Source organism: Streptomyces sp. MST-110588, assembly GCF_022695595.1.
Classification (GTDB): Bacteria; Actinomycetota; Actinomycetes; order Streptomycetales; family Streptomycetaceae; genus Streptomyces.
Map to the genome: position 1 here is coordinate 3,013,897 of NZ_CP074380.1, position 230,686 is coordinate 3,244,582.

184 protein-coding genes, 1 tRNA gene, 6 pseudogenes and 1 riboswitch (1 of these 192 cut by a window edge) are annotated in these 230,686 nt (G+C 72.1%); of the genes and pseudogenes, 90 read left to right on the forward strand and 101 right to left on the reverse strand.

Going from position 1 to position 230,686, the window contains the following annotated elements; translation table 11 throughout:
• On the reverse strand, positions 1-2,567 hold the 5' portion of the coding sequence (locus KGS77_RS13125; protein WP_242581144.1) for a DUF5682 family protein. It extends 37 nt beyond the left edge of the window; only the first 2,567 of its 2,604 coding nucleotides appear in the window; its start codon is at positions 2,565-2,567; its stop codon lies off the left edge, out of view.
• Positions 2,564-3,736 (reverse strand): AAA family ATPase, encoded by a 1,173-nt coding sequence (locus tag KGS77_RS13130; RefSeq protein WP_242581146.1) that lies wholly within the window; start codon positions 3,734-3,736, stop codon positions 2,564-2,566. Before KGS77_RS13130 ends, KGS77_RS13125 begins: the two co-directional genes overlap by 4 nt.
• A 294-nt stretch (positions 3,737-4,030) precedes the next feature.
• Between KGS77_RS13130 and KGS77_RS13135 the strand changes: the two are divergent.
• Positions 4,031-5,148, forward strand: a pseudogene (locus KGS77_RS13135) (hypothetical protein).
• 199 nt (positions 5,149-5,347) lie between these two features.
• Positions 5,348-7,132, forward strand: coding sequence for a DUF5691 domain-containing protein (locus KGS77_RS13140; protein ID WP_242581148.1), 1,785 nt, complete (start codon positions 5,348-5,350; stop codon positions 7,130-7,132).
• Between the two features lie 104 nt (positions 7,133-7,236).
• Here KGS77_RS13140 and KGS77_RS13145 read toward each other — a convergent pair whose 3' ends face one another.
• The gene (locus KGS77_RS13145; RefSeq protein ID WP_242581151.1) at positions 7,237-7,719 is read right to left on the reverse strand and encodes a cobalamin B12-binding domain-containing protein; all 483 of its coding nucleotides are present in this window, start codon (positions 7,717-7,719) and stop codon (positions 7,237-7,239) included.
• Between the two features lie 604 nt (positions 7,720-8,323).
• Between KGS77_RS13145 and KGS77_RS13150 the strand changes: the two genes are divergently transcribed.
• On the forward strand, positions 8,324-9,352 hold the full coding sequence (locus KGS77_RS13150; protein ID WP_242581153.1) for an alpha/beta fold hydrolase: 1,029 nt from the start codon (positions 8,324-8,326) through the stop codon (positions 9,350-9,352).
• 215 nt (positions 9,353-9,567) lie between these two features.
• Positions 9,568-11,280, forward strand: a complete 1,713-nt coding sequence (locus tag KGS77_RS13155) for a M23 family metallopeptidase (RefSeq protein ID WP_242581155.1) — start codon at positions 9,568-9,570, stop codon at positions 11,278-11,280.
• A gap of 89 nt (positions 11,281-11,369) precedes the next feature.
• On the opposite strand, the gene pcrA is transcribed toward KGS77_RS13155, so the two are convergent.
• Both pcrA and KGS77_RS13165 read right to left on the reverse strand, forming a co-directional pair.
• On the reverse strand, positions 11,370-13,892 hold the full coding sequence (gene pcrA / locus KGS77_RS13160; RefSeq protein ID WP_242581158.1) for a DNA helicase PcrA: 2,523 nt from the start codon (positions 13,890-13,892) through the stop codon (positions 11,370-11,372).
• 139 nt (positions 13,893-14,031) lie between these two features.
• Positions 14,032-14,385, reverse strand: a complete 354-nt coding sequence (locus tag KGS77_RS13165) for a hypothetical protein (RefSeq protein WP_242581161.1) — start codon at positions 14,383-14,385, stop codon at positions 14,032-14,034.
• Positions 14,386-14,775: 390 nt separating this feature from the next.
• Here KGS77_RS13165 and KGS77_RS13170 point away from each other — a divergent pair, with 390 nt between their 5' ends.
• Positions 14,776-16,065 carry a C40 family peptidase gene (locus KGS77_RS13170; RefSeq protein WP_242581163.1) on the forward strand — a complete coding sequence of 430 codons (1,290 nt, stop codon included), beginning with the start codon at positions 14,776-14,778 and terminating at the stop codon, positions 16,063-16,065.
• A 77-nt stretch (positions 16,066-16,142) separates the two neighbouring features.
• On the opposite strand, the gene KGS77_RS13175 is transcribed toward KGS77_RS13170, so the two are convergent.
• The 4 genes from KGS77_RS13175 to KGS77_RS13190 form a co-directional block, all read right to left on the reverse strand.
• The gene (locus tag KGS77_RS13175; RefSeq protein ID WP_242581165.1) at positions 16,143-17,267 is read right to left on the reverse strand and encodes an alpha/beta hydrolase-fold protein; all 1,125 of its coding nucleotides are present in this window, start codon (positions 17,265-17,267) and stop codon (positions 16,143-16,145) included.
• Between the two features lie 359 nt (positions 17,268-17,626).
• Positions 17,627-18,352 (reverse strand): response regulator transcription factor, encoded by a 726-nt coding sequence (locus KGS77_RS13180; protein ID WP_277994220.1) that lies wholly within the window; start codon positions 18,350-18,352, stop codon positions 17,627-17,629.
• A 455-nt stretch (positions 18,353-18,807) separates the two neighbouring features.
• Entirely contained in the window at positions 18,808-20,127 is a 1,320-nt protein-coding gene (locus KGS77_RS13185; RefSeq protein WP_242581169.1) for an ATP-binding protein, read from the reverse strand.
• 121 nt (positions 20,128-20,248) lie between these two features.
• Positions 20,249-22,102 (reverse strand): serine/threonine-protein kinase, encoded by a 1,854-nt coding sequence (locus tag KGS77_RS13190; protein ID WP_277994221.1) that lies wholly within the window; start codon positions 22,100-22,102, stop codon positions 20,249-20,251.
• Between the two features lie 288 nt (positions 22,103-22,390).
• Between KGS77_RS13190 and KGS77_RS13195 the strand changes: the two genes are divergently transcribed.
• From KGS77_RS13195 to KGS77_RS13205, 3 genes are all read left to right on the forward strand, one after another.
• Entirely contained in the window at positions 22,391-23,956 is a 1,566-nt protein-coding gene (locus tag KGS77_RS13195; RefSeq protein WP_242581171.1) for a PspC domain-containing protein, read from the forward strand.
• A complete protein-coding gene (locus KGS77_RS13200; protein ID WP_242581173.1) occupies positions 23,953-24,165 on the forward strand; it encodes a hypothetical protein in 213 nt (70 codons plus the stop codon). The genes KGS77_RS13195 and KGS77_RS13200 overlap by 4 nt, the downstream gene beginning before the upstream one ends.
• 278 nt (positions 24,166-24,443) lie before the next feature.
• A complete protein-coding gene (locus KGS77_RS13205) occupies positions 24,444-24,611 on the forward strand; it encodes a hypothetical protein (protein ID WP_242581175.1) in 168 nt (55 codons plus the stop codon).
• Between the two features lie 74 nt (positions 24,612-24,685).
• Here KGS77_RS13205 and KGS77_RS13210 read toward each other — a convergent pair whose 3' ends face one another.
• From KGS77_RS13210 to guaA, 4 genes are all read right to left on the reverse strand, one after another.
• The gene (locus KGS77_RS13210) at positions 24,686-25,198 is read right to left on the reverse strand and encodes a DoxX family protein (protein WP_242587450.1); all 513 of its coding nucleotides are present in this window, start codon (positions 25,196-25,198) and stop codon (positions 24,686-24,688) included.
• A gap of 274 nt (positions 25,199-25,472) precedes the next feature.
• Entirely contained in the window at positions 25,473-26,714 is a 1,242-nt protein-coding gene (locus tag KGS77_RS13215; protein WP_242581177.1) for a hypothetical protein, read from the reverse strand.
• 606 nt (positions 26,715-27,320) lie between these two features.
• Positions 27,321-27,926: a Uma2 family endonuclease gene (locus KGS77_RS13220; RefSeq protein WP_242581179.1), complete on the reverse strand. Its 606-nt coding sequence runs from the start codon at positions 27,924-27,926 to the stop codon at positions 27,321-27,323.
• A 126-nt stretch (positions 27,927-28,052) separates the two neighbouring features.
• A complete protein-coding gene (gene guaA / locus KGS77_RS13225) occupies positions 28,053-29,639 on the reverse strand; it encodes a glutamine-hydrolyzing GMP synthase (RefSeq protein ID WP_242581182.1) in 1,587 nt (528 codons plus the stop codon).
• 267 nt (positions 29,640-29,906) lie between these two features.
• Here guaA and KGS77_RS13230 point away from each other — a divergent pair, with 267 nt between their 5' ends.
• The gene (locus KGS77_RS13230) at positions 29,907-30,302 is read left to right on the forward strand and encodes a chorismate mutase (RefSeq protein ID WP_242581184.1); all 396 of its coding nucleotides are present in this window, start codon (positions 29,907-29,909) and stop codon (positions 30,300-30,302) included.
• 474 nt (positions 30,303-30,776) lie between these two features.
• On the opposite strand, the gene KGS77_RS13235 is transcribed toward KGS77_RS13230, so the two are convergent.
• The 6 genes from KGS77_RS13235 to KGS77_RS13260 form a co-directional block, all read right to left on the reverse strand.
• Positions 30,777-32,546, reverse strand: coding sequence for a GMC family oxidoreductase (locus KGS77_RS13235; protein ID WP_242587451.1), 1,770 nt, complete (start codon positions 32,544-32,546; stop codon positions 30,777-30,779).
• 194 nt (positions 32,547-32,740) lie between these two features.
• The gene (locus KGS77_RS13240; protein WP_242581186.1) at positions 32,741-34,432 is read right to left on the reverse strand and encodes a succinic semialdehyde dehydrogenase; all 1,692 of its coding nucleotides are present in this window, start codon (positions 34,430-34,432) and stop codon (positions 32,741-32,743) included.
• Positions 34,433-34,663: 231 nt separating this feature from the next.
• Positions 34,664-36,364: a serine/threonine-protein kinase gene (locus KGS77_RS13245; protein ID WP_242581188.1), complete on the reverse strand. Its 1,701-nt coding sequence runs from the start codon at positions 36,362-36,364 to the stop codon at positions 34,664-34,666.
• A 122-nt stretch (positions 36,365-36,486) separates the two neighbouring features.
• Entirely contained in the window at positions 36,487-37,308 is an 822-nt protein-coding gene (locus KGS77_RS13250; RefSeq protein ID WP_242581190.1) for a hypothetical protein, read from the reverse strand.
• Positions 37,215-38,729, reverse strand: coding sequence for a serine/threonine-protein kinase (locus KGS77_RS13255; protein ID WP_242581191.1), 1,515 nt, complete (start codon positions 38,727-38,729; stop codon positions 37,215-37,217). Before KGS77_RS13255 ends, KGS77_RS13250 begins: the two co-directional genes overlap by 94 nt.
• A 133-nt stretch (positions 38,730-38,862) precedes the next feature.
• Entirely contained in the window at positions 38,863-39,924 is a 1,062-nt protein-coding gene (locus KGS77_RS13260; protein WP_242581192.1) for a helix-turn-helix transcriptional regulator, read from the reverse strand.
• Between the two features lie 179 nt (positions 39,925-40,103).
• On the opposite strand from KGS77_RS13260, the gene KGS77_RS13265 reads away from it, so the two are divergent.
• Both KGS77_RS13265 and KGS77_RS13270 read left to right on the forward strand, forming a co-directional pair.
• A complete protein-coding gene (locus KGS77_RS13265) occupies positions 40,104-41,582 on the forward strand; it encodes an MFS transporter (protein WP_242581194.1) in 1,479 nt (492 codons plus the stop codon).
• Positions 41,583-41,707: 125 nt separating this feature from the next.
• On the forward strand, positions 41,708-43,144 hold the full coding sequence (locus KGS77_RS13270; protein WP_242581196.1) for a hypothetical protein: 1,437 nt from the start codon (positions 41,708-41,710) through the stop codon (positions 43,142-43,144).
• Between the two features lie 155 nt (positions 43,145-43,299).
• On the opposite strand, the gene KGS77_RS13275 is transcribed toward KGS77_RS13270, so the two are convergent.
• Entirely contained in the window at positions 43,300-43,674 is a 375-nt protein-coding gene (locus tag KGS77_RS13275) for an STAS domain-containing protein (RefSeq protein WP_242581198.1), read from the reverse strand.
• 424 nt (positions 43,675-44,098) lie between these two features.
• Here KGS77_RS13275 and KGS77_RS13280 point away from each other — a divergent pair, with 424 nt between their 5' ends.
• Positions 44,099-44,794, forward strand: coding sequence for a sigma-70 family RNA polymerase sigma factor (locus tag KGS77_RS13280; protein WP_242581200.1), 696 nt, complete (start codon positions 44,099-44,101; stop codon positions 44,792-44,794).
• A gap of 158 nt (positions 44,795-44,952) precedes the next feature.
• Positions 44,953-46,293 carry a zf-HC2 domain-containing protein gene (locus KGS77_RS13285; protein ID WP_242587452.1) on the forward strand — a complete coding sequence of 447 codons (1,341 nt, stop codon included), beginning with the start codon at positions 44,953-44,955 and terminating at the stop codon, positions 46,291-46,293.
• A gap of 130 nt (positions 46,294-46,423) precedes the next feature.
• Here KGS77_RS13285 and purU read toward each other — a convergent pair whose 3' ends face one another.
• Positions 46,424-47,305 carry a formyltetrahydrofolate deformylase gene (purU, locus tag KGS77_RS13290; protein WP_242581202.1) on the reverse strand — a complete coding sequence of 294 codons (882 nt, stop codon included), beginning with the start codon at positions 47,303-47,305 and terminating at the stop codon, positions 46,424-46,426.
• Positions 47,306-47,415: 110 nt separating this feature from the next.
• Positions 47,416-47,922 carry a hypothetical protein gene (locus KGS77_RS13295; RefSeq protein ID WP_242587453.1) on the reverse strand — a complete coding sequence of 169 codons (507 nt, stop codon included), beginning with the start codon at positions 47,920-47,922 and terminating at the stop codon, positions 47,416-47,418.
• Between the two features lie 354 nt (positions 47,923-48,276).
• On the opposite strand from KGS77_RS13295, the gene KGS77_RS13300 reads away from it, so the two are divergent.
• Positions 48,277-49,434 (forward strand): ABC transporter substrate-binding protein, encoded by a 1,158-nt coding sequence (locus KGS77_RS13300; RefSeq protein WP_347404582.1) that lies wholly within the window; start codon positions 48,277-48,279, stop codon positions 49,432-49,434.
• Positions 49,435-49,561: 127 nt separating this feature from the next.
• Here the strand turns inward: KGS77_RS13300 and KGS77_RS13305 are convergent, their stop codons facing one another.
• Positions 49,562-50,989, reverse strand: coding sequence for a hypothetical protein (locus KGS77_RS13305; protein WP_242581206.1), 1,428 nt, complete (start codon positions 50,987-50,989; stop codon positions 49,562-49,564).
• 210 nt (positions 50,990-51,199) lie between these two features.
• On the opposite strand from KGS77_RS13305, the gene KGS77_RS13310 reads away from it, so the two are divergent.
• Positions 51,200-51,436: a hypothetical protein gene (locus KGS77_RS13310; protein WP_242581208.1), complete on the forward strand. Its 237-nt coding sequence runs from the start codon at positions 51,200-51,202 to the stop codon at positions 51,434-51,436.
• Positions 51,437-51,948: 512 nt separating this feature from the next.
• Here the strand turns inward: KGS77_RS13310 and KGS77_RS13315 are convergent.
• Positions 51,949-53,343, reverse strand: a complete 1,395-nt coding sequence (locus KGS77_RS13315) for a transcriptional regulator (protein ID WP_242581210.1) — start codon at positions 53,341-53,343, stop codon at positions 51,949-51,951.
• Between the two features lie 426 nt (positions 53,344-53,769).
• Here KGS77_RS13315 and KGS77_RS13320 point away from each other — a divergent pair, with 426 nt between their 5' ends.
• The 6 genes from KGS77_RS13320 (at position 53,770) to KGS77_RS13345 (ending at position 60,595) form a co-directional block, all read left to right on the forward strand.
• Complete coding sequence (locus tag KGS77_RS13320) at positions 53,770-54,441, forward strand: bifunctional DNA primase/polymerase (protein ID WP_242581214.1); 672 nt, start codon at positions 53,770-53,772, stop codon at positions 54,439-54,441.
• 560 nt (positions 54,442-55,001) lie between these two features.
• On the forward strand, positions 55,002-55,814 hold the full coding sequence (locus KGS77_RS13325) for an ABC transporter ATP-binding protein (RefSeq protein WP_242581216.1): 813 nt from the start codon (positions 55,002-55,004) through the stop codon (positions 55,812-55,814).
• The gene (locus tag KGS77_RS13330) at positions 55,811-57,538 is read left to right on the forward strand and encodes a transporter (RefSeq protein WP_242581218.1); all 1,728 of its coding nucleotides are present in this window, start codon (positions 55,811-55,813) and stop codon (positions 57,536-57,538) included. The genes KGS77_RS13325 and KGS77_RS13330 overlap by 4 nt, the downstream gene beginning before the upstream one ends.
• Positions 57,539-57,644: 106 nt before the next feature.
• A complete protein-coding gene (locus KGS77_RS13335) occupies positions 57,645-59,234 on the forward strand; it encodes a DHA2 family efflux MFS transporter permease subunit (protein ID WP_242581220.1) in 1,590 nt (529 codons plus the stop codon).
• 209 nt (positions 59,235-59,443) lie between these two features.
• The gene (locus tag KGS77_RS13340; protein ID WP_242581223.1) at positions 59,444-60,202 is read left to right on the forward strand and encodes a hypothetical protein; all 759 of its coding nucleotides are present in this window, start codon (positions 59,444-59,446) and stop codon (positions 60,200-60,202) included.
• A 63-nt stretch (positions 60,203-60,265) separates the two neighbouring features.
• Positions 60,266-60,595: a hypothetical protein gene (locus KGS77_RS13345; protein WP_242581227.1), complete on the forward strand. Its 330-nt coding sequence runs from the start codon at positions 60,266-60,268 to the stop codon at positions 60,593-60,595.
• Positions 60,596-60,662: 67 nt separating this feature from the next.
• Here KGS77_RS13345 and KGS77_RS13350 read toward each other — a convergent pair whose 3' ends face one another.
• Positions 60,663-61,913 (reverse strand): acyltransferase, encoded by a 1,251-nt coding sequence (locus KGS77_RS13350; RefSeq protein WP_242581228.1) that lies wholly within the window; start codon positions 61,911-61,913, stop codon positions 60,663-60,665.
• Positions 61,914-62,053: 140 nt separating this feature from the next.
• The gene (locus KGS77_RS13355; RefSeq protein ID WP_242581229.1) at positions 62,054-62,875 is read right to left on the reverse strand and encodes an SGNH/GDSL hydrolase family protein; all 822 of its coding nucleotides are present in this window, start codon (positions 62,873-62,875) and stop codon (positions 62,054-62,056) included.
• A gap of 142 nt (positions 62,876-63,017) precedes the next feature.
• Between KGS77_RS13355 and KGS77_RS13360 the strand changes: the two genes are divergently transcribed.
• The 6 genes from KGS77_RS13360 to KGS77_RS13385 all read left to right on the forward strand — a co-directional run bounded on the left by KGS77_RS13360 (position 63,018) and on the right by KGS77_RS13385 (position 69,087).
• Complete coding sequence (locus tag KGS77_RS13360) at positions 63,018-63,722, forward strand: response regulator transcription factor (protein WP_242581230.1); 705 nt, start codon at positions 63,018-63,020, stop codon at positions 63,720-63,722.
• Entirely contained in the window at positions 63,719-65,185 is a 1,467-nt protein-coding gene (locus KGS77_RS13365) for a HAMP domain-containing sensor histidine kinase (protein ID WP_242581231.1), read from the forward strand. Before KGS77_RS13360 ends, KGS77_RS13365 begins: the two co-directional genes overlap by 4 nt.
• Positions 65,182-65,760: a GerMN domain-containing protein gene (locus KGS77_RS13370; protein WP_242581232.1), complete on the forward strand. Its 579-nt coding sequence runs from the start codon at positions 65,182-65,184 to the stop codon at positions 65,758-65,760. The genes KGS77_RS13365 and KGS77_RS13370 overlap by 4 nt, the downstream gene beginning before the upstream one ends.
• A 721-nt stretch (positions 65,761-66,481) precedes the next feature.
• A complete protein-coding gene (locus tag KGS77_RS13375; RefSeq protein ID WP_242581235.1) occupies positions 66,482-67,333 on the forward strand; it encodes a Scr1 family TA system antitoxin-like transcriptional regulator in 852 nt (283 codons plus the stop codon).
• Positions 67,334-67,342: 9 nt separating this feature from the next.
• Entirely contained in the window at positions 67,343-67,537 is a 195-nt protein-coding gene (locus KGS77_RS13380; protein ID WP_242581237.1) for a DUF397 domain-containing protein, read from the forward strand.
• A 341-nt stretch (positions 67,538-67,878) separates the two neighbouring features.
• The gene (locus tag KGS77_RS13385) at positions 67,879-69,087 is read left to right on the forward strand and encodes a methyltransferase domain-containing protein (protein ID WP_242581238.1); all 1,209 of its coding nucleotides are present in this window, start codon (positions 67,879-67,881) and stop codon (positions 69,085-69,087) included.
• Between the two features lie 22 nt (positions 69,088-69,109).
• Here the strand turns inward: KGS77_RS13385 and KGS77_RS13390 are convergent, their stop codons facing one another.
• Together KGS77_RS13390 and KGS77_RS13395 are read right to left on the reverse strand one after the other, a co-directional pair.
• Positions 69,110-69,757, reverse strand: a complete 648-nt coding sequence (locus KGS77_RS13390; RefSeq protein ID WP_242581239.1) for a response regulator transcription factor — start codon at positions 69,755-69,757, stop codon at positions 69,110-69,112.
• Positions 69,742-71,001, reverse strand: coding sequence for a histidine kinase (locus tag KGS77_RS13395; RefSeq protein ID WP_242581240.1), 1,260 nt, complete (start codon positions 70,999-71,001; stop codon positions 69,742-69,744). The genes KGS77_RS13390 and KGS77_RS13395 overlap by 16 nt, the downstream gene beginning before the upstream one ends.
• 159 nt (positions 71,002-71,160) lie before the next feature.
• Here KGS77_RS13395 and KGS77_RS13400 point away from each other — a divergent pair, with 159 nt between their 5' ends.
• Positions 71,161-71,601, forward strand: a complete 441-nt coding sequence (locus tag KGS77_RS13400; protein ID WP_242581241.1) for a hypothetical protein — start codon at positions 71,161-71,163, stop codon at positions 71,599-71,601.
• A gap of 57 nt (positions 71,602-71,658) precedes the next feature.
• On the opposite strand, the gene KGS77_RS13405 is transcribed toward KGS77_RS13400, so the two are convergent.
• Positions 71,659-72,375: an isochorismatase family cysteine hydrolase gene (locus tag KGS77_RS13405; RefSeq protein WP_242581242.1), complete on the reverse strand. Its 717-nt coding sequence runs from the start codon at positions 72,373-72,375 to the stop codon at positions 71,659-71,661.
• 69 nt (positions 72,376-72,444) lie between these two features.
• Here KGS77_RS13405 and KGS77_RS13410 point away from each other — a divergent pair, with 69 nt between their 5' ends.
• Positions 72,445-72,969 carry a PadR family transcriptional regulator gene (locus tag KGS77_RS13410; protein ID WP_242581243.1) on the forward strand — a complete coding sequence of 175 codons (525 nt, stop codon included), beginning with the start codon at positions 72,445-72,447 and terminating at the stop codon, positions 72,967-72,969.
• Between the two features lie 138 nt (positions 72,970-73,107).
• On the opposite strand, the gene KGS77_RS13415 is transcribed toward KGS77_RS13410, so the two are convergent.
• Complete coding sequence (locus KGS77_RS13415) at positions 73,108-73,983, reverse strand: alpha/beta hydrolase (protein WP_242581244.1); 876 nt, start codon at positions 73,981-73,983, stop codon at positions 73,108-73,110.
• 960 nt (positions 73,984-74,943) lie between these two features.
• Entirely contained in the window at positions 74,944-75,636 is a 693-nt protein-coding gene (locus KGS77_RS13420) for a metal-dependent transcriptional regulator (RefSeq protein ID WP_242581245.1), read from the reverse strand.
• A gap of 609 nt (positions 75,637-76,245) precedes the next feature.
• Here KGS77_RS13420 and KGS77_RS13425 point away from each other — a divergent pair.
• Entirely contained in the window at positions 76,246-77,004 is a 759-nt protein-coding gene (locus KGS77_RS13425; protein WP_242587454.1) for an SIS domain-containing protein, read from the forward strand.
• Positions 77,005-77,070: 66 nt separating this feature from the next.
• Here the strand turns inward: KGS77_RS13425 and KGS77_RS13430 are convergent, their stop codons facing one another.
• The 3 genes from KGS77_RS13430 to pdxH form a co-directional block, all read right to left on the reverse strand.
• Entirely contained in the window at positions 77,071-77,889 is an 819-nt protein-coding gene (locus KGS77_RS13430; protein WP_242581247.1) for an SDR family oxidoreductase, read from the reverse strand.
• Between the two features lie 133 nt (positions 77,890-78,022).
• Complete coding sequence (locus tag KGS77_RS13435) at positions 78,023-79,798, reverse strand: PAS domain-containing protein (protein WP_242581249.1); 1,776 nt, start codon at positions 79,796-79,798, stop codon at positions 78,023-78,025.
• Between the two features lie 554 nt (positions 79,799-80,352).
• Positions 80,353-81,009 carry a pyridoxamine 5'-phosphate oxidase gene (gene pdxH, locus KGS77_RS13440; protein ID WP_347404583.1) on the reverse strand — a complete coding sequence of 219 codons (657 nt, stop codon included), beginning with the start codon at positions 81,007-81,009 and terminating at the stop codon, positions 80,353-80,355.
• 770 nt (positions 81,010-81,779) lie between these two features.
• Here pdxH and KGS77_RS13445 point away from each other — a divergent pair.
• Positions 81,780-82,880, forward strand: a complete 1,101-nt coding sequence (locus KGS77_RS13445) for a citrate synthase 2 (protein WP_242581253.1) — start codon at positions 81,780-81,782, stop codon at positions 82,878-82,880.
• 164 nt (positions 82,881-83,044) lie between these two features.
• Here the strand turns inward: KGS77_RS13445 and KGS77_RS13450 are convergent, their stop codons facing one another.
• The 7 genes and pseudogenes from KGS77_RS13450 to KGS77_RS13480 form a co-directional block, all read right to left on the reverse strand.
• Positions 83,045-83,671 carry a TetR/AcrR family transcriptional regulator gene (locus KGS77_RS13450; RefSeq protein WP_242581255.1) on the reverse strand — a complete coding sequence of 209 codons (627 nt, stop codon included), beginning with the start codon at positions 83,669-83,671 and terminating at the stop codon, positions 83,045-83,047.
• Complete coding sequence (locus KGS77_RS13455) at positions 83,653-84,549, reverse strand: enoyl-CoA hydratase family protein (RefSeq protein WP_242581257.1); 897 nt, start codon at positions 84,547-84,549, stop codon at positions 83,653-83,655. The genes KGS77_RS13450 and KGS77_RS13455 overlap by 19 nt, the downstream gene beginning before the upstream one ends.
• A gap of 222 nt (positions 84,550-84,771) precedes the next feature.
• Positions 84,772-85,932 carry an acyl-CoA dehydrogenase family protein gene (locus KGS77_RS13460; RefSeq protein WP_242587455.1) on the reverse strand — a complete coding sequence of 387 codons (1,161 nt, stop codon included), beginning with the start codon at positions 85,930-85,932 and terminating at the stop codon, positions 84,772-84,774.
• 161 nt (positions 85,933-86,093) lie between these two features.
• Positions 86,094-88,108 (reverse strand): annotated as a pseudogene (locus tag KGS77_RS13465) (biotin carboxylase N-terminal domain-containing protein).
• A 51-nt stretch (positions 88,109-88,159) separates the two neighbouring features.
• Positions 88,160-89,758, reverse strand: coding sequence for a carboxyl transferase domain-containing protein (locus KGS77_RS13470; RefSeq protein ID WP_242581259.1), 1,599 nt, complete (start codon positions 89,756-89,758; stop codon positions 88,160-88,162).
• A complete protein-coding gene (locus tag KGS77_RS13475; RefSeq protein ID WP_242581261.1) occupies positions 89,755-91,605 on the reverse strand; it encodes an acyclic terpene utilization AtuA family protein in 1,851 nt (616 codons plus the stop codon). The genes KGS77_RS13470 and KGS77_RS13475 overlap by 4 nt, the downstream gene beginning before the upstream one ends.
• Positions 91,602-92,417 (reverse strand): TIGR03084 family metal-binding protein, encoded by an 816-nt coding sequence (locus KGS77_RS13480; protein WP_242581262.1) that lies wholly within the window; start codon positions 92,415-92,417, stop codon positions 91,602-91,604. The genes KGS77_RS13475 and KGS77_RS13480 overlap by 4 nt, the downstream gene beginning before the upstream one ends.
• Before the next feature lie 418 nt (positions 92,418-92,835).
• Here KGS77_RS13480 and KGS77_RS13485 point away from each other — a divergent pair, with 418 nt between their 5' ends.
• Together KGS77_RS13485 and KGS77_RS13490 are read left to right on the forward strand one after the other, a co-directional pair.
• Positions 92,836-94,416 (forward strand): adenylosuccinate lyase family protein, encoded by a 1,581-nt coding sequence (locus tag KGS77_RS13485; RefSeq protein ID WP_242581263.1) that lies wholly within the window; start codon positions 92,836-92,838, stop codon positions 94,414-94,416.
• Positions 94,413-95,207 carry a methyltransferase domain-containing protein gene (locus KGS77_RS13490; protein WP_242581264.1) on the forward strand — a complete coding sequence of 265 codons (795 nt, stop codon included), beginning with the start codon at positions 94,413-94,415 and terminating at the stop codon, positions 95,205-95,207. Before KGS77_RS13485 ends, KGS77_RS13490 begins: the two co-directional genes overlap by 4 nt.
• Before the next feature lie 110 nt (positions 95,208-95,317).
• Here the strand turns inward: KGS77_RS13490 and serC (KGS77_RS13495) are convergent, their stop codons facing one another.
• The 5 genes from serC (KGS77_RS13495) to KGS77_RS13515 form a co-directional block, all read right to left on the reverse strand.
• Positions 95,318-96,460 carry a 3-phosphoserine/phosphohydroxythreonine transaminase gene (gene serC, locus KGS77_RS13495; protein ID WP_242581265.1) on the reverse strand — a complete coding sequence of 381 codons (1,143 nt, stop codon included), beginning with the start codon at positions 96,458-96,460 and terminating at the stop codon, positions 95,318-95,320.
• A gap of 237 nt (positions 96,461-96,697) precedes the next feature.
• Entirely contained in the window at positions 96,698-98,083 is a 1,386-nt protein-coding gene (locus tag KGS77_RS13500) for a glutamate-cysteine ligase family protein (RefSeq protein ID WP_242581266.1), read from the reverse strand.
• A gap of 47 nt (positions 98,084-98,130) precedes the next feature.
• On the reverse strand, positions 98,131-98,892 hold the full coding sequence (locus tag KGS77_RS13505; RefSeq protein WP_242581267.1) for a class I SAM-dependent methyltransferase: 762 nt from the start codon (positions 98,890-98,892) through the stop codon (positions 98,131-98,133).
• Positions 98,892-100,055: an amidohydrolase family protein gene (locus KGS77_RS13510; protein ID WP_242581268.1), complete on the reverse strand. Its 1,164-nt coding sequence runs from the start codon at positions 100,053-100,055 to the stop codon at positions 98,892-98,894. Before KGS77_RS13510 ends, KGS77_RS13505 begins: the two co-directional genes overlap by 1 nt.
• Before the next feature lie 431 nt (positions 100,056-100,486).
• A complete protein-coding gene (locus KGS77_RS13515; protein ID WP_242587456.1) occupies positions 100,487-101,350 on the reverse strand; it encodes an EamA family transporter in 864 nt (287 codons plus the stop codon).
• A 206-nt stretch (positions 101,351-101,556) separates the two neighbouring features.
• Between KGS77_RS13515 and KGS77_RS13520 the strand changes: the two genes are divergently transcribed.
• Together KGS77_RS13520 and KGS77_RS13525 are read left to right on the forward strand one after the other, a co-directional pair.
• Positions 101,557-102,465: a LysR family transcriptional regulator gene (locus KGS77_RS13520; RefSeq protein WP_242581270.1), complete on the forward strand. Its 909-nt coding sequence runs from the start codon at positions 101,557-101,559 to the stop codon at positions 102,463-102,465.
• A 1,338-nt stretch (positions 102,466-103,803) separates the two neighbouring features.
• A complete protein-coding gene (locus tag KGS77_RS13525) occupies positions 103,804-104,070 on the forward strand; it encodes a hypothetical protein (protein WP_242581272.1) in 267 nt (88 codons plus the stop codon).
• 55 nt (positions 104,071-104,125) lie between these two features.
• Here KGS77_RS13525 and KGS77_RS13530 read toward each other — a convergent pair whose 3' ends face one another.
• The 3 genes and pseudogenes from KGS77_RS13530 to KGS77_RS13540 form a co-directional block, all read right to left on the reverse strand.
• Complete coding sequence (locus KGS77_RS13530) at positions 104,126-107,125, reverse strand: FAD-binding and (Fe-S)-binding domain-containing protein (RefSeq protein WP_242581274.1); 3,000 nt, start codon at positions 107,123-107,125, stop codon at positions 104,126-104,128.
• A 109-nt stretch (positions 107,126-107,234) separates the two neighbouring features.
• Positions 107,235-107,429, reverse strand: a pseudogene (locus KGS77_RS13535) (methyltransferase type 11); the annotation flags it as partial.
• A gap of 40 nt (positions 107,430-107,469) precedes the next feature.
• Positions 107,470-108,921: an FAD-binding protein gene (locus tag KGS77_RS13540; protein ID WP_242581276.1), complete on the reverse strand. Its 1,452-nt coding sequence runs from the start codon at positions 108,919-108,921 to the stop codon at positions 107,470-107,472.
• Positions 108,922-108,992: 71 nt separating this feature from the next.
• Between KGS77_RS13540 and KGS77_RS13545 the strand changes: the two genes are divergently transcribed.
• The 3 genes from KGS77_RS13545 to KGS77_RS13555 all read left to right on the forward strand — a co-directional run bounded on the left by KGS77_RS13545 (position 108,993) and on the right by KGS77_RS13555 (position 111,741).
• Positions 108,993-110,132, forward strand: coding sequence for a WYL domain-containing protein (locus KGS77_RS13545; protein WP_242581278.1), 1,140 nt, complete (start codon positions 108,993-108,995; stop codon positions 110,130-110,132).
• 9 nt (positions 110,133-110,141) lie between these two features.
• A complete protein-coding gene (gene serC, locus KGS77_RS13550) occupies positions 110,142-111,260 on the forward strand; it encodes a phosphoserine transaminase (protein ID WP_242581280.1) in 1,119 nt (372 codons plus the stop codon).
• Between the two features lie 277 nt (positions 111,261-111,537).
• Positions 111,538-111,741: a cold-shock protein gene (locus KGS77_RS13555; RefSeq protein WP_042152846.1), complete on the forward strand. Its 204-nt coding sequence runs from the start codon at positions 111,538-111,540 to the stop codon at positions 111,739-111,741.
• A gap of 165 nt (positions 111,742-111,906) precedes the next feature.
• Here the strand turns inward: KGS77_RS13555 and KGS77_RS13560 are convergent, their stop codons facing one another.
• Both KGS77_RS13560 and KGS77_RS13565 read right to left on the reverse strand, forming a co-directional pair.
• Positions 111,907-112,734 (reverse strand): ABC transporter permease, encoded by an 828-nt coding sequence (locus tag KGS77_RS13560; protein WP_242587457.1) that lies wholly within the window; start codon positions 112,732-112,734, stop codon positions 111,907-111,909.
• 2 nt (positions 112,735-112,736) lie between these two features.
• On the reverse strand, positions 112,737-113,840 hold the full coding sequence (locus KGS77_RS13565; RefSeq protein WP_242581282.1) for an ATP-binding cassette domain-containing protein: 1,104 nt from the start codon (positions 113,838-113,840) through the stop codon (positions 112,737-112,739).
• 95 nt (positions 113,841-113,935) lie between these two features.
• Here KGS77_RS13565 and KGS77_RS13570 point away from each other — a divergent pair, with 95 nt between their 5' ends.
• The gene (locus tag KGS77_RS13570) at positions 113,936-114,715 is read left to right on the forward strand and encodes a TetR/AcrR family transcriptional regulator (protein WP_242581284.1); all 780 of its coding nucleotides are present in this window, start codon (positions 113,936-113,938) and stop codon (positions 114,713-114,715) included.
• Positions 114,716-115,195: 480 nt separating this feature from the next.
• Here KGS77_RS13570 and KGS77_RS13575 read toward each other — a convergent pair whose 3' ends face one another.
• Entirely contained in the window at positions 115,196-116,350 is a 1,155-nt protein-coding gene (locus tag KGS77_RS13575) for an esterase-like activity of phytase family protein (protein WP_242581286.1), read from the reverse strand.
• 99 nt (positions 116,351-116,449) lie between these two features.
• Between KGS77_RS13575 and KGS77_RS13580 the strand changes: the two genes are divergently transcribed.
• The 3 genes from KGS77_RS13580 to KGS77_RS13590 all read left to right on the forward strand — a co-directional run bounded on the left by KGS77_RS13580 (position 116,450) and on the right by KGS77_RS13590 (position 118,592).
• On the forward strand, positions 116,450-116,695 hold the full coding sequence (locus KGS77_RS13580) for a hypothetical protein (RefSeq protein WP_242581288.1): 246 nt from the start codon (positions 116,450-116,452) through the stop codon (positions 116,693-116,695).
• Between the two features lie 152 nt (positions 116,696-116,847).
• Positions 116,848-117,537 carry a GDSL-type esterase/lipase family protein gene (locus KGS77_RS13585; protein WP_242581290.1) on the forward strand — a complete coding sequence of 230 codons (690 nt, stop codon included), beginning with the start codon at positions 116,848-116,850 and terminating at the stop codon, positions 117,535-117,537.
• 50 nt (positions 117,538-117,587) lie between these two features.
• Positions 117,588-118,592, forward strand: a complete 1,005-nt coding sequence (locus KGS77_RS13590) for an aldo/keto reductase (protein ID WP_242581292.1) — start codon at positions 117,588-117,590, stop codon at positions 118,590-118,592.
• A 247-nt stretch (positions 118,593-118,839) separates the two neighbouring features.
• On the opposite strand, the gene thpR is transcribed toward KGS77_RS13590, so the two are convergent.
• The 4 genes from thpR to KGS77_RS13610 form a co-directional block, all read right to left on the reverse strand.
• A complete protein-coding gene (thpR, locus tag KGS77_RS13595) occupies positions 118,840-119,448 on the reverse strand; it encodes an RNA 2',3'-cyclic phosphodiesterase (RefSeq protein ID WP_242581294.1) in 609 nt (202 codons plus the stop codon).
• A gap of 10 nt (positions 119,449-119,458) precedes the next feature.
• Complete coding sequence (locus KGS77_RS13600; protein WP_242581296.1) at positions 119,459-120,877, reverse strand: MFS transporter; 1,419 nt, start codon at positions 120,875-120,877, stop codon at positions 119,459-119,461.
• Positions 120,878-120,905: 28 nt separating this feature from the next.
• Positions 120,906-121,367, reverse strand: a complete 462-nt coding sequence (locus tag KGS77_RS13605; protein ID WP_242581298.1) for a MarR family transcriptional regulator — start codon at positions 121,365-121,367, stop codon at positions 120,906-120,908.
• 233 nt (positions 121,368-121,600) lie between these two features.
• Positions 121,601-123,070, reverse strand: a complete 1,470-nt coding sequence (locus KGS77_RS13610) for an NCS2 family permease (RefSeq protein WP_242581300.1) — start codon at positions 123,068-123,070, stop codon at positions 121,601-121,603.
• A 270-nt stretch (positions 123,071-123,340) separates the two neighbouring features.
• Between KGS77_RS13610 and KGS77_RS13615 the strand changes: the two genes are divergently transcribed.
• Both KGS77_RS13615 and KGS77_RS13620 read left to right on the forward strand, forming a co-directional pair.
• A complete protein-coding gene (locus tag KGS77_RS13615) occupies positions 123,341-123,625 on the forward strand; it encodes a DUF2530 domain-containing protein (protein ID WP_242581302.1) in 285 nt (94 codons plus the stop codon).
• 107 nt (positions 123,626-123,732) lie between these two features.
• Positions 123,733-126,192, forward strand: a complete 2,460-nt coding sequence (locus tag KGS77_RS13620; RefSeq protein WP_242581304.1) for an HAD-IC family P-type ATPase — start codon at positions 123,733-123,735, stop codon at positions 126,190-126,192.
• 80 nt (positions 126,193-126,272) lie between these two features.
• On the opposite strand, the gene KGS77_RS13625 is transcribed toward KGS77_RS13620, so the two are convergent.
• From KGS77_RS13625 to KGS77_RS13635, 3 genes are all read right to left on the reverse strand, one after another.
• The gene (locus tag KGS77_RS13625; protein ID WP_242581306.1) at positions 126,273-127,046 is read right to left on the reverse strand and encodes a calcium-binding protein; all 774 of its coding nucleotides are present in this window, start codon (positions 127,044-127,046) and stop codon (positions 126,273-126,275) included.
• A 197-nt stretch (positions 127,047-127,243) separates the two neighbouring features.
• Positions 127,244-130,618 carry a molecular chaperone Hsp90 gene (locus KGS77_RS13630; RefSeq protein ID WP_242581308.1) on the reverse strand — a complete coding sequence of 1,125 codons (3,375 nt, stop codon included), beginning with the start codon at positions 130,616-130,618 and terminating at the stop codon, positions 127,244-127,246.
• A 780-nt stretch (positions 130,619-131,398) separates the two neighbouring features.
• Complete coding sequence (locus tag KGS77_RS13635) at positions 131,399-132,304, reverse strand: DUF3027 domain-containing protein (RefSeq protein WP_242581310.1); 906 nt, start codon at positions 132,302-132,304, stop codon at positions 131,399-131,401.
• Positions 132,305-132,768: 464 nt separating this feature from the next.
• Here KGS77_RS13635 and KGS77_RS13640 point away from each other — a divergent pair, with 464 nt between their 5' ends.
• Genes KGS77_RS13640 through KGS77_RS13655 form a run of 4 tightly spaced genes read left to right on the forward strand, consistent with a single transcriptional unit; the run spans position 132,769 to position 136,405 of the window.
• The gene (locus tag KGS77_RS13640) at positions 132,769-134,109 is read left to right on the forward strand and encodes an MFS transporter (protein WP_242587458.1); all 1,341 of its coding nucleotides are present in this window, start codon (positions 132,769-132,771) and stop codon (positions 134,107-134,109) included.
• A 26-nt stretch (positions 134,110-134,135) separates the two neighbouring features.
• On the forward strand, positions 134,136-134,645 hold the full coding sequence (locus KGS77_RS13645; protein ID WP_242581311.1) for a hypothetical protein: 510 nt from the start codon (positions 134,136-134,138) through the stop codon (positions 134,643-134,645).
• A 55-nt stretch (positions 134,646-134,700) separates the two neighbouring features.
• Positions 134,701-135,465, forward strand: a complete 765-nt coding sequence (locus KGS77_RS13650) for a futalosine hydrolase (RefSeq protein WP_242581312.1) — start codon at positions 134,701-134,703, stop codon at positions 135,463-135,465.
• Positions 135,458-136,405, forward strand: coding sequence for a 1,4-dihydroxy-6-naphthoate synthase (locus KGS77_RS13655; RefSeq protein WP_242581313.1), 948 nt, complete (start codon positions 135,458-135,460; stop codon positions 136,403-136,405). Before KGS77_RS13650 ends, KGS77_RS13655 begins: the two co-directional genes overlap by 8 nt.
• Before the next feature lie 101 nt (positions 136,406-136,506).
• Here the strand turns inward: KGS77_RS13655 and KGS77_RS34620 are convergent, their stop codons facing one another.
• Positions 136,507-136,890, reverse strand: coding sequence for a cold-shock protein (locus KGS77_RS34620; RefSeq protein ID WP_277994222.1), 384 nt, complete (start codon positions 136,888-136,890; stop codon positions 136,507-136,509).
• 207 nt (positions 136,891-137,097) lie between these two features.
• Between KGS77_RS34620 and KGS77_RS13665 the strand changes: the two genes are divergently transcribed.
• Positions 137,098-137,358 carry a hypothetical protein gene (locus KGS77_RS13665; RefSeq protein ID WP_242581314.1) on the forward strand — a complete coding sequence of 87 codons (261 nt, stop codon included), beginning with the start codon at positions 137,098-137,100 and terminating at the stop codon, positions 137,356-137,358.
• Here KGS77_RS13665 and KGS77_RS13670 read toward each other — a convergent pair.
• Positions 137,313-137,960 carry an HAD family hydrolase gene (locus KGS77_RS13670; RefSeq protein ID WP_242581315.1) on the reverse strand — a complete coding sequence of 216 codons (648 nt, stop codon included), beginning with the start codon at positions 137,958-137,960 and terminating at the stop codon, positions 137,313-137,315. The two genes, KGS77_RS13665 and KGS77_RS13670, sit on opposite strands and share 46 nt — an antisense overlap.
• A gap of 195 nt (positions 137,961-138,155) precedes the next feature.
• On the opposite strand from KGS77_RS13670, the gene KGS77_RS13675 reads away from it, so the two are divergent.
• The 4 genes and pseudogenes from KGS77_RS13675 to KGS77_RS13690 all read left to right on the forward strand — a co-directional run bounded on the left by KGS77_RS13675 (position 138,156) and on the right by KGS77_RS13690 (position 142,170).
• Positions 138,156-139,160, forward strand: a complete 1,005-nt coding sequence (locus KGS77_RS13675) for an iron ABC transporter permease (protein ID WP_242581316.1) — start codon at positions 138,156-138,158, stop codon at positions 139,158-139,160.
• Complete coding sequence (locus tag KGS77_RS13680) at positions 139,157-140,260, forward strand: iron chelate uptake ABC transporter family permease subunit (RefSeq protein ID WP_242581317.1); 1,104 nt, start codon at positions 139,157-139,159, stop codon at positions 140,258-140,260. Before KGS77_RS13675 ends, KGS77_RS13680 begins: the two co-directional genes overlap by 4 nt.
• Positions 140,257-141,088, forward strand: a pseudogene (locus KGS77_RS13685) (ABC transporter ATP-binding protein). Before KGS77_RS13680 ends, KGS77_RS13685 begins: the two are co-directional and overlap by 4 nt.
• A gap of 29 nt (positions 141,089-141,117) precedes the next feature.
• Entirely contained in the window at positions 141,118-142,170 is a 1,053-nt protein-coding gene (locus tag KGS77_RS13690; RefSeq protein WP_242581318.1) for an iron-siderophore ABC transporter substrate-binding protein, read from the forward strand.
• Between the two features lie 3 nt (positions 142,171-142,173).
• Here the strand turns inward: KGS77_RS13690 and KGS77_RS35005 are convergent, their stop codons facing one another.
• A complete protein-coding gene (locus KGS77_RS35005; protein WP_347404488.1) occupies positions 142,174-142,524 on the reverse strand; it encodes a hypothetical protein in 351 nt (116 codons plus the stop codon).
• The gene (locus KGS77_RS13695) at positions 142,494-143,246 is read right to left on the reverse strand and encodes a hypothetical protein (RefSeq protein WP_347404489.1); all 753 of its coding nucleotides are present in this window, start codon (positions 143,244-143,246) and stop codon (positions 142,494-142,496) included. Before KGS77_RS13695 ends, KGS77_RS35005 begins: the two co-directional genes overlap by 31 nt.
• 800 nt (positions 143,247-144,046) lie before the next feature.
• Here KGS77_RS13695 and KGS77_RS13700 point away from each other — a divergent pair.
• Positions 144,047-146,688: pseudogene (locus KGS77_RS13700) on the forward strand (helicase-associated domain-containing protein).
• A 7-nt stretch (positions 146,689-146,695) separates the two neighbouring features.
• On the opposite strand, the gene KGS77_RS13705 reads toward KGS77_RS13700, so the two are convergent.
• A complete protein-coding gene (locus KGS77_RS13705) occupies positions 146,696-148,393 on the reverse strand; it encodes an MFS transporter (RefSeq protein WP_242581319.1) in 1,698 nt (565 codons plus the stop codon).
• Between the two features lie 136 nt (positions 148,394-148,529).
• On the opposite strand from KGS77_RS13705, the gene KGS77_RS13710 reads away from it, so the two are divergent.
• Together KGS77_RS13710 and KGS77_RS13715 are read left to right on the forward strand one after the other, a co-directional pair.
• The gene (locus tag KGS77_RS13710) at positions 148,530-149,048 is read left to right on the forward strand and encodes a helix-turn-helix domain-containing protein (protein ID WP_242581320.1); all 519 of its coding nucleotides are present in this window, start codon (positions 148,530-148,532) and stop codon (positions 149,046-149,048) included.
• Between the two features lie 119 nt (positions 149,049-149,167).
• Complete coding sequence (locus KGS77_RS13715; RefSeq protein ID WP_242581322.1) at positions 149,168-150,820, forward strand: DNA repair helicase XPB; 1,653 nt, start codon at positions 149,168-149,170, stop codon at positions 150,818-150,820.
• 25 nt (positions 150,821-150,845) lie between these two features.
• Here the strand turns inward: KGS77_RS13715 and KGS77_RS13720 are convergent, their stop codons facing one another.
• From KGS77_RS13720 to KGS77_RS13730, 3 genes are all read right to left on the reverse strand, one after another.
• Positions 150,846-151,223, reverse strand: coding sequence for a hypothetical protein (locus KGS77_RS13720; RefSeq protein ID WP_242581324.1), 378 nt, complete (start codon positions 151,221-151,223; stop codon positions 150,846-150,848).
• 63 nt (positions 151,224-151,286) lie between these two features.
• Positions 151,287-152,573 carry a glycosyltransferase 87 family protein gene (locus tag KGS77_RS13725; protein WP_347404584.1) on the reverse strand — a complete coding sequence of 429 codons (1,287 nt, stop codon included), beginning with the start codon at positions 152,571-152,573 and terminating at the stop codon, positions 151,287-151,289.
• 375 nt (positions 152,574-152,948) lie between these two features.
• Positions 152,949-153,167: a hypothetical protein gene (locus tag KGS77_RS13730; RefSeq protein ID WP_242581326.1), complete on the reverse strand. Its 219-nt coding sequence runs from the start codon at positions 153,165-153,167 to the stop codon at positions 152,949-152,951.
• A 501-nt stretch (positions 153,168-153,668) separates the two neighbouring features.
• On the opposite strand from KGS77_RS13730, the gene KGS77_RS13735 reads away from it, so the two are divergent.
• The gene (locus KGS77_RS13735) at positions 153,669-155,741 is read left to right on the forward strand and encodes an AAA family ATPase (RefSeq protein WP_242581328.1); all 2,073 of its coding nucleotides are present in this window, start codon (positions 153,669-153,671) and stop codon (positions 155,739-155,741) included.
• 174 nt (positions 155,742-155,915) lie between these two features.
• On the opposite strand, the gene KGS77_RS13740 is transcribed toward KGS77_RS13735, so the two are convergent.
• Positions 155,916-156,245, reverse strand: a complete 330-nt coding sequence (locus tag KGS77_RS13740; RefSeq protein ID WP_347404490.1) for a transcriptional regulator — start codon at positions 156,243-156,245, stop codon at positions 155,916-155,918.
• Between the two features lie 115 nt (positions 156,246-156,360).
• Here KGS77_RS13740 and KGS77_RS13745 point away from each other — a divergent pair, with 115 nt between their 5' ends.
• Positions 156,361-157,668, forward strand: a complete 1,308-nt coding sequence (locus tag KGS77_RS13745) for an MFS transporter (RefSeq protein ID WP_242581330.1) — start codon at positions 156,361-156,363, stop codon at positions 157,666-157,668.
• A gap of 56 nt (positions 157,669-157,724) precedes the next feature.
• On the opposite strand, the gene KGS77_RS13750 is transcribed toward KGS77_RS13745, so the two are convergent.
• Positions 157,725-158,435 (reverse strand): copper homeostasis protein CutC, encoded by a 711-nt coding sequence (locus tag KGS77_RS13750; RefSeq protein ID WP_242581332.1) that lies wholly within the window; start codon positions 158,433-158,435, stop codon positions 157,725-157,727.
• A 197-nt stretch (positions 158,436-158,632) separates the two neighbouring features.
• Here KGS77_RS13750 and KGS77_RS13755 point away from each other — a divergent pair, with 197 nt between their 5' ends.
• A complete protein-coding gene (locus KGS77_RS13755) occupies positions 158,633-159,307 on the forward strand; it encodes a hypothetical protein (protein ID WP_242581334.1) in 675 nt (224 codons plus the stop codon).
• Positions 159,308-159,351: 44 nt separating this feature from the next.
• On the opposite strand, the gene KGS77_RS13760 is transcribed toward KGS77_RS13755, so the two are convergent.
• Positions 159,352-159,834, reverse strand: coding sequence for a nuclear transport factor 2 family protein (locus tag KGS77_RS13760; protein ID WP_242581337.1), 483 nt, complete (start codon positions 159,832-159,834; stop codon positions 159,352-159,354).
• Between the two features lie 181 nt (positions 159,835-160,015).
• Between KGS77_RS13760 and KGS77_RS13765 the strand changes: the two genes are divergently transcribed.
• Positions 160,016-161,281, forward strand: a complete 1,266-nt coding sequence (locus tag KGS77_RS13765; protein WP_242581339.1) for a Cmx/CmrA family chloramphenicol efflux MFS transporter — start codon at positions 160,016-160,018, stop codon at positions 161,279-161,281.
• Positions 161,282-161,370: 89 nt separating this feature from the next.
• Here KGS77_RS13765 and KGS77_RS13770 read toward each other — a convergent pair whose 3' ends face one another.
• The 3 genes from KGS77_RS13770 to KGS77_RS13780 form a co-directional block, all read right to left on the reverse strand.
• Positions 161,371-163,053, reverse strand: a complete 1,683-nt coding sequence (locus tag KGS77_RS13770; protein ID WP_242581341.1) for a hypothetical protein — start codon at positions 163,051-163,053, stop codon at positions 161,371-161,373.
• Positions 163,054-163,210: 157 nt separating this feature from the next.
• On the reverse strand, positions 163,211-163,504 hold the full coding sequence (locus KGS77_RS13775; protein WP_242581343.1) for a DUF4031 domain-containing protein: 294 nt from the start codon (positions 163,502-163,504) through the stop codon (positions 163,211-163,213).
• Positions 163,505-163,512: 8 nt separating this feature from the next.
• A complete protein-coding gene (locus KGS77_RS13780) occupies positions 163,513-163,875 on the reverse strand; it encodes a hypothetical protein (protein ID WP_242581345.1) in 363 nt (120 codons plus the stop codon).
• Between the two features lie 179 nt (positions 163,876-164,054).
• Between KGS77_RS13780 and KGS77_RS13785 the strand changes: the two genes are divergently transcribed.
• The 3 genes from KGS77_RS13785 (at position 164,055) to KGS77_RS13795 (ending at position 167,650) form a co-directional block, all read left to right on the forward strand.
• The gene (locus KGS77_RS13785) at positions 164,055-165,008 is read left to right on the forward strand and encodes a MurR/RpiR family transcriptional regulator (protein ID WP_242581348.1); all 954 of its coding nucleotides are present in this window, start codon (positions 164,055-164,057) and stop codon (positions 165,006-165,008) included.
• A gap of 122 nt (positions 165,009-165,130) precedes the next feature.
• Complete coding sequence (murQ, locus tag KGS77_RS13790) at positions 165,131-166,072, forward strand: N-acetylmuramic acid 6-phosphate etherase (RefSeq protein ID WP_242581350.1); 942 nt, start codon at positions 165,131-165,133, stop codon at positions 166,070-166,072.
• Between the two features lie 36 nt (positions 166,073-166,108).
• Entirely contained in the window at positions 166,109-167,650 is a 1,542-nt protein-coding gene (locus tag KGS77_RS13795) for a PTS transporter subunit EIIC (RefSeq protein WP_242581353.1), read from the forward strand.
• A gap of 128 nt (positions 167,651-167,778) precedes the next feature.
• Here KGS77_RS13795 and groL read toward each other — a convergent pair whose 3' ends face one another.
• The 4 genes from groL to thrC form a co-directional block, all read right to left on the reverse strand.
• Positions 167,779-169,401, reverse strand: a complete 1,623-nt coding sequence (gene groL, locus KGS77_RS13800) for a chaperonin GroEL (protein WP_242581355.1) — start codon at positions 169,399-169,401, stop codon at positions 167,779-167,781.
• A gap of 368 nt (positions 169,402-169,769) precedes the next feature.
• Positions 169,770-169,973 (reverse strand): cold-shock protein, encoded by a 204-nt coding sequence (locus KGS77_RS13805; protein WP_005315736.1) that lies wholly within the window; start codon positions 169,971-169,973, stop codon positions 169,770-169,772.
• 462 nt (positions 169,974-170,435) lie between these two features.
• Positions 170,436-170,714 carry a MoaD/ThiS family protein gene (locus KGS77_RS13810; RefSeq protein WP_242581357.1) on the reverse strand — a complete coding sequence of 93 codons (279 nt, stop codon included), beginning with the start codon at positions 170,712-170,714 and terminating at the stop codon, positions 170,436-170,438.
• Positions 170,715-170,922: 208 nt separating this feature from the next.
• Positions 170,923-172,266 carry a threonine synthase gene (gene thrC, locus KGS77_RS13815; protein ID WP_242581359.1) on the reverse strand — a complete coding sequence of 448 codons (1,344 nt, stop codon included), beginning with the start codon at positions 172,264-172,266 and terminating at the stop codon, positions 170,923-170,925.
• Positions 172,267-172,283: 17 nt separating this feature from the next.
• Positions 172,284-172,438, reverse strand: a riboswitch (SAM riboswitch).
• Positions 172,439-172,594: 156 nt separating this feature from the next.
• Here thrC and KGS77_RS13820 point away from each other — a divergent pair.
• Entirely contained in the window at positions 172,595-173,548 is a 954-nt protein-coding gene (locus tag KGS77_RS13820; RefSeq protein WP_242581361.1) for a glucosyl-3-phosphoglycerate synthase, read from the forward strand.
• A 233-nt stretch (positions 173,549-173,781) separates the two neighbouring features.
• Positions 173,782-175,263: a trehalose-6-phosphate synthase gene (locus KGS77_RS13825; RefSeq protein ID WP_242581363.1), complete on the forward strand. Its 1,482-nt coding sequence runs from the start codon at positions 173,782-173,784 to the stop codon at positions 175,261-175,263.
• Between the two features lie 123 nt (positions 175,264-175,386).
• On the opposite strand, the gene otsB is transcribed toward KGS77_RS13825, so the two are convergent.
• From otsB to KGS77_RS13840, 3 genes are all read right to left on the reverse strand, one after another.
• Positions 175,387-176,253: a trehalose-phosphatase gene (gene otsB / locus KGS77_RS13830; RefSeq protein WP_242581365.1), complete on the reverse strand. Its 867-nt coding sequence runs from the start codon at positions 176,251-176,253 to the stop codon at positions 175,387-175,389.
• Positions 176,254-176,365: 112 nt separating this feature from the next.
• Positions 176,366-176,638, reverse strand: a complete 273-nt coding sequence (locus KGS77_RS13835) for a DUF3263 domain-containing protein (protein ID WP_242581367.1) — start codon at positions 176,636-176,638, stop codon at positions 176,366-176,368.
• A gap of 89 nt (positions 176,639-176,727) precedes the next feature.
• A complete protein-coding gene (locus tag KGS77_RS13840) occupies positions 176,728-177,999 on the reverse strand; it encodes an extracellular solute-binding protein (protein WP_242587461.1) in 1,272 nt (423 codons plus the stop codon).
• 338 nt (positions 178,000-178,337) lie between these two features.
• Here KGS77_RS13840 and KGS77_RS13845 point away from each other — a divergent pair, with 338 nt between their 5' ends.
• The 3 genes from KGS77_RS13845 (at position 178,338) to KGS77_RS13855 (ending at position 181,873) form a co-directional block, all read left to right on the forward strand.
• A complete protein-coding gene (locus KGS77_RS13845) occupies positions 178,338-179,270 on the forward strand; it encodes an ROK family protein (protein ID WP_242581369.1) in 933 nt (310 codons plus the stop codon).
• Positions 179,270-180,553 carry an N-acetylglucosamine-6-phosphate deacetylase gene (gene nagA, locus KGS77_RS13850; protein ID WP_242581371.1) on the forward strand — a complete coding sequence of 428 codons (1,284 nt, stop codon included), beginning with the start codon at positions 179,270-179,272 and terminating at the stop codon, positions 180,551-180,553. The genes KGS77_RS13845 and nagA overlap by 1 nt, the downstream gene beginning before the upstream one ends.
• Before the next feature lie 390 nt (positions 180,554-180,943).
• Positions 180,944-181,873, forward strand: coding sequence for a 1-phosphofructokinase family hexose kinase (locus tag KGS77_RS13855; protein ID WP_242581373.1), 930 nt, complete (start codon positions 180,944-180,946; stop codon positions 181,871-181,873).
• A 101-nt stretch (positions 181,874-181,974) separates the two neighbouring features.
• Here the strand turns inward: KGS77_RS13855 and KGS77_RS13860 are convergent, their stop codons facing one another.
• Together KGS77_RS13860 and cdgB are read right to left on the reverse strand one after the other, a co-directional pair.
• Positions 181,975-183,015 (reverse strand): carbohydrate-binding protein, encoded by a 1,041-nt coding sequence (locus tag KGS77_RS13860; RefSeq protein WP_242581375.1) that lies wholly within the window; start codon positions 183,013-183,015, stop codon positions 181,975-181,977.
• Between the two features lie 377 nt (positions 183,016-183,392).
• Positions 183,393-185,171 carry a diguanylate cyclase CdgB gene (gene cdgB, locus KGS77_RS13865; protein ID WP_242581378.1) on the reverse strand — a complete coding sequence of 593 codons (1,779 nt, stop codon included), beginning with the start codon at positions 185,169-185,171 and terminating at the stop codon, positions 183,393-183,395.
• Positions 185,172-185,577: 406 nt separating this feature from the next.
• On the opposite strand from cdgB, the gene KGS77_RS13870 reads away from it, so the two are divergent.
• A complete protein-coding gene (locus KGS77_RS13870) occupies positions 185,578-186,096 on the forward strand; it encodes a flavin reductase family protein (RefSeq protein ID WP_242587462.1) in 519 nt (172 codons plus the stop codon).
• 103 nt (positions 186,097-186,199) lie between these two features.
• Here KGS77_RS13870 and arfB read toward each other — a convergent pair whose 3' ends face one another.
• Positions 186,200-186,637: an alternative ribosome rescue aminoacyl-tRNA hydrolase ArfB gene (gene arfB, locus KGS77_RS13875; protein WP_242581380.1), complete on the reverse strand. Its 438-nt coding sequence runs from the start codon at positions 186,635-186,637 to the stop codon at positions 186,200-186,202.
• A 193-nt stretch (positions 186,638-186,830) separates the two neighbouring features.
• Here arfB and KGS77_RS13880 point away from each other — a divergent pair, with 193 nt between their 5' ends.
• Positions 186,831-187,406 carry a TerD family protein gene (locus tag KGS77_RS13880; protein WP_242581382.1) on the forward strand — a complete coding sequence of 192 codons (576 nt, stop codon included), beginning with the start codon at positions 186,831-186,833 and terminating at the stop codon, positions 187,404-187,406.
• A gap of 487 nt (positions 187,407-187,893) precedes the next feature.
• Here the strand turns inward: KGS77_RS13880 and KGS77_RS13885 are convergent, their stop codons facing one another.
• On the reverse strand, positions 187,894-188,157 hold the full coding sequence (locus KGS77_RS13885) for a helix-turn-helix transcriptional regulator (protein ID WP_242581383.1): 264 nt from the start codon (positions 188,155-188,157) through the stop codon (positions 187,894-187,896).
• Between the two features lie 70 nt (positions 188,158-188,227).
• Here KGS77_RS13885 and map point away from each other — a divergent pair, with 70 nt between their 5' ends.
• Positions 188,228-188,995 carry a type I methionyl aminopeptidase gene (gene map / locus KGS77_RS13890; RefSeq protein ID WP_242581384.1) on the forward strand — a complete coding sequence of 256 codons (768 nt, stop codon included), beginning with the start codon at positions 188,228-188,230 and terminating at the stop codon, positions 188,993-188,995.
• A gap of 92 nt (positions 188,996-189,087) precedes the next feature.
• Here the strand turns inward: map and KGS77_RS13895 are convergent, their stop codons facing one another.
• Positions 189,088-190,467: an SGNH/GDSL hydrolase family protein gene (locus KGS77_RS13895; RefSeq protein ID WP_242581385.1), complete on the reverse strand. Its 1,380-nt coding sequence runs from the start codon at positions 190,465-190,467 to the stop codon at positions 189,088-189,090.
• A 98-nt stretch (positions 190,468-190,565) separates the two neighbouring features.
• On the opposite strand from KGS77_RS13895, the gene KGS77_RS13900 reads away from it, so the two are divergent.
• A complete protein-coding gene (locus KGS77_RS13900; RefSeq protein WP_242581386.1) occupies positions 190,566-191,063 on the forward strand; it encodes a hypothetical protein in 498 nt (165 codons plus the stop codon).
• 187 nt (positions 191,064-191,250) lie between these two features.
• Here KGS77_RS13900 and KGS77_RS13905 read toward each other — a convergent pair whose 3' ends face one another.
• Entirely contained in the window at positions 191,251-191,949 is a 699-nt protein-coding gene (locus tag KGS77_RS13905; protein ID WP_242581387.1) for a pentapeptide repeat-containing protein, read from the reverse strand.
• Positions 191,950-192,278: 329 nt separating this feature from the next.
• On the opposite strand from KGS77_RS13905, the gene KGS77_RS13910 reads away from it, so the two are divergent.
• On the forward strand, positions 192,279-193,514 hold the full coding sequence (locus KGS77_RS13910) for an FAD-dependent oxidoreductase (RefSeq protein ID WP_242581388.1): 1,236 nt from the start codon (positions 192,279-192,281) through the stop codon (positions 193,512-193,514).
• A gap of 94 nt (positions 193,515-193,608) precedes the next feature.
• Positions 193,609-194,622, forward strand: coding sequence for a zinc-binding dehydrogenase (locus KGS77_RS13915; protein WP_242581389.1), 1,014 nt, complete (start codon positions 193,609-193,611; stop codon positions 194,620-194,622).
• Between the two features lie 113 nt (positions 194,623-194,735).
• On the opposite strand, the gene KGS77_RS13920 is transcribed toward KGS77_RS13915, so the two are convergent.
• The gene (locus tag KGS77_RS13920) at positions 194,736-195,836 is read right to left on the reverse strand and encodes an aminopeptidase P family protein (protein WP_242587463.1); all 1,101 of its coding nucleotides are present in this window, start codon (positions 195,834-195,836) and stop codon (positions 194,736-194,738) included.
• Positions 195,837-196,057: 221 nt separating this feature from the next.
• Here KGS77_RS13920 and KGS77_RS13925 point away from each other — a divergent pair.
• The 3 genes from KGS77_RS13925 to KGS77_RS13935 all read left to right on the forward strand — a co-directional run bounded on the left by KGS77_RS13925 (position 196,058) and on the right by KGS77_RS13935 (position 199,546).
• Positions 196,058-196,131 (forward strand) — tRNA-Thr (locus tag KGS77_RS13925).
• Positions 196,132-196,872: 741 nt separating this feature from the next.
• Complete coding sequence (locus KGS77_RS13930; RefSeq protein WP_242581390.1) at positions 196,873-198,759, forward strand: trypsin-like serine protease; 1,887 nt, start codon at positions 196,873-196,875, stop codon at positions 198,757-198,759.
• 4 nt (positions 198,760-198,763) lie between these two features.
• Positions 198,764-199,546, forward strand: a complete 783-nt coding sequence (locus KGS77_RS13935; protein ID WP_242581392.1) for a hypothetical protein — start codon at positions 198,764-198,766, stop codon at positions 199,544-199,546.
• On the opposite strand, the gene KGS77_RS13940 is transcribed toward KGS77_RS13935, so the two are convergent.
• Positions 199,543-201,156: an MFS transporter gene (locus KGS77_RS13940; protein ID WP_242581394.1), complete on the reverse strand. Its 1,614-nt coding sequence runs from the start codon at positions 201,154-201,156 to the stop codon at positions 199,543-199,545. The genes KGS77_RS13935 and KGS77_RS13940 overlap by 4 nt on opposite strands.
• A 280-nt stretch (positions 201,157-201,436) precedes the next feature.
• On the opposite strand from KGS77_RS13940, the gene ugpC reads away from it, so the two are divergent.
• The 3 genes from ugpC (at position 201,437) to KGS77_RS13955 (ending at position 204,224) form a co-directional block, all read left to right on the forward strand.
• A complete protein-coding gene (gene ugpC / locus KGS77_RS13945) occupies positions 201,437-202,588 on the forward strand; it encodes a sn-glycerol-3-phosphate ABC transporter ATP-binding protein UgpC (RefSeq protein WP_242581395.1) in 1,152 nt (383 codons plus the stop codon).
• A 454-nt stretch (positions 202,589-203,042) separates the two neighbouring features.
• A complete protein-coding gene (locus KGS77_RS13950; RefSeq protein WP_242581396.1) occupies positions 203,043-203,462 on the forward strand; it encodes a hypothetical protein in 420 nt (139 codons plus the stop codon).
• Between the two features lie 30 nt (positions 203,463-203,492).
• Positions 203,493-204,224, forward strand: coding sequence for a nucleotidyltransferase family protein (locus KGS77_RS13955; RefSeq protein ID WP_242581397.1), 732 nt, complete (start codon positions 203,493-203,495; stop codon positions 204,222-204,224).
• Between the two features lie 357 nt (positions 204,225-204,581).
• Here the strand turns inward: KGS77_RS13955 and KGS77_RS13960 are convergent, their stop codons facing one another.
• From KGS77_RS13960 to KGS77_RS13990, 7 genes are all read right to left on the reverse strand, one after another.
• A complete protein-coding gene (locus KGS77_RS13960; RefSeq protein WP_242581398.1) occupies positions 204,582-206,267 on the reverse strand; it encodes a DoxX family protein in 1,686 nt (561 codons plus the stop codon).
• A 304-nt stretch (positions 206,268-206,571) separates the two neighbouring features.
• Positions 206,572-207,528 (reverse strand): 23S rRNA (guanosine(2251)-2'-O)-methyltransferase RlmB, encoded by a 957-nt coding sequence (rlmB, locus tag KGS77_RS13965; RefSeq protein ID WP_242581399.1) that lies wholly within the window; start codon positions 207,526-207,528, stop codon positions 206,572-206,574.
• 176 nt (positions 207,529-207,704) lie between these two features.
• Positions 207,705-209,099: a cysteine--tRNA ligase gene (gene cysS, locus KGS77_RS13970; RefSeq protein WP_242581400.1), complete on the reverse strand. Its 1,395-nt coding sequence runs from the start codon at positions 209,097-209,099 to the stop codon at positions 207,705-207,707.
• 153 nt (positions 209,100-209,252) lie between these two features.
• Positions 209,253-209,657: a PPOX class F420-dependent oxidoreductase gene (locus tag KGS77_RS13975; protein WP_242581401.1), complete on the reverse strand. Its 405-nt coding sequence runs from the start codon at positions 209,655-209,657 to the stop codon at positions 209,253-209,255.
• 201 nt (positions 209,658-209,858) lie between these two features.
• Entirely contained in the window at positions 209,859-210,359 is a 501-nt protein-coding gene (gene ispF, locus KGS77_RS13980) for a 2-C-methyl-D-erythritol 2,4-cyclodiphosphate synthase (RefSeq protein WP_242581402.1), read from the reverse strand.
• A complete protein-coding gene (ispD, locus tag KGS77_RS13985; RefSeq protein WP_242581403.1) occupies positions 210,346-211,119 on the reverse strand; it encodes a 2-C-methyl-D-erythritol 4-phosphate cytidylyltransferase in 774 nt (257 codons plus the stop codon). Before ispD ends, ispF begins: the two co-directional genes overlap by 14 nt.
• Positions 211,120-211,691: 572 nt before the next feature.
• Positions 211,692-212,174, reverse strand: coding sequence for a CarD family transcriptional regulator (locus KGS77_RS13990; protein ID WP_003953493.1), 483 nt, complete (start codon positions 212,172-212,174; stop codon positions 211,692-211,694).
• Positions 212,175-213,066: 892 nt separating this feature from the next.
• Between KGS77_RS13990 and KGS77_RS13995 the strand changes: the two genes are divergently transcribed.
• Positions 213,067-213,744, forward strand: coding sequence for a DUF461 domain-containing protein (locus tag KGS77_RS13995; protein ID WP_242581404.1), 678 nt, complete (start codon positions 213,067-213,069; stop codon positions 213,742-213,744).
• A gap of 135 nt (positions 213,745-213,879) precedes the next feature.
• Here KGS77_RS13995 and KGS77_RS14000 read toward each other — a convergent pair whose 3' ends face one another.
• Complete coding sequence (locus KGS77_RS14000) at positions 213,880-214,560, reverse strand: response regulator transcription factor (RefSeq protein WP_016572018.1); 681 nt, start codon at positions 214,558-214,560, stop codon at positions 213,880-213,882.
• Positions 214,557-215,870, reverse strand: a complete 1,314-nt coding sequence (locus KGS77_RS14005; protein WP_242581405.1) for an ATP-binding protein — start codon at positions 215,868-215,870, stop codon at positions 214,557-214,559. The genes KGS77_RS14000 and KGS77_RS14005 overlap by 4 nt, the downstream gene beginning before the upstream one ends.
• A 218-nt stretch (positions 215,871-216,088) precedes the next feature.
• On the opposite strand from KGS77_RS14005, the gene phoU reads away from it, so the two are divergent.
• Positions 216,089-216,766 (forward strand): phosphate signaling complex protein PhoU, encoded by a 678-nt coding sequence (phoU, locus tag KGS77_RS14010; protein WP_242581406.1) that lies wholly within the window; start codon positions 216,089-216,091, stop codon positions 216,764-216,766.
• Positions 216,767-217,823: 1,057 nt separating this feature from the next.
• On the opposite strand, the gene KGS77_RS14015 is transcribed toward phoU, so the two are convergent.
• From KGS77_RS14015 to KGS77_RS14025, 3 genes are all read right to left on the reverse strand, one after another.
• The gene (locus KGS77_RS14015) at positions 217,824-218,096 is read right to left on the reverse strand and encodes a hypothetical protein (protein WP_242581407.1); all 273 of its coding nucleotides are present in this window, start codon (positions 218,094-218,096) and stop codon (positions 217,824-217,826) included.
• Positions 218,097-219,872: 1,776 nt separating this feature from the next.
• The gene (locus tag KGS77_RS14020) at positions 219,873-221,120 is read right to left on the reverse strand and encodes an XRE family transcriptional regulator (RefSeq protein ID WP_242581408.1); all 1,248 of its coding nucleotides are present in this window, start codon (positions 221,118-221,120) and stop codon (positions 219,873-219,875) included.
• Positions 221,121-221,278: 158 nt separating this feature from the next.
• Positions 221,279-221,614 (reverse strand): winged helix-turn-helix domain-containing protein, encoded by a 336-nt coding sequence (locus KGS77_RS14025; protein ID WP_242581409.1) that lies wholly within the window; start codon positions 221,612-221,614, stop codon positions 221,279-221,281.
• Between the two features lie 401 nt (positions 221,615-222,015).
• Between KGS77_RS14025 and KGS77_RS14030 the strand changes: the two genes are divergently transcribed.
• The 6 genes from KGS77_RS14030 to KGS77_RS14055 all read left to right on the forward strand — a co-directional run bounded on the left by KGS77_RS14030 (position 222,016) and on the right by KGS77_RS14055 (position 226,731).
• Complete coding sequence (locus KGS77_RS14030) at positions 222,016-222,480, forward strand: XRE family transcriptional regulator (protein WP_242581410.1); 465 nt, start codon at positions 222,016-222,018, stop codon at positions 222,478-222,480.
• Positions 222,477-222,791, forward strand: a complete 315-nt coding sequence (locus KGS77_RS14035; protein WP_242581411.1) for an HNH endonuclease — start codon at positions 222,477-222,479, stop codon at positions 222,789-222,791. The genes KGS77_RS14030 and KGS77_RS14035 overlap by 4 nt, the downstream gene beginning before the upstream one ends.
• Before the next feature lie 2 nt (positions 222,792-222,793).
• The gene (locus KGS77_RS14040) at positions 222,794-223,213 is read left to right on the forward strand and encodes a helix-turn-helix transcriptional regulator (RefSeq protein WP_242581412.1); all 420 of its coding nucleotides are present in this window, start codon (positions 222,794-222,796) and stop codon (positions 223,211-223,213) included.
• 267 nt (positions 223,214-223,480) lie between these two features.
• The gene (locus KGS77_RS14045) at positions 223,481-225,151 is read left to right on the forward strand and encodes a DNA primase family protein (RefSeq protein ID WP_242581413.1); all 1,671 of its coding nucleotides are present in this window, start codon (positions 223,481-223,483) and stop codon (positions 225,149-225,151) included.
• Positions 225,152-225,224: 73 nt separating this feature from the next.
• Positions 225,225-225,464 carry a helix-turn-helix domain-containing protein gene (locus KGS77_RS14050; protein WP_242581414.1) on the forward strand — a complete coding sequence of 80 codons (240 nt, stop codon included), beginning with the start codon at positions 225,225-225,227 and terminating at the stop codon, positions 225,462-225,464.
• A gap of 31 nt (positions 225,465-225,495) precedes the next feature.
• Entirely contained in the window at positions 225,496-226,731 is a 1,236-nt protein-coding gene (locus tag KGS77_RS14055; RefSeq protein WP_242581415.1) for a tyrosine-type recombinase/integrase, read from the forward strand.
• A 78-nt stretch (positions 226,732-226,809) separates the two neighbouring features.
• On the opposite strand, the gene KGS77_RS14060 is transcribed toward KGS77_RS14055, so the two are convergent.
• Entirely contained in the window at positions 226,810-227,571 is a 762-nt protein-coding gene (locus KGS77_RS14060) for a phosphoglyceromutase (RefSeq protein WP_242581416.1), read from the reverse strand.
• Positions 227,572-227,732: 161 nt separating this feature from the next.
• On the opposite strand from KGS77_RS14060, the pseudogene KGS77_RS14065 reads away from it, so the two are divergent.
• Together KGS77_RS14065 and KGS77_RS14070 are read left to right on the forward strand one after the other, a co-directional pair.
• Positions 227,733-229,093 (forward strand): annotated as a pseudogene (locus KGS77_RS14065) (MFS transporter).
• Between the two features lie 201 nt (positions 229,094-229,294).
• A complete protein-coding gene (locus tag KGS77_RS14070) occupies positions 229,295-230,683 on the forward strand; it encodes a hydrolase (protein WP_242581417.1) in 1,389 nt (462 codons plus the stop codon).
• Positions 230,684-230,686: the final 3 nt, after the last annotated feature.

A 230,686-nucleotide genomic window follows, 5' to 3' on the forward strand; every position in this document is an offset into this window, starting at 1 on the left:
GTTCCGGTCAGGTCCAACAGCACGCGGAGCGTGGGCAGTACGGCGGCGGCACGGTCCCGGTCCAGGCCGGGGCCGAAGCCGGGCGCCGCCGCGTCCTGGCCGCCGGAGCCGCTGCCCGGTGCGGCGGTCGCGCCGACGGGGCCGCGCCGGACCAGCTCACCCAGAGTGCGCCGTACCGCGGGGTCGTACTCCGCGAACGTCCGCCGCAGCAGCGGCAGTACGTCGGTGAAGGCGTCGGCCGGTATCCCCGTCAGCCAGCCGTCCACCAGGGCGAGCAGCCGCTCGTCGTGGACCAGCAGCAGCCCTCCGCCGTCCCCGCCTCCGAAGAAGCCCTCGATCCAGGCCGCCGCCCGGGGCGGCGGGGTGCCGGGCGACAGGGCGAGCCCCATCAGCCGCTCCGCGCCACCGTCCGCCGTCCGGCCGTCGTCCAGCAGCAGCCGGGCCGCCCGCCCCCGGACCAGCCCCGCCACCGCGTCCCGGACGGCCAGCTTGTGCAGCACCATCGACCAGCGCGCCCGCAGTCCCGCACCGGCACCGGACATCCCGGCTCCGAACGTCCCGGACTCGGACTTCCCGGCTCCGGGCGTCCCGGACCCGGACTTCCCGGGCCCGCGGGGTGGTCCCGTGTCCGTCTGGCCGAGGAGGACGACCGCCTGGTGTGTCGCGTCCAGGTGGCGGCGCATTTCCGCGGCGCCTTCCTCGTCCAGCCCCACGCAGGCGGGCGGCAGTCCGACGAAGACCCGCTCGGCCAGCCCCGTCGCCACCTCTCCGAGCGCGGTGGCATCCGTGCCGCGCACATCGCCGTACCGTACGGAGCGCACGAGGGCGGGCAGGGCCTGCGCGAGGTGGCCCACGTCCGCGTCCAGCGCCGCCCGGTCCGTCAAGGCGCGCATGACCACCGGGAGCGCGTCCGGGAGGCCGGCCAGCAGACAGCGTTCGGCGAGCGCGGTGACGTCGGCGAGGGTCCGTGCCCCGACCGCGTCCGCCTCGGCCCTGGACGTGGCGGCGGACACCACCGTCGTACCCCAGATACCGGCCTCCGCCACCCGTACGGACAACTCCGGCTCCCAGCGCAGCCGCCAGCTCTCGCGGAAGGTGCCGGTGCCCGTGCGTGGCGGGGCGGGCTCGCCCCAGGGGACGCCCAGGAGCCGCAGCCGGTGCAGCAGCCGGCTGCGGGCGGCGTCCGTGTCCTTGCGCAGGTCCAGTTCGAGGTCGCGGTCGTGCGCCTCGGGTTTGAGGCGCAGGGAGCGCTGCTCCCGGTCGATGTCCCGCTGGAGCGGTACCGCGGGCGCGCCCTCGGGGACCTCTCCCAGGGCGTCCCCGACCACGAGACGGTCGTGGATCAGGGAGGACGGCGCGTCGGACCCGTCCCCCATCACGGCACGGACCGCGTCGCCCGCCTCGGTCAGCCCGGCCAGCGGTCGTCCCCGCAGGACGGCCAGCGTCTCTGCGAGCCGGACGGCCTCGATGACGTGTGCCGGGGAGACCGCGTAGTCCTCCGCCCGCAGCAGCCCGGCGACCTTGGTCATCCAGCGCTGGAGGGGACGGTCCGGTGCGCTGAAGAGGTGGGCGTACCAACCGGGTGAGTCGATGCCCGCGCCGTAGCCGCTGCGGCGGGACAGCCTCCGGTGCGTCCAGGGCACCCATGTGAGGGTGGCCTTGGCCTTGGGCAGCCCTTTGAGCAGTGCGCGGTCGGCGGCCACCGTGCTCCTGGCCATCAGCGCCGGCACATGCCACGCCCCGCACACCACGGCGACCTGCTCCCCGAACTCCCGCCGTGCCTCCCGCAGTCGCAGCCGCATATGGGCCTCACGCACCGCGTCGTGATCGCCCCCGCCGTGGCCGGGTCCGCCCTGCGCGGGTCCGGCCTGCCCGGGTCCGGCCTGCGCTTGTCCGGCCCGGTCGTACGCCTCCCGCAGTGCGGTCATGGCGTCCGCCAATGCCAGGAACGGTGCCAGGACGTCACTGTTCCCTGCGTCATCACCGGCATCGGCCGCCCAGTCGGCCTCTTCCGTGCCACGGTGCTCGACCGCGTCCTCCCACCAGCGCTCCGGGTCGTCGTACCCGGCCGCCCGCGCCAGCACCGCCAGCGGGTCGATCCGCGCCGCCCGCACCACCCGCGTCGAGCCGTCAGGCCGGGACTCCGGCTCTCTCCCCTCCGGCCCCTCCAACTGGTCCGGCCGGTCCGGGCGGTCCGACCGGTCCGGGCCCACCGGTTCCGTCGCCCCAGGCTCGGTGAGGGCGAGCGTATGGGCCGCGGGCAGGTCGATGAAGCGCACCGGGACGCCCCGGGCCACGGCCCACCGCAACGCCACCCACTCCGGGGAGAACTCCGCCAGCGGCCAGAACGCCGCCCGTCCGGGGTCGTCCAGCACATGGGCGAGCAGGGCCACCGGTGGGCGCATCCCCTCCTCCCCGGCCAGGTGCGCCATCGCGTCCGCCTCGGGCGGGCCCTCGATCAGCAGCGCCCCGGGCTCGTACCGCTCCAGGACCGCGCGCACCGCCCGCGCCGAGCCGGGCCCGTGATGGCGCACCCCCATCAGGAGCGGCCAAGGCTGCCCGTTCATGCGCCGGCCTCCCGGCAGGCGCGGTAGAAGTCCTTCCAGCCCTCGCGCTCGCGCACCACCGCTTCCAGGTACTCCTGCCACACGACACGGTCCGCGGCCGGGTCACGGACCACCGCGCCCAGGATGCCGGCGGCCACGTCCCCGGGCCGCAGCACGCCGTCGCCGAAGTGGGCGGCCAGCGCCAGGCCGCCGGTCACCACCGAGATGGCCTCGGCCGTGGAGAGCGTGCCCGAGGGGGATTTGAGTTTCGTACGGCCGTCGGCGGTGATGCCGTCCCGCAGTTCACGGAAGACCGTGACCACCCGGCGGATCTCGTCCATGCCGTCGGGCGCCGCCGGCAGTTCCAGCGAGCGGCCGATCTGCTCGACACGGCGGGAGACGATGTCCACCTCCTCCTCGGGGGTCGCGGGCAGCGGCAGGACGACCGTGTTGAAGCGGCGGCGCAGGGCGCTGGACAGCTCGTTGACCCCTCGGTCCCGGTCGTTGGCCGTGGCGATCAGGTTGAATCCCCGGACCGCCTGCACCTGTCGGCCCAACTCCGGGACGGGAAGGACCTTTTCGGAGAGGACGGTGATGAGCGAGTCCTGTACGTCGGCGGGGATGCGCGTCAGTTCCTCGACGCGCGCGGTCATGCCCTCCGCCATCGCGCGCATGACCGGGCTCGGTACCAGCGCTTCCGTGCTGGGGCCGTGTGCGAGGAGGTGTGCGTAGTTCCAGCCGTAGCGGACGGCCTCTTCAGAGGTGCCGGCCGTGCCCTGCACCAGCAGGGTGGAATCCCCGCTGATCGCCGCCGCGAGGTGCTCGGACATCCATGTCTTGGCCGTGCCGGGGACGCCCAGGAGCAGCAGCGCCCGGTCGGTGGCCAGGGTGGCGACCGCGACCTCGACGATCCGCCGCGGGCCCACGTACTTCGATGTGATCACCGTGCCGTCGGGCAGCGCGCCGCCGAGCAGATAGGTCGCGACGGCCCAGGGCGACAGGCGCCAGCGCTCCGGCCTGGGCCGGTCGTCGGCAGCGGCCAGCGCCTCCAGTTCTGCCGCGAAGGCGACTTCCGCGTACGGGCGCAGTACGTCCGCGCCGCTCGCGCGGGCGCCCGCGCCGATACCGGTTCCGGTGCCGGTTCCGGTTCCGGTCCCGTCCGCGGCGTCGTGGGTGGTGGTCTCGGTCATGGCTCCCCCTCCTCGCAAGGCGTGCGGCCCGCACCCGCCTTCCGCCGGCCGCTTGCGGAACCAACCCTGCACCACCCCACTGACAATCACCGGAAAACCGGCTCTGACCTGCGACTTGAGCGGGTACATGGCAACGCTCCGGGCCGTCCGGCAGCCGCCCTTCGCCGCGTGTCTGCGCACGTGCGGAGAAATGCCGGGGTGGATCAGCGGCGAGGTGGTGGGCCAAGTCGACGGCGAACTCGTCGTCGGTGCAGGTCAGGACGATTGTCAGTGGTGGGCCTTAGCGTCGTGGGCATGGCATCGCAGGGGGAACGCAAGACGACGGAACGGGTGCCCGCGCCCGCGCCTGACGGAGCATCAGGCGTGGCGGGTGACCGAGGCGATCGGCTCGCGGCGCGGGACCGGGCCGGGGCGCGGACAGCCGCGGGGGCGGAAGCCGCCCGCCGCCGGGCAGAGCTGCGCGCGCGGCGGATCGGGGCCGGCGCCTCGGAGCTGGAGCAGCGTCTGGAGGATCTGCTGCACTCCGGCCTGGCCACCGCCGGCCGCGCCGGGTACGGCTCCTGGGAGGAGACCGCGGCGCGCATGGTCGACGCCCAGGCGCCCGGGCTCGCCGCGCGCGTACGGGAACTGGCGTCGGTCACCGCCTCCGGACCCGACTGGCCCGCCCGTCTCCTGGAGGAGTGCGCCCTGCTGCACCTCCTCGACCAGGGCTTCCTCGGCATCGAACGGCTCCCGGCGCCGCTCGCCGCGACGGTCCGCTCCCGCGTCGGACTGACCACGGACACCGCCGAGGTCCTGTCCGGGCCGGACGCCACCACCGTCCGGGACCGCTGGCTGGTGCTGGCCCAGCAGGACGGCGAAGAGGGAAGGCTGACCACGCGGCGGATATGGCTGCGCGGCGAGCGGACCGGCCGCATGGCGCTGCACCTCTCCTACGGCGGCCCGGACCGCCCTCTGGGCCTCGCCCTGCCACCGGGGCAGCTCCTGGACGCCGACCTCGCCTACTACCCGGGCGCCCGCCCGCTGCGGGCCGCGCTGGGCGACCGGCACGCCCCCATGGCCCCCGGGCCCGTACCGCCGGGCAGCGGGGTGGACGCCGCGCTGGCCGCGTACGGCGACTCCCTGCGGGACGACCCGTGGCTCGACGCCTGGCCGGTCGTGCTGACCGACGTCGTTCCGATACCGCCCGCCGGGGGCACTTCCCGGACGGAGCCCGGGGAGGAGCCGGGTGGCAACTGGCCGACGCGGACGGCGAGTCCGCCCTCCCCGTCGACATGCGCCGGACCGGCCGTACGGGCCTGTGGAAGCTGGCGTCCATATCCGGCGGTGAGCCGGTGACGGTCTTCGGGGAGTGCGGCCACCGGGGCTTCGTACCCCTGACCGTCTGGGATCCGCAGCCGGTCCCCTTGTGAGCCGGGGCGGGCCGCCACCCGTACCACGGTGTGCGGAGGCCGGGGCCGGAAGGCGCGGACGGGCAGCGGCGACGGAGGGCACGACCGCGCTTGCCGCCCCGCCCGATGCCCGGCCGCTCCACACGTCGCCCTCCCCCGCCCGGCCAACGTCGTACAGCACGCCCTACAGCACGCCCCACGGACCCCTTGGAGGGACGTCATGAACGGCAACACCGCCACCGCCCCCTGGGGCGAGCTGGTGACCGCGGCACTGCTCGGCACGGAACGGCGCACTCCGCCGGTCCCGGGACGCGCCGGCCAGGGCCCGGCCGCCGCGCTGCTGGACGCGGCGGCGGTGAGCACCGTACGGCGCCGGGCGGCGCTGCGCCCCGCGCCGGCCGGTGAGCGGCCCGTACCCGCTCCGGCGGACCCGCGGCCCCCACTGCCGCCCGCGGCGCGGCGCCGCCTGGAACTGCTGCTCGCCGACCGCGGCGGCACGAATCCCGCAACCCGGCGCGGTACGGCCCCCGACCTCACCGAACTGCTGCCGCAGTGGCTGGCCGCCGCCGGGGAACACGGCTACCGGGCACCGGAAGCCCTGTTGCCCGCGCTGCTGGACGCGGCCCGGGCCCGTACGGACCTGCGGTCCGCCGCGCTCGCGCTGGCCGGCCCGCGGGCCCTGTGGCTGGCGCGGCTCAACGAGGAGTGGAAGTTCGCGCTGCGGGGGGCCGGCAGCACGGCAGCGGCGGCTGCGGCCGGGGACCCCGAGCGGGTACGGCGGTTGTGGGAGGAGGGGCTGTTCGCCGAGCGGGTGACGCTGCTGGTGGCGCTGCGCCGACGCGATCCGCGCGCCGGGCGGGAGCTGCTCGCCGCCACCTGGGCCACCGAGCGGGCCGAGGACCGGCTGATGTTCCTGGACTCGCTGCGCGAGGGGCTCTCGCCCGCCGACGAGCCGTTCCTGGAGCAGGCGCTGTCCGACCGCAGCCGCAACGTACGGGCCACGGCCGCCGAGTTGCTGTCCACGCTGCCCGGTTCCGCGCTGTCCCGCCGGATGGCCGAACGGGCCCGCTCGTGCGTCGGCCTGGACCGTACGGACGGGGTGGCCCATGGGGACCACGGTCCTACCGGTGAGCACGGGCGCCAGGAAGCCCACGGGGCGCACGGGGCGCACGGGGCCTCCGAGAACCACCTGTCCCACGGGGAGCGCGAAGAGACCGGCCGCGAGCGCGGAGAGGCCGGCGGGCGCGGGGCCGGGGCCGGCGGACGCGGGGCCGGCGGTCCGGTGGTCGTCGTGGAGGCGCCGCACGAGTGCGATGCCGGGATGCAGCGGGACGGGATCGTCGCGAAGCCACCGACGGGGCGCGGCGAGCGGTCGTGGTGGCTGGGCCAGTTGGTGGAGTCGGCGCCGCTGGGCGACTGGCCGGAGCGGCTGGGCGGCCTGGACCCGGCGGCGATCGTGGCACTGCCGGTGGCCGACGGCTGGCGTACGGAGCTGCACGACGCCTGGTGCCGGGCGGCGGTGCGCCAGCGCGACGCCGCCTGGGCCCGTGCGCTGCTCGGTTCCCCCACCACTCCTCCACCGGGAACCGAGGTGCCCCCGGCAGGCTCGTCACGAGACCTGGCGAAGCTGCTGGCGGTGCTGCCGAACGGGGAACGTGCGGCGTGGGTCGCGCGGTTCATAGCGGCTCATGGGCTGTCCGACGCGTTCCGGATGCTCGGGGTGTGTGCCGTGCCCTGGTCCGAGGAACTGGGCCGGGCCGTGGTGGACGCGCTGGACATCGCGCGAGAAGCCGGCAGCTACCCGTGGAGCTTCAGCGGGGTCATGGGGCTGGCCGAGCGCTGTCTGGACCCGGCCGCCGCGGACCGGCTGGAGATGCTCACGGCCACCCCCGACGAGCCGGAGAACAGCTCGCCGGGCGCGGTCGGTTACTGGTCGGAGGCATTTCAGCGCCTCGTCGGGACGCTGCGCCTGCGCGCCACGATGCGTACGGAACTCGCCGGGTGACGCCCGCCGTACGCGGCCCGCCGGCCGGGCCCGACCCGGGCCCGGCCCCCGTAGACCGTCCATGCCGTCCCAACCCACCGAGCCCACGAGGGGAGCCGGAAGTGTCAGGCAGCGAGCTGGCGGATGTTGGCGTTGACCCACTCGACGATCGAGGCGGTCGTCGCGCCCGGGGTGAAGATCTCCGCGACGCCCTGCTCCTTGAGGGGAGCGATGTCCGCCTCGGGGATGATGCCGCCGCCGAAGACCTTGATGTCCTCCGCGTCGCGCTCCTTGAGCAGTTCGATCACCTTCGCGAAGAGCGTGTTGTGCGCGCCGGAGAGGATCGACAGACCGATCGCGTCCGCGTCCTCCTGGATCGCCGTGTTGACGATCTGTTCGGGCGTCTGGTGCAGCCCGGTGTAGATGACCTCCATGCCGGCGTCCCGCAGCGCCCGCGCGATGACCTTCGCTCCGCGGTCGTGGCCGTCGAGCCCCGGCTTGGCCACCACCACACGGATCGGTCCCGCGGCGTGCGCCGCGGCCTGTGCCGCCGCGTCCTCGCCGCTCCGGCTCTCCGACCGAGCCCCTTGCTGCCGAGCCACATCCATCACTGCCTCCAAGCCATGCACGGCACCTGTCCCCGGTACGGGAAGGAGCCGCCGAGCCGACAACCGAACGCGCGGCCGCGTCGGCGGCCACAAGGTGAACGAACGTTATCGCCAGCATCCCGTACCCGGTCGTTTCGTGCCCGGGAGGGAGGGGGAAATCACACATGGGACACGTTCGCTAAGCGCTGCGTCACAAGCTCCCTTCCGGTTCCGTGCGCGACGGAGCCGCCCCCGGTAACCCTCCGGGGAGAAGGGCACTCACGGGCGGGGCGCGCGGGGAGCCGCAGTCGGGTTGCCGCACCACCATTCCGTCAGCCGCGCGGTACGGCGGTGCGGACCCGATCACGTACGAGGGCCGGGCACACGAGTCACGTACGAGCGAGGTCGCGTACGAAAGCCGTATGCGGGCGTCGAGCTGTACGGGAGTCATGCACGGGGGTCACGCACGGGTGCCGTGTACGCGAACCGCATACGGGAAGCACGTGCGGGGATCGCCCGCGGAAGCCGCGTACGGGCTACAGGCAGCAGGCAACTCACCTTCGGCTTCCCATGAGGGCACACGGGGGACGGAGCCACCTCCCGCGTGCCGTTCGGGAGGTCGGCCATGAAGACCCTGCCCTTTCTCTGTTCTCTCACCCGCCCCTCCGCGCTGCTGCGCGCGACGGTCGTGGAGCTGGCGATCCTCGCCGGGCACCTGCTCCTGTACCCGACCGGCATCGCCCAGGAACAGCGCCTCACCGACCCGGCCGACGACCCGGACACCGGAACGACCACCGGAACGGCCACCGGCGTGACCACCGGCGTGATCACCGGCCCGGGCGCCGGAACGGCCGGCGGAACGGCCACGGCCATCGGCCCGACCAGGGCAACGGCCATCGGCCAGGCCCCCCGTCCGGCGCCCAACCCGGCCATCGCTCCTGCCATCGCCCCCGCCATCGGTCCGGCCGCCGGCCGTCACGGCGGCGGCCCCACACCGCTGCCGACGGCACAGGACAGTACCCACCTGCCCGTCCTCCTCCTGCACGGCTTCATCGACAACCGTTCCGTCTTCGTCCTGCTGCGCCGTTCCCTGCACCGGCACGGCTGGAGACACGTGGAAGCACTCAACTACTCCCCCTTGACCTGTGACATCCGCCAGGCCGCCGAACTGCTGGGCCGCCATGTGGAGGAGTTCTGCCGGCGTACGGGCCACCACCGGGTGGACGTGGTGGGCCACAGCCTCGGTGGTCTCATCGCCCGTTATTACACACAGCGCCTCGGCGGCGATCACCGCATCCGTACGCTGGTCACACTCGGCACCCCGCACTCCGGCACCCGCGTGGCGCCCTTGATGTCCGCCCATCCGATCGTGCGCCAGATGCGTCCGGATTCGGATGTGATCAAGGAGCTGGCGGCCCCGGCACCGAATTGCCGCACGCATTTCGTGTGCTTCTGGAGCGACCTGGACCAGGTGATGGTCCCGGCGCGGACCGCGCGAATCGATCATGAGGATTTGATCGCGCACAACGTGCAGGTCTCCGGTATCGGACATCTCGCGTTACCGGTCAGCGGGGCGGTCGCCGCCGGAATACGTACGGCCCTCGGCGCCGCGGAAGCCGCACAAGGGACCGGGAAGGCGATTTCGGTGGCCTGAGACCGATGCACCGTGAATCCCGTGGCCGCCGATCAACCCCGGCCCACCTCGAACAAATTTCGAACACGGCGCCAAGAAGTCGATAGGCGCTGCCGATAGGCGGCCAAATGCCCGTTCCCGGAAGGCCCGAAACCTGCCGAAGATTGTCGCCGTCGCGTACCGCCGGGTACAGTCACCGCTAATTCTCCTGCTTCCGAGGCGAAAGAGAAGTGGTGGTGAACGACCGTCACCCGTCGGGGGCTCAGGCCCCGGCCGTCCCCTCTCCCGACGCCTCATATGGGCACTACCCGGCTTACGGATCCACGGCACCGTACGCGCAGCACTACGGGGACCACCCGTCGTACGGACCGCAGGACTCCCCTTCCGGATACGCCGCCTACGGCGAGGGCGATCAGCTCTACAGCACACCGGCCGGCACATACGAGACCAACGGGTACGGGACCAGCGGCTACGGGACCACCGGGTACGCAGCGGACTCATACGACACCAGCTCGTACGGCGCGGGCGCGGACGCCTACGGTGGCGGCACGGGCCCGTACGACACCGGCGCGTACGCCACCGGCGCCGGCCAGCGGCAGGCAGGCGGCTACGACGGCCGCGACGGCTACGACGACCCGTACGCGCACACCGCGTACGACATCAGCGGATGCCCCACGGCCAGTTACGACGTCGCGGCGCTCACCGGTCACGACGCCACCGCGATGTGGCCGGTCACCGGCCATGACCCGGCTCCCGGTATCCCGGCGCAGGCGAGCGCGCCGCGCGGTGAGAGCGGCTACCCGCACGGCGCCGCCTGGGAGGGCACCGCGCCGCACGACACGCACGGCGGCGGGCCGTGGGAAGCCACCGCGCAGTGGGACCTGAGCAGTTACGGCGCGTACGAGGCCGACCCGCACGGTGCCTCGCAGCACGCCGCCCACGGAGCCGGAGCCCAGGACGTCTCCGGGCACCTGGCCGAGACCCAGACCGCCATGGTCCTCACCTTCCCCGCCGACGGCGGCAGCGGTGACGGCGACAGCGGCGGCGCGGGCGGGGACCCGGGCGACGCCCACCGCGCCACCGCGACCGGCGCGGACACCGGATCCGGCACCCACGCCGGCGCCCATGCCGACTCCCACGCCGACACCGCCGAGGCCACCGTCACCGGTGCCGGCAGCGCCTCCGTGGCCGGCAGCCGAGCCGGCGGCCGTAACCGTGGCCGGGGCCGCCGTACCGTCAAGCGCTCCGCGCTGCTGACCGTGGCCGTTCCCTCGGTGGCGGCCATGGGCGTGTGCGCCGTCGCCGCCGCCTCGGTCAGCGGCATCGGCAAGGGCACCGACGGCCGGACCACGCAGGCCACCAAGGAAGTCCCGCCCGTCAAGCCGGCCGCCGCCAACCGGAAGCTCGACACCCAGCTCGCCAGTCTCAGCGCCGGCGCGGACGACTTCGCCGACCGCGCCAGCCGTACGCAGGAACGTATCGATCTCAAGGCCCGCCAGGCGGCGGACCGCAAGCGCCGGGCGGAGGAGGCGGCGCGCAAGGAGGCCGAGCGCCCCAAGTTCCTGCTGCCGGTCAAGCAGCACGGACTGAGCGCCTATTACGGGCAGGCGGGCGTCAACTGGATGTCCGTACACACCGGTATCGACTTCCCGGTCAGTTACGGCACGCCCGTCATGGCCGCGACCGACGGCACCGTACGGACCCAGTGGAACTCCGCGTACGGAAACATGGCGATCGTGACCGCGCCCGACGGCACGGAGACCTGGTACTGCCACCTGAGCAGCACCAGAATCCGGTCCGGTCAGGTCAAAGCCGGAGATCAAATTGCCTATTCGGGCAATTCCGGAAACTCGACGGGTCCGCACCTCCATTTCGAGGTACGTCCCGGTGGCGGCTCGCCCATCGACCCGCTGCCGTGGCTGCGCAGCCACGGCCTCGACCCGAACTGATCACCGCCGATCGTCACCGGTCACCACTTATCGCTGCGGGGCCCACACCGTTGGGCCCCGCTTCCCGTTCCCCCGTCTCCCCGGGTGCCTTACAGCTTTTCCACCGGCGCGTACCGCAGCAGCAGCCGCTTGGGCTTCTCGCCGCCGAAGTCGATCGTCGCCTCCGCGTTGTCACCGCTGCCCTTGACCCCGACGACCGTGCCCAGCCCGAAGCTGTCGTGCGTCACGCGGTCGCCGATCGCCAGGGAGACCACCGGCCGGTCACCGGCCCGGCGGGTGGCGAAGCCGCTCGCCCCCGACCTGCTCCGGGACGAGGACAGCGAGGTACCGATTCCCGTGCCGCCACCGCGTGACCCGGAACCCGGTCCCGAACCGAAGCCCGAGCCGAAGCCGGTGCCGGACAGTGCGCCCATCGACGCCGACGGCGTGGCCGTCCCCGTCCGCTTCCACTCCACGTACTCGTCCGGAATCTCCTCCAGGAACCGCGAGGCGGGGTTGTAGGAGGGCTGCCCCCAGGCGCTGCGCATCGTCGAGCGCGTCACGTACAGCCGCTCACGGGCGCGCGTGATGCCCACGTACGCCAGCCGCCGTTCCTCCTCCAGCTCCTTGGTCTGGCCGAGCGCGCGCATGTGCGGGAAGACCCCGTCCTCCATGCCCGTCAGGAAGACGACCGGGAACTCCAGGCCCTTGGCGGTGTGGAGGGTCATGAGCGTGATGACGCCCGAGCCCTCCTCGTCCTCGTCCGGGATCTGGTCGGAGTCGGCGACCAGCGCCACCTGCTCCAGGAAATCGGGCAGTGTGCCCGGATTGTCCTGACCGCGTTCCTGTTCGAACTCCAGGGCCACAGCGGCCAGTTCCTGGAGGTTCTCGACCCGGGTCTCGTCCTGCGGGTCGGTCGAGGACTGGAGCTCGGCGAGGTACCCCGTACGCTCCAGGACCGCTTCCAGTACGGTCGCGGGCCCGGCACCCGACTCCACGACGGTCCGCAGCTCCTCCATGAGCGTGTTGAAGCGCTTGACAGCGTTGACGGAGCGGGCCGCCATGCCGTACGCCTCCTCGACCCGGCGCAGCGCCTGCGGGAAGCTGATCTTCTCGCGCAGCGAGAGCGCGTCGATCATCGCCTCGGCGCGCTCGCCGATGCCGCGCTTGGGCACGTTCAGGATGCGGCGCAGCGGGACGGTGTCCTCGGGGTTGGCCAGCACCCGCAGGTACGCCAGGACGTCCCGGACCTCCTTGCGCTCATAGAAGCGCACGCCGCCGACGACCTTGTAGGGCAGGCCGACCCGGATGAAGATCTCCTCGAACACACGGGACTGGGCGTTCGTACGGTAGAAGACCGCGACGTCGCCCGCCTTGGCGTCGCCCGCGTCCGTCAGCCGGTCGATCTCCTCGGCGACGAACTGCGCCTCGTCGTGCTCGGTGTCCGCGACATAGCCGGTGATGCGCGGGCCAGCCCCGGCGTCCGTCCACAGGTTCTTCGGGCGGCGGTTCTCGTTGCGCTCGATGACGGCGTTGGCGGCGCTGAGGATCGTCTGCGAGGAGCGGTAGTTCTGCTCCAGCATGATCGTCGTCGCGTCCGGATAGTCCTCCTCGAACTGGAGGATGTTACGGATCGTCGCGCCCCGGAAGGCGTAGATCGACTGGTCGGCGTCGCCCACCACGCACAGCTCGGCCGCGCCCTCGGCCGGCCCCACCAGCTCCCGTACCAGGGTGTACTGGGCGTGGTTGGTGTCCTGGTACTCGTCCACGAGCACGTGCCGGAAGCGGCGGCGGTAGTGGTCGGCCACGTCCGGGAACGCCTGGAGGAGGTTGACCGTGGTCATGATGATGTCGTCGAAGTCCAGGGCGTTGGCTTCGCGCAGCCGCGCCTGGTACATCGCGTACGCCTCGGCCACGGACTTCTCGAAACCGTCGGCCGCCTGGCCCGCGAAGGTCTCCTCGTCGATGAGCTCGTTCTTGAGGTTGGAGACCTTGGCGCTGAAGGACTTCGGCGGGAAACGCTTGGGATCGAGGTCCAGGTCCCGGCAGACCAGCGCCATCAGACGCTTGGAATCGGCCGCGTCGTAGATCGAGAAGGACGAGGTGAAACCGAGCTTCTTGGACTCCCGGCGCAGGATCCGCACACAGGCGCTGTGGAAGGTGGAGACCCACATGGCGTTCGCGCGCGGGCCGACCAGCTCCTCCACCCGCTCCTTCATCTCGCCCGCGGCCTTGTTGGTGAAGGTGATCGCCAGGATCTGGCCGGGGTGGACACCGCGCGCGCCGAGCAGATGCGCGATGCGGTGGGTCAGTACACGGGTCTTGCCGGACCCGGCGCCGGCGACGATCAGCAGCGGCGAGCCGCTGTGCACCACCGCCGCCTTCTGCTGGTCGTTGAGCCCCTCCAGCAGTGCCGCGGGGTCGACGACGGGACGCGGGGCGCCGTCCCGGTAGTACGCGTCCCTTCCCTGGCCCGGGGTGCCGAAGCCGGTCAGGGGCGCGTCGAAGGCGCCCCCGAAGAGGTCGTCCGGGATCTCCTCCGGTGCCGGACCGTCCTCGTCCTCGGGAGGCGGCGGTACCTCGTCCGTTGGCCCGAGGTCCGCCAGGAAGCTGTCGTCAAAGAGGCTGCTCATCGCCCACCGAGTCTAGGCCGCCCCGCTGACAACCCGCCCCGGAGCCGGGGAATCGGTGACGCGGGCCACACATAGGGGCACACGCGGACCGCGGTCAGCCTCCTTCTCGGCGGATCGCGCCCCCGGACGCCTCAGCGGATCACGTCCACAGCACGGCGATGAAGATGTTGACCACCGTCAGCAGCCCCACGGCCCCGAAGAGCGGCTTGGCGACCTTCTCCTCGTCACGCTTGACGTAGACCAGTGCCAGGATCACCACCAGTACGGCCATCTTGACGCCGATCTTGAAGTTGTTGACCGTGTGGTCCTGGGCCTGGTTCAGGCCGACCAGGATGATGCCGGTCACCAGCATCGTCAGAGCGCCGTGCAGCATGGCCGGCACGAAGCGGGCGGTGCCCGCGCCCATCGCCTTCATCTGCGTCAGGAAGCCGCCGAGCAGCGAGGCGATGCCGATGATGTGCAGGCCGACGAAGATATTGGTCACTACGTCCATAGTGTCCGATCGTATCCGCCCTGTATCACCACCTCGCGGGCAGGGCGGTCGCAATCGCCGCTTCGGTCAGGGCTCGCGGGGCCTCGCCCCCATGCCGTACGGCACCCGCTCAGCCCCATTCACGTCTCGGCCGAAAACGGGCAATCCCCGCCAACCGGCGGCACCTTGGCGAGCGCCAGGTTTAGCGTCCTCGTTCAGGCGGTCGACTTCCCACCGCCGCCGGACTCCGCCCCGGCGACAGTCGACCGCTCCCGCCGAGAGGGAAGGCGGCGGCCCGCTCCCCCTGTTACGGGCCGCCGCCCGACCGACCCGGCGGTACACCGATTCCGCGGGCCCGGCCGTCCCCGTACGGCTACGGCCCCGGATACGTACGGCCCGCAAGGGAAGGAAGTGACGGCCCCCGTGGCGTCGCACCGCAAGCCCAGGCACCACCCGCTCGGTCTCCGTCTCAGCCCCGGTAACGGCCTCGGCCGTGGTCTGGCCGGGAACACCGTCCGTACGGCGGCCACGCTGGCCATCGCGGGTGCCGCCACCGCCACCGTCCTGGACGGCACCGGCCACGCCGCTCCCCGTCCCGTCCCCGCCCGGCAGGCACAGCAGGTTCCGGGGCAGGCTTCCGGGCAGTTCCCGGAGCAGACGCAGACCCCGGAGCAGATCGGGCGCCAGGTCGGCCGGCTCTACAAGGAGGCCGAGATCGCGACCGAGGAGTACGACGGCGCCAAGGAGCGGGCCGACCGGGCGGCCAAGGAGCTGGGGCGGCTCCAGGACGAGGCGGCCCGCGCCTCCCGGCGGCTGAACGCCGCACGGGCCGAACTCGGCACGATGGCCGCCTCGCAGTACAGGGCGGGCGGTGTCGACCCGACCGTCCGGCTCGCCCTGTCCGCCGATCCCGACCACTTCCTCGAAGGCGCCACCGTCCTGGACCGGGCCGGCAGCAGCCAGGCCGCCGCCGTCACCTCCTACGCCCGCAGACTGGACGGCGTACGGCAGACCCACGACCGCGCCCAGGAGACGGCCGGCACGCTGCGCGGCGCCCAGAGTGCCCTGAAGAAGCACCGGATCACGATCGTGCGGAAGCTGGCCGCCGCCGAGAAGCTGCTGAACCGGCTGACCGACGAGCAGCGGCACACCCTCATGGGCACCCTGGGGGACGCCTCCGCCGACGGCTCCGGGCCGGCCGAGCGCGCCGGGTCCGTCCACCGCGCCGACCGGTCCGGGGGCCGTACGGGCAGCGGCACGGGCTCCGGCGCCGGTACGGGTTCGGCACCCGGCTCCCCCACCTCCGCACTCATGAGCGCGCAGGCCGCCGCGGCAGCCGCCGAGGCCCCCGACGCCCGTGCCGCGCGCGCCGTCGCCTACGCCTACCGCGCACTCGGCAAGCCGTACGTATGGGGCGCCACCGGCCCGTCCTCGTACGACTGCTCGGGGCTGACCCAGGCCGCCTGGCGGGCCGGCGGCGTCTCCCTGCCCCGTACGACCTACACCCAGATCAACGCCGGAACGCGCGTCAACCGCTCCGAACTCATGCCCGGTGACCTGGTCTTCTTCTACTCCGGCGTGAGCCATGTCGGCCTCTACATCGGCGGCGGCAAGATGATCCACGCCCCGCACCCGGGCGCGCCGGTACGGGTCGCCCCCATCGACCTGATGCCTTTCGCGGGGGCGACCCGGCCGGCCTGAACACCCGCACCGCACTCGCACGGCCGGCGCTCGATCACCGCACCTGGCCCGTGCCTCAAGGCCCGCCCTCGCGCCCCTTACGGCTTGAGCAGTCCGCTCAGCCAGTGGAAGATCTCCGGGACCTGGTTGCGCCACACGGCGGCGGAGTGGCCGCCCGCGTTGGACGGGATCCGCTTGACCTTCACCGTCGTCGGCTTCTTCGCGAGCTGCTGGAGGCCGAGGCCCGCCTGGTAACCGTCGCCCGACGCGCCGGAGATGTACAAGGCGGTGCGCGGCGGCTTGCCCGCCGCGTCGGCGGCCTTGAGGATGTTGATCGGGTTGGACTGCTCACGCAGCTTGGGGTCGCGGCCCGCCAGCGACTTGGTCTCCAGGGCCGGGTCGTTGTAGCCGGAGAGGCCGATGCCCGCGCGGTAGCGGTCCGGGTGGGCCAGCGCCAGCTTCACCGCGCAGTGGGCGCCGGCCGAGTAGCCCGCCACGGCCCACGCACCGGGCTTCGCGGACGCCCGGAAGTTGTCGGTGACCATCTTGCGTACGTCCACGGTCAGCCAGGTGTCGGCGTTGACCTTGCCCGGGATGTTGACGCAGCCGGTGTCGACATCCCCCAGGAGCGTGGTGCGCGGGGCCACCAGAATGAACGGCTTGACCTTGCCCTGCGCCATCAGCGGACGCAACTGCTCACCGGCATTGAGGGTCCCGAACCAGGACTTCGCCGAGCCCGGGAACCCGGGGAGGACCTCCACGACCGGGAACTTCTTGTCCCGGTACGCCGGGTCGTTGTACTGCGGCGGCAGCCACACGTACACCTCGCCGCTGACGCCCGAGAGCCGGCCCTTGAGCTGGGTCTGCTGGACCCCGGCGCCCATCACCGGGTCCGTCGCCGGCTCGAACTTCTGGAGCTGCCTGGGCACATCGCTGATCTTCTTGCCGCCCAGCCCGTCCGCGCCCAGGTCCTTGGCGACCCCGGCGTGATCGGCCGTACCGAGCAGGTCGTCCCAGGTGTCGAAGAGGCTGTTGGCGTTGTTCACCATCACGAAGACCAGGGCGATCGCCGTGACCTGCGCGAACAGCAGCATGAAGAACCGCACCAGGCCCCTGACCAGCCGGGGCCCGCCGATCCGGCCCCACAGTCCGAGCGGCAGCACGATGGCAACGATCACCAGCGCGATACAGGTGAGGAAGAAGGGCGTGCCCGTCAGACTCATCGGCATCTCGTTTCCAGGACGTGCTTCGGCGTGGGGGTCGGTTCCGGCCCCGCCGACGGCAGCGAGCCTCTCCGCCGCCTTAGATAGCCAACGCCCCGCCCTGGGTTGCCCACCGGTCATCCTTTTTTCGTGCCACTGGTCACAACCGGCCCGTCGACCGGCCGGTGGGCTGGTGGGCCGGTGGGCCGGTGGGCCGGCCAGCCGACTGGTTACGACCAGCCGGTGGCAACCGGCTCACCGTCCGGCTCACTGGCCGGCTCACCGGCCGAGGCGGTCATGGCCCGTCCGCCCACCACCTGGACGGCACGGCCGTCCGGCCGGCCCGTCAACGGCCGGCCACGGCGTACGGACGCGGGCGCTCAGACCAGGCGGCGGGCGGTCGCCCAGCGGGTCAGCTCATGGCGGTTGGAGAGCTGGAGCTTCCTGAGCACGGCGGAGACATGGGACTCGACCGTCTTCACGGAGATGAAGAGCTGCTTGGCGATCTCCTTGTACGCATAACCGCGGGCGATCAGCCGCAGCACCTCGCGCTCACGCTGGGTGAGGCGGTCCATGTCCTCGTCCACCGGCGGCGCGTCCGTGGAAGCGAAGGCGTCCAGGACGAAGCCGGCCAGCCGCGGGGAGAAGACCGCGTCACCTTCCTGCACCCGGAAGATCGAGTCGACCAGGTCCTTACCGGTGATCGTCTTGGTGACATAGCCACGGGCTCCGCCCCGGATCACGCCGATGACGTCCTCGGCGGCGTCCGAGACGGACAGCGCCAGGAACCGTACCGGGCGCTCGGCGTCGGCCATCATGGCCGCACTGCGGCGCAGCACCTCGACGCCACCGCCGCCGGGCAGGTGGACGTCCAGGAGGACGACCTCGGGGCGGGTCGCGGTGATGACCGTGATCGCCTGGTCGACGTCGGCGGCCTCCCCGACGACCTCCACGCCCGTACGGTCGGTCTCCCCGATCTCGGCCTGGACTCCTGCACGGAACATCCGGTGATCGTCCACCAGTACGACACGTACCGTTCGCCCCGGCCCCTCCCCCGCCTGGGTACCGGCTTCGCTCCGACCGTCCTGCGCGGCGTCGCTGCTCATCTCGTCCGTCCCGTCCCTGTCCCTCGTCGTCGGCGTACCACCCCATCATCCCGCGCCCGCCACCGCACCCCCGCCGCCCGGCTCCTGCGACAGTCGGACACCCCGCCCGCCTCACCGACGCCCGGTCCCGGCACAGTTCCCGCACCCGGCTCGCCCCGCCGCCACACGCCCACGCACCCGAACGCCCGGGCGTGCCCAGACAACCGCGCGTGCCCAGACAACCACGCGCGAACGCCCCTCAGCCCTTCACCGCCCCCTCAGCTTTTCATCGCCCCTCAACCCTTCGCCGCGCCTCAGCCCTTCCTCGCGCCTCAGCCCTTCCCCGTTCTCCTTCGCCCGCCGCTGCCCTCCGGCTGCCGCAGCGCCCTACGCGCCCGCTCCCCGGACGTCGCTCTCCCGGCGCTCCCTGAGCAGGCGCGTGCAGACGGCACCCCCACGGCGCGCCCCGTGCCACGTCAGGCGTCGCGTTCCATCTCCAGCTCCACCACCGTCCCTCCCTCCGGGGCCGCGCGCAGCCGGGCCGTACCGCCGTGCCGTTCCATGCGTCCGATGATGGACTGCCTTACGCCCATACGGTCCTCGGGCACCGCGTCCAAGTCGAAGCCGGGGCCGTGGTCCCGCACGGAGACGAAGACCGTACGCCCCTCGACCTCCGCGAACGTCTGGACCGGACCGCCCTTGCCGCCGTACTTCGCCGCGTTGACCATCGCCTCCCGCGCGGCCTGCATCTGCGCGCCGAGCTTCTCGTCCAGCGGACAGTCGCCGACGATCACCACCTCGATCGGAACGCCGTGGTGGTCCTCGACCTCGGCAGCGGCCTTGCGCACGGCCTCCGCGAGCGACGCCGGCTCCTGGGCCTCATCCTTGCCCCGGCCCTCGGGTTTGTAGAGCCAGGCGCGCAGCTCACGCTCCTGTGCGCGGGCCAGTCGCGCCACCTCGCGGGAGTCCTCCGCATTGCGCTGAATCAGCGTCAGGGTGTGCAGGACCGAGTCGTGGACGTGGGCGGCGACCTCGGCCCGCTCCTGCGCGCGGATGCGCATCAGCCGTTCCTCGGAAAGGTCCTGCGTCATCCGTACGAGATAGGGGCCCGCGAGCAGCGCGATGCCGACCAGGAGCGCCAGCGAGGCCTGGAGCACCGCGCCCAGATGCCGCACCGATCCCTGGAGGACGACGATGCCCGTCACACCGACGCCCACCAGCAGCACACCGGCCGCGCCGCGCAGCACCGGGAGCATGGCCTTGCGGCGGCCGAGCTCCACCCACTGCGCGCGGCGGGCGTTGTCGGCCTGCCGCCAGACCAGCGCGACGCCCGCGCCTATCAACAGCACCGGCCACAGATAGACGTTCACCCGGCCGAGCTCGAACTTGGAGGCCGCGACGCCCGCGCCTGTCAACAGCGTGAGCAGCGCGAAGACCTGGCCCTTGTCGGGCTTGCGGGCCATCAGCCGCCATCTGCCGCTGCCGTCCTTCTCCCCGGGCGCGAAGCGGGAATCGGCGGGCGTGGCCGGGCGCGGCGCCTCCACCCCGCCGACTCCCAGCGGCACGATGAACCAGAACGCCCCGTAAAGCAGGGCGCCCAGCCCCTCGGCCATGAACAGGGCGAGGAAGACGACCCGGACCCAGGAGACGGGCAGCCCCAGATGACCGGCGAGGCCCCGCGCGACACCGCCGAGCAGCCGCCCGTCGGCGCTGCGGTAGAGCTTGCGCAGGGGCGGATCGTCGGGATCGGGCGCCGGGGCGTAGGGGCCTTCGGCGCGAGGCGCTGCGGTGGTCATGCCGCAAATCGTCACACGGCCGCGCGCCCGCAGGCATCAGGGACGACCCTGAACGCGTCCCTGACCTGCCCCCGACACACGGCCCGCGCACCGGCCGTCCCGCGGCTCTGCGGCAGGTCGCTCAGTCGGCTTCCTCGACACGGAATCCGTCGCGCACCTTGGCGAATATCTCCGCGCTGCTCTGCCATCCGGCGCTGGGCCCGGACACGTAGATCGCGTATTCCTTGCCGCCCTCGCGGCCGAAGCCCAGGTCGATCACCCGGTATTCACGGACCCTGCCCATGAATTTGTACTCCCAGACCGCCGCGGGTTGACCACGGAACATGGTGTCCTGGAGCCGCATGCGCTCGTAGCCGCGGTCCCGGTTCCGCACGATCTGCTCCAGGTCCTCCATGTGCTTGACGTGGTCGGAGCTGGCGAAGTCCAGAACGCTGATCTTTATGTTGACCCGCTGGGTGGGATCGATGTAGTCGATCTCGTGGCGGTCGGGCCAGTACTTGCGGGTCCAGCCCTTCGGTACGGGAAAGGCCACGCCCAGCTCGTTCTCCTCCACCAGACGGTAGCCCTCCGGCACGGGCGGTGGCTTGCTCGCGCTCGTGGAGGGGCTGGGCTTGGCCTTCTGGTCCGGCTTTCGCTCCGGAGAGGCCGGGCCCGTGTTCGCCACCACCTTGTCCGGCGTGGCCGGGTCCAGGTAACCCAGCGCGAAGAACACCCCGCCCGCGGCGGCTGCCGCACCTACCAGGCCCGCCGCGCCCCACGCCGCCGCACGCCCGCGCCTCTTACGGGGCTTCCCGGTGGAGGCGGAGGCGGAAGTGAGCGGCGCCGTGGGCGCGAAGGTGGTGCCATGACCGGTCGAAGAGGTCGGAGAGGACGAAGAGGTTGGAGAGGTGCCGGTCACGTCCGTCCCGGTGAGGGGCGCGTCCGTACGGTTCCCGGGTCCGCCGCCGGGCAGGGTGCCGGACGCCGGCTGCTCGGGGCGGGCGGCGGCCCCCGTGGCCGGCGGTGACTGCGCCGGCTCGTAGGAGGACGTCTGCCCCCGGGGATCCTCCCGGCTTTGGGCCTGAGACCGCTCGGAAACCTGAGCACCACCCGCGACCGTCGTGAACGTGCCCCGAGCCAGGACCGCCGTCTGCGGCTCGGACGCCGGGCCGCGCAGCGCCTGCTCCACGTCCCGGGCCGAGGGCCGCTCCTCCGGCTCCTTGGCGAGCAGCGCCTGGACCAGCGAGGTCAGCGGCCCCGCGTTGCGCGGCGGCTCCAGCGGGTCCATGGCGATGGCGTACGCCGTCTCGACCGCCGTGTTCTTACGGAACGGAGGACGGCCCTCCAGCGCCTGATAGAGCGTCGCGCCCAGCGCCCACAGGTCGGAGGCCGGGCCCGGAGTGCCGCCCTTGACGCGCTCGGGCGCCAGATAATCGATGGAGCCGACCAGTTCCCCGGTCTTGGTGAGGGTGGAGGTGCCGGTCGCGACCGCGATGCCGAAGTCCGTCAGGACCACCCGGCCGTCCTCGCCGAGCAGGACGTTGCCCGGCTTGACGTCACGGTGCAGCACCCCGGCGGAGTGCGCCGCCTGCAGCGCCGCGATCATGCCGCGGCCTATCCGGGCGACCTCGGCCGGGGACATCGGCTCACCGGACAGGGTGGCCTCTTTGACGACGTCGCCGAGTGTCACCGACCGCACGTACTCCATCACGATGCACGGCAGTCCGTCGTCGTCGACGACATCGTGGACGCTGACCACGTTCGGGTGGTTGATCCGGGCCGCGGCCTGCGCCTCGCGGCGGGTGCGCTCGTTGCGCGTCGCGAGTTCGTCCGCATCGAGCTGGGGCGACACGTGCAACCGCTTGACCGCCACCTGACGGCCGAGCAGTTCGTCCCGGGCCCGCCAGACGGTGCCCATGCCGCCCCGGCCTATCTGATCGAGCAGACGGTACCGTCCGGCGACCAGCCGCCCGTCCTCCGCCGCCGCTTCCGTCACCGCACGCCCCTCCGGAACCCCTACGTATCCAGCCCGCAACGATAGTCGCCGCTCCTGGCCGACCGGCACGCCCGGCCCCACATTCTCCAGGACCGGGCGAACCCGTAGGGGACGGGGAACCTGCCAGGTCAGCAGAGGGCGAGGTCAGGCGCCGGATGCAGTGCGGTGCCGGCATCCGCCCGAAGGGGCGGGAGCGGGGGAACCGGAGCGTGCCCCCAGGGGCATCTCAGGGATCGGCCAGGGTTTCCACGGATGCCGCGGGGACCCCGCCCTTGTCACCATGTACCCATGACCGACGCACCCTCCTCCCGCCCAGGCGGGCGTACCTCCACCGCCGAGGCGGCGGCGCCCGCCGACGCCGACGGCACCACCGGCACCACCGCCGGTGCCCCTTCCGGTGCCACCGGTGACGGCGGCTCCTCGGCGGCACCGTCGCGGACGTCCCTGCGCCGCAGCCGGCGGCACAGGGTCATCTCCGGCGTGTGCGGCGGCCTGGGCCGGCACTGGGACCTCGATCCGGTGATCTTCCGGATCGTGCTCGCCGTCCTGGCCGTGTGCGGCGGAGTCGGCCTGATCGCGTACGGCTTCGCCTGGCTGCTGATCCCGCTGGAGGGCGAGGAGGAGAACGAGGGACGCCGGCTGCTGTCCGGCCGGGTCGAGGGGCCCGCGCTGACCGCCCTGTTGTGCGCGCTCGTCGGCTGCGGCCTCTTCCTGTCCATGCTGGGCAACGGCGGCGTCCTGGGGTTCACGGCCATGCTGTCGCTGGCGGTGGCCGGGTCCGCGTACTGGTCGCGGCAGCGCCGTAAGGCGGAGGCCGGCGGAGCGGACGCGGTGGACCCGGCGACGGCCCAGGTGGTGGCCGACGCCCCGCCGGAGACCACGGCACCCCCTGCTCCCTACACCCCCTCCTGGTGGCGCGCGCCCCTGACCAAGGACGGCGCGGCCGGCCCGGACTATCTGTGGGGCCCCGCCGACGCGGCGCTGAACGTCTCCTACGAGCCCGGCCCCGCCTCGCCGCACGCCCCCCACGGCCTGCGCGGACCGGGCATACGGCACACCGCCGGGTGGACGGGCCAGGGCGCCCCGGCAGCCCAGGCGGCGCGGCGCAAGACGTCACGGGCCGGCCGGCCGATCGGCGGCTGGACGTTCCTGCTGGCCCTGATCGTGGGCACCGCGGCCACGGCCGGCGCCGCGGAGGACCACCCTCTCGCCGCCAGTCTCCAGGTGGGGCTGTCCTGCGCGCTGATCGTCTTCGGCCTCGGCCTGGTGCTCAGCGCCTGGCTCGGACGGACCGGTGGCGGCACGGTCTTCATGGTGGTGCTCACCGCCGCACTGCTCGCGGGCGCCACCGTCCTGCCCCAGGACCTCACCCTGGACTGGAAGGACCGCACCTGGGCACCGACCAGCGCCGCGGATGTGCGCCAGGCGTACCAACTCGGCTCCGGCCACGGCGTGCTGGACTTCAGCGACCTGAAACTCAAGGACGGACAGACGGTACGCACCCGCGCGAGCGTCGGCGCGGGCCAGTTGGAGGTCGCCGTACCGCCGGGCGTCACCACCCGGCTCCACATCGAGGTCGGCATCGGCGACGTCCGCCTGCCGGGCGAGGCCGCCAACGACGTGGACATCTCACCCGGGCAGAAGCAGGACGTCACCCTCCCCGCCGAGGGCCTGAAGTCCGGTGAGAAGCCGCACGGCACCCTCGACCTGGACCTCCACGCCGGCGCCGGTCAGGTGGAAGTCCGCCACGCCTACCCCGCCACCAACCCGCCCACCTCCTCCCCCACGCCCTCCACCGCCCCATCCGCCACTCCGACCCCCGCGTCCACCGCCCGTCAGGGAGGCCGCTCGTGAAGCGCCACGACTTCGAGCCCGCCCGGCTCATCACGGGCCTGACCGCACTGGGCGTCGGCAGCGCATACGCCTTCGACGCCCTCGGCGAGTGGGACGTCCCGGGAGCCTGGCCGCTCCTCGCCGTACCCGCCGGCCTGTGCCTGGCCGGTATCACCGCCGCCATACGCAGCGCCACCCGCACCCACCGCTCCACCACCCCCCGCGACTGACCGGGCCGGTCCCGCGGGGTGCGCCACCGTGCCCGAAGGACGCGCTGCCGTGCCCGAAGGACGCGCTGCCGTACCCGAAGGACGCCTCGTCGGGCCCGTGAGAGCAGGGGATGTGGGGAGAAGGCGCGGGGAGAGGGCGCGTGGCGCGGACGGGGTGCAGTGGGGGGACGTGGGGAGGTGTAGCAAACTGCACCCCCTATTGGGGAGCTCGCTCTCTCGTTTCTGTCCGGCGGACACAGCACAGTGGGATACGCACCCCGATCAACGGAGGAAATCCCATGAAGCCCCTGCTCTGGCTCGTGCTCATCATCAGCGTCGCCGCCAACGCCTACCTCAACCTGGTCATCGGCAGCGGCCCTTCGCAGCTCGTGCTTCAGCTCGTGACCGGTGTCGTGGCGCTGGCCTCCATCGCGGGTCTGTGGATGCTCCGGGACCGTCGCTCGTAGGAACCGGACAGCCCGGTTCGAAGATGCCCGTTCCGGGCCGCCGGGCAGCCGGGCCGCCGGGTCGCCCGGGCCCGTCAGCCGAAGAGTTGTCGGCCGTGCCGGGCGCGGCGGTCGCGCAGGGCGGCGTCCAGGGAGAGCACCGGCGCCCCCGCCAGTACCAGCGGCAGCCAGGCCATGAGGTACGCCAGGTCGTTGCCGTAGTAGTACGGGGTGGTCGACCAGCTCACGGTCAGCCACAGGCTCAGCGAGATCAGGGCGCCGCCGAGCGCCGCCAACCGGGCCACCAGACCCAGGAGTGTGCCGATGCCGACGACCAGTTCACCCAAGGCGATGGCGTAGCCGAAGCCCGCCGGGTTCTTCAGGGCCAGGTCCACCAGCCACGGCACGGCCGAGGTGTCGCGCACCTGCCGCATCAGCTCGCCGACCGAGCCCGGCCCGCCGCTTGAGAAGAAAGCCGGGTCCGTGAGTTTGTCCAGGCCCGCGTAGACGAAGGTGACGCCGAGGAAGACGCGCAGCGGCAGCAGCGCACAGCGCGCCATGGCCCGGCGCGGCCCCGTGCTCCCGTCCCCCGTCGGCGCCCCGCCCATCTCGGCACCGCTCGTACGATCCGCGTGAACCATGGCGTCCGCCTCTCCCCAGCCACCGGGCGCAGACGATTGTGCCCCCGCCGGCGCGTGCACGGAGAGATACGTGCGAACTCGCGCGCGGCGTTCACCGGACGGGGACCGCCGGCCGGTCGAGCAAGCTGCCGACCGGTCCGGGCAGAGGGCCTGCCGGTCCGGCAGTGCGCCGCCCGGTCCGGCAGAGGGCCGGGACGCCTTTTCAAGGCCCGGGGCTACTGCCCAGGACTACTGCCCGGCGCTACTCCACGACGTCGATCGTGCAGCCGTTGGTTTCCACGCCCGCCGCCGTCACGACCCTGACCTCGACCCGCCCCGGTTCGACGTCCGCCGGGACCGGCACCGTCAGCACCCCGTCCGTCGGGTTGGCGAATCCCCCGGCGACCGGGACCAGCGGTACGGGGACATGCACCGTCCCGATCCGTACGACCGTACGGGCCAGCCGGTCCGGGGTCTGCGCGCCCGGCGGGACGAAGCCGCTGCCCCGGATCTCGATGTCGTCACCGGTACGGATCGGCGCCGGGAGATCACCGATCTCCCTGGCCCGTACGACCGACAGGACGACCGGCCGGCCGCCCTCCGCGTACTTGCCCGCCAGGTACGTGGCCGTGCCGATGCCGACGAGGAGGACCACACCCCAAGGCGGCTCTGGGAGCTGGCCGGGGTGCCGCGCCATCAGGACGATGGTGAAGATCACCGCGACCGCGTTGATGAGCACGTACTGCGCGTCCGTAAAGGCGCCGCGACCACCGTCGTCCGTCAACAGATCGGCCAGCCGCGGGCGTTCGGCCCGTACCTTCTGGAGTCTGCGGCCGTGGACGCGTACGCAGACCACGCGCCGCACCAGCACGGCCACCGCGCAGGTCATCGCCAGCACACTGAAAAGCCGTACGCCGTGCGGCAGTTCAAGGTCATCGAGGATATGACGCCGGTCGTCGGTGCCGGAGGTCACCGCCAGCTCGACCGCCGCCGACAGCACGGCGTAGACGACGGGCAGCACCCAGGCCGCCGCGACCACGCGGGAGGTGGAGAGCCGGTTGTCCTCGCCGATCAGCGGTGCCAGCAGACCGCCGCGGGAACGGTGCACCCATGCCACGGCGGTCAGCGCGAGCACAAGCACGACGGCGGCGGCAAGTCCCGCGGTACGGCCCGTGGTCCAGCGCCCGCCGATCGCGGTGAGCGCCTGCCCCAGCAGCAGCGCGGCAGCACCACCCCACATCACCAGCAGGGTGCGCCGGCGGACCGCGTCCATCCAGACGCCGCCCTCGGCGGCACCACGCTCGGCCAATGCCCGCGCGGACAGCGCGAGTTCATCCGAAACCCACTGGCGGGAGGCCCCGGCCGAGTGGGCGAGGGCCGACGGCACGCCGCGCCCGGCCGCGAACTCCTCGCGCAGCGCAACGAATGCGGCGACCGCCTGGCGGTGCCCCTCACGCGCGCCGTGCGGACACTTTCCGCAGGTGCAGTCCCCACCTGAGTGCACGGAACCGCCGGAACCGACCGGGCCGCCGGAGCCGCCGAGGCCGCTGGGACCGCCGGACCACCCAGAACTTCCGGTACCCCCGGAGCTGCCGGCATGACCCGAACCCGCCTTTCCAGCCGGGCTGTTGACCGCGTTGCCGCCGCCGGCTCCGCCGGTCCCCCCAGACACTCCGATCCCTCCAGAAGCGCCGAATCCTGTGGCCCCACCGTAGCGCCCGGACTCGCCGGACCCCATGGAATCGCCGAACCCCCTGGACTCACCGGTCATCACATCACCGGTGCCACCGCGCTCCCCGCCACTCCCGTAACCGTCACGCTCATATCCCCCGCTCCGGTACGCCTCGCTCCCGTACTCGCCGTTCCCGTACTCACCGCCTCCGTGGTCCCCGGCTCCGGGCGCCCCGGCCGCTCTGCCCGCCGTATCCACCGTCACTTCCGCTACCGCCCTGCCACCAGTCGCCGCCAACTTCTTCCCGATGGGAGGGAATTGTGCCGTACGAATAGGGTGCCGGCGTCAAACTCCCAGCTCCGGGGCGGTGATGGTGCTGCCAGGAGGTTGACGCGGGCGCGAACAGCGGTCAACCGACTGCGGTCAGGCGGATGTGGATTACGCGTCGCCGAGTGACGGCCAGCCGGCCGGAACCGCGGTGAGGTCGATGTCGATGCCGAACGGCGCCGAGAGCTTGAGCCGGTTGCGGAACACCTCGACGGCACGGTAGGTGCCGGTCTCCTCGTCCAACTGGAAGACGTGGACGACGGGGGCCCCACTCGTGGCGTCCTTCTCGATGCGCCAGAAGTGCGGAATCCCGGCAATCGCGTACTTGTGCGGCTTCGCGTCACGGTCGCGGGACTCGGAATCAGGCGAGACCACCTCGACGGCCAGCAGCACGTCCTTCACCAGGAAATATGTTGGGTCTGGATCCTGCGAGGCCGCCGCGCGCACGACACAGACATCGGGTTCCGGGCCGTTCCGGCGATCGATCACCACGGTCATCTCGCGCACGACGACCGCTTCGGGCGGGGCACAAAGGCGCAGACAGGTCACCAGGTGGTCGATCACCATCATGTGGAAATAGCGCTGCGGACCCACGCATACCAAGCGCCCGTCGATCAGCTCGGTGTGCGGCGGGAGGTCGGACAGCGTCAGCAGGTCGTCCACGGTGTAGCCGTCCTGCGGCGGCACCGGCCAGTGGTGCGCGGTCTCAGCGGTCATGGTTCCTCCCATGGACGGCAGCCTGGGCCATGTCATCAGCGTACCCACCGCAAACGCCGACACCGCCACTCAAACAAGTGAGCGGCGGCGTCGGCGTTGACCTTGAGCAGTCAGCTTCGGGGGAGGTCACTCCCACTCGATGGTCCCCGGCGGCTTGCTCGTGACGTCCAGGACGACACGGTTGACGTCGGCGACCTCGTTGGTGATGCGGGTGGAGATCCGTGCCAGCACCTCGTACGGCATTCGCGTCCAGTCCGCCGTCATCGCGTCCTCGGAGGAGACCGGGCGCAGCACGATCGGGTGGCCGTAGGAGCGGCCGTCGCCCTGGACGCCGACCGAGCGGACGTCGGCCAGGAGCACCACCGGGCACTGCCAGATCTCGCGGTCCAGGCCGGCCGCGGTCAGCTCCTCGCGGGCGATGGCGTCGGCCTCGCGGAGCAGGTCCAGCCGCTCCTTGGTGACCTCGCCGACGATACGGATGCCCAGGCCGGGGCCGGGGAAGGGCTGGCGCTGGACGATCTCGTCCGGCAGGCCGAGCTCCGTGCCGACCATGCGGACCTCGTCCTTGAAGAGCTGCCGCAGCGGCTCGATCAGCTTGAACTCAAGGTCCTCGGGGAGCCCGCCGACGTTGTGGTGGGACTTGATGTTCGCGGTGCCCGTGCCGCCGCCGGACTCCACGATGTCCGGGTAGAGCGTGCCCTGCACCAGGAACTCGACCGGCTCGCCCGCGGCGCCCGCCTCGGCGACGATCTCGGCCTGGGCCTGCTCGAAGACGCGGATGAACTCGCGCCCGATGATCTTCCGCTTCTCCTCGGGGTCGGACACCCCGGCCAGCGCGGAAAGGAAGCGCTCGGACGCGTCGACGACCTTGAGCTGTACGCCGGTGGCCGCGACGAAGTCCTTCTCGACCTGCTCGGTCTCGCCCTTGCGCATCAGGCCGTGGTCGACGTACACGCAGGTGAGCCGGTCGCCGATGGCCTTCTGTACGAGGGCGGCGGCGACCGCGGAGTCCACACCGCCGGACAGCCCGCAGATGGCGCGCTTGTCGCCGACCTGCTCGCGGATCGCGGCGACCTGCTCCTCCACGACGTTGGTGGTGGTCCACTTGGGCTCGATGCCCGCGCCGCGGTACAGGAAGTGCTCCAGCACCTGCTGGCCGTGCGTGGTGTGCATCACCTCGGGGTGGTACTGGACCCCGTACAGCTTCTTCGCGTCGTTCTCGAAGGCGGCGACCGGCACCAGGTCCGTGGACGCGGTGACGGTGAAGCCCTCGGGGGCGGCGGAGCAGGCGTCACCGTGCGACATCCACACGGACTGCTCGGCCGGGGTGCCCTCGAAGAGCGTGGAACCGGGCCGGGAGACGCACAGCGGCGTACGGCCGTACTCACGGGCGCCGGTGTTGTCGACGGTGCCGCCGAGGGTGATGGCCATGAGCTGGAAGCCATAGCACATGCCGAAGACCGGCACGCCGGACTCGAACAGCGCGCGGTCCAGCCGCGGGGCGTCCTGGGAGTAGACCGACGAGGGGCCGCCGGAAAGGATGATCGCGGCGGGCTTCTTGGCGAGCATCTCGGCCACCGGCATGGTGGACGGCACGATCTCGCTGTAGACCCGGGCCTCGCGGACGCGACGGGCGATGAGCTGGGCGTACTGAGCGCCGAAGTCGACGACCAGGACGACGTCGGGGGCGGCGGCTGGGGAGGCTGATGGCACTTCGGCGGCCTTCCGGCGGTGGTGGTGGTGCGAGGGGTTGGACTTTCGATTCTACCGGGCTCATACTGAGCGCCATGTTCAAGCAGCCCACCTTCGTCTTTACCTATGGCACCGGCCCGTCCGGCTGCCATGGTCGTGCTGCTTGATCCACCGACAAGCGACTTCCCAGGCGCCCCGGGCCGACAAGGCCCGGGGCGCCGGTGTTTTTCCGGGGCGGTACGGGCCGGGTCGTCGGTACGGGGGCCGTACACCCCCAGGAGATACGAGATGAGCAGCAGCACCCGTACGCAGACCAGGGTCCGTACCGAGGCGGCGCAGACCGGGACCCGTAGCGACGGAGCGCAGACCGGGGCCCGTACCGAGGCACCGGAAGCGGGGGCCCGTACCGAGGCGGCGGAAACCGGGGCCCGTACCGAGACGGCGGCGCGGGTGATCACCGATGCGCGGGGCCGGATCGACGAGCTCGACAGGCGGATCATCGGCCTCGTACAGGAACGGATGGCCGTCTCGGCCGTCATCCAGCGCGAGCGCATCGCCTCCGGCGGACGCCGGGTGAACCTCTCCCGCGAGATGGAGATCCTGGCCCACTACCGGGACCGGCTCGGCCGGCCGGGTACGGCGCTGGCGATGACGCTGCTGGAGCTGTGCCGGGGCCGGGTCTGAGAGCGGACGGGTCTAAGAGCGGTCGGGTCCGAGAGCGGGCCGGGGCGCGGTGGGGGCGGACCGGTACGCGGCGGGGCGGGCCCGGGCGGATGGCGGCGCCGGGCGGCGGTCCGCAACCGCGTTCGGGCGCCTTCTCACCCGTACGGCGCGTGACCGGCCGCCGCGCCCCTTCGTTGTTCCCGGTGCCACGTCAGCCAGGCGCGGCCTGCAGGACTACGCGTAGACGCCGCCCCACGGGCGGATACGCCGGAGCGATGAGACGCCGACCGCGTGGAAGCGGCTCGCGTCGTGGGACCTCGTTCCGGTGCGGTGACCGGTCGGCAGGGGACAGCAGCCCGGTCACATCCGATGGGGTGGTCGGTCCCGGGGACGCCTGGGACCGACCTCACCGACAGTCGGCAGCCCTCGATCGAGAGCCGGCACCCTCAGCCGACGCCCCTCACTCCTCACCCTTCGCCTTTCACTCCTCAGCCGTCATTCAGGCGGCAGCGGCGGCAGCGGCGGCACCTTCGGCACCGCCACGAACGGCAGCCGCAGGGCCCCGAAGGCGTCCTCGGGAACGGCGGGCCGGCGGGGCGCCACCGGCGCCACCCGCTCGTACGGCCGCCCCTGAGCCGGCCGTGGATCCCGCTCCCCCTTGTTGGGCCACAGCGACATGGCGCGCTCCGCCTGCGCCGTGATCGTCAGCGACGGGTTGACGCCCAGGTTGGCGGAGACCGCCGAGCCGTCGACGACGGAGATTCCCGGGTGGCCGTACAGACGGTGATAGGGGTCGATCACTCCGTGGCCGGCGTCCGTACCGATCGGGCAGCCGCCCAGGAAGTGCGCGGTCAGCGGGGTGCCCATCAGCTCGCCGACGTTGCTGCCCGGGAAGCCGTTGATCTCCCGCGCCAGGATGCTCGCGGCCCGGGTGGCCGCGGGGATCTGCCGCGGATTGGGCGCGCCGTGACCCTGCCGCGCGGTGAGCAGGCCCTTTCCGATGCCGCCGGGCTTGCGGTACGTCGTCAGCGAGTTGTCCAGGGACTGCATGACCAGCCCGATGATGGTCCGCTCCGACCAGCGGCGGTTGGACAGGGAGCGCAGCAGCAGTACGGGGTGCCGGGCGCAGTGGGCGGCCCAGGCCAGGGCGCGCGGCATACGGGTGTCCACCGGCACCTGGAGGATGGACAGGCTGCCCATGGCGTTGGAGCCCCTGCCGTAGCGGACCGGCTCGATGTGGGTGTCGGCGTCGGGGTGGATGGAGGAGGTGATCGCCACGCCGCGGGTGAAGTCCGGCCGCCGCCCTCCGTACACCTTGCCGTAGCGGCGGGCGTCGGTCTGCGCGCCGACCAGCGCCTCGGAGTTCGTACGGGTCAGCTCGCCGAGCCGGGGAGAGAGCAGCGGCAGCAGACCGCAGTCCTTCATCCGGTGCAGCAGGGTCTGGGTGCCGTACGTACCGGCAGCCAGGACGACCTGCCGGGCCCTGAACGTACGGGCCCGGCCCGTGGCGCGCCGGTCGTCGGTGGGGCGCGTGCCGACGGCGTACCCGCCCCGGGAGTCCTCGGTCAGGGTGACCGCGGACGTCATCGGGTGGATGACGGCACCGGCCTTCTCGGCGAGGTACAGGTAGTTCTCGTTGAGGGTGTTCTTCGCGCCGTGCCGGCAGCCGGTCATGCACTCGCCGCATTCGGTGCAGGCCCGGCGCGCGGGCCCTTGGCCGCCGAAGTACGGGTCGGGCACCTCGGCGCCCGGCGCGGCCCTGGAGGTGCCCCGCGCGTCGTGCCCGTCACCGAAGAAGACGCCGACCGGCGCCATGTGGAAGGAGTCCGCGACGCCCATCTTCTCGGCGGTGGCCTTCAGATGGACGTCGGAGGGGGTCGTGGTCGGGTTGAGCCGTACGCCGAGCATCCGCCGCGCCTGGTCGTAGTACGGCTTCAGCTCCTCCCGCCAGTCGGTGATGTGCCCCCACTGCCGGTCCTCGAAGAACTGCTTCGGCGGTACGTACAGGGTGTTGGCGTAGTTGAGCGACCCGCCGCCGACGCCGGCGCCCGCGAGCACCATGACGTTGCCCAGGAGGTGCACCCGCTGGATGCCGTAGCAGCCCAGCGCCGGGGCCCACAGGTAATTGCGCAGGTCCCAGGAGTTCTTGGGCAGGGTCTGGCGGGTGAAGCGCCGGCCCGCCTCCAGGACGCCGACGCGGTAGCCCTTCTCGGTCAGGCGCAGCGCGGAGACGGCGCCGCCGAAGCCCGAGCCGATGACGATCACGTCGTAGTCGTAACCGTCGTCAGCACCAGCACCAGCACCGGCACCGACGCCGCCGCCCGCCCGTTCCGGGGCGGCGGCGTCCTCGGGCACCGGCTCCTGCTCCTGCGCCGGCTCCGGTCCCGGCTCCGGCTCCTGCGCCGGCTCGCGCTCTGCGTCTGCGGGCACGGGCACTCCCTGGTCTCCTCGGACGGGCTTCAGCGCAGCCGCAGCGCCTTCATCGCCCGCAGGCTGTGGGTCATGAACGCCGCGTACTTCTCGTCGTCCAGGCCGAAGGCCGGTGCCAGCGGCATCAGACGCTGCTGGGCGATGGTCTGGGCCTCGGTGTACTTCAAGATGCCCTCGGCGCCGTGCCGGCGCCCGAGCCCGGAGTCACCCATGCCGCCCATGGGAGCCTGGGCGCTGCCGTACCCCGCCGCGTACGCCTCGTTGACGTTGACGGTCCCGGCGCGCACCCGGGCGGCGACGGCCCGACCACGGCGGCCGTCCCGGCTCCAGACGCTGGCGTTGAGGCCGTACGGGGTGGCGTTGGCGAGCGCCACGGCCTGGTCCTCGTCGCTGAAGCGGTAGACCGAGACCACCGGGCCAAACGTTTCCTCGGTGCAGACGGCCATCGGGGGCTCGACGCCCTCCAGGATGGTGGGCTCGTAGAAGAGCGGCCCGACGTCGGGGCGCGGCCGGCCGCCCGCGACGATCCGGGCACCCTTGGAGACGGCCTCCTCGACGTGCCGGGTCACGGTCTCCAACTGCCGCTGCCCGACCAGCGACCCCATGTCGGCGCCGTAGGCCAGGGCGTTGCCCAGGCGCATCGCCTTCGTACGGGCCGCGAAGCGCTCCAGGAAGTCCTCGGCGATCGACTCGTGGACGTACAGGCGCTCGATGGCGATGCAGAGCTGGCCGGCCGAGGAGAAGCAGGCGCGCACCGCGCCGGCGGCGGCCTTCTCCACGTCGGCGTCGTGCAGCACCAACATGGCGTTCTTGCCGCCCAGTTCGAGCGAGACGCCGACGAGGCGGGCGGCGGCCCCCTGTGCGACCTCGCGGCCCGTACGCGTCGAGCCGGTGAAGGAGACGTAGTCCGCGTGCTTGACGACCTCCGGGCCGATGACCGGTCCGTCGCCGAGGACGATCTGCCAGACCTCCGGCGGCAGCCCGGCCTCGATCATCTGCTCGCGCGCCCACAGCGCGGTCAGGGCCGTCTCGGTGTCGGGCTTCATGACGACGGCGTTGCCGGCGGCGAAGGCGGGCAGCGCGTCACCGACGGACAGCTCGAACGGGTAGTTCCACGGCGCGATCTGCCCGACGACGCCGCGCGGCAGGCGCAGTTCGGTGACCTTGGTGAGGGCCGGGACGACGCCGGTGTGCCTCTTGGGGCCCAGGTAGGCGGGGGCCTTGCGGCCGTAGTGCCGGGCGGCCACGGCGACGGCCAGGACCTCCTCGTGGGCGTGCAGCCGGGCCTTGCCGGTCTCCAACTGTATGAGGTCCAGGACCTCGGCCTGGCGGCGCAGTACGAGGTCGTGGAAGCGCAGCAGGACGGCGGCGCGCTCCTTGACGGGGACCTCGGCCCAGATCTTCTGGGCCGCGCGGGCCCGTTCGAAGGCGGTGACGACGTCCTCGGGCGTGGACTCGGGCAGGTCGGCGAGCTTCTCCCCGGTGAACGGCGTGTGGTTGGCGGTACGGCCGCTGCCGGTCACTCCCTGCGTGAGACGGTCGACCAGCTCCTTGGTGACCACGTCCGCGGCGGTACGGGTGCCCGCGGCGGCGCGGACCACGGGGTTGCCGTCGGCGGGCGCGGCGGCCGGGGCGGGTGACGCACCGCTCGGGGCGGATGACGCGCCGGGCTGGGCGGGCAGAGGGGCGTCGGCTGTTCCGGTGTCCTGCGAGTCCGTCATGCACGGGAGCGTATGCCGTGGAAGTCGCCTTGGGTACCCGATAGTAACGAGTTTTCGGCGACCGGACGTGATCACGCCAGTGTTCGCTGGCCACAATGGCGCTGACCTGGTGCGACGGCATCGGGCGGCGTAATCGAATGTCCGGTTCGCCGTGTTACCGCCGTCACTTCCGGGCCCGCCGCACCTGCCGGACTTGTCAGGTGCCTGCCCGGCCCGCCGGATCTGCCGCCGCTACTCCTGGAGGTCGAGGAACTTCACGACGTTCGTGAACAGTTCGTCCCCGTCCCGGCGGGCCTCGCCCTTGGCCGGCATCGTCACCGTCAGCACCCACGCGGACTTCTTCTCCGCATCGACGTAGACGTGCTGGCGCTTGCGGTAGCGGACGGCGTCCTCGTCGGGCTCGTACGGCAGATAGGTGGTGTCCACCTCCATGGCCGGGCGGCCCTGCTGGGTGGCCGGGCGCTTGACGCTGCGCGCGTGCGAGACCTCCGTACCGTCGTCGCCGCCCTCCTTGTAGTAAGTGACCAGCTCCTCGGCCTCGTCCGGGAGCGCGGAGACCCCGTCCCGCTCCAGCGACAGATCGATGCTGAAGACGCCGCTGGGGTCGTCGAACGTCACATAGCCGTCGTCCGGTCCCACGGTCCGGCGGTAGTCGTCGGGGACCGCCAGCGACGCCCGGACCACCTCGCCCTCCTGGCGCACCACCCAGTGCGGGGGCAGCTTGTCGCCGTCGAAGGGCCTGGCCAGGACCACGACCAGGGCGGTCGCCAGGACGAGTACGGCGGCGGTCAGGCCGAGTTGGACCTTGCGGGTGCGGGGCAGGGCGGAGCGCGCCCGCTTCACCCGGCCGGCCGCCGCGCCCCGGACCGCCGTGCGCCCGGCTGTCCTGCCCCGGGCCGCCGTGTCCCGGGCCGCCGTGTCCCGGGCGGGGCCGTGGTCCGGTTCGGCGACCCGCTCCAGTTCCCGCCGTACCCCGGCGGCGTCCGGCCGGGCCGCCGGGTCCTTGCTCAGCAGCCGCATGACCACCTCGCCGAGCGGCCCCGCGGCACGGACCGGCGGCTGGGGCTCGGCCGACAGCACCGCCTGCATCGTCGCGGGCGCGTGGGAGCGGCGGAACGGCGAGACGCCCTCGACGGCCAGATAGAGCACCACGCCCAGCGACCACAGGTCCGACCCGGGGCCGGGCCGCTGCCCAAGGAGCCGCTCCGGTGCGGTGTACTCCGGCGATCCCACGAACGTCCCGGTCTCGGTCAGCCCCTGCTCGCCCTCGACCTGGGCGATGCCGAAGTCGGTCAGCACGACCCGGTCACCGCGGCCCAGCAGCACGTTGCCGGGCTTGACGTCCCGGTGCAGCACGCCCGCGCCGTGGGCCGCCGTCAGCGCGCCGAGTACGGCGAGTCCGATGCGGGCCGCCTCGCGCGGGTCGAGGGTGCCTTCCAGAAGGCGGTCGGCGAGCGACTCACCGCGTACGAGTTCCATGACGATCCACGGGCGCCCGTCCTCGTCGACCACGTCGTGGACGGCGACGACCGAGGGGTGGTCGATACGGGCCGCGGCCCGTGCCTCGCGGCGCATCCGGCGGTAGGCGACGCGCGTCTGCTCCGGCGTCAGATGGCCGGACAGGCGCGGTTCCTTGAGTGCCACTACGCGGTCCATGGCCTCGTCGTGGGCCTCCCAGACCGTGCCCATGCCGCCGTGGCCGAGCCGGGAGCGCAGCCGGTAACGGCCGCCGATCAGCCGGCCGTCGTCGCCGGGAGCCTCGCGGCCGTCGGGAGCCTCGCGGTCATCGGGGCCGCCGGGGCTGTCGGAGCCGCCGGCAAGGGGTACGGGGACGCCGAGCGTCGCCACCTTCGTGGGCTCCGGCACGCCCTCCGTCGGTGGCGTCGTCGCGTGAATGGTGGGCTCGTGTGCCCGCCCCCCGTCGTTCGTCATGACCCCATCTTCACCTGCCGCCCCCGCTGCCTTCCAACGGCACCCGGGCTCCGTGCATGCGTCCCCGCCGTCGCCGTACGCGCCGTACGTGCCGTACGTACGGTCCCGTCACCGCTCGCCCGTCATCGCTCGCCCGTCACCCGGAAGGTGTCCAGCGCGGCGTCGAAGTGGCGTTTGGCGCGCGCCTGGTCACCGACCGGGGCGGAGACCCAGACGTCGTACATCTTCCCGGCCTCCTCCCAGCCCAGGTCGTACGTGTGCCGGGCTCCGCCGCCGTCTCCCCCGCCGTCCCAGGTGAACTCCCACAGCGCGGCCGGAAAGCCGTTGTGGGTGGTGTCGGTGACCTGGGCGTCGCGGTAGCCGGGATAGTGCTGCGGGCCCTTGGTGTCGGACGCACGCATCATGGCCAGCGGCCCGCCGGGCATCTGCTCCTTGACGTACACGCCCAGCCGGAACCGTTTGCCCGCCGAGTAGTAGAAGACCCGCGGCTTCTCGTACGAGCGCGAGAAGCCGTCCGGGACGGCCAGCGCGAAGCCGAGGGGGTCCTGCGTCATGCGGTAGCCGTCGGGGGCCTTGCCGTTGGCGCCGGGGGAAGGCGTGGGGGTGACGGTGGCGGTCGGGGGCGCGCTGGTTCCGGTCCCGGGGGAGCCGGTGCCCGGGGACGGCGGCGTGCCGGTCCGTGTCGGTGCCGGGGGCCCGGCGGACGGTGTGCCGTTTCCGTGCGGACCCGTGGCCTGCTGGGTCTGCTGGGTCTGCGTCTGGGTGGCGGTGTCGCGCTTGCCGTCCGTACCGTCGCCGCTCATGACGAGCGCGGCGACCCCGGCGCCCGCCCCCGCCAGGACGATCACCGTCAGGCCCGCGAGCAGGGCGGTGCGGGCGCGGCCGGTGTGCGGCCGGACCGCGGCGGCCAGCGCGCGGTCGTCCAGCGCGTCCGGTATCGGCATGCCGGGCGTACGGCCGCCGGAGCCCCGGCCGCCGAACCGGCGTATCCGGGAGCGGGGCGCGCCGGAGTCCTTGAAGCCTGGGGCGCCGGAGTCGGACGTGCGGACGGTGGGGGTACGGCTGATGGGGACGCCACCGCCGGGGCCGGCGGTCTCGGCCACGTCGGCGTTGGGTGTTCCTGGGGCGGCGGGGGTTCCTGGGGCGGCGGGGTGGCAGAAGAGGCGGGGTAGGCAGGAGTTACGGGAGGGGCAGGGGAGACGGGGGCCGCAGGGCCGAGGGCGGCGGAGTCAGGTACGCCCGTACCGGACGCGTCCACACCAGCCGCACCGGCCCCACCAGCCCCGGGTACACCAGTCCCGGGTACACCAGCCCCAGCCCCAGCCCCAGCCGCACCGGCCCCGGGCACACCGCTCACAGGCAGTCCGGTTCCCGGCGTACGGACCTCCGGCGTACGACCTGCCGGAGAGGGACCGGCGGAGACCGGGCCGGCCGGGAAGGGGCCGCCGCCCGCCGCGCCACCCGCCTCCGGAACGGGCTGCTGGGGCAGCCGGTCCCGGGTCGAGGAGAACTTGGCCGCCAGTTCGGGGGCGCGGCCGGACTGGAGGTAGCCGCGCAGCAGCCGTTCGGTCTCCGGGACGTCCAGCCGCCGGGCCGGGTCGCGTTCCATCAGGCCGCGTACGACCGCGAGCAGCGGCCGGGCGGATTCGGGCAGTTCGATCTCGTCGTAGAGGACGGCGTGCAGCACCCCGCCCAGCGAATCGCGGCGGAAGGGGCTCTCCCCGCTCAAAGCCGCGCACAGCAGCACACCGACCGACCACAGGTCCGCCTCCGGCCCCGTACCCTGGCCCGCCATCCGTTCCGGCGCGGTGTATTCGGGCGAGCCGACGAACACGCCGGTCTCGGTCAGCGTCGTCGTGCCCGGCATCTGAGCGATGCCGAAGTCGGTCAGTACGACGCGGCTGGTGCCCTCCTCCAGCAGGACGTTGGCGGGCTTGATGTCCCGGTGCAGCACCCCGCGCGCATGGGCCACCCGTAGCGCGCCGAGCAGGGCGAGGGCTATCCGGGCCGCCTCGCGCGGGGCGACCGGGCCGCCGCCGGACAGCCGGTCCGCCAGCGACTCGCCGTCCACGCACTCCATGACGATCCAGGGCCGCCCGTCCTGCTCGACCACGTCGTGCAGCACGATGACGTTCGGGTGCTTGATCGCGGCGACCGTACGCGCCTCGCGCATCGTCCGCTCACGCTGGACCTGCGTCTCGGCCTCGGGGAGGTCCTCGTCCAGGTTCAGCTCCTTGACCGCGACCTGACGGCCCAGCAGTTCGTCGGTGGCACGCCACACCGTTCCCATGCCGCCGCGGCCCAGCCGCTCGCCCAGGCGATAGCGGCCGACGATCAGTCGTCCCTCGCCCCCGAAGCTCCCCATGGGGTCATCTTGCCCCACGGTCACCGAAGCGGAAGGAGGGGCACCCCAGGCATTGGCCACTGCTTGGCCGTACGGGTTTCAACGGCCCTCCGACCTGCGGTGATGCCCGTCACACTGGTCAAGGAACGGACCATTACGAGGCGGTCGCGGCGCCCTCGACAGGCCCGGTGGCCCCAGCGTTTCCGACACCCCCGGCGCCCCCGACGCCCCCGTCGGTACCGGCCACCCCGACGACACCGACAGCCCCATTCGCCCGGCTTGTCTCACCCGCTCGTCCCGTCCCGCCCACCTCACCCGGCCTGCTCGCCCCGGTCGCCCCGGTCGTCCCGGTCGCCCCTATGGGCCCGTCCGCCCGTACGGACCCATAGGCGCTCAGCTCCGGCAGCTTGCGCGCCGTCTCCTCGTCCGTCGGCATGCACGAGACGAGCGTGGTGCCCGGCGCGTCCACCGCGGCGAGCTTGACGTAGTCGAAGACCAGCCGCCCCAGCCGGGGATGGTCGAAGGCGCGCCGCACGGAACGGAACTCCGCGACGTCGTGGGTGTTCCACCACTCCCGGAACTCCTGGCTGTGCGCGCACAGCCAGGCCGTCAGCCGCCCGAAGGACGGGTCGCCGATGTGCCGCCCGGCGCTCGCCCGGTACTGGCCGAGCAGGGCGCGCGCCTGCCCGGGCCAGTCGACCAGGAGCGTACGCATCCGGGGCTCGGTGAACACCATCCGGAGCAGGTTGCGCCCGGCCGGTTCCCGGTCGGCCGGGTCACCGATCAGACCGCGTTCGGCGCTGTTCCACGCCACCAGGTCCCAGTTGGGCGCCACCAGATACGCCGGGTGCGGATCGAGCGCGTCCACGAGCTGCTGGAGCGCGGAGCCCGGCCCCTGCCCGGGCCGCCGCTCCGCCTCCGGCGCGGGCAGCGGTTCGCCCGCCAGCGCGAACAGATGCCGGGTCTCGGCAGGCGACAGCAGCAGGGCACGGGCCAGGCTGTGCAGCACCTGACGGCTGACGGTGATGTCCCGCGCCTGTTCCAACCAGGTGTACCAGGTGACACTGACACCCGAGAGCTGGGCGACCTCCTCACGCCGCAGGCCGGGCGTACGGCGCCGGGGACCGGCGGGGATGCCCGCGTCGCGCGGCGTCACCCGCTCCCGGCGCGAGCGGAGGAACTCCGCCAGCACCCGGCGGCGTTCCCGGTCAGCCATCGGACATCGCCCCTCACCTCATCCCAGGGTCCCTGGCCCCGGACCCCGGTCCCTGATCTCAGTCCCTGACCTCAGCCCCTGGCCTCAGTCCCTGACCTCTGACCCGACTGGGTGGTACCCCGGCCACCAGCATAATTTCTCTCTGTACCGCCCCGCCGTACCGTCCGAACCTCGTGGCCATGGAACAGATACGGCCACCGGCCGGCACCCCCGCACCTGTCACCGCCCCCATCACGACCGCCAGGACACCCCCGCCCGCCTCCCCCTGGCGCGCCCTGGCCATCATCCTCACCGGCGTGTTCATGGCCGTGCTCGACACCTTCATCGTGGTCGTCACCGCCCCCGCCATCCAGGCCGGTCTGCACGCCTCCGACGCCGACGTCCAGCTCATCCTGGCCGGTTATCAACTCACGTACGCCATCGCCCTGATCACCGGGGCCCGCCTGGGCGATCTGCTGGGCCGCCGCAAGCTGTTCCTGTCCGGTACGGCCCTGTTCACCCTGGCGTCGGTGGCCTGCGCCGCGGCACCCGGCCCCACCGTGCTGATCATCTCCCGGCTCGTCCAGGGGCTCGGCGCGGCGGCGCTGTTCCCGCAGGTCTTCGCCATGATCCAGGTACTGGTTCCGGCGGAGCGGCGGGCCCGCGCGTTCGGCGCGCTGGGCGCGGTGATCGGTCTGGCCGGAGTGGCCGGGCAGCTCCTGGGCGGCGTCCTGATCTCCGCGGACCTGTTCGGCGCGTCCTGGCGCCCCGTCTTCTGGGTCAACGTCCCGGTCGGCCTGGCCATCCTGGCCCTGGCCGCCGTCTTCGTCCCCGAGTCACGGGCCCCTGAGACCCGGCGGCTGGACCTGCCCGGCGCCGCGGTCCTGACGGTGGCCCTCTTCCTCCTCGTGGTGCCGCTGGTCGAAGGCCGGGAGGCCGGCTGGCCGTGGTGGACCTGGGCGAGCCTGGCCGCCGGCACGGGCTCACTGGCCGTCTTCGTCGTGGTGGAGAAGCGGGTCGAGGCGGCCGGCGGCTCCCCGCTCGTACGGACGGCCCTCCTGCGGGAACGTCCCTTCGCCATCGGCATCACTCTGGTTCTCCTTACGTACTTCGGCATCAACTCCTTCTTCCTGGTCCTCTCCCTCACCCTCCAGGAGGGCCTGGGCCTGGACACGCTCGGCGCCGGCCTGTTCTACGCCCCTTTCGCCGCCGCGTTCTTCGCCGCGAGTCTTCTGGCCGGGCGGCTCGCGCGGTACGGACGGCGGGTTCTTCAGGCCGGCGGGCTGATCGGCGCACTGGGGTACGCGGCCATGATCGCCGTGGTCGCCGGCGCCGGTACGGAGCTGACCGCGCCCGCTCTGGTGGCGCCCCTGCTCCTGATCGGCGCCGGCAACGGCCTGTTCGTCACCCCGCTGTTGAACGCGGTCCTCTCGCAGGTGCGCCCGCACGAGACCGGCATGGCCTCCGGTGTTCTGTCCACCGGCCAGCAGATCGGCGGCGCGGTCGGTGTGGCCGTGGTCGGCGTGCTGTATTACAGCGCGCTGCGCGGCGCGGCACACTTGGACATGGCCGCCTACGGGCACGCGCTGACCGTGGCGCTCGTCTTCAACCTCGCCCTGGCGGTCGCCGTCTCGGTTCTCCTCCCGTTCCTCCCGGACAGCGCACCACATATGCACTGAGGGCCCACGGCGCACAAGGTGGAACCTCCGCCGCCCGTGTCGCCGTCCTTGACACAGTGAGGTGCTGTACGGGAGCACCGGAGCGGACCGATGGCACGGCCGCACACAGCGGATCGGGGGTGGCCATGGTGATGTGGGACGGCACGGCGGTGGACGTCCGGCCGGTCCCCGACCCCGGCCGGGCGGCTGCCGAGCACGACGGCGCCTATCGCACGGCGGGTGTGGCACTGGTGCTCTGCGGGGGCGTGCTGGCCACCTGGATCGGCAGCACGATCGCCCGTGCGAACGCCACCTTGGGTGACTTTCTGGAGGGCCTGTTCAACCCGCGCGCCTCCGGGTCGCCAGGGCCCCTCGGCCCGTACGAATGTGCCTTCACCGCCTCCCTGCTGGCAGTGGGCGCGCTGGCGCTGGCCCGGCGGCGGGTGGCGCGCAGCGCGGGGTTACTGCTCGGCTGCCTGCTGCTGGTGACGGCGCTGCGCGAGGGCGTGGACCTGATGCACGCCGAGTACCGCGACCTGTACGGCCGGGATCCGCTGGGTGACTGGGCGCTGGCCACCCGGGCGCTGAGCGCGGTGGTGGCGCTGACGGTGCTGTTCGCGCTGCTGCCCGCCACCGAGCGCCACGGGCCGGCGGCGGGCGGCCGGGTGGGCGCGGTGCTCGGGCGCGTGGCGTCGGCCTTCGGCCGGGGACGGTCCGGCCGCGCGGACGCGGAGCGGGATTCCGGTCACCCGGATGTCCGTTCCGGTCGTACCGGGCCTGGTTCCGGTCGTACCGGGCCCGGTTCCGGTCGCGCTGATTCCGGTTGCGGCCCGGGGAGTTCCGGCGCCGGCCAAAACGATTCTGCACGCCGGGGCACGGATTCCGCTTCCCGCCGTACGCCTTCCGTTTCCGCCCGTACGGGTTCCGCTTTCCCCCGTACGGGCACCGGCTCCAACCGTACGAGTACCGGATCCGGCCGTACGGGCGCGGGCTTCGACCGTACGGGCCCGGGCGCCGGCCGCAGGACCGCCGCATCCCGCGCCCTCGGCGCGAGCGCCGTCTCCTGGTGGCAGCGGCGGCTGTCCCGAGTCTGCGGGGTGCTGCTTCTCATCATGGGCGCGGCCCAGCTCACCTGGACCCTGGAAGGCCCGAAGGGCGTACACATCCACCCCGGCACCAATCTGGGCAGCGCACTGGACGCCGCCGCCTTGGGGTCGGTACACACGCCGGTCTCCGGGGAGTTCACCGCCCTGGCGACGACGGCCGTCCTGCTGGTCCTGGGCGCACTCGCCCTCCGGGGGCGGCGGGACGTACGCGGCGCGGTGCTGGTGTTCGGGGCCATGCAGCTCTACCTCACCGTCCGGACCGTGGTGGAACTGACCGTGACCGGCTTCGTCGGCGAGGCCCTGCGGACGACCGGGGGCGCCCTGTGGCTGGTGACGACGGCGTACGAACTCGTGGCGCTGACCTCGGTCGTCGTCCTGGCCATGGGCCGCGGCTTCCGCTCGTACGACGCGTGGCGGGGCGGGCCGTACGACGGTGACGGCGCCTCCCGCTCACGGTCGCGCGCCCGGAGGGACTGAGACAGACGGGCGGCAGGAGTCGCGTGAGGCGCGCAGGCAGACAGCCCGGAAGGGGCCAAGAAGGGGATTACGACGTTACGGCGTCGAGGCGTTACGGCGTCGGGGCGTTGCAGTCTTACGGCGCTACGGCGCTACGGCGCTACGGCGCCACGGCGTCAGGCGGAGAGCGGCGCCGCGGTCTCGTCGACCGCGGTGGTCAGGTCCGGGTAGACCTCGAAGAGCCGGCGCACGCCCAGCGCCGCCAGCACCCGGTTGACGTGCGAACCGTCCACCGCGCCCTGCGCCGGCAGGATCAGCCGCAGCCGCCCCTGGCACGAACGCATCAGCCGCCGGGCGGCGATCAGCACGCCGACGCCGCTGGAATCACAGAACAGCACCTCGGAGAGGTCCAGGACGACACTGCGCCGCCCCTCCGCGACCGCATCGTGCACGTGCTGGCGCACCGCCGGCGAGGTGACCAGGTCCATCTCACCGGAAACCTGCAGGACCGCCCACCGGCCCTGCTCCCCCTCTGCCACCTTCAACGACACGCGCTCGAAGCCTTTCGCTCGCTTGCGGACCGGATGCTTACCGGACCTGTCCGGAATTCATCCTTCCCCGCTTCGACTGCCCGGCCTTTCTTCCCACGAAACTCGGTGGAATTCGTCGTACAACAGGCCGTTCACTCTCCAGGCTATGCCCATCAACGTACTTACTTTTCCCTGAACCCGGTCACACCCGGATAACACCTCGACAGTTACGGACGATCGACATGTCGCATCGATCGCCGGTGATCGGGTATCACCACCACACAGTGACGGCCGCTATACCATCCGCAGCCGTACCGGAGGGCAGATTGCCGCAAAGGGCGCGCACTGTCAGATCCTCGGACTACATTCGGTGGCACGGTGGAGTCCGTGTCGGTGGGCGACGGCGGCCACGGCGGCACGGCGGCGGTGAGGAGTGGGGGTCTGTATGGGGAACGACGCACCACCGCGCTGGGACAGGCGGATGCAGCAGCGGCTCGCCCGTGGCGAGGCCGCCGCGCTCGGCGAGCTCTACGACCGGTTCGCCTCGCTCGTCCACAGCCTCGCCCACCGTGTGCTCGACGACGAGCCGGCGGCCGACCGCGTCACGCGCGAAGTCTTCGGCTACATCTGGGAGAACCCCGACGCCTACGACCCCAAGCGCGGCTCGCTGCGCTCCTGGGTCGCCACCCTCACCCACCGGCAGGCCGTCCACCGCCTGCGCCAGTACGAAGCGGACTCGGCGCGCGCCTGCGGGGACGAGGCCCCCGAGCCGGACGCGGTGGAGCGCAAGATCCGTGACGCGTCCACCGCCGCCCGCGCCGACTACATCGTCACCTCCATGCCCGCGCCGCTGCGGGCCGCCCTGGAACTGGCCTACTTCCAGCGGCGGAACTACCGCCAGACCGCCGCCGACCTCGGTGTCACCGAGGACGAGGCCCGGCGCCGGCTGCGGCTGGGCCTCCAGCTCCTGTCCACCGCCCACAACCACCGGCCGCAGCAGCCCGCCCGCCTGACCGGCCCGCCACCGCCCGCGCCGCCGGCCTCCGCACCGGACCACCCGATAGGACAGCCGGGCCAGCCGGGCCGACCGGGCCGCACCAACGCCTCGCCTCCCGGCCGGGGTTACGGAAGGCCGCTGTGAACGGGCCGGAGGAGTGGGACGGCTTCGACCCGCACGGCTCTCATGGGCCAGGCGGACGTCATGGACCGCAGGACCCGGGCGGACCGCACGGCCCCCGGTACCCCGGCGGCCCCGAGGGCACCACCGGCCGGCCCGCCTCCTCGGGAGGACGGCCGCGCATACCGTCACCGCGCTCGGCCCCCGAGGACGAGGGGCCACTGCCGGAAGCACCCCTGCCCACGCCGGACCCGGCCCCCGGGAAGGAACCAGGGAAGGAGCCGGAAACGCAGAAGCAGAAGGACAAGGACAAGGACGAGGACAAGGAGGTGAAACAGGAAGTGCAGCAGGTGGCGAGCGGGACGGCGGACGCCGGGAAGGACCGGCGTACGGGCACTGGCGCGCCCCTCCCCGAGCCTCCGCACAAGGTCCTCAAGTCGCTCCTCGGCGCCTGGGCCCTGACCGCCTGCTCCCCGGAGGAGACCGCCGCCGTCGAGGCCCACCTCACCGACTGTGCCGGGTGCGCGGACGAGGCCCTGCGGCTGCGCGACGCCGTGGGGCTGCTGCGTCCCGCCAACGACCTCGATCTCGACCCGCTGCTGCGTTCCCGCGTCCTGGAGGGCTGCCTGGACCGCCGCCCGGCCCGTATCCCCGTACCGGAGTGGGCGAGCCCGTACGACGCGGAGACCGCGAAACTGGACGCGCTGCTGCGCGACATGGGCGACGCGGAGTGGCGGGCTCCGGTGCTGCTGCGCTGGTTCGAGGACGAGCGGCCGGTCGAGCGGACCACGACCGTCGCCGGGGTCATCGGCCACCTGATGGCGGTGGACGGCCTGGTCGCGACGGCCCTGGGGCTGGCCGATCCGCTGGGCGCCGCGGCACCGCCCGCGCCCGCCACTCCCGCCGCCCGCACCGAAGCGTGCTGGCAGGCGACCACGGACACCGCCGCTCCGCTCGCCACCCGGGTGCCGTGGCGCGACCAGAGTCACACACTGATCCGTACGGTGTCCTTCGCCGGACGCGGCGCGGCCGAGCTGTCGGTGCCCTACGGCGGTCCCGCGCTCCCGCTGCGCGACGCGTTCCTGGACCGGGCCTTCGAGTGCTGGGTGCATGCGGGCGACATCGCCGACGCCGTCGACTATCCGTACAAACCGCCGACGGCCGGCCATCTCAGCCGCATGGTGGACCTGGCCGCCCGGCTGCTGCCCGGTGTCCTGGCCGGCCGGCGCCGGGCCGGGCTCGCCGCGCCGCCGCAGCGCCTGGTCGCGGCCGGATCACCGGGCCGTACGCTCCATCTGGAGGTCGAAGGCAGTGGCGGCGGTCACTGGTACATAGCCCTGGACTCCCCGGGCGCCCTCGGGACGCCGGACCATACGGTCGCGCACATCGCGCTGGACAGCATCGAGTTCTGCCAGTTGGCCGCGGGCCACGTCTCTCCGGAGGAGGCCGCCGCGGGCCAGGTCGGCGAGCGCGACGCCATCCGTGACGTGCTCTTCGCCACCGCCTCGCTCTCCCGGCTGTGAGGTCCGGCGGCCGTAACAATCCCGATGGCCGGCCTTAGGGGCGCCCGGACGGCCGGCCGGAGACAGGCGTGGGCGGCAGGCGGCGGCAGGCGGGCGGCTTAGGCGAAGTGTGCAGCGGCCGGCGGGCGGCTCAGGCGAAGACGACCGTACGGCTGCCGTTGAGCAGGACCCGGCGCTCGCTGTGCCACTTCACGGCCCGGGCCAGCGCCTGGCACTCCACGTCGCGCCCGATCGCCACGAGCTGGTCGGGAGTGACGTCATGCCCGACCCTCTCGACCTCCTGCTCGATGATCGGACCCTCGTCCAGGTCCGCCGTCACGTAGTGCGCGGTGGCGCCGATGAGCTTCACACCGCGCGCATGCGCCTGGTGGTACGGCTTGGCGCCCTTGAAGCTGGGGAGGAAGGAGTGGTGGATGTTGATGATGCGGCCCGACAGCTCCTTGCACAGGTCGTCGGAGAGGACCTGCATGTAGCGGGCGAGCACCACCAGCTCCACGTTCTGGGCCCGTACGAGTTCCAGCAGCTCGGCCTCGGCCGCCGCCTTGGTGTCCTTGGTCACCGGGATGTGGTGGAAGGGGACGCCGTACGAGCCGGCCAGCTCGGCGAAGTCGGTGTGGTTGGAGACCACGGCCGCGATCTCCACCGGCAGCGCGCCGATCCGGGAGCGGAAGAGCAGGTCGTTCAGGCAGTGGCCGAACTTCGAGACCATCAGGACGACGCGCATCCGCTCGTCCGCCCGGTGGATCTGCCAGTCCATGTGGAAGGAGTCGCCGACCGCGGCGAAGCTGGCCCGCAGCTTGTCCACGTCCACCGGCGCCTCCGCGCTGAAGTGGACCCGCATGAAGAACAGCCCGGTGTCGTGGTCCCCGAACTGCTGGCTGTCCTCGATGTTGCAGCCGGTCATGAAGAGGTAGCTGGACACGGCGTGCACAATGCCCTGCTTGTCGGGGCAGGACAGGGTGAGGACGTACTGAGTGGGGGTGTTCCGGGTATCGGGCTGCGACTCGCTCATGACCTCATAGGGTCGCACATCCACGGCACTGCTCGGTCCCGCGGCCGTCCGCGCCTGCCCTTCCACCGGCCCCGCGCCCCTCCCACCGGCGCCTTCGCCGCTGCTCACCGCTACGCCACCAGGCCACGCGTCATGATCGCCAGTTGTTCGAGCGAGTACGGCGGGGCGTCCGGGTCGTCACCGTCCGCGACCGCCATCCGTACGTGAGCCTCGCGCGCGGCCCGTACGGCCTCCGGCCAGGAGTGGTGCCCCATGTATGTGGCGACCGGGGCGTCCGCGCCGACCTGGTGCATGATCCGCAGCACCCGCAGCACGGCCACGTCCACCAGGGACGCCTCCTGCGCGTCCCGGAAGATCGTGCCGACGTACTTCTCGGCGGACCAGTTGTCCAGCCAGGTGTCCTCGACGAGCCGGTACACGGCATCGGTGACGTCCCCGTACCCCGGGACGCCGGCCAGCCATGTCTCCTGCTGGAAGGCGGGGTCGGAGAGCATGTGCAGCGCGGAGCGCACATTGCTGCGCCAGCGCCACCACGGCATGTCGTTGAGCGGCATGGCGCCCATGGTGGTCGAGCGACGGCCGCGGCGGGAAGACTTCTCCGAATCTTGCACGGTAATCGATCGTACGTTCTTCTCCGGCGATCACCGATGGCCCCCTGGAGTTCACGGACGCGTCACCGTGGGTTGCGACCTGGTCACTCGGCCGTTCCGTACGGGGCGGAAGGCTGCGGGCCCATGACCGGACGGCGACGCCCCTCTTCCGCTCCCCTCCGCCACACCCGCCCCACCTTCCCTTCGCCCCTCTCCGCCCCCTTTCCTTCGGCGGCCGGCGCCCGGACCGGCCGCACCCGCGCGGCTGCCCGCGCCCGTGCCGTCACGGCCTGTACGGCGGTCCTGGCGACCGCGCTCGCGGGCTGCGGGGCCCTGCCCGGCGCGGCGGAAGGCTCCGCGAAGAAGGACCCGATCACGGTCATGACCTGGGCCCCCGAGGGCACCAAGGCGACCAATATGCCGGGAATGCCGGCCATGGCGCAGGCATACGCGCGCTGGGTCAACTCCCGGGGCGGCCTCAGCGGTCACCCCCTCAAGGTCCTCACCTGCAACGACCACAACGACGCGGTGGCCGCCGCGCACTGCGCCCAGCGCGCCGTCAGCGCCCGGGCGGTCGCCGTCGTCGGCTCGTACAGCCAGTTCGGCCGTTCCTTCATGTCGCCGCTGGAGATCAACGACATCCCGTTCATCGGCGGCTACGGCGCCTCCGACGAGGAGTTCGCCAGCCCGCTGTCCTACCCGGTCAACGGCGGACCGGCGGCCCTGCTGGCCGGCAACGGCAGACAACTGGCCGGCGCCTGCGAGCGGGTCGCGCTCGTCCGCCCCGACACCCTCCAGGGCGACCGGATGCCGGCGCTCCTCAACTCCGGCCTGACCAGCGGGAGCCGCGCCCCGGCCGGTGACGTCCGCGCACCGGAGGACGGCACGGACTACTCGGCCGCCGCGCGGCACGCCCTGGACGCCGTGCGGAGCGCGGTCGCGGGGAGCGGATGCGTGACGGCCACGCTCGGGGAGCGCACCGACACCTTCTTCGACTCCTTCCGGCGGCTGCGGCCGGAGCGCTCCCGGGTACGGGTCGCCTCCGTACTGGGCAGCGTCGGACAGGCTCTGGTGGACCGTACGGGAGGCGGCGGCGGGCCGCTGGAAGGGGCGTATCTGACGGGCTGGTACCCGGTGGCGAGCGATGCCCGCTGGGAGCCGATGCGCCGGGTCATCGACGAGCACGCCTTCGGCGACAACCGCCTCGATCCCACCGACCCGGGCGTCCAGACGACCTGGATCGCGTACACGGTGCTGAGCGCCGTCGTCGCACGGCTCGACGCGCAGGACGGCGATGCCCGGATCACCGCCCCGCGCGTCCGGCGCGAGCTGGACCTCGGTGAGCGGGCCATCGGCACGGGCGGGCTGACACCCGGGCTGCGCTGGCGCTCCGAGGACATGCTCGCGGTCCAGGACTTCCCGCGGATCGTCAACGGGATGGTCACCTATCAGGTGGTACGGGACGGGCGGCTGGTGGCGGCCAGGGACGGCTTCGTGAACGTGGCCAGGACGCTGGAACGGCCCCGCTCCGAGTCCTGACTGCTCCGAGTCCTGACCCGGCGCCGATCGTGGCGTGACGTGGCATGGCGTGACGTCGCTGTTGCCGTTGCCGTTGCTCGGAGCTTCCCGGCAGTGACCGGAAGCGGCCGGAACTGACCGGAACTGATCAGAGCTGTCCGGGACCGCGCGTGGTCAGACCGTACTTCTTGGCGATCGGATTCCACAGCGCTGCCGACTGCTTCTTGGCCTTCGTCGCCTCACCGCTGGCCTTGTTCGCGCGGGCCGCCTCCTTCGTTCCCCGGGCCTTGCCCTTGTTGCAGCCCTTCTTGCCCTTGACCTGCTTGGCCCACGCCGCGTAGTGGTTGTCGGCCGCGGCGGAGGACTTCCACGCCTTGGTGAGCGAGGCGGTCAGCTCACTGCCGTGCGGGATCTTGTCGACGGGCAGCTTGGCCAGCCGGGCCACCAGGTCGTTGCGCTGCCCGGCCGCACCCCGCAGGTCCTTCGCGGCGCCGTCCAGGTTGTCGCACGACTTGATGTCGTCCACGGCACCGACCACCGCGGAGCGGCTGCTGTTGCTGTCGTTCAGGAGCGCGTCGAGATCCTTGGCCTGAGCTGCCGCGGGGTCGGCCGCCGGCTCCTTCTTGTCCTTGTCCTTGTCCGCACCCTTGTCCGTGTCCTTGCCGTCACCGCCCTGGGCCGCCCCCGTGGACGAACTGCCGGTGTCCTTCTTCTCCGGGGAGTCGCCGCCGGACAGCGCCCAGCCCACGCCGAGCCCGACACCGGCCAGCGCCACGATGACGGCGCCCACGACGACGGCGGGGCCCAGCCGGCGGCGCCGCCCGCCACCGTCGTCGTCATAGCCCGGACCGTCGCCCAGGGGGTCGTACGGCGGCTGCGCGGCGTACTGCTGATCGAACTGGTACGGGCCGCCGGGCTGCGGCTGCCCGGAGGCGTCCAGACGCGGCAACTGCTGGGTAGCCTCGGGCCCGCCGCCCGGTCCGCCCACGCCGGGCGGTGCGCCCGCGGCCTCGGGCCGGAACAGGCCGTCGAACTCGGAAGGCGTACGGCGCTCGTCGGGCGTGCCCGGCCGTGCCCCGAACGGTGGGCCGGGCGGGGGCGGGGTGCCACCACCGACCGGAGGTATGAGCTGGGTCGGCTCCGAGGCGAGTGCCGCGGCGGCCTGTTGCTGCTGGGGCTGCTGTGACTGCTGCGGCTGCTGTTGGTACGGCTGGGGCTGCTGACCCGGCTGCTGCGGGGACTGCGGCAGGGGCTGGGCCTGCGGCGGGGGCTGGTGCGCCTTCACCGGGCGCAGCAACTGCGTGGACTCCCCGGGGCGCTCGGGCCGGGCGGACGCCTGGGGAGACTGCGGTACGGCACCGGGTACGGGGCCCGCGCCGGGACCGATGGGGCCTGTCGAGCCGGTCGGGCCTGTCGGGCCGACGGGTCCAGGCTGCCCTGCTTGTCCTGGCTGTCCCATCTGCCCCGGCTGCACCGCCTGCCCCGACTGGGCGTTCAAAGGCGGTATCAACTGCGTCGCCTCCGCGTCACCGGCGGCGGACGGAAGTGGCGCCCCGGCCTGCGGCGTCGCGGGCACGGCCGCCCCGTACGGAGCCTGCGGCTGCGGAGCCCGGGCCTGAGGCTGCCCCTGGACCTGGGCCTGAGCCGGGGGCTGCCCCTGGAAGGGCGGAGACCCCGGTACGGACTGAGCCGGAGCCATCGGCGCCGGCCCGGGCGGCGCCGTCGCAGACGCCTGCGGCGGAGTCGCGAATCCACCCTGCGACGGCGGCGGCTGAGGCACGCCCTGTTGCGGCATGCCCTGTTGCGGCACGCCCTGTTGCTGTTGCGGTGCGTTCTGCTGCGGCTGCGACGGCACGCCGTACGGCTGCTGCACGCCCTGCGGCGCAGGCGGCATGGGCGCACCGCCCTGGCTGTAGGGGGCCTGGCCCGGCGCCGCCTGCCTCTGGGGCGGCTGCCCGTGTCCGTACAACGGCGGCTGCGGCTGTCCCTGCGGCTGTCCCTGCGCCTGCGGCTGTCCCTGTGACTGAGGCTGTCCCTGTGCCTGGCCGCCCGGTCCCCAGGCGCCGCCCCACGGCTGGCCGGCCGGCGGCGCGGCCTGCTGGTCCGGGACCCACGGCTCACCGTTGGCGGGCAGTACAACGCCCTCTCGGGCCGGCCCGCCCGCAGAATTCTGCGGGTTGCCGTCCTGTCCGCTCTGCGTCACCGGGACTCCTACTATGTGCAGCCTTACGAAATCGTCGGCTCACGCTACCGGGTCGCCGTCGTGTTCGACCACGTCGCCTGGTCACACCGGGATTCCACCGACCGCCCCGCCCCTCCTGTTCCCGCTTCCCCTCTTCCCGCGTCCCCCGTTCCCGCTCAATCGGAATACGAATCAATCGGAATACGGATACGCCCTCACCGCCGGACCGGCTCCCGCCCGGACCGCGGCTCCCGCCGCGCCCCGGTTCCCGAGCCCGCCCGGCGATGAAGGCCGACCGTCGCCAACCGCATGACCATGCGCCCCCGTACGCTCCTGTGCGCCCCCGTGCGTTGTCACGCAGCAGCGGCGCGCAATTCCAGCCGTGCGCCGAACTCCCGTACCACCGGCTCGTCCCGGTAGGGCTCCAGCCGCTGCTGGAAGTCCTCCAGGTACTCCGCCCCCCGGTTGGAGCGCAGCCCGCTCAGCAACTCCACGGCCTGGGTGCCCGTATGGCACGCCTGCTCGATCTCGCGCTGCTGCACCTGAGCCGTGGCCAGCAGCACCAGGCCGATGGCGCGGCGCCTGGCACGCCCTTCCGGATGCCCGTCCAGCGCCTCCTGGGCACGCTGCCGGGCCGGTGCCGCCTGGCCCAGGTCACGGTGGCAGTGGGCCAGTTCGTCGGCGAGGTAGGCATGGTCGAAGTGGGAGATCCATACGGGGTCATCGCCCGTCTCGGTCCCCGTGTCGGCGCGTTCCATCGCCCCGACGGCCCGGCCCGCCACGGTCTGGAAGGCCCGCGCGTCGCCCATCAGGGCGTGCCCGCGTGCCTCCGCGGCGAAGAACATCGCCTCCGCCCTCGGTGTGACGTGCCCGCGCGTACCTTCCTGGGCGGCCTTGGCGAGTTGCGCGATCTCGCGAGGGTTGCCCAGTGAGGCGGCGAGGTGGCTCATGCTGGCGGCCAGCACATAACCGCCGTAACCCCGGTCGCCCGCCGCCTGCGCCAGCCGCAGCGCCTGGATGTAGTAGCGCTGCGCCAGCCCCGGCTGGCCGGTGTCGACCGCCATGTAGCCGCCCAGCTCCGTCAGCCGGGCGACGGCGGCGAACAGTTCGCGCCCCACGCTCTCCCGGTAGGAGCCGGCCAGCAGCCCGGAGACGACGCTGTTGAGGTAGTGCACGACGACCGGCCTGACGTGCCCGCTGCCGTACCGGTGGTCCAGCTCGCACAGCGCCGCCGTCATGGCCCGTACGGCATCGACGTCCGCCGGTCCGACCCGTGCCCCGGCGTTCCGCGCGACCTGTGTGTCCGTACCCGTGATGAGCCAGTCGCGGCTGGGTTCCACCAGTGCCGAGGCGGCCACCGTCGAGCCGCTCAGGAAGTCGCGGCGGCCCACGTCGCTGCGCCACAGTTCACAGACCTGTTCGATGGCACCGAGGACCGTGGGTGAGAACTGAAGTCCCACGCCGGACGCCAGGTTCTTGCCGTCGGCCATCCCGATCTCGTCGATGGTGACAGTACGACCCAACTTCCGCCCCAGCGCCTCCGCGATGATCGCGGGGGCCCTGCCGCGCGGTTGCTGGCCGCGCAGCCACCGGGCGACGGAGGTCTTGTCATAGCGCAGGTCGAGGCCGTGTTCGGCGCCGCACATGTTGACGCGGCGGGCGAGCCCGGCATTGGAGCAGGCGGCTTCCTGAATGAGCGCCTGCAGCCGTTCGTTCGGCTGCCGCGCGACGAGTGGCCTGGCGGCCATGCTGTACCCCCTGTTTACTGCTGCGCGTTCACCAGCGAACGCCGTTCCCAATGAGCAATTCCCCACCCTTGTCCCTGATATCCGAGACGTCCTGGATATCCGGGATATACGCCCTAACTGGTGCACTCTTGACAGAATGGCAGAAGGTCGGCGCAGGAAAACGGAGATGGCGCGTGGTGCCCGCGTGGAGTTCGCGGCGCCGCGGCCGGGGGCCGCCCCGGAAGGCCCGGGGACGGCCTGGCATGGGCCTCGGTACACCGCCGGGCGGCCTCTCCGCCCGTCACGCAGGTGGCTACCCGTTCTTCCCGCCGGAGCCGCCCACGCGCCCCCGCACATGCACCCATGCGCCCCACGTGCAAGAACGATGCGCCGGGGACGTACGCATGTCGGCCGTAACCCTTGGTGACATGGGAAGTTGTGTTCAGCGTGGAAGAGACCATCGGAGTCACAGGAGCCCCGCAGATCCCCAAGCAGCGCGGTGAGCAGTTGATCGACACTGCGGTGCGTTACACAGAAGAGCGGCATTGGGACGTCTTCCCCGGCGCATGGCTGGAAGAGGACGGTGAACGGCCGCGCTGCTCGTGCCACGCCGTCGACTGCGCCGCGCCCGGCGCGCACCCCTGCGCTCCGGGCTGGGCCGGCCAGGCCACGGGCAGCGCGACGGCCGCCCGCCGCCTGTGGGGCAAGCACCCACGCGCCTCGATCCTGTTGCCGACCGGGCGTACGTTCGACGCGCTGGACGTGCCCGAGACGGCCGGCTGCCTGGCCCTGGCCCGTATGGAACGCATGGATCTCCCGCTCGGACCGGTCACCCGCACCCCGCACCGCCGTATGCTCTTCCTCGTCCTGCCCGGCGCCGCCGCCAAGGTCCACGACCTGGTGCAGAAGCTCGGCTGGCCGCCCTCCGCGCTCGATCTGGTCGCGCGCGGCGAGGGCGACTACATCGCCGCGCCGCCGACACGGGTGGGGCTGCACGGCTCGGTGCAGTGGGCGCGCCAGCCCACGGCCGCCAACCGCTGGCTCCCGGACACCGAGGACCTCATCAGCCCGCTCGCGTACGCCTGCGGACGGGAGGCCGCGGCGGCGCGCGGACGCTGAGCCGCTCCCCGTTCACTCACGGCCCGTCCCGTCCACGGCCCGTCCCACCCACAGCCCGTCCCAGTCCACAGCCCGTCCCAGTCCACGGCCCGTCCCCGGCCCGGTCCTCGCCCCGCCCCCGGCCGTCGATCCCGCCGTGAGCGCCGAGCCGGACTTCGGCGCGACCGGTCCCACCGCGCCGTCCCGCTCGCCGCTCCGCCCTCCCCGTACCCACTCCGCGCCCACGGGCCCCGGATTCCTCCCGTGCTGTCGCGCGGGCTTTTCGCCTGCCCCGGCGCCTCTTCCCCGCGCCTCTTCCCCGCGTCCCGCCCCCGCGTTCCAGCCTCTCGTTCCACCCCGTACCGGCCGCGCGGCGGGCTCGTACACCCGCCCGTATGGTGGAACGACGAACGGGGGCACGGACCGGCCCCTGCGGGGACGTTTGAAGGGCAGGACCGGTGGCAAAAGAGCCGGCACACAGCGAACAGCGATCCGGGGAGTCTTCCCGGCAGTCCACATCGGCAACAGCGGCCACATCGACGGCACCGGGGACAGCCGGCACGCCGTCGTCATCGGCATCGATGTCGACATCGACATCACCGGACGCCCACCGCACGGCGGACCGCCCGCCCGCCGTCCACGTCCAGGGCCTGTGGAAGAAGTACGGCGAGCAGGTCGCCGTCGCCGGCATCGACCTGACCCTGCCCGCCGGCCGTTTCATCGGCCTGGTCGGCCCGAACGGGGCCGGCAAGACCACCACCCTCTCCATGGTCACCGGCCTGCTGCGCCCGGACGCCGGGAAGGTCGAGATCGTCGGTCACGACGTCTGGCAGGATCCGGTCGCCGTCAAGTCGCGGATCGGGGTGCTGCCCGAGGGCCTGCGCCTGTTCGAGCGGCTGTCCGGCCGAGAACTCCTGGCGTACATAGGGCGGCTGCGCGGTCTGCCCGGCGAGGAGGTCGACAAGCGCGCCGGGCAGTTGCTCGACGTACTGGACCTGTCCGGTGCGCAGCACAAGCTCGTCGTCGACTACTCGACCGGCATGCGCAAGAAGATCGGCCTGGCCGCGGCGCTGCTGCACAACCCCGAAGTCCTCTTCCTCGACGAGCCGTTCGAGGGCGTGGACCCGGTGTCGGCGCAGACCATCCGCGGCGTGCTGGAGCGCTACACCTCCTCCGGTGCGACCGTCGTCTTCTCCAGTCATGTGATGGAGCTGGTGGAGTCGCTGTGCGACTGGGTGGCGGTGCTGGCCGCCGGACGCATCCGTGCCCAGGGTCCGCTCGCGGACGTACGGGGTGATGCACCCTCCCTCCAGGACGCCTTCCTCGAACTCGTCGGCGCGCGCGGCAACGGCGCCGGGGAGAACCTGGACTGGCTGGGCGGCGGCGCGCGATGAGCGACGTTCCGACGAGCAACGTTCCGACGAGCGACGTTCCGAGGAGCAACGTTGAGGCCACCGCGGGCCACGCCGCCCCCGGTGGCACCGCCCCGGCCGGCGCCGCTCCCGCACACCCGACCGGCACGGCCCTGACCGGTGTCTTCGTACGGCTGAAGCTGTCGCTGCTGCGCAACGGGCTGCGCCAGTCCGGCGGCCGTACCGCCGCGTACGTGACGTCGCTGGTGGTGGCCTTGCTGGCCGCTGCCGCCGTACTGCTGGGACTGATCGCGCTGCGCGGCGTGGAGCACGCGGGCGCGCTCGGCGTCCTGCTCGCAGGCGTCCTCACCCTGGGCTGGGCGGGCATGCCGCTGTTCTTCCCCGCGGCCGACGAGACGCTGGACCCGACCCGGCTGGCGATGCTGCCGCTGCGCCCACGCTCGCTGGTCGGCGCGCTGCTGGTGACGTCGCTGGTCGGGATCGGCCCGCTGTTCACCCTGGCGCTGGCCACCGGCTCGGTGATCATGCTGGCACACGGCGCGGTGGCGGCCGTCGTCGGCGTGCTCGCCGCGGCCCTGCTGGTCCTGGTGTGTGTGGCCCTGGCGCGTGGCGTGGCCACCGCCAACGTACGGCTGCTCACCAGCCGCCGGGGTCGCGACCTGGCAGTCCTCAGCGGTCTGCTGATCGCGCTGGCCACCCAGGGAGTCAACCTCGGCCTGCGGCGGCTGACCGCCCCCGACGGGCTGGCGCTCCTGGACCCGGTGGCCGCGGTGCTGCGCTGGGTGCCGCCCGCCTCGGCGGTCGACGCGGTGGACGCGGCGAGCGACGGCTCGTACGGGCGTGCCGCGGTGGGCCTGGGGCTGACCGTGCTCGCACTGGTCCTGCTCCTGTGGTGGTGGGGGCGCACGCTCACCGTGGTGATGACCGCGCCCGACTCCTCCACCCTCCAGGCGGCCGAGCAGGACAGCGGGCGCAAGGCCGGGCGGAACGCCGTCGGCCGCGGACCGCTGCGGCTGCTGCCGGCCGGCCGTACGGGCACCGTCATGCTGCGGACGCTGCGCTACGCCTGGCGCGACCCCAAGACGAAGATGGGCTGGGCCACGGCGATCGGCGTCGGCCTTCTGGTCCCGGTGATCACCGTCGTCCAGGGCGGCGGCAACATCTACACCGCTCTTCCGGCGTCGGCGCTGCTCGGCATGCAGATGTACAACCAGTTCGGGCAGGACACCTCCGCCTTCTGGATGGTCGCCTCGACGATCTCCACGCCGCGCGACGCGTATCTGGAGCTGCGCGGGCGGGCGTCGGCGATCCTTCTGATAGCGATCCCGTACGTCACCTTGGTGGTCGTCGGGGCGGCGGCCCTCATCGGCCCGTGGTCGTCCTTCGCCGAGGTGTACGGGCTCTCCCTGGCCCTGCTCGGCGCGCTGATCGCCACCGGCGCCGACTCCTCGGCGCTCCTTCCGTACTCGATCCCGTCGGAGGGCAACAAGAACGTCGCGCCGGGGCAGGGCGCCATCGCCTGGCTCAGCCTCTTCGGCGGGATGCTCGTGGGCGCGGTGCTCCTCGCACCGCTCCTGGGGCTGACGATCTGGCTGCATCTCGCCGGTCTGCACGGCCTGTTGTGGGTGCTGCTGCCGCTGGGCGCGGCGTACGGCGTGGGGGTGGCGGTCCTGGGCATGCGGCTGGCCGCGCCCCGGGTGGCGGCGCGGCTGCCGGAGATCCTGGTGGCGGTGAGCAAGGGATGACGTGGCGGGGCGGCCGGCGGCGCGGACTTGACCTCAAGTCCGCTTGAGGCCGGAGGGTGCGGAGTGATCGGCCGGGCGCCCCCGGCCGCCACGACAGGAGCCCTCCATGTCCACGCCCCCGCCTCCAGCCGCTTCCTCCCCCATCCCTCCCGCCTCCCCCACCCCTCCCGCCTCTCCCACACCGGTAGCCGCCGCGCGTCCCACACGTTCCGTACGACGCCGTACGCGCGGGCAGCGGCACCGCCCTCCTGAGCGGCGGCCCCGTACGTACGGGGTCGCCGCGACGGCCTTCGTCGTGGTGCTGGGCTCGCTGATGACCGTCCTGGACACCACCGTCGTCAACGTCGCCCTCAACCACCTCTCGGAGGAGTTCCACGCGCCCCTGGCCACGATCCAGTGGGTGGCCACCGGCTACACCCTGGCGCTGGCCACCGTCGTGCCCGTCACCGCGTGGGCCGTCGGCCGCTTCGGCACCAAGCGCCTCTACATGCTCGCGATCGGCCTGTTCGGGCTCGGGTCGGCGCTGGCCGGTCTGGCCTGGAACACCGAGTCGCTGATCGTCTTCCGCGTCCTTCAGGGGCTGGCGGGCGGCATGGTGCAGCCGGTCGGCATGACCATCCTCGTCCAGGCGTCCGACCCGGCCCGCAGGGGGCGCACGATGAGCGTGCTCGGCATCCCCGCCCTGGTCGGCCCGTTGGTCGGCCCGGTGCTCGGCGGCTACCTCGTCGACGAGGTCTCCTGGCGCTGGATCTTCCTCATCAACCTCCCCGTAGGCGCCGCGGCCCTTCTCCTGGCCGCACGTGTCTTCCGACGGGACACCCCCAAGCCCACCCGCCGGCTGGACGTCCCCGGCCTGCTGATGCTCTCCCCGGGCCTGGCCCTGCTGATCTACGGCCTGAGCACCGGCGCCGAACAGCGTTCCTTCACCGCCCCGGGCACCCTGCTTCCCGCCCTTTCGGGCGCCGCTCTGATCATCGCCTTCATCGTCCGCGCCCTGACCGCCCGCGACCCGCTGCTGAACCTGCGGCTGCTGCGGCACCGGCCGTTCGGCGCCGCGGCGGCCACGCTCGCCCTCTTCGTCGTGGCGTACTTCGGCTCCATGCTCCTGCTGCCCCTGTACTACCAGGTCGTACGGGGCCAGAGCGCCACCCACGCCGGGCTGTTGGGCATCCCGCAGGTCCTGGCCACGGGCATCACCATGCAGTTCGCGGGCCGGCTGGTGGACAAGGTCGCGCCGGGCCGGCTCATCCTCTGCGGGGTGGGCCTGGCCACCGCCGGATTCCTCACCTTCACCACCCAGGTCGCGGCCGACACGCCGTACTGGATGCTCGTCGGCGCACTCGCCGTCATGGGTGTCGGCGTCGGCATGACGATGATGCCGGCCATGGCGACGGCCACCCGCGGCGTCGCCGCCCCCGATCTGCCGGCCGCCTCGACGGTGTTGAGCATCATCCCGCAGCTCGCCGGGTCGACCGGCGCCGCCCTGATGTCCGTACTTCTCGCGAACGCCATGGCCGACCGGCTGCCCGGGTCCCTGGCAGGCGGTCTGGAAGCCGTCCACACCCTGCCCGCCGACGCGGTACGGGCCCTGGCACCCCAACTGGCCGCCGCCTTCCAGCACACGTACATCTGGGCCGTGAGCCTGATGGCCCTGGCGCTGCTGCCGGCCCTGCTGCTGCCGCGGCGGACGCGGTGAGCGCAGGCGAGGCAGTACGGGCAGTGAGCAGGCAGGACGGGCGCAGCGACCAGGAGCGAGGCGGACAGAGGCCCACGGACGAGCGGACGAGCCCGCCGTCCGCAAGTTATCCACAGGCTCCGGCGAGTTCGGCACAGGAGCGATAGCGTCGGGCCAGTGACGAAGTGACCGACGAGTGACCGACGGGGGTGGCGAGGATGCCGCGAGCGGTGACGGTACCGATGGCGAGCGGGCTGCTGATGCTGTACGGCACCGGCGTGGCCCACGCCGCACAGCAGGCCGCGCCCGGCCCCGGCGACGCCTCCCCTTCCCTCGCCCGCCTGCTCCTGCTCGCCGCAGGCCCCTTGCTCCTCGTCGCGGCGGTCGCCCTCCTCCTGCGCCGCCGCGCCCGGCTGCGCCACCTCACGGCCCCCTTCACTCTCCCCCCTGCCGTGACGGAGGCCGCCCGCCGAGGCGACGAGGACGGGATACGCGACTGCGCCACCGAGGAAGTCGCCCGCCTCGGCGAGCGGGCACGCAGCGCGCGGGGCGGGACCGCCGCACCCGCCGAACACGCCCTGGACGCCTGTGCCGCGGCCAGTACGGTCCTGAAGCAGGCCCGCGGAATCCCCGACCTGGCAGGCGCGTTCGCCCTGGTCGCCGAGGGCCACGCCGCCCTTTCCCGAACGCCCGGGGTGCCCGCCCCGCTCCCCCTGTGCTTCTTCCACCCGCTCCACGGCCCCGCGGTCCGCCGCATACCGTGGCGCCCGGACAACCGGCGCGAGCAACTCACCGTCGCCGCCTGCACCTCCTGCATACGCGCCCTGCGCGCCCGCCGCTCCCCCGAAACCCTCACCGACCTCCTGGAGGACCACCCGGTCCCGTACCACGAGATACCGGCCGACCGCAGCCTGTGGTCAGCCACCGGATACGGCTCATTCCTGCCCGACCGCTCACTCACCTCCCTCGTCCACGAACAGGGCTTGTAATAACGAGTGCAAGCCGGTCCGTTGGCGCGGTGGCAGGTGCATTGGTGCGACCCATGGCGGGAGGTGTCGTGGTACGCGGCCGATCCGGTGCTGGCGGGCCTGCCGACGCTGGCGGAGGGGGCGCACGCGCACGGTACACAGCCGGGACAGCCGGTGCTGCTGCGAGCCGCCCACCTGGAGAGCTTTCAGATGGCCGGTCTGGGCACGCCGCACCTGAACCGGGAACTGCCGACGCTGCGCTCGGTGCTGCGGTTCGCACCTGAGGGTGCAGGGCAGGACTTCCTGGCGCGGCTGGCCAGCAAGGGCCTGGAGCGCAACTCCACGCCCGCCCCCAGCTACACCACAGCCGAGTTCGACCGCATCACCACCACCGCGCGCTCCCAGTTGCGATGACGGGCCCGGGGGTTCGGTCCGGTGACCCTCGACAGCGGCATCGGGCAGTTGGACGGCCGGGCCGTGGTCACCCGCCGGGCGGGGCGAGGCGGGTGATGTCGACGGTGCCGGCTCCGGTCTGCGGCTGGGGAATCAGGGCCCACAGGGCCGCCAGGGCGGCGAAGGCGGCCAGCAGGGCGACGAAGCCGGTGCCGCCCTTCGCCCAGCGGGCCCGGTAGCGGATCGGGTCCTCCACCAGGGCCTTGGAGAGCCAGGCGGCCGTGACGGAGACGGTGAGGATGACGGCTGTCCGGCTCCAGCCCGTCATTCCCAGGCGTTCCTCGCTCAGCAGGAGATAGACGGGCCAGTGCCACAGATAGAGGCTGTAGGAGATCCGGCCGAACCAGCGCAGCGGTGGCGCGGCGAGGACCGTGCCGGCCGGGGTGCGGGGCGCCCGGGCGAGGAAGGCGATGAGCAGGGCGGCGGCCAGCGCGTGGAGGAAGAGACCGCCCTGGAACAGGGAGGGGGCGTGCTGCCCGTCGGCCATGACCCAGTACGTCCCGATACCGCACGCCAGGGCCAGACTTGCCCAGCCGGCCGTCCGTTCGCCGACGCGGGCCAGGAGGCGGGCGGCCGGCGGGGTGGCCATGAGGGAGCCGAGGAGGAGGGAGAAGGCGCGGGTGTCGGTGCCCTCGTAGACGCGTGTGGTGTCGGTCGGGCCGGTGAACGCGATCATGAGGGCCAGTGAGACGGCGGCTCCGGCCGCGGCCACGGCGGCCACCCGCCTGCCTCCGTTGGCGCCACGGGCCGCGAGGCCGATGGCCAGGGGCCATACCAGGTAGAACTGCTCCTCGACGGCGATGCTCCACAGGTGGCCGAAGACCCGGGTGTCGGCCGCGTTCCAGTACCCCACCTGGTCGGTGATGAAGTGCCAGTTGGCGAGGTTCGCCACCACCCACGGCGCGTCGTCGAGGGCGTACCGCAGCAGGGACGGCGGGCCGGACGCCCAGACGAGGAGCAGGGTGCCCGCGAGGGTGACGGCGAGCGCGGGGAGCAGTCGGCGGGCACGCCGTCCCCAGAAGGCGACGAGGTCGAGGGGGGCGTTGCGGGCCTGCCGCTCTCTCAGCAGCAGCCCGGTGATCAGGAAGCCGGACAGGACGAAGAACAGGTCGACACCGAGGAAGCCGCCGCTGAAGTGACCGGCGTGGAAGAACAGCACACCGAGGACGGCCAGACCGCGCAGACCGTCCAGCGGCGCGATGTGCCGTGCGGCGGACGGCGGGGCCTCCGTGGTGCGGGCGCGGCGGTGGGTGCGCGCGGGTGTCGGCGGCGTGGGCATGGGTCTCCAACGAGATGGGGGGTGCCGATGAGGGGCCGGGACCGGCACCAGGAGGGGGAGGCGGCCTGGGGTTATCGCCCGGGCCGCCTCGCGGGAGCGTTCGGCTGGGGCAGGGCGGTGGCCCCAACGGTGGAGGCGGGCTACTGGCAGCCGAGCGCGCTGTAGGTCTTGTCGCCGGTCCACTTCCCGGTGGCCCACTGGTCCACCGGGGCCGGGGTGAAGCCGTACTGCTTGCTGAGCTGCTCGCCGAACCAGGTGGCGAACGCGGCCGAACCCTGCTGGCAGGAGTGGATACCGTCCTTGCTGCGCTGTGCCTTGGCCGCCGAGCTGTCGGAGCCCCACAGGGCGGAGGCGTCGAGGAAGCGGACCGTGTCCGGATGCTTGTCCGCGACTTCCTTGGCGGCCTTCGGTGCGGTGGTGATCTCGGCTTCGTGCTTCTTGTAGAAGTCGTCGATCTTGAAGGGGGGTGCGGAGACGATGAGGAGTTGTGCGCCCGCGTCGTTCACCGTCTTGGCCAGACGTTCGTAGGCGGCGCGCTGTTCGTCCCGGGTGCCCCAGTCATAGGTGGTGATCTGGTAGGCGACGACGTCCGGCTTGAAGGACTTCAGTTCCTTCGGGAGGGTCTGCCAGGTGCTCGCCGAGAGTTCCTTCCCCAGGACACCGCCGCCGCCGGCCGCGGCCATCGACTTGAACTCCGCGTGGCCGGCCTTCATCGCCGCGCCGAGGGCGGGGGCCTGGGCCTCGCCGATCGAGTCGCCCATCCACAGCAGCCTGCTCGGCTTCGTGTCGCTGGTGCCGCTCGTGCCGTTCTTCTGGCCGCCGGTCGCGGTGGTGTCGAGGCCGTCGCCGGATCCGCCGCAGGCGGTGAGGGCGAGCAGGGCCGCGGTGGCGGTGACGGCGAGTGCGGTGGTGCGGCGAGCGGTGCGCCCGGGGCGCGGGGAGGAAACGTTCTTGTTGTTCATGTCTCCAACGGAACCCGGCAGGGCCGCCGCCCGGGCGGGTCGTCATCGTTTCATCACGGAACGCGGGACCGGGCGTCATAGACTTCCAGCACCCTGGTCAAGGAAAGCCACCGCCGTCCAGCCGGAGAAGAGCGCACCACCCATGGCACGAGTCCTGCTCGTCGAAGACGACCCCGCCGTGCAGAAAGGTGTCACTCTCGCGCTGAAGCGTCGCGGCCATGAAGTGGAGGTCGCGGGGAGCGGCGAGACCGGCCTCTTCGCCCTGGAGCGCTTCCGTCCCGACCTGGTGCTGCTCGACCTGATGCTGCCGCAGATGAGCGGCCTGGAGGTGTGCCGCCGGATCCGGGAGAGCAAACAGGTGCCCGTCATCATCCTCTCCGCACGCGATGACGAGATCGACATGGTCGTCGGCCTGGAAGCGGGTGCCGACGACTACATCATCAAACCGGCCAGCGGGGAGATCATCGAAGCCCGGATGAAAGCCGTCCTGCGCCGGGTCGCGCCCGCCCAGGACAGCCGGGCCGCCGCGCCCGCGACGACGGAGGCGGAGCGCCATGGCGCTCTCACCGTCGACCGCACCACCCTGGTGGTGGCCAAGCACGGCACGGAGCTCGCCCTCGCCCCCTCCGAGCTCAAGCTGCTGCTGTTCCTCAGCGCCACACCCGGCCAGGTCTACGACCGCCACCAGCTCCTGGAACAGGTCTGGGAGCACTCCTTCTACGGCGACGTCCGCCTCGTCGACGCCTGTGTGATGCGGCTGCGCGCCAAGATCGAGGACGATCCGCGCAAACCCGTGTACGTGCAGACCGTGCGCGGCTTCGGCTACCGATTCGGGCCCCTTCCGTGAACTTCAGGCTCCGCGTCCCCAGGGGACTGCGGGTGCGGCTCGTCGTCGCCGTCCTCCTGGCCGTCGCCTTCGGCGCACTGCTCACCGCGGGCCTCACTTTCCGCCAGGCCCGCTCGTCCACCCTGGAGCGTACCCAGGAGACCGCCGTCGCCGATCTGCGCATGCAGCTCGACTCCCTCGCCCCCGGAATGACCTTCCCGCCCCGTACCGAGGACCTGCGCGACCTGTCCCGCCAGCTCGACCGGGCCGGGGGCTCCCGGGCCTGGCGCTCGTCCGCCTCGTACCGGGGCAGCACACCGGTGCCGGCCTCCCCCGGCGCGCCGCCGGTGCCCGAAGACCTCCGCGAAGCCGTCCAGCGAACGAGCCAGGCGGCATATCAGCGCTTCGACCGCGACGGCCGCCCCTGGCTGGCCGTCGGTATGCCCGTCGCCTACGCCGCCCACCGCCCCGGGACCGCGGGCAAGCTCTCCGGACTGGCCGTATACGCCGCCTTCCCTCTCGACGACGAGCAGGCCGATATCTCTGCCCTGGTCACCGCGGCCCAGGCCGGTGCGGTGCCGGCTCTCGTCCTCGCCCTCGTCCCCGCCCTGTTCGCGGCCCGCAGCGTCCTGCGCCCGGTGCGACGCCTGCGCGGCGGCGCGGAACGCATCACCGCCGGCGAACTCGGCACCCGCCTCGACGCCCAGGGCCATGACGAACTCGCCGACCTGACCCGCTCCTTCAACACGATGGCCGAAACCCTGCAGAAGGACGACACCGAACTGCGCCGGATGGAAGCAGGCGCGCGCCGCTTCGCCGCCGACGTCGCCCATGAACTGCGCACCCCCCTCGCGGCCATGACCGTCGTGACCGAGGTCCTCGACGAGGACGCCGCGGCCGGCGTCCTGCCCGAGGACACCGCCGACGCCGTCCGGCTGGTCAGCGACGAGATCCGCGCCCTCGCCCGCATGGTCGAGGACCTGATGGAGGTCTCCCGCTTCGACGCCAAGGCCGCCCCGCTGCACGCGGAGGAGCTGGACCTGCGCACCCTCGTGGCCAAGACCCTCCAGCTACGCGGCTGGGAGGGCGACGCACGCGTCACCACCGATCTCCCGGTCCCGCTTCCGGTACGCGCCGACCCCCGCCGCGTCGACGTCATCCTGGCCAACCTCATCGGCAACGCCCTGCGCCACGGACTCCCGCCCGTCACCGTCACCGGCCGCACCGCACACGACCAGGTCCTCATCACCGTCACCGACCACGGCCCCGGCATCCCCGAGGACGTCCTCCCGCACGTCTTCGAACGCTTCTACAAGGCCGAGACCGCCCGCACCCGCTCGGAAGGCAGCGGCCTGGGACTGGCCATCGCCTATGAGAACGCCCATCTGCACGGCGGCACCCTGACCGCGGCCAACGCCCCCGGCGGCGGCGCCGTCTTCACCCTCACCCTGCCCCTCGCCACCGCCCCGCAGGAACCGCGATGACACGCCTCCCGGCCCCGCCCCGGCGCGTCCCCCGCCGCACGGCGACCGCTCTCAGCGCCCTGACCGCCTTCTTCGCCGCCGCTGCCGCCGGATGCGGAATCCCCTCCACCGACGCCGTGACCGCCGGTCCTCCGGCCTCCGGCATCCAGCAGCCCGGTGCCGAAACGCCCTCCGTACTTCTCTACTTCGCCGGCCCCAACGGCATCCGCGCCGTCTCACGCCCCGTGGACCGGCCCCCAAGTCCCCAGCAGGCCCTCGAACTCCTCCTGAAGGGCCCCTCCCCCGCCGAACGCGGACGCGGCCTGACCAGCCAGGTACCGCCGATGGGCGGCCGACTCACCGCCACCACGGCCGACGGAGCCGTCGACCTCCTCGTCCCCGTGACCATCGCCAGCGGCGCGCTCGACGTCACCGCGGTCAGCCAGCTCGCCTGCACCGCCGCCCACGCCGACGTACCCGGTGGCAAGCCCCCCACACAGGTCGACATCCGCATCCACGAGAACAATCTCCGCTCCCCGAAACCGTGGACGGTGCGCTGCGGCCCCAACGGCAACGTCACACTGGCGCCCACCTGACGGCCTGGCCGACGGGCGCCAGTGTGGCGCCTTCAGCGCCGGCGAGAGAACTAGGAGGCGGAATCGTCGAGTGCGAACCACACTCGCTTTTGGAGATCGCACGGACCGACGGCCCAGTTCACGCCCCACCCTGAGGAGAGCGCTTCCACAAGGCTCAGGCCACGGCCGTGCTCGGCCGCGTCAGGTGCGTCCCGTGCGTACAGCCGTTCACGCGGCGCGTCGTCCCAGACCGCAACGTGGATCCGGGTCGGCTCCACCGTCACATCCATGTGGACAACGGGAGTGGTTGTGTGTTGGTGGGCGTTGGTCACCAGCTCACTCACCAACAGCTTCGCCGTGTCGGCGACGTCATGGTGACCGGTGTTACGGAGGAGGCAAACCACTAGGTCACGGGCGCATTTGGGAGCTATGTCCGTACTCGGGACACTGATCCGAAACTTCTGAAGTACGGGCAAGGGCTTCGGTGGTGCGGGGGTCACAACTGCCTCCCAACGCAGTTCGTGCGCGCTGCGAACCTACCGTGGCACTGGCCGCGCGCACGGTCGAACTGCCGTGCGTGCGGCTGCACTTCGGGATTACGGAGTGCTGCGCGGTACTGATAGGCACCATAGAGGAAGTGGGGAAACGTTTGCTACCTGTTCCGTAAAAAGCGTGTCCCTGGTAGACCTGTGAGGCGCCCCGGCGGGAGACTGGGCACACACTCACCCAGCAGGAGGAACGAATGCCGCCTCGCGCCGCTCCAACCGCGCGACAACAACGGCTCGGCGCCGAGCTGCGCAAGATGCGGGAGCACGCCGGGCTGAACGTCGGGGAGGCCGGGCAGGAACTCGGCGCCGATCGCACGCGGATCAGCAACATCGAGGCGGGGCGGGTGGGCGTCAGCGCGGAGCGAGTCCGGGCCCTGGCCGCTATCTACTCGTGTGATGACGCGGCGTACGTTGACGCTCTGGCAGCCATGGCAGTTGAGCGCGGCACCGGATGGTGGGCGGAGTACCGAGGGGTACTGTCCACGTCAGCCCTGGACATTGCCGAGCTGGAGCACCACGCCCGCAGCCTCACCGTGGTTCAGGTCGTGTTCATCCCTGGCCTGCTCCAGACCGAGGAGTACGCGCGAGCCCTGTTTTCACGGGCCGTCCCTGAGCTGAGCGCGACCGAGATTGCCCGACGAGTCTCTTACCGAATGCGCCGGAAATGCGTCATGGAGCGCAAAGAGCCGACAGACTGCACCTTCATAATCCACGAGTGCGCACTCAGGATGCTACATGCGGACCAAGAAGGCCAGAAACGACAGCTCCAACGACTTCTCGACGTTAGCGAGCAAGACGGGGTAACCCTGCGGGTCATCCCGTTTTCAGCAGGAGGCTTCCCGGGCGCACACAGCTCGATGACTTACGCGACGGGCCCAGTACGGAAACTGGATACAGTCTCATTGGACACGCCGCACGGCTCCATGATGCTGGACGCCGAGACCCACCTCGAAAATTACCGACGCATCACACAGCGCATCATGAAAGTCGCCAGCGACCCGAGAGCGTCGCAGGACTTCATTCGAGCAATCGCTAAACAACTGTGAGGACCCGGAATGAGTAGCGTCAACTGGCAAAAGTCATCGTTCTCCAGCGAACGGGACGAGTGCATAGAAATTGGACTCCTCGATGGCGCACTCGCCATACGCGAGAGCGATGATCCGAACGTGATCCTCACGACCGCGTCCGCCCCCCTGCGCGCCCTGCTCGCCAGCACACAGGCCGGAAAATTCGATCTGCCGATCGAATAGCTCACCCTCTAGAGCGTTCAGCAGCCCCTCGCGGCACTCGCGAGGGGGCATTCCCGTAACCACTTTTATTCGGTTTCCGGAACACGCTTGCAACGCTTCAGTTGCCGCGCTACGTTCTCCGTGCGTCGCCGTTCCGAAACCGCATCCCGCAGATGCACGGTTCGGCGCGTGTCTCTCACTGCCGCATGGCATGAGGGTTCCGTGAAGGCCCCTTCCCTTTTTATCCCTACCAGGTTGGGGGGAGGGACTCCACCGGCACGGAGGTACGTCACATGAGTGGTGGCAACGGAAACGACGACAACGGCTCGGACGAGGGCACCGGCGACCCGAAATAGACGCCCATGATCCCGCACCTGGAGCCTTACAAGCAACGTTGCACCGAGGAACTCGCCAGGTGCGGCGCCTTTCCTAGTGGCTGGTTACGCCTCGCCTTTTCGATCGTCCCTCGTGAAGTTTTCACTCCCGATCAGGTGTGGTGGCCCGAGGTGGGGGACGACGGGCTGTGCCCCGTCCTCGACCTCAGCGAGGACCCAGACGCGTGGGCGCGCGCCGTGTACGACGCGCGGCACCCTCTCATCACGCAGATGGACGGCAGTCTCACCCCTGCGTCCGGTCCCGCTGCCGGCCGGTTCAGCTCCTCCATATCGGCCCCGGCCGTCGTTCTCGGCATGCTGGGACACCTCGCCCTCGACGGCACACACAGGGTGCTGGAGGTAGGCACGGGATCGGGGTACAACGCCGCGCTGTTGTGCGAGCTCGTCGGGTCCGACCTTGTCGACACCGTCGAGATCGACGGCGCTCTCGCGGCTCGTGCCCGTGTTGCCCTGCGGGCGATCGGCTACCACCCGCAGGTTCACCATGACGACGGCGCGCACCTCCCCCCGCAGGCCGGGCCGTACGACCGCATCATCGCCACGGCTTCCACCACGCACGTGCCGTACTCATGGGTGGAACGACTCGACGACGGGGGCGCGATCCTCGTCCCACGCCACACGACCACGGGCCCGGACGGGCTGCTGTTTCTGCGGGACACCAGGCACGGCACGGTGTCAGGTCACTTCGTCGATCTGGTTGATTTCATGCCCCTGCGAGGGCAAGAGCCGGTCACTGACGCTGTGGCTGCCCTGCGTACGTCGACATGGGGCGAGGCGAAGACGACCACGATCGAGGCTGACCTCGACCTCAGCCTCGACATTGGCCTCGGCCGCGACCGCGACCTCGGCAACGATCGCGAGCACGCCGGTCTGTTCGCCGTGTCCATGCGCCGCCCGGACCTCCGGGCGAGCAGGAACGACGACGGGACATGGTGGCTCTCGTCGCCAGACGTCTCATCATGGGCCGCCGCCCGGCAGCGAGCGGATGGCACGTACCGAGTGAAGGCGTACGGACCGCGTGACCTGGTGGCCGACCTCGCCGACGCCGCCGCATGGTGGCGCGGTGCCGGCCGGCCGGAGGTCACCCGGTTCGGCGTCACGGTCGACCGCTGCGGCGAAACCGTGTGGCTCGACACCCCCGACAACCCCGTCAGTGCCGTCACCACGCTCAAATGACCCTGACCTGCCCCGGAGCAGTTCAGGGCCTGTTCAGGTAGGTGAGGACGGCGAGGACGCGGCGGTTGCTGTTGTCGTCGTCGGTGATGCCGAGTTTGTTGAACATGGAGGTGGTGTATTTGCTGATGGCGCTCTCGCTGAGGAAGAGGCGTCGGCCGATGGCCTGATTGGACAGTCCCTCGGCCATGAGGCCGAGCACGGAGTGCTCGCGTTCGGTGAGCCCTTCCAGTCGGCGGTTGGAGGGCCCGCTGGAGAGCAGCTTGGCGATGACGGCCGGATCCATGGCGGTACCGCCGTCGGCGACGCGTTCCAGAGCGCCGATGAACTGATCGGCCTCGAACACGCTCTCCTTGAGGAGGTAGCCGATGCCCCCGGCGCCGTCGGCCAGGAGTTCGCGAGCGTACAACTGCTCGACGTGCTGGGACAGGATCAGCACCGGCAGTCCGGGCAGTTCCCTGCGGGCGGCCAGGGCTGCCCGCAGGCCCTCGTCCGACTGGGTCGGCGGCATGCGGACGTCGACGACGGCGGTGTCCGGCCGCCATTTCAGCAGCGCGTCGAGCGTCTCGGGCCCGGTGGCCGCCGTCGCCACCACCTGGTGTCCGTACGCCTCGATGAGGCGGACCATCCCCTCACGAAGGAGGTAGAGGTCTTCGGCTACAACGATTCGCATGGCACCATCATCTCCACGCGGGTCGGACCGCCTGCCGGACTGGTGATCTCCACCGTGCCGTCGAAGACCGCCAGGCGGCGGCACAGGCCCTCAAGCCCACCGCCGGCCCGCAGGCCGGCCCCGCCCCGGCCGTCGTCCTCGACCTCCACCACGATGCCGGTGTCGTCCCGGGCGATGGAGATCCGCGCCCGGGTGGCGTGGGCGTGCTTGACCGCGTTGGTCAGCAGCTCGGCGATGCCGAAGTACACGGCGGACTCGATCGGCGGGTCCAGGTGTAGCTGTGCGTCGGCGCTGACGGTCGCTTCGAGCGGGCTGTCCAGGGCGAGAGCGCGTACGGCGTCGATGAGCCCGCGCTCGCTGAGCACCGGCGGGTTGATGCCCTGGACCAGTTCGCGCAGCTCGGTCAGTGACGTGGCGGCGCCGCTCCGCGCTTCCCGCATCAGCGTCCTGGCCCGGTCAGGGTCGGTTTCCATCAGTTTCTCGGCGGTCGCCAAAGAGAGCCCGAGGGCGACCAGGCGGGCCTGCGCCCCGTCGTGCAGGTCCCGTTCGATCCGGCGGATCTCGGCGGCCTGTGCGACCGTGGTGTCCGCGCGCTGGGCCGTCAGCTCCTCCACCCGGTCCGCCAGCGCCATCGTGGCCGACGGACCCAGGAAACGGACAGCCACCGGCTCGGCGCACCGCCAGGCGTACGGGGCGGTGGCGATCGCCACCGCCAGGCCGAACACCCCGGCGAGGCGCAGCGGCAGCGCCGGCTGGGCCAGTCCCAAGACCGCCACCGCGACCCCGGCCGGCGGAACGGAGGCAGCCACACCCGCGGTGAGCGGGGCGATCACCGTGAACCGCAGGTCGCGCCAGTTGGCGGGGTCACGCCACCGGACCCGCCATCTTTGGTCCAGCAGGGCGTCCCGGCGGGTGCGCTCGTAGGAGAAGCCGTTCCACCAGTACCCGGTGGACATCCGCGTCACCGGTCCGGCCTTCCGGTACCCGGCGGGAACGACGGTGGCGGTCCACCGTACGACCAGGAGGCGGAACATCCGGCAGACCGGGCGGGACAGGGCGAGCGTGCCCACGCACACCAGTACGAACGGTGCCACCCACGACCACGGGTTACCCGGTCCCCACCGGATCCCCAGCGCCACGGCCGCGGCCCACACGGCCGGGACCAGCATGGTGACGACCACCACGATGCACGCCCGTAGAAACCCCACGCCGGCGCGCGCCGGCCAGGAACTCACCCGTCCCACGGCTCTTCCTCCGCTCCTCCGCCTACCGTTCGGTGCTCCCACTGTGCACCGCGCGGAGCCCGCTGCCGCCCTGGTCAGCCGGGGAGTGGGGCTACCCCCACCCACCCGTGGGCCCAGACGGATACCGCGCCGGCCGGGCGCTTCCTAGCGTCGGTGAGCATGGAAACCAACCAGCACACCGCGACCGGTACGGCACTCCTGGACACCCCCCGCACCCGAGAGGCTTTCGACGCGGCGAAGACCAGCATCAAGATTTACGGCGCGCTCAGCGCCGTCGCCCTCCTGACGGTGATCGCGGTGGCGGTCGGCGGACACATGGTGAACACGTTCATGTGGGTCCGGGCAGTCCTGCTGCCGGTGGTCGCCGTGCTGATCCACCGGGTGACCGTCTCCGCTTCCCGGGGTTCCCGACGGGCCTTCGAGCGCCTGAGCGCCCTTGCCGTCATCATGCCGATCGCCATCATCGGCGTCGATCTGATCCCGGGTGTCTGCCCGCCGTGGTACGCCGTGATGCAGGTCGTCTGCATGCTGCCCGTCATCCGGACCGCGTTCCTCACCCGTGGCTCCGCGCTGCGCGCCGCCTTTCCCAAGTCGGGCTGACCCACGCCACGTCACGACCTCCTGAGCGATCTCGTGGGCGCTCCGGTGGGTGACCCGTCAGCGATTTCTTGAGTGACCTCGCGGGGTGTTCTCGTGGGTGTTCTCATGGCTGATCTCTTGGGCGATCTCTTGGGTGATCTCTTGGGTGATCTCGTCGGCGGTCAGGACGCGGGCGAAGCCCTTGCGCAGTACGGCGAGTTCCGGTTCCTGGCGGGACTCGTCGTCGGTGGCCGTGACGTCCGCCCCGAAGACGACGTGATAGCCGCGCTCGTACGCCTGCCGGGCCGTGGTGCCGCAGCAGTAGTTGGTGAGTGTCCCGCTGATGAGGACCGTGTCGCGGCCGAGGTTGCGCAGGACCGTGTCGAGCGGGGTGTCGTAGAACGCGCCGTAAGAGGGCTTGCGGATCAGGACCTCGTCGGCGCGGTAACCCATCTGCTCCCACACCGCGGCCGGACCGGGCCGGCGCCAGTCGGTGTCGGCGTGCGGGAGGTGGCGCAGGGCCCGGGGGCGGTCCCATCCGAGGTGGGTGTCGTCGAAGATGGTCCAGATGACCGGGACCCCGGCGGCCCGGCACGTCTCGACCAGCCGGCGCAGCCGTGGCGCCATCCGGGTCGCCGCCGGTACCCAGTACGGGCTCCACTGCGGGCGGACGAATTCGTCCTGCATGTCGATGACCAGCAGGGCCGAGCGTTCGGGGCGGATCGCGAAGGACGCCCGGCCGTACTCGTACGCCTCGCGTGCCCGCGCGGTCACCCACTCCTCGGTGTAGTTCATTCCACTCCTCAGGACCGTACGGCATACCTCGCTTCGAGGTACCTCGATTCGATGTGCGAGACTAGCAGCATGCTGGAGCTCGCGATCCTGGGATTCCTGGCCGACGGGCCGCTACACGGCTACCAACTGCGCCGCCGCATCGCCGACTTGTCCGGACACAACCGGCCGGTCAGCGACGGCAGCCTCTATCCGGCCATCAACCGCCTGGTCAAGGCCGGGCTGTTGGACCGGTGGACCGAACCGGGCGCCTCGGGTGCCCAGCGGCACACCCTGCGCCTGACGCCCAACGGCCACGCCGAGCTGCTGCGCCGGCTCCGTACGCCCGACGAGCTGGACATCAGCGACGGCACCCGGTTCTTCACGGTGCTGGCCTTCCTCTCCCTGCTCCCCGATGCCGCCGAACGGCAGGCGGTGCTGCGCCGGCGGCTGGAGTTCCTGGAGCAGCGGGCGAGCTTCTTCTACGACGGCGACCGCCTGTTGAGCGCCGAGGACATGGACGACCCGTACCGCCGCGGCATGCTCCTGATCGCCCGTGCGACCGGCCGTGCGGAGCGCTCCTGGCTCAGGGACATGCTGAGGGACACGCAGGACTGAGCGGTGGGCCCGGTTCGTAACAGGGCCGGAAGGGCGTAACAGGACCGGAAGGGCGCGGGCGGACACGGCGGACCGGGACGGCCGGACCGGGACGGCCGGACCAGGACGGCCGGATCAGGACGGCCGGACCAGGACGGTTCAGGCGGGGACGGCCGTGTGGAGGAAGGGCTCGACCGCGCGGCGCCAGGCGTCCGGTTGCTCCCAAGGGAGCCAGTGACCCGCGTCGGGGATCTCGGCGTAGGCGCCCCGGGGCAGCACCCGGACCATCTCCTGGGCCTCGGCGCGCCCCAGTTCACCGTCCAGGCCGCGCACCACGAGCGTGGGGCACCGGACCTGGGCGAGTTCCTCCCAGTGGGCGTCGTGGACCCAGGTCTCGCGGACGGTGAGCATCCGACGGCGCGAGAAGACCGGGCGCCAGCCGTCGGCGCGCTCCGCCATGATCTCGGCGAAGAACTCGCCGCGGGCGGGCCTGGGGCGTTCCAGGGTCGGATCGTCCTCCCCGAACCACCGGCGGACGTCGGCGAGCGTGGCGAAGGGGACCGGCCAGGAACGGAACCAGTCCGCCCACTCCCGCTGCGAGGCCGCGCCCAGGGCGGAGGCGCGCATGTCGCAGATGACCAGGGCACTGACCAGGTCCGGTCGGCGGGCGGCCAGTTGCCAGGCGGTCAGTGCGCCCATGGAGTGGCCGATGAGCGCGGCCGGTGCCATATGGAGCTGTTCGATGGCGGCGATGCCGTCGGCGATGTATGCCTCGCGGCCGTACGGGCCTTCCGGCGGCTTCTCGCTGCGGCCGTGTCCGCGCTGGTCGAGGGCGACCGGGCGGTGCCGCGCGCCCAGCCAGCGGGCGGTGTCGGCCCAGTGCGACGCGCGCCCCATGAGGCCGTGGAGCAGCAGCACTCCCGGCCTGTGCTCACCATGACCGTCACCGCCCCGGTCGCTCTTCGGCGGGTCGGTGAACTCCCAGGCCGCGAGCCGGATGTCGCCGGTCCCTATGACGTCGATCCGTCGCACCATATGCCCTGGCACCCCCATCCCTGTCGTGCCCAGCCGACTCACATTATCGAACTTGTATTCGGATACACCCTTTTCACGTTCAACACCGCTCGTTCGAGTGACCACGCTCAAGGATTGGCGGGCCGCGCCGAGGGGAGACAGCTACCGGGAGGCGGGCCCTACCGGGAAGAAGGCCCGCGGGGCAAGACCCTGAGAGCTCGGGGCTCCGGGTCTTGGCGGGGGGACATGGGGAGGCGGGGCCCCGGCTGCTCGCAGCGCCGGGGCCCTCGTTGTCGAAGGCCCTAACCCGCGAGCCGCCTCGGAGACCGCCCAAGGGCTTCGACGGCGCCGACGGCGCCGACGGATTCGGCGGTGCGGGCCGGTCCGGTGTGCTCGCCGTCCCCGGTGCGTTCAGCGCATCTGGGTACGGCCTGAATGGCGGACGCCGCCTCTGTGATGGCTGCGGTCCGTTCGGCGGATGCGGTGGATACGGCAGATGCGGTGCATGCGGCGGATTCATGTGGAACCCTCCCGGCCCGGGAGACGGCGGCAGACCGCGGTGCCTCGTACGCCCCCAGCCGCCGGGCCCAAGCCCTCAGCACGACACGTCCCACGCCGACGGCGCCCGCGCGGGCAGGTGTCAGCGCCAGCCTGACACGGCACCGGCCGCACCGCTCGGATTCCGCCAACTCCGTTGGGAACCGGCGGATCGCGGGCCGGGAGGGCCGGGCGACGTCACAGGTCAGCGGCCGAACGGCGGCTGCGCGCCCCGGCGGCTCCGGCCGACCCGGAGGCGCCGAGGGACCCCGGCGGAGCCGAGCAGCCCAAAAGCGCCGGACGGCCGGGAAGCACCGGACAGCCGGGAAGCGCCGGACGGCCCGGAGGTCCCGGCTCCTCCGTAAGGCCGCAGAGCCCGGGAGCGGAACCCGTGAGAAGCCGGGAGAACCCGGAAGGCAGGTTCCGCGGCCCCGGGCGGCAAGCTCAGCGCTTGGCCACGAAGACGTGCGAGGCGATCTCCGACTGGAGCTCGGCCGCCTCGCCGCTGCTGCCGATGAGCACCCCGGCCGGCGACTCCGTCACGCTCACCACCGCGCCCGGCTGCACCCCGGCGCGCCGCAGCGTGTACATGAGCTGGGCGTCCGCCTGGATCGGCTCGCCGATCCTGCGCACCACGACCGTCTTGCCGTCGGAGCCGGCGTCCAGCTCCATCAGGCTCACCATCCCGTCGTCGAGGAACGGGTCCGGCTCGGCCTTCTCACCCAGCTCCTCCAGGCCCGGGATGGGATTGCCGTACGGCGACTCCGTCGGGTGGCGCAGCAGCTCCACCACGCGCCGCTCGACCGCCTCGCTCATCACGTGCTCCCAGCGGCACGCCTCGGCGTGCACATGCTCCCACTCCAGCCCGATCACATCGACCAGCAGGCACTCGGCGAGGCGGTGCTTGCGCATGACGCGCGTCGCCAGCCGCCGCCCTTCCTCCGTCAGCTCCAGATGACGGTCGCCCGCGACGGTCAGCAGGCCGTCGCGCTCCATGCGCGCCACCGTCTGGCTGACCGTCGGGCCGCTCTGTTCCAGCCGCTCGGCGATCCGGGCGCGCATGGGCACCACACCTTCCTCCTCCAGTTCGAGGATGGTGCGGAGATACATCTCCGTGGTGTCGATCAGTCCGGACATGCGTGCCCCTCGATGTGTCGTGCGGTGGCCCTGACCTCAATTCTGACGCATCCCACTGACAACGGTGCCGTCCCGACGTCCACCGCACCGCTCGAACAGTCGCACGGGCGGCCGGACGGACGCCCGCGTACCGCCCCGAGCACGGACGAACGCCGTCCCGGCGCCGTACGGGCACCGCACCGCCGTACCGCCCCTCCGCCCTCTTCGCCCCTCCTCCCCCTCCGTATCGGTGCGCTCGTATTGACAGGGAAGTGGTTCACACCGCAACGTGATCCGCGCCACGGACATCGGACGGCTCCGGACGCACCGGCCCGGGCGCAGCGCGCACATACGGCACGCACACGCGATACGCGGTACGCAGGTGCACCGCTGCCCGCGTGCACCGTTGCCTCCGTGCACCGTTGCCTCGTACGCCGATGAGTCCGTGCACCGGCGGCTCCGTGCACCGGCAGCCCCGTGCGTCGGTGGCCCCGTGCATCGGTGGACCCGTGCAACGGCGACACCGGCAGACCCGTACGCCGGTATCCGGTATGCAGGACGACGACGAGCGAAGCAGAACGAACGACCCGAAGTGACGAAGTGACGAAGCGACGAGAGGGGCCCGCGGCGATGGGCGGAAGCGACCGGCTGGCCGGGCAGTACTTCGATGCCGCGATCGACCTGCTGCGCCAGGTCCGCGACGAGGAGGACGAGCACATCGTCGCGGCCGGCGCGCTGATCGCCGACACCGTGGCCTCCGGGGGCCGCGTCTTCGCCTTCGGTGCCGGCCACTCCTCCCTCCCCGCCCAGGACACCGTCTACCGCGCCGGCGGCCTGGCCGTACTGAACCTGCTGTCCGTGCCGGGAGTGACCGGTGTGGACGTACGGCCCGCCACGCTCGGCAGCGCGCTCGAACGGGTGGACGGGCTGGCCGGGGCCGTGCTGGACACCAGTCCGCTGGAGCGCGGCGATGTGCTCGTGATCGTCTCCCTGTCCGGGCGCAACTCCCTGCCGGTGGAGATGGCCATGAACGCGCGGGCACTCGGTATCAAGGTGATCGGTGTGACCTCGGTGGCGTACGCCGAGGAGACCCGGTCACGGCACGTCTCCGGTACGCACCTGAAGGACCACTGCGACATCGTCCTGGACAGCAAGGTCCCGGTCGGGGACGCGGAGTTGACCTTCCCGGGCGTCGACGGAGCCTTCGCCCCCGCCTCCACGGTCGTCACCAGCGCGATCATGCAGGCCGTCGTGGCCACGGCCGCCGGCGCGCTCGCCGAACGCGGCATCGACCCGCCGCTGCTGCGCTCGGGGAACGTCGACGGCGGGCACGAGTGGAACGGCCGGGTGATGAGCGAGTACGCCGACCGGATCTTCTACCGGCGGTAGGCGCACCCGGTTCGGCCGCCGGCACGTCTCACGGCCCGGCCACCAGACGTGCACACGGCCGGACGGTCATACGTTGAAGCCGCCGTCGACGTCGATGGCCGCGCCGGTGACGTACCGGCCGCCGGTGCCGGCCAGGTGGGCGACGGTGGCCGCGATGTCGTCCGGGGCGGCGTAGCGGCCCAGGACGGTCAGACCGCGTATCGCGTCCGCGTTCGAGCCGTCGGCGGGGTTGGCGTCGGTGTCCGTCGGCCCCGGGTGGACGAGGTTGACGGTGATGCCGCGCGGCCCCAGGTCACGGGCCAGCCCCTTGGTCATGCCGATCAGGGCGGTCTTGGTCATCGCGTAGAGGGTGAATCCCGGGAAAACCGTGCGTCCGGCAACGTTGCTGCCGATGCTGATGATCCGGCCGCCCTCGCGCATATGAGGGACCGCGGCGCGAGCGGCCAGGTACGGCGCGCGGACGTTCACCGCGAGCGCGCGGTCGATCTCGGCCGCCCCCAGGTCCTCGACCGGCCCGACGACGAACAGCCCCGCATTGTTGATGAGGATGTCGAGCCCGCCGAGGGCCTCGGCGGTCTTCTCGACAGCGGCCGGGACGGCGGTCGCGTCGCCGCTGTCGGCCTGGATCGCCAGCGCCCGGCGCCCCATGGCCTCGATGTCCGCCACCACGGCTGCGGCGCGGTCGGCGCGGTGCTCGTACGTCAGTGCCACATCGGCGCCTTCCTCGGCCAGCCGCCGGGCGATCGCCGCGCCGATGCCCCGGCTGCCGCCGGTGACGAGCGCGGCCTTGCCCGCGACGCCGGAGCCGGAGCGGGAGCGGGTGCCGGCGCCGTCCGTGCTTTTGCCGTTGATGCCGGTGGTCTCGTTGTTCTCGATCTCGTTCATGCGTCCAGCTTCGGCGTCGGCCGTACGGATGACCGGCGGAAACCGGACGCGCTGCTCGGCACGGCCGCCCGCCCCTTCCATACGGACCGGGCAGCCGCTTCCGTACGAGCCTGGCGACGCCTTCCGTACGGGCTCAGCGGCCGGCCGGGAGCCCCGACAGGTCCAGCGCGGCGGCGATGCGTGCGGCGACGTCCTCCGCGTACATCGCGTCCGCGCGGTCGAAGGGACGGCGCGAGGCGCCGCGCAGAAACGTCACCACACCCAGCGTCCGCCCCCGGCTGCGCAGCACCGCGCACAGGCCGTGGACCGTGCCGTCCGGCCACTTGCGGGCGGCGGCCCAGCCCTCGGCCGGTACGGCACCCGCCGCCGCACGTACCGAGCCACGGCGCTCGAACGCCTGCATCGCCGGGTGGTTGGCGCCGTACGCCACCGGAATGCCCGTCGCCGGGACCGCCTCCGACGGGCCGGGCGCACCGGCGGGCGAAGCGATGGCCCGTACGAGCCGGAGCGCACCGTGGCCGGACAGCCCGCCCGCGCCCGGATCATCGACGGCACCGGACATGCCGGACGGGCCGGATGCACCGGACGGACCGGACAGGCCGCCGGACGGGCCGGGCCCGGGCGAGACGTCCAACCAGGCAGCCCCCTGCGGCACATTCCCGGCACCGGCCGGGGAATCGGCACGCGCGTCCGTATCCGCGCCCGTATCCGCGTCTGCGTTCACGTCTCCTGCCGCGCTCTGCTTCCCCGCGGCTTCCGCCACGCCCCCCGCTCCCTCCACTCCCGCCGTTTCAGCCGCATCCGCAGCACCGAACGCGCCGGACACAGACGCATCTCCGCCCCCACCGGAAACGGCAGACACACCAGCACCAGCCCCAGTCCCAGCCCCAGAGGTCCCCGCAGCCCCCGACGCCCCCGAGACCCCTGAAGCCCCACGAGCCGCCGCCGCGAGATCGACCAGCCCGTGATCCGCGAACCCCGCCAGCGCGAAGTCCAGATGCACCGCCGCCGCCTCCACCGGATCCTCGCACTCCCCGGCCGCGCGCCCCGCCCGGTGCAACTGCTGGGCGCGGAAGCGCAGCAGCGAACTCTCCTGTTCGGCCCGCTTGGCCTCGGTGATGTCCTGGAACAGCCAGCCCACCCCCAGCGGAACCGGCTCCTCCGCCAGCGGGGAGGCCAGCCGCAGGAATCCGCTGCGCCAGCACCGCCGCGTCTCCTCGGCGTCGGCGGACCGCAGCGTCACCCACAGTTCGGCGGCGGCCGGCGGCGCGCCCTCCGCCAGGACGTGCTGGAGCGCGCCCTCCAGCTCCTCCACGCCCTGGGCGAGCAGATCGCCCAGCGGGCGCCCCAGCATGGCCGTACGCCCCACGCCCAGGGCCCGCGCCGCGTGGGTGTTGACCACGGCCGGGCGCAGGTCCGCGTCGACCAGCACCACGCCCCACGACGCGTCGTCGAAGAGCGCCTCGCTCAGCGCGATGGACCGCTCCAGGTCGATCTGCGCGTGCACCTCGCTGAACGCGCAGTACACGCCGACCGGTTTGCCGTCCGCGCCGGTCACCGCGGAGGACTGGGTACGTACCAGAACCCGGCGCCCGTCCTTGGTCAGCAGGGCGAATTCGTTCACCTGCCGGCCCGGCGCCGTCATCGCGGCGAGCAGGCCGGCCTGCACCCCCTCCGCGTCCTCCTTGCGGACCGCCCACCCGGCGAGCCCCGGGCGCCCGACGGCCTCCTCCGCCGTCCAGCCGAGGATGCGCTCGGCCTCGCGGTTCCAGTGGGTGACGGTGCCGTCCGCGCCGAAGGCGCACAGGGCGGCGTCCATCCCGTCCAGAAGAGCGGCGAGCAGCCCGGAGTCGTCACTGTCCGGCTGTGGCGGATCCTGGTCCGCGGTGCTGCGCGCCTGCTCCGGCACGGTGGCCTCGGAACGGTGCGACGAATGGGACGAAGACGAAGCAGTCACTGGCACCCCCAATGAACCGGCCGCACGTGCTGCACGTCGGATCATTCAACTCGAACGTGACGCAGCCCACACCCCATTCGTCGAAATCCGTGCCCGCCGGAAAATCGGTTGTCGCCTCCCGGGCCGCCTTCCTAGGGTGTGGAGCACACGAGAAGGGAGGTGGTTCGGCAGATGTATGACAACCGGACGCGTGAGGTGACTGCGGGCTAGCGGTCCGCCGTCGCATCATTGCAGCGCCGGACCGGCGTACGAAACAGGTACGCAGCCGGCCAATCCCAAGCAGTCACCCGACCCGTGGGCTGCCGGTTCGTCCGACCGGCCCCTTCGCGCCGCACGGCGCGGGGGAAGCGGCCCACGGGTCGTCTGCGTTCTCATCCACGTTCGCCTGCGTTCTTGTCCGCGTTCGCCTGCGCCCGTCCGCACTCGTCCGCGTCCGGGCCCGGACCACCCGACCCGCCGTAAAACCACCGAGGCCCACTGAAGGCCCCTCGGCTCAGCCCTCAATCTCAAGGCGCCAGCCGCTCGACGACCCACCGCTCGTCCCCGACAGCCCCACCCACCTCACCGTCCCCCTCCGTACGGACATACCGCAGCCGGTCGTGCAGCCGGTTCGCGCGCCCCTGCCAGAACTCCACCGTGTCGGCAGTGACACGGAAGCCGCCCCAGTGCGGTGGCGCCGGCACCTGCTCGCCCGCGGGGTAACGGGCGGCCAACTCCTCGTACGCCCGCTCCAGTTCCTCCCGGGACCCCACGACCGCGGACTGCTCGCTGGCCCATGCCCCCAATTGAGAACCGTGCGGCCGGGTACGGAAGTACGCGGCGGTCTCGTCGCGGCCGATCCGGGCCGCCGTACCGGTCACGATCACCTGACGGGCGAGCGGGTGCCAGGGGAACAGCAGCGAGACATGCGGATTTTCCGCCAGGTCACGGCCTTTGCGGCTGGTGTAGTTGGTGAAGAAGACAAAGCCGTGCGCGTCGAACCGCTTGAGCAGTACGGTCCTTGAGCTCGGCCGCCCGGCCGCGTCGGCGGTCGAGACGACCATCGCGTTGGGCTCGTGCACTCCGCTGACCACCGCCTCCTTGAACCAGTGCGCGAACTGCTCGTACGGGGTGTCGGCGAGGTCGTCCTCCAGGAGCCCGTCGGCGCGGTAGTGCTCACGCATGGACGACGGGTCGGGGACCGGGGAAACGGGCGCGTCGGCAGGGTGCACGGGCTCATCTTGCAACATCGCGGGGGCCTGGGCAGCCGGATGGCCGGAAAGTCTGCCCGCCGACGACAGCGCGTAACCCTCGCGTAAGCGAATCGCTCAGTGTGCCGGATCTCACGCTTCCCGGCACGTGCCGTACCGGCCAAAATCATGGCGTTGCCCGCTGTGGCCTTCGGACAGCGCGGGATATCGTGTCGGCCCTGAAGAACGCCCGAAGAGCCTGATGAACGCCCGAAGACCGCGAAGAGACTTCAAAGACCTCCACCGAGCTGTATCTTCCGGATCTCCCGGTTCTCCCGGACCTTCTGGATCTCCCGGTGAGCGCGCCGCGCCCGCGACGCCACCCGTCGGACCACCGGCCCTCCACGGGGCCGCGCCCGTCGGGTGACCAACGCCCATACGGGGCATCACCAGGAGAAGGCCAGAAAGACCGGAAAGACCCGAAAGGCCGGAACGGACCGCGAGCTGCCCGCGCAGCCGCGTAACCACCCCGGTCCTCGCACGCCGGACACGGCCGGACCGACCTGTCGGGACGGCCGGGCCGACCGGACACCACCGGATGTACCGGTCATACCGGACGCGTTCGGAAGTGTCGGACCTTGACAGCACGGACGGCACGGCATCTTGGTCATGAGTCGTATGTCGGTCATGACCGGCATGCCGCTTGTCGTCCCCAGCCCCCACACCCCTACCTACGTCACGTCCCTATCTTGAGGAGCCGCCTGATGTCCGACTTCGTACCCGGACTCGAAGGAGTCGTCGCGTTCGAGACGGAGATCGCCGAACCGGATAAGGAAGGCGGCGCACTGCGGTACCGAGGCGTCGACATCGAGGACCTGGTCGGACACGTGTCCTTCGGGAACGTCTGGGGCCTGCTGGTGGACGGCGCGTTCAACCCGGGCCTGCCGCCCGCCGAGCCGTTCCCCATCCCCGTCCACTCCGGCGACATCCGGGTCGACGTACAGTCCGCGCTGGCGATGCTCGCGCCCGTATGGGGACTCAAGCCCCTGCTGGACATCGACGAGGCCACCGCCCGCGACAACCTCGCCCGGGCCGCCGTCATGGCACTGTCCTACGTCGCCCAGTCGGCGCGCGGCCAGGGCCTGCCGATGGTGCCGCAGAAGGAGATCGACAAGGCCGGGACCATCGTGGAGCGCTTCATGAAGCGCTGGCGCGGCGAGCCCGACCCCAAGCACGTCGCCGCGGTGGACGCCTACTGGACCTCGGCCGCCGAACACGGCATGAACGCCTCCACCTTCACCGCCCGGGTCATCGCCTCCACCGGCGCGGACGTGGCCGCCGCGCTCTCCGGCGCGGTGGGCGCCATGTCCGGACCGCTGCACGGCGGCGCGCCCTCCCGCGTCCTGGGCATGATCGAGGAGATCGAACGGACCGGTGACGCCACCGCGTACGTCAAGCAGGCGCTGGACCGCGGCGAGCGCCTGATGGGCTTCGGCCACCGCGTCTACCGCGCCGAGGACCCGCGGGCGCGGGTACTGCGCCGTACGGCCAAGGAGCTGGGCGCGCCGCGCTTCGAGGTGGCCGAGGCCCTGGAGAAAGCCGCGCTGGAGGAGCTGCACAACCGCCGTCCGGACCGGGTGCTGGCCACCAACGTGGAGTTCTGGGCGGCGATCGTCCTGGACTTCGCCGAGGTCCCGGCGCACATGTTCACGTCGATGTTCACCTGTGCGCGTACGGCCGGGTGGAGCGCCCACATCCTGGAGCAGAAGCGCACGGGCCGGCTGGTGCGCCCGTCGGCCCGCTATGTCGGGCCCGGCGCGCGCAGCCCGCGGGAGATCGAGGGCTTCGCGGACATCGCCCGCTGAGGCGGGACGGTGACGGCGTGCGGGCGGGGTACCGGGCCCCGCCCGCACCCTCACAGGGCCCGCGCTCATAGGGCCCGCGCTCACATAGGGCCCTCACTGCTCATGGGGCTCTCACGCTCACGGAGCCGCCCCCGCCCTCCTCACTCTCCCGCCCCTCTCCCTCCTCACATCGGCGGATTCAGCACCTCGTCGATGATCCGCGCCCACTGCCCGACCACCCGGCCACGCCGGGCCGTGTCGTCCGTCAGCAGATTGGCCAGCCCCAGCCCACGGGCCATGTCCAGCAGCCCCTGGACGGTCTCCCGGACCCCCGGAACGCTTTCGTCCGCCCCCAGCAGCTCGACCGCCGTACGGTGCGCCTCCCGCCCGACCCGGGCCTCCAGCGCCGTGACCCGCTTGCCCAGTTGTTCCTCGTCGCCGGCCGCCACCCACAGATGCAGCGCCGCCCGGAACAGCGGCCCCGTATAGAGCCCTACGAGTTCCTCCACCACCCTGCGCGTACGGGCGGCGGAACCGGCCGGCGGCAGATCACGGGCCACCGCCCGCAGCGCCCCCTGCCGCTTCTCCGCGACATGCTCCACGGCCGCGGTGAACAGATCCTCCCGGGTACGGAAGTGGTGCTGCGCCGCGCCCCGCGAGACCCCCGCCCGCTCGGCGACCACGGCGACCGTACTGCCGTTCCAGCCGCGCTCCGCCAGACAGGCGACCGCCGCCTCCAGCAGCTTCCGCCGGGTGGCGCGGCTGCGCTCCTGCTGCGGCGCCCGGCCCGGCGTCACCGCACCCGTACCCATGCCGGCTCCCGCCGCTGGAGGAAGGCCGTCATGCCCTCCTGGGCCTCCGGCGAGGCGAACAGCCGCGCGGACTCCTCGGCGAGCGCCCGCGTGTCACGGTCGAAGGCCCGTACGACCTCGGCGGTGGCCAGCCGTTTGGCCGCCGCCAGGCCCTGCGGGGAGCCCTTGCGCAGCCCGTCCAGTACGGGCCCGAGCGCCGCGTCCGGATCGTCGGCGGCCACCGTCACCAGCCCGGTACGGGCCGCCTCCGCGGCGTCGAAGCGCTCCCCCGTCAGGTAATAACGGGCCGCGGCCCGGGGGTCCATACGAGGCAGCAGCGGCATCGATATGACGGCGGGCGCCAGCCCCAGCCTGGCCTCGGTGAAGGCGAACGTGGCACCGGGCCCGGCCACCGCTATGTCACAGGCCCCGACCAGTCCGAGCCCCCCGGCCCGTACATGACCGGTGACCCGAGCCACCACGGGCTTGGGCAGCTCCACCACCGTCCGCAGCAACCGGGCCAGCGCGAGCGGCGCCGCGGTCGGCGCGCCCGGGCCCGGGCCGCCCGCTGCGGTGGCCTCGGACAGAGCGGTGGCCTCGGACAGATCCGCCCCCGCACAGAAGGTGCTACCCGTGTGCGTCAGCACCACGGCCCGCGTGTCCTCATCCCGCGCCGCCTCCGCCAGCCCCTCGTACAACTCACCGACGAGCCGGACGGACAACGCGTTGCGGTTCCCCGGCGAGTCCAGGGTCAAGGTGGTGATCCCGCGCTCCCGCTCACACCGCACCAACGGCACCGCGACGTCCGGCGCCTGCGGGTCCGACGCCAAGGACTCCTCCGCGGACTCCCCCAAGAACCTCTCCGAGGACTCCTCCGAAGACGGCGACACACCACTCATAAGGCCGCAGACCTCCCTTCCTGCCTTCCTGGTTACGCAGTTCGTACGCCACCACAGCCCCCTGCCGCCACCGCCGGAACACCGGCCCACGGACCTGCCCTCTGGAGGGTGTCAGCGCCCCCGGGATCAATCAAGCACGCTTGCAGGATTCGCCACGGCGACACCCTGCCCGCCGGCATCGTCAACAGGCGTCGTCGATCTTGTGCTTCAAGATCGGCGCCGTCAGTAGGACTTGGGGAGCCCCAGGGTCTGGTGGGACACGTAGTTGAGGATCATTTCGCGGCTCACGGGGGCGATGCGGGCCACGCGGGAGGCTGTGATCAGGGACGCGAGTCCGAACTCCTCGGTCAGGCCGTTGCCGCCGAGAGTGTGTACCGCGTGGTCCACGGCTCGGACCGCCGCCTCGGCCGCCGCGTATTTGGCCATGTTGGCCGCTTCGCCCGCGCCCATGTCGTCGCCCGCGTCATAGAGGTACGCCGCCTTCTGCGTCATCAGCCGGGCCAGTTCCAGTTCGATGTGGGACTGGGCGAGCGGGTGGGCGACGGCCTGGTGGGCGCCGATGGGGGTCTTCCAGACCTGGCGGGTACGGGCGTATTCGACGGCCCGGGTGAGGGCGTGGCGGCCCATCCCCAACGCGAACGCGGCGGTCATGATCCGCTCCGGGTTGAGGCCGGCGAAGAGCTGGAGCAGCCCGGCGTCCTCCTCGCCGACGAGGGCGTCGGCGGGCAGCCGTACGTCCTCCAGGAGGAGTTCGAACTGCTTATCCGGAGCGGCGAGTTCCATGGGGATGAGGGTGCGGGTGAAGCCGGGGGCATCGCGCGGGACGATGAACAGGCAGGGCTTGAGCCTGCCGGTCCTGGCGTCCTCCGTACGGCCGACGATCAGCGTCGCGTCGGCGACGTCCACGCCCGAGATGAAGACCTTGCGCCCGCGCAGGACCCAGGTGTCGCCGTCGCGGCGCGCGGTGGTGGTGATGCGGTGGGAGTTGGAGCCGGCGTCGGGCTCGGTGATGCCGAAGGCCATCTTGCGGGAGCCGTCGGCCAGCCCCGGCAGCCACTGCCGGCGCTGTTCCTCGGTGCCGAAGCGGGCGATGACGGTGCCGCAGATCGCCGGTGAGACGACCAGCATCAGCAGCGGGCAGCCGGCCGCCCCCAGCTCCTCCAGCACGATGGCCAGCTCGGCGATGCCGCCCCCGCCGCCTCCGTACTCCTCGGGGAGGTTGACGCCCAGATAGCCCAGCTCGGCGGCCTGTGCCCAGAGTTCGTCGGTGTGCCGGCCCGCCCGGACGACCTCGGCGAAGTACGGCCGGCCGTAGCGCTCGCCGAGCGCGGCCACCGCGGCGCGCAGGGCGCGGTGCTCCTCGGGCTCGATCACGGGGGAGATGGTCGACGGGGGCTTTGTTGCGGGGGGTTCGTTGCAGGAGGCTCTGTTGCAGGAGGCTTCGTTGCAGGAGGCTCTGTTGCAGGAGGCTCTGTTGCAGGAAGCCTGGTTGCAGGGGGCTTGGTTGCACGGTTGCTCATGGTGGGATCCCTTTCCGGTTCCGGTCACTCGGTGATGACGGCCAGCAGGGTGCCCGGCTCGACCTGGCGGCCGGGCTCGGCGTGCAGGGCCGTCAGGGTGCCGGCGGCCGGTGCGGTGATCTTGTGTTCCATCTTCATGGCCTCCAGCCACAGCAGCGGCGCCCCGGCCTCGACCCGGGCCCCCTCGGCCACCCCGTCCGCGAGCCGGACGACCGTGCCGGGCATGGGGGCCAGCAGCGATCCCGGCTCCGTACGGGCCTGCGGGTCGGGGAAGCGGGGTACGGCGGTGAACGTGTACGAGCCGTCGGCACAGTCGACGAAGACCCGCTCGCCGCGGTCGTCGGTCCCGGCCCGGTCACCGTCCCCCCAGGCCCGGTCACTGCCGTTCCAGACCCGGTCACCGCCGCCCCAGGCCCTGCCACCGCCGCCCCCGCCGCCGTACCGCGCCACGTCCCACTGCCTGCGCACCCCGTCCACTTCGAGCACCGCCCGGTCCGCCGTCACCTCCAGCAGCCGTACGCCGGGGAAGTCCTCGGCGCGCAGCCCGTCCCGGGTGTGGCGGTAGCGGATCTCGTACGGGGTCCCGTCGTGGGCGTACGTCCTGGTGTGCGGCTGCGACGGGACGTTGCGCCAGCCGCCGAAGCGGGAGCGGCCGTGCGCGGCGGTGAGGGCGGCGGCCAGCGCCGCCAGACGCGTCCCCGATTCCGGCCGGGGGCCGTGAGGGCGGCGAGATGACGCACGTAGAAGCCGGTGTCCAGGGCTCCGCCCGGCCCGCCGAAGCCCGCGAACTCCGGGTGCCGCAGCGACCGCAGGAGCAGGTCGCGGTTGGTGACCGGGCCGTGGACGCGGGCCCGTTCCAGCGCGCCCGCCAGCTTCCGTACGGCTTCCGCCCGCGTCGGCGCCCAGGCGATGACCTTGGCGAGCATCGGGTCGTAGTGGACGCCGATGCTGTCGCCGTCCACGACGCCCGAGTCCAGCCGTACGCCGTCGGGCACGCTCAGGCGGTGCAGCGTCCCGGTCTGCGGCTGCCAGTCCGCCGCCGGGTCCTCGGCGTACAGCCGCGCCTCGACGGCATGCCCGTACGGCTCGGGAGGCGTGGCGGGCAGCGGCGCTCCCTCGGCCACCCGCAACTGGAGGGCCACCAGGTCGACGCCGTACACGGCCTCGGTGACCGGGTGCTCGACCTGGAGGCGGGTGTTCATCTCCAGGAAGCAGGCGCCCCGTTCGGCCGACACCAGGAACTCCACGGTGCCCGCGCCGCGGTAGCCGATGCTGCGGGCGGCCCGCGCCGCCGCCGTGTGCAGCGTCTCGCGCAGCGCGTCGGTCAGGCCGGGCGCGGGGGCCTCCTCGATGACCTTCTGGTGGCGGCGCTGGAGGGAGCAGTCGCGGGTGCCCAGTGTCCAGACCGTTCCGTGGCCGTCGGCGAGGACCTGCACCTCGATGTGGCGTCCGCCCTCGACGTACGGTTCGCAGAACACCTCGCCGTCCCCGAAGGCCGCGCCGGCCTCGGCCCGCGCCGCCGCCAACTCGTCACCCAGCACGCTCAGTTCCCGTACGACGCGCATACCGCGCCCGCCCCCGCCCGCCGCCGCCTTGACCAGCAGCGGCAGATCGGCCCCGGTGGCCCGTTCCGGGTCGACGGGCGCCAGCAGCGGGACACCGGCCGCCGCCATCAGCTCCTTGGCGCGTGTCTTGGAGGCCATCGCCTCGATGGCGGCGGGCGGCGGGCCGACCCAGGTCAGGTCCGCGTCGGTGACGGCCGTCGCGAATCCGGCGCTCTCGGAGAGGAAGCCGTAGCCGGGGTGGACGGCGTCCGCGCCCGCCGCGTGGGCCGCCTTGACGATCAGGTCGCCGCGCAGGTAGGTGTCGGCGGGCGCGCTGCCCGCGAGCCGTACGGCGGCGTCGGCCTCCCGTACGTGCGGCGCTCCGGCGTCCGCGTCGGAGTACACCGCCACCGTCGATATGCCCAGCTCACGGCACGTACGGAAGATCCGGCGGGCGATCTCCCCGCGATTGGCGACGAGCAGGGAAGAGATCACTGGTGTCTCACGCCTCTCAACTGGTGCCGGCCACGTGTCATAGCTGGTGCCTCACATCCGGAAGACGCCGTAGCCGCCGCGCGCGCCCTCCACGGGGGCGGTGTGGACGGCGGACAGGCACAGGCCGAGGACAGTGCGGGTGTCGCGGGGGTCGATGACGCCGTCGTCGTACAGCCGCCCGGACAGGAACATCGGCAGCGACTCCGACTCGATCTGCCGCTCCACCATCGCGCGCAGCGCGGCGTCCCCATCCTCGTCGTACGCCTGTCCCTTGGCGGCGGCCGAGGCGCGCGCCACGATCGACAGCACGCCGGCGAGCTGCTGCGGCCCCATCACCGCGGACTTCGCGCTCGGCCAGGCGAACAGGAAGCGCGGGTCGTAGGCCCGGCCGCACATGCCGTAGTGCCCGGCCCCGTACGAGGCTCCTATGAGGACGGACAGGTGCGGCACCCGCGAGTTGGACACCGCGTTGATCATCATCGCGCCGTGCTTGATGATGCCGCCCTGCTCGTACTCCTTGCCGACCATGTAGCCGGTGGTGTTGTGCAGGAAGAGCAGCGGGGTGTCGCGCTGGTTGGCCAGTTGGATGAACTGGGCCGCCTTCTGTGACTCGGCGCTGAACAGCACGCCCCGCGCGTTGGCGAGGATGCCGACGGGGTAGCCGTGCAGCCGCGCCCAGCCGGTGGCCAGGCTCGGCCCGTACAGCGGCTTGAACTCGTCGAAGTCCGAGGCGTCGACCAGCCGGGCGATCACCTCGCGCGGGTCGAAGGGCACCTTCAGATCGCCGGGGACGATGCCCAGCAGCTCCTCCGGGTCGTACTCCGGTGGTGGCGCGGGTGCCGGATCGGGGTGTGCCTTGCGCCAGTTGATGCGCGCGAGGATCCTTCGGGCCTGCCGTAGCGCGTCCGGCTCGTCGAGGGCGAAGTGGTCGGCCAGTCCGGAGCCGGTGGCGTGCATCAGCGCGCCGCCCAGCGACTCGTCGTCGCTCTCCTCCCCGGTGGCCATCTTCACCAGCGGCGGCCCGCCGAGGAAGACCTTCGCCCGCTCCTTGACCATGATCACGTGGTCGGACATTCCGGGAATGTACGCGCCTCCGGCGGTGGAGTTGCCGAAGACCACGGCGACGGTGGGGATGCCGGCCGCGGAGAGCCGGGTGATGTCCTTGAACAGCGCCCCGCCCGGAATGAAGATCTCCTTCTGGCTGGGCAGGTCCGCGCCGCCGGACTCGACGAGCGAGACGACGGGCAGCCGGTTGGCGAGGGCGATCTCGTTCGCCCGCAGCGCCTTCTTCAGCGTCCAGGGGTTGCTGGCCCCGCCCCGTACGGTCGGGTCGTTGGCCGTGACCAGGCACTCCACGCCCTCGATCACCCCGATGCCGGTGACCAGCGAGGCCCCCACCGGGTAGTCGCTGCCCCAGGCCGCCAGCGGCGACAGCTCCAGGAAGGGCGTGTCCTGGTCCAGCAGCAGCTCGATGCGCTCGCGCGCCAGGAGCTTGCCGCGCGCACGGTGGCGCGCCACGTACTTCTCGCCGCCCCCGCCGATCGCTTTCGCGTGTTCCGCGTCGATCTCCGCCAGCTTTGTGAGCATGTCCGCCCGGTTCGCCGCGTACTCGGGACCGGTGACGTCCAGCCGGCTGTGGAGCACAGTCACAGCAGCACCTCCGGTATGTCCAGATGGCGCGAGCGCAGCCACTCCCCCACGGCCTTGGCCTGCGGGTCGAAGCGGGCCCGCGCGGCGACGCCCGCGCCGAGCAGTCCGTCCACCACGAAGTTCAGCGCCCGCAGCCGGGGCAGCACATGCCGCGTGACGGGTAACCCCGCTGTCTCCGGCAGGAGTTGCCTCAGCCTGTCGGCCGTCAGCTCGTGCGCCAGCCAGCGCCACGCCTCGTCCGTACGGGCCCACACCCCCACGTTCGCCGAACCGCCCTTGTCGCCGCTGCGCGCCCCGGCGACCAGCCCCAGGGGCGCCCGCCGGGTGGGCCCGGCGTACCACAGCGGAGCGGGCAGCCCGGGCTCGCACGCGTCCACCAACTCCCGGGTGCTGAGCGCCGGTTTGATCGCGACCCGCTCGCCGTCCGGCAGTACGGCAACGTGCGGCACACTCCCCGCCTCCACATACACCGCCTCGAACACGCCGTACGGCTCGCCCTTCCCGGGCGGCGCGGTCAGATGGAACCCGGGTACGCTCGCGAGCGCCAGCTCGACCGCCGCGCCGCTGACCGCCCGCCCCACCGCCTCCTGGGCGGCGTCCCGCACCACCAGCCGCAGCAGCGCGCTCGCCTCCTCCTGGACGGCCGCGTCCGTATGGTCCGTACGCGCCAGGGTCCAGCTCACTTCGGCCGGGCGCCGCCCGCCCGTACCGGGGGCCGCCGCGTCGAGGGCCGCCTCCATCTGCTCCCGTACCAGCTCGGCCTTGGCCTCCACGTCCAGGCCGGTCAGCACGAACGTCACCTCGTTGCGCCAGCCGCCGAGGCGGGTCACGCCCACCTTCAGGTCCGGCGGTGGCGGCTCACCCCGTACGCCCTCGATGCGGACCCGGTCCCGGCCGTCCTCCACCAGTTCCACGGTGTCCAGGCGGGCCGTCACGTCCGGGCCCGCGTACCGTGCGCCGGCGGTCTCATAGAGGAGCTGCGCGGTGACCGTGCCCACGGTGACCGCGCCGCCCGTACCGGGGTGCTTGGTGATCACCGAGGAGCCGTCGGCCGCGATCTCCGCGAGCGGAAAGCCGGGGTGGTGTACGTCGTGGGCGGCGAAGAAGGAGTAGTTGCCGCCGGTGGCCTGCGTCCCGCACTCCAGCACGTGCCCCGCCACGACCGCGCCCGCCAGCCGGTCGAAGTCCTGCGGGCCCCAGCCGAAGTGCGCCGCCGCCGCGCCGCTGACCAGCGCGGCGTCGGTGACCCGGCCGGTCACCACCACGTCCGCACCGGCCCGCAGACACGCGGCGATGCCGGCGCCGCCCAGGTAGGCGTTGGCGGTCAGCGCGCCCTTCTCCCAGCCCCTGCGCGGCTGCGCGCCAGGCGACCCGGCCCGCGCCGCCGGAAGCCGGGTCCCGGCCGCGGCTCCGGCCCGTTCCGCCGGAAGCCGGACCGCGGCCCCGTCCCCCACGTCGGCCGCGGCCCCGGCCCCCGCCCCGGCCGCCATCAGGTCGTCCCCCTCCACGTACGCCACCCGCACCGGCACCCCGACCCGCCGCGCCAGCTCCCGTACGGCGTCGGCCAGTCCCGCCGGATTCAGCCCGCCCGCGTTGGTGACGATCCGCACCCCGCGCTCGGCGGCCAGCCCCAGCCCCTCCTCCATCTGCCGCAGGAACGTTCTGGCGTACCCGCGCGAGGGGTCCTTCAGCCGCTCCCGTCCCAGGATCAGCATCGTCAGCTCGGCGAGGTAATCCCCGGTCAGTACGTCCAAGGGCCCGCCGGTCAGCATCTCCCGCACCGCCGCGAACCGGTCCCCGTAGAAGCCCGACGCGTTCCCTACGCGCAGGACCCCCCGCCCGCTCATACCGGGCCGCCACCCTGGTTCCCCGCTCCGCGCTCCCGCCCCTTCCCCGGCGGACCGGCGAACGCCTGTGCGATGGTCAGCCACCGCTCGGCGTCCGCGCCCTCGGCCCGTACGGCGACGTCATCGCGGTGCGCGCGCTGCGTGACCAGCAGGCAGAAGTCCAGCGCGTCCCCCGTCACCCGCTGCGCCGCGTCCGGTGGCCCGTACTCCCACGTCCCCCCGTCCGGCGCCCGCAGCTCGACGCGGAACTCCTCCGGGGGCGGGGTCAGCCCGTGCGCCATGTACGCGTAGTCCCGGGCCCGTACGCCGATCCGCGCCACATGCCGCAGCCGCGCCGTAGGAGTGCGCCGCACGCCCAGCGCGTCGGCGATGTCCTGACCGTGGGCCCAGGTCTCCATCAGCCGCCCGGTCGCCATCGACGCGACACTCATCGCCGTCGCGAACCACGGCAGCTTCCCCGCGTCCGCCGGCCGCCCGGCGAGCACCCGCTGCACGCCGTCGCGCCCCGCCCGCCAGCGGGCCAGCAACGTGTCGGGCGGCTCCTGCGCCTCCCGAGCGGCCCCCTCGTCGACAAAACTCTCCGCCGACTCCGCCAGCATCTGTGCCGCGACCCGACGAAAACGCTCAGGATCGTTCGCGGCCGTCAGCACCTGCTGATCGGTCCACGCCAGATGCCCGATCTGGTGCGCGATGGTCCACCCCGGAGCCGGGGTGGTCGTCCGCCACTCCTCCGGCGAGAGCCCGGCGACCAGCCCGTCCAATTCCTCGCTCTCGTCCTTCAGATCGCTCAGCACAGCCCCGTGACCGGACACGCGGCACTCCCTTCGTCAGCCCATCACCCATACGAGCCAAGGGCGTTGACCCGTACGGCGCGAGCTTCGAGCGTGCCAGCGCCACCGGAAACAATCAAGCACGCCTGCATGATTCTTTGAAGCGGACAGCCGGGCCAGCCGGGGACTCGCGCCGTACGACAAGGAATGAAGGAATGCGCGGCGCAACAATGCGTGGCGCAATAACGCGTGACGCAACAGTGCGCGGCGCGACAAAGCGTGACGCGACGGTGCATGGCGCGCCAACGCGCGACGCGACAGTGCGTGGCGCGACCCGGCGGCCGGGCCGGAACACCCCCCGCGCGCAGGGTTGGCCTCGCCCCCTCCTGTGGTGCCATGAGGCGAGTTCTGCCGGGATGACCGAAGTGACCCAGAAGTAACCCATGGAACGCGAGGATTCATGGATATTTCTCGCAGGCACCAGCAGGCACCCGCCCCACAGACACCCGCCCCGTACGGAGGCGACCTCCCCCACGGCTCCGCCGGGCCCGCGCACCCGCCGCCGGCGTGCGCGGACGCCGACGGCCACGCTGCGGCGGAGTGCGGCCACGAGCGGGGGCACGTACAGGATTCGCTCTTCCACGGGCAGGGGTACGCCACGGCCGCCAGCCGCCGGATCTTCTGCGACCGATGTCGGCTGCGCAGATGGCTCCGGGTGGAGGCCGCGCTGGCGGCCAGTCAGGAGAAGCTCGGCATGGTCGCGCCCGGAACGGCGGCGCGGGTGGCGCGGGCGTGCGAGCCGGGCCGGATCGATCTCGCCTCCCTGGCGCCCGAGTTCCGTCGTACGGGCCACTCCCTGGTCCCGCTGCTGCGCGGCCTGGCGGCGGCATGCGAGGCCGACTCGGGGGAAACGGTGCACCTGGGAGCCACCACCCAGGACATCCAGGACACCGCGCAGTCCCTGGAGATGCGGGACGTGCTCGACGAGGCGGACGCCGAACTCGCCGCCATGACCACGCGCCTGATCGCCCTGGCCGGGGCGCACCGCGACACCCTGATGGTGGGCCGCACCCACGGCCAGCCCGCGCTGCCGATCACCTTCGGCCTCAAGGTGGCGGGCTGGCTGGACGAACTGGTACGGCACGGCGAACGGCTGGCCCAGTTGCGCGAACGGGCCCTGGTGGCACAGTTGCACGGCGGCGTCGGCACCATGGCCGGGTTCCAGGGGCGCGGGCAGGAACTGCTCACCGACTTCGCCGCCCGCCTCGGGCTCGGGGAGCCCGTCGTGGGCTGGCACGTCGCCCGGGACCGGGTGGCGGAGTTCGGCACCACCCTGGCCCTGGTCACGGCGACGCTGGGCCGGATCGCCGAGGAGATCCGGGTGCTCTCGCGCGCCGAGGTCGGTGAGCTGTCCGAGGGCTGGGAGTACGGGCGGGTGGGCAGCAGCACCATGCCGCACAAGCGCAACCCCGAACGCTCCGAACAGGTCGTCCTGCTGGCCCGCCTGGCCCGCAGCGCCGCCGCGCTCGGCGTCGAGGGCATGGTGCAGGAGCACGAGCGCGACGCACGGGGGCTGCGGATGGAGTGGGTCACGGTCGCCGACGTGTCGCACTACGCGCTGGCGGCGCTGGCGATACTCAACGAGGTCCTCGCCGGGCTCCAGGTGCACCGCGAGCGGATGGCGGCGAACGCGGCCTCGGTGGCGGAGTTCCTGTGCACCGAGGCGCTGATGCTGGCGCTGGGCGAACGCATCGGCAAGCAGAGCGCGCACACCCTCGTCTACGAGGTGAGCCAGCGGGCGCAGAGCGACGGCCGTGCACTGCGCGCCTGCGTACTGGAATGCGCGGAGATCACCTCATGGCTCTCCGCCGCCACGCTGGACGATCTGCTCGACCCGGCCCGCTACGTGGGCGAGGCCGGCGTCCTGACCGACCGGGCGGTGGCGCACGCCCGGCTCCGGCCGGTGCCGCCCGTGCCGCCCGAGCCGCCCGAGCCGCCCGGGGCGCCACAAGCGGCTCGTACGGAGGAGGTGCCCTCGTGAGCACACTGCTGCGCTTCGACGGCGAGCGGGCCGACGAGGCCGACATCGAGGCGCACACCCCCGAGATGCGCGGGCAGCGGCAGCACCTGCTCCGGCAGCTCGCCGTGTCCCGCGGAGAGCGGGTCCTGGATGTCGGCTGCGGCCCCGGCTATCTGATCTCGGAGCTGGTGGACCCGGTCGGCCCGGACGGCGAGGTGTGCGGCCTGGACATCAGCGCGTCGATGCTGGACCTGGCGCGGGCACGGTGCGCGCCGGCCGGCGCGCGGGTCAGCCTGGTGGCGGGGCGCTGCGAGGAGATTCCGTTCCCCGACGCGTCGTTCGACGCCGCCGTCTCCTCACAGGTGTACGAGTACGTCGGCGACATCGAACGGGCGCTGGCCGAGCTGTACCGGGTGCTGCGCCCGGGAGGCCGCGCGGTGGTGCTCGACACCGACTGGGACTCCCTGGTGTGGCACTCCGCCGACCGCCCCCGGATGCGGCGGATCCTCGACCTGTGGGAGGACCACGTCGCCGACCCCCGGCTGCCCCGCCGGCTCGGCCCGCTGCTCCAGGAGGCCGGGTTCACCGAGGAGAGCCTGACCACGCTGACCTTCCTCAACCGGCGGTGCCGCCGCGACACCTACAGCTACTGGCAGGTCGGCTTCATCGAGGCGTTCCTCGCCGACCACCCCGGCGCGGTCCCGGAGGAGACCAGGGCCTGGAGCCGGGAGCTGCGCGAGCTGGATGCGACGGGGCGGTATTTCTTCAGCCTCGGCCGGTACGCGTTCACCGTGGTCAAGCCCGGGGACTGAGCGGGGGCGGACGGTGCGGGACGGTGCGGACGGGGTGGGGCGGACGGGCGGGGCGGGTCTGGCGGGCTCTTCGGGGCCGACGGCCGCCCGCCCTGAAGGCCCCGGGCGCCTCACCCCCGTACGCGTGCGAACTCACGGAGGAAACCCGCCAGCGCCCGTACGCCCTCCTCCGGCATCCCGTTGTAGACGGACGCCCGCACCCCGCCCACCAGCCGGTGCCCGGCCAGACCGAGAAACCCCTCCTCCCGCGCGCGGTCCAGGAACTCCCCGGTCAGCGACTCGTCGGCGAGCCGGAAGACGATGTTGGTGACGGAGCGGTGGGCCGGGTGGGCGGTGGGGCGGTAGAACGCCGTACGGTCCAGTTCCCCGTACAGCAGCCGGGCCTTGGCCAGGTTCGTCCGCTCGACCGCCGCGAGGCCGCCCTGGTCGCGGATCCACTCCAGCGTCAGTAGGAGGACGAAGACGGCGAAGGTGTTCGGGGTGTTGTCCAGGGACTTGGACGCCGCGTGGACGGAGTAGTCCAGCAGCCGGGGAGTCTCCGGCAGCGCGTGGCCGAGCAGGTCGTCGCGGACGGTCACCAGGGCCGTGCCGGCGGGCCCCAGGTTCTTCTGGAACCCGGCGTAGACGATGCCGAACCGGCCGTGGTCCAACCGCCGGGAGAGGATGTCGCTGGTGGCATCGGCCACCAGCGGGGCGGGACAGTCGTGCGGGAAGTCCGTCCAGCGGGTGCCGTAGACGGTGTTGTTGCTGGTGAGGTGGAGGAAGGCGGCGTCCGGCGGACAGTGCCGCCCGCCCACCTCGGGTATCCGGTCGAAGCCGGTGTCCTGACTGGACGCGACGATCGCGGCGGTGCCGTAGCGGGCGCCCTCACGCTGCGCCTGCTGGGCGAACAGGCCGGTCACCACGTACCCGGCGGTACGGGTCGGGGAGCGGCCGATGAGGTTGAGCGGCACGGCGGCGCACTGCATCCGGGCCCCGCCGTGCACGAACAGCACATGGTGGTCCCCGGGGAGCCCGGTCACCTCCCGGTACAGCGCCACGGCGGTGTCGAGCACGCCGATGAACCGGGGGTGCTTGTGACTGATCTCGATGATCGACGCGCCGTCGCCCGCGTGCGCCGCGAGCTCCTCGCGCACCCGCAGGGCCACCGGCCGGGGCAGCGTCGCGGGCCCCGCGGAGAAGTTGTACGTGTCCCGGGGCCCCGGCGCGCCGGGCCCGCCCCGCCGGGCTCCCTCCCCCTGCCGCCGCTCCATCCCGGCACCTCCTCCCGGCCGTTCGTACGCTCCCGCGCCCCGTACGCCCTCGGGCTCCGTACGTCCTCGCGCCCCGTACGCACCGAAGCCCCGTACGTCCCAACGCGCCGTACGTCCCAACGGCCCTGTACGTCCCCACTCCCCGCATGTCCCCACGTCCAGGACGGACCGCCCTCCGTACGGGCCCTCCGCACGGCCCCTTCCGTACGGCCCCCTCCGTACGGCCCGTCCGCTCCCTCAGCACATCCGCAGTTCCTCCACGAACGCCCCGACGCCCTCGGCGCGCACCCGCGCGACGGCGTCGGTCGCCGGGCTCGTCCGGTCCCGCAGCCGCCGCGTCAGCGGTTCCAGCTCCTCCACGGGCGCCACCGGCTCCCGGCGCAGCGACCCGGCCGCCAGGTCCAGGGCGCGCCGGCCCCACTCCGTCAGCGGCACGCCGGCGACCTCGGCCGCCCAGCCGCGGGTCTGCACCTCGTCGGCGGCCGTACGGGCGTCCTGGAGCGACCAGCCGCCGAACAGGTCGCGGCAGGCTTCGATGTCGCCCAGCCAGCCCAGCAGCATGGCCAGCCACGCGAACGTTTCCTCCCGGCTCATCGTGGGCAGGTGGCGGATCTCGACGAAGGTGCCGCGTCCGCCGTCCCGGAGCACCGCCTCGCCCCGGCCGGCCGCCACCGCCTCCAGCGCCCCGGCGACGGTGCACGCCTCGTCCAGCCGCATCCGGACCCGTACCGCCGGCCAGCAGAAGACCAGTCCGGACGCCAGGTCGGCGGGGGTGCACTGGAGAGTGCGCTTGCTGCCGCCCGGGTCGACGAACTCGGCGTGGCCCGCCTCGGCGAACTGCCACGTCGTCAGCTCGGGCATCAGCGGGGTGTGGAGGGCGCCGTCCCTGGTGACCTCGAAGATCGGCAGCTCCCACGCCTGACGCATGTAGTCCGCCAGACTGCCGTACAGGTGGCGGGGGTAGTGCAGGCGGTGGGCGAAGAACGGGTTGGTGTCCGACAGTTCCGTGTAGCCGCGCAGCCGCAGGGAGTACCAGGGCTGCACCCGGCCGCCGAACACCGCGGAGTTGGCGCCCCACGCGAAGATCAGCGGCGTCATCCTGATGAGCGTGTTGCAGACGTCGATCACCCGTGGCAGCGGGACGTCGACGTTGAACTGGACGGCGGCGAAGCCGGGCCAGGCGTCACTGGCGTAGTGGCCCGGGTACCGCTCGGCCTGCGCCAGCCACAGGCCGTAGTGGGCCTTGTCCGCCAGGTAGGGGCCGCCGAGGGTCTCGGTCAGCGGCTGGCAGCCGTGGGCGAGGGCGGACAGTCCCTCGGCCGCCAGGGCCGGGAACACCACGTCGTCCAGCGTACGGTTCCAGGCGGTCTTGGCGGCGGCGAACCCCTCTTCCGGCGGCAGTGCCGTCTCGACCGTACAGACGCCGTAGTCGTTGCCCACGTCAAGGGTTCCGTGCCCACGCGCCGACCGGACGCCTACCAGCGTGCCGGTGGCAGCGTCGTGGTACGGGGTGAAATCCGGTCGGGCCGCGAGCCGTTCGAAGACGGCCCGCACGGCCGGACGGCCGGCCGCGACCCCTCGGCGGTCGACCACGGGCAGTTCTGACTCGATGCCGATCTTCATGATCCAAACTTTCCGTCGGAAGAGGGGACGTCGATAGCGGGGCCACGCTAGGGCCCGGAACCGGACGCCCGCCGAACGCCGGGCCGCGCTTCACGCTTTACGGTGAACTCGATCCCGTCCCCGATCGCCAGCACCTGGCTCTGCGCGTCCGGCACACCGCCGACGTGCCGCCGGTACGCGGCGATGACCTCGGCGTTCTTCTTCGGGATCAGGATGTTGTCGGCCACCACCGCGCCGCCCGGCCGCAGCGTCGGCCAGCAGGCGTCGAAGTCCCGTACGTACAACTCCTTCCAGTGGTCCAGGAGAACGAGGTCGACCGGGCCGGCCAGGGTGGGCAGGAGAGCGGGCGCCTCCAGGGCGGTCAGCTCGACGACGCCGGCGAGCCCCGCCTCCCTCACGTTGTCCCGCTGCTCGTCCTGCTTCCCGGGGTCGACCTCGATGGAGTACAGGCGTCCGCCGGTGGCCCGTACCGCCTCGGCGAGCCAGATCGTGGAGTAGCCGACCGAACCACCGACCTCCACGACCGTGTGCGCGGCCATCGCCCGTACCAGGGTGTTCAGCAACTGGCCGACGTCCGGGCCGACGTCGAGCATGAAGGAGCCGGCCCGTTCGCGCAGGGCGGTGCCTCCTTTGGCGCGCAGCGCCTCCAACTCCGCCTGCTCCTTGCGGGAACGTTCCTCCAGCCCGCTCAGGACGGCTGCGACCCGGGCGTCCGGTTCCGGCAGAATCCGCTCCACCGGCCGCTCCCGCTCCATCGACCCCATCGACGCCATCGACCGCTCCCGTCCCACCAGTGGGTCCGGCCCCATCAGTCGATCCCGAAGAAACGGCGGGCGTTGTCGCACAGCAGAAGCCGTTTGGCCGCCTCGTCGATGTCCTCCCGGTCGGCCAGGGCGGTCACGGCGCCGGGGAACTTGGCGTCGAAGTGCGGGAAGTCGCTGGCGAACAGCAGGTTCTCCGCCAGCCCCTGATCGATGAGCATGGGCAGCAGCGGATCCTCCGGCTCCACACCCAGATAACACTGCCGCCTGAAGTAGGTGCTGGGCCGCTCGGGAAGCGGCGGCCGGTCCTTGGCGAACTGCTCCGCGTGGTCGTCCATCCGGTTCAGCCAGAACGGGGCCCAGCCCGCACCGCTCTCCATGAAGGCGAACCGCACCCCGGGGAACCGCTCCAGGACACCGCCGGTGATCAGCAGCATCACGGCCATCATGTGCTCGAAGGTGTGGCTGACGAGGTGGCCCTGCATGGTGTCGTGGGTGCGCTCGGTCCCGATACGGGGGATGCGCGCGACCCCGAACCCCTCGTGGAAGCACACCGCCACGCCGTGTTCCTGGCAGAACTCCCACAGGAGGTCGTAGACCGGGTCGTCGATGTTGGTGCCGGCCACGGTGTTGGGCCGCAGGATGACGGTGCGCACGCCCTGCTCCAGGACCCGGCGCGCCTCGTCCACGGCCAGCACGAGGTCGTGCTGCGGCAGCGCGGCGACCGGGAACAGCCGCTCCCGGTCCTCGGCACAGTAGGCCAGCGCCCAGTCGTTGTACGCCTTGGCGACCTCGTACGCGAAGGCGGAACTGCGCAGGGCCGGAAGCAGGCCGAGCACCTTGGACGGGAAGATGTAGGCGCGGCTGATGCCCTCCCGCTCCATGGCGGTGAGCCGGTCCTTGGGGTCCAGGCCGCCGCGCTGGAGGGCGCCGAGCACGTCCACGGCGGCCGGGTCGTCGTACTTCCAGCTTCCGGGGGTGTACGTGGCGCCCTGCGTGCCCCCGAACCAGGCGGCCTGGGTGGGCCGGCCGTGGAAGGTGGACGAGGGCTGTTCGATGACCCGGCCCTCGGCGGTCAGCCGGTCGTCCTGGTAGGAGGGCATCCAGGCGGCGTACTTCTCGGGCAGCCTGCCCCGCCACCAGTCCTCGGAGTCGGGGAGCACGATGTGGCTGTCCGCGTCGATGACGGGGTAGTCACGGTGAGCGACCATGTACCACTCCTTCGGGAGGTCCCGGGAAGGTCTGCCGGTCGGCGCGTACGGCCCCGCGGACCCGCGCGCAGCGCACACGCGCCGGTCCGGACGCCGGTTCTCGGGCCGGTGACCGCTCACCCGCCCGAGTACGGGTCTTTGAGCGCGGGTCTTCGAGCACGTGTCTTGGAGTACGGGTCTTCGAGCACGGGATTCGAGCGCGGGCCTTGGGTACGGGTGCTCGGGTGCGGGTCTCGGGTGCGGGCGCGCGGGTTCCGCCACCCCTTCCGGCACTCCGGACCATTGTTCCCGCCTCGCGGGGAAAGGGAAGAGGGACGCCCGGCCAATGAGGCATCAACCGGCCTCCCCGCCACTCCCGCCCCGCCGGCCTCCTCCGTACCCGTCCGGCCCCGCCCCACGACAGCGCCTTCCGCTCACCGCTTACGGCACACCTACGTGCGGGCGGCGGTTACCGCACCGGCGCTGGCGGTGACCACCAGCGCGATGGCGACCACTTCCGGCCAGCCGAGGGACTGGTGCAGGACCAGGAAGCCGGCGGTGGCCGCCGCGGCCGGTTCCAGACTCATCATGACCGCGAAACCCGAGGCGGGAAGCTTGCGCAGGGCGAGCAGCTCCAGGGTGTAGGGCATGACGGAGGACAGCAGGGCGACGGCCGCACCCAGACCCAGGGTGACGGGATCCAGGAGGGCGGAGCCCGCGGTGGCGATGCCGAGCGGCAGGCTGAGCAGGGCGCCGACGGTCATCGCCAGGGCCAGGCCGTCCGCCTGCGGGAAGCGCTGTCCCGTACGGGCCGAGAGCAGGATGTACGCGGCCCACAGCGCACCGGCCCCCAGGGCGAACGCGGCACCCAGCGGATTGAGGCCGTCCAGCCCCGCACGGCCGAGCAGGGCCACCCCGCCCAGCGCCAGCGCCGCCCACAGCAGACTCAAGCCCCGGCGGGAGGTGGCCACGGAGAGGATCAGCGGACCGAGGAACTCCAGGGTGACCGCGGCACCGAGCGGGATGCGGTCGATGGCCTGGTAGAAGAGGGAGTTCATGCCGGCCAGGGCGAAGCCGAAGGCCAGGACGGTGGCCCAGTCACCGCGGGTGTGACCGCGCAGTTTCGGGCGGCAGGCCACGAGCAGGACGAGGGCGGCGGCCGTCAGACGCAGGGTCACCACACCCAGCGCGCCGGCTCTGGGAAAGAGGAGTACGGCCACCGAAGCCCCGAACTGGAGGGAAACGATGCCGCCGATCACCAGCCCGACGGAAAGCAGCCGCCCGCCCGGAGCCGCCGTGCCCTGCGCCCCGGACAGCTTCTCGGCCCTACGGACCTCGGCGGACGGCGGAACGCGACGCGAAGCGGGCGTGGCGCCAGTGGTGTCGGTTGATCCATTGGCACTGCGACTACCGGAGGGCGAATCAGTGGCGGGATGGCGATGCGATGCGGTCACCCCGCCACGTTACGGCCCGCCCCGCGTCCCGTGAAATGCCGGTTCCGCTGCCGTTATGCTCCGCACGCATGAGCATCGAGCTGCGTCATTTCCGCTGCTTCCTCGCCGTCGCCGACACCCTCAGCGTGACCCGCGCCGCCGAGCGGCTGCACCTGAGCCAGCCCGCCGTCTCCCGCACCCTGCGCCAGCTCGAACAGGGCCTGGGCGTCCTCCTGGTGGACCGCTCCACCCACCACCTGGAACTGACCGCCGAGGGCCACGCCTTCCGCGACCGGGCAGCCGCCGCCGTCACCGCCTTCGACCGGGCGCTGGACGAGGCCCGGCACACCACCCGCCCGCTCCTCCTCGGCCACCCCTGGGCCGCGGCCGGCGCGGACACCACCGCGCTCCTGCGCCGCTGGGCCGAGACCCACCCCAGGACACCGCTGGTACTGCGCCGGATCGACGACCGTACGGCCGGCCTGACTCGCGGCGACGTCGACGCCGCCCTGCTGCGCGGAGAGATCCGTACGCCCGGACTGAACACCGAACACCTGCGTACGGAGACACGGGTGGCGGCGCTGCCCACCGACGACCCGCTCGCCCGCCGCCCCGCACTCACCCTCGCCGACCTCTGCGAACGCACCCTCGCGATCAACCCCGTCTCCGGCATCACCACCTTGGACCTGTGGCCCGCCGACGCCCGCCCGCGCGCCACCGTCACCATCACCAACACCGACGACTGGCTCGCCGTCATCACCGCCGGCAGCGCCGTCGGCGTCACCGCCTGCGCCACCGCCGGCATGCACCCCCACCCCGGCGTCGCCTACGTCCCCCTGACCGACGCCCCACCGGTCCCCGTAAGCCTCACCTGGCGCCAGGGCCCCAGCCACCCCGACATCCCGGCCCTGGTAACCCTGGCACGCGAGATCATCGGCACACCGCACCCCCAGACCAACGCGCCGGGCTCCTGGGCCGCCCCCTCCCCCGACAGATAACCTCCACCCAAAGAACCGGCCCGACCATGCCCCCCGGGGGCGCGTACCTGTCAGCCCAGCCGCTTGATCCACCGATTACGTCGACCGCCCCAACGGAACGACGGAACAAGGAGAAGCCCTGCCCGAATTGAGCGTTACGCCGCTTCCTCGACAAGTAAGCAAAAACGCCTCCCTCGCCGACTAAAACACCAGGTCAGCTCCTGTGGTCCCCGCGCGTGCGGGGGTGGTCCCGTAGTTGGCATCCGGAGACGAGAACCGGATTCGTGGTCCCCGCGCGTGCGGGGGTGGTCCCGAGGACCCGGACGCCATGTCCCCGAAGCGGCTGTGGTCCCCGCGCGTGCGGGGGTGGTCCCCATCCGCACAGGAAACCCCCGCCCGGCCCGCTGTGGTCCCCGCGCGTGCGGGGGTGGTCCCTTGAGCTCGGCCATGGCGCCCTCGGTCGACTCGTGGTCCCCGTGCGTGCGGGGGTGGTCCCTGATCGAACCCTCAACCGAAGGCGCTCGGGAAGTGGTCCCCGCGCGTGCGGGGGTGGTCCCGCGGCGCCGCGTGCAGCCCGTTCGATTCGGCGGTGGTCCCCGCGCGTGCGGGGGTGGTCCCGCGGTCTCAGCCTCGGTCACCCGCTGCTGCAAGTGGTCCCCGCGCGTGCGGGGTGGTCCCTTGGAGCATGGGTACGGGCGGCGTGTAGACGTGTGGTCCCCGCGCGTGCGGGGGTGGTCCCGAGCTCGCCAAGGACATCAGCGCCATGGCCAAGTGGTCCCCGCGCGTGCGGGGGTGGTCCCAGCACCTCTTCGTCTGGGTGTTCCAGGGCATAGTGGTCCCCGCGCGTGCGGGGGCGGCCCCCAGGGGATCACCTCCCAACGTTGGGAGGTGATGTGGTCCCCCCACGTGCGGGCCTGTTCCCCGAGGCAGGAAAAAGGCGAACCACCTGGTCCGGGGTCCCCGCGCGTGCGAGGGTGGTCCCGCGAACCTGACCGTGACGGGCCTCCTCGCTGTATGGTCCCCGCGCGTGCGGGGGTGGTCCCGCGTTCGAGAAGCGTGGGTTCGGTGAGGCGGCGCTCGGGCCGGGCCGGGCCGGGCCGGAGCGCCGACGTCATCGGGATCAAGCTGTCGTGCGGCTGGGCTGCCGCGAGCTGGTTTGAGGGAGGGGCCGTGTCGAAGGACTCAAGGGACTCGGATGATGGCCTGCCGCCGGAGAAGGAGTGCCCGGACTGCGAGGGTGCGGGGGAAGTCGTATGGGAAGACCAGTTCGGGAACGAGGTCACGACACAGTGCTCCGGCTGCGGCGGCACCGGAACGGTCATCGCGTAGGAGGTGGACATGATGGCGTACCGTGCCCGGTTGGCGAGTGAATTCGTCGGCAAGCTGCCGTGCGGCAACTGCCACAAAGCGCCGATGAAGCTCCCCGGCAGCTCCGTGGGACTGTGCATCCGGTGCTACGGGGTGGAGCGCGACGCCCAGTCGCGGCGGGCCGGTGCCGCCGGCAGGTGGGTGAGCGCCAATTTCGTGGAGGACCCCTGCATGGGGTGCGGCTCCAGCGATGTCGACGCGAACGGCTGGCTGTTCTGGTGCAACCAGTGCGGGATGGAAGTGCAGGTGGCGTCGTAGGCCATCGGTCCGGCGGGGCAGCGGCCGTACGGTGCGGTGCGGCGCGGCTGTGCGGTTACAGGTACTTCTCCAGGACTTCCGCCAGGTGACGTGCGCGGCGCCCGGTGAGCTGGTTGATCTGCGTACGGCAGGAGAAGCCGTCCGCGAGGAACTCCGTGTCCGGCGCGGAATTCCGTACGGCGGGCAGCAGTTGGTCCTCGGCGCAGGCGACGGAGATGTCGTAATGGCCGCGTTCGAAGCCGAAGTCGCCCGCGAGGCCGCAGCAGCCGCCGCTCAGCTCGCCGGTCAGGCCGGCCCGTGCGCGCAGCCGGCGCTCAGCCGCGTCCCCCAGGACCGCGTGCTGGTGGCAGTGGGTCTGCCCGGCGGCCGGGCGGTCCACGCGTGGCGGCTCCCAGTCGGGCGCGTACTCCTCCAGTGCCTGCGCGAAGGTGCGTACGGACGCGGCGATCCCGGCGGCCCGCGGGTCGTCGGACAGCAGCTCAGGAAGGTCCGTACGCAGGGTCGCCGCGCAGCTCGGCTCCAGGACCACCAGCGGGAGCCCGTCCGCCGCCACGGGAGCGAGCGCGTCGGCCGTGCGCCGCATGACGGCGCGGGCCGTACCCAACTGGCCGGTGGACACCCAGGTCAGGCCGCAGCACAGCGGTCCGCCGCCATGGCGCGGCGCTCGCGTGAGAGGTACTTGCTGCGCGAGTCCTACGTTCAGGGCGGCTGCTTGGAGGACACGTACGGCCGCCCGGCCCACCTCCGGGGCGAGGTAGTTCGTGAAGGTGTCGGGCCACAGGACGACCGTAGGCCGCATGGCGACATCCCCCTGCTCGGCTGCACCACCACACTCCACTGCACCACCACCCTCGGCTGTACCACCGCGCTCGGTAACACCCTCGCCCCCGGCATCACCGCCCCGCCCGACAGCACCGCCCCGCCCACCGATCCCGGCAGCCCGCTCGGCCTCCCGGCGCGCCCACCACCGCAGAAACGTCTCCCCGGCCAGCGGCGGCAGGGCCCGCTCGGGCGCGATGCCCGCCAGCCGCTTGCCGACGCCGGCCAGCGGGGTGCGTGCCAGGGCGTTGAGCAGCGGCGCGGCCGGGGCCGCCGCGCGCAGCCAGCGCGGCAGCCGCCCCATCGAGTAGTGCGCGGCGGGCCGCAGCCGCCCCCTGTAGTGGTGGTGGAGGAACTCCGCCTTGTACGTGGCCATGTCCACCCCCACGGGGCAGTCGCTGCGGCAGCCCTTGCACGAGAGGCACAGGTCCAGGGCGTCCCGTACCTCCGTCGAACGCCAGCCGCCGGTGATCACCTCGCCCGCCAGCATCTCGTGCAGCAGCCGTGCGCGTCCGCGCGTGGAGTGCCGCTCCTCGCCGGTCGCCCGGAAGGAGGGGCACATGACCTCGGGGGACGCGTCCGTACGCGAACCGGGCGACGCCGAGCGGCACTTGGCGACGCCGACACACCGGCGCACCGCCGCCGAGAAGTCCCCGCCGTCGTGCGGATACCCGAACGCCACCGGTACCGGCCGCTTCGGCAGCGCCGTGAACCGCAGGTTCTCGTCCAGCCGCGCGGGCCGTACGAGCACGCCGGGATTCAGCCCGCCCGCCGGGTCCCACAGGTCCTTGAACCGCTCGAACAGCCCGACCAGCTCCGACCCGTACATCTTCGGCAGCAGCTCGGCGCGCGCCTGCCCGTCTCCGTGCTCGCCGGAGAGCGAACCGCCGTAGGAGACCACCAGTTCCGCCAGGTCGTGGGAGAACTCCCGGAACCGGCGCACCCCGGGCGCGCTCAGCAGGTCGAAGTCGATGCGTACGTGGATGCACCCCTCCCCGAAGTGCCCGTACGGAATGCCGCGCAGCCCGTACTGCGCCAGCAGGGCGCGGAAGTCCCGCAGGTACGGGCCGAGCCGGGCGGGCGGCACCGCGCAGTCCTCCCAGCCGGGCCACGCCTCGCCGCCGCCGGGTGTCCGGGTGGCGGTTCCGGCCGCGTCCTCCCGTACGCGCCACAGGGCCCGCTGCGCGGCGGGGTCGGTGACAACGGCGCACCCCATGGCGCCGTCCGCCGCCGACACCCGGCACACCTCCTCGGCCCGCGCCCGCGCCTGCCCCGCGCTGTCACCCCCTGTCTCCACGAACAACCAGGCCCCGCCCCGCGGCAGCTCACGCCCGGCCTCCCCCACCAGATCGGCCGCCATCCCCTCCACCGTCAGCGGCTTCAGCGGCAGCAGCGTATGCGCCGCCTCGGCCGCCGCGCTCTCGTCCGGGTAGCCGAGTACCGCCAGCGCCCGGGCGCGGGGTGCGTCCACCAGCCGTACGGCCGCCTCGGTCAGCACCCCCAGCGTGCCTTCACTGCCGGTCAGCGCCCGCGCCACGTCCCGGCCCCGCTCGGGCAGCAGCGCGTCCAGCGCGTAGCCGGAGATCCGCCGCGGCAGACCGGGGTAGCCGGTGCGCAGCAGCGCCAGATCACCGTCCGCCAGCTCCCGTACGCCCCGCGCCAGGCGCTCCGGAAGGCCGTCCGTGCCCCGCCCGGCCCGCACCCGCTCGCCCCCGTACGTCAGCACCTCCAGCTCCCGTACGTTGTCGGCGGTGGTGCCCCACGCCACCGAGTGCGCGCCGCAGGAGTTGTTGCCGATCATGCCGCCGAGCGTGCACCGGCTGTGGGTGGAGGGGTCCGGTCCGAACGTCAGGCCGTACACGCCGGCCGCCCCCCGCAGCTCGTCCAGGACCACCCCGGGCTGCACCACGGCCGTACGCGCCCCGGCATCCAGCGAAACGATCCGCCGCAGGTGCCGGGTGAAGTCCAGCACCACCCCGGCACCGGTCGCCTGCCCGGCGATCGAGGTCCCCCCGCCGCGCGGCACCACCGGCACCCCGCGCTCCCGGCACACCCCCAGCACCGCCGCCACGTCCGCCGCGTCCCACGGCGCCACCACCGCCCGCGGCACCCGCCGGTAGTTCGACGCGTCCATCGTCATCAGAGCCCGGTCCGCCGCGGCCAGGGACACCTCCCCGCGCACCGCGCCCCGCAACGCCCGCCCCAGCTCGACGGTCTCCGTGTGATCAGCGGCCATGCCCCCAGCATGCCCACCACACCGGGCTCATCACCTGGCTCAGCACGTGGCTCATCACCTAACTCGGACCTCCTCGGCGGGAGGTGACCATCCCGGGCACCTGGTGACGCACGACGTCGGCCGCCCCATCGGCCAGTAGGAAGGGGCGGAAGACGTCCCAGGTGGCCGCGGCGGCACGTTCGTGGGAGCGGGCCGCCGCGCGCGGGGCGCGTACCGAGGTGTCCAGGACGAGGCCACGGGCGCCCGGCAGTTGGCCGAGTACGCCGGCCAGGTAGTAACCCGTGCCGCCCCCGATGTCCACGACTGCGCCTTATGTGCCGTGCGCAGGCGCGGCCTCGGCCTGATTACTTGTCGGTGCGGAAGAGACCCGCCGGGTCGTGGGTGGCCTTCAGCTTCGTCAGTCGCTCATAGGTGGGGGGCTCGTACGCGTCGCGAACCGTCCGGGGGTCGTGGTCACCGAAGAGCATGTTGATGTTGCGGCCGATGCGGTAGGGGGCCGTGAGGCCCAGGATCCGGGCGTGAAGGGCTCGTACGGCCTCACGGTCGGTGCCGTCCACCGGGGAGCTGACCCGCAGCAGGTAGCGGGCGTCGCGGTGGCCCACCGCGCTCCCGGGGCGGGGGGAGTCGGCGGCGTCCGTGGGTCCGGCGGCCGGGGTCGCCAATGCGCCGCCCAGGTGGTTGAGCTGGAAGACGCACATGAACGGGGCGCCGGGCCCGGCGAGTGCGGCGGCCTCGCGCAGGGTGTCCGGGTCCAGGTCGGTGAGCAGCGCGTTGTCGCCGTCATAGGCGCGCGGGGTGTCCGGGTCGGCGTGGATGGTGTGCGACTGGGTGTACGGCATCTCGCGCAGGGTGTCGCTCACCCGCGGGCCGACCGCGCGCAGCGGTGCGACCAACCGCTCGCCGTCCTCCACCGAGCCGGTGTAGGCGACGCGGACCGTCAGGAGGTGCCGGCCGCGCAGCGGTTCGGGGAGCTGGGGGATGTCCGGGTAGACCAGGATGCCCAAGGAGGAGGTCAGCGCGTTGGGCAGGTCACGCGTCCAGTCCAGGTACGCGCCCAGCGCCGCGTCGATCAGGTCGGCCCCGAAGACCAACTGCCCGCCGTACAGCCGCCGTACGGGCACCAGGCCGAACTCCATCCCCGTCACGACGCCCAAGCCGTGGCCGCCGCCGAGCAGCGCCCAGAACAGGTCCGGATCACTGTCGGCGGTCACCCGCAGCTCGCGGGCGTCGGCGGTGACCAGCTCGACCGCCCGTACGTGCTCCGCCGCGTAGCCGAACTCCCGGGCCAGCAGGCCCAGGCCACCGCCGAGGGTGTAACCGACCACGCCGACGGCCGGCGCGGAGCCGCTGAGCGGCGCCAGCCCGTGTCGCGCGGCTTCCTCGATCACCTGCGCCCATACGACGCCGGCCGCCGCCCACGCCGTACGGGCTGCCGCGTCCACGCGCAGGCCGGTCATCCGGCGCGTGGTGATCAGCAGGCCGCCCTCGGTGGCGGCGCCCAGGCCGTGGCCGGTGGCCTGCACCGCTACGGACAGCCCGTGGGCGGCGGCGAAGGCCACGGCGGCGCGTACGTCGGCGGCGCCGGCGGCCCCCACGATGACCGCCGGTCGGTGCCGGTGGCCGGTCTGGAAGCCGGAGCGCTCCTCGTCGTAACCGTCGTCGCCGGGGCGCAGGACGGGGCCATGGACCGGGGCGGCGAGGGCGGCGAGGCCGGTGACCGCGGCTTCAGGGAGGGCGGGGGCGGATGCGGACAAGGATGCGGGGGAGGTCCGTGGGGTGTGTGCGAAGAGGTTCATGGCGGCAGAGTCGCGCGATAACTTGACACCTGCCGTCATGTTTTCCGCCGCCCCTTGGAAAGCTTCTCCATGTGAAGTCCGACCGTCTGCTCTCGATCCTGCTGCTCCTCCAGACCCGCGGCCGGGTCCCGGCCGCGGAACTCGCCGAGCGCCTGGAGGTCTCGCCCCGCACGATCTACCGCGACGTCGAGGCGCTGTCCGCCGCCGGGGTGCCGGTCTACGCCGAGCGCGGCCGGCACGGCGGCATCGCGCTGCTGCCCGGCTTCCGTACGGACGTCACCGGGCTGACCACCGACGAGTCCCGTGCCCTGTTCGTCCTGGCCGCGCGGGGCGCGCACGCCGCGCTGGGCCTGGACGAGGCGCTGGGCTCCGCGCTGCGCAAGGTGATGGCCGCGCTGCCCGCGCCGCACCGCCCGGCCGCCGAGCTGACCAGCCGGCGCATCCTGGTCGATCCGGACCGCTGGATGGCGCGCCCGCGCCCGGCCGTGGACCTGGACACCCTGCACACCGCGGTCTTCGCCGACCGCCGGCTGCGCATCCGCTACCGCCACAGCGGCGAGCCCCGTCCCCGTACCTACACCGTCGATCCGTACGGCCTGGTCGCCAAGGCCGGGACCTGGTACCTCGTCGCCGACCGGCGGGGCCGGCCGCGGCTGTTCCGCGCGGACCGGGTGTCCGCGGCCACCGTCACCGACGCCCCCGTACGCCGCCGGGAGGGCGTGGAGCTGGCGGACGCCTGGCGGGAGCTGCGCCGGGAGGTGGAGGAGCGGCCGACGCCACTGCGGGTCCGGGCGCGGGTGCTGCGCAGCCGGCTGGACCTGTTCGTACGCCTCCTGGGGCCGACGCTGGCCGCGCCGCCGGAGCCGGAGCCGACCTCGGAGGAGCCGCCGGAGCCGGACCAAACGCCGGAGGAGCCGACACCCGAGGAGCCGCAGGAGGGAAGGACCGCGGACGAGGAAGGGAGCTGGGTGACGGTCGAGCTGGCCTTCGGCGAGCTGGGCGGCGTACGCCAGCTCCTGCAGTTCGCGGCGTCCGTGGAGGTCCTCTCCCCGCCCGAGGCACGCCAGGAGCTGGCCCGCGCCACCGCCGCCCTCAGTGATCTCTACGCCCGCGAACTCACCTGTCCGCAGCCGCCTCCCCCGTCCGGGACCGCCCCGCTCCCCGTCTCATCCGCTGGACTTCACCCCGTTCCGCGCCCCGCGACGGATTAGGCTTCGTCCGTGGCTGATATCCAGATTCCCGCCGACATCAAGCCCGCCGACGGACGCTTCGGCTCGGGCCCCTCCAAGGTGCGTACGGAGGCGCTCGGCGCCCTGGCCGCCACCGGAAACTCCCTTCTCGGTACGTCCCACCGCCAGGCGCCGGTCAAGAACCTGGTCGGCAAGGTGCGCGAGGGCGTCCGCGAACTCTTCCAGCTCCCCGACGGGTACGAGGTCGTCCTCGGCAACGGCGGCTCCACCGCGTTCTGGGACATCGCGACGCACGGCCTGATCGAGCACAAGTCGCAGCACCTCACCTTCGGTGAGTTCTCCTCCAAGTTCGCCAAGGCCGCCAAGGCCGCGCCCTGGCTGGCGGAGCCCACCCTCGTCACCTCCGACCCGGGCACCCACCCGGAGCCGCGGGCGGAGGAGGGCGTGGACGTCTACGCCCTCACGCACAACGAGACCTCCACCGGTGTCGCCATGCCGATCCGGCGCGTCGCGGGGGCCGACGCGGGCTCCCTGGTCCTGGTGGACGCCACCTCCGGCGCCGGCGGACTGCCCGTGGACATCTCCGAGTCCGACGTCTACTACTTCGCCCCGCAGAAGTCCTTCGCCGCCGACGGCGGACTGTGGCTGGCGGCCTTCTCCCCCGCCGCTCTGGAGCGCGCCAGGTCCGTGCACGCCTCCGGCCGGCACATCCCGGAGTTCTTCTCCCTGCCCACGGCGATCGACAACTCCCTGAAGAACCAGACCTACAACACCCCTGCCCTGGCCACCCTTTTCCTCCTCAACGAGCAACTGGAGTGGATCAACGGGCAGGGCGGCCTGGACTGGGCCGTACGGCGCACCGCGGCCTCCTCGCGCGCCCTCTACGGCTGGGCCGAGGACTCCAAGTACGCGGCCCCGTTCGTCGCCGACCCGGCCAAGCGCTCGCAGGTCGTCGGCACGATCGACTTCAACGAGGAGGTCGACGCGGCGGCCGTCGCCAAGGCGCTGCGCGCCAACGGCATCGTGGACACCGAGCCGTACCGCAAGCTCGGCCGCAACCAGTTGCGCATCGCGATGTTCCCGGCGGTCGACCCGGCGGACGTCGAGGCACTGACCGCGTGCGTCGACTACGTGATCGACAAGCTCTGACCGTAGGAAGGTCCGTGCGCCCGCACATCCGGTCGGCCGGATGTGCGGGCGTACGGCATTTGGGTACCACGCGACCTGCAAAAACCTCCACTCGGGGCGGATCCGTGCTACGTTGATTTCAGTTGCAGTTTTGGTACCCATGAACTTGTGCACCTGACGGGATGTGACCCTCAGGTGCATTTTTGTTATGCCGGTCTTTTCCGGCTGGGCGCATTGCGGCGACGAGGATTCCACACCAGGTGGCATCCGGCACTGCTTCCCAACGAAGGAGAACGACATGGCAACCGGCACCGTGAAGTGGTTCAACTCTGAAAAGGGCTTCGGCTTCATCGAGCAGGACGGCGGCGGCGCCGACGTCTTCGCCCACTACTCGAACATCGCCACCCAGGGCTTCCGTGAGCTCCAGGAAGGCCAGAAGGTGACCTTCGACGTCACGCAGGGCCAGAAGGGCCCGCAGGCCGAGAACATCCTGCCTGCCTGATCACCTGCCTGATCACCTGCCCGGTCGGCGAGACCGGGGGCCGGGGCCCGCTTCCCTTTCCGGGAAGCGGGCCCCGGCCTTTTCCGTCGTTTTCCGGCGGGAAGGCGATCGGAATTCGGTCCGGTGGCCGAATTACGCCGGTCAACGGCCCGGTCAACGGCCCGGTCAGCGGCTGAGCCGCTGGAAGCGCCGTACGGAAAGCGGCAGGAAGACCGCCGTGAGGAGCACCGGCCAGACCACCGCCATCAGTACGGCGTGCTGTTCGATCCAGCTCCCGCCGGACGGAACCGCGTTCCCGAACAGCTCGCGGATCGCATTGGCCGTGGAGGAGACCGGGTTCCACATCGCGATCGCGCCCAGCCACTCCGGCATCATCGAGGGCGGGGTGAACACGCTGGAGATCATCCCGAAGGGGAAGGCGAGCGCGAAGAGGTTGCCCGCCGCCTCCTGGTTGGGGACCAGCAGGCCGAGCAGGACCCCGAGCCAGATCAGCGCGAAGCGCAGGAACAGCAGCAGGCCGAAGGCCCCGATGGCGGCGAGGAGGCCGCCGTCCGGGCGCCAGCCGACGACCAGGGCGATCGACGCCAGCACGGTGAGGTCCAGGGCCGAGCCGATGACGTCGGAGACGCCCCGGCCCGCGACCACCGCCGAGGGCGCCATCGGCATCGAGCGGAAGCGGTCGGTGACGCCGCGGTCCTTGTCGACCGCCACCAGCATCGCGGTGTTCATGAACCCGAAGGACATCGTCATGGCGAACATCCCGGGCATCGCGTACGAGGTGTAGTCGACGCCCTCGCCCACCTCCATCGCGCTGCCGAAGACGTAGACGAACAGGAGGACGGAGATGATCGGGAAGCCGAGCTGCCAGGCGATGTTGGCGGGCTGTTTGGCCAGGTGGGTCAGGTCGCGCCGGACGATGGTCAGACAGTCGGCGACGGCCCAGTAGACCCGTCGCCCAAGGCCGTCCAGAGCCGGGACCGGGCTCGTGTCCATGGTCACGCCACTTCCTCCTTCGCACCGCGCCGCGCGCCGGCCTCCGGGCCGCCCGTTCCGGCAGCCGTACGGTGTCCGGTCAGCCGCAGGAAGACCTCGTCCAGCGTGGGCCGCCGCAGCCCGATGTCCGCCACGCCCACCCCCTCGTCCTGAAGGGTGCGCGCCACCTCGGTCAGCGCCGCCACCCCGTCGCTCACCGGCGCGCTCACCCGTCGCTCCGCCTCCTCCGTCACCGGTCCGGTGCCCGCCGCGGTCACCCGCCCGACGGTCCGTACGGCGTGCGGCAGGTCCGCGGCGTCCCGCAGCACCACGTACACGCTGTCCCCGCCGATCTCCCGCTTCAGCCCCGCCGGGGTGTCCTCCGCGATCGTCCGGCCGTGGTCGATGACCGCGATCCGGTCGGCCAACTGGTCCGCCTCGTCCATGTACTGGGTCGTCAGCAGTACGGTCGTGCCCGCCGCGACCAGCGAACGCACCGACTCCCACACCTCGTTGCGGCTGCCCGGGTCAAGTCCCGTGGTCGGCTCGTCCAGGAAGAGGACGTCGGGCGCCAGGATCATGCCGGCGGCCAGGTCCAGTCGGCGCCGCATGCCTCCGCTGTACGTCTTGACCTGCTGGTCCGCCGCGTCACCGAGCCCGAATCCCGCCAGCAGCTCCGCCGCGCGGGCCCGCGCGCGGCGCCCGTCCAGGTGGAAGAGCCGGCCGAACATCTCCAGGTTCTGGCGGCCGGTCAGGATCTGGTCGACGGCGGCGTACTGGCCGGTGAGGCCGATCCGGCGGCGCACCCGCCCCGGCTCGCGCACCACGTCGTGGCCCGCGACCACCGCTCGCCCGCCGTCCGGGCGCAGCAGGGTGGCCAGGACGCGCACGGCGGTGGTCTTGCCCGCGCCGTTGGGCCCGAGCAGGCCCTGCACGGTCCCGGCGCGGACGACGAGGTCCAGGCCGTCCAACGCCCGCTTGTCGCCGTACCGCTTCTCCAGCCCCTCAACGAGGACCGCCTCGTCCGCCGCCCCGGTGCCCCTCCTGGAGGGGCCGGAACTCGCGGCGGATAAGGGGCTCTTGGGGTTATCAGGGCCCTTGGGGCGCTTGGGCATCGTGGATTTCACGGTTCTCATGACTCCTCCCCGAAACTGGGTACACCGTACTCCATTCCGCGTACAAAGTACCCAGTTTTTTTGCGCGACTTAGGATGGGCCGCACCATGACGACAGAACACAGCGGTGACGGCGACATATCGCGGAGCCTGGAACTGCTCTGGGGCCTGGGCGAACGGCCCAGCCGAGGGCCCAAGCCGGCGCTGTCCCTCGACCGGATCGTCGACGCCGCCGTGGCGGTCGCCGACGCCGAGGGGCTCGGTGCGCTCTCCATGCGGAGGGTCGCCGCCGAACTCGGCGTGGGGACGATGTCCCTGTACCGGTACGTACCGGGCAAGGCCGAACTCCTCGACCTCATGCTCGACAAGATCGTCGAGTTCGACCCCGACGCACACCCGGACCCCTCCGACGGCTGGCGCACCGTCCTGGAGTCGGTCGCCCGCGGCGGACGCCGGCTCCACCAACTGCACCCCTGGCTGCTCCAGGTCGACCAGGCCCGCCCCCTCCTGGGGCCCAACACCCTGACCGGACTGGAATTCGCACTCACCGGCCTGGCCGGCACCGGCCTCACCGACCGCGAGAAGTTCCAGGTCCTGGTCGCCGTGGACGCCTTCGTCACGGGCCACGCCCGCACCCGCCTGAACTCCGCGCAGGCCGAGAAGCGCACCGGCATCAGCGACGAGGACTTCTGGAAGGCCCAGGAACCCGTCATGATCAAGGCGATGGAGACCGGCCGCTACCCCCACCTCGCCGCGCTCGCCGAGGACACCTTCGCCTTCGGCGACAAGGAGGACGACGAGATCTTCGAACTGGGCCTGAAGGGCCTCCTGGACGGCCTGTCAGCCTTCATCGAGCGCCGGGGGCCGGGCCGCCCAAAGAGCCCATAGGGCCTGAGTCTGTAGAGCCTGGGCCTGTGGGGCCTTTCGGCCTGTAGTCCTGTAGGGCGCTTGTAGAGGCGGTACGGCCCGCCGCTCACCTCACGGGCGGGGCCGGGACGGGGGGCCGCGCCACGTACCCGTCCGGACACCGTGGCGCGAGGTGGAACGGCGGCCTCGGCCACCATCAGCATCGTGACGAAACCCTGCCCGAAGAACGTGTACTCCAGTACGCGGTAGCCCAGCGGCCCGGACGGGTCCTCGGCCGCGGTCAGCACACCCCTGCGGCACCACTCGCGCAGATGCGCACCCCGCGCCGCGTCACCGCCGGCCGCGACCGGGTCGATCGCGGCCAGTGCCGCCGCGTCCGGCTCGCCGCCCGCGCGCAGAACGACACCACCGAGGGCCCCACCAACCGTAACCATGCCCGCCATGCTGCCAGTTCGTCCGCGCCGGCCGCCCGGTGCCACCGCTGCGGGCCCGGCACCGGCCTCAGCGGCGGCGCAGGAGTCTGCGGAGGCCGAGGATCAGGAGGGCCGCGACGCCGAGGACCGCGGCGCCGCGCAGGACGTTGCCGGTCGGGCCCGTGCCGGCCCAACTGCCGCCGCCTTTGCCGGCGTTGCTCCCCGGGCTGGACGACGGGCCGGAGGAGCCCGGCTGCCCTGTGGAGCCCGACGAGCCGGTGGCGCCGCCCTTCGCGGCTCCGTCCGGGATCTGGTTGCCGCTCAGGCCCACCGGCTGGACCTCGCTGGACGCGCCCTCCGAGCCGAACATCAGCGTCCGGCCGTCAGGGGTGAAGGAGACGGACTCGCCCTGGCGCTGGAACGGTACGCCCACGCTCCCGATGTCCTTCGGCCGCCCGTTGTGCCAGCGGTACATCCGGGCGCCGAAGTAGCCGCGCAGCACCAGCCGTGAGCCGTCCGGCGAGAAGGCGCCGTCCGTCGCCCACAGGTCGACGTCCGCCACGCGCCGGAAGACGTTGCCGCCAGAGGTGGACAGCCGCTGCGGCCCCTCGTACAGCGCGCCGCCCGACTGCTTCTTGCTCGCGATGTAGACCCGGCCGGTGACGGGGTGGACCATCAGCGACTCCGCGTCACGCGGGCCGTCGTCGTAGGTGACCGTGAACTGGGCCGCCGGGAGCGCCTGGTCGCGCAGTCGGGCCGGCTCGCGGAAGCGGTAGATCCACACATGGCTCCACGTGCCGCCGCGGTTGTCCCCGATGTCGCCGACGTAGACGTAACCGTCCGGGCCGACCGAGACGGCCTCGACGTCGCGCGGGGTGCCGATGCCGCGCAGGGTGACGGTGGCGACCGTACGCCCGGTCCTGGAGTCGACGGCGTAGACGTACGGGCCGTCGTCGCTGTCGTTGTGGGTCCAGTACACACCGGGGTGCGCACGGCTGGCGGCCAGGCCGCTGGACTCGGTGATCCGCGGGTCCTTGATGGTGAATCCGTCGGTTTCCGGCGCGGAGGTCAGCGCGGCGGAAGTTCCCGCAGCGGAGGTTCCCGCAGCGAAAGTTCCCGCAGCGAAAGTTCCCGCAGCGAAAGTTCCCGCAGCGGAGGTTTCCGCAGCGGCCGTCGCGGGCGGCGCGGCGGCCGACAGCAGCAGGAGCCCCGCGGCACCGGCCGCGCACAGTAGCGATCGCATGGTCCAAGCCTGCCATTCCCGCGGGCCGGCCATCCCACGATGGAGTGGCTCTGCGGCGGGAACCGGGCGCCGGGGCCGGGCGGCGTCCATGCTGCCCGCATGGCACCCACCGGCCCCGTCGATCCGAGAACGCCTACGCCCCGTACGGCGAGGGCGCCGCGAGCCCTGCCCCGTACGCCTCCCGACTGTCCGGTCTGCCCCGGTCCGCGGCACTTGTGGAAGGACACCACCGACCTCCACCGCGGCCCGCGGGACTGGGTCTGGTGGTGCTCCGGCTGCCGGCAGCGCTTCGAGCCCGCCGAGGAACACCGCCGGATGTACGCGGGCCGCTGGGGCAGGGGGTGAGCGGCGTGCGGCCGTACGGTACGGACACGGGTACAGGTACAGGTACGGACACGAGTACGGGTACGGGTACAGGTACGGGCTGAGCGCGCGGGCATCCGGCGCCGGCCCGGGCGCGGTTGCCGGCGCGCCCGGCCCACCTGCTTGAATGCAGTATGTTTCTGATGTTCGTCGGCGATTCGATGACCATCGGCAGCGCCGGCGACTTCACCTGGCGCTACCGCATGTGGCAGCACCTGAACCGGACCTATGGCGGCCCGTACCGCATCGTGGGTCCCCGCGCCGAACTCCACGACACCTCCGCCGACCTCCCCGTCTCCCATGACTACGGCGACCCCGCGTTCCCCGGGCACGCCCGCCGCCACCTCGCCGGCTGGGGCGAGGGCTGGTTCCACATGGCACCGCTCATCGGTGACGCCGTCCGCCGCCACCGGGCCGACACGCTGCTGATCTCGCTCGGCCTGATAGACCTCGGCTTCTACACGGACTCCGGGCAGACCATCGAGAACGTACGCCGCTTCGTCGCCGGGGCCCGGGAGGCCAACCCGCGGATACGCGCCGTACTGATGCCCGTCATACCCAACGTACGGGCCCTGAACGACCCCGCCTTCGCCACCGAGTGCGAGCGCTTCAACGAGCTGCTGGCCAAGGCCGTGGCCGACCTGTCCACCCCCGCCTCGCCGCTGCTGCTCGCCTCCACGCCGGACGGGTACGACATCGACCGCGACACCTACGACGGCACCCATCCCTCGCCGTCCGGGGAGCACCGGCTGGCGGCGGCCTTCGCCGACACGATGCACCAGGCGTGGGAGGTGGGCGGTCCCTACGAGCCGCGGCTCTCCTGACGGCGCCTACACCTTGATTCGAGCACGCTCCAGGGCGTTGGCTGGCCTCCATGGAGTACACGCAGCTCGGACGCACCGGACTCAAGGTCAGCCGTATCGTCCTGGGGACGATGAACTTCGGCCCGCTGACGAACGAAGCGGACAGCCACACCATCATGGACGCCGCGCTGGCCGCGGGCGTCAACTTCTTCGACACCGCCAACGCCTACGGCTCCTGGGGCGGGAGCAAGGGCCGTACGGAAGAGATCATCGGCTCCTGGTTCGCCAAGGGCGGCGGGCGGCGCGACAAGACCGTCCTGGCCACCAAGTGCTACGCCAACATGAGCCCGGACGGGCAGGAGAGCTGGCCCAACCACGACCGGCTCTCCGCGCTGAACATCCGCCGCTCCGTCGACGCCAGCCTCAAGCGCCTGGGCACTAACTACATTGACCTCTACCAGTTCCACCACGTCGACCGGCACACCCCCTGGGACGAGATCTGGCAGGCGATCGACGTCCTGGTCCAGCAGGGCAAGATCCTGTACGCCGGCTCCTCCAACCACGCCGGCTGGCACATCACCCAGGCCAACGAGACCGCCGCGCGGCGCGGCAGCTACGGGCTGGTCAGCGAGCAGTGCCTGTACAACCTCGCCGAGCGCCGCGCCGAGATGGAGGTCATCCCGGCAGCGCAGGCGTACGGGCTGGGCGTCATCCCCTGGTCGCCGCTACAGGGCGGGCTCCTGGGCGGCGCACTGCGCAAGGAGCGCGAGGGTGTCGCGGGCCGTACGACCTCCGGTGGCCGCGCGGCCGGGGCGCTGGCCGACCCCGCCGTACGGGCGCGTGTCCAGGCGTACGAGGACCTGGCCGACAAGCACGGGCTGGCGCCCGGCGAGATGGCGCTGGCCTGGCTGCTCACCCGTCCCGGCGTGACCGGGCCCATCGTGGGGCCGCGCACCGCCGACCAGCTCGCCTCCGCGCTGCGCGCCGTCGAACTGAAGCTGCCGGCCGAGCTGCTGGACGCGCTCGATGAGATCTTCCCTGGGCCCGGGCCGTCACCGGAGGCGTTCGCCTGGTGACACCGGACGTGGCCGTGGCGGCGGCCGGCGCTCATGAGGACGACCGGCACCTACGAGGCTGACGGCGCGGGGCGCGTGCTCAGTGCGAGGTGCCTTCTCTGTACGGGGGCACTATCAGCACACATAGCGTTCGGTGCAGAACACGTTCAGCACACAGCACGTTCAGTGCACAGCACGTTCTCAGCGCAGGGCCGCCGCCACGATCACCACGACGAGCAGCACGGCGAAGAGCCCGGACATGATCCGGTTACGAGTCTTGGGGTCCACCCTTCGAGCGTAACCGGCCGTCCCGGTTCCCCAGCGGCCAGGCCGCCACCGTCTCGTACCGGGGCCGCTGCCCGGCCACCCCGTCCACCGGCAGATGGCTCCGTACGAGAACCAGCTCCCCCACCGTCCACTCCTGCCCCCGGAACCCCTCGATGCCCGCCACGAACGGGCGCAGGTCCACTCCGGCCGTACGGTTGCGCGCCAGCGTCAGATGCGGGGCGTACGGGCGCTGCTCCTTCATCGGCACCCCGGCCCGGCGGGCAGCGGCCGAGGCGGAGTCCGCCAGCCTGCCCATCGCCGGCCGGCCGCCCTCGGCGCCCGCCCACACCACCCGGTCGGCGAACCGCCCGCCGCCCGCGATCCGCAGCGGGTACGGCGGGTGGCGGCGGGCCGCCCGAGCCAGCCGCTCGCACAGTTCGGGCAGCAGCTCGGGGTGTACCTCCCCGTAGAACGCGAGGGTGAAGTGCCAGTCGGCCCGCCCGGTCCAGCGCAGCCGGTCGGCGCCGGGCAGCGTGCGGAGCCCGGCCACTTCCGCGGCCAGTTCCCGCACTGCTCCTTCGGGCGGCAGCACAGCGGAGAACAGTCTCATACGGCCAGTCTTACGCGGCTGCCGCGAGCTTCTCCGGCGCGGGCTCGTTCTCCGCCCGCGGCACGAACGCCACATGCCGGTGGCCACGGCGCAGATCGATCTTCAGCCGGAGGCCGCCCACCCGGGCGAGCATCAGGCCGACCCCCGCCGCCGCGGCGACCGAGACCAGCCCGCCGGCCAAAAAGCCGGTGCGCGCCCCGTAGGCGTCGGTGATCCAGCCGACCAGCGGCGCGCCCAGCGGCGTACCGCCCATGAAGACCATCATGAACAGGCTCATCACCCGTCCGCGCATCGCGGGGTCGGTCGCCAACTGCACGCTGGAGTTGGCCGTGACGTTGATCGTCAGGCCGAACATCCCGATCGGGACGAGCAGCAGCGCGAAGCCCCAGAAGGACGGCGCCAGCGCGGCGGCGATCTCCAGGGTCCCGAAGGCCAGCGCCGCGCCCACCAGCAGTCGCAGCCGCGAGGTGCCGCGCCGCGCCGCGAGCAGCGCGCCGGCCAGCGAACCGGCCGCCATCAGCGTGTTGAGCAGGCCGTACGTACCGGCGTCGGCGTGGAAGACGCGGTCGACGAAGGCCGTCAGCCAGATCGGGAAGTTGAAGCCGAAGGTGCCGATGAAGCCGACCAGGACGATCGGCCAGATCAGGTCCGGCCGGCCGGCGACATAGCGCAGGCCCTCACGGAGCTGCCCCTTGCCGCGCGGCGCGCGCTCGATCCGGTGCAGCTCGCCGGTGCGCATCATCAGCAGGGCGGCGACCGGCGCGACGAAGGACAGGCCGTTGAGCAGGAACGCCCAGCCGCTGCCCACGGCGGTGATCAGCGCGCCGGCCACGGCGGGGCCGATCAGCCGGGCCGACTGGAAGTTGGCGGAGTTCAGGCTGACGGCGTTGGGCAGGTCCCGGGGGCCGACCATCTCCACGACGAATGCCTGCCGGGAGGGGTTGTCCACGACCGTGATCAGGCCGAGGACGGTGGCCATCGCGTAGACGTGCCAGACCTGGACGTGGCCGGTGAGGGTGAGGACGGCGAGGAACAGGCCGGTCAGGCCCATCGCCGTCTGGGTGATCAGCAGCAGCTTGCGCTTGGACACCCGGTCGGCGAGGACGCCTCCGTACAGCCCGAAGAGCAGCATGGGCAGGAACTGCAGCGCGGTGGTGATGCCGACGGCGGCGGAGGAGCCGGTCAGGCTCAGGACCAGCCAGTCCTGGGCGATGCGCTGCATCCAGGTGCCGGTGTTGGAGACGACCTGTCCGGTGGCGAACAGCCGGTAGTTGCGTACGCGCAGGGAGCTGAAGGTGCCCTTGCGCGGGGTGCCCTTGCGTGTGGTGCTCGTGCGCGGGGCGTCCGCGGTGCCGTGGCCGGCGGCGTCGGCGGAGTCGTGGTGGGAGTTCGGTGCGGGGGCGGAGTCTGCTCCGGATCCCGTACTCAAAGTGGGTTCGCCTCCTTGGTTCTCTTTCTTATAGCTGGGCGAGCTTCTCCAGCACGGGGGCCGCGGCCCGCAGTGCGGCCCACTCCTCCTCGTCGAGCCCGGAGGCCAGCTCGGTCAGCCATGCGTTGCGCCGGCGGCGGCTCTCTTCGAGCATCGCCTCGGCTTCTTCGGTCTGGGTGACGACCTTCTGGCGCCGGTCGTCGGGGTGCGGTTCCAGCCGGACCAGCCCCTTGGCCTCCAGCATCGCCACGATGCGGGTCATCGACGGCGGCTGTACGTGTTCCTTGCGGGCCAGCTCGCCCGGCGTGGCACGGCCGCAGCGGGCGAGGGTGCCCAGCACCGACATCTCCGTGGGGCTGAGCGACTCGTCGACCCGCTGGTGCTTGAGCCGACGGGACAGCCGCATCACGGCGGACCGCAGGGCGTTCACCGCGGCGGCGTCGTCGGGCACCTCCCAGCCGACCGGCTGGGGGAAGGACAGTTCCGGCATGGTCTTTAGCATAACTCATTACCCTCTCTAAAGAAAGTCTGTTGGTACGGCCCCGCGTTTATCACCCGTACGAGTGAGGACGCAGCGGCACAGGAGACACCTGGCAGCCCGCCGGAACGTCACGGCAACCATGGTGACGGGCGCGGCACAACGCAGGACGAGCGCCCGGGACCTCTCGGTCCGGACGCTCGTCGGGGCGGCTGCGGGCATCGGCCGACGTGGCCGCCGCGGGGCTACTTCACGCCCAGCGCCTGCTCGATCGGGTTGAGCAGGAAGTACACCAGGAAGCAGAGCCCGACGGCGTTCAGCAGCCACGGGATCTCCTTGAACCGGCCGGTGGCCGTGCGCAGCAGGATGAAGGCCAGCACGCCCATGCCGATGCCGTTGGTGATGCTGTAGGTGAACGGCATCGCGATCATCGTCAGGAACGCGGGAATCGCGATCGTGAAGTCGCTCCAGTCGATGTCCTTGATGTTCGCCGACATGATCAGGAAGCCGACGACCAGCAGCGCGGGCGTGGCGGCCTGCGAGGGCACCACGGTCGCCAGCGGGGTGAAGACCAGGGCGAGCAGGAACAGGCCGCCGGTGACGAGGTTCGCCAGCCCCGTACGGGCCCCCTCCCCGACGCCGGCCGTGGACTCCACGAAGCAGGTGTTGGCGGAGGCCGAGCCGGCACCGCCGGCCGCGACCGCGATGCCGTCCACCATCAGGATCCGGCCCATGCCCGGCAGGTTGCCGTTCTTGTCGGTCAGCCCGGCCTCCTCGCCGACGCCGATGATCGTGCCCATCGCGTCGAAGAAGCCCGAGAGCAGCACCGTGAAGACGAACAGGCAGCCGGTCAGCACGCCGACTTCCTTGAAGCCGCCGAACAGGCTGATCTGCCCGATGAGCCCGAAGTCGGGCGCGCCGACGATCTTGTCCGGCACGTTGGGCACGGCCAGGCCCCAGCTCGCGTCCGGGATCGTGGCCACGGAGTTGATGATCACGGCGGCGACCGCCATCGCGACCATGCCGATCAGGATCGCGCCCTTGACCTTCCGTACGGTCAGCACGAACATCAGCGCGAGACCGACGACGAACACCAGCACCGGCCAGCCCTGGAGCTGGCCGCCCTGTCCCAGCGCCAGCGGCACGGTGGTGTGCGCGGCGTCCGGGTTGCGGCTGACGAAGCCCGCGTCGACCAGCCCGACCAGCGCGATGAACAGGCCGATGCCGATCGCGATGGCACGCCGCAGCCCGCCGGGGATCGCGTCCATGACGCGCTGCCGCAGGCCGGAGGCGACCAGGATCATCAGCACCAGACCGGCGAGCACGACCATGCCCATCGCGTCCGGCCAGCTCATCTTGGGGGCGAGCTGGAGCGAGACGACCGCGTTGATGCCGAGCCCGGCGGCGACGGCGATCGGTACGTTGCCGATGACGCCCATGAGGATGATGGACAGCCCCGCCATCAGGGCGGTGGCCGTGACGAGTTGGGCGTTGTCCAGGTGGTGTCCGAACTTGTCCTGGCCGGCGCCGAGGATGATCGGATTCAGCACGACGATGTACGCCATCGCGAAGAACGTGGCGAGGCCGCCGCGCAGCTCACGGGAGACCGTCGACCCCCGCTCGGAAATCTTGAAGAAGCGGTCCAGCCCGCCTTTCGGCTGCTGCGGACCCGGGATCTTGGCGGTGTCGACCGGCTTGGTGGCCGAGGGGGACATGCGAGGACCTCAGTCGTACGGGCCTGTGGAGGCGCGGGGGCCTGAACGGCCCGGAACACAAACGTGAACAACCGGATCAGATTGGATGATCACACGAATCAAACCAGTCGGATCCGGATAGGTTCAGTATGAATAAACAAGTCGATGATCGCTATCTCCGCGCGTAGACCCCTGTGACTCCTGAGGCGTTCGGGCAGCCGTCACCCGGCGGCCGTCCACCGCCGGACGGCCGCCCCCCTCCGTGTCACCCCCGCCACGTAAGCTGACCCCATGTGGAAGAAGTCCGAGCTGCGTGAGGCCCCGGCGCCTCTTGAGGGCCCCGTCGTCGGCACGATCACCGGCGGCACGATCATCTGGTTCGTGCTCTTCCTCGCCCAGCTCCCCTTCTACGGCTGGTTCGCCGACAACCACCACACCTGGTGGGTGTGGACGTGCCTGGCCGGCGGCAGCCTCGGACTGCTGGGCATCTGGTACGTACGCAAGCGCGACGCCGCCATCAAGCGCGCCGCGGCACAGGCGGCGGACCGGCTGCCGGACCGCGCGGACGCGTCCTGAGCCACCGGGGTTGAGCGGTCCGCGGGTAAGAGCGGGTAAGAACCGCCACCGCCTTCGTCTCTCCGTTCAACGGGTGAATTGTCCCTGTCGCCCGTACCGTCGAAAGCATGACGCAGCGGGCGAGGACCGAAGTCGAGGGCCCCGGAACGGGCGGCGGACCGGCCGCCCGCCAGGACGCCGGCGATCAGCCGCGACACCCCGGCCTGAGCGCCGACGAGGTCGCCGAGCGGGTCTCCAGAGGCGAGGTCAACGACGTCCCCGTACGTTCCTCGCGCTCCACCTCCGACATCGTCCGCTCCAACGTCTTCACCCGCTTCAACGCCATCATCGGCGTACTGTTCGTGATCATCCTGATCGTCGGGCCGATCCAGGACGGGCTGTTCGGCTTCGTCATCGTCGCCAACACCGGCATCGGCATCGTCCAGGAACTGCGCGCCAAGAAGACCCTGGACAGCCTCGCCGTCATCGGTGAGGCCAGACCGAAGGTACGGCGCGACGGCGAGACGGCCGAGATCCCCACCTCCGAGGTCGTCCTCGGCGACGTGATCGAACTCGGGCCCGGCGACAAGGTGATCGTCGACGGCGAGGTGCTGGAGACCGACGGCCTGGAGGTCGACGAGTCCCTGCTGACCGGCGAGGCCGACCCCGTACTGAAGAAGACCGGCGAGACCCTGATGTCCGGCAGCTTCGTCGTGGCGGGCGGCGGCGCGTTCACCGCGACCAAGGTCGGGCGCGAGGCGTACGCGGCCCGGCTCGCCGAGGAGGCGTCGCGCTTCACCCTCGTCCACTCCGAGCTGCGTACCGGCATCAGCAAGATCCTCAAGTACGTGACGTGGATGATGGTCCCCACCGCGATCGGCCTCATCCTCAGCCACCTGTTCACGCTGAACATGCCCGGTGACGCCGCCGTACGCCGGATGGTCGCCGGCATCGTCCCGATGATCCCCGAGGGGCTGGTCCTGCTCACCTCCGTGGCCTTCGCCGTCGGCGTGATCCGGCTCGGCCACAAACAGTGCCTGGTCCAGGAGCTGCCCGCGATCGAGGGGCTGGCCCGGGTCGACGTGGTCTGCCTGGACAAGACCGGCACACTGACCGAGGGCGGCATGGACGTCGGCGAACTGCGGACGCTGAACTCCTGCGACGAGCAGCGGATCAAGGAGGTGCTGGGCGCCCTCGGCGCGTCCGACCCACGCCCCAACGCCTCCCTCCAGGCGATCATCGACGCCTACCCCGACTCCGGCCGGTGGCACCGCACCGACGCGCTCCCCTTCTCCTCGGCCCGCAAGTACAGCGGCGCGGCCCTGCGCGAGGCCGACGGGGACGGCGGGGCCGGCGGAAAGGACGGAGCCGACGGGCAGAGCACCACCTGGCTCCTGGGCGCCCCCGACGTCCTGCTGCCCTCCGGCGACCCGGCGCTGGCGGACACCGAGGAGCTCAACGCCCAGGGCCTGCGGGTACTGCTGCTGGCCCGCACCGACCGTGGCCTCAAGGACCCGGACGTGGCGCGGGAGGTGGAGCCCGCCGCGCTGGTCGTCCTCGAACAGCGGCTGCGACCCGACGCCGCCGAGACGCTGCGCTACTTCGAGGAGCAGGGCGTCCAGGCCAAGGTCATCTCCGGCGACAACGCGGTCTCGGTGGGCGCGGTGGCCGGCAAGCTCGGGCTGCCGGGCGCCGGGTCGACCGTGGACGCCCGCGAACTGCCCTCCGAAAAGGACGAGATGGCGGGTGCGCTGGAGGACGCCACGGTCTTCGGCCGGGTCACCCCGCAGCAGAAGCGGGAGATGGTCGGGGCGCTCCAGTCACGCGGCCACACCGTCGCGATGACCGGCGACGGCGTGAACGACGTACTCGCCCTGAAGGACGCGGACATCGGTGTCTCGATGGGCGCGGGCTCCGAAGCGACCCGGGCCGTCGCCCAGATCGTGCTGCTGGACAACAGCTTCGCCACCCTGCCCTCGGTGGTCGCCGAGGGCCGCCGGGTCATCGGCAACATCACCCGCGTGGCCACGCTCTTCCTGACCAAGACGGTCTACTCGGTGCTGCTGGCCATCCTGGTCGCCTGCTGGCAGATCCCCTACCCCTACCTGCCCCGGCACCTGACGCTGCTGTCGACCCTGACCATCGGCGTCCCGGCGTTCTTCCTGGCGCTGGCCCCCAACAAGGAGCGCGCCAAGCCGCACTTCGTCCGGCGGGTGATGCGCTACTCGGTCCCCTCGGGCCTGATCACGGGCGTCGCCGCCTTCGTCACGTACATGATCGCCCGCGCCCATTACACCGGCCCCGACGCGCTGCCGGCCGAGACCAGCGCGGCGACACTGACCCTCTTCCTCGCCGCCATGTGGGTCCTGGCGATCATCGCCCGCCCCTACACCTGGTGGCGCATCGGTCTGGTGCTGGCGATGGCGGCGGGTTTCCTGGTCGTGCTGGTCACGCCCTGGCTCCAGCACTTCTTCGCCCTGCGGCTGGTCGGCACCACCATGCCGTGGGCAGCGGTGGGCATCGCCGCCGTGACGGCGGTCGCGCTGGAGTTCACCTGGCGCTGGACGGCCCGCAGGTTCCCGGACTGAGTGACCGTCCGGGAACCTGCGGGCCGTTCGAGGCCGGCGCGGCGCGCGCGCCGGCCTCGCTCATCCGCTTACGCGTCGGGTCAGCGGACCTCGACGTAGATCCAGCCCGAAGTGACGGCCTGGGTCGTGACGTTGCCGGCCACGGACCAGCGGTAGTCACCGGACGCGCTCGCCTTGACGTTGAGCTTCACGGAGCCGTTCGCGGCGGCCTTGGCGGTCTTGACGTTGGTGATCGCCTTGGCGCCCTTCTTGCGGAACTGGAGCGTGGCGTTCTGGTGGCCGTACGCGGAGTACTGGCCGTTCCTCCAGTCCACCCGCTTGAGCGAGCCGGAGACGGTGACGTCCTGGCCCTTCTTCGCGGGCTTCGGGGTGGCGGCGGCCGACATGGAGGCGGCACGCTTGACCGAGAAGGTCTTCGCGGAGAACTTCTGCCAGATGTCACCGTCGTTGCCGATGGCCCAGGCGTGCACCTTCCAGGTGCCGGCCAGCTCGTTCTTGTACAGCGGGTAGAGCGCTCCGAGCTTGACGGTCGCCGAGCAGGTGGCGGACGTACGCGTGTAGGAGCACTTCAGGTCGGCCCGGATCGCGGCCTGGGCCTTCTTCAAGGCGGTGCCGCGCCAGAGCTGGAGACCCACACCGCCGTACTGGCGGTAGATGCCCGAACGGTCCGTGGCCTTGAACGAGACCTTGACGGACTTGTCGCCGGCCCCGACCACCACGTCCTTGCCGCCGTTGACGGTCAGGTTGGTGATCCGGGTGTCGCCCTTCATCTTGTCGGCGTGCGCGGCCGGAGCGGCCAGCGCACACAGGGCGGCGGTCGAAGCGAGCACGGCGACGGACGCGCTCTTGCGCATGTGTATCCCCCACAGGATGAGAGTGCGCGTGGCGCCCAAATGCACCACGCGCAACAAGTGGCTCAACTGTACGATTCGTCGCACAATTTTCACAGCTATTAACAATTTCTTCACGAGCCACTTAAATCACACGTGAATCACGCGTCACAGCCCAACCGCGACACGGCCCAGCCCCGGCTCGTCCCTGTCCCGGCCCCTCAGTCGAACCAGCGTGCCTCGGCCAGCTCGTCCACCCGCTCCGGGTCCTCCAGCAGCGCGGCCACCTCGAAACGGCGCGGCCACTGACCGGCCGCCCAGGCCAGGCCCGCCGCGACGCCCTCCAGGGTCGCCGCGTGCAACGTGCCGTCCGGCTCCCGGCGCCAGTCCAGCTCCGTACGCCCCTCCGGGCCGTCCACCACCAGCTCGTCGTGCTCCATGTACGCCTCGGGTGCGGCCGGGCCGAGCAGTTCGCGGACCGCGTCCGGGACCTCGTGCCGCGTCCCCTCCGAGCGCACCGGCGCCGCGAAGACCTCGCTCAGCCGCCGGACCTGGAACAGCTCCGCCAGCTCGGCGGCCCGGTCCGGACGTACGGGCAGCAGCGGCACCCCGGCGGCCAGCGGCAGCACGTCCGGCGCGTCGGCGACCACCGCCCGAGCCGCGTCCACCACCCGCACCGACCCGTCGACCACCGCGCGCACCTCGTCCGGCAGCGTGACCTGCTCCGGGTCCAGCTCCGCCAGCGCGCCGTACAGCGCGTGCAGTTGCCCCGGCGCCACCTCCGGTTCCGGGTCCGCCAGCCGGCCCAGCAGCTCCGCCGCGCCGCCCGGCTCCTCCAGCAGGGCGGCGACCGAGGTCCGTACACCCAAGGCACGCAGCACCTGCGCGTCCACCTCGCCGGCGTCCGCGGCCTCGTACAGCCCGGCCAGCAGCGGATCGCCGCCCGCGGACCGCAGACCCGCCGGGCGCCGGCCGTCCAGGACAGGGTGCCCGCGCAGCCACCACGCGGTATAGGGCCGTACGGACTCGGTCGTCCCGTCCGGCAGCAGCACCCGCACCGGCGCGGTCAGCGCGTCCCGCAGCGGCGGCCGGGAGAGCATGGCCAGCGCCTGCGGCCAGGCGTCGTCGTCCACCAGGTCCAGGTCCCGTACGGCGACGATCTCGGTCGCCACCGGCGGCACGGGGGTCTCCGGCAGCCCGTCCAGGACGTCCTCGCACCACACGTCCACCGCGTCCAGCACGCCCACGTCGTCCGGCTCGGTGTAGTCCCCCTCGCGCGGCTCCAGCTCGTCAGGGTCCAGCACCACGTCCTGGGCCCGTACGAGCGTGAAGCCCGCCAGGACGCCCACGGCCGTCAGCGGCTGCTCACCCCAGCGCTCGGCCAGCTCCGCGTCCACCGCCGCCAGTTCACCCTCCCGGATGACGCGCTCGAAGTCGCTCCCCGGAAAGACCAGCTCCCCCGCGGGCGCGAGTTCGCCGTCCTCGTCCGGCAGCGCCAGCGCCCCCAGCCACGGCTCGTCACCGGGCGCCAGGTTCGCCTCCCGCACCAGCCCGAGCACGGTCTCCGCCAGCTCCTCGGCCCCCACCGGACCGTCCGCCGGGCCGTCCGCCGGGCCGTCCGCGAAGAACCCGAAGTCCTCCTCCGCGTCCAGCGACGCCGCCACCGCCGCCCGCACCTGCGGCGTGGTCAGCACGGCGCGCGGCGTGGCCGGGGTCGCCCCCAGCTTCTCCAGCAGCGGATGCACCGCGTCGGGGTGCGCCACCTTCAGCCCCAGCCGGGCGAGCGTACGGTGCCGGGCGGCCGGGTCGTCCGGGCCCGCCCCACCGTTCGGCTCCGCGCCGTCGCCAGGAACCGGCAGCAGCACCTGACGGGGACCGATGACGGTCCGTACGCCGCCACCCGGCCGGATCGCCGGTTCCCCGGCCGCACCCGTCTCCTCGTACGCCTCCGGCTCCCCGCCCACGGAACCCGCCAGCGGCACCGGCAGCCCGCTCAGCCGGTCCGGGTCGGTGCCGGCCAGCGAGTCGTACAGCCGCCACCACCAGCCGGGCGAGCGCTCGACACCCGCCAGCCGGTCGATGATCTCGCCCAGCGGTACCCGGGCGACCCCCAGGGACCGCAGCTCGGAGCGCCGCTCCAGCCCGGCCGGCAGCAGACTCGGGAACAGCTCGGCCAGCACCGCGACCGTCGCCGCCCCGGCTCCCTCGGCCAGCTCCGCGTCCACCGGCCGCAGGACGTGCGGCCTCTCCTGCGCCCGCTCCCCGTCCCAGTCCGCGCGCTCCCCGGCCTCCTCCGCGACGCCGGCGTCCGCCGCCCCGCCGTCCGCCACCGCACCGTCCGTTGCCCCACCGACCGCCGCCGCGCTCGGCAGGAACCGCACCCGCGGCAGTTGCTCCAGCACCAACCGGCGCAAGCTCCCGTCCAGTTCGCTCTTCCCCAGCGGCCCCGGCACCAGGTCGAGCAGCCCCGCCGACACCGGCTCCCACGCGCCCAGCAGCTCCGTGTACGTCTCGGCCGCCCGCTCCACCAGGAAATCCGCGAGCCGGCCGGGCGCGACATGGCGGCGGGTCGGCTCCAGCGGGAAGGACGCGATCAGCAGCCCGGGCAGCCCGTGCGGCTCGTCCGTGGGCGTCGGCGCGTGCACCACCGGCGCGGTCGTCGGCCGCAGCGGCGCGCCGTCCCCGTCCACCGGCACCGCCCAGGTCACCGACCACACCGGCCGCAACCGCTCCTCCACCGGCCGCCCGGCCAGCAGCTCCGGCGTCAGCGCCCCGCCCCGGCGCGCCACCCGCCAGCGCGTGGCGCCGCGCTCGCTGTCCTCGATCAGCACATGCGGCCCGTCCTGGCTGCGCCGCAACTCCCGTACGCCCTCCGGCGTCTCGACGACCACCTCGGCCAGTCCCGGCAGCGTCAGCAGCAGCGCGTCGTCGATGCCGGCCAGCAGCCGCATCGCCAGGTCCTGCGCCGCGGCGTCGCGCAGCGGCAGCACCACCGCGGTGTCGTAGCCGTCCGGGGCGGAGCCCTCGGCGGGCAGCGGAAGCCGCAGCAGCGGTACGTGGCCGTCCCGGCGGCGCAGCTCGCCGCCGAGGCCGGGGCTGTGGGCGGCGACGGCATGCGTCAGCTCCCGGGCCTCGGCGAGCGACCAGCGCACACCGCCCGTACGGCCGATGAGCGCGGGCTCGTCACTGACCGCCAGCACCGCCGAGAAGCCGACACCGAAGCGGCCCACCGGCGTGACGGTGCCCTCTTCGCGCTTCGCGGAGGCGCGCAGCGTCGACAGCGACTCGACGCCGGTGGCGTCCAGGGGCGCGCCGGTGTTCGACGCGACCAGCACCGCGGGATCGTTTCCCTGCGCCGGATGCAGCGTCAGACGCAGCCGGCCGGGGACGCCGGCGCGGGCGGCGGCGTCCGAGGCGTTCTGCGCCAACTCCACGGCGAGGCGGTCACGGTACCCGCCGAGCGCGAGGTCCTCCTCCGCATTGGCATCCTCCCGGAACCGGGCCGGCGAGGCGGCCCAGGCGTCCAGCACGCCGCGCCGCAGCCGTGCGGTGCCGAAGGGGTCTGCCGATACCGGTTCGCTCACGTTCTCTCCCATGTTGTTCTGCAAGGGCGTGTGTTGTCAGGTGCTGTGCCGCCGGGGCTTGTGCATTGTGCCTGTGGCGGTGGTGGCGCGTGTGGGCGGCGGTTCGTTGTGGGTGGTTGCTGTGTGTGGCGCGATGCCTGCGGCGCGACCTTGTCGGTCATGTGCGGATTGTTTGGTCTTGGACCCGGTGCGGTCGGTGGGTGGGGTGGGGCGCGGTCGCACCGGGGCCACTCCTCGGGCCGTGTGCGTGGCTGGTACGCCGCAAAAGGAAGCCCGCGTCTTGCACACGGCCCTGCGGGGAGTCCCCGATACGCCCACGCCCGGCCGTCCCCGAGCCGCCAACCGTGACCACTAACGGCCCCAAGACCCGGCCGGTACGGCCGCCGTGGCGTGCCCCCCTTCGGGGCACGACCTCCGAAGTACGGCCACCCCGCCGGGTACGACCTCCCGTACGCCCGCCCTGTGCTGTTCCCACCAGGAGCCGCCTTCGGGGCACCAACCCGCACGCAGGGCCACCTACCCACCCTCCCCCCAGGGGTGGGCGCGCTACCGGACGGGAGGGGTCGGGCCGGAGGGGGTGCGTATCAAAACGTAAAGCGAAGCAGTTTTGATACGCACCCCCGCAGGCCCGACCCCGCCACCCACCACCCAGCAAGCGCAAAGCGCCCACCCCACCAAACCCTCCCGCCGAAGGCGAACCGCACCCCGCACGGGGGAAGGGGGGAAGGGGGAACACCGCCACCGGGGTAACCCCACGGCGCACGGTCACCCAGAATCGGCCCCCCGCAAGGGTCAAGAGTGGCCGAGTTCCTCAGCCGGCCCGCTCTCCTCCACCGACCCCCCAGCCCGCTCCGGCCGCAACGGAAACGGTTCGATGACGGTCTCGTCGATAACCGGCGCGGCCGGCCGCGGCGGTTTAGGCATGATCGCGGCCTCCGAATGGCCGCCGCAGCCGTACCCGAGGGAGACGACCCGGCCGTCCGCCGGGGCGAACTCGTTGGCGCAGACACCGAACGCCTGGCGCAGGGAGCCGGCCAGGGGGACGAGGAAGCCGCAGGTCATGCAGGCGGCGGGGGCGGCCTGTGCCATGGGGGTCTTGGGGCCGTACGCCTCTTCCCAGCGGTCGGCCGCGGTGTGCAGGCCGTAGCGGGACAGGACGCGGGCGCGGCCCATGCCGATTTCCTGGGCGACGTCGGCGACGCTGCCGCGGGCGGGGGCGGTGGGCTGGGCGGCCGGGGAGCCGGGGGTGACGTCGGCGTCCTCGGCGGCGGCGAGGTCCTGCATTTCTTCGGAGACGACGGAGTTCGGCGGCGGGGTGTCCTCGCCGGAGACGCCCGGTTCCAGGCGCAGGTCCTCGGCCTCGGTGGGCAGCAGGTCGCCGGGGCCCATGTCGCCGGGGCGCAGCCGTTCGCTCCAGGGCACCCACTCGGGGGCGAGGAGGGCGTCGGGGCCGGGGAGGAGGGCCGCTTCGTCGAGGGTGACGTTCTTGGCGCGGGAGGCGCGGGTGACGGTGACGGCCCAGTGCCAGCCGCGGTAGCCCGGTTCTTTGCAGACGAAAAGGTGCGTGACGACGCGGTCCCCTTCGGCGACGGCGTCGACGTGCTCGCCGACCATTCCCGGCAGCGCGGCCTCCTCGGCCGCCGCGCGGGCAAGGTCGACCGCCTCGGCGCACAGGCGGTCAGGGGTACGGCTTCGCATCGCAGCACTCACAAGAATCGATTCTCTCTTCCACGCCGTCTCACGAGTGCGCCAGCCGGAGCTGTCCTGTCCTGTCCGGACGACCGGCGGGCCGGGGCGGGCGGAGCGGACCAGGGGACCGCGTCGACGTCCGCGCCCGATCGTCTCGGTCGAGCGCACCTTTACGAACCATTCTGCGGGATCGCGGCAAGGCGCGCGGCCAAGAGTGACCGCCGGTGGCGCGCTACACACGCTACCCCTTCAATCGTGTACGACCCCTCGGCGGGAGCGGCAAATGTCACCGCCGCGGGGTCGTGTCCGCGGCGCCTCGCGGAGGAAGCCGCGGAAACCGCCATGTCCTGGGCGAGTTGGGGCAGTATGACCACGTGGCTGCCGTAAGGGCGTCGAGGGTGTCCGGGACAACGCGGGTGTCGAAGGCGTCGAGCAGAGGCGGGGACAGGGGCGGCCGGGCGCGTCGGACGGGCCTGGCCGCCGGCCGTGTGCTGCGCCGTCCCTTCACCGCCGCGGGCCGTGGGATACGGCGTGCCACACATGCCCACGGCGCGGGTGAGTCGGGCCTGGCGAAGCTGATCGAGTTGCACGCGGTGAACTCCGCCGGCGACATGCTGATCACGGTCGCGCTGGCCTCGACGGTCTTCTTCTCCGTGCCGACGGACCAGGCGCGCGGCCGGGTCGCGCTCTACCTGGCCGTCACGATGGCGCCCTTCGCACTCCTGGCGCCGGTCGTGGGCCCGCTGCTGGACCGGGTGCCGCACGGCCGCCGGGCCGCGATGGCCGGAGCCATGCTGGCCCGTGCGCTGCTGGCGCTGACCATGGCGGGCGCGGTCGCGGGCGGCGGGCTGGAGCTGTATCCGGCGGCGCTGGGGGTGCTGGTCTCCTCCAAGGCGTACGGGGTGGTCAGGAGTGCGGTGGTGCCCCGGCTGCTGCCGCCGCGTATTTCGCTGGTGAAGGCGAATTCGCGGGTGACGCTGGCCGGTCTGCTGGCCACCGGGCTGGCGGCGCCGGTCGGGGGCGGGCTGCGGCTGATCGGGCCGGGCTGGCCGCTGTACGGCGCCTTCGCGCTCTTCGTCACGGGAACGTTCCTGTCGTTGTCGCTGCCGCACCGGGTCGACTCGGCCAAGGGCGAGGGGCGGGCGCGGCTGGCCTCGGGCGAGGAGGGCCGGGGCGCGGTGGAACGGCGGGTGGCGGGCCGGCGGCGGCCGGGGCTGCGTACGGTCGGCCCGTCCGTACTGCACGGGCTCCAGGCGAACGCCGCACTGCGCTCCGTTTCCGGACTGCTGACCTTCTTCCTGGCCTTCCTGCTGCGCGAGCAGCCGCTGGGCGGGCTGGGCCCCGAGCTGTCGCTGGGCGTGGTGGCGGTCGCGGCGGGCGCGGGGAACGCGCTGGGCACGGCGGTCGGGGCGTGGCTGCGCTCCCGTGGGCCGGAGCGGATCATCGCGTCGATGCTGGGGCTGGCGCTGGGGGTGACGGTGGTGGCAGCGGTGTTCTACGAGGTACTGGACCTCATCGTGGTGACGGCCGCCGCGGCGGCCACGGGCCTGTGCCACGCGCTGGCGAAGCTGGCGCTGGACGCGCTGATCCAGCGCGATGTGCCCGAGGAGGTCCGTACCTCGGCCTTCGCCCGGTCCGAGACGGTGCTGCAGTTGTCGTGGGTGGTCGGCGGGGCCGTCGGGATCGCGCTGCCGCTCGTCGGCGCACTGGGCCTGGCGGTGGCCGCGGCGCTGGTGACGGCCGGGGTGTGCACGGCCGCACGGGGGCTGCTGCGGGCCGCGCGGCACGGCACGCCGTACCCGCGCGTGGCATGACCCGGGCGGCCCGATAGCCTGCCCGCATGACCGCGTTCTCTTCTTGGGGCCAGGGCCGCCGTGCCGCTGCCGCCATCGGTGCCGTGACCATCGGGCTGCTCACCCTCTCCGCCTGCGAGAAGCCGACCCCCATGGCGACGGTGACCGTCGGCAAGGACACCGTGACCGCAGAAGCCGCCTGCTACGACAACGGTGACGTGCTCGGCAACCCCGCCAAGGACAAGAAGGCACAGGCCAAGTTCGAGGAGTGCCTGACCGCCGCCCCCAAGAAGACGATCACCGTGCACCCGGGCGAGAAGGTCCGTATCGGTGTCGACCCGGACATGGCCGACCAGGGCTGGTTCGCACTGACCAGCTCCGCGCGGCTGAACAACCTCAGCAAGCAGACCTACGCCTCCTTCGCCGGTGACGACCTCTTCGTCAACCAGCAGACCCGCTCGCTGAACAAGAACACGGTCATCTCGGTGGTGACGTCCAACAGCGACGGCGGCTACACCGGCGTGTGGAACATCAAGCTGGAGCGCGCGGAGTCCTGACGCGCCCCATGCCCGATCGCTGCCGACGGACCGCCCCCGTCCCCTTGGCCCGCTGATGCGCGTCCTGGTCGTCACGGCCGTCGCCGCCGAGCGCGACGCGGTCACCGCCGCCGCGGCGGGGCCGCCCGCGCCCCTCGCGCTGCCCGGCGGCGCGGAGCTGCGCCGGGTGACGCTGTCCGGGGCCGGGGCAAAAGCCGTTGTGGACGTGCTGGCCGCCGGGGTCGGCCCGGCCGCCGCGGCGGCGGGCACCGCCACGGCGCTGACGGCCGCGGCCCTGGGGTCCTCCGGCGATGCGTACGACCTGGTGATCTCGGCCGGCATCGGCGGCGGATTCGTGCCCGGCGAAGCCGTGGGCGTGCCGTACGCGGACGGCGCGCCCGTCGGCTCGGTCGTGGTCGCCGAGGAGATCACCGCCGCCGACCTGGGCGCCGAGACCGGCGAGGGCTTCGTGCCCGTCACCGGACTGGGTTTCGGCACCGTCACCCACCGGCCGCCGCCGGCTCTCGTACGCGCCGTGGCCCGGGCCACCGGAGCGGCGTGCGGGACCGTGCTGACCGTCTCAACGGTGACCGGGAGCGCCGGGCGCGCGGCCGAGCTGGCCCGCCGTCATCCGCGGGCGCTGGCCGAGGCCATGGAGGGCTTCGGGGTCGCCGAGGCCGCCGCCGCGCACGGGGTGCCCGTACTGGAGATCCGTACGGTCTCCAATCCCGTCGGCCCGCGGGACCGCGCCGCGTGGCGCATCGGGGACGCGCTCGGCGCGCTCTCGGCCGCCTTCGCCGCGCTGCCCGGGGCCCTGACCTCAGGAGGACGCCATGAGTGAGACCGACAGCCCGACCGCGGAGGCGGCCGTGGGCGGGGACGGAGCCGTACGCGCCGAGCGGCCGGACACCCTGAAGATCGCTTACTCGCCGTGCCCGAACGACACCTTCGTCTTCCACGCCTGGGCACACGGCAAGGTTCCCGGCGCGCCCGCCCTGGACGTCACCTTCGCCGACATCGACCTGACCAACAAATGGGCGGCCGGCGAGGCGGGGGGTGCCCGGGACGCGCGGGCGGCGGACTTCGACGTCCTGAAGGTGTCCTACGCCGTACTGCCGTGGGTGCTCCAGGAGTACGCGCTGCTGCCGTGCGGCGGGGCGCTGGGACGCGGCTGCGGCCCTCTGGTGCTCACCCGCGAGCCCGGCGCCGCCGCGGACCTGGCGGGGAAGACCGTCGCGGTGCCCAGCGAGCGGTCCACCGCCTACCTGCTGTTCCGGCTGTGGGCGGCGGACCAGGTGCCGGGTGACATCGGCGGGGTGACGGTGCTGCCGTTCGACGAGATCATGCCGGCGGTACGGGACGGCAAGGTGGACGCCGGACTGGTCATCCACGAGGCGCGCTTCACGTACCAGAACTACGGTCTGCACCGGCTGGCCGACATGGGCGAGCACTGGGAGGCCACCACCGGCCTGCCGATCCCGCTGGGCGCGATCATCGCCAGGCGGTCGCTGGGCGAGCGGCGGCTGCGGGAGCTGGCGGCGGCGGCCCGCGCGTCCGTGCGGATGGCCTGGGAGGACCCCGAGGACTCGCGCGGGTACGTGCTGGAGCACGCGCAGGAGATGGACCCGGCCGTCGCCGACCAGCACATCGGCCTGTACGTGAACGAGTTCACCGCCGACCTCGGCGAGGACGGCTACGCGGCGGTCCGCGGACTGCTCACCCGTGCGGCGGCCGAGGGACTGGTGCCGCCCCTCGGCCGTGACGCGCTGAATTTTGTCTGAACTGTTGTCCGAAAGTTTCACCGGTGCCGGACGCCCGGTCCGCACACGCGGCGGGCCGGCCGGGCACCGTGGCCGCCGGGCTCCGGCCCGGCGGCGGGTCCTCAGACGTCGAGCTGGTCGGCGACCGCGCGCAGCATGCCCGCGATCTTCGCGCCGTGTGCCTTGTCCGGGTAGCGGCCACGCTCCAGTTGCTGGGTGACGTTCTCCAGCAGCGTGGTGAGGTCCTGCACGATCGACGCCAGCTCGTCCGGCTTGCGGCGCTGTGCCGCGGCCACCGACGGCGCGGGGTCGAGGACTGTCACCGAAAGCGCCTGGTCACCCCGCTGACCTGCGACGACGCCGAACTCGACGCGCTGGCCAGGCTTGAGTGCGTCCACGCCGTCGGGCAGCACCGAGGAGTGCACGAAGACGTCACCGCCGTCATCGCGGGAGAGGAAGCCGAAGCCCTTCTCACTGTTGAACCACTTGACCTTGCCGGTAGGCACCGTCTGTCCTCGTCCTCGTACTCGTCGGAAAACTACTGGGTCGGGGGCTACTGCCTGTTCCTGCCGGTTCCCCGGGGGAAACAGCTCTGGATAGCAGTACAGCGGGCCACATGACCCGCCACCACCAAGGCTAATGGTCCGGTGTCCGGTGACAAGACGTCGCCGGGTGGTTCCTCCTCGCTTCTGGCCCGGACTTACCCTTGTCGTGTGTCTGACGAAACTCCCCGGGCCGGGGATCTGCTGGTCCGCATCGGCGCCGTCGTCTTCCTCATCGGCGCGCTGGCCACGATGGCCACGATGACTCCGCTGTTCATCGGCGCCGAGCCGCTGCCGCCGGTCTTCTACTGGGTCTGCATGCTCATGGGCGTCGGTTTCCTGCTCGCCGCGGGCGGGGTGGTCCGTTCCGTCGCCGCCCAGCGCCGTCAGGCCCGGTCGGCCGCCGGCGCCCCGGCCTCGTCCGCCAGGTAGCGCTCCAGCCAGGCCGGGAAGCCGGTCAGGTCACCCAGCAGGACGTCCGCGCCGGCCGCGGACAGCTCCTCGGCGTCGCACGGCCCGGTGGCCACGGCCACCGACAGCGCGCCGGCGGCACGGGCGCCTCGTACGTCACCGGTGTGGTCGCCCACGTAGAACCGCGCGCCGTGCTCCCGCAGCGCCTGTGCCTTGGCCTCGGCCCACAGTGAGCCGATGACGGCGTCCGCCTCGATGCCCAGGTGCTCCAGGTGCAGCTCGGCGTTGGGCTCGTACTTGGCGGTCACCACGATCGCCCGCCCGCCCAGCTCCCGTACGGCGGCCACCGCCTCCCGCGCGCCGGGCATCGCCGGGCTCCCGCTGATCGCGTACGACGGGTACAGCTCCCGGTACAGGCGCATGGCCTCGGCGACCTGGTCCGCCGGGAACCAGCGCCGGATCTCCTGCTCCAGCGGCGGCCCCAGGCGGGTGACGGCCTGGGCGGCGTCCACGTACGTGCCGGTGGCGGCCGAGAGGGCTTCGTAGGCGGCCCGGATGCCGGGCCGGGAGTCGATCAGCGTCATGTCCAGGTCGAAGCCGACCGTCAGAGGGTACGGAGCCATGCCGCCCATTGTGCCCGGGACGCGCCCCGGACCTGGTCGTACACTTAGCCACGCCTTACCTAACCTGCGGGTCGGCGCCCTGACCGCGCCCGGCCCGCTGCGACACCGCGAAATGGAAACCATGTCTGTCGTCCAGGCCAGCCGGCCCGCAGCCGCCCCCGCGGGCTCCGCGACCAGCCGTCGGGCACACCCGGCATGAAGACGCGGACGCGTGGCCGCCGCCTGGGCTGGACGGTGGCGGCGGCCCTGGCCCTGCTGCTGGCGGTGCTCTTCTCGCTGGCCGTCGGCAGCCGGCACTTCGCCCCGTCCGAGGTGCTCGACGCCCTGCTGCACGGCGGGGACGGCGACGCCGCGCAGGTCGTCCGCTTCCTGCGGCTGCCGCGTACCCTCATCGGCCTGATGGTCGGCGCCGCGCTCGCCATGGCGGGCACGGTCATGCAGGGCATCACCCGCAACCCCATCGCCGACCCCGGCATCCTGGGCATCAGCCAGGGCGCGTCCCTGGGCGTGGTGCTCGCCCTGTCCTTCCTCGGCGTCCACACCCTCACCGGCTACGTCTGGTTCGCCTTCGCGGGCGCCGCGGCGGCGGCCGTCGTGGTGTACGCCGTCGCCGCGCGCGGGCGCGGCGGCGCCACCCCGGTCAAGCTGGCGCTGGCCGGCGCCGCCGTCAACGCCCTCCTGGCCTCGGTGATCATGGCGATCCTGACGACGAAGGCCGCGGCGCTGGACGAGTTCCGCTTCTGGCAGGTCGGCTCGCTGGCCGGCCGGGACAGCGAAATCGCCGCCCAGATCTGGCCCTTCCTGCTGCTGGGTACGGTCCTGGTCTTCTCCGTGGCACGCGGACTGGACGCGCTGGCGCTCGGCGAGGACGTCGCCCGGGGCCTGGGGCAGCGGGTCGCGGCCGTACGGATCGTGGGCGGCCTGGGCGCGGCGGTGCTCACCGGCGCGGGCGTCGCCGCCGCCGGGCCGATCGCCTTCGTCGGACTGGCCGTCCCGCACATCGCCCGCGCGCTGGTCGGCGGCGACCACCGCTGGCTGCTGCCGGCCGCCGCCCTCCTCGGCCCGGTGGTCGTGCTGTTCTCCGACACCGTCGGCCGGATCGTCTTCCCGCCCTCGGAGGTCCCGGCCGGGGTGATGACCGCCCTGATCGGCGTCCCCTTCCTGGTCGCCCTCGTCCGCCGCAAGGCGGTGCCCGCATGAGCGGCCGTACGCCCCTGAGCACCGCCCCGGCCCCGCGTCCGCCCGTACGGCCCGCGGGATACCACCTCCTGCGGGCCCGCCGCGGCTCCTTCCTGCTGCACCGCAGGGCGACCGTCGTGGCCGGGCTGCTGGCGCTCGCGCTCGCCGCGGCCTGCGTGGCGTACCTGTGCGTCGGCGAGAGCTTCGTCGCCCCCGCCGACGTGCTCGACGTGCTCCTGGGGCGGCCCTCGGACCAGGAACTGGTCGTCGGCACGCTGCGGCTGCCCCGTATGACCGTGGGACTGCTGGTCGGCGCGGCCTTCGGCGTCGCGGGCGCGCTGATCCAGACCGTGGCCCGCAACCCGCTCGCCAGCCCCGACATCATCGGCATCTCCCAGGGCGCGAGCGCGCTGACCGTCGGCGCGATGACCTTCGGCGTCACCTCCTACGCCGCACTGCCCTACGTCTCCGTCCTGGGCGGGGTGCTCGCCGCCGGCCTGGGGTACGTCTTCGCCTGGCGCGGCGGCCTGCACGCCACCCGCTTCGTCCTGATCGGCATCGGCTTCGCCATCGCGCTGCGCTCGCTGACCCACCTGTTCCTGACCAAGGGCGACTACCTGGTCGCCCAGCAGGCCCAGGTGTGGATGACCGGCTCGCTCAACGGGCGTGGCTGGGCCGAGGCCGCGCCGCTGGGCTGGGCGCTGCTGGCCCTGCTGCCCGCCGTCCTGTGGGCCGCCCGCGCCCAGCGCACCGTCGCCCTGGACGACGACACCGCCACCGCGCTCGGCGTACGGCTGGGCCGCACCCGTCTGGGCCTGGTGGCCCTGGGCGTGGTCCTGGCCTCGATGGCGACCGGCGCGGCCGGCCCGGTGGACTTCGTGGCGCTGCTGGCCCCGCAGATCGCCCGCCGGCTGACCCGTACGGCACAGATCCCGCTGCTGTCCTCGGCCCTGCTGGGCGCGTGCGTCGTGGTGACCGCCGATCTGCTGGCGCGCCGGGTCTTCGCGCCGACCGAACTGCCGGTCGGCGTCCTGACGGCGGCCGTCGGGGCCCCGTATCTCATCTGGCTGATCATCAGAAGTCACGGCACGCGCCGGCGTGCCGGTGGAGGAAAAGCGTGACCGAGACCGGCCGGAGTGCCACGACGCGGACCGCAAGCAGGCTCTCGGCCCGCGACCTGACCCTCGCCTACGAGGACCGTACGGTCGTACGGAACCTGGACCTGGACGTCCCCGACGGCGAGGTCACCGTCGTCGTCGGCCCCAACGCCTGCGGCAAGTCCACCCTGCTGCGGGCCCTGGGCCGGCTCCTCAAGCCGCGCGGCGGCGCCGTACTCCTGGACGGCAGCGACCTGGCGCACCTGCCCACCAAGAAGATCGCCCGCGCCCTCGGCCTGCTGCCGCAGACCCCCGTCGCCCCCGAGGCGATCACCGTCGCCGACCTGGTCTCCCGCGGCCGGCAGCCGCATCAGCACTGGTGGCAGCAGTGGTCCCAGGAGGACGAGCGGGCGGTCACCGAGGCCATGGAACGCACCGGCGTGGCACGTCTGGCCGAGCGCCCCGTGGACGAACTCTCCGGCGGACAGCGGCAGCGCGTATGGATCGCGATGGCCCTGGCCCAGGAGACCGAACTGCTCCTCCTGGACGAGCCGACCACCTACCTGGACATCGCCCACCAGGTCGAGGTGCTGGACCTCATAAGACAGCTCAACCACGACCGCGGCCGGACCGTCGTCGCCGTCCTCCACGACCTCAACCAGGCCGCCCGCTACGCCGGCCACCTGGTGGCGATGAAGTCCGGCCGGATCGTCGCCCAGGGCCCCCGTCCGACATCGTCACCGCCGGCCTCGTCCGCGAGGTCTTCGGCCTGGAATCGGTCGTCGTCCCCGATCCGGTGACCGGCTCCCCCTGGTCGTCCCCGGCCGCCCCTGGCAGTCCCCGGCCGGCTGATCTCCCTCCCTCCCCGAAAGGGCCCCGCCATGCCCCGCACCTCGGCACCCTCCAAGCCCCCCACCCGGCGCCGCACCGCCCTCGCCGCGGCCACGGCCCTGACCGCCTCCCTCACCCTGGCCGCCTGCGGCTCCTCCACCCCCTCGGCCTCGGGCGCCTCCAAGACAGCCGCCGACTGCCCGGCCCAGCCGGAGACCACCTGGGCACGGCCCGCCTCCGGCCCCGGCGACCACACCGTCCATACCGCCATGGGAGACGTACGGGTCCCCAACAGCCCCCAGCGCGTCGTGGTCCTGGACACCGCCGAACTGGACTCCGCGATCACCCTGGGCGTCAAGCCGGTCGGTGCCACCCGCTCCGACGTCGACTCCGGCTTCCTGGACTACCTCCCCAAGGACCGCCTCGCCGGCATCAAGGACGTCGGCAAGATCGGCGCCCCCAACCTGGAGGCCGTCGCCGCCCTCAAGCCCGACCTGATCCTGACCAGCAAGGTCCGCGACGGCGCGCGCTACGCCCAGCTCAAGGCCATCGCCCCCACGGTCATGACCGAGACCACCGGCTACCCCTGGAAGCAGAACTTCGCCACCCACGCCGACGCCCTCGGCAAGATCCCCGAGGCGAAGAAGACCGTCGCCGCGTACGACTCCCACGCCAAGGAGGTCACCCGCGCCCTCGGCGGCCCCGCCGCCGCCAGGAAGCTCACCACCAACGTCGTCCGCTTCGTGGAGGGCGCCGACACCCGCATCTACGGCTGCCGCAGCTACATCGGCACCATCCTGAACGACATCGGCACCGGCCCCACCGCCGTCGTCAAGGACGCCGAGGACGGCCTGATGACCGAGGTCGGCCCCGAAGAGATCGGCCGCGCCGACGCGGACGCGGTCTTCTACACCGCCTACGGCAGCCCCGAGAAATCCAGGGAAACCCAGGTCACCCGCGGCGCCCTGTGGAAGAACATGAAAGCCGTCAAGAACCACCGCGCCGTCCGCGTGGACGACCAACTGTGGATCCAGGGCATCGGCTACACCGCGGCCGACCGCATCCTCACCCAGCTCAAGACCGAACTCACCACCAAACACTGACCCTCACCGCGGCCGTCGCCTCATCCGCCACACCAAAAACAAAGCCGAGGCGACGGCCGCGACCCGCACCGCCACCGGCAGCCCGTCGACCAACTCCTGCCCCATCCGCCCCTCACCGACCGGCTCCCCCATCGCCCCTCCAGCCGCCCCCAACCACACCAACAGCCCACCGGCCACCAGCCCCGGCACCCCCACCGCCGCGAACTTCGCCTCCGCCCGGCTCAGCCGCCGCGACCCGTACGCCAACACCCACCCCGTCCCCAGGGCAACCCACGACCCCAGAGCGGCGCCGACCCCGAGCAGCCCCACCGCCACCACGAGACTCAGGGGCGTCGGCCCGGTCGCGCGATCCACCTGACCCTCCACAAAGGTCGCGCCCCGCCGCCGACGGCGCCACTCCGCGACCACCTGCCGCGGCCCGCGCCGTGGAGCGCCACCCTGCGGCACCGCCCCCTGACGGACGCCCTCCCCCACCCCTCCTTCTCCAGGGACAACGGCCGGTCCACAGCCAGTTGCTCCCGCATCTCGGGGATCTCGATCCCCCCGACGAACCCCGGTACGGTCTCCTCCGGCCCGTCCCCGATCACCGTCCCCTCCGGCCCTATGAACCCGTACGGCCCATCAGCCCCGTACGACTCCGGCGCCACCCGCCACCAGTCGAGCGACGCGGACCCCTCACCCAGCTCCTCCGGCCCCGCCAGATGCGGCGGCGACGCGGCCTGCGCCTCACCGGTCCGCGGCTCCGGCACCCTCCCCTTGAGCCCGCTACGGCGACTGAGCCCCGCCAGCCGCTCACGCGCCCCGGACCGCCGGACCGGCCGTACGTCCGCTCCCGCCCCGGCCGACGGCGCCCCCCTGCCCCCACCACCCGCTGCCGCCACCACCGCCTCAGGACTACCCAAACGGGCCAGCACCCGCCTCACCCCCGAGACCGAATCCGCCCCCTGCGCGTCGATCCGCGCCCGCAGCTCGGCCACCAGCCGCATCCGCACGGCGGACGGCAGCCCACTCCGTTGAGCCAGGTCTCCGACCTGGCTCAGATAGTCGAAGACGAGCTGATCGCTCTCGATGCCCACGAGTTCCCCGTCCTCCTCTTCCGCGGTTTTCCGCCCGTGGCGGCGCGGTTTTCCGCCCGTGGCGGCGCAGCGTAGTCGTTGGGTACCCCGGTGTGGGGTTCCGCTCCTGCACGGGTGCGGGTTTCGCCTTCGGCGGGAGGGTTTGGTGGGGTGGGCGCTTTGCGCTTGCTGGGTGGTGGGTGGCGGGGTCGGGCCTGCGGGGGTGTATGCCAAAACTGCTTCGCTTTACGTTTTGGCATACACCCCCTCCGGCCCGCCCCCTCCCGTCCGTAGCGCGCCCACCCCTTGGGGGAGGGTTAGTAGGTGGCCCTGCGTGCGGGTTGGTGCCCCGAAGGCGGCTCCTGGTGGGAACGACACGGGCGGGCGTACGGGAGGTCGTGCCCGGCGGGGTGGCCGTACTTCGGATGTCGTGCCCCGAAGGGGGCACGCAGCAGTTGTCGTACCGGGTCTTGGGACCGGTTGGAAAGGACTGGCCGGCGGCTCGGGGACGGCCGGGCGTGGGCGTATCGGGGACTCCCCGCAGGGCCGTGTGCAAGACGCAGGCTTCCTTTTACGGCGTACCCGACACGCACACGGCCCGAGGAGTGGCCCCGGTGCGACCGCGCCCCACCCCACCCACCGACCGCACCGGGTCCAAGACCAAACAACCCGCACATGACCGACAAGGTCGCGCCGCAGGCATCGCGCCACACACAACAACCACCCACCAACGAACCGCCGCCCACAAGCGCCACCACCGCCACAGGCGAAAACGCCGCGCCGTCACGGACGGAAAGCCGTGGGCCGGTAACGTAAAGCGGATGAGTGATACGCCGCCCCGCACGCTCGCCGAAGAGCTCCGCACCCGTCCCGACAGCGGGCTCGCCGACCTGCTGCGGGCCCGGCCGGATCTGCTCAACCCGGTTCCCGGCGACCTCACGCAGTTGGCCACCCGCGCCGGCACCCGCGCCTCCGTCGTCCGGGCCGTCGAACGCCTCGACCGTTTCGCGCTGCAGACCGCCGAGGCGCTGGCGGTCGCGCCCGACCCGTGCCCGTACGACACGCTCGCCGCGCTCATGCAGGGCGACGCGGGCGAGGAGACGGTGGCCGCCGAGCTGCCCAGGGCCGTGCGCACGCTGCGGGCGCAGGCCCTGGTGTGGGGCGCCCACGACCGGCTCCGGCTGGTCCGTACGGCGCGTGAGCTGCTCAGTCCCGGTCCCGCGCACCCCTCCCCCACCGGCCTGGGCCCCTCCGTCACCGAGGCGACGTCCGGCATGTCCCCCGGCCGCCTCCAGGAGCTCATCGCCGCCGCCGGACTGCCGCCGACCCACGATCCGGTGACCGCGGTAGCCGCTCTGACGGAGCTGTTCGAGGACCGTGAGCGCATGGCGGCGCTGCTGGACGGCGCGCCGCCCGAGGCCCGTGCCGTCCTGGAGAGGCTGCTGTGGGGGCCGCCGTACGGCGCGGTCACCGACCGGCCCGCCGCCCACCTCCAGTGGCTGCTGGACCGGGGCCTGCTGCTGCCCGCCGGGGCGCGCAACGTCGTCCTGCCCCGCGAGGTGGCGCTGCATCTGCGCGGCGGGCGGGCCCACCGCGTACCCGAGCCGCTGCCGCCCGCCCTCGCGCCCGCCACCGAGCGGGCTCCCCACCTCGTGGACGGCGTCGCCGCGGGCCAGGCGTTCACGGCGCTGGCCACCGTCGAGGAGCTGCTCAAGGAGTGGGACCTGGGCGGCCCGCCCGTACTGCGGGCCGGCGGGCTGAGCGTACGTGACCTGAAGCGGACGGCGACCGCGCTGGACACCACCGAGCCGCTCGCCGCCTTCTGGCTCGAACTGGCTTACGCGGCGGGGCTGGTGGCGTCCGACGGCGAGGCGGACGAGCGGTACGCGCCGACCCCGGCCGCCGAGGACTGGCTCCAGTTGCCCGCCGAGGCCCGGTGGGCGCGGCTGGCCGCCGCGTGGCTGACCGCGACCCGCACGGCGGGCCTGGTCGGCACGGCGGACGCGAAGGGGCGGACGCTGTCCGCGCTGGGTCCCAACCTGGACCGCTCCGCGGCGCCCGAGATCCGCCGCCGCGCGCTGACGCTGCTCGCGACGCTGCCGCCGGGTACGTCCGTACCGGCCGAAGCGGTACTGGCCCGCCTGCGCTGGGAACGCCCCCTGCGCGGCGCGGCCCCGGCCCCCGCCCCCACGCCGGCACCGGCACCGCCCGGCTCCCCAGCACCAACGGCACCCAGACCTCCCCCTCCCCTTGCCCCGCCCCCGAAGACCTCCGCACCCGGATCGCCCAATGGGCCCTGACCGAGGCCGAGTTGATCGGCGTCACAGGCCGCGGCGCCCTGTCCTCCTATGCCCGCGCCCTACTGGCACTCCCCCCGACCCCGCCCCCCACGGCCCCCACCACGAACACCGGCCCCGACGCCACCCCCACCACCCAACCGCTCCCGCCCACCCCCACCGAGGCCACCACCGCCGCAGCCCACGCTGCCTCCCTCCTCGCCCCGCTCCTCCCCGAGCCGCTGGACCACGTACTGCTCCAGGCCGACCTGACCGCCGTCGCCCCGGGCCCGCTGCACCGCCCGCTCGCCGAGGCGCTCGGCGAACTCGCCGACGTCGAGTCCAAGGGCGGCGCGACCGTCTACCGCTTCACCCCCGCCTCCGTACGCCGCGCCCTGGACGCCGGCCGGTCCGCCGCCGAGCTGCGCTCCTTCCTGGCCGCCCACTCCCGTACGCCGGTCCCGCAGCCGCTCGCCTACCTCATCGACGACGTGGCACGCCGGCACGGCCGGCTCCGGGTGGGCGCGGCGGCGGCCTACGTACGCTGCGACGACGAGGCGCTGCTCTCGGAGATCCTGGCCGACCGCCGGGCGATCGTGCTGCGGCTGCGCCGCCTGGCGCCGACCGTGCTGGCCTCGCAGGTACCGCCGGACCAGTTGCTGGAGGTGCTGCGGGCCATGGGGTACGCGCCTGCCGCCGAGTCCGCGGAAGGCGACGTCCTCATCGCCCGCCCCGACACCTACCGCACCCCGCCCCGTACGGCCCCCACCCCCGTCCCCGAGGGCCCGCCCACCCCGGAGCCCGCTCTCCTGGAGGCAGCCGTACGGGCCATCCGCGCCGGAGACCTGGCAGCGACCGCCACCCGCAAACCAACCCCCGGCGCCTCCCCCGCAACCACAACCACCACCCCGGCCGGCACCCCCGCCCCCGCCACCTCCCCCGGCGGCCTGCCGCGTACCACCTCCGCCGAGACCCTGGCGACCATGCAGGCGGCCGTACTGACCAGCACCGCCGTCTGGATCGGCTACGTCAACGCCGACGGTGCCGCCAGCCAGCGCGTGATCGCACCGGTCCGCGTCGAGGGCGGCTTCGTCACCGCCTACGACCACACCGCCGACGAGGTCCGCACCTTCCCTCTCCACCGCATCACCGGCGTGGCCGAACTGGCCGACGAATCCGCCTCCTGACCCGCTCCTACACCTCCTGCCCGTCGCCCGCTGCCCGCTGCCCGCTTCTCGGAAGCACCGGCACCACTTCCTCCTGCGTATCCGCCGGGGAAGTGGAGGGAGAGGCGGCACCGCTGGCCGGCCCCGTCCCACCACTCCGGCCCGCCGGAACAAGGAACGAAGCAATCAGCCCCAGCACCACGAATCCCGCCGCGACATAACCACCGAGCGCGACCCCGTCGGTCATCGCGGAACGCGCCGCCTCCGCGACGGGGACGGTTCGCGGACGGCTCGCGAGCGCCTCGATGGCGGCCCCCGCGCTGTCGGTGACGGCGCCCGCGAACCGGTCGCTCTGCTCCGCCGGCAGACCGGCGTCGGAAAGACGGCTCTGCAGCCTGCTGTCCAGGGTCGTGAAGAAGACCGTGGTCAAGGCGGCGATCCCGAGCGCGGAGCCCAACTGCCGCACAGCGCTCTGGGTGCCGGAAGCCTGGCCCGCGCTGTGTGCGGGGATGTCGTTGAGAACGACGTTGGTGACCTGGGCGGTGGCGAAGCCCACGCCGGTGCCGTACACAAAGAGCATGAGGGAGACGGTCCACCAGGAGCTGTCCGGGGCGGCGATCAGCCCGGTTCCGGCCAGGCCCGCGACCTCCAGTGCCAGGCCGATGCGGACCTGAACGAGCGCCGTGACCTTGGCTGCCATGCCGAAGCCGGCGCCGGTGGCGACGAAGCTGCCGATTGCCACGGGAACCAGGGCCAGACCGGCCTGCAGGGCGCTGTAGCCGAGGGTGAACTGGAGCCACAGCGGGAGGACCGCGACGATGCCGAACTCGCCGATGCCGATGATCAGGGTGGCGATGTTGCCGTTACGGAAGGAGGCGATGCGGAACAGGCGTACGTCCATCAGCACCCGCGTCGGGTCGGCGCCGCGGCCGAGCACCGACTGACGGCGGACGAACACGGCCAGCGCGACGGCCGCCAGTACCAGGGCGACCAGCACGGGCGACGGCCCGCCGTCCCAAGTGAACCCCGCGACATCCAGCGCGCGGACACCGACCACCCATCCATACGTACGCCCTTCGACGAGACCGAAGGCGAGCAGGCCCAGCCCCAGGACGGACAGCACCGCCCCGGCCACGTCCACGCGCCCCTCGCGGCGCGGCGAAGGCGCCATGTACAGCAGCACCCCCGCCGCGACCAGCGCGCTCAGAGGCACGTTGATGCCGAACGCCCAGCGCCAGGAGACGTGTTCGGCGAGCCAGCCGCCCAGCAGCGGGCCGAGGGCCGCGGCGGCACCGATGGTCGATCCCCATACGGCGAACGCCTGACCGCGCGCCCTGCCGGTGAAGGTGGCGTTCAGCAGCGCCAGCGACGTCGGCAGCAGCATGGCCGCGCCCACGCCCTGCAGGAAGCGGGCCACGATCAGCAGACCGCTGTCGGGCGCGAGGCCGGCCAGGACACTGGTGGCGCCGAAGACCACGACGCCCACGACGAAGACCCGGCGGGCACCGAGGATGTCGGCCAGCCGCCCGGTCAGCAGGAGCAGCGCCGCGAAGACGATGGCGTACGACTCCTGGATCCATTGCGCCTGCGCGGAGTTGGCGCCCAGGTCCTCGATGACCGAGGGGACGATCACGTTGACGATCGTGGTGTCCACCACGATCAGCGCCACGCCCAGGGCAATGGCTATCAGCCCGAGCCACCGGCGTCGGGGGGAAGGATCACGCATCACATACCTCCACCGTGAAGTAATTTGACGGTGAAGGTAAACACGGGCCCGGTAAGTTGTCAAAGAAGCCGCGATGCCGCGATGCCGCGGTCCGGACGACGGCACGAGAGGGATCACGAGAGAGAAGGTGCGGGCCTTGGCGCAGGAATCGACGCCCCGCGATGTCGCGGCGGAGCGCGAGCGGCTGCTGGAAGGGCTGCGGGCCTACGGCGGCCAGCACAGGGAGTTCAGCCGCCGCTTCGCCGCCTGGCTGGGCCTCCACCCCACGGACGCGGCGGCGCTGGTGGAGATCACCAACGCCGAGGAACGGGGCACCCCGCTCTCCCCGGCCCGCCTCAGCGAGCGCATCTCCCTGTCCTCGGGCGCCACGACCGCCCTCCTGAACCGCCTGGAACGGGCCGGCCACGTCATCCGCACCCGCGAGAACGCCGACCGTCGCGTCGTCACCCTCCGCAGCGGCCCCCACACCCAGGAACGCGCCGATGAGTTCTTCGGCCCGCTCGCCGTCCGAGTGGACGCCACCCTGTCCCGCTACCCGTCCGAACTCCTGGAGCAGCTCACAGCACTCCTGACCGATCTCTGCGCCACCATGGCCACCCAGCTCACCCACCTGGAAGCCCAGGACGAAAATCCGGCCCGGCGCCAGGACGTCTGACCGGCCGGACGCCCTCTCCTCCCTGGCAGCCCTCCGTCACACCTCGGCCCTTCGCGCCGATGCGGCACACTGGAGGTTTGGCCGTGCCGGCCGATCGTTGAGCGGAAAGGGCGAGGCGCGTGAACGGACCTCTCATTGTCCAGAGCGACAAGACGCTGCTGCTGGAGGTGGATCACGAGCAGGCGGACGCGTGCCGCCGGGCGATCGCGCCGTTCGCGGAGCTGGAGCGGGCGCCCGAGCACATCCACACCTACCGGGTGACGCCGCTGGGGCTGTGGAACGCGCGGGCCGCCGGGCACGACGCCGAGCAGGTCGTGGACGCGCTGGTGGAGTTCTCGCGGTATCCCGTACCGCACGCGCTGCTGGTGGACATCGCGGAGACGATGGCGCGGTACGGGCGGCTGACCCTCACCAAGCACCCCGCGCACGGTCTGGTGCTGACCTCCACGGACCGGCCGGTCCTGGAGGAGGTGCTGCGGTCCAAGAAGGTACAGCCGCTGGTGGGGGCGCGGCTGGACCCGGACACGGTCGTGGTGCACCCCTCCGAGCGCGGGCAGATCAAGCAGACGCTGCTCAAGCTGGGCTGGCCGGCCGAGGACCTGGCCGGTTACGTGGACGGCGAGGCGCACCCGATCGAGCTGGCGGAGGACGGCTGGGCGCTGCGGCCGTACCAGCAGCAGGCCGTCGAGGGCTTCTGGCACGGCGGGTCGGGGGTGGTCGTACTGCCGTGCGGCGCCGGGAAGACGCTGGTCGGCGCGGGTGCGATGGCGCAGGCCAAGGCGACGACGCTGATCCTGGTCACCAATACCGTCTCCGCGCGGCAGTGGAAGCACGAGCTGGTCAGGCGGACCTCGCTGACCGAGGACGAGATCGGCGAGTACAGCGGTACGAGGAAGGAGATCCGGCCGGTCACCATCGCCACGTACCAGGTGCTGACGACCAAGCGGAAGGGCGTCTACCCGCACCTGGAGCTGTTCGACTCCCGCGACTGGGGCCTGGTGGTGTACGACGAGGTGCACCTGCTGCCCGCGCCGGTCTTCAAGTTCACCGCGGACCTCCAGGCGCGCCGCAGGCTGGGGCTGACGGCGACGCTCGTACGGGAGGACGGCCGGGAGTCCGACGTCTTCTCGCTCATCGGCCCGAAGCGGTTCGACGCGCCCTGGAAGGAGATCGAGGCGCAGGGCTACATCGCGCCCGCGGACTGTGTGGAGGTACGGGTCAACCTGACCGAAAGCGAGCGGCTGGCGTACGCGACGGCCGAGGCCGAGGAGAAGTACCGGTTCTGCGCGACGACGGCCAGCAAGCAGCGGGTGACCGAGGCGCTGGTCCGTAAGCACGAGGGCGAGCAGACGCTGGTCATCGGGCAGTACATCGACCAGCTCGACGAACTGGGCGAACACCTGGACGCTCCGGTGATCAAGGGCGAGACCACCAACGCGCAGCGCGAGAAGCTCTTCGACGCCTTCCGGCAGGGGGAGATCTCCGTCCTGGTCGTCTCCAAGGTCGCCAACTTCTCGATCGACCTGCCCGAGGCGACGGTGGCGATCCAGGTGTCCGGCACCTTCGGTTCGCGGCAGGAGGAGGCGCAGCGGCTGGGCCGGGTGCTGCGTCCCAAGGCGGACGGGCACGAGGCGCGCTTCTACTCGGTCGTCGCCCGCGACACCATCGACCAGGACTTCGCGGCGCACCGCCAGCGCTTCCTGGCCGAGCAGGGGTACGCGTACCGGATCGTGGACGCGGACGAGCTGCTGACGGCGGGCGAGGACGTCTGAGGGAGGGGGCTGGTTCTGGCGGGGCTCAGGAGAAGTCGCCGGCGGCCAGGATCGGGCCGGCCAGTGCCAGACCGTACTCGCTCCATACGGCCACGACCCGCGCGCGGTGGCTCAGGCAGACTTCCGGCAGGCAGAGCCCTATGAGTCCCGCGAAGAAGGACAGGCTCATGGCCCATTGGCCCTGCTCGATCAGCGCCCGGGACGCTCCGCCGCTGTACGACTGGTGCAGAACGACGATGATGAAGATCCCGCAGGCGAAGAGGAGGAACAGGAGGCCGATTCCGGCGAAGACGCGGACGGCTTTTGTGGAGAGCGCGAAAGGGCTGGGGTTGGGGTCGGGGCCGGGAGGGGCGGAAGCTGCGGAGCCGGTCATGGTGGAGTCGGTCATGGTGGAGTCGGTCATGGGGGAAGTGTGGGCGGCGCGGGGCGGGGCGGTCATGGTGGCGGGTACTCAGACGCCGCGTGATCACGTACTCAGCTCGTGGTCCGGGCGGGGACGGGGTACGGGGCGGGGCACCGCGGATTCCGGGACCCGCCGTGCGGGCGAGGTGGCCGGCCGTACCGTCCGGACCGGGCGGCGCCAGGTCCACCAGGCCACCGCCGCCAGCACCGCCGGCCCCAGCACCACGTACGGGGAGGCGAGCGGCTGCTGCCACCAGGGCAGGTGCAGGGCCCGGAAGCCGAGGTGCGGCAGGATCCACATGGAGCGTGCGGTGAAGGCGACGGCCACGGCCACCAGGAGCGCGCGCCGCCACCGTACGCGCCGGGTGTACGCGCCGAGCGTCACCAGCAGCGGTACGCACCACACCCAGTGGTGGGACCAACTGATGGGCGAGACGAGCACGGCGGTGACGGCCGTGCAGAGCAGGCCCCAGGAGTCCAGGCCGCGCCGCCGGTGGACCTCGCGGGCCACGATCAGGCCCGCGACGGCGGTGAGCAGGGCCACGGCCGGCCAGACGGCGCCGGGCGCGGGGGTGTGCAGGAGGCGGGCCAGCGCCCCTTGAAGGGACTGGTTGTCGACGATCCACACCTTGCCGATCCGCCCGGTCTCGAACATCCGGCGGGTCCAGAACTCCACGCTGGCGTCCGGCAGGACGAGCAGGCCGAGCAACACGGAGAGGAGGAAACCGGCGAGCGCCGTGAAGGCGGCCCGTATTCGGCCGGTGATCAGGAGGTAGACGGCGAAGAGGGCGGGGGTGAGCTTGATGCCGGCCGCGATGCCGATCGCCAGGCCCTTGAAGCGGGCACCGTCGGGCCGGGAGAAGTCCCACAGGACCAGACATGCCAGCGCGAGGTTGACCTGCCCGAAGGCGAAGGTCTGGAAGACGGGTTCCAGCCACAGGCCGAGGGCGGTGGCGGCGAGCACCATGGACAGCGTCCGGGGCGTCCGGGGCGTCCGGGGTATCCGCTGCGTCCGGGCCTGGCGTGGTGATCCCGTACGTGGGCCGGGCCGTCCCGGTCTGTGGTGCGCGACCTTGTAGGAGAGGTGGATCAGCAGGGCAAGCAGCGCTGTGTTGGCGACGACGGAGGCTGCTTTGAGGGCGCCGACCGTGAGCCAGGTCGTGGGGAGGAAGACGAGCGCCGCGAAGGGCGGGTAGGTGGCGGGGAGGTGCCACTTGGTGACGGTGAAGCCGTACAGGTCGCCGCCGGTGGCGGCTGCCACGCCCTCGGCGCGGTAGACCACGATGTCGGCCATCGGCAGCGGTACGAGCCGGCAGACCACCGCGAAGGCGGTGAGTGACAGGGCGAGCAGCAGGGCCGCCGCAATTAGTTGGCGTACCTCGCGGCGGTGGCGTGTGCCGCGCCGGATCCACGCCCGCGGTCGCGGTCGTGTCCCGTCGGCGGCAGACACCCGTCGATCCTCCTCGTCGCCGGGCGCGCGCGAGTCGCCGGGCGCGCGCAGTGTGTACGCGGTGACGCTAGTGGAACGAAGACGACTGTTCGAACGCCTTTTCAGGTCGTCTGGATGTCGGTTGGTGGTCGCTCAGGCCTTTTTTGGCGCGGAGTGTCGGCGGCTCGGGGGTGATGGCGGTACGGGAGTGGTGACGGTACGCGGATGCCGGCGGTCCGAAGGGCAGCGGGCCCGGGGGGCAGTGCTGGTCGGTGCCGCCGGTGGGCCTGGGGTGGGTCAGGCGGCGTGGGTGCGGGGCTCTTCCGCGTACTCGCCGAGGAGTACGACGCCGATGGCGGCAGCGGCGAAGACCTTGACCGCGCGCAGGACGTTGCCGATCACATGGCGGTTCTCGTCGGTGTCGCGGGCGGCGGTGCCGGGTCCGGTGGCGGTGGTGCCCTGCGGCGTGTGGGCGGACGTGTGGGCGGGGCCTGGGGTGAAGGTCGCGGTGCTCATGTCTCCATCATGGTTTTCCGGCGGGGGCCGCACATCGGCCCACGGGTTTATCCCGCGTACGCCGGAAGTCAGACTCCGGTCCCCGGTAACCCCTACGGGAGATGGACGGTGGGACGTCGGCGCCCCTTACGGGATCGCTCCCGGCGGGCGGGCAGGGAACCATGGCTGCGGACCACGGCCGCAGGACCACGGGCACGAGGCCACGGCCGCGGGCCCACGGCCACATGCCCGCCCGCCCGCCCGCCGCAGAAATACGTTGGCGCCGGAAAAACCCGCTGGCTACAATCGCCGGTCTGCCGCCTCCCGCCCAGGAGTGCCACCGACCGCACGGAAACCGGCCGGACCCGCGCAGTACGCGCCCCGCGCGCCCCTGCGCCGCAGCTCGCACCACTCGCAGTACCCATACGTACCCGCCGTACCCGTACCTGCATCCGTACCCGAAACGCACTCGCGCGCACGCCCGTTCCATATGCGCGCCACCGCACCGCCGGAGGCAACACCGTGCCCTCGCACGCTCCCGAACACACCGACGCCAACGACCCCTTGGAGCGCGAACGCGCCCACCTCGCCGCCTCGCGGGCCGCCCTGCGGGCCATGCGCGCGGACGCCGAGTCCCTGAACATCGCCGACGTCACCGCCAACTGGGTCAACGCCGAAGTCCTCCAGGGAGAGATCGACGCCCGGATCGCGGCTCTCGCCGACCTGGCCGACACGCCCCTCTTCTTCGGCCGCCTGGACTACCTCCACGCCCCCGGCACCGACCTGTCCGAGGGGGCCGAGGGCGAGAACTTCTACATCGGCCGCCGGCACGTCCACGACGCCGACGGCGACCCGATGGTCATCGACTGGCGCGCACCGGTCTCCCAGCCGTTCTACCGGGCCTCCAAGAAGGACCCGATGGGCCTGCGCCTGCGCCGCCGCTTCGGCTACACGGGCGGCCGGCTGACCGCGTACGAGGACGAGCACCTGACCGACCCGGCGGAGGCCGAGCGGACCAGCAAGCTGCTCCAGTCGGAGATCGAGCGTCCGCGCGTGGGACCGATGCGGGACATCGTCGCCACGATCCAGCCCGAGCAGGACGAGATCGTACGCGCCGGGATCGGCGGCACGGTCTGCGTCCAGGGAGCGCCCGGCACGGGGAAGACGGCGGTGGGCCTGCACCGGGTCGCCTACCTCCTGTACGCGCACCGCGAGCGGCTGGCCCGCTCCGGAACCCTGGTCATCGGCCCGAACCGCTCCTTCCTCCACTACATCGAGCAGGTCCTCCCGGCGCTCGGCGAGCTGGAGGTCGGGCAGGCCACGGTCGACGATCTCGTGGCCCACGTCGAGGTGCGCGGCACGGACGGCGCCGCCGCCGCGACCGTCAAGGGCGACGCGCGGCTGGCGACGGTGCTGCGGCGGGCGCTGTACTCGCACGTCTCGCTGCCGCAGGAGCCCTGTGTCGTGGTCCGCGGCTCCCGTCGCTGGCGGGTCCCCGCGTACGAGATCCAGGAGATCATCCAGGAGTTGCTGGACCGCGGCATCCGTTACGGCGCGGCCCGGGAGGCCCTGCCCCAGCGGATCGCGCACGCCGTCCTGGTACGGATGGAGCAGGCGGGCGAGGCCCCGGACGACCGGGTGCAGGACGCGGTGGCCCGTAACCCCGCGGTCAAGGCCGTCGTCAAGGCGCACTGGCCGCCCGTCGACCCGGCCAAGCTGGTGCTGCGGCTGCTGGGCGACGCCGCGTTCCTGGCCGAGCACGCCGAGGGAGTGCTCACGCCCGAGGAGCAGAAGGCGATCCTGTGGGAAAAGCCGCCCCGGAGTGTGAAGAGCGCCAAGTGGTCGGCTGCGGACGCGGTTCTGATCGATGAGGCAACGGATCTGATCACTCGCACGCCTTCTCTTGGTCATGTGGTGCTGGACGAGGCACAGGACCTCTCACCGATGCAGTACCGCGCGGTCGGCCGGCGCTGTACGACGGGCTCGGCGACGGTCCTCGGGGACATCGCCCAGGGCACGACCCCATGGGCGACGGACACCTGGGAGGAGGCACTGGCCCATATGGGAAAGCCGGGTTCGGCCGTCGAGGAGCTGACGCAGGGCTTCCGCGTGCCGCGCGAGGTCATCGCGTACGCCTCCCGGCTGCTGCCGGCCATCGCCCCGGACCTGTCCGAGGCCACCTCCATCCGCGAGTCCGCGGGTGACTTCGAGATCCGTACGGTCCCGGTGGACACCCTGGACGCGGCCGTGCTCGCCGCCTGCCGCGCGGCGCTGACCAAGGAGGGATCGGTCGGTCTGATCGCGGCCGACGCCCGGATTCCGGCACTGCGGGCGGAGCTGGAGGCGGCCGGGCTCACGTGTCTGGCGCCGGGCGAGGAGACCTCGGCCGCCTCCCGGCTGACGCTGGTGCCCGCCACGCTCGCCAAGGGCCTGGAGTACGACCACGTGGTGCTGGACGAGCCCGCCGCGATCGTCGACGGCGAACCCGACGAGCGTACGGGCCTGCGGCGGCTGTACGTGTGCCTGACCCGGGCCGTCTCCGGTCTGACGATCGTGCACGCGGCGGAGCTGCCGGAGCGGCTGGCGCGGCCGTAAGAGGGCTGCGGGGCCGAGGGGCCGCCTTCTTGGCGGGAGTTGCGGGAGTTGAGGGACCGCGGTACCGGGGTACCTGGGTGGCTCCTGGAACTCTCGGGGCGGTCCCTGTTCCCTGAGCGGGTGCGATCCCCGTTCCTCGATCGGGGACGGTCCCCGTTCCCCGGGCGTTCCGCGTCAGGAATCCGTCTTCTCCAGCAAGGCGTCCAGGAGCCCGGGGAAGCGGGCGTCGAGGTCCTCGCGGCGCAGCCGTACGTAGCGCTTGCGTCCGGCCACCCGCGTCGAGGTGAGTCCGGCCTCGCGCATGAGGCGCATGTGGTGGGAGACGGTCGACTTGTGCAGGTGCTCGACGCCGAGTCCCTTCAAGGTGCAGTCGAACTCCGCACCGGTCGCGTAGATCCGCAGCAGATGCAGCCGCGTCGGGTCGCCGAGCGCGTGCAGCACCTTCACCAGCTCGATGTCCTGCGCGTCCGGCTGCGGCAGCCATTCCTCGGTCACCTCGACCACCTCCTGCTTCTCTCCCCCGAACAAAACTGTTTGACAGTCATCCAACAATCGTTATCGTTTGACGCACATCAAACTTACCCGTCCTCGGACCGTGTTCGTACCGGGAAGGACACCCGTGCGTCTCCGCTTGCTCCTGCTCGCTCTCGGCACCTTCGCCATGGGCACCGACATCATGGTCACGGCCGGAATCCTCGGCCTCGTCGCCCGCGACCTGGACGTCTCCGTCGCCGCGGCCGGCCAGATGGTCACCGTCTTCGGCCTGGCCTACGCCGTCCTGGCGCCGCCGCTGGCCGCGCTGACCGCCCGCCGGCGGCGCCGGCCCGTACTGCTCACCGCACTGACGGTCTTCACCGCCGCCAACGTGCTCACCGCCCTCGCCCCCAACTACACGGCCCTGCTGATCAGCCGTGTCCTGGCCGCGGCCGGCGCCGCCCTCTACACCCCCACCGCCAACGCCGTGGCCACCGCGATCGTGCCGCCCGAACGGCGGGGCCGCGCGCTGGCCACCGTCATGGGCGGGATGACCGTCGCCACCGCCCTGGGCGTCCCGCTCGGTACGTACATAGGCCGCACCGACTGGCGGCTGACCATGTGGCTCGTCTCCGGCCTCGGCCTGGTGGCCCTGATCGGTCTGGCCCTGCTGATGCACGGCCTGCCGGCCCCGGCCGGCGGACCCGGCCTGCGCGAACGGATCGCGCCGCTGCGCGACCGCCGCGTGGTGGCCGGTACCGCCACCACGTTCCTGTGCCTGCTGGCCTTCAACTCCGTGTACATCTACCTCGGTACGGCGGTGGCCCCCGCGACCGGCGGCGACGCCGGCCGGCTCAGCGTGATCATGCTGGCGACCGGGCTGGGGTCGGTGGCGGGAAGCTGGCTGGGCGGCCGGGCCGTGGACCGGCTCGGCGCGCGGGCCGTGCTGCTGGCCGGCAGCGCGGGCGCCTCGCTCTGCTTCCTCGCCCTGCCCTGGCTGGGGCAGACCATGCCCGGCGCCCTGGTCTACGCCGTGGCCGCGCCGCTCGCCGGCTGGGCCCTGTCCGTCGCCCTGCCGCACCGGCTGGCGTCCCTGGACCCGCGCAACGCACCGCTGCTGATGTCCCTCAACAGCAGCGCCCTCTACCTGGGCATGGCCGCGGCCGGCGGCGTCGGCAGCCTCGCCGTGACCACGCTCGGCGACCGGTGGTTCCCGCTCGTCTCCACGGTCCTGGACGTGCTGGCCTTCGCCCTGATCGCCGTGACGACGCGCGAAGGCGCGAAGGCGGGCACGGTGGCGGCGGGGAGCGGGAGTACGGGTGCGAGTACGGGTACGGGTGCGGGGAGCGCCGTACGCGGCCCGGACGGGGGCACGGCGGGCACCGCCGCAACCACAGCAACCGCCGCACCGGGGGCGTCCAAGGAGACGGAGCGGGCCCCGGCCGTTTCCTGAAGCGCCCGCGATCCACTGCCCCTCATACGGCCGCGGCCACCCGCGCCCCTTGCGCGTTATGCGGCGGCCACCTCACCGTCCAGGGCCACGCGCCACGCCCGTACGGCCGAGGCGTCCACCGGGGCGGTCCAGCCGGACGGCCGGGCCGCACCCCCGATGTGGAAGGCGTCGACGCCCGCCGCGCGCAGGACGGGCACATGCTCCAGCCCGAGGCCGCCGCCGACCAGCATGCGCGGCTCGTATCCCGGCTCGCCCGCCGTCGCGGCGGCGTGCTCGGCGAGCAGGGTCGGCAGACCGTCCTGGACACCCTGCGCCGATCCGGCCGTCAGATAGGTGTCCAGGCCGGGCACGCCCACCAGTTCCTTGCGCAGCGCGTCACGGTCGGCGGACTGGTCGATGGCGCGGTGGAAGGTCCACGGGCAGCCGTCGATCACCTCGGTCAGCGCCCGTACGGCCGCGAGGTCCGGGCGGCCCTGGGCATCCAGGAAGCCCAGGACGAACTCCTCGGCTCCCTCCGCCCGCAGCGCCGCCGCCGTCGCGCACAGGGCCTCCACGTCGCCCGCGGCGAAGCCCGCGCAGGAGCGCAGCATCACCCGCAGCGGGAGGTCGACGGCCGCCCTGACCTCCGCGAAGGTCGCGAGCGACGGCGAGAGCCCGTCGGCCGCGATGTCGGAGACCAGTTCGAGACGGTCCGCTCCCCCGGCCTGGGCGGCGACCGCGTCCTGGGCGTGGAGCGCGATCACCTCCAGGAGTGCGCGCTTGCTCATGTGACCTCTTTCCTTCGACGGCGACAGGTCTAGTCCAATAACCAGCGTAAGGGGTGGTGCGCCGCGGAAGGGGGTGACGGTCGGTACCCGACCGAAAAGCGCCCTTTGACGCGGGCTTTTCCGCGCGGCACCGCCCCGTCGCTCCCGCACTCCGGTACGGCGCACACCCCGGCCGTACGCCGTGCACAATGGGCCCTATGAGCCCCGTGTCCCGTGCGGATCACCTGTCTGCCGGCCCCGCCCCCGATCTGCGGCAGCGCTGGGCCCTGGCCGTGATCGGCGTACGCGGGCCGGACGGTCCCGACCCGGCGCCGTACGCGGACAACCTGCTCGCCCGCTGGGCCGAGCCGCAGCGCCGCTACCACACCACCGAGCACCTGACCGCCGCACTGGACCGCATCGACGAACTGGCCGAGCACGCAGACGACTTGAACGTCGTTCGCCTCGCCGCCTGGTTCCACGACGCCGTCTACCGGCCCGACCGCTCGGAGAACGAGGAGCGCAGCGCGGCCCTCGCCGAGCGCGCGCTGCCCGAACTCGGCGCCTCCGACGCCCAGACGGCCGAGGTCGCCCGGCTGGTACGCCTTACCGCCACCCATGACCCGGCGCCCGGGGACCGCAACGGCGAGGTGCTGTGCGACGCGGACCTCGCCGTGCTGGCCGGCTCGCCCGAGCGGTACGCGGCCTATGCGGCGGCCGTACGCGAGGAGTACGGATTCGTGCCCGACGCGGACTTCCGGGAAGGGCGCGCCGCGGTGCTGCGGCAACTGCTCGCCCTTGAGCGCCTGTTCAGGACGCCTGTGGGGTACGAGCAGTGGGAGCACACCGCTCGGCGCAACCTGGCCACCGAACTGGATCTGCTGACCGGTTGAGCCGGGCGGCGGCTTGAGCCGGGCGGCGGCGCCGGACTGTCAGGTCAGGGGGCGGACCAGGCGCGGGAGATGGCCAGGCTGTCCTCGTAGAGGCGGTAGCGGACGATCTCCCCGTCGCGCACCGTCAGATGGATCACGAACCAGCTCTTCATCAGCGCGTCGTTGGTCTTCAGGCGGCTCCTGAGGCGGCCCAGCAGGACCGCGTCCGCGCCGTCGGTCAGCACGCGCTCGGCGACGAATTCCTCGCTGTCCAGGTAGATCGGGTGGATCTCGAAGAACTTGGCGACCTGGGCGCGGGACGTCAGCGGGCCGATCCAGGGAATGTTCAGGTCCCCCGGGATGCACCAGTCCACCGTCTCCGCGAACAGGCCCACGGCCTCTTCGATCGCGCCGTTGGCCAGCGCGCTCATGTACGCGTCCACGACCTCGCGCGTCGTCCGGGCCTTCGCCGTCGTCCCGGACGCCCCTGCCTGCCCGGGCGCCCCTGTCGTCCCTGCCCGCCCGGACGTCTCGTTCGTTCCAGCCATGCTGACCTCTCCCCATACGTTCGAGCGGCGGCGCCGCGGTGGACCACCCGTCGGAGATCAAGCTAGCAGCGTTATGGATCGCTGGGTACAAAATTATTCAGCAGCCGTACCAGCGGGCCACAGCCGATCACCGTCCTCGCGAACGGGAATGCCCCCGCTGTACGGAGTGTTCATGTGGAACATGCCTGACCATTCCGAACGTGCCCGCATGCCCCTGGCCGTCTACGTTCTCGGCCTTTCCGTATTCGCTCTGGGAACCAGCGAATTCATGCTGTCCGGGATCCTGCAACCCCTGGCCCGGGACATGGGCGTCTCCATCCCCCAGGCCGGTCTGCTGGTTTCGGCTTTCGCGGTCGGCATGGTGGTCGGCGCTCCCGTACTCGCCGCGGCGACGCTGCGGCTGCCCCGCCGTACGACCCTGATCGCACTGCTCGCCGTGTTCGGCGCCGGGCAGATCGCGGGCGCGCTGGCCCCCACGTACGGCGTGCTGTTCGCCTCGCGGGTCGTGAGCGCGCTGGCCTGCGCGGGCTTCTGGGCCGTCGGCGCGGCGGTCGCGGTGTCCCTGGTGCCCGTCACCGCGCGCGCCCGCGCGATGGCCGTCATGGTCGGCGGACTGAGCATCGCGAACATCGCGGGCGTGCCGGCCGGCGCGCTGCTGGGACAGCACGCGGGCTGGCGCGCGGCCTTCTGGGCCGTGGCCGCCCTCGCGGCCGTCGGTCTGGCCGGCGTGGCCGCGCTGGTGCCGCGTACGGCCGTACCGACCGGTGAGGACCGGCCGCAGTTGCGCCGCGAGCTGAGCATCTACCGGGACAAGCAGGTGTGGCTGGCGCTGGTCGCGACCGCCCTGAACGGTGGCGCGGTCTTCGCGCTGTTCTCCTACCTCTCGCCGCTGCTGACGGACACCGCCGGGCTGGACGAGAGCTGGGTGCCGACCGTGCTCGCCCTCTTCGGTGTCGGCGCGCTGATCGGTACGTACATAGGTGGCCGCAAGGCGGACGCGAACCTGTTCGGCATGATCTTCGGCGGCATCGGCGCCTCCACGGTCGTCCTGGCCGCCCTGGCGCTGACCGCGCACAGCCCGGTCGCCGCCATCGCGCTGGCGCTGCTGCTCGGCGTCACGGCGTTCGCCACCGCGCCCGCGCTCAACGCCCGGATGTTCAATGTGGCGACGGCCGCGCCGACCCTGGCCGGTGCGACCACCACCTCCGCCTTCAACCTGGGCAACACGCTCGGCCCCTGGCTCGGGGGCCTGGTCATCAGCGCGGGCTGGGGCTACCCGGCCGTCGCCTGGACGGCCGCGGGGCTGGCGGCGGCGGCCGTCCTCACCACGGTGATCGCCTTCCGGCTGCAGCGTACGGGTGCCGGGTCCCGGGTGGTGGCCTCCTCGGCCTCGGCCACGGCCTCGGCCGCCGCGCCGGACCCCGACCGCGTCAGGGCGGACGCCTAACTCGTGTGACGCGCCGATCGCGCCGAGGGCCCGACGAACACCGTCGGGCCCTCGGCTTCTTGTCGCGTCCCTCAGTGCGCTTGGTGCGCTCAGTGCGCGGTCGCGCGGGTGGTACGGCGGCGGCGCGTCGCCACCACCAGGGACGTGCCGCCGATCAGCGAAGCGGCGGCGCCACCGGCTATCGGGGCGATACCCGCGGCCCCCGTACCGGCCAGCGCGCCGGCGGTGTCCGTACCGGTGCCGTCCGTGCCTCCGGAGCCCGAACCACCGGCGGCGGCACCGCCCTCTCCGCCGGAACCCGCAGCAGAACCGGAATCAGCACCCCCGCCGGTGGACTTGTCGTCGTCCGACGGCGTGGGCTTCCGGCCCCCGCTCCCCTTCCCGTTACCGCCGGTGTACTTCACCAGGACGGGCGCGGTGTTGTTCTCCTGCTGCGGGTCACCGGCCGGATCGGTCGGGGCGGTGACGGTGCCCCGGGCGCCGGCGACGCGCTTGTCGATGCGGGCCTGGAGGATGGTGCCGAAACCGTCCGGCCCATAGGGGCAGACGGCTTTCTGCGCCTTTTTCTGCACCTCCTGGGCCTTCCGCGCCTTTCCGCCGGCGGTCTTGTCAGGCGTGCAGTACAGCGCCTCTTCCTGGTCGTTCTCGTCCAGCGGCACCACACTGACGCCCTCCGGCAGGGTCACCCGCATCGGGCCCATACGGACGTCCTCGTCGCCGGGCCCGTGGTTCTGCGGGAAGGGCATCTTTACCTGCACCACCTGGCCGACCTTGCCCTTGATGGTGAACCCGACCGCCCGCCAGTCGGCCGTCTGCGTCGTACGCAGGTGCAGTTCCGCGGCTGCGTTCTCGCTGAAGCCGCTGTCCCGCACGGCCTTCAGGCCCAGCGCCGGGCCCTCCCCACGCGGGGCGGATTCGGGCAGACCGCCGTACTCGGGCTGGTTCCCCAGCGGACGCACGCTGTAACCGATGTGCCCGGACATCGTGGCCTTGTGCAGCGTCGCCACGAACGGGTCGTCGACCTCGAAGGCGGCACCCGGCTTCAGCGGGCCGGGGAAGTCGCATTCGGCATGGGTGGGCCCGGTGGCCTTGTTGTAGCGGCAGTTGCTGTGCCGGGCGGCGAAGACGCCGGAATCCGTGTAGACGGACAGCGTCACACCCTCGCGTACCGGGACGGCGCTCTTGTTCACGAACGCCGGCGACAGCGGCACCTTCGCTCCCGGGGGAAGCTGCTCGCGCGCCTTCTCCGGCCGTACGGAGAGCTTGAGCGCGCCCATCACCACACGGGTGGAGTGCTCGACCGTCGCCGCGTTCGAGCTGGTGAGGGTCATCTTCACGGTGCCCTCGTCACCGGCCGCGGCCTTGGCCGCGGGGCGCAGGACGAACGGCGCGAACTCGGTGCGCTGGTAGAAGTCGCCGAGCGGGCACATCACCTCCAAAGAGGCGGCACCGCCCTTCCCCCAGGAACACTTCTCCGTGGGCTGCACCTCGGCCTTGCCCTTGAGCGAGGAGAGGTCGAACCGCGCCTTGACGCCCTTGACCTTCTTCTCCTCGCCCTGGTGGGAACCGCCCGCCGCGAGGGCGATGGAGAAGTCCGGTACCCGCTGGCCGTCCCCGGGCAGCGGAAGGTAGTACGACGTGGGCGCGTGCATCACCAACAGCCGTACGCCGTCGCCGTCCGCCGGGTTCCCCGGGGCCGCCGACGCCGTTCCACCGGCCGCCACCACGAGCCCGCCACCGGCCAGGGCCAGTGCGGCGCCGGCCGCCGACACGCGCCGCGCCCAATCAGCCTTGCAACGTCTGTTCATACGACGTACGACTCGGAAGGTGGCTCAGGGGTTGTGCTGCTGTGCTGCTGTGGTGGTGACGGTGGGGTCGGTGGTTGTGGCGACTTCAGTGGCTGTGGTGGCTGCGGCGGCTGTGATGATCTCAGTGACCGCGGTGGCCTGGCGCGCCTGACGGGGGGCGGTGTTTGGGACGGCGGAGGCCGGACGCGGTCAGGCGGCGGACCAGTTCCTTGCTGCCGACCTCGACGGCCCCGGCCCGTACGGCGTCGGCGTACCGTTCCGCCGGCAGGTCGTAGTGGTCCCGTTCGAAGGCCCGCGGTGGCGCGCCTATGCGGGCGGCGAAGGCGTGCAGTTCCTCGAAGGAGACGTCGCTGACCAGGTGGGACCACATACGGCCGTGGCCCGGCCAGGTCGGCGGGTCGATGTAGACCGTCATTCCGGCGCTCAGCCTCCCGAGGGCGCTCCGAGGGCGCCGACCTTGGCGACCGCCACCGACGTCTTCGGGCAGACCCAGCGCGGGTCGGGACCCAGCTCCGGCTCCACGTCGAGGGCGTGCGGGTCACCGCCCTCCGTGCACACCGGGCACAGCGGCCAGCGGCCGTACCGCTCCAGCAGTGCGTCCTGGACGTCCTGGGCGATCAGCCCGGCCACGAATTCCGCCCCGTCAGGCCACTGTTCCACCCACCACCGCCGGTGCGCGACCGCGTCCTCGACCAGCGAGACGATGCCGGCGTCGGCGACCTCGTCCGCCATGAGATCGGCGAGCACCAGGGCCCGGGCGGCGTGCAGTGCCTGTTCAAGCTCCATGGGCCCATTGTCCCGCCTGTCGGCGACGCTCACCTCGTCGGCCGAAAACCGCCACTTCCGCCCCCCGTGCTCCGGATTTCCCTCTGCCCTGAGTGCCGCGAGCGTTCCGAGCGCCCCGAGTGCCGGTTGCCCCGAAAGGAGTATTGACGGGGCTCACGCGCTGAAATTATTTTTCAACTGTGAGTAACACTCTGAAGGAAACTTTCAGCATCGGCGGTGCCGAGTCCCGCCCGGACCACAGCCCGCCCGCGCCCGCCGCGCTGGCCGCCAAGGTCCGTACGCTCGGCCCGACCATGACGCGCTCGATGCAGCGGGTCGCCGAGGCGGTCGCCGGCGACCCGGCAGGCTGCGCCGCCCTGACCGTCACCGGACTGGCGGAGCGGACGGGCACCAGCGAGGCCACGGTCGTGCGTACCTCGCGACTGCTCGGCTACCCCGGCTACCGCGATCTGCGGCTCGCGCTGGCCGCCCTCGCCGCCCAGCAGGCCGCCGGGGCCGCGCCCGCCGTCACGGCCGACATAGCAGTCGACGACTCCCTCACGGACGTGGTCGCCAAGCTGGCGCAGGAGGAGCGGCAGTGCCTGGCCGACACCGCGGCCGGGCTGGACATCGCGCAGTTGGAGTCGGCCGTCACCGCGCTCGCCACCGCCCGGCGTATCGATGTGTACGGCATAGGGGCCTCCAACCTCGTCGGCCAGGACCTGGTCCAGAAGCTGCTGCGCATCGGCCTGATCGCGCACGCCCACTCCGATCCGCACCTGGCGGTGACCAACGCGGTGCAGATGCGGGCCGGGGACGTGGCCATAGCCATCACCCACTCGGGCCGAACGACCGATGTCATAGAGCCGCTGCGGGTGGCCTTCGACCACGGCGCCACGACCATCGCCATCACCGGCCGGCCGGACGGCGGGATCGCCTCGTACGCCGACCACGTCCTGGCCACCTCCACCGCCCGGGAGAGCGAGCTGCGGCCCGCCGCGATGTCCTCCCGGACCAGTCAACTGCTGGTCGTGGACTGCCTGTTCGTGGGGGTCGCGCAGCGGACGTACGAGACCGCCGCGCCCGCCCTGTCCGCCTCCTACGAAGCCCTGGCACACCGCCACGCCTCTCATGCCATCCGGGGCACCCGCTGACCGCCCGCCCTACGTCCCGTACCTCGCATCCCGTACCCCGTACCCCGTACCCCGTACCTCGCACCCGCCGTCCCGCATCCCGTACCCGCAGTCGCACGAGCACGGAGAGAGCCGCCACGACCATGACTTCCACCACCGACCACGCCCGGCTGCGGGCCCAGTTGGACACCCTGACCACCGAGGCGTTCCGGCCCGAGCTGGCCGACATCGACCGGCTCCCGACCCTGGAGATCGCCCGCACGATGAACGGCGAGGACGCCACGGTCCCCGCCGCCGTCGCCGAGTGCCTTCCGCAGATCGCCGCCGCCATCGACGGCATCGCCGAACGGATGTCCCGCGGCGGCCGGCTGGTCTACGCGGGGGCGGGCACGGCCGGCCGGCTGGGCGTACTGGACGCCAGCGAGTGCCCGCCCACCTTCAACACCGACCCCTCCGAGGTGCTCGGCCTGATCGCGGGCGGCCCCACCGCCATGGTCACGGCGGTGGAGGGCGCCGAGGACAGCAAGGAGATGGCCGCCGCCGACCTGGACGCGATCGGCCTGACTGCCGACGACACGGTGGTCGGCATCTCCGCCTCCGGCCGTACCCCGTACGCCGTCGGCGCCGTCGAACACGCCCGGAACGGCTGTGGCGCCCTGACCGTCGGCCTCTCCTGCAACGCGGACTCGGCGCTGGCCGCCGCCGCGGACCACGGCATCGAAGTCGTCGTGGGCCCCGAGCTACTGACCGGCTCCACCCGCCTGAAGGCGGGCACGGCACAGAAACTCGTACTGAACATGCTCTCGACGATCACCATGATCCGGCTGGGCAAGACGTACGGGAATCTGATGGTGGACGTACGGGCCTCCAACGAGAAGCTGCGGGCCCGCTCGCGCCGCATCGTCGCGCTGGCCACCGGCGCGGACGACGCGGAGATCGAGGCGGCGCTCGCCGCCACCGGCGGGGAGGTGAAGAACGCCGTCCTCACCCTCCTCGGCGGGGTCGACGGGCCGACGGCGGCCCGGCTGCTCGACGATGCCCGGGGCCATCTGCGCGCCGCCCTCCAGGCCGCCCACACCGGCTGACGGCGACCGCACCCCACGCACAGCGAGGCAGCGCACATGTCCGAAGAGAGTTACCGCGCCACCGCCGCCGCGATCCTCCCCCTGGTCGGCGGCGCCCCGAACGTCACCTCCGTCGCCCACTGCATGACCCGGCTCCGCCTGGGCATCGCGGACCGCTCCCGGGTACGGGACGAGGCACTGAAAGCGCTGCCCGCCGTCATAGGGGTCGTCGAGGACGACACGTACCAGCTCGTGCTGGGGCCGGGCACGGTCGCCCGGGTCGCGCCCGAATTCGAGCGACTGCTGACCGAGGCCCGCACCACCGCACCCCCCGTCACGTCAGCCACCCCGTCCGGCTCCTCCCCTCCCCCATCCGCCTCTCCATCCCCCTCCCCCTCCGGTGAGGAACTCGCCGCTCGGGGAGCCGATCTCAAGGCCCTCCGTACGGCCCGTAACGCCACCCCGGTCAAGCTCCTCCTCCGCAGGATCGCGAACATCTTCGTGCCGCTGATCCCGGCTCTCATCGGCTGCGGCATCGTGGCGGGCCTCAACGGCCTGCTCAGCAACCTCGGCCTGCTGTCCTCGCTCACCCCGGCGCTGGCCGCCATCGCCTCCGGCTTCATGTCGCTGATCGCCGTCTTCGTCGGCTACAACACGGCCAAGGAGTTCGGCGGTACGCCCGTACTGGGCGGTGCGGTGGCCGCGATCGTCGTCCACGCGGGCGTCGCGGACATCACCGCCTTCGGGCAGCGGCTCTCCCCCGGGCAGGGCGGCGTGCTGGGCGCGCTGGGCGCCGCGCTGCTGGCGGTACGGGTCGAGAAGTGGTGCCGCAAGCGGGTGCCCGGGTCCCTGGACGTCCTGCTCACCCCCACCCTGACCATCCTGGTCTCCGGGCTGGTCACGGTCTTCGGACTGATGTTCCTGGCCGGTGAGGTCTCTTCCGCCATCGGCACGTTCACCGGCCGGCTGCTCACCGACGGCGGCGCGGGCGCGGGCTTCGTCCTGGGCGGGCTCTTCCTCCCACTGGTCGTGCTGGGTCTCCACCAGGCCCTGATCCCGATCCACACCACCCTCATCGAGCAGCAGGGCTACACGGTCCTGCTGCCGGTCCTCGCCATGGCCGGCGCGGGCCAGGTGGGCGCGGCGGTGGCCGTCCACCTGCGCCTACCGCGCAACGAGTCGATCCGCCGGACCATCAGGTCCGCCCTGCCCGCAGGCTTCCTGGGCATCGGCGAGCCCCTGATCTACGGCGTCTCGCTCCCCCTCGGCCGCCCGTTCGTCACCGCCTGCGTCGGCGGGGCGTTCGGCGGCGGGTTCATCGGCCTGTGCCACCAGCTCGGTGAGGCGGTGGGCACCACCGCCATCGGCCCCTCCGGCTGGGCCCTCTTCCCGCTCCTGAAGGGCAACCGAGGACTGGGCACCACGGTCACCGTCTATGCCCTCGGCCTGGCCGTCGGCTATGCCGCGGGCTTCCTGGCCACGTACTTCTTCGGCTTCGGCAAACGAGGACTGGCCGAGCTGAACGCCCCACCGCACGGGCCCGCCGACGCTCCGTGCGAAGACCACGCCATACGGCCGACCACGACCACCCCGGCCTGACCCCGAGTTGGCCGGCATTCCCCACCGGGGGCACCCCGGGGACACCCCGGGAACGCCGCCGGGGCGGCACCCCCTGGGAGGAGGGTGCCGCCCCGGCTTTCAGGACGGTTGATCAACCAGACGGTCGATCAGAAGTCCATGTCACCGCCCGGCATGCCGCCCGGAGCAGCCGCAGCGGCCTTCTCCGGCTTGTCGGCGATGACGGCCTCGGTGGTGAGGAAGAGCGCCGCGATGGAGGCGGCGTTCTGCAGCGCGGAGCGGGTGACCTTGGCCGGGTCGATGATGCCCTCGGCGACCAGGTCGACGTACTCGCCGGTCGCGGCGTTCAGGCCGTGACCCGGGGTCAGGTTGCGCACCTTCTCCACGATGACGCCGCCCTCAAGGCCCGCGTTCGTGGCGATCTGCTTCAGCGGGGCCTCCAGGGCCAGCTTCACAGCGGCGGCACCGGTCGCCTCGTCGCCGTCCAGCTCCAGCTTCTCGAAGACCTGGGAGGCCTGCAGCAGGGCCACGCCACCACCGGCGACGATGCCCTCCTCGACGGCCGCCTTCGCGTTGCGGACGGCGTCCTCGATGCGGTGCTTGCGCTCCTTGAGCTCCACCTCGGTGGCGGCGCCGGCCTTGATGACGGCCACGCCGCCGGCCAGCTTCGCCAGACGCTCCTGGAGCTTCTCGCGGTCGTAGTCCGAGTCGGAGTTCTCGATCTCGGCGCGGATCTGGTTGACCCGGCCCTGAACCTGCTCGCTGTCACCGGCACCGTCGACGATGGTGGTCTCGTCCTTGGTGATGACGACCTTGCGGGCGCGGCCCAGCAGGTCCAGACCGGCGTTCTCCAGCTTGAGGCCGACCTCCTCGGAGATGACGGTGCCACCGGTGAGGATGGCGATGTCGCCGAGCATGGCCTTGCGGCGGTCACCGAAGCCCGGGGCCTTGACGGCGACGGACTTGAAGGTGCCACGGATCTTGTTGACGACCAGGGTCGACAGGGCTTCGCCCTCGACGTCCTCGGCGATGATCAGCAGCGGCTTGCCGGACTGCATGACCTTCTCCAGCAGCGGGAGCAGGTCCTTGACCGAGGAGATCTTGGAGTTGACGATCAGGATGTACGGGTCGTCCAGGGACGCCTCCATACGCTCCATGTCGGTGGCGAAGTACGCCGAGATGTAGCCCTTGTCGAAGCGCATACCCTCGGTGAGCTCCAGCTCCAGACCGAAGGTCTGGGACTCCTCGACGGTGATGACGCCTTCCTTGCCGACCTTGTCCATCGCCTCGGCGATCAGCTCGCCGATCTGGGTGTCGGCGGCGGAGATGGAGGCGGTGGAGGCGATCTGCTCCTTGGTCTCCACGTCCTTGGCCTGCTCCAGCAGGGCGGCGGAGACGGCCTCGACGGCCTTCTCGATGCCGCGCTTGAGGGCCATCGGGTTGGCGCCGGCGGCTACGTTGCGCAGGCCCTCCCGGACCAGCGCCTGGGCCAGGACGGTCGCGGTCGTCGTGCCGTCACCGGCGACGTCGTCCGTCTTCTTCGCGACCTCCTTGACCAGCTCGGCGCCGATCTTCTCGTACGGGTCCTCAAGCTCGATCTCCTTGGCGATGGACACACCATCGTTGGTGATCGTGGGGGCGCCCCACTTCTTCTCGAGGACGACGTTGCGGCCCTTGGGGCCGAGAGTGACCTTGACGGCGTCGGCGAGCTGGTTCATCCCGCGCTCGAGACCGCGCCGTGCCTCCTCGTCGAACGCGATGATCTTGGCCATGTGAAGTGGTCCTCCCAGGACTGGGGGTCCCCCCGGACTGCGTCTGGGGGAGGGTGGATACTCCGGACCGTGCTGGCGCCCGCGACGGACGGTCTGCCTGCCGGTGGTTCCTTGCTCCACCGGCCTGCGGACCTCACCGACCCGGTCCTCATCAGCACTCTCAGTCGGAGAGTGCTAACGCCAATGATTAGCACTCGGCCCCCTTGAGTGCAAGCGGCTTCACACTCCACGGGGCGACGGTCCGGCCAGAAGTGCGTACGGAAGCGGACCGGCTCCCGGGGCTCATCGGGGCGCGCACGCACGAAGGGCCCGTACCCCATGGGTACGGGCCCTTCGGCGTGAGTGTGCCGGTGGCCGATGCGCCGAGATCAGACGGCGAGCTTGACCATGTCCGCCTGCGGCCCCTTCTGGCCCTGCGAGATCTCGAACTCCACCCGCTGACCCTCTTCAAGGGTGCGGTAGCCGTCCATCTGAATCGCGCTGTAGTGGACGAATACATCCGCACCACCGTCGACCGCGATGAAGCCGTACCCCTTCTCCGCGTTGAACCACTTGACGGTGCCCTGAGCCATGCCTAACTCCCCTATTACTGGCCCTTGCACAGGACCGCACTCCGCGGACCCGGGTCAGACCTCACCCCCGGCGGTCCCCTATGCCAGGCGACATGGGAAGGCCCTGGGGTGTGCGCCGGAACGCGTCGACCGCCGCTGAATGTATCTGCACCACTGCCCAGAGCAACAGGTCAATCGGACGAGAATTCCGCTGTCGAACAATCGCTTATGTCGCCCGAACTAGGGATATTCCACGGCAAGTCGGGCCGGGCATAGCTCACCAACGCGACAATTCATATGCACACTTCGGGCACAACTCGTCGCGTTCTCATACGTGTTCCACACGCTTGCGGTCAGGGAGCGCCCCAACTGTATCGCCTTTAACAACACGGAACTGCCCCATCCGCTTCTCGGCGGACGGGGCAGTTCCGGGGACGGGCGGTCCGGGGAACGGACGGTCCCTGGACGGCGTACGGGGCGGGCTCAGCAGCCGCCGGCCACCGCCGGGATGATCGAGACGCCCGCCCCCTCCGGCGTCGGCGTCTGGAGGCCCTGCTCGAACCGCACGTCGTCGTCGTTGACATAGACGTTGACGAAGCGGCGCAGCTTGCCGGTGTCGTCCAGGACGCGGGCCGCGATGCCCTCGTGGTTCTTCTCCAGGTCGGCGATCACCTCGGAGAGGGTGGCGCCCTCGGCACTCACCTCGGCCCGGCCGCCGGTGTACGTACGGAGGATGGTGGGGATGCGAACGTTGACGCTCATGGGGTCCTGCCTTCCAGCTTCCAGCGGCTTGGGAAAAGCTCGGGGACGTACGGGTTCACGCAGGGGTTCACGTCTGGGTTCCCGTACGGGTTCAGGTACAAGTTCGGGCGGCGGCTTCGACGCCGCGTAGTCGCGGTGGTCGCGGCAGACGCGGCGATCGCGGCAGACGCGGTGATCGCAGTGCTCGCGGTCGGTCTCGTACGCCGGCTCAGCCGGCCAGGCCCGCGGCGCGGAACGCCTCCAGGCTCGGCCGGATCGTGGCGGTGGGCCCGGTGGTCGGCGCCACCGCGTCCAGGGTCTTCAGGCCGTCGCCGGTGTTGAGGACCACGGTGGTCAGCGTGGGGTCCAGCACGCCGTCCTCGATGAGCTTCTTCGTCACGCCCACCGTCACCCCGCCCGCGGTCTCCGCGAAGATCCCCTCCGTACGGGCCAGCAGCTTGATCGCGTCCACGATCTGCGTGTCGTTCACGTCCTCGACCGCGCCGCCGGTGCGCCGGGCGATGTCCAGCACGTACGGGCCGTCCGCCGGGTTGCCGATGGCCAGCGACTTGGCGATGGTGTCCGGCTTCTGCGGCCGTACGACGTCGTGGCCCGCCTTGAAGGCCGCGGAGACCGGCGAGCAGCCCGCGGCCTGCGCGCCGAAGATCTTGTACGGCCGGTCCTCGACCAGCCCCAGCGCGATCAGCTCCTTCAGCCCCTTGTCGATCTTCGTGAGCTGGGAGCCGGAGGCGATCGGGATCACGATCTGGTCCGGCAGCCGCCAGCCGAGCTGCTCGCAGATCTCGTACGCCAGGGTCTTGGAACCCTCCCCGTAGTACGGGCGCAGGTTGACGTTGACGAAGCCCCAGCCCTCGCCCAGCGGGTCGCCGATCAGCTCCGAGCAGAAGCGGTTCACGTCGTCGTACGTGCCCTCGATGCCGACCAGCTCGCCGCCGTAGACCGCGGCCATCACGACCTTGCCGGCCTCCAGGTCGTGCGGGATGAAGACACACGAGCGGAAGCCGGCCCGGGCCGCGGCGGCGCCGACCGCGCCCGCCAGGTTGCCCGTGGAGGAGCAGGACAGGGTGGTGTAGCCGAAGGCGCGGGCGGCCTCGACGGCGATGGCCACCACCCGGTCCTTGAAGGAGTGCGTGGGATTGCCGGAGTCGTCCTTGACGTACAGGCCGCCGGTGACGCCCAGCTCGCGGGCCAGGTTGTCGGCCTTGACCAGCTTGGTCAGGCCCGGGTTCAGGTTGGGGTGGTCCGCCACGTCGGCCGGCACGGGCAGCAGCGGCGCGTACCGCCAGATGTTGTGCGGCCCGGCCTCGATGCGCTTCCTGAGGCCCTCCGGGTCGCCGGCCGGCAGCTCGTACGCCACCTCCAGCGGCCCGAAGCAGACCGCGCAGGCGAAGACCGGCCCGAGCCCGACGCGCTCCCCGCACTCGCGGCAGGTCAGCGCGACGGCGGGGCCCAGGGAGACGGCGGAGTCGGTGGATCCGGCGGAGCCGGGGGAGACAGTGGATCCGGCGGGGACGGCGGAGTCGGTGGTGCTTTCAACAGACTGCACAGCCATGGAGGCGAGGCCCTTTCTCCTCATCTTCCTCGCGGCGCATCTCGCCACGAGACGGATTTGGCACCTTCCCTAGCCGGGAGCCTCGCGGGCCGCGCACTGGCGGCGACGGAGACCGGCTGGAGGGTTGCCGGGGCTTCAACGGGCCGTGTCCCTCTGCCCCTCTGGATGAGCGGTATGGCGCTGGGCGGACCCAGGCGTTTGTCGCGCGGCGACCCCGACATGCGGCGGCCATGCGCGTTGTTCAAGACTGTAACCGAAGGGGCGGACGGCCGAGACGGTCGTCCGCACCGCGAGATGGATCACAGAGGAACACACCGAGGAGTCCGCAGTGCTGGAAGAGGTGGAGCGCTGGCTCAGCAGCCGCTCCTGGTCCGCCGCCGACCGCCCGCTCGACCAGCTTCTGGCCGCGAAGAGCGCGATGGTGAGCGGCGGGACGGTGAGCGTGGTGCTGCCCGCGCTGAACGAGGAGGAGACGGTCGGTGAGATCGTCGCCACGATCCGCCGCGAGCTGATGACGCCGGCGGCCCCGCTCGTGGACGAGCTGGTCGTGCTGGACTCGGGCTCCACCGACCGTACGGCGCACGTCGCGGCCGGGGCCGGGGCCCGCGTGGTGCACCGCGACGACGTGCTGCCGCGGCTGCCGGCCCTGCCCGGCAAGGGCGAGGTGCTGTGGCGCTCGCTGCTGGCCACCCGGGGCGACATCGTCTGCTTCATCGACGCCGACCTGCGCGACTTCTCGGCCACATTCGTGTCGGGCATCGTCGGGCCGCTGCTCACCGACCCCGGCGTCCAGTTCGTCAAGGCGATGTACGACCGGCCGCTGGCCGGGGCGGCGGGCCAGGGCGGCCGGGTCACGGAGCTGGTGGCCCGCCCGCTGCTCAATCTGCACTGGCCGCAACTGGCGGGGTTCGTCCAGCCGTTGGGCGGGGAGTACGCGGTGCGCCGCTCGCTGCTGGAGCAACTGCCCTTCCCCGTCGGGTACGGGGTGGAGCTGGGGCTGCTCGTCGACGCCCTGCACACGGCCGGGCTGGACGCACTGGCCCAGGTGGACGTGGGCGTGCGCAAGCACCGCCACCAGGACGGCCAGGCGCTGGGCCGGATGGCGGCGGCGATCTACCGTACGGCGCAACTGCGGCTGACCCGCGGCCATTTGGTGCGCCCCCGGCTCACCCAGTTCGACCGGGGCGAGAGCGGGTTCATACCCCGTACCGTCGACGTGGACACCGAGGAACGGCCGCCGATGATCGAGATCCCGGAGTACGCGGAGCGCCGGGCGGCCTGACCCGGCGGGGCACGGCGGGCGCGGGATGGCGCCCGGTGGGCGCGCATGGTGCACGGTGGCCAGGGGTGGCGCCCGATGGATGAGCGTGACGCCCGGGAAACGGGCGTGGCGCGTGCGGAGGAGTACGGGATGTGCGCCGGGCGCCGGGGGTACGCCCCCGCGCGCCCTCACCTCCCCGTCCCGGCTTTGCTTCCGCACGTTTGAGCGGATCTGTCGCGGGTTAGTCTCGCGGCATGGTCTCCGAGCGTGCTGGTGCCCAGGTCCTCGTCGCGTCCAACCGCGGCCCCGTTTCGTATGCCCTGGACGAGAAAGGGGCGCTGACCGCCAGACGCGGCGGCGGCGGACTGGTCTCCGGGCTGTCCGCCATCGGGCCGGACGCGGGCGCGGTATGGGTCTGCGCCGCGCTCGGTGACGGCGACCGCGAGGCCGCGCGGCGGGCGGGCGGCCGGCTGGACACCGAGGACACCGGCGGCCAGCAGGTCCGGATGCTGGACATACCCGCGGACGTCTTCGGCGACGCCTACAACGGCATCGCCAACTCCGTCCTGTGGTTCGTCCATCACCTGCTGTACCAGACGCCCTTGGAGCCGGTCTTCGACGACGGCTTCCGCGCCCAGTGGGCGTCCTACGAGGCGTACAACGCGGCCTTCGCCGACGCGCTGGCGCAGGAGGCGGCACCCGGCGCGGCCGTCCTCGTACAGGACTACCACCTGACCCTGGTCCCGGGCATGCTCCGCGAACGCCGCCCCGACCTGCGGATCTCCCATTTCTCGCATACGCCGTGGGCGCCCGTGGACACCTTCCGGATGCTGCCGGACGATGTGGCGGCGCAGGTGCTGCTCGGGGTGCTGGGCGGCGACCGGGCCGGTTTCCTGACGCGGCGGTGGGCCGAGGCGTTCGCGGACTGCTGCCGTACGGTGCTGGGCGCGGAGGTCACGCGCGAGGGCGGAGACGGGAACGGGGACGGAGCCGGGGAGCTGAGCGTCACGTACGAGGGGCGCACGACCCGGCTGGGGGTGCACGGCCTCGGCGCGGACGCGGAGTTCCTGCGGGAGCGCGCCCACCGGCCGGACGTCGACGAGCGGCTGGCGGCGCTGCGCGAGCAGATCGGGCCGGGCCGCAGGACGATCGTGCGGGTGGACCGTACGGAACTGTCCAAGAACATCGTGCGCGGCCTGCTGGCCTACCGCCGTCTGCTGGCCGGGCACCCCCAGTGGCACGGCCGGGTGGTGCATGTCGCCTTCGCCTACCCCTCACGGCAGGACCTGTCCGTCTACCGCGACTACACGGCGCGGGTGGGACAACTGGCCGACGCCATCAACTCCGAGTACGGCACACCCGACTGGCAGCCCGTCGTACTCCACGTGAAGGACGACTTCGCGCGCTCGCTGGCCGCCTACCGGCTCGCGGACGTGGCGCTGGTCAACCCGGTCCGGGACGGCATGAACCTGGTGGCCAAGGAGGTACCGGTGGTGTCGGAGAGGGGCTGCGCGCTGGTCCTCTCCCGCGAGGCCGGCGCGTACGAGGAGCTGCGCGAGGACGCGATCACGGTCAACCCGTACGACGTCAACGGCACCGCCCGCGCGCTCCACGAGGCACTGAGCATGGAGGACGGCGAGCGGGCCGAACGCACCAAGAGGCTGGCGGCGGCAGCCACCGTACTGCCGCCCGCCCAGTGGTTCCTGGACCAGTTGCACGCCCTGACGGGGAGCTGAGCGGCGCCCGGCAACCGTCGCGGCACCACTGCCGGCCGCAGCAGCACTGCCGACGGCCGTCGCGGCACCGGCGACGGCCGACACGGCACCGCCACCGGCCGTCGCGGCGCCGCCGCCCGCCGATCAGTTGTCTGCGGCCCGGGGTGCGCCCAGCCGGTCCGAGAGGGCGGTCAGCAGGGCGATGACGCCCGGCGGCCCGTCGACCACCAGGTCGGCCCGGTCGGCCAGTTCGGTGACCTCCGCGCTCCCGCTGCACACCAGCACCCCGGCCAGGCCGTCCGACCGCAGCTTCTCCACGGCGGCGAAGGCCGCCAGGTCACCTAGGTCGTCGCCGGCGTACAGGACCGAGGTCGCGCCCACCTCGCGTACGTACTCGGCCAGCGCGACCCCCTTGTCCATGCCCGGCGGGCGCAGCTCCAGCACCAGCCGGCCGGGCTCGACGATCAGGCCGTGCCGCTCGGCGAGCTCGTACAGCGGCGCCCGCAGCACCTCGAAGGCGGCCTGCGGGTCCTCGGCCCGGCGGGTGTGGACGGCGATGGCGCGGCCCTTGTCCTCGACCCATACGCCGTGCCAGGCGCCCGACCGGTCCAGGACGCCGGGCAGTTCGGCCTGTATGGCGGCGACGCCGGGGTGCGGCGCCGGCGCCTGTACGGTGCCGCTGACGGCGTCCCAGCGCTCGGCCCCGTAATGACCGAGGACGACGAGGTGTTCCAGGCCGGCCACGCCCGCGAAGCCGCCGAGGCGCACGGCGACCCCGGCCGGACGGCCGGTGATCACCGCCACCGAGCGCAGCAGGGGCGCGAGCCGGGCGAGGGCGGGCACGGCGCCGGGGTGGGCGCGGGCCTTCTCGGGGTCGGGCACGATGCCGGCGAGCGTGCCGTCGAAGTCGAGGGCGATCACCGCGCGCCCGGGTCGGTCCAGCACCTCGGCGAGTCCGTCCTGACCCGCGGAGGTGACCGGCGTCGGCAAGAGATTCGGGGGGCTGCCCATGCCATTGACATTACCGGTGGAGTGCGGGCGCATGCCGGGCGCACGGTGTCATCCGGTCGCGGCGGCTGCGACGGCCGGCCGTTTCACCGCCGGGCCGTACGGCCCGGAGCGCTCAGCGCCGGCCGCGCCGGGCTTCGCGCAGGCGGCGCAGCCGGTTGACGGTGACCGGGTCGTGGGCGAGCGCCCGCGGGTCGTCCAGCAGGGCGTTCAGGAGCTGGTAGTACCGCGTCGGGGAGATGCCCAGGCGCTCGCGGATGACGCGTTCCTTCACGCCGGGGCCCGCCCAGGAGCGGCGCTCGACGCCGAGTACGGCCTCGTCCTGGGCGGTCAGCGGAGCCGTACCGGCGGCGTCGCCGCGCTCCCCGCTTCCCCTGCCGCTCGTCATCACGTCTCCCACGATAATCCGCCGGTACGACATCGCCGGGCGCCCGGCGATGCCGCAGGCCGGCGCCGTGCGGCCCGGCGCCGTCACCGTCACTTGCCGGTGTTGTCCTTTTCGTCCGCCATGTTCTGGATGTCGGCGAGCACACCGGCCGGGTTGCCGTTGGGGCCGACCGCCCCGCCCATCTTCGCCTTGATGGTCTTGCTGACCAGCGGCCAGGAGATCTTGTCGGCCGGGTAGAACTCGGCGCCGCCGAGCTGCTTGAGGAAGCTGTGCAGCTTGGCGTACTTGTTGTCGGCCGCCATGGCCTGGGACGCGGAGACGGTGACCGGCAGCAGCCCGTAGTCGCCGGAGAACGTCAGGACGTTCTTCTCGTTGTAGACGTAGTCCAGGAACTTGCCGACCTGGTCGCGGTGGCCGTTCTTCTTGAAGGCCATCATCCAGTCCGTGACGCCCATGGTGGACTTCGCCTTGCCGTTGACGCCCGGCAGGTCGACGGTGCCGTAGTCGATGCCCTTGTCCTCGGCCTGCTTCATCAGGGTCGGGTGGCCGTTGAGCATGCCGACGTCACCGGCCGCGAACGCGTCGAACGCCTCCTGGCGGTTGAGCTTGGCCGGCGCCACACCGGTCAGGCCCTTGCCGACCAGTTCCTTCTTCACCCACTCGAAGGTCTTGACGTTCTCCGGCGAGTCGATCGTGTACTTGCCGATGCTGTCGGTGTAGTTGCCGCCGCCGCTGAGCATCCACAGCAGCGTCTCGGCCTGGGTCTCCTCCGGGCCGAGCGGCAGCGCGTACGGCATCTTCACGCCCTTGGCCTTCAGGCGGGCGGCGTCGCGGGCGATGTCCTCCCAGGACTCCGGGGTGTCGGTGATCCCGGCCTGGGCGAAGAGCTTCTTGTTGTAGAAGAGACGGCGGGTGCTGGCGCCGAAGGGCATGCCGTACTGACGCCGCTGGTACTCGCCCGCCGACGCCAGGGAGGGCTGGAAATCCGCCTGGACGGGGATGGAGAGGATCTGGTCGGCGCTGTAGAGCTTGCCCTGGGCGGCGTAGTCCGCGTACGCGCCGATCTGGGCCATGTCCGGCGCCTGGCCGGCCTTGACCATGTCCTCGACCTTCTTGTCGACGTCCTTCCAGCTATAGACCTCGACGTCGACCTTGATGCCGGGGTTCTCGGCCTCGAACGCGCGGCGGAGCTTGTCCCAGTAGTGCTTGGAGGAGTTGGATGCGTTGTCACCGTAATCCGCCGCGACCAGCTTGAGGGTGACGTCTCCGCCGTCGCCCGAGCCGCTGCCGCAGGCGGAGAGGGTCAGCGTCATGGCCGTGGAGAGTCCCACCGCTGCCAGGCTCAAGTACCGCCGCTGCACTGCCATTACCGCCTTTTGTCCTGAATGTTCGTTGCTTGTCGGGGTTTTCCCGGGGCCCGGAGGGGCTGTTTCCTGCCGGCATGAGCCGCGAGACCCTCCTGATTACCATCACAAGGTCTACACCACCCAACCGATCACTTGGGTATCGCCCTCTCGCTCGCCGCCTCTCCGGGCCGCCCGGCCTCCTCCCGTACGCATCCGTACGCCTCCGTACACCCCTTTGCGCGCCCGCCCGCGCTCCCGTACGCGCCGGTCAGCACCCCGGTCACGCCATCCGCCGGGGCACCCGCCCGCGAGTGGACTAGACCTTTCATGGCTCATCGCGCGAAACTGTTCCCGTGAGACACGTCATCGCCCTCGATGTGGGCGGCACCGGCATGAAGGCCGCCCTGGTGGGCTCGGACGGCACGCTCCTGTACGAGGCCCGGCGCCCCACCGGCCGCGAGCGCGGCCCGGACGCGGTGGTCGAGGCCGTCCTCGGATTCGCCGCCGACCTGCGCGCCATCGGTCAGGAACGGTTCGGGACGGCCGCGGAGGCCGCCGGCGTCGCGGTGCCCGGCATCGTCGACGAGACCGACGGCATCGCCGTCTACTCCGCCAACCTCGGCTGGCGCGACGTACCGATGCGGTCCCTGCTGTCCGAGCGGCTGGGCAACGTGCCCGTCGCCCTGGGCCACGACGTACGGACCGGGGGCCTGGCGGAGGGCCGGATCGGCGCGGGCCGCGGCGCCGGGCGCTTCCTGTTCGTACCGCTGGGCACCGGCATCGCGGGCGCCATCGGCATCGACGGCCGTATCGAGGCCGGGGCGCACGGCAGCGCGGGCGAGATCGGCCACATCGTCGTACGGCCCGAAGGCGCCCTGTGCGGCTGCGGACAGCGCGGCTGCCTGGAGACCGTGGCCTCGGCCGCCGCGGTCGGCCGCGCCTGGGCGGCGGCCTGCGCGGACCCCGAGGCGACCGCGGTGGACGCCGCCAAGGCCGTCGCCTCGGGTGACGAGCGCGCGCTGGCCGTGTGGCAGGAGGCCGTGGACGCCCTCGCCGACGGGCTGGTCACCGGGCTGACGCTGCTCGACCCGCACTGTCTGATCATCGGCGGCGGGCTCGCCGAGGCGGGCGAGACCCTCTTCCTTCCGCTGCGGGAGGCGGTCCGTACCCGGCTGACCTTCCAGCGGCTCCCCCTGATCGTTCCGGCAGCCCTCGGGGACGCCGCCGGTTGCCTGGGCGCGGGACTGCTCGCCTGGGATCTTCTCTCCACGGAGGTAACTGCCTGATGGCGCTGCAACAGTCCGGGGAACACCCCCCGAGTCCGCGTCGGACCGTCCTGACCGGTGCCCGGGTGGCGCTGCCGACCGGGGTCGTCCAGGACGCATGGATCACGGTCGAGGGCACCCGTATCGCCGGTATCCGGCAGCCCGACGGCGACCGGCGGCGTACGGACGTACGGGAGCCGTCGGACGCCCGGCCGTCTCCGGACACCCGGCAGGCACCCGCCGTTTCCCCCGAGGAAGCTCCCGCCACCACCCTGGACCTGGCCGGGCACCTGATCGTCCCCGGCTTCGTCGACCTGCACGTCCACGGCGGAGGCGGCGGCTCCTTCTCCTCCGCCGACCCCGAGGAGTGCCTGAAGGTCGCCCGGACCCACCGCAGCCACGGCACCACCTCCATGGCCGCCTCGACCGTCACCGGCGACCTGGACGACCTGACCCGGCAGGCCGCCGTCCTGTCCGAACTGGTCGAGCAGGGCGACCTGGCCGGCATCCACTTCGAGGGCCCCTTCATCTCCCCGCACCGCTGCGGCGCCCACCAGCCCGGCCTGCTGCGCGACCCCGACCCCGCCGACGTCCGCAAGCTCGTGGACGCCGCCCGTGGCACCGCGAAGATGATGACGCTGGCCCCGGAGCTGCCCGGCGGCCTGGAGTCCGTACGGCTGCTCGCCGACGCCGGAGTGATCGCGGCCGTCGGCCACACCGACTCCACGTACGAGGCCGCACGCGAGGCCATCGACGCGGGCGCCACCGTCGCGACCCACCTGTTCAACGCCATGCCGGCGCTCGGCCACCGCTCCCCCGGCCCGGTCGTCGCCCTCCTGGAGGACGAGCGGATCACCGTCGAGCTGATCAACGACGGTACGCATCTGCACCCGGCCGTCCTGGAGATGGCCTTCCGCACCGCGGGCGCCGACCGCGTCGCCTTCATCACCGACGCGATGGGCGCGGCCGGCATGAGTGACGGCATGTACCCGCTCGGCCCGATGACCGTCGAGGTCAAGGACGGCGTCGCCCGGATCAGCCAGGGCCCGACGGCCGGCTCGATCGCGGGCTCCACCCTCACCTTGGACCGGGCCTTCAAGCGCGCCCTGACCGTCGACGGGCTGACCGTCGGCCAGGCCGTACGGGCCCTGTCGGCCAACCCCGCCCGGCTGCTGGGCATCGACGGCCGGACCGGCTCGATCGAGACCGGCAAGGACGCCGACCTGGTGGTCCTGGACGGCTCGTACGACCTGGTGGGCGTGATGCGCAGGGGCGCGTGGGTGGTCCGGCCCCAACTGGGCTGATTGTTCGGCTTCCGCGACGGTGGTCGGCCCGGCACTCTGGGCCAACCACCGTGTTCGATGGCATGATCGCTCGCGCACTTGTCCGGGCCGCGGCCCGCACGACCGGGGCGCGACTCGTACGTCAGGATCTGGACCCGTACGTCAGGGTCTCGGACCGTACATCGGGATTTCGACGCGTACGTCGGAATCTCGGCTCGTACGTAAGCGTCTCGATTCGTACGCACGGGTATCACTCGTACGTACGGATTCCGGCCGTACGGCCGCGCCGTGACCGTGCGGCCGGACCGCGCGCCGGCCGGTCAGGCCGCCCGACGGTCCGGACAGCGCGTCATGTCCTGAGATCGGCACGACCAGAGCCTTACGGCCTCTGCGCGGGAGGGGGAACCACTCATGATCCTCACGGTCACGCTGAACGCGGCCCTCGACATCACCTACCGCGTGCCGCGCCTGTGCCCGCACACCACCCACCGCGTCACCGAGGTCATCGAACGCCCCGGCGGCAAGGGCCTGAACGTCGCCCGCGTGCTGGCCGCGCTCGGGCACGAGGCCGTGGTCACCGGCTTCGCGGGCGGCGGCACCGGCGAGGCGCTGCGCTCACTGCTCGCGCAGGAGGCGGAGGTGACCGACGCGCTGGTGCCGGTCGGCGGCGCCACCCGGCGCACCGTCGCCGTCGTGGACGCCTCCACCGGCGACACCACGCAGCTCAACGAGCCGGGGCCGACCGTCACCACCGCCGAATGGGACACCTTCCTGGCCCGCTACCGGGAACTGCTGGCGCGGGCGCGGGCGGTGGCGCTGTGCGGCAGCCTCCCGCCGGGCGTCCCGGTGGACGTCTACGCGCGTCTGGTGCGCGGTGCCCGTACGGCCGGCGTGCCCGTACTGCTGGACACCAGCGGCGAACCGCTGCGCCGGGGGCTGGCCGCCCGCCCGGACCTGGCCAAGCCCAACGCCGACGAACTCGCCGCCCTGACCGGCTCCACCGAGCCGCTGCGCGCCGCCCGCGACGCCCGCCGCCGCGGCGCCCACGCCGTGGCCGCGTCGCTGGGCGCCCGGGGCATGCTCGCGGTCACCGCGGACGGCGCCTGGCAGGCCGCCCCGCCGCAGCGCATCGCGGGCAACCCTACGGGGGCCGGGGACTCCGCGGTGGCCGGGCTGCTCTCCGGCCTGGTGGAGGGACTGCCCTGGCCGGACCGGCTGGCCCGCGCGGTGGCCCTGTCCGCCGCCACCGTACGGGCCCCGGCGGCGGGCGAGTTCGACCGGGCCACCTATGAGGACCTGCTGCACCGCGTCGTGGTGACGGACCGTCCGACGGCGGCGTGAACGTTCCGGCACCGGTGGGTGACATGTCCGGGCCTGGCCGGTCCTGGGGGCCTGGTCCTGACCACTGACGTGCCCGGTCCTAGCTGGTGGCGCGTCCGGCCCTAGTTGGTGACGTGACCGGCCTTCAGCCACACCTTGTCCAGGTTGAACTCACATTTGTTCCCCTGCTCGCAGGAGACCTTGACGGCGTTCTTGCCGCTGCTCAGGTCGACCCAGACGTAGGTCTTGGTCCAGCCCGACTCCCACTTGCCCTCGCCCGCGTGGGCCCAGTTCTGCATACGGATCGGGCGCGGGCTGACCTTGCCGTTGACCGTGAGCGTGGCGTCGGCGTCCTTGCCCGGGACGGTGTAGCCCACGAAGACCGTGTACGGGCCGGGCTTGGGGACCTCCAGGGACCACGTGGCCGACGCGCCGGGCACGTTCATGTTGCCGACGGACACACCGCCCTCCGAGCGGGCGCCCTTGACGTCCTTGGAGGTGGTGGCGCCGCCCCCCAGTTGCAGGCTGCCCGCGTCGAGCTTGGGCAGGGCGCTGGGGGAGGCCGAGGGCGAGGGATTGGCGGACGAGGAGGTGCTCGGGGCGGCCGACGACTCGCCGGCCGTGGTGTCGGGCTGCTTGCCCGCCTCGTCCTTCTTGGAGTCGCTGTTGGCGACCATCGCGACGCCGATGCCGACGCAGACCGCGACGACCACCGCCACCGCGCCGATCAGCAGACCCTTGTGGCTGCGGCGGGGAGCACCGGCCTGGGCGTTGTGGCCGGGGGGCGGGGCGGGGCGGTTGCCGCCCGGGAGGGTCTCGGGCGCGGCGTAGTGGGCGTTCTGCCGGCCGTACGGGCCCTGGGCGGCGTACGGCGCCTGGACGGTCTGGGGGCCTCCGTACTGCTGCTGCCCCGGCTGCTGCGGCCCGGCGTACTGCTGCTGGCCGCCGTAGGTCTGCCCCTGGGCCTGCTGACCGCCGCCGTACTTGCGCTCGCCGACCGCCCGCACCTGGTTGTACGAGGTCCGCGGAACGCCCGGCTGCCGCGGTGCGGTGCCGGCGCCCGTCGAGCCCTGTGCGCCGTCCTCGCCGCCCTCGGAGCGGTAGAGGTAGGCGAACGGGTCGTCGTTCTCCGGCGTGCCCGCGCCGTTGTTGCCGGCCGTCATTGCGTGTCACTCCCCAGCGATCTGTACGCGTTGCGCGTGCTGTTTCCCGGCTGCCGCGTGCCGTTTCCCGGCTGCCGTACGGCTGCCTGCCCGCGGCCTGCGGCAGCCTCGCCGCATCGGCGCAGCCTACCCCGTTCGGGGGACGGCACGGGGGGTCCGAAAGGCCACAGGATCGCTACAGATCGGGGGCCGCGGGTCCGCCACCCGATCGCCACCGGGTCCACCACCCGATCGCCGTCGGGTCCCTCACCCGTCTGCCGCCGGGTCCGTCACCCGACTGCCGCCGGGTCCACCATCCGGCCGCTGCCGGGTCCGCCACCCGGTCACCGCCGCCCCTTCCGGCCGGCCCCGTCAGCCGGTCCTGTCGACCGGCCCCGTCAGCCGGCCCGGCGGTTGGTCTTCGAGCGGGACCGCTTTTCGATGTACATCCGCTGGTCGGCGGACTGCAGGACCTCCTCGGCCGACATTCCGCAGCTCGCCCAGCCGATGCCGAAGCTGGCGCCGACCCGTACCGCCCGCCCGTCCACCCGTATCGGCGGAATGATCGCGTTGCGCAGCCGTACGGCGAGGTCCTCGGCGTCGGCCTTGCCCAGGCCGTCGGCGAGGACCACGAACTCGTCGCCGCCGAGCCGGGCGACCGTGTCGCCGTCGCGGACCCCGTTGGTCAGCCGGTGGGCGACCTCGATGAGGACCGCGTCACCCGTGTGGTGCCCGAAGCGGTCGTTGATCGACTTGAAGCCGTCGAGGTCGCAGAAGAGGACCGCGAGCCCCTTGGTGCCGTCGTCCTCCGGGCCTTCCGTGGGCGGGACGGTGTGGACGTGGTCGTACGGGCCGGCCGCGCCGGTGCCCTCGAAGCCGTCGAAGGAGTCCAGGGAGTCCAGCGAGCCGAAGACCTCGGGGCCGTCGGGCCGCAGCCCCTGGCCGTCCGCGTAGCCCGCGTGGTCCGGATAGCCCGCGTGGTCCGGGTATCCCGGGCTGCCCGGATACGCCGCGTGGTCCGGGTAGGCCGCGCCCGTCACGGCGGCGGCGTAGGCGTCCGCCGGCGGGCCGGCCGGTGCGGGCGGGCCCGGCGGGCGGGAACACAGGCGGGCACTGAGCCGGGCGCGCAGTTCGGCGCTGTTGGGCAGGCCGGTCAGCGAGTCGTGGCTGGCGCGGTGGGCGAGCTGGAGTTCGTGCCGCTTGCGCTCCTCGATGTCCTCGACGTGGGTGAGCAGGAAGCGCGGCCCGTCGGCGGTGTCGGCGACCACGGAGTTGCGCAGCGAGACCCAGACGTAGGTGCCGTCCCGCCGGGCGAGCCGCAGCTCGGCGCGGCCCCCCTCGGCGGACGTGCGCAGCAGGGTGCCGATGTCCTCCGGGTGCACGAGGTCGGAGAAGGAGTAGCGGCGCATGGCGGAGGCGGGGCGGCCCAGCAGGCGGCACAGGGCGTCGTTCGTACGGTGCAGCCGGCCGTGCTGGTCGCCGCCCAGCTCGGCGATGGCCATCCCGCTCGGCGCGTACTCGAAGGCCTGCCGGAAGCTTTCCTCACTGGCGCGCAGCGCCTGCTGCTCGCGCTCCAGGCGGACCAGCGCGCGCTGCATGTTGGCGCGCAGCCGGGCGTTGCCGATCGCGATGGCGGCCTGGAACGCGTACATCTGGAGGGCTTCGCGGCCCCAGGCGCCGGGGCGCCGGCCGTTGCGCGGCTTGTCCACGGAGATGACCCCGAGCAGTTCGCCGTTGCCGTTCGCTGCCGCGTACATGGGCGCGAAGAGGCGGTCCATCGGGTGCCACTCGTCGGGGAAGCGGGGGGCGGGGCCGGCGGTGTGCCACTGGGGGACGTCGTCGTCGTCCAGCACCCAGCCTTCGGTGTACGGGATGAAGCACAGGTCGCCCCAGCGCTCACCCATGCTCAGCCGGCGGTCCCAGGCGGCACGGGAGCCCACCCGGCCGGCCATGAGGGCCTCCGCGCCCGCGCTGCCCGCCACCGCGGCGACGACGAGGTCGCCGTCCGGCCGTACGAGGTTGACCGCGGCCAGCTCGTAGCCGAGTCCGGTGGTGGCACCGTCCGCGACGGCCTGCAAGGTGTCCGCGAGGCTGCGGGCGGTGTTCAGCTCGGCGACCACTTGGTGCAGTTGCCGCAGGGTCGCAAGACGGACGTATGGCTCCGACTCGGTCTCCATCGCTCGCTCTCCCCGAGACCTCGACAGCAACTCCAGGATTCTTTGTCGTCCGATTACCACGGCCACTGAATCACAGTGAGCTGTTCACTCGGTACACAGGGTCAACAATTACTGCCCGCTGTGACTCAAGTCACAGAGCGTGGCGACTCGTTGGCGATCTTCGTTCTGCGGCGGAGCGAGGCATCTCACTTCTCTTCTCCACTTCCTGAACGCAAATTCGAGCGCTTTCGAGCGTATCGGGCACCTCCGTCGTCAGACCTAGGCCGCGCCTGGGTCCCGGGCCCGATGCGGGCCGTACGGCGCCGGGGTTAGCGTTCATGGCGTGTTCACGAAAACCCCTGCCGCAGCGCCCGCCACCGACTCCGCACCCCGTCCGGAGGCCGCCCGCACCCCGGCCGGCGGGGAGATCCCGCATCCTGGTGGGGTGAGTGACGAGGAGTTCCGCGCCGCCCTGTCCCGTCTCGCCGCCGGGGTCGTACTGGTCACCGCCCACGACCCGGAGGACGGGCCGCGCGGCGAGGACGTCGGCATGACCGCCACGGCCTTCATGTCGGTCTCGCTCGAACCGCCGCTGGTGATGGTGAGCGTTCGCAACGACTCACGCATGGACGACCTTCTGGAACGCCAACCGCTGTGGGCGGTGTCGGTGCTTGCCGAGAGCCAGCGGCACATTGCCGGACGATTCGCGATGAAAGGCCGCATCAGCGACCGGCTTCTCTTCGAGGACATTCCGTACGTGCGAGGCAAAGAGGCGGACGCGCCCCTGGTCGGCGGCGCGCTGGCGACCCTGGAGTGCCGCACCGAACAGCGGGTTGTCGCCGGCGACCACACCCTCGTCATCGGCCGCGTACTGGCCGCCGCGACCCCCAGCGCGGACGGCGGCCCCCTGACGTACTTCCGCGGCAAGTACCGTCACCTGTCATAAGCGCCATAAGCGTCATAAAGGCGCCATTGCTGTAAGAGCGCCGTTACAGGGGTGCGCCCGAACCCGCAGCCCCCTCAGGCAGCGGACGCCCCCTGCCCCTTCCTCACACCCAATCGCGCCCCGAACGGCCGCGCTTGGTCTCACCACGCTGCTTCTTCTCCCGCAGCCGCCGCTCATTGATGCCGCGCGGGATACGGCTCTTGCGGCGCGGCTTGGGCGGCGGCGCGCTGACCTCCGCCAGGAGCGCGGCCAGCCGGACCGCGGCCGTCTCGCGGTTGCGCCACTGGGAGCGGTGCTCGGAGGCCCGTACGGACACCACGCCACCGTCCAGCAGCCGGCCGCGCTCCGCCAGCCGCTGGAGCGCGCGCTCCTTCCACACCTCGGGGAGCGCCGCCGTGGCGGCGAGGTCGAAGCGCAGCTCCACCTGGCTGTCGGAGGTGTTGACGTGCTGGCCGCCCGGCCCCGACGACCGCGAGAACCGCCACTGGAGTTCAGCCTCGGGAAGAGCGACCGAACCGCGGATGACGTAGGGCCCGGACATGGTTCCCATGTTCCCGCATCCGCCCCCACCTCGTCATTTCGTTTCTTGCCCATCTGCTTCGGGCCGCCGTTAGTACTTGGCAAAGAAAGTAAAGCGACCTGGAACCCGGTGGTCCCTCCCGACGTTCTCCTGGGTGACGGCAGCTTCGTCCGCAGCACGGAGCCCGATGATTCGACGAGGAAAGGGACACCCCATGCCTGTAAGCCTGTCCAAGGGCGGCAACGTCTCGCTCACCAAGGAGGCTCCGGGCCTGACCGCCGTCACGGTCGGCCTGGGCTGGGACGTCCGCACCACCACCGGCACGGACTTCGACCTCGACGCCAGCGCCATCGCGGTCAACGGCGCGGGCAAGGTCTTCTCGGACCAGCACTTCGTCTTCTTCAACAACAAGTCCACCCCCGACCGCTCCATCGAGCACACCGGTGACAACATCACCGGCGAGGGCGAGGGCGACGACGAGCAGATCAAGGTCAACCTGGCCGCCCTGCCGGCCGAGATCGAGAAGATCGTCTTCCCGGTCTCGATCTACGACGCCGAGGCCCGCAGCCAGAACTTCGGCCAGGTGCGTAACGCCTTCATCCGCATCATCAACCAGGCCGGCGACGCGGAGATCGCCCGCTACGACCTCAGCGAGGACGCGGCGACCGAGACCGCCATGGTCTTCGGCGAGCTGTACCGCAACGGCGCCGAGTGGAAGTTCCGCGCCGTCGGCCAGGGCTACGCCTCCGGCCTGGCCGGCATCGCCCAGGACTTCGGCGTCAACGTCTGACGACTGACGCCTTCTTCATAGAGCGCAGGGGCCCCCGCCGTTTTCGGCGGGGGCCCCTGCGCTCTACGCCTATGACTGCACGCCTGGCGCGCCCCTCACACGAGTACGCTCACCGCGAGGAACGACTGGGCGGAAACAACTGCCCGGCAGCGACAGGCGGTTCGCCGGACGTCTGCCGAACCGACGGGCGGACCCGGGCGACCCGACGTCTTCGCCCCTCGTCCACGCCGGAAACGAAGTACCCCGGAACGGGACGCCTCGGCCCTGCGCTGCGCCGACCTCGACAACAGCTCCCGCCCTCGGCGTGGCGCACGTCAAGCCATAGCGGGTCGAACCAGGGCGAGTGCATCGAGGTCGCGTACGGGCGCGACAACGCTCCCGTACGTGACCCCAAGAGGCCGTACGGACTCGTACCGATCGCTCCCAACGGCCCCTGGGCCGCGTTTGCGGCGGAAGCCGAGGGCGGCGGGTTCGGTCTTGGCCGGGGTCAGGCGGCTGCCGTTTCAGGGGGTGGGGTGGCGAGGGTGGCCAGGTCGTCCAGGGAGAGGCCGAGGGTGGCGGCCAGGGCGACGACGGTGAAGAAGGCCGGGGTCGGGGCACGGCCGGTCTCGATCTTGCGCAGGGTTTCGGCGGACAGGCCGGCGCCGGCCGCGATCTCGACCATGCTGCGGTCGCCGCGGGCGGCCCGCAGCAGCGCGCCGAGCCGCTCGCCGCGTTCGCGTTCCCAGGGGGTCAGTGGAGTGCGCACCATGCCCGTGATACTAATACCGGTAAACAAATACCGGTATAAGTATTGGTTGACGGATCGGGAGTGGTCAGGCGTGGTGGAGATCAAGACGGACGGTGCGCTGGACGCGATGCGGGTGGCGGGGCGGGTGGTGGCCGACGCGCTGGAGGCCGTACGGGGCGCGGCTGCCCCGGGGATGCGGCTGGTGGAGCTGGACGAGGTGGCCCGTACGGTCCTGCGGGAGGCGGGAGCCACCTCACCGTTCCTCGGGTACCGCCCGTCGTTCGCCCCCACTCCCTTCCCCGCCGTCCTGTGCATCTCGGTCAATGACGCGATCGTGCACGGCGTCCCTGACACCTACCGGCTGCGCGACGGGGACCTGGTCAGCGCCGACTGCGGCGCGGTCGTGGACGGCTGGGCCGGTGACGCGGCGCTCAGCTTCTGCGTGGGCACCGCCCGCCCCGAGGACCGGCGGCTGATGGACACCACCCGCCGGGCCCTGGAGGCGGGCATCGCGGCGGCGGTCGTCGGCGCCCGGATCGGTGACATCTCACATGCGATCGGCAGCGTCGGCCGGGCCGCCGGCTACGGCATCCCGGCCGACTTCGGCGGCCACGGCATCGGCCGCCGGATGCACGAGGACCCGCCGGTCCCCAACGAGGGCCGCCCCGGGCGTGGCTTCGTCCTGCGGCACGGCCTCGTCATAGCCATCGAGCCGATGTTCCTGGCCGGCGGCGGCGACGACTACTACGCCGCGCCCGACGGCTGGACCCTCCGCACGACCGACGGCAGCCGCGCCGCCCATTTCGAGCACACGGTCGCCATCACCGACGACGGCCCCCGCGTCCTGACCCTCCCGTAAAGGGGCCGGGGAGGGCAGGGAGACGGTACGCCGGGAGCCGGCGGGACCGGCCGGCTCCCGTGCGTGGTCTGCCGGACGCGCCGGAGAGCACCTCAGAGGGTGTCGAGGTCTATGGCCTCGGCCATGGCGTGGTACCCGGCGTCGTTCGGGTGGAGGTGGTCACCGGAGTCGTACGCGGGAGCCAGCCGGTCCGGGTCGGCGGGGTCGGCCAGTTCGCGGTCCATGTCGACCACCGCGTCGAACTCGCCGGAGGTGCGTATCCAGTGGTTCAGGGCGTCCCGCTTGGCTTCGCCGCGCTCGGAGTAGTACATCGCGCCCTTGAACGGCGTCAGGGTCGCACCGATCACCTTGACGCCCTTGGCGTGCGCCTGGCGGATCACGTCGCGCTGGCCGTTGATCAGTTGCTGCACCGATACGTCGGGGGTGGGGGTCGGTGCGTCCTTCCACCCGCTCATCCCGATGTCGTTGATTCCCTCCATCACGATCACCGTGCCGACCCGCGGCTCGCCGAGCACATCGTGCCGGAAGCGGGTGACTCCCTTCTCCCCGGCCCAGGAGGAGTCGGTGGTGAGCTGGTTGCCGCTGATGCCCTGGTTGAGGACGCTGCGCGGGCGCCCGGCGGCCACGAAGCGCTCGGCCAGCTCGTCGGGGTAGCGGTTGTCCGCGTCGACGGTGGAGGCGTAGCCGTCGGTGATGGAGTCGCCGAAGGCCACCACCGCGTCCCGGCCTCCGCCCCGGTACGCGTCCCGGCCTCCGCCCCGGTACGGTTCCCGGCCCGTACCGCGGTGCGGCTCCTGGCTGCCCGAGACCTCGACTCCCGAGAGGAAGTACCAGGACTGCGACGTCTCGGTGAACGCCCCGGCCGCGGTGTCGGCGCGGTGGTCGCCCGCCGCCCGGTAGCTCGTGGCCGAGGCGAGGGCGTGGTACGTGGCCGGCCCGGTCGGCCCGGCCACGTACAGCGTGACCGTCAGGGACTCCAGCGCCTTGACCTTCATCGGTATCCCGTCGCTGCGCACCTCACCGCCCGCCGGGATCGTCACCGACCGCCGGTGCCCGAAGCGCAGCTCGCGGACCGAGCCTTCCTTGACCGCCGCGCCCTTGTCCGTACGGGCCAGGGTCGCGCCGGTGATCGTCAGCGGCGTACGGCCGTACCGGTTGGACAGCTCGATACGGGCCCGGGAGCCGCCGGTGCTCACCCGTACGACCTGCCGGACCGTCTGCCGCTCGAAGCCCTTGACCGCCCAGTTCGGGATCAGATCGCTCGGCGACTGCGGGGCAGCGGCCCAGCCGCCCCGCCACCCGCCTTCCCCGACGGCGGCGGCAGCAGCAGCGGAATCGGCACCGGTACCGGCCGTGGCGGCATGGGCGCTGCCGCCCCCTGCCGCGGGCGACACCGGCGACACGGGCAGTACGGCCAGTACCCCGGCCGAGAGCACCGCGATTCCCGTACGTCTTGCCAGATGACTCGACATGTTCTGATTCCCACCCTCTGATTTGTCCGCTCCGGCCCGCCCACGCCACGACCGGAGGCGCCGAAGATCAACGGCGCGGGCGTGACACCATCAAGTACGTGATCGACCTCGGCTATTCCCTCTCCCGTCGTTTCCCGGACCCGCCCCAGACGGACTACCGCCGCGCGGACGTACGCGCCCTGCGCCACGACCTTTTCTGCGGCGACGTCTACCTCGCCGACACCAAGGCGGACCGCGAACTGTCCACAGCCTGGGGATGGGTGCCGGTGCTGGATTTCGCCTGGGCACTGTGCGACATCGTCGAGCGGATCGACCGCGACCCGCGCGGCAACCGCGCCGCGCAACCGCAGTACGCCGAGCTGGACTTCACCGAGTCCACCGACCGGATGCTCTTCGAGCGCCGCTTCGGCTGGGTGGATGTCACCGCCGACTGGATGCCGGCCGACGAACCCCCGCTCTCCTTCAACCACGCAGCGCTGCGCCGCGAGACCCGCGACTTCCTGCACGACCTGATCGCCGACCTCACCGACATGCACGAGGGGCTCGCCGACAACCCCGCCGTATGGGACCTCCAGGCCCGCTTCCCCCGCGTCTGACCCCCGCCCCCGCCCGCACCGGGCGCCCTGCCGTCTGCCCCGCCTGCTCCGTCCGGTTCTTTTCCACGCCCGTCACCCCCCACCCTTTTCCTCTCCCCGTTCCCCCCTGCCCAACCCGGGCCCGTCCCTGACTCACCCCCTACTCCACCCCTACTCCACCCCCGACTCGCCCCGCCTCCTCCCTGCATCACTCCACCCGCACCCCCACCTGCGCGGCGAACGCCGGGGCCAGATCCATCAGTTGCGCCGGGCTGATCACGGCCCCCGCCAGCCGGTCGATCCCCCGGGCGATGTCCAGCGCCGCCGTCCCGCGCAGGTCCACGTCCCTCATCCGCACCTCGCTGAAGTCCATGCGCGTGAGCGTGCAGTCCGCGAAGCTGACCCGTTCGAGCTGCGCTCCCCCGAAGTCCGCCTCGACCAGGACACAGCCCTCGAAGGCCACGTCCTTCAGCTTCGCCCGGCGCAGGTTCAGGAAGTCGATCTTCCCGCCGCGGATCACCACCCGTTCCAGCGCCGCGCCGTGCAACTGCGCCCCGCCGAGCCGGGCGTCGGTGATCTCCACATCCCGCAGCGAGGCCTGCGACAGGTCCGTCCCCACCCCGCGCACGCCCTCCAGCACGCTGTCGATGAAGCGCGCCCGGCTCAGCACCGTCCCGTCCAGGACACAGCGCCGTACCGCGCAGTCCAAAAAGCGCGCCCCGCGCCCGGACTGTCCGCTCAGATCGGCGTCCGCGAACTCCAGCCCGTCGTAATCCCCCTCCGTCTCCAGTGCTCCGCCGTCGTGCGTCCGCAGCTCCGGCAGCCGCACCTCGGTCCGCCGCACCGGCCGTACCGACTGCGCCGGCCGCGTCGCTCGCGCCCCGGTCTCTTCGCCTCGCTCCGCCATACGGCCGCCGCCTCCCTCTCCCACTCCGCTCACCTGCCCCCATCGTGGACCACACCACTGACAACAGCCCCGCGGCACTCCTCCGCACCCCATCCGACCTGCGTAAACACCTCCTCCGCCGCCCGCGTGTCACATTTCGCGACGGCCCGTCCGTCCAAGTCGGCGACAGCCGATCACGGCAACCAGGCCGGCCCCCGTCACCGTGCCGGGGACCGCCACCGCCATCGCGGCCGTCACCGAAAACCGTCACCAACCGTCAGTGAAAAACCGTCACCGAAAAGCCGTCACCAACCATCACCACCACCGTCATCACCGGAGGAGAACGCACCGTGTCCCGACAGATCACCGTCATCGGCGGCGGCTTCGCGGGCCTGACCGCCGCCATCTCGTCCGCCGAGGCCGGCGCCACCGTCACCCTCTACGAAGCCCACCGCACCCTCGGCGGCCGGGCCCGTACCGCCGAAGGCCCGTACCACGTCAACGAGGGCCCGCACGCGCTGTACAACCGAGGCCCCCACTGGTCCTGGCTCAAGCGGCGCGACCTGATCAAACCCCTCGCGCCGCTCCCGCTCCGGGAAGCCGCGAGCCTGCGCTTCCACCACCACGGCGCCCTCCGCCGCCTCCCACCGCTGGGCATCCTCAAGCTGCGCGCCCGCAAGGACGCTCCCGTGGACACGGACTTCCTCTCCTGGGCCGGCTCCCTGGTCGGGGAGCCGACGGCCCGGGCCGCCGCGTACTACACCGGCGTCGCCACCTTCCACCACGACCCCGGACAGCTCTCCGCCGCCTTCGTCCAGGAACGGCTGCGCCGCACCACCTCCCTGCCGCCGGAGGCCCACTACATCCGCGGCGGCTGGGGCGAGCTGATCGCCCGTATGGCCCGGTACGCCCTCGCGCTCGGCGTACGGATCGAGACCGGTGCCCGCGTCGACGCGCTGCCCGAGGACCGCCCGGTCATCATCGCCACCCACCTGGACTCCGCCCGTGCCCTGCTGGGCGGCGGCCTCCCTCCGGCCCCGGGCGCCGCCGCCCCGGCGGTCCCCGGCGGCGACACCCCACCAGCCCCGGCCGGCACCGGGTCCCTGAGCTGGAGCAGCGCCCGTACGGTGCTGATCGACCTGGCCGTACGGACCCGGCGCGGCGACCCGTTCGCGCTCTCCGGACTCGACTTCTCCGGCTGGGTGGAACGTTTCACCGCCCAGGACCCCTCCCTCGCCCCCAAGGGAGAGCAGCTCATCCAGGGACAGATCGGCATCGCACCCCACGAACGGCGTGCCGACGGCATCGCCCGTGCCGAACGCCTCCTGGACGCCGGCTTCCCCGCCTGGCGCGAACGCACCACCTGGCGCCGCGAATCCCTGGCCATCGGCCGTACGGGCGCGGTGGACCCGCCCGGCACCACCTGGCGCGACCGTCCCGCCATCGACCGCGGCAACGGCGTCTACCTGGCCGGGGACCAGGTGGCGGCGCCCGGCGTGCTCAGTGAGGTGTCCTTCACCAGTGCCCTGGAGGCCAGCAGTCTGGCCCTCGCCTCCTCGTACTCGCCGCATTCCTTCGCCGCTTGACCTCAACTCAACTTGAGGAGCGAGGCTGAGCCCGGCATCGAACCCCGACGCCGGGCCCCGGCCCCACCAGCTCCGCAGTCCCACCAGGAGAACCATGTACGCGATCCGGCTCCACGCCTTCGGCCCCGCCGAGAACCTGACGTACGAGGAAACCCGGACCCCTGAACCAGGGCCCGGCCAGGTCCGTATCGCCGTCGCCGCCGCCGGCGTCCACCTCCTGGACACCGCGCTGCGCGAGGGCCTGGACAGCGGCCCGATCCCGCCGCCGGACCTCCCGACCGTCCCCGGCCGTGAGGTCGCCGGCACGGTCGAGGCGCTCGGCGAGGGCACGGACCCCAGGTGGCTGGGCCGCCGGGTGGTCGCGCATCTCGGCACGGCCCCCGGTGGCTACGCCGAGCGCGCCGTCGTGGCCGCCGGCCGGCTGCACGAGATCCCCGACGGCCGTGACGAGGCCGAGGCCGTCGCCATGATCGGCACCGGCCGTACCACCATGGGCATCCTGCTCTTCGCGGAACTCACCGCCGACGACATCGCCGTCGTCCCCGCGGCGGCGGGCGGCATCGGCTCGCTGCTCGTCCAGTACGCCAAGAACACCGGCGCCACCGTCATCGGCCTGTCCGGCGGCCCGCACAAGGCCGCCCGCGTACGGGAGCGGGGCGCCGACCTCTCCGTCGACTACAAGGACCCCGACTGGCCCACGCCGGTCCGTACGTTCCTCAAGGAGCGCGGCGCGCCCGGTGCCACCGTCGTCTTCGACTCCGTCGGCGGCGCCACCGGACGTGCCGCCGTGGATCTCCTCGCGCCCGGAGGCCGCCACCTCGTCTTCGGCTGGTCCTCCCAGGGCATCAAGGACGGCGGCCCGCTGGAATTCACCGAGGAGGAACTGGCCGGGCGCGGCATCACCTCCCTGCCGGTCCTCGGCCCGCCGATGCTGGCCAGGGCCGGCGGCGAGGACCCGATACGCACCCTGGAGGACGCCGCACTGGCCGAGTGGCGGGCCGGCCGGCTCGTACCGGACGTACAGCGCTTCCCGCTCGCCGAGGCCGCGGCGGCGCACCGGGCCCTGGAGACCCGCGGCACGACGGGCAAGGTGGTCCTCGTCCCGTAGGCCCCGCGCTTTCCGCAGGCCCTCTCAGGTACGGGCCCTCTCAGGTAGAGGCAGGAAGAACCAGGAGAGGCCACCCACCACAGGGCGGCCTCTCCCCGGCACCCATAGGGCCGCTACCCCACGATCCCCATTTCCCGGGGCGTGTTGTTCAGCCGCCGCCCGCCCGTCTCCGTACAGGTCACGATGTCCTCGATACGGACCCCGAACCGCCCCGGCAGATAGATCCCCGGCTCGATCGAGAAGCACATCCCGGGGACCAGCGGCAGGTGTTCGCCCTCCACCATGTACGGCGGCTCGTGCGTGGTGACGCCGATGCCGTGCCCCGTCCGGTGAATGAAGTACTCGCCGTAGCCCGCCGCCTTGATGACCTTCCGCGCCACCCGGTCGATCTCCTGGCAGGCCGCGCCCGGCCGTACCGCCTCGAACGCCGCCTGCTGCGCCTCCCGCACGATGTCGTGCACCTTGCGCTCCTCGGCGGTCGGCTCCCCCACGTGCACGGTACGTGTCGTGTCCGACCCGTAGCCGTCCTTCAGCCCGCCGAAGTCCAGGACGACCATGTCCCCGTCCTCGATGACCCGATCGCTCGCCTCATGGTGCGGATTGGCGCCGTTGGGTCCCGACCCCACGATCGTGAAGTCCACCTGGCTGTGCCCGTGTTCCCTCAGCAGCCGCGCCAGGTCCGCCGCCACGTCGCTCTCGCGCCGTCCGGCGAAAGGCACCTTCAGGATGTCCTCGTACGTGGCGTCCGCGGCCTGCCCCGCCGCCGCCAGCAGTGCCACCTCGTGCTCGTCCTTGACCGCGCGCAGCATCGGCAGCCCCTCGGTCAGCGAGGTGTACGAGACCTGCGGCAGCGTGCGCTGGAGCCCCAGCAGATGCATCGCCCACGCCGCGTCCGAAATCCCGTAACGGCCCTGATGGGCAAGGCGCCGCGCCATTACGGCGTACGGGTCCTCCCCGTCCCGCCACCCGGCCATCTCCATCGCACCGCCCGCCGGGGACCGCTCCGCGTCCGGCCGCTCCAGCGCGGGCACCACCAGCACCGGCCGCTCATCGGGGCGCAGCAGCAGCGCGGTCAGCCGCTCCGTGACGGGTGGCTGGTACCCGCACAGCCATGCCAGGTCGGGCCCCGGCGTGACGATCAGCCCCGCCAGCCCCGCGTCCGCGGCGGCCCGCCCGGCCCGCCGCATCCGCCGCTCGTAGTCCTCACGTGTCATCGCGTTCATCATCGAACTCGCCATGCCGCGAATCTACGCCCGCCCGCCCGCCTCGGCCCCACGGACAGGCCGCCCCGCTCCCCGCCACAAGCCCCTCACCCGCCCCGACCGGCCACCCCTACCGTACGGCTCCCCATTACCCGCCTGACCTGCGGGAACCTGCCTCTTGTCAGGTTGACGCCCGTATCGGCTAGGCTAGTTGCCGGATCCGCGGATCCATTGCCTCCTTAGCTCAGCTGGTCAGAGCAACGCTCTTGTAAAGCGTAGGTCGTCGGTTCGAATCCGACAGGGGGCTCAGAAGCCGAAGAGCCCCAGGTCGGGTGATGACCTGGGGCTCTTGCTCATGCAGGGCGACTGTCCGAGGACGACCGGCGGTCCTGCGATGGCGGATTCGGCCGGATTGCGTGGAATCAGCCGGCGGCTGCGGGTTTTGATGCGGTGACGTACCGGCGTTTTTGTGGCGCCCCCCGGGGCGGGTCTCTCCGACCGACCGGGCTGTCTTTTACGGGATTTTCGCGAAGTTCGCAGTGAAGCGGATCACATGCGACGTCACCACCTTGCGGCAATTCGTACGGGGAAGGCAAAATCGTTCGACAAACCTGGCCGGCTCGGCTTTCCTTGCCCGTCGGTACCGGATCGACTTTCCGCAGGGGGGTTGCTGGGCATGAGCTGTCGCCGTGGGTCACGGGACCGCGCCACGTCCGCGTATATGTACGCATACGCATACGAATGCGCGCACACATCCGCGTCCGAACAGGGGCGCCGCCGGTAAACCCCTGACGTGCCGGCCTCGGCCGGCCCCATTACTTCAGTTGTCCGCGCTTCCCGGTCGTCGCGCCGCAGTGATCCGGCCGATCCGGACCGTGCGGGCTTTTGTATCGGAAGTGTTGGATGTGCTGGATGTCCGTAGACAGCCTGCCTGGCGCGTTCGCCGCGGGCCGTCCGGATTTCCGCGCGTTTCGCATTCCGCGATGAGAAGGTATTTGTGCGCTTTTCCCGAAGGACCAGAAGCGTTGTCATAGGTCTCGGCGGAGGCATGCTCGTCGCGGCGGGCATCGCCGCGACGGCGGTCGGTACGCCGTCCTCGTCCACCTCGGCATCGTCCTCCGCGTCGGCGGACCCCTCCGCCACGGTCGTCGCACCCGTCCCCCCGCCACCCGCGACACCCACGCCTCTCCCGGTGGCCACGCACAATGTCACCAAGAAATGGACGAGCAAGGACGCGGAGAATTTCTGGACGGCGGCGCGTCTGGAATCCGCGACCGAGGTCGGGCCGCAGGGACCCCGTGGCGGCTCCGCAACCCGGGCGGAAACCAAGGGAGCGGCTCAGCCGCACACGATGACGCTCACGCGGCCGGCCGCCGCGAAGAAGGGCGCCGACGGGGAGTACTTCGACGGCACCCCGACGGTCGGTCTGCTCTTTCTCACCGGGGCGGGCATGGAGGCCCACTTCTGCACGGCCAGTGTCGTACAGAGCCCCGGCAGCAATCTGATTCTCACCGCCGCCCACTGCACCGGCGGTGACAACGCGATCTTCATTCCGCGCTATCAGCGGGGCAAGTCCGCGGACGACCAGCCGCACGGCGCTTTCGCCGTCGACCGCTGGTTCCGGGACAGCCGTTACCGCGCGAACGACCGTGGCCCGATGTCCGATCTGGACTTCGCCTTCGCCAGGGTGAAGCCCAACACCAAGGGCGTGGAGGTCCAGAAGGCGACCGGCGGCGGCAACAAGCTGACCCGCACCCCCGGCTACAACAACTCCGTCTCGGTCATCGGGTACCCCAAGCACGCCTACAACCCCGGCGACCGGGCCCTGCGGTGCCCCAAGACGGCAACCACCCGGCTGACCGGCTACAAGCAGATGCGGATGGAGTGCGGCGGCTTCTACGGCGGCACCTCGGGCAGCCCCTGGCTGCTGGACTTCAACGCCTCCACCGGCACCGGCAAGGTCATCGGCAACATCGGCGGCTGGAACGGCGGCGGCCCCGCCGGCGGCCCCGGCTACGACCGGATCTCCTTCAGCCCGTACTACGACGACGCGATCTTCAAGCTCTACGACGACGCCGTCAACAACCGCACGCCCCAGAACGGCCCCCGCCCCTACACCATGCACCGCGACGGCGGTTCGACCTGGGTCGGCGCCCAGAACCTGGCCACGGGCGACTACACCGGCGACGGCAAGAGCGACATGATCGTGGTGTGGTCCACCGGTGAGGTCACGCTCTACACGGGCAACGGCCGCGGCGGGTTCAGCGGCGAGACCGTACTGAAGGCGAAGAACAAGACCTGGCCGATGGTCCGGTCGATCACCGGCGGCAACTTCGCCGGCGGTGGCCTGTCCGACCTGGTCGTGCGCTGGGTCGACGGCGAGGTGTCCCTCTACACGGACGTCTCCCCCGCCAACGGGCTCTCCAAAGAGACCGAGTTGAAGGCCAAGGGCGCCTGGAAGAACGTCACCGAGATCGTCGCGGGTCGCTTCAGCGGCAACAAGAAGACCGACGACCTCCTCGCACGCTGGTCCGACGGCAGGGTCACCCTCTACACGGACGTCGACGCCGGCGCGAAACTCAAGCGCGAGAAGCAGCTCCGGCCCAAGAGCGACGCGTGGAAGGGCGCCACGGTGCTCGCCTCCGGCGACTTCACGGGCAACGACAACTGGGACGTGCTGGTGCGCTGGAAGAACGGTGGGCTGACACTGTTCACGGACGTCAGCCAGTCCGCCAAGCTCGACAAGGGGCTCCAGATGAAGGGCGCGAACAACACCTGGCCCAGCGCAAGGCCCGCGACCGCCGGCAGCTTCTCCGCCAACGGCTACCCGGACGACCTCATCGTGCGGTGGATCGACGGAGAGGTCACGCTGTACTCCGACAACGGCAAGAGCCTGGGCAAGGAAACCCAGCTCGTCCCCCCGAGGGTGAAGTAACCGCATGACACGTCCCTTCGTACGCCGCGCCGCCTCCGGGGCCTACAGGGCTTCCGGAGACGGCGGGACCGGTCGGGTCGGTCGGACGGCACGGCCCGGTGGGCTCGCCGGGGCCGCCGGGCTCGTGCTGGCTCTGTCGGTGCTGTCCCTTTCGTCCGCCCCGCTCGCCGCCGCGGACGGCACGGACGGCACGGACGGGGGCGACTCCGGCATCGTCGTCCAGGACCCCGGCGTCCCCGCCCAGCGCGGCGCCGAGATCGTGCTGACCGCCACGCCCGGCCTGCTCTCGTTCGCCGACGGCAAGGGCCGGCTGACCCTTGAGTCGCCCGCCTTCACCGGGCCGGTGGTCGTGAGCGAGGAGCGGTTCAACGGCCGGGGTACGGCGCGGGTGCGATGTGACGTCAAGCCGGGGACGTACCCGGTGAAGCTGGTGGGCCCACGGGCTGCCGCCGCCGCGTCCAGCGGCCTGGGCCGTACGACGCTGACCGTGACCGCCAGGACGGACCCCGGCAACGAGCAGGCGTGCGCGGGGAAGCGGGGCCCGGACGACAAGCCCGGACCCGACGAGAAGCACGGCTCCGGCAGGAAAGACGGCTCCGCCGCGCCGGGCACGGCGCACACGCCGACGGCCGGCTCCGAGAAGGGCTCCGGGGACCAGGGCGGCGGCGCTCTGGTTCCTGTGTCCGCGGGCGCGGCCGGAGCCCTCGTCCTCGTCGGCGGCGCCACCTTCGTCGTACGGCGCCGACGGCGCACCGGGCCGTCCGGCCACGAACAGGACGGCCGTTAGGCCCTGTCGTCAACGGACGCCACGCAGACGGCGGGTACGGCCCTGCGGGGCACGGGCACCCCCGCCCCCGGCACCGCGATGTCCCGCATCAGCAGCAGCGTGAGCAGGGCGAGGAGCCCCGCGACGGTGCCGGTCCAGGCGATGGCGGGTCCGGCCTCCGGGGCGCCGCACGCAGCCCCGCACACCGTCCCGTACCGCCCCGTCAGGGACTGGGCGCAGGCCAGGCCGAACGCGCCGCCGATCTGCTTGGTCAGGGCCGATCCCGCGGTGGCCGTGCCCATGTCGGCGGGCGGCACGCTGTTCTGCGCGGCGATCGTGATGCCGCCCATCGCCGGCCCGGTGCCCAGGCCCGTCAGCAGCAGGAAACCGCAGACCAGTACGAGGGGCGTCGAGGCGTCCAAGGCGAAGAATGCGGCGGTGCCGGCGGTGAGCAGGCCCGCTCCGGTCAGCAGCGCGGGTTTGACGCGTCCGCCGCGTACGACGGCGGACGCGGTGAGCCGGTTGCCCAGGGTCATGCCGATCAGCAGGGGCAGCAGCAACAAGCCCGAGCCGGTGGCCGAGTGGCCGCGTACGTACTGGAAGTACAGCGGCACAAACGCCCCTATGGGCAGGGCTGCGGCCTGGAAGAGGAACCCGGCGATCAGCAGCGCACCGTAGCCACGGTGGCGGAAGAGAGACAGCGGCAGCACGGGAACGGCCGCGCGCCGTTCGACCGGCACCAGCAGCGCCAGGAGGGCCAGACCGCCCAGCAGACAGCCCGCGACGGCCGGGTCGCTCCATGGGATCCGCTGTCCGTCGACCGTGTTGCCCTTGAGGCTGAGACCGGTCAGGGTCAGCGAGAGACCGGCGGTGAGCAGCGCGATTCCGGCCACGTCGAGCCGCCCGGCGACCAGGATCGGGGCCGGGGCCGGGCCGGCTGAGGGGACGCCCGACGGACCGGCCGACGGACCGGCCGGCGGACCACCCGACGGACCGGCGGGCCCGGTGGCCGGGCCCCGCTGCGGCAGTACGCGGGCCAGGACGGCCGCGGCGGCCAGTCCGAGGGGCAGATTGATCCAGAACGCCCAGCGCCAGCCCACGTGATCGGTGAGCAGGCCGCCGAGGACCGGCCCGCCCACCATGCCCAGGATCATCATCGCGGCCAGCACCGTCTGCATGCGGACCAGACCGTCGGAGCGGCCGGGCGGGTGGAGATCGCGGATCAGCGCCATGCCGAGGGTGAGCAGCGCGCCGGCGCCCAGGCCCTGCACCGCCCGGGCGACGATCAGCGTCTGTACGGACCCGGACAGCCCGCAGGCGAGCGAGCCGAGCAGGAAGAGGGCCAGTCCGCCGAGCAGCAGCCGCCGGCGCCCGTACAGGTCGGAGCAGCGCCCGTAGACCGGCACGCTCACCGAGGAGGTCAGCAGGTAGGCGGTCAGGAGCCAGACGTACCACGTGCCGGTTCCGCCGAGTTGGCCGACGATGCGCGGCAGTGCGGTGCCGATCACGGTGCCGTCCAGCATGGCCAGGAACGCACAGGCCAGCAGGGCACAGGTCACCAGCTTCCGGCTGCGGCGGGACAGGGAGTCGTACGCGTCGGGGAGCGATTGGTGCGCGTCAGTGGCGGACATGCCGGGTACCGTACGGAGTGAGTACTCACTCCGTCAATGGCCGCCTGGCTGCCCCCACAGCCCCGCCCCCCACAGCACCGCCCCTCATCGACGCCCCATCGCCCCGTACCGCCCCAACCCCGCCCCCCTCCCGCCGATTTCGTGACCTGCCGGCTACTGACACGGGCCCCGCGCCCCGGTAGCGTCACGGACAGTTCGCGGCAGTGGACTACACCACTCGCCGCGCCCCTCCTTTACTCGGATCGTCCGGCACGTTCCTGCCGGTGAAGGGACACACACCATGGCTACGGTCACCTACGACCAGGCAACCCGCATCTACCCGGGTTCCGACAAGCCCGCCGTCGACAAGCTCGACATCGAGATCGAGGACGGCGAGTTCCTCGTCCTGGTCGGCCCCTCCGGCTGCGGCAAGTCCACCTCGCTGCGCATGCTCGCCGGGCTGGAGGACGTCAACGAGGGCAGCATCCGCATCGGGGAGCGCGACGTCACCCACCTGCCGCCCAAAGACCGGGACATCGCCATGGTGTTCCAGAACTACGCGCTCTACCCGCACATGACCGTCGCCGACAACATGGGCTTCGCCCTGAAGATCGCCGGCGTGCCGAAGGCCGAGATCCGGCAGAAGGTCGAGGACGCGGCGAAGATCCTGGACCTGACCGAGTACCTGGGGCGCAAGCCGAAGGCGCTCTCCGGCGGTCAGCGGCAGCGTGTCGCGATGGGCCGGGCGATCGTCCGTGAGCCGCAGGTGTTCCTCATGGACGAGCCGCTGTCCAACCTGGACGCCAAGCTGCGCGTGCAGACCCGTACCCAGATCGCGGGCCTCCAGCGCCGTCTGGGCATCACGACCGTGTACGTCACCCACGACCAGGTCGAGGCCATGACGATGGGCGACCGGGTCGCCGTACTGAAGGACGGCCTGCTCCAGCAGATCGACTCGCCGCGCAACATGTACGACCGCCCCAGCAACCTCTTCGTCGCGGGCTTCATCGGCTCCCCGGCGATGAACCTGGTGAAGGTGCCGATCACCGACGGCGGAGTGAAGTTCGGCAACAGCGTGGTGCCGGTCGGCCGGGAGGCCCTGGCCGCCGCCGCGGACAAGGGCGACCGTACGGTGACCGTCGGCGTACGCCCCGAGCACTTCGACATCGTCGAGCAGAACGGCGCCACCGCCAAGACGCTGACCAAGGAGGCCGTGGACGCCCCGGCGGGCCTGGCCGTGACCGTCAACGTCGTGGAGGAGCTGGGCGCCGACGGGTACGTGTACGGCACCGCGGCGGTCGACGCCGAGGGGCAGGAGCGTGTCGTGTACGACCTGGTCGTACGGGTCGACGGGCGGCAGGTGCCGGAGAAGGGCACGGTGCTGCACGTGGTGCCGCGGCCGGGCGAGATCCACGTCTTCTCCACGTCGACCGGGGAGCGCCTCACCGACTGACGCGGGACGTGCGGCGGCGGTGCGCATATGGGCCAGCAGTGCTCTCCGTACGCGCGCCGCACGGTCTCGTGCGTTCTTCGTGCGTTCTTCGTGCGTTCTTCGTACGTGCCGCGCCGCGCCCGACGCGGCCAGGCGGACCAACGGCCCGGCGGCCGGACGACCCGCCCGGCCGCGCCCGCCGTCCGCCTGCCCCGGCCGTCCCGTACGGCGGTGCCGGACCTCCCGCCCGGCACCGCCGTCGCGCGTCCGGACGCCGCCGGAGAGCCGCTGTGAAGCCCTCGGGGGCTGCCGGGGAGCGGAAACCGCCCGGGTCCGGACCATGTCGACAAATACCCCGGCACTCCCGCCTTTTCGATCCCTCGCGTCAACATCACAAGCGGACGACGGGCCATTCCGTCCCCCGATCTGATGACCAAATGTCGCCAAATCATCACTCCTCGCTACCATCACGTCCGTGAACTCCGCAGCCCGCCGCATCGGCCGAACCCTCGCCCTCGTTCTCCCCGTCGTCCTCGTCCTCTCCGGGACTCTCGCGGTCACCCGCGTCCCGTGGGCGTCGCCGGCCGCGGAGACCCAGGTGCTGACCGCTTCCAACGCCTCCGCCTCCACCAAGGCCGGCTCCCGAGCGCCTCAGGACGTGCTCCGCGACCGGCTCCTGGTCGAGCTCCAGGAACGCAATCCCGGCGTCGCCCTGACCCACCTCCAAGAGGCCACCGACGCCCGGCCCTCGCTGGCCAAGCACTGCGTCTCCATCGCCCGTGCGCTGGGCCGCGCGGCCGTCGCCAAGTACGGCGGCGCGGCGCACCGTGCCCAGGCGTGGTCCCGCCCCGTCTGCGATACGTCCTTCGCCTCCGGCGTCGCCTCGGCCCAGTGACCTTCGCTCGCACCGCATAGGGTGCGAACCATGACAGCCGCCGCTCCGTACCCGCGACCCACGCAGGCGGTGGTCCTGGCCGGGGGCCAGGGCTCACGACTGCGTCCGTACACCGACGACCGCCCCAAGCCGATGGTCGAGATTCCCGGCACCGGAACCCCGATCATCGGCCACCAGCTCGCCTGGCTGGCCGCGGAGGGTGTCACCGACGCCGTCGTCTCCTGCGGCCATCTCGCCGAGGTGCTCCAGGACTGGCTGTCCCAGGCACAACTCCCCCTGCGGGTCACGACCGTGGTCGAGCCCGAGCCGCTGGGCCGCGGCGGTGGACTGAAGTACGCGGCCTCGTCCCTGCCCCGGGCCGGCGAGCCGTGGTACGCCACCAACGGCGACATCTGGACCCGCTTCTCGCTCCGTGAGATGGCCGACTTCCACCACGAGCGCGACGCGGACGCCACTTTGGCCCTCGCCCGGCCGCGCATCCCCTGGGGCGCCGTGGAGACCGACGAGTTCGGCCACGTACTGGACTTCATCGAGTCGCCGCCCTCCCCGTACCTGATCAACGCGGGTGTCTACGTCTTCTCCGCCGCCTTCGCGGACCTGCTCCCGGCCCGCGGCGACCACGAGCGCACCACGTTCCCGCGGCTGGCCCGTGAACGCCGGCTGGCGGGCTTCCCGCTGCCGCACGGGGCGTATTGGCGCGCCATCGACACCGCGAAGGACCTCACCGAGGCCGCCAAGGAACTGGCCGCACAGGGCCGTTGAGGCGGCCCTGACGGCTGCGTGGCATCGGGCGTCGGGCATCGGGCATCGGGCATCGGGCATCGGGTTCCGCCGGTAGGTCCGTACGGTCGCACCGGACCCCGTACGCGCCTGCTGAAGGCACCCAAGCGGGCCCGGCCCCGTTTCCCATGCCTCCCGGCGTCCCAGCCCCCTCAAGGGCCCCTGGCGGGCCCACACCCTCACACACCAGGAATCCGCCCGCCCCCACCGTCACAGGACGCTGGAGGCGGGCGGATCCGCGTACGGAGCAGGGAGCCCCGGCCCGGCATGCCGTGCGCCGCGCCGTATGGCGTACGCCGTACGACGTACGCCATGCCCTACGTCGTACGGCGCGTGGATTCAGCCGAACAGGCCGCCCAGCGTGCCGCGGCTGCTGGAACCGCCGCCGCCGGAACCGCCCGAGCTGCCGCCCGACGTACCGCCGGTCGTGCCACCGCCGGTGCCGCCCGCCGAGGCCGGGGGCCGGGTCGTCGGCGCCGGGGCCCGCGTGGACGCCGTGTGCCGCGGGGGCCTGACGCTGGGGCGCTCGGGCTGTGCGGCTCCGCTGACGCTGCCGGTCGCCCGTGCCGTGCCCGGCGCGGGGACCACCGGCGTGGTGGGGGTCCCCGCCGCGCTGGACGCGCCCGCGGAGGGCGTGTCGCCGTGCCGCGGCACCTTCGACGGACGCTGCTGACTGGGCCGCTGCGAGCCGACCTCCTTCTTCGGCCGGGGCAGCGGCGAGCCGGGCAGGTTGTTGGTCGCGGGTTCGCCGGGCCGCGGTACGGGCGGTACCGAGGAGGACCGTACGGCGCCGCCCAGCACCGAGCCGACCAGCAGCGTCAGACCGGCGACCACGCCCGTCATCGTCGCGCCGCGGCGCAGCACCCGGCGGCGCAGCGCCGACAGTTCCACGCGCGGGCCCAGTCGCCGCCACGCCTCTCCGGCCAGCCGCGCGTCCATGGAGTACACGGGCGCGCCGGCGATGACCAGCGGGCTCCAGGCGGCGAGGTAGATGATGTCCGGCGCGTCGTACACGGGCACGTTGCGCCAGCTCACCGTCATCAGCAGGGCCGCGGAGAGCAGCGCCCCGATCGACGCGGCGAGCCGCTGCCACAGCCCGCACATGGTCAGCACGCCCACCACGACCTGGAGGAAGGCCACCGTCAGCCCGGCGCCGACCGGATGGGAGAGCGCGAGGTCGCGCAGGGGCACGGCCAGCTCCCAAGGGTGGAGCGAGGTGAGCCACTTGACCATGGAGCCGCGCTTGCCGCCGTCGAAGTACACCGGGTCGCAGAGCTTTCCCATGCCCGCGTAGACGGTGATGAGTCCGAGGAAGACCCGCAGCGGCAGCAGCACCACGCCGAGGTTCATCCGGCGCCCGGGGTAGTAGGCGTGCCGGACGGCATCGTGGGCGCGCCGCCTGGACGCGTCGTCGTACCGCTCCTGGCCGTCGAAGCCGCCCTCGGGGCCGTCTCCCGGGCCGCCCTCGAAGCCGTCCCCGTACGGTCCTTCGTCGTACGCGCCTTCGCCGTACGGGACTTCGTCGTACGCGCCCTCGGCGGGCCGTACGCCCTTGAGGAGGGCGGTGCCCGTATCGGCGGGGCCGCGCGGGCCGATCACGGTCGAGCCCGTCGGCGTCTCCTCGCCGGACGGCCCGGGCCCGTCCTCGTCGACGCGCGGCAGCACCTGTGTCGCGCCCACGTCCTCGCCGTACTCGTACTCCCCGGCCGCCGTACTCACCCCCGAATTCCGTACGGCGTGCAGGAGTTGGGTGGTGGCGGCGGCCGGCGCGCCCGGTTCGGTGCGACCGCTCCACACCACGGGCGCGCGGCGCCGGGCGCCGGCGGCCGGCTCCGGGGCGGCGACGGGGACGGGCGCGATGTCGCTCACGACGGGCGCCGCGAGACGTACGCGGAAGCTGGCGTGGTTGACGATGACCTGCGCGGGATCGCACGGCACCTTGACCGAGCTCAGCACCGGCTCGTCATCGAAGCCCGGCGAGCGTCCCCCCGTAGGTGTGCGGGGTGTTCTGGTGTCCACGCTCATCTAACCGAGTGACCCGCGCATAAGACACTGCCTTGACCGGGCCGATCTGTCCGAGACCCGTCAAAAGATCACGGGACGCCCGCAAGAAGCACGGAGCGTCAGGCTTTGCCCCAGGCTGCAGCGGCTTGTCCGCGGCCACTGAACAGCGGGACTGAACAGCGGGACTAAACAGCGGGGCCGCCGGCCCGTCCCGACCGGAACGGTGACCAGCGGCCCCGAGCACACACCGGCGCTCCCAGAAGGAACCTCCAAGAGGGACCCCCAAGAGGGATCCTCAAAAAGGAAAGCGCCTCACTCCCTGGCGTCAGGCGCGGCGGCGCGCCGCCTCCCACAGCACCACACCCGCCGCGACACCCGCGTTCAGCGACTCCGCGCCACCGGGCATCGGAATCCGTACGCGTACGTCACAGGTCTCGCCGACCAGCCGCGACAGGCCCTTGCCCTCACTGCCGACCACGATGACCACCGGCCCGTCCAGCACCTCAAGATCCTGGAGCTCGACCTCGCCGTCCGCCGCGAGGCCCACGACCGTCATGCCGGCCTTCTGGTACGACTCCAGCGCCCGCGTCAGGTTCGTGGCCCGCGCGACCGGCGTACGGGCCGCGGTGCCCGCCGAGGTCTTCCACGCGCCCGCCGTCATGCCGGCCGCACGCCGCTCGGGCACGACCACGCCGTGCCCGCCGAAGGCGGAGACGGACCGGACGACCGCGCCGAGGTTGCGCGGGTCGGTGACCCCGTCCAGCGCGACGATCAGCGGGTCCTCGCCGTCGTCGAAGGCCGCCGCGGCCAGGTCCTCGGGGTGGGCGTACTCATACGGCGGCACCTGGAGGACCAGGCCCTGGTGGTTGAGGCCGTTGGTCATGCGGTCCAGTTCGGGGCGCGGCGCCTCCATCAGGTTGATGTTGCCGCGGTCCGCGGCGAGCTGGAGCGCCTCGCGCACCCGCTCGTCGCTGTCGATGAACTGCTGCACATACAGCGTGGTGGCGGGCACGCCCTCGCGCAGCGCCTCGACGACCGGGTTACGGCCGACGACCAGCTCCGAGGTGCCCTTCGCGCCGCCCCGGCGCGGAGCGGGCCGGCGCGCGGCGGCCTGCTTGGCCTTGGCGTTGGCGAGCCGGTTCTTCACGTGCCCCTTGCGCGCGGACGCGGGCGGGGTCGGCCCCTTGCCTTCCAGGGACCGGCGCCGCTTACCGCCGCTCCCGACCTGCGCGCCCTTCTTGTTGGACGTGCGGCGGTTCCTGCGCTGGCTGTTGCCGGCCATGGGTCACCTGTTTCTTCACTGCTCTCGACGTCTCTCGACGTGGAGTGGATACGTACGTACGGGAAAAGTGTCGCCCGGAGACCGCCCGGACAGCGAATCAGGGCGGCCGGAACCGGGCGCCGGGTCCGCCGGGCCCGGGGCCTGACGGCTGTGGGGTCCGGCGGACCGGCGGAGCACTAGGTCAGCGACCAGCGCGGCCCGGAAGGGGTGTCCTCGATGGCCAGACCGGACTGCTGGAGCTGGTCGCGGATGGCGTCGGCGGTCGCGTAGTCCTTGCGGGCCCGGGCGGCCTGCCGCTGCTCCAGGACGAGCCGTACGAGCGAGTCCACCACGCCGTGCAGGTCGTCCCCGCGCTCGGCGTCACCCGCCCACTGCTCGTCCAGCGGGTCCAGGCCCAGCACGCCGAGCATGGCCCGCACCTCGGCGAGGCGGGCGACCGCCGTCTCCTTGTCGTCGGCGGACAGCGCCGCGTTGCCCTGCCGGACCGTGGTGTGCACGATCGCCAGCGCCTGCGGGACCCCCAGGTCGTCGTCCATCGCCTCGGCGAAGGCCGGCGGCACCTCGGCGGCGGGGGCCACGGCCTCGCCCGCCTTCTCGGTGACCCGCTGCACGAAGCCCTCGATCCGCGCGAACGCGGCCTCGGCCTCGCGCAGCGCCTCCTCGCTGTACTCGATCATCGAGCGGTAGTGCGGGGTGCCGAGGTAGTAGCGCAGCACGATGGGACGCCAGCGCTTGACCATCTCCGAGACCAGCACGGAGTTGCCCAGCGACTTGGACATCTTCTCGCCGCTCATGGTCACCCAGGCGTTGTGCGCCCAGTAGGCGGCGAAGTCGTCCCCGTACGCCTTGGCCTGCGCGATCTCGTTGTCGTGGTGCGGGAAAACCAGGTCCATGCCGCCGCCGTGGATGTCGAAGGCGGCGCCCAGGTACTTGTGGGCCATGGCGGAGCACTCCAGGTGCCAGCCGGGACGGCCGCGGCCCCAGGGGGTCTCCCAACTGGGCTCCCCCTCCTTGGCCGCCTTCCACATGGCGAAGTCGCGCGGGTCGCGCTTGCCGGTCTCGCCCTCGCCGGAGGGCTGGCGCAGGTTCTCCAGCTCGTGGCCGGAAAGCTCCAGGTAGCCGGGGAAGGACTTGACGTCGAAGTAGACGTTGCCGTCGGCGGCGTAGGCGTGGCCGCGCTCGATCAGGCCGCGCATCATCTCGATCATCTCGGGGACGTGGCCGGTGGCCCGCGGCTCGTAGGTGGGCCGCAGGCAGCCGAGCGCGTCGTACGCCGTGTTGAAGGCGACCTCGTTCTCGTAGCCGATCGCCCACCAGGGGCGGCCCTGCTCGGCCGACTTCTTGATGATCTTGTCGTCGATGTCGGTCACGTTCCGTACGAACGTCACGTCGTAGCCGCGGTGGGTGAACCAGCGGCGCATGATGTCGAAGTTCAGCCCCGACCTGATGTGCCCGATGTGCGGGGCGGCCTGCACGGTCGCGCCGCACAGGTAGATCGAGACACAGCCCGGCGTGATCGGGGTGAAGTCGCGAATCTGCCGGGCGCTGGTGTCGTACAGGCGAATGGTCACCCGACAAGGGTAGTCGGAACCGGACAGTGCCCCGCGACCCGTGGGGCCACGGGGACACAGAAGCGTGACAGTCCGGCAGCGTCGCTGACGTGCCGTCGTCCGGGGTGACGGGCCGGCCGCCCCGCAGGCGGGGCCCGCGTGCCCCGGTCGGCGTCAGATGCTGCCGACGACCTTGCGTGGCGTGATCCGTACGACCACGCGCTCGGCGTCGTCCTTGGAGGCGGGGTTGAACTCCGCGTAGGACTTGCCGGTGTACTTCCGCGACAGCTCGTCGATCAGCTCCTGGCCGCCCTGGGTGCTCAGGGTGGCCGTGCCGCGGATCTCGGCGTAGGTGTACGGGGCGTCGAAGGGCTGGAGGAGGACCGTCACCCGGGGGTCGCGGCGCAGGTTCTTCTCCTTGCGGCGCCCCACCGTCGTGGAGATCAGCACGTCGTCGCCGTCGCGCTTGACCCACACCGGGGAGACCTGCGGGCTGCCGTCGGGCTGGATCGTGGCCACGGTCACGAAGACCGGGCTGTCGAGGAGACTCTTGAGGTCGTCGGACAGGGCGGCTGCCACGATGACTCCTTTCTTCGGGCCATTCGGACCATACGTGGGGAAGACCGGTTTCCCTGATCCTGCCCCAGGCTCCGCGCGTCCGCCCGGCATCCCGGACCGCGTGGCGGGGCGGAGCGGCCGGCGGGCGGTGCCGGCCGGCCGCGTCATCCGGGCAGCCTGGCCGACGGGCGGTGCCGGCCGCCGGACGGGGCGCGCCGGCTGTCAGACGGGCAGCACCAGTGCCGTGGCCATCGCGGCCAGACCCTCGCCCCGCCCGGTCAGGCCCAGCCCGTCCGTCGTCGTCCCGGAGACCGACACCGGCGCCCCGACCGCGCCCGACATCACCTTCACCGCCTCGTCCCGGCGCTTGCCGATCTTCGGCCGTACGCCGATGACCTGCACCGACACATTGCCGATCAGGAAGCCCGCGCGCCGCACCAGGCTCGCCGCCTCGGCCAGCAGGGTCACGCCGGAGGCGCCGGCCCACTCCGGGCGCCCGGTGCCGAAGTGCGTCCCCAGGTCACCGATGCCGGCGGCCGAGAAGAGCGCGTCACAGACGGCGTGCGCGGCGACGTCGCCGTCGCTGTGCCCGGCGAGCCCGTACCCCTGGCTCTCGGACTCCTCCCACAGCAGACCGGCGACCCACAGTTCCCGCCCCTGTTCGAAGGCGTGGACGTCGGTGCCGATTCCCACCAGCGGTATCCGCTGGTCATACATAGCCATCAGTGGCCCTCCTCCGGGCGAGTACGGCTTCGGCGAGCACCAGGTCCAGCGGACGGGTCACCTTGAACGCTTCTTCGTGGCCGGGCACCACCACCACGGGGATGCCCAGCCGTTCCACCATCCCGGCGTCGTCCGTCGCGCCCTCGCCGTCGACGGCGACGCTGCGGTGCGCCTCGGCCAGGGTGTTCCGGTCGAAGCCCTGGGGGGTCTGTACGGCGCGCAGCAGCGCGCGCTCCGGCGTGCCCACCACGGGCTCCGCCGCGCCGTCCGGCCGCGGCTGCACCTGCTTGACGGTGTCCGCGAGCGGCAGCGCCGGGACGACGGCCGGGGCGCCGTCCCGTACGGCGGCGATCACGCTGTCGACCGTGTCCACCGGCACCAGCGGCCGGGCCGCGTCGTGCACCAGCACCACGTCGACGTCCTCGGGCAGCGCGGCGATGCCCAGGCCGACGGACTCCTGGCGGGTCGCGCCGCCGGGTACGACGCGGATGTCGGTCCGGCCGGGCAGCGGGTACTCGTCCAGGAGGTGGCGGACCTCGGGGGCGCCGTCCGGCGGGGCGACCACGACGACCAGGGAGACGGCGCGGGAGGCGGCCATCGCCCGTACGGCGTGGACGAGCATGGGCGTGCCGCCCAGCGCGCGCAGCGCCTTGGGGGCGCCCGGGCCGAGCCGCACGCCGCGGCCGGCCGCGGGGATCACCACCGCGGTACGGATCTGCCGGGCGCCCTCCGGCACCAGGTCTGGCGTCGGGGCTTGCATCGGGGCTTTCGTCGGGTCTGGCATCAGGTCTGACATCGGGTTGCTCCGGAGCCCGGGGGCGTCCCCGGAATTGGCGCAGACAGGTTTGTTTTCTCAGCCGATATGGGTATGGCCGGGGTACCCCTGCTCGCGGAGCTTGGGGGAGTGCCGGGCGCGACGCCCCGACCGGTCCCTTCCGTGACTTCCGGTCGAGCGAGCCGCCCGGGCCCGGCACGCCCACCAGGTGACGTACGGGATCCAAGCGGCGTACGGGGTCCAGGCGGCGTACGGGGTCCAGGCGGCGTACGGGTGACGGCGACGAGCAAGGCCGCGCAACCGGCGACGGAGGCCCGCACAGGCCCCCGGGCGCCCTGGGCACCCCGGAATACGCTGCCCAGATATGCCGCAGCGCCCGGCAACGGACCGCTTCCGGAAGAAGTCGGTCGCCACTCGGGCACCGCGGCATTACTGCTGTGCGTCATCTGCGTCACTGCATCATGTACGCCACCGCTTCGCTCCGCGAGCAGTCGTTCGCTCCACGGGCGGTCGCTCCACGAGCAGTCGGCGGCCGGCCGGTACCCGGCCCGCCTGGCTCAGGACGCGAGGACCTCGTCGAGCAGGGCCTCGGCCTTGTCTTCGTTGGTGTTCTCCGCGAGGGCGAGTTCGCTCACCAGGATCTGGCGCGCCTTCGCGAGCATGCGCTTCTCCCCGGCGGACAGCCCGCGCTCACGCTCGCGACGCCACAGGTCGCGCACCACTTCGGCGACCTTGATCACATCGCCGGACGCGAGCTTCTCAAGATTTGCCTTGTAGCGACGGGACCAGTTCGTGGGCTCTTCCGCGTACGGTGCGCGCAGCACCTCGAAGACCCGGTCCAGCCCGTCCTGGCCGACCACGTCGCGTACACCGACGAACTCCGCATTGTCCGCTGGCACACGAACCGTCAGGTCGCCCTGGGCGACCTTCAGCACCAAGTAGGTCTTGTCCACGCCTTTGATCTGGCGAGTTTCGATGGCCTCGATCAGCGCGGCCCCGTGATGGGGATAGACCACGGTGTCGCCAACCTTGAACGTCATGTGACAGGTACCCCTTCCGTGGCTATCCATGCTAACACGGGAACGGGCCGTTCTGAATGGCGTTTTCGCAGGTCAGGGCATATCTCAGGGCTTGACAAGCACGCCCGGGACGTGCTTCGAGGGGCCTTCGGGCGCGGATATTTGCAGGTCGGAGGCGCTTCTCGCGGGCGGTGAATCACCCGCGCCGGACCCCCGGAAGCGCCCGGAGGATTGGGCGTACGTCCCGTTTTGCCGGGATCCGGATGACGTACTTCCGCTACTCCGTTCGGTTGTCCGGGGGCGGGCATGCGCCGTTTCCATAATTGATCACCGGCATCCCCGCGCGGCGCGTGATCAATTTCGGGAAGGCCACGCATTAGCTGCGAATGCTGCTTTTACCCGGACGGCCGGAAACGACCGGGAAACGGTCCGACGACCACCCGAACGGCCCCTTGTCGAAAATTCACCTTCCCTCTATGAGTCCCGCACGGAAGTGATCTTCACGGCGCACTGGAGGACGTATGCCGGGATGCGTACGGAGCCGTATGCCGGGCCGCGTCGGGGCGTATGCCGGAGCGCGCGGCGAGGTACGCGACGGGGCGTGCGGTGGGGCGTGCGGTGGGACACCAGACGTACGTGTGGCGCGTATATGGCGTACGTGTGGCGCGTGTACGCCGGATGTCCGACGGAGCGGACCGGTACGTGTGGCGGATGTGGCGGGCGCGTGATCGCGTTGGGGGCGGGTCGGGTGCGGCGGCGCGGGGACGGCTCGGTAACCTAGCGGCGCTGACACACACTTAGGGCAGCTTTACGCGGCGTCGTCCCGGCGCCGCCGTACGGCCGCCCCCGCCGTCCATCCGCGACCGGGCTCGAAGTTCGGCCGCCGTAGCTCGTCCAAGGAGATGCCGCCGCCGTGAGCCGCAGCCTTCGACGCGGCGTCCTCGCCGCCACCGTCCTCACGCTCTCGATCGCCTCGCTCTCCGCGTGCGCCGCCGGGAACGAAGCCCAGACGCTCCAGGTCAAGCCGGACAACGCCCAGGTCACCTCCGGCGACATCAAGATCCAGAACGCGTCCGTGGTGACCCAGCCGGACGCGGACGCCAAGGGCCCGGCCGTGGTGACCGCGACGCTGTTCAACAGCGGCGCCAACGACCAGACCCTGCGCTCCATCAAGGTCGTGGGCACGGACAAGGAAGCCAAGCTGTCCTCCGCCACGGGCTCCGGCCCGATCACCGTCCCGGCCGGCGGCTCGATCGTCATCGGCGGCAAGGGCAACGCCTCCGCCGTCCTGACCGACGCCCGCGGGGTGGTCAAGGAGGGCGCCGCCCAGCGCCTGTCCTTCGACCTCAGCGCCGCCGGCGAGGTGAAGCTGCGCGCCCTGGTCGTACCGGCGAAGGGCTACTTCAAGGACTTCGGCCCCAGCGAGCTGCCCACGCCGTCCGGCCCGGCCACCCCCTCGAACACCGCCTCGCCCTCCGGCACCCCGTCCGGCTCCCCGGGCACCGCCACGCCGTCGAACTCGGCGAGCGCCTCCGGCAGCCCGTCGGGCGCCGCCACGACGCCCGCCCACAACGAGCACGGCGAGCACTGAGCCCACCGGGCCCGCGGGGCTTCCCCGCCCCGCTCACACCTCTCACAACGCCGCGATCGCCGGGCGGGAGACCAAAACCTCCCGCCCGGCGATCGCGGCGTCGCCGTACCCGACCGATCTCTACGGCTCGGATCTTTACGGCTCGAACTTGTACCCCAGGCCCCGGACCGTGACGAGGTAGCGCGGCGCGCCCGGGTCCGGCTCGATCTTGGCGCGCAGCCGCTTGACGTGGACGTCCAGCGTCTTGGTGTCGCCCACGTAGTCCGCGCCCCAGACACGGTCGATGAGCTGCATACGGGTCAGCACCCGGCCCGCGTTGCGCAGCAGCATCTCCAGCAGGTCGAACTCCTTGAGCGGCAGGTCGACCTTCCCGCCGGAGACCGTGACGACATGGCGGTCCACGTCCATCCGGACCGGGCCGGCCTCCAGCGCCTGCGGGGCGACCTCCTCGGGCTCGCCGCGGCGGCGCAGCACCGCGCGGATCCGGGCGACCAGCTCGCGGGAGGAGAAGGGCTTGGTGACGTAGTCGTCGGCTCCTATTTCCAGGCCGACCACCTTGTCGATCTCGCTGTCCTTGGCGGTCACCATGATGACCGGGACGTTGGAGCGTCCGCGCAACTGGCGGCAGACCTCGGTGCCGGGCAGGCCCGGCAGCATCAGGTCCAGCAGGACCAGGTCGGCGCCGTTGCGCTCGAACTCGTCCAGGCCGTCCGGGCCGGTGGCCGCGACGGCGACCTCGAAGCCCTCCTTGCGGAGCATGTACGACAGTGCGTCGCTGAACGATTCCTCGTCCTCGACGACGAGCACTCGGGTCACGGAAGGACCTCCGGGGCAGGGTGAGCAGGGAGCGGATCGTTGAAGGTCTCGTACGGACGGTCCTCGTCGTCGAGGCCCTCCGCCGACGGTCCGGTGGCAGCGCCGGACACACGGTCCCGTACGGCGCCGGCCTCCGGAAGACGCAGGGTGAACGTGGAGCCCTGTCCCTCGGCGCTCCAGACCGTGACCTCGCCGCCGTGCGAGGCCACCACGTGCTTGACGATGGCCAGGCCCAGGCCGGTTCCGCCGGTGGCGCGCGAGCGGGCGGGGTCCACGCGGTAGAAGCGCTCGAAGACGCGGTCCCGGTCCTTCTCGGATATCCCGATGCCCTGGTCGGTCACCGCGATCTCGATGTGGCCGCCGGAGCCGGAGCCCTGGGCGCGGCCGTTGCCGCTGCCGCCGGTGGCGGGGACGCGCCGGCCGGCGATGCCCACCCGCGTACGGGCCGGGGAGTAGTTGACGGCGTTCTCCACCAGGTTGCCCAGGGCCGCGGCGAGCTGGCCGCGGTTGCCCCATACGTACAGGCCGGCGGTGCCGCCCGCGGCCATGGTGATCTGCTTGCTGGTCGCCTGCTGGCGGCAGCGGTCGATCGCCTCGGCCACCAGTTCGTCCACCCGTACCGGCTCGGCGTCCTCCAGCGGGTCGTCGTTCTGCACCCGGGAGAGGTCGATGAGTTCCTGGACGAGGTTGGTCAGCCGGGTGGCCTCGTTCTGCATCCGTCCCGCGAAGCGCTCGACGGCCTCCGGGTCGTCACTGGCGTCCATGACGGCCTCGGACAGCAGCGACAGCGCGCCGACCGGCGTCTTGAGCTCATGGCTGACGTTGGCCACGAAGTCGCGCCGCACCGCCTCGATGCGGCGGGCCTCCGTCAGGTCCTCCACCAGCAGCAGGACCAGCCGCGAGCCCAGCGGTGCCACCCGCGCCGAGACGGCCAGCGCCTCGCCGCCGCGGCCCGTACCGCGCCGCGGAAGGTCCAGTTCGACCTGGCGTATCTCCCCGTCGCGGCGGGTGTCGCGGGCCATCTGGAGCATCGGCTCGACGGCCAGCTTGCCGCCGCGTACGAGCCCGAGGGCGTACGCGGCCGAGCTGGCCTTGACCACCGCGTCGGCCTCGTCCAGGACGACGGCGGAGGAGCGCAGGACGGACAGGACGGTGTCGACGCCGGGCGGCAGCACGGCTTCGGTGTGCAGGGACGTACGGGTGGGCTTGGCCTGATCCCGCTCGCTCCAGCGGAACGCCAGCATGGCGAAGACACCGGTGCACAGACCGGCGAGCGCTGCCACTGCGGCGACGGCCGCGTCCACGTTCATGACTCAAGGTTATGCGGCGGGTATGACACTCCCCCAGCCATTCCGGGCCCTCCTCGAACACCCGTCGCCCAGAGTTCACCTCGGCGTCAGTACCGGTTCACTCCTGATGGCCCAACCCGACGCGTTCAAGCCGGACCGTGGCAACGTGGGGCCCGAGCCCCGTCCTCCGCACACCCCAACCAACCCCCTCCACCACTCACAGCGAGAGAAGGTCACTGATGCGGGACGCGTACCACGAGGAGCTGGATTCGATCGGCGAGGGCCTGGTCGAAATGGCACGGCTCGTCGGCTCCGCGATCGGGCGCGCCACCACGGCGATACTCGACGCGGACCTCAAACTGGCCGAGAACGTCATCGCCGCCGACGAGAAGGTCGACGACCTCCAACGCGACCTGGAGGCCCGGGCGATAGCCCTGCTGGCCCGCCAGCAGCCGGTCGCCACCGATCTGCGGATCGTCGTCACCTCCCTGCGCATGAGCGCCGACCTGGAGCGCTCCGGCGACCTGGCCCAGCACGTGGCCAAGCTCGCCCGCCTGCGCTTCCCGGACCGCGCCGTCCCGCGTGACCTGCACGCCACCATCCTGGAGATGGGCCAGCTCGCCCAGCGCCTGATGGCCAAGGCCGCCGAGGTCATCATCACCAAGGACGTCGACCTCGCCCTCCAACTGGAACAGGACGACGACGCGATGGACCTCCTCCACCGCACCCTCTTCCAGCACCTGATGGACGACCGCTGGAAGCACGGCATCGAGACCGCCGTGGACGTCACGCTGCTGGGCCGCTACTACGAGCGCTTCGCCGACCACGCCGTCTCGGTCGCCAAGCGGGTGGTGTACCTGGTCACCGGCGAGCACGCCGACGAGATCGCGCCCCCCGCGACGGTGGAGGGCGCGTAACCACCGCCCACAACGCCTCCACGCGCCGTTGCTGCGCCCGTACGTCCGGGCATGGAATGGACGTACGCACAACCCGGAGCCGGAGCCACCCATCCAGGAGGCCCAAACATGACGACGACCCCTGCCCCCATCCAGCCCCCCACCGCCAGCGGCTGCCAGTGCGGCCCCGGCTGCTCGTGCGGCTGCCAGTCCGGCGGCCCCTGCCAGTGCGGCGGCGGTTGTAGCTGACCCCCAGGCAGACGGGCCCCGCCCGGCTCCGGCCGGGCGGGGCTCCGGTCACCGGAGCGCCGCACGTCGTGTAAGATCATCTACGTAATCCGGCGCACACACCGGAACCACGCGTCTGTGGTCCAAGGAAAGACGCCCGCCAGCCGGCGGGAAATGCAGGTGCAAGGCCTGCCGGGCGCTCCAGGGCGAAGGTCCCGTACTCCACGAGTACGGGACCTTTCGCATGCGCCACCACCGCGCCGCCGCCCCCGCTTCGGGACAAGCACCCGCGAAAAGGCCGGTCCCCTGCCCGCGCGAAGCCCGCGAACAGGGGATGCGAACCGCTCGGGCCTACTTCTTCTTGCCCTGGGTCTGGCGGGCCCGTTTTCCGCCCCTGGTCAACGGGCCACGCACCCCAACTGACCTGCGGCCGAACGGTCGTTGTTGGTCGTTGTCTGTCGTCGTTGGTCGTCCTCGGAGGGCCCAGAGAGGGCCCAGCGCGGGGCCCGATGAGTCGCTATCGTTAGCGGCACGTCCCGCTAACGTTAGGCGCTCTTCTTGCTGTTCGGCGGTTAGCGATGGAGAAGAGACCACGGCGGCGCGGGTGGGTGGTCTCTTCTGCTGTCGCGGCGGGAGAGCGCGGCCCGGGGGTGGCCCTTACGGCGGCCGTCGTACGCGCGCGGAGCGAGCCTGCCAAGGCTCGCTCGTCCGGAGAGCATTCATCGTTCCGCACTCGCAAGCCTATGACCTGCGCCGGAGACGGTTATGGCTGCCGCTCGCGATCAGGTGTGTCGGGCATGTGTCGCAGAGCGCCCGAAAGGCAGTCATGGGGCCCGCCGGCGCGCTCGGCTCACCGGCCACCCGCAGCCTCTCCGTTGTCTTCGTTGTCGGCGGGTTCGGGGACGGTGCCGGTCCCGTCGCATCGCTCGCACTGGATCGTATGCTCTGTGCCGCTGGAGTCCTTTACGGTCACCTGGCCGCCCTGGCAGCTTCCGCAGATGGGCACCGCATCCTCCCGCTCCCGTTCGCGTTCCTCCGCGAGGCGCTGAACCAGGTTCAGCAGCCGCCCGTACCGGCCGTCCTCCCGCAGCGCCGGAATCCACTGCGGATCGATCACACCCATGCCGTTCGCCCTCCGCGTGCCCATTGCTGTGCCCCCATCGTCCCGCCCGGCAGGCGGCCGTTCAACGCTCAGGGCGTCACGCTCTGTGCTTGTTGTCGCTTGTTGTCGCTTGTAGCGACAACAAGCTGAAGGGGGCCCGAACGCCTCTCAGGGGCCCTCTCAGGGGGTGCGGCTTGTTGTCGCTTGTAGCGACAACAAGCCGCAACAAGCAACACAGAGTGATGGCGGGTTGGGGTAGCAGGGAGAGTTCCCCGATCATCACCCTGGCCCATCTCCCTGCCTTGATCGGCGCGAACGACCGCCAGGGAGACAGGGACATCCGCGGTGACGGGCTCCGCGAAGGGCTCAGAATCGCGTTTTTCCTCCCCGTCGCCGTCCGTGCGGGTCGGGGTGGGAAGGGCATGAACGAGCGGCTACGCCGCACGATCCTTGGCGGGCTCGCTCCGCTCGCGCGCGACGGCCGCCGTACGGGCCGGGCGCCGCCGCGCGCTGCGGTGTACTGCTGTGGGAGCTGAGTTTTCCGAAAATGCCCGGCTCACCCGGCTCAGCCCGTCTCAATGCAGGTCAGAGGCATGGCCGGGGATCTCCGTTGCCCGGCTCATGCCCGGCTCAGACCCGGCTCACCCGGCTCAGACCGAAGAACGGCTCTTAAGGAGGGGGGCTCCGGTTGCCGCTGCGCGGCTGCCCGGTGCGCGGCGGCCACCGCGCGGCAGCGGCGACCAGGCCGCGGGCCGCCGCGCGGTGCGGGAGCACCAGGGCCAGGACGGCATTTCAGTGGGGGCGGAACTGCGCCGGCCAATCGCCGCACCACCTCGGAACCTGGGCGGACCTGCGTGACTGCCTCGTCGCGGGGCGTAGTGCCGCGCGGCGGTGGCCGGAGCCAAAGCGGCTGTAACACTGGGGGACGCCCCCGTGTTGCAGCCGTCTGTACGGGGGCCGCGCGCCGCCGCGCGCCTTCCGCGCACTTCCGCGCGCACCGCGCGGCGGTGGTAGGCCCTGCCGCGCGCCGCCGCGCGGTGCGTCTCGCCGTACCGTCCGGTGCCGCGCACCGTGATGTTCACCTGCACGCGCGGCACCACTCGCGTGTGGTGCTCGATGAGGAGCCGCACGGTGGCCGGTCGGCTCGGCCTGCGGGACAAGCAAGAAGGGCACCCGGGGCGGGCGGCGGGTGCCCTTCTTGCCACTGAAATGCCGTCCTGGCCCTGGTGCTCCCGCACCGCGCGGCGGCCCGCGGCCTGGTCGCCGCTGCCGCGCGGTGGCCGCCGCGCACCGGGCAGCCGCGCAGCGGCAACCGGAGCCCCCCTCCTTAAGAGCCGTTCTTCGGTCTGAGCCGGGTGAGCCGGGGTCTGAGCCGGGCATGAGCCGGGCAACGGAGATCCCCGGCCATGCCTCTGACCTGCATTGAGACGGGCTGAGCCGGGTGAGCCGGGCATTTTCGGAAAACTCAGCTCCCACAGCAGTACACCGCAGCGCGCGGCGGCGCCCGGCCCGTACGGCGGCCGTCGCGCGCGAGCGGAGCGAGCCCGCCAAAGATCCTGCGGCCGTAGGCCGCTCCTTCTATCGCTCTGCGTAGCCAGACCAGGGATGCCAGAGGGTGCTAGGTCTAGCAGCGCCTGCTGCTAGACCTAGCACCCTCGCTAGTACCCAAAACCGCCCACTGATCAGGCACCTAGCACCTAGCAGGCCAAGTACCAAGACCTCAGATTCCTGCTCAATCAGAGGTCTTGGGCTGGTTCAGCTCCCGCTGCGGGTCCACTCTCGATCAAATGCAGAGCGTCACTGTGCCATGAAGCCCGGTGCCTGCTTGGCCAAGTCGTGTAGGTGTGCAAGGTAGTCCTGAGCGGCAGGCTCGGAACTATAGCGTTTGCGCATCTCGGCGGCTAGTTCGCGACTCCACATAATGAGCGATGGCACCGACTGGCGCTCGCCTGTAAGGGCCCGTTCTCCCAAGATGAGCGCCTGTTCGAGATCGCCTTCACGCGCTGCTGTCACACCGAGCGTGACCCGTGCCTCGGCATTCCGCATGGGCGCACGCTCCGTGCCGTCGAAATCCGTATTGGCACGAAGCACTTCCTCGGCAAGAGTGCGGGCGAGCTTGTCTTCACCGACGAGGCGGTAACAGTCCATGGAGTAGTAGTCGAATTTTGCCGGGTCGACTACGAAATGGTTATCCAAGTTCTCGGGGTAAGGCATCCCTTCGAGCAGCCGCCGCCCCTTGTCGAGTGCGACTTCCACTTGGCGACGGTCACCGAGACGGGCCCAGGCTTTTGCTTCCTGCGCGGCGAGCTGTACGGCAACGCCGTGGTTCGCTGCCGACTCACTTCCCGCCTGTGCCGCCGCGATGACGCCGCGATAGTCGCCAGTCGTTAGGGCGAACCATGCCCGCATCTCGTGTGCCCACCCAGCGACTTCGGCGTGACCAGCTTCCGTCGCAATCGAGAGTGCAGCCTGCCGCGTCGACTCGGCGGCGTGCCGGTTTCCCATGTCGTATTCAACGCAGCCGACAAGGAGCGCTAGCCAGCCGGAGAGCGCCAATATCTCTCGGTGTTGGGTTAGCGTGAGGTTCTTCGAGCGGAGTTCGACAATCCTGCGCAGCCACTGACGCCCCTCGATGACCAGTGATTCACTGGGCATGTACCGATAGTCCGAACACAATCGATCCGTTGTGACGCGTAGGGCATCGAGCGTGGCATTGTCGACGTCCGAGTGATTGAGGCGGCTTACGATCTCCAGAGTTTCCATGCCGCTCGCAGCCAGGATCTCTTTGTCTCCATCCCGGTGTGACGGAGCGGGAAAGAATGCGTGCGTCACGGTTCCGAACGTTGCCGCGATAATCGGGCGGTAGAACTCATCCGGGCTGGAGCCAGCTTCCCACCGCTTCAGGTTCCGAAGCATGGTCTCGTCGCTCGGGAGCTCCCTTGGCGCATGCCCCCGCATCGCTCTGACCAAGTCACGCTGAGACATGTCACGCGCTTCGCGCTCGGCAATCATGCGTCGCGCCCACGCCGGCCGTTCGTCGCTCATGTGCCCTCCTCCGAATGCCTACTCCGAGTCTCCCCCGTCGACTGGGGGGACAGGGAAGGGGACAGCAAGGGGACAGGGGACGTGCCCCCTATGTCGCTTCATCGTCCCCGGGCTGTCACTTACGCAACAGCCACTGCGGCTCGCATGCTGAATGCAGATCACGCATCACCTCGTTCACAGCGGTCTTCGAGCGCTGCGAGTCGTTCAGTCAACGCCTGAACTTGGGAGCGGATTTCCTTGATGTCGTCATGCACGTCGCTGGTCAGGGCGGAGCCGTCACTGACGAAGTTGCCGAGGTTCCCGGCCGAGATGATCAGCCCCTCGGCCCGGAGCGCAGCCAACCCGTTCTGAATCGTCTGGCTCGCGAACCCGAATCTGTCTATCAACTCCCGCTGCGACGGGAGGCGTTCACCCGGCTTCATCTTCTTGATGTCCTCGCGGAGCGCGTCCGCGACCTGCACCGCTTTCGACTTGGGACCTCCTGTGACTGTCATGCCTTGAGGGTACCCACCACAGCGAACTAGCGCACAGCACCGCACGAGGGTTGCGCACCATAGCTGACTAGTTCACGCTAGTCAGCAAGCGGGCGTCTGATCCCAGGGCGTGAGGTCCGCAGAAGAGTCCTGGTAAACGCCAGGATGCAAGCAGGGAGCGGCCCTCCACCGCCAAGCAGATAGCCGCTCCCCTGACCCGAAAGGGGTGTCTCCATCATGCCTGGAATCACTACGGAACGGGCAACGAAGCAGGTCACGGCGTTGCGAGCAGCACGAGACGAGCGGGGCTGGAGCGTTGCGCAGCTTGCCGAAGCGCAGCGGGCACACGACGTGCGGCCAGCCGCCGTGGAGCGACGCGCCTCCTGCCGTGCCACACACAAGCGGGCTGCGGCGGTGGCGTCATGAGCATCATCGTCCCTGAGCGCAAGTGGACCGAGACGGCCGCCGGTTCGCAGGTGACCGTCACCGTTGAGGGCTCCGCCCCGGTGCAGCCGCAGCCGCAAGGACTGCGCGCGCCGGATACCCCGCTGGGCCGTGCCCGGCTGGCCCGTGGTTGGTCGCGCGAGCGCACTGTGCGGGCGCTGCTGGCGCTGGCCGACCACTGGGGATGGCAGGTGGCCACCGAGGACTCGCTGAAGGTGCAGTTGCACCGCTGGGAGCACCAGCGGGGTACGCCCTGCGAGACCTACCGCGTACTGCTGTGCGCCCTCTTCCGCGCCACCCCGGCCGCGCTGGGCTTCACCGACCGGCCCCAACCCGCCGCCACCCGCCAGGAGCTGGCGGCCCGGCTGGACGCGCTGGAGTCGATGGTCATGCGGCTGACCGCCGCCGTGACCGCCATAGGCACCGCGGAGGCGTCGGCGTGAGCCAGACCTACATGCCGCTGAATGCGGCCGGTCGCCGGGCCAGGCGTCGCACCCTGGCTCGGCGGGACGGGCACCAGTGCACGTACTGCCGTATCCCGTTCGCCGCCGACCTGCGCGACGCCACCATTGATCATGTCGTGCCGCTGCGCCTGTTCCACACCTGGCGGGTGGAGCACACCGTGCTGGCCTGCCGCCGTTGCAACACTCGCAAGAGCGACCGCCTGCCGCTGTCCATGGCGCTGCTGTTGTGCTGGACCGCCGCTGGTGAACGAATCGTGTCCGGGCTCAGCCCGGTAGGGGCGGAGTGGTGACCATGAGCGTGAAGACGAACCCCGACCGGATCGGCAACCCCTACTTGCGGGCCGCGCTCATCGAGGCCGGGCTCACGTACGAGGAACTGGCTGACCGGCTGCACATTGCCCCCAAGACCGTCGAACGCTGGGTGAACGAGCCCGGACGGCGCCCCTACGCCCGCCATGCCCACGCCGTCGCCCAGACGCTCGGCTGCGACGTGTGGAACCTGTGGCCCGCCCTGCGCCCGGCACTGCCCGAGCCCGCCGACACCGTGGCCGGTCCGCTGGTTGACATGGCCCGCCGCGCCCTGGAGCGCGCCGAAAGCCTCAACCTGGCTGCCGCTCAGCCCATCGAACTGGCGTTGATGGTAGGTGAGTTGACTGCCTGTCTGCGCGGTCTGGCCGGTCTGCACGAGACCGCGCCTGGGGAGACGGCATGAGCGGCACGCGACAGATCGGCTCTCAGCGGCGCCGCGTGCGCAGGGGACTGGCCCGGCTCGCGGCCGTCCGGGAGGCGGCCGTGAACACGGACCGATCGGGCGCACGGTCTACCCCTGAGTGGCGGGAATCGACCCCGGCTCCGGTCGTGAACACGCGCGCTCACGACGCGTTCCGCCGCTGCGTGTACCGGTCCGACCGTCCCGCCCCGCGCCGCGCCGCAGCACCCCCGGCCCGGTACACCCCCACGCTGAAGGGCGGGCCGTCGCGTGAGCACCCCCGGGCCCCTGGACGATGTGACGGACGGCCCCCGCCGCCCCGCCGCCGTTACGAAAAGCGAGACGCATACCCCCGCCCCCGACGCCACCCCTGCTCCCGTAGCGGCGGATGCCGAGGTGGTGCCCGCGCCGACCCACCCCATGGCCGTGGCCCGGCACCTGGCCCCGCAGTGGGAGGTCAACGGACTGCTGACGCTGCGGCACTGGCGCGGCAGTTGGATGCTCTGGCAGGGCTCGCACTGGCGGGAGCTGGATGACCAGCAGATGCGCACCAGCCTCTACCGGCAACTGGAGGATGCCGTGTACTGGTACCTGCCGCCGCGCCAGAGCGAACCGGAGCTGCGCGACTGGGCACCGACCGGGCGTAAGGTCGCCGACCTGATGCAGGCGATTGCGGCCGTCACGCACCTGCCGCCCACCATCGACCCCCCGTCGTGGATCGACCCGCCCGGCCACGTGCTCAGCCGCCAAGCCCCGCCTCCGGCGCTGCACACCGACCGGGGTCCGCTGGTGGCGTGCGCCAACGGCCTGCTGCGGGTCACCGACCGGGCCCTGATGGACCTCACCCCGGCGTTCTTCAACCTGATCTCCGTGCCGTTCGTCTACGACCCGCACGCCACCGCCCCCGCCTGGCTCGCCTTCTTGCGGCAGGTCTGGCCGGACAACCCCGAAGCCATCACCGCGTTGCAGGAGTGGTTCGGCTACGTGCTGTCCGGCCGCACCGACCAGCAGAAGATCCTGCTGATGGTCGGCCCGTCGCGCTCCGGCAAGGGCACCATCGCGCGCGTCCTGGCCCGCCTGGTCGGCACCGGCAATACCGCCGGGCCCACCCTGGCGGGCATGGCCAGCAACTTCGGCCTGTCGTCCCTGGTGGACAAGTCCCTGGCCATTGTCGCCGACGCGCGCCTGTCCGGCCGCGACTCCCATCAGGTGGTGGAACGCCTACTGACCATCTCCGGGGAGGACACCATCGATGTGGACCGCAAGTACCGGCAGGTGTGGACCGGGAAGATGCCCGCCCGCATCGTGATTCTGTCCAACGAACTGCCCAACTTCGGCGATCCCTCCGGCGTGATCGCGCGGCGCTTCATCGTGTTGAACATGACCGTTTCTTGGCTGGGCAAGGAAGACCCGCACCTGCTGGACAAGCTGCTGGCGGAGCTGCCGGGCATCTTCAACTGGGCACTGGACGGGCTGGACCGGCTGGAGGACACCGGGCGCCTGAGCGCACCGACCAGCTCTCAGGAAGCCGTCACGACCATGCAGGACACGGCGTCCCCCACGTCGGCGTTCCTGCGGGAGCGCTGCGATACCGGCCCGGACCGCTCGGTGCCCGTCGATGCCCTGTGGGCGGCCTGGCGCACTTGGGCAGACGATGCCGGGGTGCCCGTCGGCAGCAAGGCAGTCATGGGCCGCAACCTGCAATCCCTGGTCCCGCAGATGCGCCGCAGCAAACCCCGCGACCCCACCACCGACAAGCAGGTGCCCACCTACGTCGGCATCAGCCTGCAAACCGACCCGGCCGCCCCAAAGCGCCCGGAACCGCGCCTGACGCTCGTACAGCGCCCGCCCGAGCAACCGCCGCTGTGCACGGTGTGCGGCCAGCCCCTGGCCCCGACACGGCCAGGCCAGACCGAACACCCCTCCTGCGCCACCACCTGACCCCGCGGCCGGACCGGGCGGTGCACCCCGCCGCCCGGCCCCTGGCCCGCCGACACACCCCCTGGGAGACACCGTGACCGCACAACCGCACGGCGACCCGCGCGCCGCGCTCCGCTCCGGCCTGCCGGACCGCTACCTCACCCCGGAAGACCTTGTGGTGATGTTCAGCCTGCCGAGCGTGGAGACCGTCTACCAGTGGCGCCGCAAGCGCATCGGCCCGCCCGGCTTCCGCGTCGGCCGCTACCTCCGCTTCAACCCCGCCGCCGTACGGGCCTGGGAGGCCGAACGGACCGCCCTTACCGACGCGGCCTGACGCCTCCACCTACTGAAGGAAGGGGCCTGACATGGCAGGCAGCATCCAGGACCGTTGGTTCAAGACCGAGACCGACGCCGATGGCAAGACCATCCGAGTCAAAACCGACCGCCACGGCACCGGCCTGCGCTACAGGGCGCGCTACTTCGCGCCCGATGGAAAGCGAAAGTCCAAGTCGTTCGCCGACGGGCAGAAGCGCCTCGCCGAGCAGTGGCTCAGCAGCATCAGCGCAGATGTGGCTCGCGGCCAGTACATCGACCCGAACGCGGCCCGGACATCGTTCCAGGAGTTCGCGGGAAAGTGGCTGGCGAGCCAGAGTGGCGACCCGAACACCCGCGCGTCGATGGAATCGCAGCTCAAGCTGCACGCCTTCCCCCGCATCGGGGCGCGTCCGTTGGGCTCGTTCCAGCCGAGCCACATACGCGAGTTCGTGACACAGCTCGAAAGCTCCGGCATGTCTGGCTCGTACGCCCGCGTCATCTTCTCCAACGTGCGCGCCATCCTGAGCGCGGCCGTCGAAGACGGTTGCTTGCCCAGGAACCCATGCAACTCGCGCACGGTGACACTCCCGGAGATGGGCGCGCGGCGCGTGGTCCCGTGGCTGCCGGGACGGGTCTTCGCCATGCGCGCCGCCCTGGTCCAGCGGTTCCGGCCCATGGTGGATGTAGGCGCCGGGTGCGGTCTCAGGCAGGGCGAGATCCTCGGGCTTTCGGTCGAAGAGCTGGACTTCGACAACGCCACGATGCACGTCGTCCAGCAGCTCAAGCTGAGCCGCAGCAAGGCCGTATTCGCTCCGCCAAAAGGCGGCAAGCTGCGAGACGTGCCGCTTCCCGATCCCGTGGCGGACGCGCTGAAGGCGCATATGAAGCTCTTCCCGCCCGTTGAGATCACGCTGCCGTGGATGCGCGCCGGCGGTTCCCCGGTGACCAAGCGTCTGGTCTTCACCGGGCCCCTTGGCGGGCACGTCTGGCGTACGTCGCTGAATGAGGACCATTGGAAGCCCGCGCTCGCCACGGTCGGCGTCATCCCCAAGGCGAAGAGCCGTGAGCATGCCGCCGCGCGGGAGCATGGCATGCACGCCCTGAGGCACTTCTACGCCTCGGTCCTGCTGGACGCGGGAGAGAGCATCAAAGCTGTGAGTGAGTACCTGGGGCACTCCGACCCGGGGCTGACGCTGAAGGTGTACGCCCACCTGATGCCCAGCAGCCGCGACCGTGCGCGGAACGCTCTTGGCAAGGCTCTGCGGCCGGACGATCTCCAGCGCTGAGGGCCCACGGCGGGCCCAGAGCAAACGAAGGCCCCTGAACTGCACCACAAGTGCAGGTCAGGGGCATGATCGCTCTTCTTACTTCTTCTTGCCCTGGTTCTTCACTGCCTCGATGGCGGCCTTGGCGGCCTCGGGGTCGAGGTAGGTGCCCCCGGGGTTCAAGGGGTGGAGGTCGGCGTCCAGGTCGTAGGCGAGGGGGATGCCGGTGGGGATGTTCAGGCCGGCGATGTCCTTGTCGGAGATGCCGTCGAGGTGCTTGACCAGGGCGCGCAGGGAGTTGCCGTGGGCGGCGACCAGGACGGTGCGGCCGGTGAGGAGGTCCGGGACGATGCCGTCGAACCAGTACGGGAGCATGCGCGTGACGACGTCCTTGAGGCACTCCGTCTGCGGGCGCAGCTCCGGCGGGAGCGTGGCGTAGCGCGGGTCGGAGAACTGCGAGTACTCCGCATCGCGGTCCAGCGGGGGCGGCGGGGTGTCGTACGAGCGGCGCCAGAGCATGAACTGCTCCTCGCCGAACTCGGCGAGCGTCTGCGCCTTGTCCTTGCCCTGGAGCGCGCCGTAGTGGCGCTCGTTCAGGCGCCAGGTGCGGTGCACCGGGATCCAGTGGCGGTCGGCGGCCTCCAGGGCGAGCTGCGCGGTGCGGATGGCGCGCTTCTGGAGGGAGGTGTGTACGACGTCGGGGAGCAGGCCGGCGTCCTTGAGCAGCTCACCGCCGCGGACCGCCTCCTTCTCGCCCTTCTCGTTGAGGTTGACGTCCACCCAGCCGGTGAACAGGTTCTTCGCGTTCCACTCGCTCTCGCCGTGGCGGAGGAGGATCAGCTTGTACGGTGCGTCGGCCATGGCGTCGAGCGTAATCGAATTCCGGCCGCGGCTTCGCGCCGGGCCCGTCCGCGCCCGGGGCTCGGACGATTGACGGGAGCCGTCAATTGATTGGTACGGGTGATCCCCGCTATGTAGGTTGTGATCATTGATTGCGCCACTTACACAGCGGGGGATGCCCAATGCCGGCAGTTCGATTGAGACGTGCGCTCACCGAGAGCGTCTCGGGGCTTCCCCGGCAGTTCTGGTGGCTGTGGACCAGCACGCTGGTCAACCGGCTGGGCGCGTTCGTCGGCACGTACCTCGCCCTGTACCTGACCGTCCAGCGCGGCTACTCCGCCTCGTACGCGGGTCTGGTCGGCGCCCTGTACGGGCTCGGCGGCGTGGTCTCCTCGGTCGTCGCGGGTGTGCTGGCCGACCGGATCGGGCGGCGGCCCACCATGCTGATGGCCCAGCTCTCCACGGCCGCGTCGGTGGCGCTGCTGGGCTTCATGGAGGATCCGGTGGCCATCGCCGTGGTGGCGTGCTGGGTGGGCATGTCGGCCAGCGCCTCGCGCCCGGTGGTGCAGGCGATGATGGCGGACATCGTCGCCCCCAAGGACCGCGTACGGGCCTACGCGCTCAATTACTGGGCGCTGAACATGGGCTTCGCGATCTCCGCCTCGGCGGCCGGGCTGATCGCCGCCCACAGCTATCTCGCGCTGTTCGTGATCGAGTCCGTGATGGTCCTGGCCTGCGCCGTCGTGGTCTTCCTCAAGCTCCCCGAGTCGCGCCCGCAGGCCGTCCCGGCAGGCGCCCGCGGCGCCGAGGACCAGCGGGTGTCGATGCTGACGGTGATCCGTGACGGCCGCTTCATGACCGTGGTCGGCCTCGCCTTCCTGCTGGGGCTGATCTTCCAGCAGTCCTCGGTGGCCATGCCGGTGGCCATGGGCCGGGACGGCTTCTCCAGTACGGAGTTCGGGCTGGTGGCCGCCGTCAACGGGGTGATGATCGTGCTGCTCCAGATACCGGTCACCCGCTTCATCGAACACCGCAGCCCCGCCATGCTGCTCATCGGCTCGGCACTGCTGGCCGGCTGGGGCTTCGGCCTCACCGCCTTCGCCGGTTCGGTCGCCATGTACGCGCTCGCGGTCGCCGTCTGGACCCTCGGCGAGATCATCAACTCGCCCACCCAGATGGGCCTGGTGGTACGCCTCTCCCCACCCACGGCCGGGGCCGCTACCAGGGCATGTACTCCCTGTCGTGGTCGGTGGGCTCCCTGCTCGCGCCCCTGATCGCCGGGACGGTCATCGACCACTTCGGGACGGACACCCTGTGGGCCGCCTGCGCGGCCGTCGGCACGGTGACGGCTCTGGGATACGCGTTGCTGCTGCGCCGCCTCGGGCCGGACCGGCCCGCCACCGAGCCGGTCTCTCCCGACGAGGCTGCGGCTCGGATTCCGGCTCGGATTCCGGCTCAGGCGTCAGCTCCGGCGGAGTCCCGTACGGCCGGGGACAAGCCCCGTACGGCCGATGACGGTGCTCGTACGGGTTCCATGGCCTGACCGGCCCGCGACCACTCCACCCCCCGCGACCATTCCGCCCGCGACCACTGCACCCGGCCGGCGTTCGTGGTGGCCACACCCCGTATCCGGGGGCCCGCACGATCGTGTGCCGCGTACGGAGCCGGAAGGCTGGTCGTACGGAAGACCCGATCGACCGGGGATCTGCCGCACGAGCGTACGGCCGGCCGGACGGACAGATGGATGGAGTGGAGTGGTGTGGTGATGCAGTTCCACGAGCGCGATGGTTTTGGCGCGGACGGCAGACGTGGTGCACGGCGCCGGCGGATGACGGGCGTGGTGCTCGCGGTGTCGGCGGCCACCGTGGCCGCCACGGCCCCGGCCGTCGCCCAGCCCGAGAAGGACGTACCCGGCGTACAGCACGTACGGAAGGCGGCGCCGGCGGACACCGCGCAGCGCCTGGCCCGTCCGACGCTGCCCGCGCCCACCGGTCCGTACGCGGTGGGCACCACATCGCTCCACCTGGTCGACCACGGGCGCGCCGACCCCTGGCTGCCCTCCCGGCCGTACCGGGAGCTGATGGTCAGCGTGCGCTACCCGGCGCGGTCGGTCGCGGGGCACCCGCGCGCACCGCACATGCTGCCGGCTGAGGCGGCCGGGTTCGATGCGGTGAACAGCCTTCAGGACGTCCCCAAAGGCAGGGTGGACTGGGCGGCGACACGCAGCCACGCGCACCGGGACGCGCCGGTGCTGCGGCCCTTCGGCCGGCGGCTGCCCGTACTGCTGTACTCGCCCGGCGCCGGTGATCCGCGCTCGCTGGGCACCACGCTCGCCGACGACCTGGCCTCACGCGGATACGCCGTGGTGACCATCGACCACACGTACGACGCGACCGCGGTGGAGTTCCCGGGCGGACGGGTGGAGCGCACACGGCTGCCGGAGGAGGCCGTCAAGGCGAAGAAGGAGGGCCGGATGCCCGAGCTGCTGAAGAAGACGGTGGCGGTGGACGTGGCCGACACCCGCTTCGTACTGGACCAGGTCGAGGCACTCGCGGCCGGGCGCAACCCCGACGCCGGGCAGCGGCGGCTGCCGTCCGGGCTGCGCGGCGCGCTCGACCCGGGCCGGGTCGGGGCGTTCGGCCAGTCCGCCGGGGGCTTCACCGCGGCGCTGGCGATGCACGACGACCGCAGGATCAAGGCCGCGGCGAACATGGACGGCGTCATGGGCTACACCGAGGACGACCACGACCCGGCGAATCCGTCGACGGTGGCCACGGAAGGGGTGGACCGGCCGCTCCTGCTGATGGGCATGGAGGGCGACGACCACCACACGATGCCGTCCTGGGGCGGGGCGTGGCGCAACAGCACGGGCTGGCACCGGGATCTGACGCTGACCGGCTCGCGGCACGCCACCTTCACCGACGCCGGGTCGCTGGTACCGCAGATCGCCCGGCAGTTGGGGCTGCCCGCGAAGACCGTCACGGAAAACGTCGGGACGGTCGATCCGGGCCGGGCGCTGGCCGCGCAGCGGGCGTATATGGCGGCGTTCTTCGACCGGTGGCTGTGCGGCCGGGACAGCCATCTGCTGGACGGGCCCTCCGGCCGGTTCCCCGAAATGCGGTTCGTGTCGTGACAG

Bases quoted from the DNA above. Each gene is read 5' to 3' on its own strand.
- KGS77_RS13825 (WP_242581363.1), top strand. From the start codon at position 173,782: ATGGTCTCCGAGCGTGCTGGTGCCCAGGTCCTCGTCGCGTCCAACCGC.
- KGS77_RS13195 (WP_242581171.1), top strand. From the start codon at position 22,391: ATGACCGACGCACCCTCCTCCCGCCCAGGCGGGCGTACCTCCACCGCC.
- KGS77_RS13385 (WP_242581238.1), top strand. From the start codon at position 67,879: ATGATCCCGCACCTGGAGCCTTACAAGCAACGTTGCACCGAGGAACTC.
- KGS77_RS13990 (WP_003953493.1), bottom strand. From the start codon at position 212,174: ATGACGTTCAAGGTTGGCGACACCGTGGTCTATCCCCATCACGGGGCC.
- KGS77_RS13450 (WP_242581255.1), bottom strand. From the start codon at position 83,671: ATGGGTACGGGTGCGGTGACGCCGGGCCGGGCGCCGCAGCAGGAGCGC.
- KGS77_RS13280 (WP_242581200.1), top strand. From the start codon at position 44,099: ATGGGGAACGACGCACCACCGCGCTGGGACAGGCGGATGCAGCAGCGG.
- KGS77_RS13145 (WP_242581151.1), bottom strand. From the start codon at position 7,719: ATGGATGTGGCTCGGCAGCAAGGGGCTCGGTCGGAGAGCCGGAGCGGC.
- KGS77_RS13140 (WP_242581148.1), top strand. From the start codon at position 5,348: ATGAACGGCAACACCGCCACCGCCCCCTGGGGCGAGCTGGTGACCGCG.
- KGS77_RS13760 (WP_242581337.1), bottom strand. From the start codon at position 159,834: ATGGCTGGAACGAACGAGACGTCCGGGCGGGCAGGGACGACAGGGGCG.
- KGS77_RS13360 (WP_242581230.1), top strand. From the start codon at position 63,018: ATGGCACGAGTCCTGCTCGTCGAAGACGACCCCGCCGTGCAGAAAGGT.
- KGS77_RS13675 (WP_242581316.1), top strand. From the start codon at position 138,156: ATGAAGACGCGGACGCGTGGCCGCCGCCTGGGCTGGACGGTGGCGGCG.
- KGS77_RS13755 (WP_242581334.1), top strand. From the start codon at position 158,633: ATGAGCCCCGTGTCCCGTGCGGATCACCTGTCTGCCGGCCCCGCCCCC.
- KGS77_RS13335 (WP_242581220.1), top strand. From the start codon at position 57,645: ATGTCCACGCCCCCGCCTCCAGCCGCTTCCTCCCCCATCCCTCCCGCC.
- KGS77_RS13500 (WP_242581266.1), bottom strand. From the start codon at position 98,083: ATGAAGATCGGCATCGAGTCAGAACTGCCCGTGGTCGACCGCCGAGGG.
- thpR (WP_242581294.1), bottom strand. From the start codon at position 119,448: ATGAGACTGTTCTCCGCTGTGCTGCCGCCCGAAGGAGCAGTGCGGGAA.
- pcrA (WP_242581158.1), bottom strand. From the start codon at position 13,892: ATGAGCAGCCTCTTTGACGACAGCTTCCTGGCGGACCTCGGGCCAACG.
- phoU (WP_242581406.1), top strand. From the start codon at position 216,089: ATGCGGGACGCGTACCACGAGGAGCTGGATTCGATCGGCGAGGGCCTG.
- KGS77_RS13475 (WP_242581261.1), bottom strand. From the start codon at position 91,605: ATGAGCGGGCGGGGGGTCCTGCGCGTAGGGAACGCGTCGGGCTTCTAC.
- KGS77_RS14025 (WP_242581409.1), bottom strand. From the start codon at position 221,614: ATGACAGTCACAGGAGGTCCCAAGTCGAAAGCGGTGCAGGTCGCGGAC.
- KGS77_RS13730 (WP_242581326.1), bottom strand. From the start codon at position 153,167: ATGAGCACCGCGACCTTCACCCCAGGCCCCGCCCACACGTCCGCCCAC.
- KGS77_RS13165 (WP_242581161.1), bottom strand. From the start codon at position 14,385: ATGGACGTAGTGACCAATATCTTCGTCGGCCTGCACATCATCGGCATC.
- KGS77_RS13400 (WP_242581241.1), top strand. From the start codon at position 71,161: ATGGAAACCAACCAGCACACCGCGACCGGTACGGCACTCCTGGACACC.
- nagA (WP_242581371.1), top strand. From the start codon at position 179,270: ATGGCGCTGCAACAGTCCGGGGAACACCCCCCGAGTCCGCGTCGGACC.
- arfB (WP_242581380.1), bottom strand. From the start codon at position 186,637: ATGTCCGGGCCCTACGTCATCCGCGGTTCGGTCGCTCTTCCCGAGGCT.
- KGS77_RS13150 (WP_242581153.1), top strand. From the start codon at position 8,324: ATGAAGACCCTGCCCTTTCTCTGTTCTCTCACCCGCCCCTCCGCGCTG.
- KGS77_RS13810 (WP_242581357.1), bottom strand. From the start codon at position 170,714: ATGAGCGTCAACGTTCGCATCCCCACCATCCTCCGTACGTACACCGGC.
- KGS77_RS13575 (WP_242581286.1), bottom strand. From the start codon at position 116,350: ATGCGATCGCTACTGTGCGCGGCCGGTGCCGCGGGGCTCCTGCTGCTG.
- KGS77_RS13230 (WP_242581184.1), top strand. From the start codon at position 29,907: ATGAGCAGCAGCACCCGTACGCAGACCAGGGTCCGTACCGAGGCGGCG.
- KGS77_RS13410 (WP_242581243.1), top strand. From the start codon at position 72,445: ATGCTGGAGCTCGCGATCCTGGGATTCCTGGCCGACGGGCCGCTACAC.
- KGS77_RS14040 (WP_242581412.1), top strand. From the start codon at position 222,794: ATGAGCGTGAAGACGAACCCCGACCGGATCGGCAACCCCTACTTGCGG.
- KGS77_RS13445 (WP_242581253.1), top strand. From the start codon at position 81,780: ATGTCCGACTTCGTACCCGGACTCGAAGGAGTCGTCGCGTTCGAGACG.
- KGS77_RS13330 (WP_242581218.1), top strand. From the start codon at position 55,811: ATGAGCGACGTTCCGACGAGCAACGTTCCGACGAGCGACGTTCCGAGG.
- KGS77_RS13780 (WP_242581345.1), bottom strand. From the start codon at position 163,875: ATGGAGCTTGAACAGGCACTGCACGCCGCCCGGGCCCTGGTGCTCGCC.
- KGS77_RS14020 (WP_242581408.1), bottom strand. From the start codon at position 221,120: ATGAGCGACGAACGGCCGGCGTGGGCGCGACGCATGATTGCCGAGCGC.
- KGS77_RS13425 (WP_242587454.1), top strand. From the start codon at position 76,246: ATGGGCGGAAGCGACCGGCTGGCCGGGCAGTACTTCGATGCCGCGATC.
- KGS77_RS13380 (WP_242581237.1), top strand. From the start codon at position 67,343: ATGAGTAGCGTCAACTGGCAAAAGTCATCGTTCTCCAGCGAACGGGAC.
- murQ (WP_242581350.1), top strand. From the start codon at position 165,131: ATGACTTCCACCACCGACCACGCCCGGCTGCGGGCCCAGTTGGACACC.
- KGS77_RS13245 (WP_242581188.1), bottom strand. From the start codon at position 36,364: ATGACGAACGACGGGGGGCGGGCACACGAGCCCACCATTCACGCGACG.
- KGS77_RS13485 (WP_242581263.1), top strand. From the start codon at position 92,836: ATGGATATTTCTCGCAGGCACCAGCAGGCACCCGCCCCACAGACACCC.
- KGS77_RS13960 (WP_242581398.1), bottom strand. From the start codon at position 206,267: ATGAGCGTGGACACCAGAACACCCCGCACACCTACGGGGGGACGCTCG.
- KGS77_RS14060 (WP_242581416.1), bottom strand. From the start codon at position 227,571: ATGGCCGACGCACCGTACAAGCTGATCCTCCTCCGCCACGGCGAGAGC.
- KGS77_RS13795 (WP_242581353.1), top strand. From the start codon at position 166,109: ATGTCCGAAGAGAGTTACCGCGCCACCGCCGCCGCGATCCTCCCCCTG.
- thrC (WP_242581359.1), bottom strand. From the start codon at position 172,266: ATGGCTGTGCAGTCTGTTGAAAGCACCACCGACTCCGCCGTCCCCGCC.
- KGS77_RS13555 (WP_042152846.1), top strand. From the start codon at position 111,538: ATGGCAACCGGCACCGTGAAGTGGTTCAACTCTGAAAAGGGCTTCGGC.
- KGS77_RS13510 (WP_242581268.1), bottom strand. From the start codon at position 100,055: ATGGTCGCTCACCGTGACTACCCCGTCATCGACGCGGACAGCCACATC.
- ispD (WP_242581403.1), bottom strand. From the start codon at position 211,119: ATGCAAGCCCCGACGCCAGACCTGGTGCCGGAGGGCGCCCGGCAGATC.
- KGS77_RS13130 (WP_242581146.1), bottom strand. From the start codon at position 3,736: ATGACCGAGACCACCACCCACGACGCCGCGGACGGGACCGGAACCGGA.
- KGS77_RS13895 (WP_242581385.1), bottom strand. From the start codon at position 190,467: ATGTCGAGTCATCTGGCAAGACGTACGGGAATCGCGGTGCTCTCGGCC.
- KGS77_RS13430 (WP_242581247.1), bottom strand. From the start codon at position 77,889: ATGAACGAGATCGAGAACAACGAGACCACCGGCATCAACGGCAAAAGC.
- KGS77_RS13610 (WP_242581300.1), bottom strand. From the start codon at position 123,070: ATGTCCCCCTCGGCCACCAAGCCGGTCGACACCGCCAAGATCCCGGGT.
- KGS77_RS13935 (WP_242581392.1), top strand. From the start codon at position 198,764: ATGACACGTCCCTTCGTACGCCGCGCCGCCTCCGGGGCCTACAGGGCT.
- KGS77_RS13370 (WP_242581232.1), top strand. From the start codon at position 65,182: ATGACACGCCTCCCGGCCCCGCCCCGGCGCGTCCCCCGCCGCACGGCG.
- KGS77_RS13270 (WP_242581196.1), top strand. From the start codon at position 41,708: ATGGTGATGTGGGACGGCACGGCGGTGGACGTCCGGCCGGTCCCCGAC.
- KGS77_RS13650 (WP_242581312.1), top strand. From the start codon at position 134,701: ATGCGCGTCCTGGTCGTCACGGCCGTCGCCGCCGAGCGCGACGCGGTC.
- KGS77_RS13265 (WP_242581194.1), top strand. From the start codon at position 40,104: ATGGAACAGATACGGCCACCGGCCGGCACCCCCGCACCTGTCACCGCC.
- KGS77_RS13455 (WP_242581257.1), bottom strand. From the start codon at position 84,549: ATGAGTGGTGTGTCGCCGTCTTCGGAGGAGTCCTCGGAGAGGTTCTTG.
- KGS77_RS13570 (WP_242581284.1), top strand. From the start codon at position 113,936: ATGACGACAGAACACAGCGGTGACGGCGACATATCGCGGAGCCTGGAA.
- serC (WP_242581265.1), bottom strand. From the start codon at position 96,460: ATGGAGCGGCGGCAGGGGGAGGGAGCCCGGCGGGGCGGGCCCGGCGCG.
- KGS77_RS13855 (WP_242581373.1), top strand. From the start codon at position 180,944: ATGATCCTCACGGTCACGCTGAACGCGGCCCTCGACATCACCTACCGC.
- KGS77_RS14005 (WP_242581405.1), bottom strand. From the start codon at position 215,870: ATGAACGTGGACGCGGCCGTCGCCGCAGTGGCAGCGCTCGCCGGTCTG.
- KGS77_RS13390 (WP_242581239.1), bottom strand. From the start codon at position 69,757: ATGCGAATCGTTGTAGCCGAAGACCTCTACCTCCTTCGTGAGGGGATG.
- KGS77_RS13175 (WP_242581165.1), bottom strand. From the start codon at position 17,267: ATGAGTCTGACGGGCACGCCCTTCTTCCTCACCTGTATCGCGCTGGTG.
- KGS77_RS13250 (WP_242581190.1), bottom strand. From the start codon at position 37,308: ATGCCGATACCGGACGCGCTGGACGACCGCGCGCTGGCCGCCGCGGTC.
- KGS77_RS13205 (WP_242581175.1), top strand. From the start codon at position 24,444: ATGAAGCCCCTGCTCTGGCTCGTGCTCATCATCAGCGTCGCCGCCAAC.
- KGS77_RS13860 (WP_242581375.1), bottom strand. From the start codon at position 183,015: ATGACGGCCGGCAACAACGGCGCGGGCACGCCGGAGAACGACGACCCG.
- KGS77_RS13240 (WP_242581186.1), bottom strand. From the start codon at position 34,432: ATGACGGACTCGCAGGACACCGGAACAGCCGACGCCCCTCTGCCCGCC.
- KGS77_RS13260 (WP_242581192.1), bottom strand. From the start codon at position 39,924: ATGGCTGACCGGGAACGCCGCCGGGTGCTGGCGGAGTTCCTCCGCTCG.
- KGS77_RS13880 (WP_242581382.1), top strand. From the start codon at position 186,831: ATGCCTGTAAGCCTGTCCAAGGGCGGCAACGTCTCGCTCACCAAGGAG.
- KGS77_RS13775 (WP_242581343.1), bottom strand. From the start codon at position 163,504: ATGACGGTCTACATCGACCCGCCGACCTGGCCGGGCCACGGCCGTATG.
- pdxH (WP_347404583.1), bottom strand. From the start codon at position 81,009: ATGCGTGAGCACTACCGCGCCGACGGGCTCCTGGAGGACGACCTCGCC.
- KGS77_RS13585 (WP_242581290.1), top strand. From the start codon at position 116,848: ATGTTTCTGATGTTCGTCGGCGATTCGATGACCATCGGCAGCGCCGGC.
- KGS77_RS13315 (WP_242581210.1), bottom strand. From the start codon at position 53,343: ATGGCCGCCAGGCCACTCGTCGCGCGGCAGCCGAACGAACGGCTGCAG.
- cdgB (WP_242581378.1), bottom strand. From the start codon at position 185,171: ATGGAGACCGAGTCGGAGCCATACGTCCGTCTTGCGACCCTGCGGCAA.
- KGS77_RS13220 (WP_242581179.1), bottom strand. From the start codon at position 27,926: ATGACCGCTGAGACCGCGCACCACTGGCCGGTGCCGCCGCAGGACGGC.
- KGS77_RS14055 (WP_242581415.1), top strand. From the start codon at position 225,496: ATGGCAGGCAGCATCCAGGACCGTTGGTTCAAGACCGAGACCGACGCC.
- KGS77_RS13705 (WP_242581319.1), bottom strand. From the start codon at position 148,393: ATGCGTGATCCTTCCCCCCGACGCCGGTGGCTCGGGCTGATAGCCATT.
- KGS77_RS13655 (WP_242581313.1), top strand. From the start codon at position 135,458: ATGAGTGAGACCGACAGCCCGACCGCGGAGGCGGCCGTGGGCGGGGAC.
- KGS77_RS14015 (WP_242581407.1), bottom strand. From the start codon at position 218,096: ATGGGTGTGATCGATCCGCAGTGGATTCCGGCGCTGCGGGAGGACGGC.
- rlmB (WP_242581399.1), bottom strand. From the start codon at position 207,528: ATGGCCGGCAACAGCCAGCGCAGGAACCGCCGCACGTCCAACAAGAAG.
- KGS77_RS13520 (WP_242581270.1), top strand. From the start codon at position 101,557: ATGAGCATCGAGCTGCGTCATTTCCGCTGCTTCCTCGCCGTCGCCGAC.
- KGS77_RS13325 (WP_242581216.1), top strand. From the start codon at position 55,002: ATGTCGACATCGACATCACCGGACGCCCACCGCACGGCGGACCGCCCG.
- KGS77_RS13505 (WP_242581267.1), bottom strand. From the start codon at position 98,892: ATGGGGCCGGACCCACTGGTGGGACGGGAGCGGTCGATGGCGTCGATG.
- KGS77_RS13355 (WP_242581229.1), bottom strand. From the start codon at position 62,875: ATGAACAACAAGAACGTTTCCTCCCCGCGCCCCGGGCGCACCGCTCGC.
- KGS77_RS13300 (WP_347404582.1), top strand. From the start codon at position 48,277: ATGACCTGGGCCCCCGAGGGCACCAAGGCGACCAATATGCCGGGAATG.
- KGS77_RS13885 (WP_242581383.1), bottom strand. From the start codon at position 188,157: ATGGTGCGCACTCCACTGACCCCCTGGGAACGCGAACGCGGCGAGCGG.
- KGS77_RS13590 (WP_242581292.1), top strand. From the start codon at position 117,588: ATGGAGTACACGCAGCTCGGACGCACCGGACTCAAGGTCAGCCGTATC.
- ugpC (WP_242581395.1), top strand. From the start codon at position 201,437: ATGGCTACGGTCACCTACGACCAGGCAACCCGCATCTACCCGGGTTCC.
- KGS77_RS13930 (WP_242581390.1), top strand. From the start codon at position 196,873: ATGCTCGTCGCGGCGGGCATCGCCGCGACGGCGGTCGGTACGCCGTCC.
- KGS77_RS13420 (WP_242581245.1), bottom strand. From the start codon at position 75,636: ATGTCCGGACTGATCGACACCACGGAGATGTATCTCCGCACCATCCTC.
- KGS77_RS13405 (WP_242581242.1), bottom strand. From the start codon at position 72,375: ATGAACTACACCGAGGAGTGGGTGACCGCGCGGGCACGCGAGGCGTAC.
- KGS77_RS13635 (WP_242581310.1), bottom strand. From the start codon at position 132,304: ATGCGAAGCCGTACCCCTGACCGCCTGTGCGCCGAGGCGGTCGACCTT.
- KGS77_RS13255 (WP_242581191.1), bottom strand. From the start codon at position 38,729: ATGGGGAGCTTCGGGGGCGAGGGACGACTGATCGTCGGCCGCTATCGC.
- KGS77_RS13415 (WP_242581244.1), bottom strand. From the start codon at position 73,983: ATGGTGCGACGGATCGACGTCATAGGGACCGGCGACATCCGGCTCGCG.
- KGS77_RS13615 (WP_242581302.1), top strand. From the start codon at position 123,341: ATGTGGAAGAAGTCCGAGCTGCGTGAGGCCCCGGCGCCTCTTGAGGGC.
- KGS77_RS13350 (WP_242581228.1), bottom strand. From the start codon at position 61,913: ATGCCCACGCCGCCGACACCCGCGCGCACCCACCGCCGCGCCCGCACC.
- KGS77_RS13940 (WP_242581394.1), bottom strand. From the start codon at position 201,156: ATGTCCGCCACTGACGCGCACCAATCGCTCCCCGACGCGTACGACTCC.
- otsB (WP_242581365.1), bottom strand. From the start codon at position 176,253: ATGGGCAGCCCCCCGAATCTCTTGCCGACGCCGGTCACCTCCGCGGGT.
- KGS77_RS13630 (WP_242581308.1), bottom strand. From the start codon at position 130,618: ATGGGAGAGAACGTGAGCGAACCGGTATCGGCAGACCCCTTCGGCACC.
- purU (WP_242581202.1), bottom strand. From the start codon at position 47,305: ATGAGCGAGTCGCAGCCCGATACCCGGAACACCCCCACTCAGTACGTC.
- KGS77_RS13765 (WP_242581339.1), top strand. From the start codon at position 160,016: ATGCCTGACCATTCCGAACGTGCCCGCATGCCCCTGGCCGTCTACGTT.
- KGS77_RS13690 (WP_242581318.1), top strand. From the start codon at position 141,118: ATGCCCCGCACCTCGGCACCCTCCAAGCCCCCCACCCGGCGCCGCACC.
- KGS77_RS13920 (WP_242587463.1), bottom strand. From the start codon at position 195,836: ATGACACGTGAGGACTACGAGCGGCGGATGCGGCGGGCCGGGCGGGCC.
- KGS77_RS13625 (WP_242581306.1), bottom strand. From the start codon at position 127,046: ATGCGCAAGAGCGCGTCCGTCGCCGTGCTCGCTTCGACCGCCGCCCTG.
- KGS77_RS13540 (WP_242581276.1), bottom strand. From the start codon at position 108,921: ATGAACCTCTTCGCACACACCCCACGGACCTCCCCCGCATCCTTGTCC.
- KGS77_RS13375 (WP_242581235.1), top strand. From the start codon at position 66,482: ATGCCGCCTCGCGCCGCTCCAACCGCGCGACAACAACGGCTCGGCGCC.
- KGS77_RS13805 (WP_005315736.1), bottom strand. From the start codon at position 169,973: ATGGCTCAGGGCACCGTCAAGTGGTTCAACGCGGAGAAGGGGTACGGC.
- KGS77_RS13955 (WP_242581397.1), top strand. From the start codon at position 203,493: ATGACAGCCGCCGCTCCGTACCCGCGACCCACGCAGGCGGTGGTCCTG.
- KGS77_RS13750 (WP_242581332.1), bottom strand. From the start codon at position 158,435: ATGAGCAAGCGCGCACTCCTGGAGGTGATCGCGCTCCACGCCCAGGAC.
- KGS77_RS13915 (WP_242581389.1), top strand. From the start codon at position 193,609: ATGTACGCGATCCGGCTCCACGCCTTCGGCCCCGCCGAGAACCTGACG.
- KGS77_RS14070 (WP_242581417.1), top strand. From the start codon at position 229,295: ATGGAGTGGAGTGGTGTGGTGATGCAGTTCCACGAGCGCGATGGTTTT.
- KGS77_RS13680 (WP_242581317.1), top strand. From the start codon at position 139,157: ATGAGCGGCCGTACGCCCCTGAGCACCGCCCCGGCCCCGCGTCCGCCC.
- KGS77_RS13530 (WP_242581274.1), bottom strand. From the start codon at position 107,125: ATGGCCGCTGATCACACGGAGACCGTCGAGCTGGGGCGGGCGTTGCGG.
- KGS77_RS13670 (WP_242581315.1), bottom strand. From the start codon at position 137,960: ATGGCTCCGTACCCTCTGACGGTCGGCTTCGACCTGGACATGACGCTG.
- KGS77_RS13605 (WP_242581298.1), bottom strand. From the start codon at position 121,367: ATGCCGGAACTGTCCTTCCCCCAGCCGGTCGGCTGGGAGGTGCCCGAC.
- KGS77_RS13905 (WP_242581387.1), bottom strand. From the start codon at position 191,949: ATGGCGGAGCGAGGCGAAGAGACCGGGGCGCGAGCGACGCGGCCGGCG.
- ispF (WP_242581402.1), bottom strand. From the start codon at position 210,359: ATGGCTATGTATGACCAGCGGATACCGCTGGTGGGAATCGGCACCGAC.
- KGS77_RS13645 (WP_242581311.1), top strand. From the start codon at position 134,136: ATGACCGCGTTCTCTTCTTGGGGCCAGGGCCGCCGTGCCGCTGCCGCC.
- KGS77_RS13720 (WP_242581324.1), bottom strand. From the start codon at position 151,223: ATGACCGACTCCACCATGACCGACTCCACCATGACCGGCTCCGCAGCT.
- KGS77_RS13620 (WP_242581304.1), top strand. From the start codon at position 123,733: ATGACGCAGCGGGCGAGGACCGAAGTCGAGGGCCCCGGAACGGGCGGC.
- KGS77_RS13560 (WP_242587457.1), bottom strand. From the start codon at position 112,734: ATGGACACGAGCCCGGTCCCGGCTCTGGACGGCCTTGGGCGACGGGTC.
- KGS77_RS14030 (WP_242581410.1), top strand. From the start codon at position 222,016: ATGAGCATCATCGTCCCTGAGCGCAAGTGGACCGAGACGGCCGCCGGT.
- KGS77_RS13185 (WP_242581169.1), bottom strand. From the start codon at position 20,127: ATGACCACCGCAGCGCCTCGCGCCGAAGGCCCCTACGCCCCGGCGCCC.
- KGS77_RS13210 (WP_242587450.1), bottom strand. From the start codon at position 25,198: ATGGGCGGGGCGCCGACGGGGGACGGGAGCACGGGGCCGCGCCGGGCC.
- KGS77_RS13180 (WP_277994220.1), bottom strand. From the start codon at position 18,352: ATGAGCAGCGACGCCGCGCAGGACGGTCGGAGCGAAGCCGGTACCCAG.
- KGS77_RS13835 (WP_242581367.1), bottom strand. From the start codon at position 176,638: ATGACGAGCGGCAGGGGAAGCGGGGAGCGCGGCGACGCCGCCGGTACG.
- groL (WP_242581355.1), bottom strand. From the start codon at position 169,401: ATGGCCAAGATCATCGCGTTCGACGAGGAGGCACGGCGCGGTCTCGAG.
- KGS77_RS13580 (WP_242581288.1), top strand. From the start codon at position 116,450: ATGGCACCCACCGGCCCCGTCGATCCGAGAACGCCTACGCCCCGTACG.